The sequence below is a fragment of the Streptomyces sp. NPDC060232 genome, assembly GCF_042726555.1.
In the GTDB taxonomy this organism is placed as follows: domain Bacteria; phylum Actinomycetota; class Actinomycetes; order Streptomycetales; family Streptomycetaceae; genus Streptomyces.
The window spans coordinates 54,635-243,761 of record NZ_JBHXAG010000011.1; the positions used below are offsets into that span (position 1 = coordinate 54,635).

The 189,127-nt window shown below is 72.6% G+C and carries 166 protein-coding genes, 1 tRNA gene and 4 pseudogenes (1 of these 171 only partly in view); 74 read left to right on the forward strand and 97 right to left on the reverse strand.

Translation table 11 applies throughout. From position 1 onward, the window contains the following. Nucleotides 1-164 carry the 3' portion of an STAS domain-containing protein gene (locus tag ACFWFZ_RS17770; protein ID WP_387123298.1) on the forward strand. 211 nt of this gene lie to the left of the window's left edge, so only the last 164 of its 375 coding nucleotides appear in the window; its start codon lies off the left edge, out of view; the stop codon is at nt 162-164. A gap of 10 nt (nt 165-174) precedes the next feature. On the opposite strand, the gene ACFWFZ_RS17775 is transcribed toward ACFWFZ_RS17770, so the two are convergent. After that, entirely contained in the window at nt 175-1,128 is a 954-nt protein-coding gene (locus ACFWFZ_RS17775) for an AraC family transcriptional regulator (protein WP_387123300.1), read from the reverse strand. Nucleotides 1,129-1,238: 110 nt separating this feature from the next. Further along, nucleotides 1,239-2,459 (reverse strand): cytochrome P450, encoded by a 1,221-nt coding sequence (locus ACFWFZ_RS17780; RefSeq protein ID WP_387123302.1) that lies wholly within the window; start codon nt 2,457-2,459, stop codon nt 1,239-1,241. Nucleotides 2,460-2,678: 219 nt separating this feature from the next. Between ACFWFZ_RS17780 and ACFWFZ_RS17785 the strand changes: the two are divergent. Then, a pseudogene (locus tag ACFWFZ_RS17785) lies at nt 2,679-3,205 on the forward strand (NUDIX hydrolase family protein). Nucleotides 3,206-3,291: 86 nt separating this feature from the next. Here ACFWFZ_RS17785 and ACFWFZ_RS17790 read toward each other — a convergent pair. Then, complete coding sequence (locus tag ACFWFZ_RS17790) at nt 3,292-3,864, reverse strand: TetR/AcrR family transcriptional regulator (RefSeq protein WP_387123304.1); 573 nt, start codon at nt 3,862-3,864, stop codon at nt 3,292-3,294. A 148-nt stretch (nt 3,865-4,012) separates the two neighbouring features. Here ACFWFZ_RS17790 and ACFWFZ_RS17795 point away from each other — a divergent pair, with 148 nt between their 5' ends. Beyond that, nucleotides 4,013-4,804 carry an SDR family NAD(P)-dependent oxidoreductase gene (locus ACFWFZ_RS17795; protein WP_387123306.1) on the forward strand — a complete coding sequence of 264 codons (792 nt, stop codon included), beginning with the start codon at nt 4,013-4,015 and terminating at the stop codon, nt 4,802-4,804. Between the two features lie 343 nt (nt 4,805-5,147). On the opposite strand, the pseudogene ACFWFZ_RS17800 reads toward ACFWFZ_RS17795, so the two are convergent. The 9 genes and pseudogenes from ACFWFZ_RS17800 to ACFWFZ_RS17840 form a co-directional block, all read right to left on the reverse strand. Next, nucleotides 5,148-6,008, reverse strand: a pseudogene (locus ACFWFZ_RS17800) (alanine--tRNA ligase-related protein); the annotation flags it as partial. Nucleotides 6,009-6,269: 261 nt separating this feature from the next. After that, entirely contained in the window at nt 6,270-6,923 is a 654-nt protein-coding gene (locus ACFWFZ_RS17805) for a class I SAM-dependent methyltransferase (RefSeq protein WP_387123593.1), read from the reverse strand. Between the two features lie 205 nt (nt 6,924-7,128). Next, complete coding sequence (locus ACFWFZ_RS17810) at nt 7,129-7,530, reverse strand: cofilin family protein (RefSeq protein WP_387123308.1); 402 nt, start codon at nt 7,528-7,530, stop codon at nt 7,129-7,131. Nucleotides 7,531-7,620: 90 nt separating this feature from the next. Continuing rightward, complete coding sequence (locus ACFWFZ_RS17815) at nt 7,621-7,896, reverse strand: isoamylase early set domain-containing protein (protein ID WP_387123310.1); 276 nt, start codon at nt 7,894-7,896, stop codon at nt 7,621-7,623. A gap of 382 nt (nt 7,897-8,278) precedes the next feature. Continuing rightward, a complete protein-coding gene (locus ACFWFZ_RS17820; protein WP_387123312.1) occupies nt 8,279-8,878 on the reverse strand; it encodes an alkaline shock response membrane anchor protein AmaP in 600 nt (199 codons plus the stop codon). A gap of 52 nt (nt 8,879-8,930) precedes the next feature. Further along, nucleotides 8,931-9,557, reverse strand: coding sequence for a DUF6286 domain-containing protein (locus ACFWFZ_RS17825; RefSeq protein WP_387123314.1), 627 nt, complete (start codon nt 9,555-9,557; stop codon nt 8,931-8,933). A 52-nt stretch (nt 9,558-9,609) separates the two neighbouring features. Next, nucleotides 9,610-10,029 carry an Asp23/Gls24 family envelope stress response protein gene (locus ACFWFZ_RS17830; protein ID WP_387123316.1) on the reverse strand — a complete coding sequence of 140 codons (420 nt, stop codon included), beginning with the start codon at nt 10,027-10,029 and terminating at the stop codon, nt 9,610-9,612. Next, nucleotides 10,026-10,205: a hypothetical protein gene (locus ACFWFZ_RS17835; protein WP_387123318.1), complete on the reverse strand. Its 180-nt coding sequence runs from the start codon at nt 10,203-10,205 to the stop codon at nt 10,026-10,028. The genes ACFWFZ_RS17830 and ACFWFZ_RS17835 overlap by 4 nt, the downstream gene beginning before the upstream one ends. Nucleotides 10,206-10,310: 105 nt before the next feature. After that, on the reverse strand, nt 10,311-10,796 hold the full coding sequence (locus ACFWFZ_RS17840; protein WP_387123320.1) for an Asp23/Gls24 family envelope stress response protein: 486 nt from the start codon (nt 10,794-10,796) through the stop codon (nt 10,311-10,313). Between the two features lie 156 nt (nt 10,797-10,952). On the opposite strand from ACFWFZ_RS17840, the gene ACFWFZ_RS17845 reads away from it, so the two are divergent. The 5 genes from ACFWFZ_RS17845 to ACFWFZ_RS17865 all read left to right on the forward strand — a co-directional run bounded on the left by ACFWFZ_RS17845 (nt 10,953) and on the right by ACFWFZ_RS17865 (nt 14,894). Further along, nucleotides 10,953-11,654, forward strand: coding sequence for an RNA polymerase sigma factor (locus ACFWFZ_RS17845; RefSeq protein WP_387123322.1), 702 nt, complete (start codon nt 10,953-10,955; stop codon nt 11,652-11,654). 38 nt (nt 11,655-11,692) lie between these two features. Further along, nucleotides 11,693-12,328 carry a hypothetical protein gene (locus tag ACFWFZ_RS17850; protein ID WP_387123324.1) on the forward strand — a complete coding sequence of 212 codons (636 nt, stop codon included), beginning with the start codon at nt 11,693-11,695 and terminating at the stop codon, nt 12,326-12,328. Beyond that, nucleotides 12,325-12,729 carry a hypothetical protein gene (locus ACFWFZ_RS17855; protein WP_387123326.1) on the forward strand — a complete coding sequence of 135 codons (405 nt, stop codon included), beginning with the start codon at nt 12,325-12,327 and terminating at the stop codon, nt 12,727-12,729. Before ACFWFZ_RS17850 ends, ACFWFZ_RS17855 begins: the two co-directional genes overlap by 4 nt. 143 nt (nt 12,730-12,872) lie before the next feature. Beyond that, complete coding sequence (locus ACFWFZ_RS17860; RefSeq protein WP_387123327.1) at nt 12,873-13,793, forward strand: SDR family oxidoreductase; 921 nt, start codon at nt 12,873-12,875, stop codon at nt 13,791-13,793. Between the two features lie 144 nt (nt 13,794-13,937). Then, on the forward strand, nt 13,938-14,894 hold the full coding sequence (locus ACFWFZ_RS17865; protein WP_387123329.1) for a TIGR03557 family F420-dependent LLM class oxidoreductase: 957 nt from the start codon (nt 13,938-13,940) through the stop codon (nt 14,892-14,894). A 197-nt stretch (nt 14,895-15,091) separates the two neighbouring features. Here ACFWFZ_RS17865 and ACFWFZ_RS17870 read toward each other — a convergent pair whose 3' ends face one another. From ACFWFZ_RS17870 to ACFWFZ_RS17880, 3 genes are all read right to left on the reverse strand, one after another. After that, the gene (locus ACFWFZ_RS17870; protein ID WP_387123331.1) at nt 15,092-15,607 is read right to left on the reverse strand and encodes an SRPBCC family protein; all 516 of its coding nucleotides are present in this window, start codon (nt 15,605-15,607) and stop codon (nt 15,092-15,094) included. An 82-nt stretch (nt 15,608-15,689) separates the two neighbouring features. Then, nucleotides 15,690-16,976 (reverse strand): ClC family H(+)/Cl(-) exchange transporter, encoded by a 1,287-nt coding sequence (locus ACFWFZ_RS17875; protein WP_387123333.1) that lies wholly within the window; start codon nt 16,974-16,976, stop codon nt 15,690-15,692. A 3-nt stretch (nt 16,977-16,979) separates the two neighbouring features. Further along, entirely contained in the window at nt 16,980-17,366 is a 387-nt protein-coding gene (locus ACFWFZ_RS17880) for a hypothetical protein (RefSeq protein ID WP_387123337.1), read from the reverse strand. Nucleotides 17,367-17,608: 242 nt separating this feature from the next. On the opposite strand from ACFWFZ_RS17880, the gene ACFWFZ_RS17885 reads away from it, so the two are divergent. After that, nucleotides 17,609-19,708, forward strand: a complete 2,100-nt coding sequence (locus tag ACFWFZ_RS17885; protein ID WP_387123339.1) for an MMPL family transporter — start codon at nt 17,609-17,611, stop codon at nt 19,706-19,708. Between the two features lie 178 nt (nt 19,709-19,886). Here the strand turns inward: ACFWFZ_RS17885 and ACFWFZ_RS17890 are convergent, their stop codons facing one another. The 8 genes from ACFWFZ_RS17890 to ACFWFZ_RS17925 form a co-directional block, all read right to left on the reverse strand. Continuing rightward, nucleotides 19,887-20,708, reverse strand: a complete 822-nt coding sequence (locus ACFWFZ_RS17890; protein ID WP_387123341.1) for a DUF1295 domain-containing protein — start codon at nt 20,706-20,708, stop codon at nt 19,887-19,889. Continuing rightward, nucleotides 20,705-22,000, reverse strand: a complete 1,296-nt coding sequence (locus tag ACFWFZ_RS17895) for a class I SAM-dependent methyltransferase (protein WP_387123343.1) — start codon at nt 21,998-22,000, stop codon at nt 20,705-20,707. The genes ACFWFZ_RS17890 and ACFWFZ_RS17895 overlap by 4 nt, the downstream gene beginning before the upstream one ends. Next, entirely contained in the window at nt 21,997-22,746 is a 750-nt protein-coding gene (locus ACFWFZ_RS17900) for a DUF1365 domain-containing protein (protein WP_387123595.1), read from the reverse strand. The genes ACFWFZ_RS17895 and ACFWFZ_RS17900 overlap by 4 nt, the downstream gene beginning before the upstream one ends. Beyond that, a complete protein-coding gene (locus ACFWFZ_RS17905) occupies nt 22,740-24,005 on the reverse strand; it encodes an NAD(P)/FAD-dependent oxidoreductase (protein WP_387123345.1) in 1,266 nt (421 codons plus the stop codon). Before ACFWFZ_RS17905 ends, ACFWFZ_RS17900 begins: the two co-directional genes overlap by 7 nt. A 187-nt stretch (nt 24,006-24,192) precedes the next feature. Continuing rightward, nucleotides 24,193-24,945 (reverse strand): anti-sigma factor, encoded by a 753-nt coding sequence (locus ACFWFZ_RS17910; protein ID WP_387123347.1) that lies wholly within the window; start codon nt 24,943-24,945, stop codon nt 24,193-24,195. Continuing rightward, nucleotides 24,942-25,544 (reverse strand): ECF RNA polymerase sigma factor SigK, encoded by a 603-nt coding sequence (sigK, locus tag ACFWFZ_RS17915; RefSeq protein ID WP_387123349.1) that lies wholly within the window; start codon nt 25,542-25,544, stop codon nt 24,942-24,944. The genes ACFWFZ_RS17910 and sigK overlap by 4 nt, the downstream gene beginning before the upstream one ends. A gap of 291 nt (nt 25,545-25,835) precedes the next feature. Beyond that, nucleotides 25,836-26,294 carry a hypothetical protein gene (locus ACFWFZ_RS17920; RefSeq protein ID WP_387123350.1) on the reverse strand — a complete coding sequence of 153 codons (459 nt, stop codon included), beginning with the start codon at nt 26,292-26,294 and terminating at the stop codon, nt 25,836-25,838. Between the two features lie 265 nt (nt 26,295-26,559). Continuing rightward, nucleotides 26,560-28,524 carry a DUF6777 domain-containing protein gene (locus ACFWFZ_RS17925; RefSeq protein WP_387123352.1) on the reverse strand — a complete coding sequence of 655 codons (1,965 nt, stop codon included), beginning with the start codon at nt 28,522-28,524 and terminating at the stop codon, nt 26,560-26,562. A gap of 756 nt (nt 28,525-29,280) precedes the next feature. On the opposite strand from ACFWFZ_RS17925, the gene ACFWFZ_RS17930 reads away from it, so the two are divergent. Then, a complete protein-coding gene (locus ACFWFZ_RS17930; RefSeq protein WP_387123354.1) occupies nt 29,281-29,859 on the forward strand; it encodes a PadR family transcriptional regulator in 579 nt (192 codons plus the stop codon). An 83-nt stretch (nt 29,860-29,942) separates the two neighbouring features. Beyond that, nucleotides 29,943-31,667, forward strand: coding sequence for an acyl-CoA dehydrogenase family protein (locus ACFWFZ_RS17935; protein WP_387123356.1), 1,725 nt, complete (start codon nt 29,943-29,945; stop codon nt 31,665-31,667). A gap of 78 nt (nt 31,668-31,745) precedes the next feature. Here the strand turns inward: ACFWFZ_RS17935 and ACFWFZ_RS17940 are convergent, their stop codons facing one another. Next, nucleotides 31,746-32,978 (reverse strand): FAD-dependent oxidoreductase, encoded by a 1,233-nt coding sequence (locus ACFWFZ_RS17940; RefSeq protein ID WP_387123358.1) that lies wholly within the window; start codon nt 32,976-32,978, stop codon nt 31,746-31,748. A 293-nt stretch (nt 32,979-33,271) separates the two neighbouring features. Here ACFWFZ_RS17940 and ACFWFZ_RS17945 point away from each other — a divergent pair, with 293 nt between their 5' ends. The 3 genes from ACFWFZ_RS17945 to gap all read left to right on the forward strand — a co-directional run bounded on the left by ACFWFZ_RS17945 (nt 33,272) and on the right by gap (nt 36,221). Next, nucleotides 33,272-33,916 (forward strand): LysE family translocator, encoded by a 645-nt coding sequence (locus ACFWFZ_RS17945; RefSeq protein ID WP_387123360.1) that lies wholly within the window; start codon nt 33,272-33,274, stop codon nt 33,914-33,916. Nucleotides 33,917-34,149: 233 nt separating this feature from the next. Further along, nucleotides 34,150-35,106 (forward strand): GlxA family transcriptional regulator, encoded by a 957-nt coding sequence (locus tag ACFWFZ_RS17950; RefSeq protein ID WP_387123362.1) that lies wholly within the window; start codon nt 34,150-34,152, stop codon nt 35,104-35,106. A gap of 116 nt (nt 35,107-35,222) precedes the next feature. Beyond that, nucleotides 35,223-36,221 (forward strand): type I glyceraldehyde-3-phosphate dehydrogenase, encoded by a 999-nt coding sequence (gap, locus tag ACFWFZ_RS17955; RefSeq protein WP_387123364.1) that lies wholly within the window; start codon nt 35,223-35,225, stop codon nt 36,219-36,221. A 112-nt stretch (nt 36,222-36,333) separates the two neighbouring features. Here the strand turns inward: gap and ACFWFZ_RS17960 are convergent, their stop codons facing one another. Both ACFWFZ_RS17960 and ACFWFZ_RS17965 read right to left on the reverse strand, forming a co-directional pair. Then, nucleotides 36,334-37,866 (reverse strand): glutamate synthase subunit beta, encoded by a 1,533-nt coding sequence (locus ACFWFZ_RS17960; protein ID WP_387123366.1) that lies wholly within the window; start codon nt 37,864-37,866, stop codon nt 36,334-36,336. Between the two features lie 161 nt (nt 37,867-38,027). Beyond that, on the reverse strand, nt 38,028-39,227 hold the full coding sequence (locus ACFWFZ_RS17965) for a serine hydrolase domain-containing protein (RefSeq protein WP_387123367.1): 1,200 nt from the start codon (nt 39,225-39,227) through the stop codon (nt 38,028-38,030). A 291-nt stretch (nt 39,228-39,518) separates the two neighbouring features. Between ACFWFZ_RS17965 and ACFWFZ_RS17970 the strand changes: the two genes are divergently transcribed. Continuing rightward, complete coding sequence (locus ACFWFZ_RS17970) at nt 39,519-40,019, forward strand: hemerythrin domain-containing protein (RefSeq protein ID WP_387123597.1); 501 nt, start codon at nt 39,519-39,521, stop codon at nt 40,017-40,019. Between the two features lie 131 nt (nt 40,020-40,150). Here ACFWFZ_RS17970 and ACFWFZ_RS17975 read toward each other — a convergent pair whose 3' ends face one another. Both ACFWFZ_RS17975 and ACFWFZ_RS17980 read right to left on the reverse strand, forming a co-directional pair. Further along, the gene (locus tag ACFWFZ_RS17975) at nt 40,151-41,359 is read right to left on the reverse strand and encodes an anhydro-N-acetylmuramic acid kinase (protein WP_387123369.1); all 1,209 of its coding nucleotides are present in this window, start codon (nt 41,357-41,359) and stop codon (nt 40,151-40,153) included. Then, entirely contained in the window at nt 41,356-42,696 is a 1,341-nt protein-coding gene (locus ACFWFZ_RS17980) for an MFS transporter (RefSeq protein WP_387123371.1), read from the reverse strand. The genes ACFWFZ_RS17975 and ACFWFZ_RS17980 overlap by 4 nt, the downstream gene beginning before the upstream one ends. 312 nt (nt 42,697-43,008) lie before the next feature. On the opposite strand from ACFWFZ_RS17980, the gene ACFWFZ_RS17985 reads away from it, so the two are divergent. Then, nucleotides 43,009-43,455: a C40 family peptidase gene (locus ACFWFZ_RS17985; protein ID WP_387123599.1), complete on the forward strand. Its 447-nt coding sequence runs from the start codon at nt 43,009-43,011 to the stop codon at nt 43,453-43,455. A gap of 177 nt (nt 43,456-43,632) precedes the next feature. Here ACFWFZ_RS17985 and ACFWFZ_RS17990 read toward each other — a convergent pair whose 3' ends face one another. Further along, nucleotides 43,633-43,869 carry a hypothetical protein gene (locus ACFWFZ_RS17990; RefSeq protein ID WP_387123373.1) on the reverse strand — a complete coding sequence of 79 codons (237 nt, stop codon included), beginning with the start codon at nt 43,867-43,869 and terminating at the stop codon, nt 43,633-43,635. 203 nt (nt 43,870-44,072) lie between these two features. Between ACFWFZ_RS17990 and ACFWFZ_RS17995 the strand changes: the two genes are divergently transcribed. Together ACFWFZ_RS17995 and ACFWFZ_RS18000 are read left to right on the forward strand one after the other, a co-directional pair. Then, complete coding sequence (locus tag ACFWFZ_RS17995; protein ID WP_387123375.1) at nt 44,073-44,453, forward strand: SCO4225 family membrane protein; 381 nt, start codon at nt 44,073-44,075, stop codon at nt 44,451-44,453. Nucleotides 44,454-44,463: 10 nt separating this feature from the next. Continuing rightward, nucleotides 44,464-44,658 (forward strand): antitoxin, encoded by a 195-nt coding sequence (locus tag ACFWFZ_RS18000; RefSeq protein WP_387123377.1) that lies wholly within the window; start codon nt 44,464-44,466, stop codon nt 44,656-44,658. A 676-nt stretch (nt 44,659-45,334) separates the two neighbouring features. On the opposite strand, the gene ACFWFZ_RS18005 is transcribed toward ACFWFZ_RS18000, so the two are convergent. From ACFWFZ_RS18005 to ACFWFZ_RS18020, 4 genes are all read right to left on the reverse strand, one after another. Then, nucleotides 45,335-45,928 (reverse strand): GNAT family N-acetyltransferase, encoded by a 594-nt coding sequence (locus tag ACFWFZ_RS18005; protein ID WP_387123379.1) that lies wholly within the window; start codon nt 45,926-45,928, stop codon nt 45,335-45,337. After that, nucleotides 45,921-46,538 carry a hypothetical protein gene (locus ACFWFZ_RS18010; RefSeq protein WP_387123381.1) on the reverse strand — a complete coding sequence of 206 codons (618 nt, stop codon included), beginning with the start codon at nt 46,536-46,538 and terminating at the stop codon, nt 45,921-45,923. Before ACFWFZ_RS18010 ends, ACFWFZ_RS18005 begins: the two co-directional genes overlap by 8 nt. Next, complete coding sequence (locus ACFWFZ_RS18015) at nt 46,528-47,139, reverse strand: TetR/AcrR family transcriptional regulator (protein ID WP_387123383.1); 612 nt, start codon at nt 47,137-47,139, stop codon at nt 46,528-46,530. The genes ACFWFZ_RS18010 and ACFWFZ_RS18015 overlap by 11 nt, the downstream gene beginning before the upstream one ends. A 281-nt stretch (nt 47,140-47,420) precedes the next feature. Continuing rightward, nucleotides 47,421-48,800: an aminopeptidase P family protein gene (locus ACFWFZ_RS18020; protein ID WP_387123385.1), complete on the reverse strand. Its 1,380-nt coding sequence runs from the start codon at nt 48,798-48,800 to the stop codon at nt 47,421-47,423. Nucleotides 48,801-48,974: 174 nt separating this feature from the next. Here ACFWFZ_RS18020 and ACFWFZ_RS18025 point away from each other — a divergent pair, with 174 nt between their 5' ends. From ACFWFZ_RS18025 to ACFWFZ_RS18090, 14 genes are all read left to right on the forward strand, one after another. Further along, nucleotides 48,975-51,359, forward strand: coding sequence for a collagenase (locus ACFWFZ_RS18025; protein WP_387123601.1), 2,385 nt, complete (start codon nt 48,975-48,977; stop codon nt 51,357-51,359). A gap of 82 nt (nt 51,360-51,441) precedes the next feature. Beyond that, nucleotides 51,442-52,617, forward strand: coding sequence for an NAD(P)/FAD-dependent oxidoreductase (locus tag ACFWFZ_RS18030; protein WP_387123387.1), 1,176 nt, complete (start codon nt 51,442-51,444; stop codon nt 52,615-52,617). Further along, nucleotides 52,617-52,928 carry a (2Fe-2S)-binding protein gene (locus ACFWFZ_RS18035; RefSeq protein WP_387123389.1) on the forward strand — a complete coding sequence of 104 codons (312 nt, stop codon included), beginning with the start codon at nt 52,617-52,619 and terminating at the stop codon, nt 52,926-52,928. The genes ACFWFZ_RS18030 and ACFWFZ_RS18035 overlap by 1 nt, the downstream gene beginning before the upstream one ends. Before the next feature lie 7 nt (nt 52,929-52,935). Next, nucleotides 52,936-54,396 carry an NAD(P)/FAD-dependent oxidoreductase gene (locus ACFWFZ_RS18040; protein ID WP_387123391.1) on the forward strand — a complete coding sequence of 487 codons (1,461 nt, stop codon included), beginning with the start codon at nt 52,936-52,938 and terminating at the stop codon, nt 54,394-54,396. Nucleotides 54,397-54,470: 74 nt separating this feature from the next. Continuing rightward, on the forward strand, nt 54,471-55,385 hold the full coding sequence (locus ACFWFZ_RS18045) for a dihydrodipicolinate synthase family protein (protein ID WP_387123393.1): 915 nt from the start codon (nt 54,471-54,473) through the stop codon (nt 55,383-55,385). 20 nt (nt 55,386-55,405) lie between these two features. Then, nucleotides 55,406-56,410, forward strand: coding sequence for a proline racemase family protein (locus tag ACFWFZ_RS18050; protein WP_387123395.1), 1,005 nt, complete (start codon nt 55,406-55,408; stop codon nt 56,408-56,410). Next, nucleotides 56,407-57,426, forward strand: coding sequence for a proline racemase family protein (locus tag ACFWFZ_RS18055; protein ID WP_387123397.1), 1,020 nt, complete (start codon nt 56,407-56,409; stop codon nt 57,424-57,426). Before ACFWFZ_RS18050 ends, ACFWFZ_RS18055 begins: the two co-directional genes overlap by 4 nt. 29 nt (nt 57,427-57,455) lie before the next feature. After that, nucleotides 57,456-58,364, forward strand: coding sequence for an ornithine cyclodeaminase family protein (locus ACFWFZ_RS18060; protein WP_387123603.1), 909 nt, complete (start codon nt 57,456-57,458; stop codon nt 58,362-58,364). Nucleotides 58,365-58,442: 78 nt separating this feature from the next. Beyond that, a complete protein-coding gene (locus ACFWFZ_RS18065; RefSeq protein ID WP_387123398.1) occupies nt 58,443-59,153 on the forward strand; it encodes a GntR family transcriptional regulator in 711 nt (236 codons plus the stop codon). Between the two features lie 295 nt (nt 59,154-59,448). Next, entirely contained in the window at nt 59,449-61,191 is a 1,743-nt protein-coding gene (locus ACFWFZ_RS18070; protein ID WP_387123400.1) for an ABC transporter substrate-binding protein, read from the forward strand. 22 nt (nt 61,192-61,213) lie between these two features. After that, nucleotides 61,214-62,188, forward strand: coding sequence for an ABC transporter permease (locus tag ACFWFZ_RS18075; protein ID WP_387123402.1), 975 nt, complete (start codon nt 61,214-61,216; stop codon nt 62,186-62,188). Beyond that, entirely contained in the window at nt 62,185-63,171 is a 987-nt protein-coding gene (locus tag ACFWFZ_RS18080) for an ABC transporter permease (RefSeq protein WP_387123404.1), read from the forward strand. Before ACFWFZ_RS18075 ends, ACFWFZ_RS18080 begins: the two co-directional genes overlap by 4 nt. Continuing rightward, complete coding sequence (locus ACFWFZ_RS18085; protein ID WP_387123406.1) at nt 63,171-64,169, forward strand: ABC transporter ATP-binding protein; 999 nt, start codon at nt 63,171-63,173, stop codon at nt 64,167-64,169. The genes ACFWFZ_RS18080 and ACFWFZ_RS18085 overlap by 1 nt, the downstream gene beginning before the upstream one ends. Further along, nucleotides 64,166-65,140, forward strand: a complete 975-nt coding sequence (locus ACFWFZ_RS18090) for an ABC transporter ATP-binding protein (protein ID WP_387123408.1) — start codon at nt 64,166-64,168, stop codon at nt 65,138-65,140. Before ACFWFZ_RS18085 ends, ACFWFZ_RS18090 begins: the two co-directional genes overlap by 4 nt. A gap of 189 nt (nt 65,141-65,329) precedes the next feature. Here the strand turns inward: ACFWFZ_RS18090 and ACFWFZ_RS18095 are convergent, their stop codons facing one another. Continuing rightward, on the reverse strand, nt 65,330-67,387 hold the full coding sequence (locus ACFWFZ_RS18095) for a prolyl oligopeptidase family serine peptidase (protein ID WP_387123409.1): 2,058 nt from the start codon (nt 67,385-67,387) through the stop codon (nt 65,330-65,332). 82 nt (nt 67,388-67,469) lie between these two features. Between ACFWFZ_RS18095 and ACFWFZ_RS18100 the strand changes: the two genes are divergently transcribed. Beyond that, a complete protein-coding gene (locus ACFWFZ_RS18100; RefSeq protein ID WP_387123411.1) occupies nt 67,470-69,023 on the forward strand; it encodes an MFS transporter in 1,554 nt (517 codons plus the stop codon). 86 nt (nt 69,024-69,109) lie between these two features. Here the strand turns inward: ACFWFZ_RS18100 and ACFWFZ_RS18105 are convergent, their stop codons facing one another. Both ACFWFZ_RS18105 and ACFWFZ_RS18110 read right to left on the reverse strand, forming a co-directional pair. Then, the gene (locus tag ACFWFZ_RS18105) at nt 69,110-69,622 is read right to left on the reverse strand and encodes an FBP domain-containing protein (protein ID WP_387123413.1); all 513 of its coding nucleotides are present in this window, start codon (nt 69,620-69,622) and stop codon (nt 69,110-69,112) included. 67 nt (nt 69,623-69,689) lie between these two features. After that, nucleotides 69,690-71,111, reverse strand: coding sequence for a cytochrome P450 (locus tag ACFWFZ_RS18110; RefSeq protein WP_387123415.1), 1,422 nt, complete (start codon nt 71,109-71,111; stop codon nt 69,690-69,692). A 783-nt stretch (nt 71,112-71,894) separates the two neighbouring features. Between ACFWFZ_RS18110 and ACFWFZ_RS18115 the strand changes: the two genes are divergently transcribed. Further along, a complete protein-coding gene (locus tag ACFWFZ_RS18115; RefSeq protein ID WP_387123417.1) occupies nt 71,895-72,920 on the forward strand; it encodes an RICIN domain-containing protein in 1,026 nt (341 codons plus the stop codon). Between the two features lie 529 nt (nt 72,921-73,449). Here the strand turns inward: ACFWFZ_RS18115 and ACFWFZ_RS18120 are convergent. The 5 genes from ACFWFZ_RS18120 to ACFWFZ_RS18140 form a co-directional block, all read right to left on the reverse strand. Beyond that, a complete protein-coding gene (locus tag ACFWFZ_RS18120; RefSeq protein WP_387123419.1) occupies nt 73,450-73,965 on the reverse strand; it encodes a GNAT family N-acetyltransferase in 516 nt (171 codons plus the stop codon). A 100-nt stretch (nt 73,966-74,065) separates the two neighbouring features. After that, on the reverse strand, nt 74,066-74,935 hold the full coding sequence (locus tag ACFWFZ_RS18125; protein WP_387123421.1) for a GyrI-like domain-containing protein: 870 nt from the start codon (nt 74,933-74,935) through the stop codon (nt 74,066-74,068). A gap of 89 nt (nt 74,936-75,024) precedes the next feature. Then, nucleotides 75,025-75,186, reverse strand: a complete 162-nt coding sequence (locus ACFWFZ_RS18130; protein ID WP_387123423.1) for a hypothetical protein — start codon at nt 75,184-75,186, stop codon at nt 75,025-75,027. Nucleotides 75,187-75,413: 227 nt separating this feature from the next. Continuing rightward, nucleotides 75,414-76,943: a helix-turn-helix domain-containing protein gene (locus ACFWFZ_RS18135; RefSeq protein ID WP_387123425.1), complete on the reverse strand. Its 1,530-nt coding sequence runs from the start codon at nt 76,941-76,943 to the stop codon at nt 75,414-75,416. A 91-nt stretch (nt 76,944-77,034) separates the two neighbouring features. Then, nucleotides 77,035-77,523: a MarR family winged helix-turn-helix transcriptional regulator gene (locus tag ACFWFZ_RS18140; protein WP_387123427.1), complete on the reverse strand. Its 489-nt coding sequence runs from the start codon at nt 77,521-77,523 to the stop codon at nt 77,035-77,037. Nucleotides 77,524-77,619: 96 nt separating this feature from the next. Between ACFWFZ_RS18140 and ACFWFZ_RS18145 the strand changes: the two genes are divergently transcribed. From ACFWFZ_RS18145 to ACFWFZ_RS18165, 5 genes are all read left to right on the forward strand, one after another. Next, nucleotides 77,620-78,483, forward strand: a complete 864-nt coding sequence (locus ACFWFZ_RS18145; RefSeq protein WP_387123429.1) for a haloalkane dehalogenase — start codon at nt 77,620-77,622, stop codon at nt 78,481-78,483. A gap of 444 nt (nt 78,484-78,927) precedes the next feature. Then, nucleotides 78,928-81,645 carry an aconitate hydratase AcnA gene (acnA, locus tag ACFWFZ_RS18150; RefSeq protein ID WP_387123431.1) on the forward strand — a complete coding sequence of 906 codons (2,718 nt, stop codon included), beginning with the start codon at nt 78,928-78,930 and terminating at the stop codon, nt 81,643-81,645. Nucleotides 81,646-81,968: 323 nt separating this feature from the next. After that, a complete protein-coding gene (ngcE, locus tag ACFWFZ_RS18155) occupies nt 81,969-83,393 on the forward strand; it encodes an N-acetylglucosamine/diacetylchitobiose ABC transporter substrate-binding protein (RefSeq protein WP_387123433.1) in 1,425 nt (474 codons plus the stop codon). A gap of 42 nt (nt 83,394-83,435) precedes the next feature. Beyond that, on the forward strand, nt 83,436-84,380 hold the full coding sequence (locus tag ACFWFZ_RS18160) for a carbohydrate ABC transporter permease (protein ID WP_387123435.1): 945 nt from the start codon (nt 83,436-83,438) through the stop codon (nt 84,378-84,380). Between the two features lie 13 nt (nt 84,381-84,393). Next, the gene (locus ACFWFZ_RS18165) at nt 84,394-85,320 is read left to right on the forward strand and encodes a carbohydrate ABC transporter permease (protein WP_387123437.1); all 927 of its coding nucleotides are present in this window, start codon (nt 84,394-84,396) and stop codon (nt 85,318-85,320) included. Nucleotides 85,321-85,444: 124 nt separating this feature from the next. On the opposite strand, the gene mgtA is transcribed toward ACFWFZ_RS18165, so the two are convergent. Continuing rightward, the gene (gene mgtA / locus ACFWFZ_RS18170; RefSeq protein ID WP_387123438.1) at nt 85,445-88,165 is read right to left on the reverse strand and encodes a magnesium-translocating P-type ATPase; all 2,721 of its coding nucleotides are present in this window, start codon (nt 88,163-88,165) and stop codon (nt 85,445-85,447) included. A 586-nt stretch (nt 88,166-88,751) separates the two neighbouring features. Here mgtA and ACFWFZ_RS18175 point away from each other — a divergent pair. The 6 genes from ACFWFZ_RS18175 (at nt 88,752) to ACFWFZ_RS18200 (ending at nt 97,243) form a co-directional block, all read left to right on the forward strand. Continuing rightward, nucleotides 88,752-89,966, forward strand: a complete 1,215-nt coding sequence (locus ACFWFZ_RS18175; RefSeq protein ID WP_387123440.1) for an ROK family protein — start codon at nt 88,752-88,754, stop codon at nt 89,964-89,966. A 117-nt stretch (nt 89,967-90,083) separates the two neighbouring features. Then, nucleotides 90,084-91,196: a sugar ABC transporter substrate-binding protein gene (locus ACFWFZ_RS18180; protein WP_387123442.1), complete on the forward strand. Its 1,113-nt coding sequence runs from the start codon at nt 90,084-90,086 to the stop codon at nt 91,194-91,196. Nucleotides 91,197-91,356: 160 nt separating this feature from the next. Further along, a complete protein-coding gene (locus ACFWFZ_RS18185) occupies nt 91,357-92,145 on the forward strand; it encodes an ATP-binding cassette domain-containing protein (RefSeq protein ID WP_030036503.1) in 789 nt (262 codons plus the stop codon). Beyond that, on the forward strand, nt 92,142-93,443 hold the full coding sequence (locus ACFWFZ_RS18190) for a sugar ABC transporter permease (RefSeq protein ID WP_387123444.1): 1,302 nt from the start codon (nt 92,142-92,144) through the stop codon (nt 93,441-93,443). Before ACFWFZ_RS18185 ends, ACFWFZ_RS18190 begins: the two co-directional genes overlap by 4 nt. A 262-nt stretch (nt 93,444-93,705) precedes the next feature. Next, nucleotides 93,706-95,622: a 1-deoxy-D-xylulose-5-phosphate synthase gene (dxs, locus tag ACFWFZ_RS18195; RefSeq protein WP_387123446.1), complete on the forward strand. Its 1,917-nt coding sequence runs from the start codon at nt 93,706-93,708 to the stop codon at nt 95,620-95,622. A 121-nt stretch (nt 95,623-95,743) separates the two neighbouring features. After that, nucleotides 95,744-97,243 (forward strand): amino acid permease, encoded by a 1,500-nt coding sequence (locus ACFWFZ_RS18200; protein ID WP_387123448.1) that lies wholly within the window; start codon nt 95,744-95,746, stop codon nt 97,241-97,243. 75 nt (nt 97,244-97,318) lie between these two features. Here ACFWFZ_RS18200 and ACFWFZ_RS18205 read toward each other — a convergent pair whose 3' ends face one another. The 3 genes from ACFWFZ_RS18205 to ACFWFZ_RS18215 form a co-directional block, all read right to left on the reverse strand. Then, nucleotides 97,319-98,359, reverse strand: coding sequence for an LCP family protein (locus tag ACFWFZ_RS18205; RefSeq protein WP_387123450.1), 1,041 nt, complete (start codon nt 98,357-98,359; stop codon nt 97,319-97,321). 91 nt (nt 98,360-98,450) lie between these two features. Beyond that, complete coding sequence (locus ACFWFZ_RS18210) at nt 98,451-100,589, reverse strand: 3-hydroxyacyl-CoA dehydrogenase NAD-binding domain-containing protein (protein ID WP_387123452.1); 2,139 nt, start codon at nt 100,587-100,589, stop codon at nt 98,451-98,453. Then, nucleotides 100,586-101,812: a thiolase family protein gene (locus ACFWFZ_RS18215; RefSeq protein ID WP_387123454.1), complete on the reverse strand. Its 1,227-nt coding sequence runs from the start codon at nt 101,810-101,812 to the stop codon at nt 100,586-100,588. Before ACFWFZ_RS18215 ends, ACFWFZ_RS18210 begins: the two co-directional genes overlap by 4 nt. Nucleotides 101,813-102,152: 340 nt before the next feature. Between ACFWFZ_RS18215 and ACFWFZ_RS18220 the strand changes: the two genes are divergently transcribed. Further along, nucleotides 102,153-103,325, forward strand: coding sequence for an alpha/beta hydrolase (locus ACFWFZ_RS18220; RefSeq protein WP_387123456.1), 1,173 nt, complete (start codon nt 102,153-102,155; stop codon nt 103,323-103,325). Between the two features lie 52 nt (nt 103,326-103,377). On the opposite strand, the gene ACFWFZ_RS18225 is transcribed toward ACFWFZ_RS18220, so the two are convergent. The 3 genes from ACFWFZ_RS18225 to ACFWFZ_RS18235 form a co-directional block, all read right to left on the reverse strand. Beyond that, on the reverse strand, nt 103,378-104,661 hold the full coding sequence (locus tag ACFWFZ_RS18225; RefSeq protein ID WP_387123458.1) for an HRDC domain-containing protein: 1,284 nt from the start codon (nt 104,659-104,661) through the stop codon (nt 103,378-103,380). 124 nt (nt 104,662-104,785) lie between these two features. Beyond that, nucleotides 104,786-105,448 carry a response regulator transcription factor gene (locus ACFWFZ_RS18230; protein WP_007267191.1) on the reverse strand — a complete coding sequence of 221 codons (663 nt, stop codon included), beginning with the start codon at nt 105,446-105,448 and terminating at the stop codon, nt 104,786-104,788. A gap of 263 nt (nt 105,449-105,711) precedes the next feature. Beyond that, nucleotides 105,712-106,368 carry a DUF3000 domain-containing protein gene (locus tag ACFWFZ_RS18235; protein WP_387123460.1) on the reverse strand — a complete coding sequence of 219 codons (657 nt, stop codon included), beginning with the start codon at nt 106,366-106,368 and terminating at the stop codon, nt 105,712-105,714. A 91-nt stretch (nt 106,369-106,459) separates the two neighbouring features. Here ACFWFZ_RS18235 and hemE point away from each other — a divergent pair, with 91 nt between their 5' ends. Further along, nucleotides 106,460-107,524, forward strand: a complete 1,065-nt coding sequence (gene hemE / locus ACFWFZ_RS18240; protein WP_387123462.1) for a uroporphyrinogen decarboxylase — start codon at nt 106,460-106,462, stop codon at nt 107,522-107,524. Between the two features lie 76 nt (nt 107,525-107,600). Here hemE and ACFWFZ_RS18245 read toward each other — a convergent pair whose 3' ends face one another. The 3 genes from ACFWFZ_RS18245 to ACFWFZ_RS18255 all read right to left on the reverse strand — a co-directional run bounded on the left by ACFWFZ_RS18245 (nt 107,601) and on the right by ACFWFZ_RS18255 (nt 110,740). Continuing rightward, nucleotides 107,601-108,164 (reverse strand): dihydrofolate reductase family protein, encoded by a 564-nt coding sequence (locus tag ACFWFZ_RS18245; RefSeq protein ID WP_387123464.1) that lies wholly within the window; start codon nt 108,162-108,164, stop codon nt 107,601-107,603. Between the two features lie 78 nt (nt 108,165-108,242). Next, the gene (locus tag ACFWFZ_RS18250; protein ID WP_387123466.1) at nt 108,243-109,625 is read right to left on the reverse strand and encodes an FAD-dependent oxidoreductase; all 1,383 of its coding nucleotides are present in this window, start codon (nt 109,623-109,625) and stop codon (nt 108,243-108,245) included. A 59-nt stretch (nt 109,626-109,684) separates the two neighbouring features. Beyond that, entirely contained in the window at nt 109,685-110,740 is a 1,056-nt protein-coding gene (locus ACFWFZ_RS18255; protein WP_387123468.1) for a DUF4349 domain-containing protein, read from the reverse strand. 139 nt (nt 110,741-110,879) lie between these two features. On the opposite strand from ACFWFZ_RS18255, the gene hemG reads away from it, so the two are divergent. Both hemG and hemQ read left to right on the forward strand, forming a co-directional pair. Then, a complete protein-coding gene (gene hemG / locus ACFWFZ_RS18260; protein ID WP_387123470.1) occupies nt 110,880-112,379 on the forward strand; it encodes a protoporphyrinogen oxidase in 1,500 nt (499 codons plus the stop codon). 4 nt (nt 112,380-112,383) lie between these two features. Continuing rightward, on the forward strand, nt 112,384-113,097 hold the full coding sequence (gene hemQ / locus ACFWFZ_RS18265) for a hydrogen peroxide-dependent heme synthase (RefSeq protein ID WP_387123472.1): 714 nt from the start codon (nt 112,384-112,386) through the stop codon (nt 113,095-113,097). A 113-nt stretch (nt 113,098-113,210) separates the two neighbouring features. Here hemQ and ACFWFZ_RS18270 read toward each other — a convergent pair. The 6 genes and pseudogenes from ACFWFZ_RS18270 to ACFWFZ_RS18295 form a co-directional block, all read right to left on the reverse strand. Continuing rightward, nucleotides 113,211-114,906: pseudogene (locus ACFWFZ_RS18270) on the reverse strand (alpha/beta hydrolase). Nucleotides 114,907-115,007: 101 nt separating this feature from the next. Continuing rightward, a complete protein-coding gene (locus ACFWFZ_RS18275; protein ID WP_387123474.1) occupies nt 115,008-116,075 on the reverse strand; it encodes a TIGR04222 domain-containing membrane protein in 1,068 nt (355 codons plus the stop codon). Continuing rightward, the gene (locus ACFWFZ_RS18280; RefSeq protein WP_387123476.1) at nt 116,072-117,811 is read right to left on the reverse strand and encodes a DUF692 family multinuclear iron-containing protein; all 1,740 of its coding nucleotides are present in this window, start codon (nt 117,809-117,811) and stop codon (nt 116,072-116,074) included. The genes ACFWFZ_RS18275 and ACFWFZ_RS18280 overlap by 4 nt, the downstream gene beginning before the upstream one ends. Before the next feature lie 142 nt (nt 117,812-117,953). Then, on the reverse strand, nt 117,954-118,706 hold the full coding sequence (locus ACFWFZ_RS18285; RefSeq protein WP_387123477.1) for an aminoacyl-tRNA hydrolase: 753 nt from the start codon (nt 118,704-118,706) through the stop codon (nt 117,954-117,956). 366 nt (nt 118,707-119,072) lie between these two features. Beyond that, the gene (locus ACFWFZ_RS18290) at nt 119,073-119,942 is read right to left on the reverse strand and encodes a glycosyltransferase family 2 protein (protein ID WP_387123479.1); all 870 of its coding nucleotides are present in this window, start codon (nt 119,940-119,942) and stop codon (nt 119,073-119,075) included. 17 nt (nt 119,943-119,959) lie between these two features. Next, the gene (locus ACFWFZ_RS18295; protein WP_387123481.1) at nt 119,960-121,318 is read right to left on the reverse strand and encodes a tetratricopeptide repeat protein; all 1,359 of its coding nucleotides are present in this window, start codon (nt 121,316-121,318) and stop codon (nt 119,960-119,962) included. Between the two features lie 247 nt (nt 121,319-121,565). On the opposite strand from ACFWFZ_RS18295, the gene ACFWFZ_RS18300 reads away from it, so the two are divergent. Both ACFWFZ_RS18300 and ACFWFZ_RS18305 read left to right on the forward strand, forming a co-directional pair. Then, a complete protein-coding gene (locus ACFWFZ_RS18300) occupies nt 121,566-122,615 on the forward strand; it encodes an NAD-dependent epimerase/dehydratase family protein (protein ID WP_387123483.1) in 1,050 nt (349 codons plus the stop codon). Between the two features lie 35 nt (nt 122,616-122,650). After that, on the forward strand, nt 122,651-123,343 hold the full coding sequence (locus tag ACFWFZ_RS18305) for a transferase (RefSeq protein WP_387123485.1): 693 nt from the start codon (nt 122,651-122,653) through the stop codon (nt 123,341-123,343). A 241-nt stretch (nt 123,344-123,584) separates the two neighbouring features. Here ACFWFZ_RS18305 and ACFWFZ_RS18310 read toward each other — a convergent pair whose 3' ends face one another. The 4 genes from ACFWFZ_RS18310 to ACFWFZ_RS18325 all read right to left on the reverse strand — a co-directional run bounded on the left by ACFWFZ_RS18310 (nt 123,585) and on the right by ACFWFZ_RS18325 (nt 129,457). Next, nucleotides 123,585-124,067 carry a hypothetical protein gene (locus ACFWFZ_RS18310; protein WP_387123487.1) on the reverse strand — a complete coding sequence of 161 codons (483 nt, stop codon included), beginning with the start codon at nt 124,065-124,067 and terminating at the stop codon, nt 123,585-123,587. Between the two features lies 1 nt (nt 124,068). Continuing rightward, the gene (locus ACFWFZ_RS18315) at nt 124,069-126,135 is read right to left on the reverse strand and encodes a hypothetical protein (protein ID WP_387123489.1); all 2,067 of its coding nucleotides are present in this window, start codon (nt 126,133-126,135) and stop codon (nt 124,069-124,071) included. 128 nt (nt 126,136-126,263) lie between these two features. Beyond that, a complete protein-coding gene (locus ACFWFZ_RS18320) occupies nt 126,264-128,015 on the reverse strand; it encodes a hypothetical protein (RefSeq protein ID WP_387123491.1) in 1,752 nt (583 codons plus the stop codon). Next, nucleotides 128,015-129,457: a site-specific integrase gene (locus tag ACFWFZ_RS18325; protein ID WP_387123493.1), complete on the reverse strand. Its 1,443-nt coding sequence runs from the start codon at nt 129,455-129,457 to the stop codon at nt 128,015-128,017. Before ACFWFZ_RS18325 ends, ACFWFZ_RS18320 begins: the two co-directional genes overlap by 1 nt. Nucleotides 129,458-129,553: 96 nt before the next feature. Between ACFWFZ_RS18325 and ACFWFZ_RS18330 the strand changes: the two genes are divergently transcribed. From ACFWFZ_RS18330 to ACFWFZ_RS18340, 3 genes are read left to right on the forward strand one after another with little or no spacing between them, the layout of a single operon-like run. Beyond that, the gene (locus ACFWFZ_RS18330) at nt 129,554-130,228 is read left to right on the forward strand and encodes an AIM24 family protein (RefSeq protein ID WP_387123498.1); all 675 of its coding nucleotides are present in this window, start codon (nt 129,554-129,556) and stop codon (nt 130,226-130,228) included. After that, on the forward strand, nt 130,225-131,040 hold the full coding sequence (locus tag ACFWFZ_RS18335) for an ATP-binding cassette domain-containing protein (protein ID WP_387123605.1): 816 nt from the start codon (nt 130,225-130,227) through the stop codon (nt 131,038-131,040). Before ACFWFZ_RS18330 ends, ACFWFZ_RS18335 begins: the two co-directional genes overlap by 4 nt. Next, complete coding sequence (locus ACFWFZ_RS18340) at nt 131,037-131,687, forward strand: ABC transporter (RefSeq protein WP_387123499.1); 651 nt, start codon at nt 131,037-131,039, stop codon at nt 131,685-131,687. The genes ACFWFZ_RS18335 and ACFWFZ_RS18340 overlap by 4 nt, the downstream gene beginning before the upstream one ends. 17 nt (nt 131,688-131,704) lie before the next feature. On the opposite strand, the gene ACFWFZ_RS18345 is transcribed toward ACFWFZ_RS18340, so the two are convergent. The 3 genes from ACFWFZ_RS18345 to ACFWFZ_RS18355 all read right to left on the reverse strand — a co-directional run bounded on the left by ACFWFZ_RS18345 (nt 131,705) and on the right by ACFWFZ_RS18355 (nt 134,694). Further along, nucleotides 131,705-132,634, reverse strand: a complete 930-nt coding sequence (locus tag ACFWFZ_RS18345; protein ID WP_387123607.1) for a polysaccharide deacetylase family protein — start codon at nt 132,632-132,634, stop codon at nt 131,705-131,707. 88 nt (nt 132,635-132,722) lie between these two features. Then, a complete protein-coding gene (locus ACFWFZ_RS18350; RefSeq protein ID WP_387123501.1) occupies nt 132,723-134,084 on the reverse strand; it encodes an alkaline phosphatase PhoX in 1,362 nt (453 codons plus the stop codon). Between the two features lie 52 nt (nt 134,085-134,136). Further along, a complete protein-coding gene (locus ACFWFZ_RS18355; RefSeq protein ID WP_387123503.1) occupies nt 134,137-134,694 on the reverse strand; it encodes a hypothetical protein in 558 nt (185 codons plus the stop codon). Nucleotides 134,695-135,039: 345 nt separating this feature from the next. On the opposite strand from ACFWFZ_RS18355, the gene ACFWFZ_RS18360 reads away from it, so the two are divergent. Both ACFWFZ_RS18360 and ACFWFZ_RS18365 read left to right on the forward strand, forming a co-directional pair. After that, complete coding sequence (locus tag ACFWFZ_RS18360; protein ID WP_387123505.1) at nt 135,040-136,353, forward strand: cytochrome P450; 1,314 nt, start codon at nt 135,040-135,042, stop codon at nt 136,351-136,353. A gap of 39 nt (nt 136,354-136,392) precedes the next feature. Continuing rightward, nucleotides 136,393-137,478, forward strand: coding sequence for an amidohydrolase family protein (locus ACFWFZ_RS18365; protein ID WP_387123507.1), 1,086 nt, complete (start codon nt 136,393-136,395; stop codon nt 137,476-137,478). Between the two features lie 53 nt (nt 137,479-137,531). Here the strand turns inward: ACFWFZ_RS18365 and ACFWFZ_RS18370 are convergent, their stop codons facing one another. After that, on the reverse strand, nt 137,532-137,957 hold the full coding sequence (locus tag ACFWFZ_RS18370) for an OsmC family protein (protein ID WP_387123509.1): 426 nt from the start codon (nt 137,955-137,957) through the stop codon (nt 137,532-137,534). A 67-nt stretch (nt 137,958-138,024) separates the two neighbouring features. After that, nucleotides 138,025-139,080, reverse strand: coding sequence for a cell division protein ZapE (zapE, locus tag ACFWFZ_RS18375; protein ID WP_387123609.1), 1,056 nt, complete (start codon nt 139,078-139,080; stop codon nt 138,025-138,027). Between the two features lie 84 nt (nt 139,081-139,164). Here zapE and ACFWFZ_RS18380 point away from each other — a divergent pair, with 84 nt between their 5' ends. The 4 genes from ACFWFZ_RS18380 to msrB all read left to right on the forward strand — a co-directional run bounded on the left by ACFWFZ_RS18380 (nt 139,165) and on the right by msrB (nt 142,445). Continuing rightward, nucleotides 139,165-139,947, forward strand: coding sequence for a pyrimidine reductase family protein (locus tag ACFWFZ_RS18380; RefSeq protein ID WP_387123511.1), 783 nt, complete (start codon nt 139,165-139,167; stop codon nt 139,945-139,947). A 137-nt stretch (nt 139,948-140,084) separates the two neighbouring features. After that, complete coding sequence (locus ACFWFZ_RS18385; RefSeq protein WP_387123513.1) at nt 140,085-140,552, forward strand: indole-3-glycerol phosphate synthase; 468 nt, start codon at nt 140,085-140,087, stop codon at nt 140,550-140,552. Between the two features lie 58 nt (nt 140,553-140,610). After that, nucleotides 140,611-142,008, forward strand: coding sequence for a UDP-N-acetylmuramate--L-alanine ligase (gene murC, locus ACFWFZ_RS18390; RefSeq protein WP_387123515.1), 1,398 nt, complete (start codon nt 140,611-140,613; stop codon nt 142,006-142,008). Nucleotides 142,009-142,031: 23 nt separating this feature from the next. Next, nucleotides 142,032-142,445 (forward strand): peptide-methionine (R)-S-oxide reductase MsrB, encoded by a 414-nt coding sequence (gene msrB, locus ACFWFZ_RS18395; RefSeq protein ID WP_030847745.1) that lies wholly within the window; start codon nt 142,032-142,034, stop codon nt 142,443-142,445. A gap of 160 nt (nt 142,446-142,605) precedes the next feature. On the opposite strand, the gene ACFWFZ_RS18400 is transcribed toward msrB, so the two are convergent. Then, complete coding sequence (locus ACFWFZ_RS18400; protein ID WP_387123516.1) at nt 142,606-142,929, reverse strand: hypothetical protein; 324 nt, start codon at nt 142,927-142,929, stop codon at nt 142,606-142,608. Between the two features lie 368 nt (nt 142,930-143,297). Between ACFWFZ_RS18400 and ACFWFZ_RS18405 the strand changes: the two genes are divergently transcribed. The 4 genes from ACFWFZ_RS18405 to ACFWFZ_RS18420 are packed head-to-tail and all read left to right on the forward strand — an operon-like array spanning nt 143,298 to nt 147,061. Continuing rightward, nucleotides 143,298-145,679 carry a nitrate- and nitrite sensing domain-containing protein gene (locus ACFWFZ_RS18405; protein WP_387123518.1) on the forward strand — a complete coding sequence of 794 codons (2,382 nt, stop codon included), beginning with the start codon at nt 143,298-143,300 and terminating at the stop codon, nt 145,677-145,679. Continuing rightward, nucleotides 145,676-146,095, forward strand: coding sequence for a roadblock/LC7 domain-containing protein (locus ACFWFZ_RS18410; protein WP_030651655.1), 420 nt, complete (start codon nt 145,676-145,678; stop codon nt 146,093-146,095). Before ACFWFZ_RS18405 ends, ACFWFZ_RS18410 begins: the two co-directional genes overlap by 4 nt. Beyond that, nucleotides 146,095-146,463, forward strand: coding sequence for a DUF742 domain-containing protein (locus ACFWFZ_RS18415; protein WP_387123520.1), 369 nt, complete (start codon nt 146,095-146,097; stop codon nt 146,461-146,463). Before ACFWFZ_RS18410 ends, ACFWFZ_RS18415 begins: the two co-directional genes overlap by 1 nt. After that, nucleotides 146,450-147,061 carry an ATP/GTP-binding protein gene (locus ACFWFZ_RS18420; protein ID WP_387123522.1) on the forward strand — a complete coding sequence of 204 codons (612 nt, stop codon included), beginning with the start codon at nt 146,450-146,452 and terminating at the stop codon, nt 147,059-147,061. Before ACFWFZ_RS18415 ends, ACFWFZ_RS18420 begins: the two co-directional genes overlap by 14 nt. Here the strand turns inward: ACFWFZ_RS18420 and ACFWFZ_RS18425 are convergent. The 5 genes from ACFWFZ_RS18425 to ACFWFZ_RS18445 form a co-directional block, all read right to left on the reverse strand. After that, the gene (locus ACFWFZ_RS18425) at nt 147,051-147,965 is read right to left on the reverse strand and encodes an NAD-dependent epimerase/dehydratase family protein (RefSeq protein ID WP_387123524.1); all 915 of its coding nucleotides are present in this window, start codon (nt 147,963-147,965) and stop codon (nt 147,051-147,053) included. The two genes, ACFWFZ_RS18420 and ACFWFZ_RS18425, sit on opposite strands and share 11 nt — an antisense overlap. Next, nucleotides 147,962-149,242, reverse strand: a complete 1,281-nt coding sequence (locus tag ACFWFZ_RS18430; RefSeq protein WP_387123526.1) for a cytochrome P450 — start codon at nt 149,240-149,242, stop codon at nt 147,962-147,964. The genes ACFWFZ_RS18425 and ACFWFZ_RS18430 overlap by 4 nt, the downstream gene beginning before the upstream one ends. A 127-nt stretch (nt 149,243-149,369) precedes the next feature. Further along, nucleotides 149,370-150,851 (reverse strand): AMP-binding protein, encoded by a 1,482-nt coding sequence (locus ACFWFZ_RS18435; protein WP_387123528.1) that lies wholly within the window; start codon nt 150,849-150,851, stop codon nt 149,370-149,372. Continuing rightward, nucleotides 150,851-151,585 carry a glycosyltransferase gene (locus ACFWFZ_RS18440; RefSeq protein ID WP_387123611.1) on the reverse strand — a complete coding sequence of 245 codons (735 nt, stop codon included), beginning with the start codon at nt 151,583-151,585 and terminating at the stop codon, nt 150,851-150,853. The genes ACFWFZ_RS18435 and ACFWFZ_RS18440 overlap by 1 nt, the downstream gene beginning before the upstream one ends. Before the next feature lie 5 nt (nt 151,586-151,590). Continuing rightward, nucleotides 151,591-152,613: a 3-oxoacyl-ACP synthase III family protein gene (locus tag ACFWFZ_RS18445; RefSeq protein ID WP_387123530.1), complete on the reverse strand. Its 1,023-nt coding sequence runs from the start codon at nt 152,611-152,613 to the stop codon at nt 151,591-151,593. A gap of 340 nt (nt 152,614-152,953) precedes the next feature. On the opposite strand from ACFWFZ_RS18445, the gene ACFWFZ_RS18450 reads away from it, so the two are divergent. Then, nucleotides 152,954-155,014, forward strand: a complete 2,061-nt coding sequence (locus tag ACFWFZ_RS18450) for a phosphocholine-specific phospholipase C (RefSeq protein ID WP_387123532.1) — start codon at nt 152,954-152,956, stop codon at nt 155,012-155,014. Here ACFWFZ_RS18450 and ACFWFZ_RS18455 read toward each other — a convergent pair. Then, a complete protein-coding gene (locus tag ACFWFZ_RS18455) occupies nt 155,001-155,213 on the reverse strand; it encodes a hypothetical protein (RefSeq protein WP_387123534.1) in 213 nt (70 codons plus the stop codon). The two genes, ACFWFZ_RS18450 and ACFWFZ_RS18455, sit on opposite strands and share 14 nt — an antisense overlap. Before the next feature lie 73 nt (nt 155,214-155,286). Here ACFWFZ_RS18455 and ACFWFZ_RS18460 point away from each other — a divergent pair, with 73 nt between their 5' ends. After that, complete coding sequence (locus ACFWFZ_RS18460) at nt 155,287-156,048, forward strand: alpha/beta fold hydrolase (protein WP_387123536.1); 762 nt, start codon at nt 155,287-155,289, stop codon at nt 156,046-156,048. A gap of 49 nt (nt 156,049-156,097) precedes the next feature. Here the strand turns inward: ACFWFZ_RS18460 and ACFWFZ_RS18465 are convergent. From ACFWFZ_RS18465 to treZ, 3 genes are all read right to left on the reverse strand, one after another. Further along, nucleotides 156,098-156,170, reverse strand: a tRNA-His gene (locus ACFWFZ_RS18465). A gap of 128 nt (nt 156,171-156,298) precedes the next feature. Continuing rightward, on the reverse strand, nt 156,299-156,442 hold the full coding sequence (locus ACFWFZ_RS18470; protein WP_387123538.1) for a hypothetical protein: 144 nt from the start codon (nt 156,440-156,442) through the stop codon (nt 156,299-156,301). 495 nt (nt 156,443-156,937) lie between these two features. Next, nucleotides 156,938-158,686, reverse strand: coding sequence for a malto-oligosyltrehalose trehalohydrolase (treZ, locus tag ACFWFZ_RS18475; protein ID WP_387123540.1), 1,749 nt, complete (start codon nt 158,684-158,686; stop codon nt 156,938-156,940). 111 nt (nt 158,687-158,797) lie between these two features. On the opposite strand from treZ, the gene ACFWFZ_RS18480 reads away from it, so the two are divergent. Then, nucleotides 158,798-159,361 (forward strand): DUF1707 and FHA domain-containing protein, encoded by a 564-nt coding sequence (locus ACFWFZ_RS18480; RefSeq protein ID WP_387123542.1) that lies wholly within the window; start codon nt 158,798-158,800, stop codon nt 159,359-159,361. A 176-nt stretch (nt 159,362-159,537) separates the two neighbouring features. Here the strand turns inward: ACFWFZ_RS18480 and ACFWFZ_RS18485 are convergent, their stop codons facing one another. Both ACFWFZ_RS18485 and treY read right to left on the reverse strand, forming a co-directional pair. Continuing rightward, the gene (locus ACFWFZ_RS18485; RefSeq protein ID WP_387123544.1) at nt 159,538-160,929 is read right to left on the reverse strand and encodes a M14 family zinc carboxypeptidase; all 1,392 of its coding nucleotides are present in this window, start codon (nt 160,927-160,929) and stop codon (nt 159,538-159,540) included. Between the two features lie 236 nt (nt 160,930-161,165). Next, nucleotides 161,166-163,457, reverse strand: a complete 2,292-nt coding sequence (gene treY, locus ACFWFZ_RS18490; protein ID WP_387123546.1) for a malto-oligosyltrehalose synthase — start codon at nt 163,455-163,457, stop codon at nt 161,166-161,168. Between the two features lie 99 nt (nt 163,458-163,556). Here treY and ACFWFZ_RS18495 point away from each other — a divergent pair, with 99 nt between their 5' ends. Next, entirely contained in the window at nt 163,557-163,715 is a 159-nt protein-coding gene (locus tag ACFWFZ_RS18495) for a hypothetical protein (protein WP_387123548.1), read from the forward strand. Here ACFWFZ_RS18495 and glgX read toward each other — a convergent pair. Further along, a complete protein-coding gene (glgX, locus tag ACFWFZ_RS18500) occupies nt 163,700-165,814 on the reverse strand; it encodes a glycogen debranching protein GlgX (protein ID WP_387123613.1) in 2,115 nt (704 codons plus the stop codon). The genes ACFWFZ_RS18495 and glgX overlap by 16 nt on opposite strands. Before the next feature lie 284 nt (nt 165,815-166,098). Between glgX and ACFWFZ_RS18505 the strand changes: the two genes are divergently transcribed. Together ACFWFZ_RS18505 and ACFWFZ_RS18510 are read left to right on the forward strand one after the other, a co-directional pair. Then, nucleotides 166,099-167,376, forward strand: coding sequence for an SAV2148 family HEPN domain-containing protein (locus ACFWFZ_RS18505; protein WP_387123550.1), 1,278 nt, complete (start codon nt 166,099-166,101; stop codon nt 167,374-167,376). 100 nt (nt 167,377-167,476) lie between these two features. Beyond that, entirely contained in the window at nt 167,477-168,214 is a 738-nt protein-coding gene (locus ACFWFZ_RS18510) for a 3'-5' exonuclease (RefSeq protein WP_387123552.1), read from the forward strand. A gap of 194 nt (nt 168,215-168,408) precedes the next feature. Here the strand turns inward: ACFWFZ_RS18510 and ACFWFZ_RS18515 are convergent, their stop codons facing one another. The 5 genes from ACFWFZ_RS18515 to ACFWFZ_RS18535 all read right to left on the reverse strand — a co-directional run bounded on the left by ACFWFZ_RS18515 (nt 168,409) and on the right by ACFWFZ_RS18535 (nt 172,443). Then, nucleotides 168,409-169,194, reverse strand: coding sequence for an alpha/beta fold hydrolase (locus ACFWFZ_RS18515; RefSeq protein ID WP_387123554.1), 786 nt, complete (start codon nt 169,192-169,194; stop codon nt 168,409-168,411). Between the two features lie 29 nt (nt 169,195-169,223). After that, nucleotides 169,224-169,904, reverse strand: coding sequence for an alpha/beta fold hydrolase (locus ACFWFZ_RS18520; protein ID WP_387123556.1), 681 nt, complete (start codon nt 169,902-169,904; stop codon nt 169,224-169,226). Between the two features lie 73 nt (nt 169,905-169,977). Further along, on the reverse strand, nt 169,978-170,877 hold the full coding sequence (locus ACFWFZ_RS18525) for a phosphotransferase enzyme family protein (RefSeq protein WP_387123558.1): 900 nt from the start codon (nt 170,875-170,877) through the stop codon (nt 169,978-169,980). Nucleotides 170,878-170,893: 16 nt separating this feature from the next. Further along, nucleotides 170,894-171,820, reverse strand: a complete 927-nt coding sequence (locus ACFWFZ_RS18530; RefSeq protein ID WP_387123560.1) for an SDR family oxidoreductase — start codon at nt 171,818-171,820, stop codon at nt 170,894-170,896. Continuing rightward, the gene (locus ACFWFZ_RS18535; protein ID WP_387123562.1) at nt 171,817-172,443 is read right to left on the reverse strand and encodes a TetR/AcrR family transcriptional regulator; all 627 of its coding nucleotides are present in this window, start codon (nt 172,441-172,443) and stop codon (nt 171,817-171,819) included. The genes ACFWFZ_RS18530 and ACFWFZ_RS18535 overlap by 4 nt, the downstream gene beginning before the upstream one ends. Before the next feature lie 130 nt (nt 172,444-172,573). Between ACFWFZ_RS18535 and ACFWFZ_RS18540 the strand changes: the two genes are divergently transcribed. The 3 genes and pseudogenes from ACFWFZ_RS18540 (at nt 172,574) to ACFWFZ_RS18550 (ending at nt 176,851) form a co-directional block, all read left to right on the forward strand. After that, the gene (locus ACFWFZ_RS18540; protein ID WP_387123564.1) at nt 172,574-174,883 is read left to right on the forward strand and encodes an FUSC family protein; all 2,310 of its coding nucleotides are present in this window, start codon (nt 172,574-172,576) and stop codon (nt 174,881-174,883) included. Then, nucleotides 174,884-176,121 (forward strand): annotated as a pseudogene (gene mgt, locus ACFWFZ_RS18545) (macrolide-inactivating glycosyltransferase). Between the two features lie 181 nt (nt 176,122-176,302). Continuing rightward, nucleotides 176,303-176,851 carry a DUF1697 domain-containing protein gene (locus ACFWFZ_RS18550; protein WP_387123566.1) on the forward strand — a complete coding sequence of 183 codons (549 nt, stop codon included), beginning with the start codon at nt 176,303-176,305 and terminating at the stop codon, nt 176,849-176,851. A gap of 24 nt (nt 176,852-176,875) precedes the next feature. Here ACFWFZ_RS18550 and ACFWFZ_RS18555 read toward each other — a convergent pair whose 3' ends face one another. Next, complete coding sequence (locus tag ACFWFZ_RS18555; protein ID WP_387123568.1) at nt 176,876-177,265, reverse strand: DUF4440 domain-containing protein; 390 nt, start codon at nt 177,263-177,265, stop codon at nt 176,876-176,878. Nucleotides 177,266-177,350: 85 nt separating this feature from the next. Between ACFWFZ_RS18555 and ACFWFZ_RS18560 the strand changes: the two genes are divergently transcribed. Continuing rightward, complete coding sequence (locus ACFWFZ_RS18560; RefSeq protein WP_387123570.1) at nt 177,351-178,358, forward strand: ketopantoate reductase family protein; 1,008 nt, start codon at nt 177,351-177,353, stop codon at nt 178,356-178,358. A 12-nt stretch (nt 178,359-178,370) separates the two neighbouring features. Here the strand turns inward: ACFWFZ_RS18560 and ACFWFZ_RS18565 are convergent, their stop codons facing one another. The 12 genes from ACFWFZ_RS18565 to ACFWFZ_RS18620 all read right to left on the reverse strand — a co-directional run bounded on the left by ACFWFZ_RS18565 (nt 178,371) and on the right by ACFWFZ_RS18620 (nt 188,762). After that, nucleotides 178,371-179,126 (reverse strand): sirohydrochlorin chelatase, encoded by a 756-nt coding sequence (locus ACFWFZ_RS18565; RefSeq protein WP_387123572.1) that lies wholly within the window; start codon nt 179,124-179,126, stop codon nt 178,371-178,373. Between the two features lie 5 nt (nt 179,127-179,131). Further along, nucleotides 179,132-180,016 carry an ABC transporter permease gene (locus tag ACFWFZ_RS18570; protein WP_387123574.1) on the reverse strand — a complete coding sequence of 295 codons (885 nt, stop codon included), beginning with the start codon at nt 180,014-180,016 and terminating at the stop codon, nt 179,132-179,134. Then, entirely contained in the window at nt 180,003-180,821 is an 819-nt protein-coding gene (locus ACFWFZ_RS18575) for an ABC transporter ATP-binding protein (RefSeq protein ID WP_387123576.1), read from the reverse strand. The genes ACFWFZ_RS18570 and ACFWFZ_RS18575 overlap by 14 nt, the downstream gene beginning before the upstream one ends. A 49-nt stretch (nt 180,822-180,870) precedes the next feature. Continuing rightward, a complete protein-coding gene (locus tag ACFWFZ_RS18580; RefSeq protein WP_387123578.1) occupies nt 180,871-181,998 on the reverse strand; it encodes an aliphatic sulfonate ABC transporter substrate-binding protein in 1,128 nt (375 codons plus the stop codon). A 192-nt stretch (nt 181,999-182,190) separates the two neighbouring features. Beyond that, complete coding sequence (locus ACFWFZ_RS18585) at nt 182,191-183,540, reverse strand: sulfate adenylyltransferase subunit 1 (RefSeq protein ID WP_387123580.1); 1,350 nt, start codon at nt 183,538-183,540, stop codon at nt 182,191-182,193. A 2-nt stretch (nt 183,541-183,542) separates the two neighbouring features. After that, entirely contained in the window at nt 183,543-184,481 is a 939-nt protein-coding gene (cysD, locus tag ACFWFZ_RS18590; RefSeq protein WP_387123582.1) for a sulfate adenylyltransferase subunit CysD, read from the reverse strand. Continuing rightward, a complete protein-coding gene (gene cysC / locus ACFWFZ_RS18595) occupies nt 184,478-185,023 on the reverse strand; it encodes an adenylyl-sulfate kinase (RefSeq protein WP_387123584.1) in 546 nt (181 codons plus the stop codon). Before cysC ends, cysD begins: the two co-directional genes overlap by 4 nt. A gap of 35 nt (nt 185,024-185,058) precedes the next feature. After that, a complete protein-coding gene (locus ACFWFZ_RS18600; RefSeq protein WP_387123586.1) occupies nt 185,059-185,787 on the reverse strand; it encodes a phosphoadenylyl-sulfate reductase in 729 nt (242 codons plus the stop codon). Then, on the reverse strand, nt 185,784-185,963 hold the full coding sequence (locus ACFWFZ_RS18605; RefSeq protein WP_030027817.1) for a hypothetical protein: 180 nt from the start codon (nt 185,961-185,963) through the stop codon (nt 185,784-185,786). Before ACFWFZ_RS18605 ends, ACFWFZ_RS18600 begins: the two co-directional genes overlap by 4 nt. Next, on the reverse strand, nt 185,960-187,666 hold the full coding sequence (locus ACFWFZ_RS18610; RefSeq protein ID WP_387123588.1) for a nitrite/sulfite reductase: 1,707 nt from the start codon (nt 187,664-187,666) through the stop codon (nt 185,960-185,962). Before ACFWFZ_RS18610 ends, ACFWFZ_RS18605 begins: the two co-directional genes overlap by 4 nt. A gap of 218 nt (nt 187,667-187,884) precedes the next feature. After that, nucleotides 187,885-187,968 (reverse strand): putative leader peptide, encoded by an 84-nt coding sequence (locus ACFWFZ_RS18615; RefSeq protein WP_310942095.1) that lies wholly within the window; start codon nt 187,966-187,968, stop codon nt 187,885-187,887. A gap of 140 nt (nt 187,969-188,108) precedes the next feature. Next, entirely contained in the window at nt 188,109-188,762 is a 654-nt protein-coding gene (locus ACFWFZ_RS18620; protein ID WP_387123589.1) for a hypothetical protein, read from the reverse strand. Between the last annotated feature and the right edge of the window lie 365 nt (nt 188,763-189,127).

Here is a 189,127-nt window from a genome sequence, read left to right on the forward strand (position 1 = left end):
CCCTGCTCCACGCGCGATCCCTGTGCGAGCAGAACCGGCGGACCCTGACCCTCACCGATCCCGGCCCGCAGTTCCACCGCCTGCTGCGCATCACCGGCACCGACGCCCTGTTCGACCTCTCCCTCCCCGCAACCCCCGGCGGTTCGGCCGACGCGGCCCACTGACCATGGCCGTTCAGCCGGATCTCAGCGTGACGGAGGGCGACACGCCGTACTCCTGCCGGTAAGCGGCGGCGAAGCGGCCCTGGTGTGCGAAGCCCCATCGGCCGGCCACACCGGCGACGGTCGTGGCGCCCGCCGGGTCGGCGGACCGCAGCTCGGCATGGGCCCGGGCCAGCCTGACCGTACGGAGGTGGCCGAGGGGCGTCGTACCGGCGTGGCGGGTGAAGGCGTACTGCACCGCGCGCGGAGTGACCGGGATCGAGGCGGCGATGTCGGAGAGAGTGATGTCGCGGTGGGCGTTGGCCTCGATGAACGCGACGGCGCGGCGCAGGGTGTCGCTGTGCGCGTCGCGCGAGTCCCGCGGGGTGGCCGTGTCACCGCGGGCGGTGTTCGGCAGGGTCCCCAGGACCGTGGCTGCCAGGTGCTGGGCGGCGGTCGAGACGGCCAGCCCGTCGGGATCGGCGGACGCGGCACTGTCGTCGAGTACGTGGTCGCGGAGGTAGGCGACGGCCGCACCGAGCCGCCGGTTCTCGGCGGGGCCGACGGCCCGGGCGCCGGTGATCCGGACGTCCTTCCCACCGGGACCGGCTGCCACCCGGCCCAGCAGGTGGGGGTCGAACAGTGTGATCGTGTACCGGGCTTCGCGGACCTGCCCCGTGTACGGGCGGTCGTGCGGGGCCAGGAGGAAGGTCTCCCCGGGGCCGAAGACCTCCTCACGGCCGCCGGTGGTGTCCACGATGGTTCCGCTGTGCATCGTCACCAGGCACACCTTGCCGAGACAGCCGGCGTCGTAGCCCATCGTGTAGCCGAAGGACAGGCGGTCCACGCTCAGCCCGCCGGCCTCGGTACGGGAGATCCGCGCGCGGGTGTCCGCGGGGCGCCCGCCGATCTGCATGGGGGTGTACGCGGCGGACAGGAACGCCTCCGTGGCCTCCAGGTTCCCGCTTTCGAAGAAGAGGTTGGTCATCGGGCTCTCCCTCGCAGACGTTCGGCACGGCCTGCCGGCGGCAGGAGCCTCCAGTATGCGGTGGCCGGCGGCCGCGGCGGTGTCTCATGGATCATGCCGGGCTCGCGACCCTAGCCGCCGGGGCGGAAGGTCACCGGGAGGCTCAGGGGGCCGCGCAGGCCACCGGAGCGCCAGCGGATCTCGTCGGGCTCCACGGCGAGGGCGAGCCCGGGAAGTCGGCGCAGGGCGGTGCCGATCGCGATCTGCCCCTCCAGCCGGGCCAGCGGGGCTCCCAGGCAGTAGTGGACGCCGTGGCCGAACGCGAGGTGGGCGTTGTCCTGCCGGGTGATGTCGAGGCGGTCGGGGTCCGGGAACCGTGCCGGGTCGCGGTCGGCGATGGCCGAGGCGATCAGGACGGTCGCGCCGCGCGGGACGGTCACGCCCGCGATCTCGACGTCCTCGCGGGCGAAGCGGGCGATGCCGGGGCTCACGGGGCCGTCGTAGCGGAGGAACTCCTCGACGGCGCTTCCCAGGAGTTCGGGGTCGGAGCGCAGGAGGTCCAGCTGGCCGGGGTGGGCGAGCAGCATGGCGATGCCGCCGCTGATCAGGTTGACGGTGGTGATGTAGCCGGCGGCCAGCAGCAGGAACACCATGGCGATGAGCTCGTCCTCGCTCAGCCGCTGTTCCTCGTCCCGGGCGGTGATCAGGCCGCTGAGCAGGTCATCGCCGGGGTGGGCCCGTTTGGCCCGGATGAGGTCGGTGACGTAGGCGCGCATGTGCTGCCATGCCTCGTTCACGACGGCGGGGTCCGGCGGCTCGGCACCCCGCATGATCATGCGGTCGGTCCAGCGTTGGAACTCGTGTTGGTCGTCCACCGGCACGCCGAGCAGTTCGCCGATGACGGTGACGGGGAGCGGCAGGGCGAAGTCCGCGACGAGGTCGGCGCGGCCGGCCGGCGCGGCCGAGTCGAGCAGGCGGTCGGTGATGGCCTGGATCCGGGGCCGCATCTCCGCGACCCTGCGGGCGGTGAACGCCTTGGAGACCAGGCGGCGCAGGCGGGTGTGGTCGGGCGGGTCGCTGCGGAGCATGTTGCTCAGCATCGACTCGCGCTCGGTTTCGGGCAGCTGGGCCAGGAGCCGGCGGTCCGAGGCGTCGCGCACGTCGCTGCTGAGGCGGGGGTCGGACAGGGCCGCGAGTCCGTCCTCGTAGCGGGTGACGAGCCAGGCGTCCAGGCCGCCCGCGACGACGACGCGGCGTACGGGGCCGTCCTCGCGCAGTTTCCCGTAGAGCGGGAAGGGGTCGGCGAGGAAATCCTGGTCGGCGTAGGGAAGTAGGACCGGCCGTTCACTCATCGTGCCTCCCGGAATAGGTCACCCTCTCCATGGGAAGTGAGGATATGCGCCCGAGTCTCCATGAATGCTGCTTTTCGGTCATGGAGGACGAGCCGTCGCAACGGGATGACGGTTCGCCAACTGGGGGCGTCGGTGACAACCTGGCGGCCGCTCGATTTCCGATGGACGCACGATCTGGGCCAAGCCCACTGCGGAAAGTATGATCAAGAAATGGCTGACATGACCGAAACCACGCCAGGCTGGCTTACCAGTGACGAGCTGGACATGGCCAGGGCTCAGATGCCGATCCTGTACGTCGAGGCTGTTCCCGTGCGCGTGAACGACACCGGCGAAGTCACCAGTATCGGACTGCTCCTGCGGATCGGCGCGGAGGGAACGATCAGCCGGACGCTGGTGTCCGGCCGTGTCATGCACCACGAGCGGATCCGTGACGCGCTGCTGCGGCACCTGGAGAAGGACCTGGGTCCGGTGGCCCTGCCCCTGGTACCGGCTTCGCTCCAGCCCTTCACGGTGGCCGAGTACTTCCCCACGGCCGGCATCACCCCGTTCCACGACCCGCGGCAGCACGCGGTGTCCCTGGCCTACGTGGTGCCGGTGACGGGTGATTGCCGCCCCGGCAGGACGCCCTGGACCTGGTCTGGTTCAGCCCGCAGGAGGCGGCCTCGGCGGCCGTGCAGGGTGAGATGCCGGGCGGCCACGCGGTGCTGCTGAAGCAGGCCCTCGCGCACGTGGGACTCGCGTACTGAGCCGCGCCGCACCCTCGGCCGACGCTGTGGTCGGAAAGGTTCTCCGGGCACCGTGACCCGGTGAACCTTTCGGGCACCGCACTGGACTAGGAAGTCTGCGCCGGGGTGAAGTTCGTGAGGATCAGCAGCGTGTCGACCAGGTCTTCGGCGGGGGCTCCGGTGGCCAGGCGGCGCAGCTGCTGCCCGAACACCAGGGCCACGGCGGCACCGGCCAGGCGTTCGGGGTCCGGCACGCCCAGCTGGGTCAGGATCCGCGTGGCCAGCAGGTCGTAGGCGGCGAAGCACTCGGCCGCGGCGGCACGCAGCCGTTCGTCGCGGCCGGCCTGGACGTACAGCTCGAAGGGTGCGATGTGGCGGCTGTCGAAGGCGTTGCCGCCCGCGACCAGCGCGACCACCTCGGCCGCCCGGCCGATGTCGAAGTGCTCGTCGGAGCATTCGTCGGCGAGCGCCGTGAAGTGCCGGGTCTCCTCGGCCACGAAGTGCAGCAGGCTCTCGCGCAACAGCTCGTGCTGGGTGGCGAAGTGGTAGGTGACGGAGCCCAGGGAGACCGCTGCCTCCTTGGCGATCCGCCGGTTGGTGACGGCCGCGATGCCGTCCTGCCCGATGATCCGCAGTACGGCGTCGATGATGCTCTGGCGGGTGGCGGAAGCGGTGGGCATGTCCGCATTCTGCCCCATCGGCCGACGCGGCCGCCGCGTGGGGCCGGGGAGTTGGGGACGGGAGGGGTGTGGACAAGCAACCACGCGATCCCTACTGTTCGTTCGAACGAACAGTGGAAGAACGCCGCAACGCCGTACGGGAGTCGCCGTGGAGATGTCCGGATCGAACGTTCTGCTCACCGGGGCCACCGGAGGCATCGGCGCCGCCCTGGCCGCGCGCCTGACCGCGCAGGGGGCCCGCCTCACGGTCACCGGTCGGCAGGAGGCCGCGCTGGAAGCCGCTGCGGACGCCTGCGGGGCCCGGACCGTGCTCGCCGATCTCGCCGTCCGGTCGGATGTCGTGCGCCTCGCCGAGGCCTGCGCCGAGTCTGACGTTCTCGTCGCGAACGCCGCCCTGCCCGCCAGCGGCGACCTCCTCGACTACACCGAGGAGCAGCTCGACCGCGCCCTCGACGTCAACCTGCGGGCACCGGTCCTGCTGTCCCGGCTGCTCGCGGAACACATGGTGGCCCGCGGCCGCGGCCACATCGTGCTGGTCGGCTCCATCTCGGGCAAGGCCGCGACCAAGTCGACCTCCCTGTACAACGCGACGAAGTTCGGGCTGCGCGGTTTCGCCCTCGCCCTGCGCCAGGAGCTCAAGGGCACGGGGGTGGGGGTGTCCCTGGTCCAGCCCGGCTTCGTCCGCGACGCCGGCATGTTCGCGGCCACCGGTGCCGCCACCCCGAACGGCATCCGGACCGTCACGCCGGGGCAGGTCGCCGACGGCGTCGTACGGGCCGTCCGCCGCGACCTGTGCGAGGTCAACGTGGCACCGTTGGAGCTGAGGCTGCTCAGCGCCATAGCGGGGCAGTTCCCCGGCTTCGCGGAGCGGATCCAGGCGCGGACGGACATCGACGGCTCCGTGCGACAGATCGTCGACGCCCAGCGCGCACGCCGCTAGGGTCTGTATCGAGTCGACCCGTGGAGCAACTCGATACAGACCCTAGTGCTGTGGCCGCGTCTCCCGCACCGCGGCTCCCCTGCTCCTCCGTGCCGAGTGAACACCTGCCGAGTGACGGGCCCGGGGCCCGCCCGCAGGTCGAGCGCAGGTCCCTGCTGCGATTGGGGCCCCTCTGCCCAGGGCCCCGTACGACGTCCTGCCCGCCGCGGTGCCCGGACACGGCCCCGGCTGGTACCGGGGCGATCTGCACCTGCACAGCGTGCACTCCGACGGTCAGCGCACGGTGGAGGAGATCGTCGCGGCCGCGCGCGAGGAGGGGCTGCGCTTCATCGCCGCCTCCGACCACAACACCAGCTCGACCGGCGTGACGTGGAACGGGAACGTGCCGCACCACGACGGCCGAGCGCAGGTGGTCGCAGACCACGCGCAGGAACGTTTCGTCCAGGTGCCACAAGGGTGGTACGAGGCGGCGCCAGGGGTCGAAGGCGTCGCAATCGAAGACGGACGACTTGCCCTGGAGCAGTGAGGCCAGCCGTTCCAGACCGAGTCCGGTGTCGACGTTGCGCTGGGGCAGGGGCACGAGGGAGCCGTCGCCCAGCCGGCGGTGGCTCATCGTCACGTGGTTCCACACCTCCACCCAGCGGTCGTCACGGGTGGGTGTCGACCGGGGTGGGCCGTCGCCGCTCCACAGGAAGATCTCCGAGTCGGGGCCGCAGGGGCCGACGGGGCCGTTGGACCACCAGTTGTCTCCGGCGGTGAGTTCGACGGGGACGCCGCGGTCTTGCCACAGCCGGGGGGATGCGGTGTCCGGCCCGGTCTGGTCGTCGCCGGCGTGGACGGTGGCGTACAGCCGGCGGGGATCCACTGCGAGTCCCTCGGTGAGCAGCCCGTATCCCCAGTCGAGGCTGAGCGGTCCGTCGTAGTCGCCCAGCGACCAGGTGCCGAGCATCTCGAAGACCGTCAGGTGTGTGTCGTCGCCGACCTCGTCCAGGTCCGTGGTGCGCAGGCAGCGCTGTACGTTGACCAGTCGCCTGCCCTGTGGATGCGGGCGCCCCTCCAGGTACGGGGTCAGCGGGTGCATGCCGGAGGTGGTGAAGAGCACGGGGTCGCCGGGTGGTGGCAGGAGCGTCGAGCCGACGATGCGGCGATGTCGGCGCTCCTCGAAGTACTCGACGAACGTGTCGACCAGGCCTTCGGTGTTCATGGGGTGGCTCCTTCGCATCGCAGCGGGAAGGGCACCGGAGAACGGAACCGAGGGTCTCCGGCCGGGCGGGGTGCCACGGCATGGCCGACGGACCGTTTCCGGTCGCCGGGGAGAGGGGAAGGTCAGGCGGCGGCAACCGGCGAGCTGGTCGCTCGCGCGGTCGCGTTGGTGCTGGGGCCGTTGACGTTCATGCGGGCAACGGTAGCGGGACCGTGCCTGCCGGGCACGCGGTTTTCGCCCGCCCGGACACCGCGTAGATGATCACCTCGGTTCGTCGCCGAGCCGGTCCTGCGCCCGCATCAGGAGGTGGCCCCGGCGGAAGCGCTCCTCGGTGCCGGGCTCGCGCAGCATCCGCCCGACCTCGACGAAGCCGGCCTCGCGGGCCATCCCCGCCAGGTCGTCGATCGGCCACCGGTAGGCGGTCGTGACCTTGTGGTCGAACGCCGCCACGGGGCCGCCTTCGGCCTCGAAGAAGGCGAGCAGGAGGGGCCCGCCCGGAGCCAGCACGCGGCGGAACTCGGCCAGGTACGACGGGAGTTCCCGCGGCGGGGCGTGGATCACCGAGTACCAGGACACGATGCCGCCCAGCCGGCCGTCGGCCAGGTCGAGGGCGTCCATGGAACCGACTTCGAACCGCAGATCCGGATGGGCCTCGCGGGCGAAGTCGATCATCGCCGGTGACAGGTCGACGCCGAAGACGTCGAGCTTCAGGTCGCGCAGATGGGCCGTCACATATCCCGGACCGCACCCCAGCTCGGCCACGGGCCCGGCATCGACGGTCCGCGCGAGCTCTGCGAACGCGGCGAGGACCGAACGGTCCAGCGGAACTCCGTCGAGCCAGTCGCGGGCGAGATCCGCGTAACGGACGACGACGGAGTCGTAGGCGTCGGACGTCGCACGGAGGTACGCGGACAGCGACGCGGGGTCCGCCGCGGGAAGTCCAAGGCGTTCGGGGAGTTCGGGGAATTCGGCCACAAGGGACGATCCTAGGGCCTGGGCCCGGCATGCCCTGTCGCGCGGTGGTCTCCTGCACCGCCCAGGCCAGGTACCCCTCCGGGGTCCCGGCGGCCGGAGCCACGCCGGTCCTCCTCGGTCGGGTCGCCCCAACCCTGCGGCCGGATCAGCCGGCCAGGGCGACCAGCCTTCGGTAGGCCAGTTGGTCCGCGCGCCGGGCGGTGAGGTGGACGTGCACGTCGGCGAGGTACTCCTTCAGGGCGGAGTACCCGGCCGCGTAGGCCACCTCCTGCTCACCGGCCGCCGGCGGCATCCAGAGGATCAGCAGGAGCTCGTTGCGCCGTGTGCCCTCCGGGCTGGCGAAGGACAGCTCGTGGAGGACCAGCCGTGGCTCGTCCGAGGGCAGGCCCTGCACCAGCTCGTCGTGGGTCAGATTGGCCTCCAGCTCCGGGACCAGGACGTCCTGGGGGTCCGTGGTGCGCAGGACCACGGTGTTGATCTCCCGCAGCTCCCTCAGGTGCTGGATGGCAGCTACGCAGCCTTCCGACAGACCGATCGGGCTGCTCACTGGGTCTCACCTCGGTGCTCGTCAGTGCAGTGCAGTGCGGGGCGGGGCGGGGCGCGGCAGGGCAGGGCAGGCGGCCGGGAGCGGCTGCCGTCAGGTGTGGATGCGGCTGTTCTTGCCGTCGTGGGCGTCGGCGTGTTCGTCGTCGAACCAGTAGTCGCCGGCCGCGAGGTAGCGGAACGAGTGGGCGCTGTGGGCGGGCAGTGCGACGGTCGCGGCGCGGGTGCCGTCGCCGCGGGGCTCCAGGGGGTGGGCGGCGGGGTTCCAGTGGTTGAAGTCCCCGACGACGCTGACCGGCCCATCCGGGGTTTCCGCTGGGAGGACGAAGGTGACCTGCGTACGGCCCTTGAGCTTCTTACGTTCGAGCACTGGGACACTCCAGCCGTCGAGGAACGGGAAACCGGCCCGTGCATCCTCACGTGGGCGTGCGTGCGGCGCGGCGGCACCGGGCCGGGGTACGGGCAGAAGTCACCCGGCTGGCCGCGCCTGCCGGCGGCTGCTGATACGGGAGGACTCGGTCGAGGGCGGGCTGTGGACCACGGCGCATCGGCTCGCGAATGCGGCGCGCGACGCTCGGCCGGGAGTGCGCGGCGCGACCTGGGCGTCTAAGGCGCTCCACCGCCGCCGGGGCAGTGGCCGCGACAGTGGCGGGCCGAGCGGTCCGGGTGAGCGCCGCCCGGCACCGCCGTACGGCCGTCCGGGCCTCCGTACGCCTGCACGGTCCGCCCCACGCCCGTCCGGGCCGCCGGTCCTATTCGGCGCGGTGCGGCTTGTGCGGGGTGACCCGCATCCGCGCTTCGGCGGGCAGCCGGGTACGGCCGGTGGACCGGCGGGCGCGGGCCAGGGGGCCGTCGCACAGCGTGCGCAGGACGGGGCCGGGTTCGCTGTCCTGGGTCAGGGTCAGGTCGATTTGGGCCTTCGGACGGCGTGGCGGGCCGATCATGCGCGCCCGCGCGCCGGTGACGCCCGGTTGCCGGCCGGCATCGGCGGCCAGCGCGTCGCTGAGGGCGTGTTCGCGCAGTTCCACGCCGTCCACCGGGGGCTCCCCCAGTTCCATGTGACCGGGGTGCGTGCGGTGCAGTTGCGCCAGCAGCCACCACAGGGCGAGCAGGAACACGACGGCCAGGGCGGCGATGACGGCGGGCCACCACCAGGCCTCCTCCGTCCACCGCGTACGGTCGGCTTCCTCCAGCACCACGGCGTCGGGAGCGGTCCACGGCATGCCGTCGGGAGAGGAGAGCGACCAGCGGCGGTAGACGTCGAAGCCGCCCGCCAGCATCAGGACGCCTGAGCCGAGCATGACGATGCCCGCCAGGGCCAACAGGATCCGGTTGATCGCGGATTGCCTCATGAGATCGGTCCGTCCTGTCTCGTGTCGCGGGCGGGGTGGCGTCCGCGACGCCTCACTTGCGGCGGGAGCGGGTCCGCACGGAGAGCCCGGGCGGGTCGGCGAGGCCGAGCCGGTCGATCTGCTCCCGCAGGGTGCCCACCAGATCGGCCCGGACCTCGGCCGGGGAGCGGAAACGGACGTCGGCGCGCGCCGCGACGCGGTGGCGGCGCATGCGGACCTTCGCACCGCTGACGCCGGGGACGCGCAGGGCGGCGTCCCGTAGCAGCAGGACCGCCGCGTCGCGGTCGAGCACGGCCCGCACGCGCGCGTCGGGGGACTCCAGGGGGTACCGGTGGCGCAGTCCGGGCGTGAGCGCCAGCACGATCAGCCAGAGACCGAGCAGGGTGAGGGCGGCGGCGCCGACCTGCATCCAGACGTCGTCCAGCGGGCGCGCGGCCAGCTCGTAGGCGAGGCTCGTACGCCAGGCGGCGGCGTTGCCGCCCGCGCGGACCCTGCCGATGTCGAACAGGAGTGCTCCGGAGGCAGCTGCGACGACCAGGGCCGTCAGCGCGGCCGGGATCCGTCGTGCGGACCAGGGTCGGCGCGTCGGACCTACGCCCCGCGCGGGCGCATGGTCCTGGTCCGTGCTCACTCCGCCCTTGATTCCGGCCTTCGTTCCAGCCTTCGTTCCAGCCTTCATTCCGGCGCTCCTTCCGGCGCTCCTTCCGGGATCGGCCTCACCCCGGGTGGGCTCATTGCACGCGCCCGCCCTCCAGGCCGGCGCCACCGAAGGGAACCAGGTGCTCGATGGCCAGGGTGACCTCGGTGACCTTGATCCCGGTCAGTTGGCTCACGCGAGCGCTGACGTGCTGCTGCAGCCGACGCGAGGCGTCGGCGAGGTCGATGGGGTACGGAAGGTCCAGGGAGAGACCCAGGCGCGCCGTTCCGCCACCGACCGATACCCAGGCGCGTGGCGCGGCCAGTCGCGTGCGGGCCGGCGAGGTGTCCTCCCGTGCGGCCAGAGCCTCCCGTGCGGCGCGGACCGCGATGCGGGCCACCACCTTGTCCCGTACCACTGTGGCGCCGCGCTCGGCCGCCGGCAGTGTGGGCAGCGTCGGCGAGGCCGGACCAGCCGGCGGGCCGGGCGTGGCGGCGGCCGGTCGCGAGGTCACCGCGGTCCCCCGGAGCGCCTGAAGTCGGACGTCGCGAGGTCACCTTGGACCATGAGGCCGATCATCAGGCCCACGGCACCCAGGACGGCCACGAGCAGGAACGCCCAGAACCCTCCGAAGAATGCGGCGAAGCCGAGGGCCATGCCCGCGAGCAGGCCCACCTTTGCTGCGCTCATCTCACTCACCTGATTCCTCACGTCCACGTGTGTCGTGCGTGATACGTCGTAGGTCGTACGTCGTGACCGTTCGCAGCGCAGGCGCGGCGGGGTGGCGCGACGGGGTCACTGCACGCGGCCCTCGCCGACCTCCTCGTCCTCCTCGTCCGGCAGGTGGACGTCGTCGACGGTGATGTTCACCTCGACGACCTCAAGGCCGGTCATGCGCTCCACCGCCGTGATGACGTTGGTGCGGACGGCGCCGGCCAAGTCCACGATGGCCACGCCGTATTCGACGACCACGTCGAGGTCGATGGCGGACTGCCGTTCGCCCACCTCGACCTTCACCCCGCGGCTCACGCTGGGCCGGCCGCCCGGAACCATGTCCTTGACGGCCCCGAGCGTGCGGGCGACTCCGGCGCCGAGGCTGTGGATGCCCGGCACCTCCCGGGCGGCCATCCCCGCGATCTTCTCCACCACGCTGTCGGATATCGACGTCCGGCCTCGTGTCTCGGGCGGCTGCCCGGCGCCGCTGCGGCCCTTCAGGGTCCTGCCCGCCGAGCCCGCCTCGGGCTCGCTCCCGCCTGCGGCGGGGCTGATGGTGTCCGACATGAGGACCTCCCGAGGGTCGTACGGGTGCCGGTGTGGCGCCCTCGTCTGTTTTGACCCGCCTCGGAGGTATTCGTCACACTTGTCGCACGACCCGTTCCACCTACCCTTGAGGTGCGTACGCGACCGCGAGGACCGTCTTCGACGAAGGGGGCGGCGATGCGCAACCGGCCCGGGCCCCCAGCCCCGTACGGGGCAGAGTTCCTGCCTGCGCCGCAGCCGGCCACCGGCCCCGTCCCCAGGCGGTGCGGCCCCGGCGTCGCCCCTGGTCCCGACCCCCCTGACGGTCCCGACGGTCCCCACGACCTGAACGACCTGAACGACCTGAACGACGGCATGCTGGCCGTTCGGGCGTCCGAGGGCGACGACGACGCGTTCGCCGCCCTCGTCCGGCGGCACAGCCGTCGGCTGCTCGCCCTGGCCCAGCACCTTCTGGGCGACCGGGCGGACGCCGAGGACGCCGTGCAGGAGGCGTTCCTCAGCGCCTGGCGACGTCTGCCGGAATTCCACCACACGGCCTCCTTCGGCACCTGGATGTACCGCATCGTGACGAACCGCTGTCTGAACGTCCTGCGCCGGCATCCTCGCCCCCTGCCCCTGGACACCCTCCCCGAGCCCGCCGCCGCGGACGCCGGCAGCTCACCGCCACGGGTCTGCGAGGGGGACGCCGCGACCGCCGCCCTGAAGCGCGCCCTGCTGGAACTCGCCCCGGACCTGCGCGCGTGCTGGGTCCTGCGGGAGCTGCACGAACTGCACTACGAGGAGATCGCCCACGTCCTGGGGACCAGCGAACAGACAGTGCGCGGAAGGCTCTTCCGCGCGCGACGCGCACTGACGGAGGCGATGCGCCCATGGCGCTAGACGACCCGCACCGGTCCTCGGGCGACCGTCCCGGGCCCGTGGACCCCACGAAGGGACCGGCCCCGGCCGTCCACGAGGCCGAGCTGCAGGCCGGCGCCGAGCCCCTGCCCTGCGGGCGCCCCGTCGGCCGTGCCTGGGAGCAGGCGCGCAGGCCCGCCGGCGCCGCTGTGGACCCGCATACCAGCACGTGCACGTGGTGCCGGCAGGCTGTCGAAGGGCTGACGGCCCTGGACCGGGCCGCCCGTGCTCTGCGCACCGAGGAACCGCCCGACGGACGTACTCTCGTGCGGCGGGTCGTCGACATCGTCCGTGCCGAGACCCGACTGGGTGCCATGCTGCTGCTGGACGACCCTGACCAGGACCTGCGCATCGCCGAGAGCGCTGCGGCGAAGACTCTGCGCCGGGCCGTCGACACCGTTCCAGGGGCCCGTGCCATCAGCTGCCGCCTCATGCTCGTCCAGGGGAGCCGGGCCGTGCACACCGTCGCCCTCACCATCGCGGCCGCACTCGACCAGCCGCTGCCGGAGCGTGCGGAGGAGGTACGCCGAGCCGTCCTGCACGCGGCCCACCGCGGCTTGGGCCTGCGCGTCACCGCGGTCGACCTGACGGTCAACGCCGTGCTGGAACCTCCCCGCGCCACGGTCGGCGAGCGATCGACGGGTGGCGGACGATGACCACCGCCGTCCGCGAGGACGTCCACCGGGCAGCCGCCCGCGCGGCCCTTGAGGTCCCCGGGGTGGCGGGTTTCCAGCCCACCCTCGGTGACCTTCTCTCCCGCGTCGCCTCCCGGACGAGGCACGCGCCGGCGGGCGAGGCAGCCGCCGGGCATCCCGTAGCCGGCATCCGCTGCCGGCACACCCCGGAAGACGGCTGGCAGGTGGAAGTGCGGTGCGTCCTGCACTCCGACCGGCGCGTGGTCGACATCGCCCGAGAGGTACGCGAGCGGGTACGGGCGGCGGTGACGGCCCGTCTCGCGCAGCACGGCAACCCCGGTCCGGTCACCGTCCTGATAGCGGTCACCCGCACCGGCCCTCTGCGACGTTCCGCCGGCGGTTCGCCCCAGCCGTCCGCCTGATGTACGCCACCCGGAGTGACACGGGTGCCTTGGCGCAGGGGTGCGCCGGCCGGGAAGCCTGGGACTGTTAGAGAGGCCGTGCGGTCTGCGCGATGCCGGAGGCCGGCCCACGGGCTCTGCCCGCACGAGGAACGAGGGGCGCAATGCGCGACATGTCCACGCACGGCCGACACCGCCACCGCGACACCCCGCTGCGGGGAAGGGTCGCGGTCGTGACCGGGGCCGCACGCGGCATCGGGGCGGCACTGGCACGGAACCTGTCCGGGGCGGGGATGTCCGTGGCGCTGCTGGGCCGCGAGGAGGCGTCCCTGCGCGCGACCGCAAAGACCCTGCCGAACAGGAGTGTCTGCGTCGAGGCCGACGTCACCGACAACGCGGCGCTGCAAGCCGCCGCCCGGCACGTGGAAGAGGCGCTGGGACCGGCCAGCGTGGTCGCGGCCAATGCCGGGATCGCCGTCGGCGGGCCCTTCGACCGTACTGCGGCCGACCTGTGGCAGCGGGTCATCGACGTCAACCTCACCGGCTCCGCCAACACCGCCAGGGCCTTCCTGCCCCAGCTGACCCGCACGCGTGGCTACTTCCTCCAGGTGGCGTCCACCGCCGCGCTGGGCTCCTCCCCCATGATGAGCGCCTACTGCGCCTCCAAGGCCGGCGTAGAGTCCTTCGCCCTGGCCTTGCGCAGCGAGGTGGAGCCCGACGGTGTCGGCGTCGGCATCGCCTACGTCCACTGGACCGGCACCGACATGATCAGCGGCCTCGACGAGCTCCCCGTACTGCGGGCCCTGCGCCGCCACCAGCCCCGGTTCGCCCGCCGGGTCCGCACTCCCGAGCAGGTCGCCGACTGGCTCGCGGAGGGGATCACGCGCCGCTCCCACTCCGTCTACGCGCCGCCCTGGCTGCGCTGGTGCCAGCCACTGCGGCCGCTCTTCCCGCCGATCGTCGCCCACATCGCCCGACGCGAGCTGCGTACCGCCGCGCGCGGCGAGCTGACGGCCCACGCCACCGTCCTGGGCGCCGGAGGCCTCGCCGACTGGCGCGCCTACTGCCCGCCCGGGGACTCTTGAGCCGATGCAGGCGGGCAGGCGTACGCCCACCCGGTGGGCCTCCCCCGTGCGGCCAGGACCGGGAAGTTTGGCCGTAGGGGTTACGGGCACGCGCGAACCGACGGCCGCTGCCCGCCCCCTCTGCCACCCCTGGAGGCCCGAGCCATGACGTCCTTCGGATACTTCCTCTCCAGCGAGGAATTCACCCCTGCCCAGCTCCTGGACCAGGCCCGCAAGGCCGCCGACGCGGGCTTCACCCGCCTGGCGATCTCCGACCACTTCCACCCGTGGAACGACGCGCAGGGCAACAGCCCACTGGTCTGGTCGATGATCGGTGCCCTGTCGCAGACCGTGGACCTGCCCGTGACCACCCTGGTCACCTGCCCCACCATGCGCCTGCACCCGGCGGTGACCGCCCAGGCGGCCGCCACCTCCAGCCGGCTGCTGGACGGCAGGTTCGCTCTGGGTGTGGGAACCGGCGAAGCGCTGAACGAGCACATCCTCGGGGACCGGTGGCCCTCGTTCGACGAGCGCGCCGACATGCTGGAGGAAGCGGTCGAAGTGATGCGCGCCCTCTTCACCGGCCGCCAGGTCAGCCACCGCGGCACGCACTACACGGTGGACAACGCCCGCCTCTACACCGCGCCGCACGGGCGGCTGCCGGTACACGTCTCCGGCTTCGGGCCGAAGGCGGCGGAGCTCGCCGGCCGTATCGGCGACGGCTTCGTCACCATGGGCCCCGACGAGGAGGCCATCGGCCGGTTCCGGGACGCGGGCGGCGGCGGGAAGCCGGTGATCGGCGGCCTGAAGGTGTGCTGGGGCGAGGACCGGGACAAGGCGGTCGACACCGCGCACCGGCTGTGGCCCAACGAGCACCTCCCCGGCGAACTGGCCCAGCTCCTCCCCACCCCCGCCCACTTCGAGCAGGCGAGCCGGCTCGTCACCCGTGAGGAGGTGTCCGCCGCCGTGCCCTGTGGCGACGACGTCGAGGAGCACCTGGAAGCCGTCCGCGGCTACGTCGACGCGGGCTTCGACGAGGTGTACGTCGGGCAGATCGGACCGGAACAGGATGCCTTCTTCGCCGCCGCCCGCGACAAACTCCTGCCCGCCCTCGGCAGCTAGGGTCTGTATCGAGTTGCCCCGTGGAGCAAGGAGCGGCGTTCGGTGCGTGCCCTCGGCGTGCCGGCCGGGAGCGCTCGTACTGGAGGTCGCGGCAAGGCGGAGGGCTGCGGCTCGTACGGGACGTACGGGCGTGGTCCGACAACGCGGCGAGGCGCCGCGCCGGGCGCCATCACCCGGTGACCTGCGCGGCCACGCCACTAGACGGTGCCGGGGTCGGCCTCCAGCTCCGACTTCAGTTTGCGCAGGGTCGCCCGGATGTTCTTCCGCTGGAACTCGGCGAAGGTGTGGCCCCTCGTCGCGATCCTGTCGAACAGGTTGGCCACCGGGTCGGGCCAGCCGCGCCGGTCGTCGGTCCATGTCTCCGTCACCTCGGTGCCCCCGGGCACGGCGGCGAAACGGTACTCCCAGGTGGCGATCGGGCCGCGCAGCCACGGGCGGCGCAGGCCTATGGCGTGGACCCTGAACCGGAAGACCTCGTCCGGGTCGGCGGCCGTCACCGTGCAGCGGGTCGTCCAGCGGAACGGGCCGCGCTTGTTGTGGCCGTCGAAGACCATCCCGACGCGCGTGGCGGTGCCGGGGCCCTCGGCGGGGGTCGCGCCGAGGTTCTCCGGGCTCCAACGGCCCATGAGGGCCGGGTCGGAGACGTGCCGGTAGACCGTCGACGGGTCCGCCTCGACGATGACGGAGTCGCGGACGCTGAACGTACGGGGCATGTGGCTCCCTCCTCGGGGCACGACGGTAGCGGTCGCCGTCCCGCCCGGAAGCGGCGCCCCCGCCGCGCCTCCCCGGCCCCGGTCAGGTCCGTTCCAGCATGCGGCGCCGCAGGGTGTCGTAGACGGGTTCGCTCCCCAGTCGGTCCGCGGTCACGGCTGCGGCGAAGCAGGCGGCCAGCAAGGGCAGCAGGAGCTCGCCGGCGCCCGTCATCTCGGTCACCAGGACGATGCCGGTGAGCGGTGCCCGCACCACGCCGGTGAACACGGCGGCCATCCCCACCACTGCGAACGCGGCCGGACCCGCCGCGCCGGGCGGGAGCAGGGGGGAGACAAGGGCATGGGTGAGGGTCCCCCACAGGGCGCCGAGGGCCAGCAGCGGGGCGAACAGCCCACCGGGAGTGGCGGCCGCGTAGCTGAGCGGGCCGGCCACGAACCGTACGGCGAGGCAGAGCGTCAGCGCCGCCGCCGTCAGGCCTCCGCCCGCCAGCAGGCGCTCGCTCAGCTGGTCGCCGCCGCCCGTGAGGAGCGGATCGAAGGCCATCAGCGCGCCGACCAGGGCTCCGATGACGGCCGCCCGGGTCACGAGCGGCACCCGGGGCAGCCGGTCGCACACCTCCAGCGTCCCCACGACCAGCGTGCTGTACGCGGCGCCCAGCGCTCCGGCGGTCACCCCGCACAGCAGGAAGACCGGCAGCATCCACAGCGGCGGGGCGGTGACGGCCGCCGCGGGAAGGACGAGCCCGTCTCCCACGATGGGCTGGGAGGCGGCGACGGCCGTGAGGGTGCCGACGAGGGTCAGCAGCACCAGGCGGGGCCGCACCGTGCCGGTGACCTCCTCGCATACGAACACCAGCCCGCCCAGCGGGGCGGTGAACGCCACCGCCAGGCCGGCCCCGCCGAGCGCGGTGTGCAGCATGCGGGCGTCCTCGGCGTCCAGCCGTCCGCGCCGGCCCGCGCCGGAGCCGATCGCGGCGCCCATGTGGACGATGGGGCCCTCCCTGCCCAGGACCAGGCCCGAGCCGATCGCGAGGAGTCCGCCCACGAACTTCACCGGCAGCAGCAGGGCCGAACCGGCCTCTGACTCCTGCCGCCACACCGCTTCCACGTGCTGGATCCCGCTGCCCGCGGCGTGCGGGACCCGCCGGGCGATCGCACAGGCCGCCGCCGCGCCCGCCGCGGTGAGGACGACGGGAATCAGGCGGCCCGCCCATCCCAGTCCGGCGGTGGCGTCCAGCAGCGCCGCGCGCAGCAGGTCGGCGTGCTCCAGGCACCAGCGGAAGCCGCCGCCGACCAGCCCGACCACACAGCCCGCGAGCGCCGCGACCACGAAGGCGCGGCCGCCGCCTCTCCCCCGGCCTCCGACCGTCATGGGCTAGTGCCGGGGCAGGTGGGTCTTGGCGCCCGGCTCCTCCTTGAGCGCGGCGACTCCCGCGGTGAGGTCGCCGGCGAGCTGTTCGCAGTCGCGCCGGGTGGAGTCGAGGGGGCTGTCCGACACCACGGTCCTGCGGGCGTCTCCCCGCACCTTGGCGAACGGCGCCTCCTCCCCGCCTGCCGCCTCCCCGCCTGCCGCCTCCCGCTCCGGCCGGGCGCCCGCGAAGCTGCCGCGGCTCCTGCGCCCGAGCAGCAGGGTGTCGGCCCGGCCGAGGGCGGCGTCGACGGCGGCGCCCGTCTCCTCGTCGAAGCAGGGCAAGTGCCCCTGGTCGGGTGCCTCGACGACATCGTCGAGCGAGAGGAACAGCCGCGCTTCGATCTTCCTCATGGCGGTCTCCGGGAGCTGGTGGTCGGTCCGTCCGCGTACGGGCCCATCCAAGGGCACGCGGTGGCCGGTACCCGGGGCATTCACCCGCACGGCGGCTGCGTCGCCCCCGGCGCCGTCTCGGCACCGTGTTCGCAGAAGGTGCAACCCGATCGGGTGCTTCCCCGGAAGGGGAGATGAGGCACCGTCATTGCCATGGACGGTCTTCATCGGCCGAAGCACCTGTCAAGACCCGAGGACTCGCATTGAGAAACGCACCCCGCTGGGCACGCTGGATCGTTCCGCTCGCCCTGCTGCTCGTATGGCTCGGCATCGGCGGGACGCTCGGACCGTACGCGGGAAAGCTGGGCGAGGTCGCGACGAACGACCAGGCGGCGTTCCTGCCGCGCAGCGCCGAGTCGACGAAGGTCATTGAAGCCCGCAAGGCGTTCGAGGGGGCTCAGTCCGTCCCGGCGATCGTGGTGTGGACTGCGGACGGTGCCAGGGTGACGGCCGCGCAGCAGGAGGCCGCGGCCCGGGCCGTCGCAGGCCTCGCCGGCCGGCCCGGGATCACCGGTCCGCCCTCGCCGGCGGTCGTCTCCGCCGACGGGCTGGCCGTCCAGGCGGTCGTCCCGCTCGCACCCGACCTGGGCGAGGAACTTCCGGCCGTCCTGGACGAGGTGCGGCAGGCGGCGCAGCGGGTGCCGGGCACCTCGGTGGGGATCGCCGGCCCGGCGGCCACCCAGGCGGACCTGTCGGACGCGTTCGCGGGGATCGACGGGCTGCTGGTGGGCGTGGCCCTCGGAGCGGTGCTGTTGATCCTGCTGCTGGTCTACCGCAGCGTGCTGCTGCCGCTGGTGATCATCATCAGTGCGGTGTTCGCCCTGGGCCTGGCCTGCGCGGTGGTGTACGCGCTGGCCGACCGGGGCCTCGTCCGCGTGGACGGCCAGGTCCAGGGGATCCTGTCGATCCTCGTGATCGGTGCCTCGACCGACTACGCCCTGCTCGTCGCGGCGCGCTTCCGCGAGGAGCTCGCCGCACGGGGCGACCGGGCGGACGCGGCGCTGGCCGCCGTGCGCCGGTCGGCGGGTGCGGTCACCGCCAGCGCGGCGACCGTGGCGCTGGGGCTGCTGGCCCTGCTGGCGAGCGACCTGACGAACAACCGGGCTCTCGGGCCGGTCGGTGCGATCGGGATCGTGTGCGCGGTGCTGAGCTCGCTGACCTTCCTGCCGGCGGTTCTGTTCCTGCTGGGCCGCACCGCGTACTGGCCCGCCGTGCCCGGGCCGGCCGACGCCGCGGGCGAGGGGCACGGCGTGTGGCGCCGTATCGCCGCGCTGATCGACCGGTCGCCGCGGCGCGTGTGGGTGTCCACCTCCGTGCTGCTCGTGGTGCTGGCGGGTTTCTCCCCCGCGCTGTCGTCCAAGGGTGTGCCGCTGGACGAGATCTTCGTCAACGACGCTCCTTCGGTCGGCGCCCAGCAGACCCTCGCCCGGCACTTCCCCGGCGGCTCGGGCAATCCTGCCGTCGTCATCGCCAACGCCGACCGGACCGCCCAGGTACGGGCGGCCGCCGAGGGCACGGACGGTGTGGCCGCGGTCGTACCCGTCACCGCCGGCGGCGGCCCGCCGGGCGGCCCGGGCGCTCCGCTCGTGGTGGACGGCCGGGTGCGGTTGGACGCCACGCTGGAGGCGGCTGCCGACAGCGACGCCGCGAAGCGGACGGTCGAGCGGCTGCGCGAGCGGGTGCACGCGGTGCCGGGGGCCGACGCGCTCGTCGGGGGTTACACGGCCCAGCAGTTCGACACCCAGCAGACCTCGGCACGCGATCGCACCGTGATCGTCCCGATCGTTCTCGGCATCATCCTGCTGATCCTGATCGCGCTCCTGCGGTCGGTGCTCGTGCCCGTCCTGCTGGTGGCGACGGTCGCGTTGAACTTCCTCGCGACGCTCGGCGTGTCCGCGCTCGTCTTCGGGAACCTGCTGGGCTTCAGCGGCACGGATGCCTCCGTGCCGCTCTACGGATTCGTGTTCCTGGTCGCCCTCGGCGTCGACTACAACATCTTCCTGATGTCCCGGGTGCGTGAGGAGACCGTCCGATCGGGCACCCGCGAGGGTGTGTTGCGGGGGCTCGTCACCACGGGCGGGGTCATCACCTCCGCGGGCGTCGTCCTCGCCGCGACCTTCGCCGCCCTGATGGTGATCCCGCTGGCCTTCCTCGTCCAGATCGCCTTCATCGTCGCGTTCGGCGTCCTCCTGGACACCCTCGTCGTCCGTTCCCTGCTGGTACCGGCCCTCATCGTCGACATCGGCCCGCGCGCCTGGTGGCCCAGCGCGCTGTCCCGACCGGGCGGGGATCCGGTCCGGTGATCATCGGGCCGGCCGGGCCTTCGCGGGGCGTCCGCCCGGCCGCCGTACAGCAGGACCGCGGCGTCCGCCCGCCGCGACAGCCGGTGGCCGCCAGGCGGGGATCAGGGCCGGCCCGGACCCCTCGCGGGCCGGCTCCCCGCCGCGTTCGCCGGTGGGCTCAGGTGCCGGGTTCACCGGCTCACCTGTTGCGCTCCGGGTCGTCGCGGCGGGGCGGCAGAGGCAGGAACCCGCTCGTGCGGGCGGCGTACTCGGCGTAGCCGGGGCGGTCCGCCATGTGCTTCTCCAGCAGGCGTTTGCCGCTGCCGGCGGTCAGCAGCGCCGTCATGACGACCGGGGAGACCAGGCTCAGCAACGCCGACGGCAGGCTGGTGCAGGCCAGCAGGTACAGGCCCCACCAGACGAGGCTGTCGCCGAAGTAGTTGGGATGGCGGGTCCAGGCCCACAGGCCGCGGTCCATGATGCGGCCCCGGTTGGCCGGGTCCTCCTTGAACCGGGCCAGCTGGTGGTCGCCCACGGCCTCGAAGCCGAGTCCCGCGGCCCACACGGCCAGCCCGAGCACTCCGAGGACTCCCACGGGGGCGGCCGCGTACGAGGCGGCCTGGACGGGCAGGGAGATCAGCCAGACCAGCGCGGCCTGGAGGAGGTAGACGGTGCGCAGGGCATACCAGGTCCGGTTTCCCCGTGCCTTGTCGAGCAGTGCGGTGTAGCGCGGGTCCTCCCCGTGGCCGCGGGAGCGCCATGCGAGGTGCGCGGACAGTCTCAGCCCCCACACGACGGTCGCGGCGGCGACCAGCAGCCGTCTCTCGGGGTCTCCGTGTCCGGCGGACAGCAGGTAGGTGGCGACGGCCACGCCGCTGAAGGCGATGCCCCAGGCGATGTCGACGACGCGGTGCAGGCGAAGGCGTGTGCCGACGGCGAACGCGGCGAGCAGTACGGCCGTCGCGACGGCCGCGCCGACCGCGAGGCCGGTGCCGAGGGCGCCCCAGGCGGTGCCGTTCACGACCGCGCCGCCGTCTGGGGCTTCTCGGCGAGGACGATCTGGCGGACGTCCAGGTAGCGGGAGCGGAATCCGGCTTCCGAGTAGGCGAGGTAGAACTCCCACAGCCGCTGGAAGACGGTGTCGAAACCGAGGTCGGTGACGGTCTGTCGGCTCTCGGTGAACCGTTCCCGCCACAGGCGCAGGGTCTGCGCGTAGTGCTCGGCGAATCCCTCGTCGGACAGGGTGCGGAGGCCGGCCGCCGCGGCGTGGTCGGTGATGGCGCGGCGGGAGGGGATCACGCCGCCGGGGAAGACGTACTTGCTGATCCAGGTGTGGGTGGCGGCGGTGTTGCGCATCTGCCGGTGTCCCATGGTGATCGTCTGGAGGGCGGCGCGGCCTCCGGGGCGGAGCGCGCCGCGCAGGGCGGCGAAGTAGGAGGGCCAGTACTCGGCGCCGACGGCCTCGATCATCTCGACGCTGACGACGGCGTCGTAGCGGCCTTCGGCGTCCCGGTAGTCGCGCAGCTGGACGTCGACGCGGTCGGTGAGCCCGGCGGCGTGGATCCGGGCGCGGGCGAGTTCGGCCTGTTCGGTGGAGAGGGTGAGGGTGGTGACGCGTGCGCCGCGGGCGGCGGCACGCAGCGCGAGCTCTCCCCAACCGGTCCCGATCTCCAGCAGGTCGGTGCCGTCCCTGACGTGTGCGAGGTCCAGGAGGCGGTCGATCTTGCGGTGTTGGGCGGCGGGGAGGTCCTCGGGCCGGGCGGGGAAGGCGGTGAAGAGGGCGGAGGAATAGGTGAGGGTCGGATCGAGGAAGGACGCGAACAGGTCGTTGGACAGGTCGTAGTGGCGGTGGATGTTCTCGCGCGCGCCACTGCGGGTGTTGCGGTCGCGGCGGGGGCGGGCCGACACCCACAGCGGACGCAGTCCCCGCAGCGGGGCCGGGACGAGGTCGTCGACGTGTCTGGCGAGGACGGTCAGCAGGCCGGTCAGGTCGTCGCTGTCCCACTCGCCGGCCATGTAGGACTCACCGAAGCCGATCAGGCCGTCGCGTCCGATGCGCAGGAAGAAGGCGTCCGGGTCGTGGATGGTGATGCCGGGGCGGCGGGTGGCGGCGGGACCGCGGGTGGGTCCGCCGTTGACGTCCAGAGGGAGCCTGCTCAGGGCCCGGCCCACCAGGTGTGCGGCAACGGCGGCCCGAGCGGGCGGCAGCCTGGCCACGTCCGGCCGGCGTGCGGCGGGTGCCTGCCGGGGTATCGCGGCGGTGCGGTCGGACGTCCGGGGCTGGTGGTCGGGCGTGGCGGCCGGGCGGGTCACGGGACCATTCCCTTCTGCGGGGTGTGCCGGGGGCGGGGCTGTACGGGCAGGCCGCGCAGGAGCAGGCGGATGCCGTGGAGGTGGATCCCCGCCCAGACGGCGGCGGTCGACCAGGGCCGGCGGGCGGCGGCCCGCAGGAGGGCGCGGGCCGTGGCGGGGCGGGCGCGTCCTCGCACGGTGGCGGTGAACGGCCGGCCGGCCTCGGTGTCGAGGTGCACGGTCAGGTGGAGGCGTTCCTCGGGGAGCGGCAGGCGCATCCGGTAGTGGCCCTCGACCGGGAAGAAAGGGGAGACATAGAACCGCTTCTCCGCCCTCGCCCGGCCGCCGGCGTCGGGGTGCAGCAGGTAACAGTGCCGCTGCCCGTACGTGTTGTGGACCTCCGCGACGACGCACACCAGGGCCCCGGAGGCGTCGTGGCACCAGTAGACGCTGAGCGGGTTGAAGACGAAGCCGAGGACGCGGGCGTGAGCAAGCATCATCACGCGCCCGCCCGCGATGTCGATGTCGCGGGAAGCGAGGAACTCCTCCAGACCGGCGCGGATCGTGGGCGCCCGGCCGGCGAAGTGGTCACGCGGGTCGAACCGGGCGAGCGGGCGCAGCGGGCGGGGCAGGGCCGGCAGCCGGTCGAGGTCCACGCACCACAGGTAGGTGCGGTGCCGGACGTCGTGACGCAGGGGGGCGGTACGGGTGTGGACGACCAGGCACTCGTACAGCGCGGCGGCGGGCGCCGCTTCCCCGGTCACCAGCGCACCCCCAGGGCGCGGGCGGCTGCCACGCCGGAGCGGCAGCCGTCCTCGTGGAAGCCCCAGCCGTGCCACGCTCCTGCGTACGCGGTCACGCCGGTGTTCAGGCGCGGCAGTTCCTTCTGCGCGGCGACCGCGGCGGGCGTGTAGACGGGATGTTCGTAGAGCATGCGGCGCACCACCCGGCCGGGGTCGATGCGGTCGTCGGCGCCGAGGGTCACCACGTAGTCGGCGCCGTCGGGCAGGTTCTGCAGGCGCCTCATGTCGTAGCTGAGGCGGACGGCTTCGGCGGAGGGGTCGCAGGCCGGCAGGTGGTAGTTCCAGCAGGCCCGGGCGCGGGGTGAGCGGGGCAGGAGGCTCGTGTCGGTGTGCAGGACCGTGGGGTTGGGCGCGTACGTGAAGGCGCCCAGGAGCCGGCGTTCGTCCGGGGTCGGGTCGGCGAGCAGGCGGAGGGCCTGGTCGGGATGGGTGGCGATCACGACGGCGTCGTAGCCGTCGGTGGCGCCGTTCTCGGTGGATATCCAGGCGCCGGAGCCACGGGCGGCCCGGTGGACGGCTTGCACGGGACTGGAGGTACGGACGCGGTGCACGCTCTTGGCCACGGCCTCGACGTAGGCGGCGGACCCGCCGGTGACGGTCCTCCACTGCGGGGAGCCCGTGACCGACAGGAGGCCGTGGTGCTGGAGGAAGGCGAAGAGGTGGGCGGCCGGGTAGGACAGCGCGGTGCGTGCGGGGCACGACCACACCGCGGAGACCAGCGGAAGGGCGAAATGGCTGACGAAGTACGGGGAGAAGCGGCCTACGCGGAGGAAGTCGCCCAGGGTGACGTGGTGGGAGGGCGGGTCGGCGAGCAGCAGGCGGGCCTTGCGGTGGAAGACGGGCACCTGAGCCAGCAGGCGCAGGTAGCGGCCGCGCAGCGCCGCCCGGCCGGTGAGCAGGCCGGCCGGGCCGCGGGCGCCCGCGTACTCCAGGCCGCAGCCGTCGCACCGCACCGACATGCTCATCTCGGCGTCCTGGGTGGTGATCCCCAGCTCGCGGAAGAGCCGTATCAGGGTCGGATAGGTGCGCTCGTTGTGCACGATGAAGCCCGAGTCCACACCCATGGGCCGCCCGTCGGGGCCGGGGAGCTCATGGGTGTGGGCGTGGCCGCCGAGGCGGCCGTCGGCCTCGTAGAGGGTGACCTCGTACGAGCGCGCCAGGACGTGGGCGGCCGTCAGGCCCGCGACCCCGGCGCCGATCACCGCTGCTTTCCGGTGTTCCACCTCAGCACTCCCGCCACTCAACGCGCCGCGGGGTGCGGTCGCTCACCCGTACTTCGCAGCGGAGGGGCGGGGGGATTGGTGGAGATCGCTGGGGCGGATCGGCCGGGTACGCGCCGGGGCGGGGACGGGGCGTCGTCAGGGGTGGGGTGAGGCGATCGTCAGGCAGGTCATCAGGTGGGCAGGGTCCTCAGGTGGGCAGGGTCATCAGGAGCAGGGGGGCGGAGGTGGGGCGGCGGGAACCTCCGGCCGGTTCGACGGTGAGTCCGAGGGCGCCGGCGTCGGCGGTGTCCCCGTCGACGAGGACCGTGCCGTCCTGGCGGATGAACCCGGCCGGGCGCATGGTGCCGTCGTGGTCGAGCCAGAGCTGGTAGGTCGTGCCGGGGGCGGGCGCGGGCAGTCCGGCAGCGGTGAAGACGGCCCTGTTCTGCCGCTGGGAGGCGACGACGGTGGTGGCCGCTCCGTTGCTGGCCCGGCCGTGGACCGTACGGGCGTCGGGCGCGGCCAGGACGGTGCTGACCTCGTCGAGACGCTGCTCGGCCTGGGTGGCCCGCTGCCGGTACTGCTCGCTCCGCTGGTTCTGCCAGGCGGCCAGGCCGGCGAACGACGCAGCCGCGACCACGCTGGCGGCCAGCGCGAGGGGGACGGCGCGGCGCCGCAGCAGGCTGCCGATCGTCGCGGTCGGCGCGGTGTCGGGGACGCGCGGGGGCAGTTGGCGTACGCCGTCGACGGCGGCCATGACGTGGTACTTCATCGCGGTCGGCGGATACTCCGCGGCGGCGTCCGCCAGGCGCGCGGCGGTGGCCTCGAACTCGGCCACCTCCTCGCGGCACGCCTGGCAGGGCGGCAGGTGGTCGGTGAACGCCTTCCGCTCGGCGGGGTCGAGGGCGTTGAGGGCGTAGGCGGCGGCGAGGGTGTGGATGTCGGTGTGGTGTTGCTTCATGTGGTCACCCCCATGCAGTCGCGGAGCCGGATCAGCCCGTCGCGCATGCGTGTCTTGATGGTCGGCAGCGGCGTGCGAAGGGCTTCGGCGACCTCACGGTAGGTCAGGCCACGGTAGTAGGCCAGGGTCACGGCCTGGCGCTGGAGTTCGGTCAGGCCGCGCATGCAGCGGCGTACCTGCTCGCTCTCCAGGCGGGTCTCGACCTGCTCGGAGACCTCGTCGAACGCCGTCTGGTGCTCGCGCGCCGCCTGGGCCTGTTCCCGGTCGGCGGACGCCTGGGCGGAGCGGACCCGGTCCACGGCCCGCCGGTGGGCGATGGTCGCCGCCCACGCGCTGACGCTGCCGTGATCGGGCCGGTAGCGGGCGGCCTGCCGCCACAGGTCGATCATGACTTCCTGTGCCACCTCCTCCGACTGGGCCCGGTCGCGTACGACTCTGACCACGATCCCGAAGACCATGGGCGCGAGCGCGTCGTAGAGGGTGGAGAAGGCGTGCTTGTCCCCGTGCGCGACCTCGTCCATGACCTCGCAGAGGTCGCTGCGTCCGGCGTGACTCGCACGGCCGGTGCGGCCTGGACCGAACGGGAGTGACTGGTTCACGGGGCGGGCTCCGGCTGCGGCGACAAGGCGAAGGGGCAGCCGGTGCAGGCCTGCCGGGGGCGGGGTGTCCGTCGCATGGTGGTCCTTGTCCTTGTCCTGGTACGTGGAGCCTGGCCGTGAGGGGTGTCAGAGGGTTCTTCGTAGCGCAAGTGCGGGCGGATGGCCGGACTTTTGACAAACGGAGCAGATGGGCGTGCCGGCAGAGCCTCTGGGTAAGGGGGATCGCGCCGGGTGGATCGGCGGGGGGTCCGGGACCCTGGCTCCGGAACCCCCGCCGGGCCCGGGGCGGCGCTACCACTTGTCGTGGCAGTTCCAGTGCCCGGGCACCCAATGGCTCACCGAGTGGCCGGGCACCCAGTGCTGCTTCCAGTAGCCCTTGCTCCACCAGCCGTCGTGCCACTTGCCGTGGTGGTCCCGGTAGTCGGGGTGCCAACTGCCGGGGTGCCACGTGGCTTTCCAGTGGCCCTTGACCCACTTGCCGGTGACCCAGTGGCCCTTGACCCAGCTGCACCGATCGTGGTGGTCACGGCGGTCGTGGCGGTTGTCCCGGTTGTCCCGGTTGCGGTCACGGTCGTGATCACGGTCGCTGGTGCTGGTGCTGGTGCCGGCGAGCATCGAGTTCGCCGTCGCCGGCGCCGCCGCCGGGGCGGCGCTCGCCGTACTGGACAGACCCAGCAGCGAGCCGCCTGCCAGCAGCCCGGCGGATGCGACTGCGACGACGCCGCGCTTGATGTGCATCGAAGCGGTCATCGGGCTCACCTCCTCCCTTTCGTCCATCAGGTTCATCAGGTTCATCAAGCATTCGGCTTTGTCTGCTCCTTCACCGTCTGGAGCGTCACCACAGATTCGCGACGAACGGAGTGAAGGATTGCCAAGAGTTTCAAACCGCCACATCTCTCCCTTCGGAGTGCGTGCTGTGAACCCTGTCGACGCTGCCCGGACCGTGTTGCGCTCGCCGCCGGGTTCAGGACCCGGTCCAGGAATGACGGCGGCCTCGGCTGCGGCATCCAGGGGGCTACCTGAGCAGCGGCTCCTCCTCCCGGCTCCTCGAACCGTCGGATCGGCCCGACTGCCCGTGCGTGCCGCCCTCGACAGGGCCGTCCTGGACCCGGTCATTCCCGGGCGCAGAGCCATCCCGTCCAGGTTCACGGCCCTGGTCCCAGCCGCCGGTTCCCTTGCCGGGCGCCTTGCCCGTACCCTCGCCTGCGCCCTGGGCGGGACCGCTGCCGGGCTCCTTGCCCGAGCCGCCACCGGACTCCTGACCGGGGGCTCTGCCCGTACCCTGGCCGGGCGCCTTGCCGGTCTCCTGGCCGGGCGCCTTGCCCGAGTCCTGGCCGGTTGCGTTGCCCGGCTCCTTGCCCGACCCGTTGCCCGGTTCCTTGCCCGAGCCCTTGCCGGGCGCGCCTCCGGGCTCCTGCGGCACCGTCCCGGGTGCCTGGCCCGACCCTTGGCCGCCGGAGCCCGGCTCCTGCCGTCCCGGAGTCTTCTCAGAGGTCTTGCCCTGGCCCGTGCCCGATCCCTGACCCGGCACCCGACCGTTGCCCTTGCCGGACTCCTGACCTGGCGCCTTGCCCGGACCCTTGTCCGGCGCCCCACCAGGTGCCTGGTCCGACCCGTGGCCGGTGCCCGGCTCATGGCCCGGTGCCTTGCCCGGGCCCGTTCCTGACTCCTGTCCAGGCCCCTTGCCGTTCGCGGGATCGCTGCCAGGCTTCTCACCCTGGTCCGTGTGCGGCTCGTCCGCCGACTCCTTCGCGGCCGTCTCGTCCGGCGCCCTGCCAGGGTCATTCCCCCGGCCCGTCCCCGTCCCTGACTCCCGCCCCGGCGCCTTCCCCGGCGGCTCCGCAGGCTCCTTGCCCGACGCTCCGCCGGATTCCTTGCCCTGGCCGGTGCCCGGCGCCTTCGCCGGAGCCTCGTCCGGCACCTTCCCGGGGTCCTGGCCATGGTCCGGGCGCCGTTCGTGCGGAGCGTTGTCCGGCGCCTTGCCAGGCCGCTTCGGGGCGTCCTTCTGCGGCGTCTTCTCCTTGTCCCCGTGACGGTCCCCGCCGGACTCCGGCGCCGGGTCGGGGTTTCGGCCAGGCGCGACTCCCGGGGCCGGGTCGGGGGCCCCCTCCGGGGTCGTCGCCGGCTTCGCCGGCTGCGTGTCAGCGCCCCCAGGACTCGTCCGGACCGATCCCTGGTGGGCCGGGGGCAGGGCCGGGTACGGCGAGCCGGCGGGCTGGCTCGGCGGCGGCTCGACCTCGCGGTCGGGCCGACCCCGTACGGCGCCGCTCGGGCGCTCGTACCAGGTCTTGCGGTCCGGGTCGAAGACCGTGACGGCCTTCACCGGCTTCGCGGCGGGCCTGACCGCCACCAGCTCGGCGGACCGGAACGAGGACCACTCCGTACCGCTGATCCTGGCCTTGCCCTGGACCGCGACCGGCGGCGTCAGAGGGTTGCCACAGGCACACCGGACTCGCGGGACGCCCTGGCCGTCGACCAGTACCGAGGTACCGGCCTGGAGGATCGCCTGATAGCCCGTGGGTGCGTTGTTCTTGTACCCGTGGTTGGTCACCCGGGTGTCCCAGCCCAGCCGGACCGGCGTGAGCGATCGCAGATAGGTGGGGATCCCGGCCTGCCGGACGCCCAGCGTGGCGGCGAAGGCCCCCTTCTTGTCCGCGTGCTCCGTGAGGAACGTGATCTGCTTCTCCACGTCACAGCTCGCGATGTTGCGGGTGCCCCCGTACAGGCCCGGGTGTCCGCCGTCGACTTCGAGGGTGCGCGCGCCGCTCGCAGCGCCCTGTACCGTCCCGGCTGTCCCGGCCGTCCCGGGCGCGGCAGCGGCCCGCTCCGGCGCCACGGCCGTGGACGGGGTGAACGGATCGGGCCCGGCAGCCGCGGCGGCCTCCAGGAAGACCTCGCCGCCGGCCGCGCTGTTGCCGCCGAACACGGCGAAGCTGACGACCGCCGCCGAGACCACGACGACTGCCGTGCTCGCACTCACCAGGGTCCTGCGCGACCGCCGGCGACGCTTCGGCAGCCCTTCCCCGTCATCGCCGGCGGGGGACGCGGGAGGCCCCGTCGGGTGGGACGGAGGCGGCGGAGGAGGCGGCACCGGCGGCGGAGCCTCAGGTGGGGGCGCGGGCTGCGGCTGCGCACCCCGGCCCGACAGCGGGCCGGGCGGGGGGCCCGTGGGGTGCTCGGACGAAGAGGGCATGGGACTCACGACACTCGCCCCCTGACACAGGGCACCGGGACAACGATGGTGACTCGCATGCTCGCTCCTTCTGGCCGTCAACGCCTCCACATCCCGGAGGGGGAATCTCGAAACCGGTGCCGCGAAGCAGAAGTCGGCGAAAGGACGACCCCGGGCGGGGCCGTCTGATCACCTGCGGCATCGATGGGGCCACGTACTGGGTGTGAGCCCGTCTCTCGAGTAAGCCCCCCGCCCCTGTGCCGCGTCATGTCGCGACCTTTCGGGACTTGACAGAACCAGCTGGGACCCCTGACGCGTGGAGCGGATGGAGCAGGGCCGGTCGTACGTCCACGCGCGGTGAACGCGGCGACGCAGGGGATCACCACCGGGTCCTTCGGGTCGCCACGATCCACCTGCCGCGCCGGGTCCCGGCCGTGATCCACGGCTCCTGGATCCCCGACACCGCCGCCTGATCCCGGACCCGGCCGGGCCACCGGGTGAGCCGCGTCTCACCTGTGCGCCGCCGCTTGTCCATGCAACGAGTTGCATAGCAGGATCAGCGGCATGGCGCTCGAACACGCGATCCTCGTCTCCCTGCTGGAGAAGCCGGGCTCCGGCTATGAGCTGGCCCGCCGGTTCGACCGGTCGATCGGCTACTTCTGGACCGCCACGCACCAGCAGATCTACCGCGTGCTCAAGCGCATGGAGAGCGACGGGCTGCTCGCCGTCCGTACGATTGCGCAGCAGGGCCGGCCGGACAAGAAGGAGTATTCGGCCGCTGGTCCCGGCCGGGTCGCGCTCGCGCAGTGGCTGCACGAGCCGATCGAGCCGGAGAGCCTGCGGCACGACCTCGCCGTGAAGATCCGCGGGGCGGCCTTCGACGACCCAGCGTCCCTGATCCGCGAGGTGGAGCGGCACCAGCAGGCCCACCGGGACCGGCTCACGCGCTATCTCGCCGGGGAACTGCGTGACTTCACCGGGCCCGACGCCCCGGCACCGCTCGACGCCGGCCAGGAACTCCAGCACGTCGTGCTGCGCGGGGGGATCGCGCAGGAGCGGATGACGATCGCCTGGCTCGACGACGTCCTGGCCACCCTCCGCCGGCTCGGCCGGAGCGCGCCGCCCGCGCCGCCGACCTCGTAGCCCGCGAGCACCCTCGTCTCCTGCCCTCTCCCTCCGCGCATCCGCGCTAACCCCGACTCCGACCCCTCGGAAGGTGATCCGCCATGTCCGACCCTCTGCTGTTCCACCCGCACACCTACGACCCGGCGCACTTCGACCCGGAGACCCGCAGGCTGCTGCGCGCGACCGTCGACTGGTTCGAGGCCCGCGGCAAGCGGCGGATCATCGAGGACTACCGCACCCGTGCCTGGCTGGCCGACTTCCTCGCCTTCTCCGCCAAGGAAGGGCTCTTCGCGACGTTCCTGACCCCGGCGGCCGCCGCCGGAGAGGGCGAGCCGGACAAGCGCTGGGACACCGCGCGGATCGCCGCCCTCAACGAGATCTTCGGCTTCTACGGTCTCGACTACTGGTACGCCTGGCAGGTCACCGTCCTCGGCCTCGGCCCGGTCTGGCAGAGCGACAACGCCGCCGCCCGCGAGCGCGCCGCGCAACTGCTGTCGGAGGGCGAGGTGTTCGCCTTCGGCCTGTCCGAGAAGTCCCACGGCGCCGACATCTACTCCACCGACATGCTGCTGGAGCCGGACGGCGACGGCGGCTTCCGCGCCAGCGGATCCAAGTACTACATCGGCAACGGCAACGCTGCCGGGCTCGTCTCCGTCTTCGGCCGCCGCACCGACATCGAAGGCCCGGACGGCTATGTCTTCTTCGCCGCCGACAGCCGCCACCCGGCGTACCGGCTCGTGAAGAACGTCGTCGACTCCTCCAAGTACGTCAGCGAGTTCCGCCTGGAGGACTACCCGGTGGCCGCCGAGGACGTCCTGCACACCGGGCGCGCCGCCTTCGACGCCGCGCTGAACACCGTCAACGTCGGCAAGTTCAACCTCTGCACCGCCTCGATCGGCATCTGCGAGCACGCGATGTACGAGGCCGTCACGCACGCGCACAACCGGATCCTCTACGGCCGGCCCGTCACCGCCTTCCCGCACGTGCGCCGCGAGCTGGCCGACGCCTACGTCCGCCTCGTCGGGATGAAGCTGTTCAGCGACCGCGCCGTCGACTACTTCCGCTCCGCCGGACCCGACGACCGCCGTTACCTTCTCTTCAACCCGATGACCAAGATGAAGGTCACGACGGAGGGCGAGAAGGTCATCGACCTGATGTGGGACGTGATCGCCGCCAAGGGTTTCGAGAAGGACAACTACTTCGCCCAGGCGGCCGTCGAGATCCGCGGACTGCCGAAGCTGGAGGGCACGGTCCACGTCAACCTCGCGCTGATCCTCAAGTTCATGCGCAACCACCTGCTGGACCCGGCCGAGTACGCGCCCGTGCCGACGCGCCTCGACGCGGCCGACGACGACTTCCTGTTCCGGCAAGGACCGGCCCGTGGGCTGGGCTCCGTACGCTTCCACGACTGGCGACCGGCCTACGACGCCTACGCCGCCGTGCCGAACGTCGCGCGCTTGCGCGAACAGGCCGACGCCCTCGCCGAGTTCGCGGCGACCATCGCGCCCGACGAGGCGCAGGGACGCGACCTCGACTTCCTCCTCTCCGTGGGGCAGCTGTTCGCCCTGGTCGTCCACGGACAGCTGATCCTGGAGCAGGCCCGCCTGACGGACCTGGACGAGTCCGTGCTGGACGAGCTGTTCTCGGTGCTCGTGCGCGACTTCTCCCAGCACGCCGTGGAGCTGCACGGCAAGGACTCCAGCACGCCGGAGCAGCAGGCCTGGGCGCTGGCCGCCGTCCGCCGCCCGGTCATCGACGAGGCCCGCTCGGCTCGCGTCTGGTCCCGCGTCGAGGCCCTGTCCGGCTCCTACGAGATGGCGCAGTAGGAGCGCCGTCCCTTCGGCGGCCCCCACGGCACCGTCGTGGCGACCGCCGAAGGGGTCCGTCGCAAGCGCGCCCGTCGGTCAGCGCAGGGATTCGGCCGGCGGGCGCTCGCGGAGGGCTCCGTAGGCGATGAAGTACGCCGGGATGCGGTTCAACCAGGCCGATGCGGTGACGAGTTCCGTCACCCGCTTGGCGCGCCGGGGGTCGCCGAACGCGGTGCGGCCCTGGAGGATGGGTTCGAGGACCTGGGTGTGGGCCAGGCGTTGGAGCCGCTGCGTCGCCACGGTGGTGGGCCAGCGGCGGAGCTGGACGCGGCGCACGTCGTTCAGGCCCACCCTGCCCTCGCGCAGCGGACGCACGAGGTGGCGGGCCGCGGCGACCGCGTCCTGCACGGCGAGGTTGATGCCGATGCCGCCCACCGGTGACATCGCGTGGGCGGCGTCGCCGATGCACAGCAGCCCCGGGCGGTGCCAGCGGCGCAGGCGGTCCAGTCGTACGTCGAGCAGTTTCACCTCGTCCCAGGAGGTGACGGCGTGGCTCCGGTCGGCCAGCCAGGGGGCGGCCTCCGCGAAGCGGGCCATGAACCGCTCCAGGCCCTCGGCGCGGCGCTCGGCGTCGGTCCCCTTCGGGATGAGCGCGGCGCACTGCCAGTAGTCGCCGCGGTCGATGAGCGCAGTGAAGAACCGGTCGCCCAGGCCGCCCACGAGCCCGCCTGGGTCGCCCTCGCGCCGGGGCAGGCGGAACCACCAGGCGTCCATGGGGCACGGGAAGTGCTCCAGGCCGAGTTCGGGCAGGGTCCTGGCCAGTGAGCCGCGGCCGTCGCAGGCCACGGTCAGGGTGGCCCTGAGTTCGCCGGTGGCGCCGTCCGCGGTGCGGTAGCGCACGCCGTTGACGCGTCCGCCCTCGATGAGGAAACCGGTCGCCTCGGTGTCCATGCGCAGGTGGAAGGAGGGTTCCCGGGCCGCCTCGTCGGCGAGGAGGTCGAGGAGGTCCCACTGGGGCACCATCGCGATGTAGTTGTACTTCCCGGGCAGGGCCCCGATGTCGCCGACGGTGACCAGGCAACGGTCCGGTCCGATGGGCAGCTGAACCGTGGTGACGCGGCGCTGCGGCAGCCGGGCGAAGCGTTCGGCCAGGCCGATGTCGTCGAGCAGCGACAGGGTGGTGGGGTGCACGGTGTCGCCGCGGAAGTCGCGCAGGAAGTCACCGTGTCTCTCCAGCACCGTCACCTCCACACCGGCGCGGGCCAGCAGCAGCGCGAGCACCATTCCGGCCGGGCCGCCCCCCACCACGCAGCAGGTCGTTCGCTCCACGGCAACCACTCCCTTCGCGGAGATCGGGCGATCCCCACGGCACGTATACCGCACCGCGGGCGGCGGCCCCGGCGGAACACTCGCCGGTTGCGCGCAGGCCCTGTCCAGGCCGATCAGGCGGAGATCGCCGACGGGAGCGACGGGAGCGAGGGGTGCACGCAGACACCGAACGGCGGGGCCGTATCCTGAGGGAGACGATGCGGGCACTGCCGATGCGTCGCAGCCGCCCGCCGCAGCCGGGCGCCGCCACACTCCGGGTACCAGGTACCCGGCAGATGATCGGGAGTTGACGGGTGATCAGTCTGGCCGCAGTGGGGGCAGTAGCCCTGGTCGAACTGGGCATGGCCCTGACTCCGGGGCCGAACATGATCCACCTCGCCTCTCGCGCGATCACCCAAGGCCGCAGGGCGGGCCTGGTCAGCCTGAGCGGGACCGCTGTGGGATTCCTGTGCTATCTGCTGGCCGCGGCCGCAGGCCTGTCCGCGCTGTTCGCCGCCGTGCCGCTGGCGTTCACGGTGGTCAAGCTCGCTGGGGCCGCCTACCTGGCTTACCTGGCCTGGGGGATGCTCAAGCCCGGTGGCCGCTCGCCCTTCGCTCCGGCCCAGGACCTGCCTCCGGTCTCTGACGCCCGCCTGTTCTCGATGGGGCTGCTGACCAACCTGCTCAACCCCAAGATCGCTCTCTTGTACGCCGCTCTGCTGCCCCAGTTCATGGATCCACAGGCGGGCCCGGGCTGGGCGCAACTGCTCCAGCTCGGTGGTGTGCAGATCATCGTGGGTATCTCCGTGAACGCTCTGATCATGCTGGGCGCAGCACGGGTGTCGGGCTTCCTGGCCGCCCGGCCCCGCGTGATGACCGCTCAGCGGTTCGCGTCAGGCGGCCTGCTCGGCGTCTTCGCGCTGCGCACCGCACTGTCCCGTACCCCTGTCTCGGCCTGAGCCCTGCCCGCACGCCTGTGACACCGGCCTGATCGCCCGCTCGACGGTGCTGCGCTTCTTGGAGCGGTCCTCATCGAAGCCTGGTGGCCGTCCACCACGTGTGCCGTTCACTCGGATCACCCCGCCCCCTGCCCGCAGGAACGACTCGGGCACGCAGTGGTCACACGACCGGCCGGACAGGCTGGCGCCGTGACCCGGTGAACCTTTCCGGCCACAGCACTAGGCTCGACCCCGTGCCAGCCTCCCGTCTCCACCGCGTCGCCGTCCTCGTCCTCGAAGGCGCGAAGCCGCTCGATGTGGGCATCCCCGCGCAGGTCTTCACGACCCGCGCGAGCATGCCGTACGAGGTGCGGGTGTGCGGCGCGGCCCCTGGGCTCGTGGCCGGCGGCGACGGGCTCTCGTACCACGTGACGCACGGGCTGGACGCCCTCGCGTGGGCCGACATCGTCTTCGTCCCCGGTTACCGCTTCCCGGACCGCGAGGACCCGCCGCGGCCCGTCATCGACGCGCTGATCGCGGCCCACGAGCGGGGTGCGCGGCTCGCCGCCATCTCGACGGGCGCATTCGCGCTCGCCGCGACGGGCCTGCTCGACGGGAAGCGCGCGACGACGCACTGGCACTACGCGCGGGCCCTCACCGCCAAGCACCCGCTCGTCCGGGTCGACGAGAACGTCCTGTTCGTCGACGAGGGCAGCGTCCTCACCTCGGCGGGCGCCGCGTCCGGCATCGACCTGTGCCTGCACATCCTGCGCGGCGACCTCGGCGTGGCAGCGTCGAACCACGCGGCGCGGCGCCTGGTCGCCGCCCCCTACCGCAGCGGCGGCCAGGCGCAGTACGTGCCGCGCAGCGTGCCGGAGCCGCTCGGCGAGCGGTTCGCCGCCACGCGCGAGTGGGCGCTGCGCCGGCTCGGCGAGCCCCTCACCCTGGAGTCCCTGGCCCGGCACGCCGGGGTGTCGCCCCGTACGTTCTCGCGGCGGTTCGTGGAGGACACCGGGTACACGCCGATGCAGTGGGTCATGCGGGCCCGCATCGACGTGGCCCGTGAGCTGCTCGAACGCTCGCAGCGCGGTGTCGAGCAGATCGCCGCCGACGTCGGCCTCGGCACCGGCGCGAACCTGCGGCTGCACTTCCAGCGGATCCTGGGGACCAGCCCGACCGAGTACCGGCGCACCTTCACCAAGGGCGAGTAGGTCCGTGAGGATCCCGCCACCGCTCCTGGCGAGATCCTTTTGAACAGTGGCGATCACGCCGCTGTCGCGGGCGGGCAAGGGGCGCGAACCTGATGTCGAACGAAAGGGACTCGCTCATGACTCGCATCGCCATCAACGGATTCGGCCGCATCGGACGCAACGTGCTGCGCGCGCTGCTCGAGCGCGAAAGCGACCTCGAGGTCGTCGCCGTCAACGACCTCACGGAGCCGAAGGCCCTCGCGCGGCTCCTCGCGTACGACAGCACCTCCGGCCGGCTCGGCCGCCCGGTGACCGTCGACGGGAACACCCTGGTCGTCGACGGCCGCCGCATCACGGTGCTGGCCGAGCGGGAGCCGGAGCAGCTGCCGTGGGCCGACCTCGGCGTCGACATCGTGCTGGAGGCCACCGGCCGCTTCACCTCGGCTGACGCCGCCCGCGCCCACCTCAAGGCGGGGGCGAAGAAGGTACTGGTCAGTGCGCCCTCGGACGGCGCCGACGTCACGCTGGCGTACGGCGTCAACACCGACGCCTACGACCCGGCCGTGCACACCATCGTCTCGAACGCGTCGTGCACGACGAACGCGCTCGCCCCGCTGGCCGCGGTCCTCGACGAGCTCGCGGGCATCGAGCACGGCTTCATGACGACGGTGCACGCCTACACGCAGGAGCAGAACCTGCAGGACGGCCCGCACCGCGACCCGCGCCGCGCCCGCGCCGCCGGCGTCAACATCGTGCCGACCTCCACGGGCGCCGCGAAGGCGATCGGCCTGGTGCTGCCGCAGCTCGACGGCAAGCTGCAGGGCGACTCGATCCGCGTGCCGGTCCCGGTGGGTTCCATCGTGGAGCTCAACACGACCGTCGCCCGCGAGGTGACGCGCGAGGAGATCCTGGAGGCGTACCGCGCCGCCGCCCAGGGACCGCTGGCCGGTGTGCTGGAGTACTCGGACGACCCGCTGGTGTCGTCCGACATCACCGGCAACCCCGCCTCGTCGATCTTCGACTCGGAGCTCACCCGCGTCGACGGCCGCCACGTCAAGGTCGTCGCCTGGTACGACAACGAGTGGGGCTTCTCGAACCGCGTGATCGACACCCTCACGCTCCTGGCCGCGGGCTGAGCAGCCGCCCCGCCGTCAGTGACCCGCGCTCCGGCCGGCCCCCTCGGGCCGGCCGGAGCGTGCCGTTCTCAGCGCCCTTCTCAGACCTTCTCAGTGCCGTTCTCAGACGTTCTCAGAAGTCCCCGTAGCGCATGCGGCCGAGCGCCGACATCGGCAGGTCGTGCGCGGCGACCGGGGCCGGCAGGCATGTCGAGCCGGTGAGGTAGCGGTCCACGGCGGCTGCCGCCGCCCGGCCCTCGGCGATGGCCCACACCACGAGCGACTGCCCGCGCCCCGCGTCACCCGCCACGAACACCCCCGGCGCCCGGCCGCCGCGCGCCGCGAAGCCGGCGTCCCGCGCGAAGTTGCCGCGTTCGTCCAGCTCCAGGCCCAGCTGCTCGCGCAGGCCGCCCGCCCGCTCGGGGCCGGAGAAGCCGAGTGCCAGCAGTACCAGCCCGGCCGGCAGGACCCGCTCGGTACCCGCCAGCGGGCTGCGGCCCACCGGCTCGACGGCGGTCAGGTGGAGCGCCCGTACCCGGCCCGAGGCATCCCCCTCGAAGCGCAGGGTGGCGCAGGCGAACAGCCGGGGGTCGCGGCCCTCGCGCCCGCGGGCCTCGGCGTGGGCGTGGGAGATCCGGTACGTCCTGGGGTACACCGGCCAGGGCTCGTCGCCGGTGCGGCCGGGGCCGGGCTCCGGGTTGATGTCGAGCTGGACCACGGACATCGCGCCCTGCCGCAGGGCCGTTCCCATGCAGTCGGATCCGGTGTCGCCGCCTCCGACGATGACCACGTGCCTACCCTCGGCGGTGACGGGCGAGTCGACCCGGTCACCCTCCTGTACCCGGTTCGCGCAGGTCAGGTAGTCCATGGCCTGGTGGATGCCGTGCAGCTCGCGGCCGGGGACGGGTAGTTCCCTGCGCTCGCCGGCTCCGATCGCGACGACGACGGCGTCACACCGGCCGCGCAGCTCGGCGGCATCGGCGTCGACACGGGCGCCCCCTTCGGCCGCGGCTCCGACGTCGTGGCCGGTGATGAACACGGTGCCCTCGGCGCGCATCTGCTCGATCCGGCGGTCCAGCTGCGCCTTCTCCATCTTGAACTCGGGGATGCCGTAGCGCAGCAGGCCGCCGATCCGGTCGGCCCGCTCGTGGACCGTGACCGCGTGGCCGGCCCGGGTCAACTGCTGCGCGGCGGCCAGTCCGGCCGGACCGGAGCCTATGACGGCCACGGTCTTGGCGCTGTGCCGCTCGGGCGGCCTCGGCACCATGTAGCCGCGCCGCAGTCCCTCGTCCGCGATCGTCTGCTCGATGTTCTTGATGGTCACGGGGTCCGCGTTGATCGTGAGGACGCAGGCGTCCTCACAGGGGGCCGGGCAGAGCCGTCCGGTGACCTCCGGGAAGTTGTTGGTCGCGTGCAGCCGCTCGTACGCCGCGCGCCAGTCGCCGTGGGCGGCGTAGGCGTTCCACTCGGGTATGAGGTTCCCGAGGGGGCAGCCGGTGTGGCAGAACGGGATTCCGCAGTCCATGCAGCGGTCGGCCTGCCTGGAGACGAGCGGGAGCAGGGCCTGGCCCGCGTAGACCTCGTGCCAGTCGCCGAGCCGTTCCTCGACGGGACGGGCCGGGACGGGCTCGCGGGGGATCCTGAGGAAGCCGAACGGATCGGTCACTCGCCGCCTCCCTGGATCGTTCGCGGCGGGGTGTACGGGTGCGCGCACCGCGGTTCCGGCGCACGCTTTCAGTGGCGGTCCGACCAGGTTACGCCGCCTCCGTGGCGGGCGCCCAGGGCCGCTCGGCCGCGCGCGCCCGGGGGCTCAACGGTTCGGGGCGGTCACCCGCGCAGCAGGGCGCAGACGAAGTCCTCCTGGACGTTCCGGACCCGCGCGAGCAGCTCGGGGTTGCCGGTCAGGGACGTCTGGGTGGTGATCGTGAAGGTCAGCGAGCGGCTGCCGTCCGCCGTGGCCGCGGCGAGCTGTGTGTAGCCGGGCGTGTTGCCGGTGTGGCCGTACACCGTTCCGCAGCGGGTGGTGTAGCGGTAGAGGGCCAGGCCCGCCTCGGTCCGGCCGGGTCCGGGGGGCTGGGAGAGCGCGCCGGGGATGAACCTGAACTGCTGGCGGCGGGTGCGGTCCGAGATGAGGGCGCCGCCCGCGTAGCCCCGGATGAAGGCGGTCAGGTCCTCCGGGGTCGAGACGATGCCCCCTGCCGCCCAGGCTCCGGAGGCGCTCACGGCCTCGCTGACGTCGACGGGCCCTTCCTGCGGGTCGATCTGGTAGCCGTGGAGGAAGGGCTCGGGCAGCCCGTAGCCCTGGGGCAGCGTGGTGGCGGTCAGGCCCAGCGGCCGGTACACGAGCTCGCGCAGCAGCGTCTCGTACCGGCGTCCGGTGGCGGCCTCGGCCATCAGGGCGACGGCGATGTTGTCGGAGTTGGAGTAGTGGTAGCGGCTGCCCGGCCGGAATTGGAGGTCCTCGCCGGCGACGAACTCCAGCAGGCGCCGGGAGTCGAAGTGGTGGCGGGGGTCCGCGGAGACGATGTCGAGGAACTCCTGGGAGGCCGAGTAGTCGGGCAGTCCGCTGGTGTGGTTGAGGAGTTGCCGCAGCGTCACCTCGTGCCACGCGACGGGCTGATCGGGCAGGACCTCGCCGATGGTGGCGTCCAGCCGCAGCCGGCCGCGGTCGACGAGGCTCAGGGCCACCGCTCCGCTGAAGGCCTTCGCGACGCTGGCGATGCGCATGTGGTCGGTCGCGCTCGGCGGCCTGCCGCTCTCCAGGTCGGCCACGCCCGCGCGGTAGACCTTCGTACGGTCGCCGTCGCGCAGGACGGCGATGACCCCGGGGGGCCCGTCGGGCCGGTCCACGAGTTCGCGGAGCTCCTGGCGGAGGTCCGCCGCGGTGGGCGACGGCGGGTTGCGGTCCGCCACGGCCTGCGCGGGCGGCACGCAGACGCCGAGCAGGGCGCCCCACACGGCGGTGGCGGCGGCCAGGCGCAGGGACGGACGGATCCGGCGGGCGCGGCCGTACGGGCGTGGGGACACGGCGGAACCTCCAGGGGAGACACGGAGCGCGGTGGCCCACGATGGCACCGGCCGCGTCGATGCCGGCGCAGACACGGCCGCACGGGGGCGGCCGTGGCCCGTCCGGCCCAGACGGGTACCGGGTCGCGGTCCGCGCCGGCCGTGCCCGCCGGCCCAGCTGCTCGGCCGCATGGTGTCCCGCGAAGCGCGAGGTGCTCCGCCGCAGATCGCGGGCTACGGTCGGGAGGTTTGCGGTCGCGGCGAGCGAGCAAGCGCGAGGTGACCGGAACACCGATCGAGGAGGCGTGTGGAATGGCGGACCAGGGCAAGGGCCAGGACGTGGTCGCGGTGATCCTCAAGGACCACCGCACGATGGAGGAGCTCTTCCGCCGGATGCGGAGCATCGAGGCCGACCGCGCAGCGGCCCGGGACGAGTTCTCGGCACTGCTCATCGCGCACGGCGAGGCCGAGGAGGCCAAGGTCTACGGCGCTTTCAAGCGTTTCCGGGGCGTCGACGACGACGAGGTGGAGCACGGCGAGGAGGAGCACGCCGAGGGGAACGAGGCGCTGCTGAAGCTTCTGGAAGTGGAGGACGTCGGCTCCGAGGAGTGGGACGAACGCCTGGAGGACCTGGTCAAGGCGGTCTCCCACCACCTGGACGAGGAGGAGCGGACCATCCTCAACGGCGCCCGGGAGAACGTCCCCGACGAACGCAGGGCCGAGCTGGGTGCCGCGTTCCTGGAGGAGCGGGAAAGGCAGCTCGCGTCGGACTGCGGCAGCATCGAGAACGTCCGCAAGATCGTGGGTAGGTGACGGGCCCCGGCGGGTACGTTGAGGCGACCCGTCTGACAGCTCTGCGGCAGGCCGGCGAAGCAGCTCGCCGGCCTGCACGACACGGCTAGGGTCTGTATCGAGTTGCCCTGCGGGGCAACTCGATACAGACCCTAGTGCCGCGCGCATACCCGCAGGTCAACGCCGTCCGCTCGCACGGACAGGGAGTTCGGGGCGAGCGGCGCAGGCGCGGGCAGTCGGAGCGGGCCGCTGCCCGGGGTGATCGACCCCAGCACGCGGGGGCCGGCGGCCCCGGTGCAGCCGGGCGTGTTGCCCGGGAGGCCGTGCACGGTGAGGTAGCCGAGTACGGCGAACGCGTACGCCTCCTTCGCCGCGGCGGGCAGGCCGAGTTCCTCCGAGGCGCGCAACCGCGTACCGGCCAGTTCGGCGCGGAGCATCGCCGTCAGCGTCGGGTTGCGCACCCCGCCTCCCGAGGCGAACACCTCGGTGGCTCCCAGGGGCCGGAGCGCGTCGGCGACGGTCCGGGCCGTGAGGCGGGTGAGCGTGGCGACGACGTCCTGCGGCGGCAACTGCCCGAACTCCCCCAGGTAGGGACGGAGATACCCCTGGTGGAAGAGTTCCTTGCCCGTCGTCCGCGGCGCGGGCAGCCGGTAGTACGGCTCGGTGAGCAGCCGTTGCAGCAGGCCTTCGTGGACGCGTCCGGAGGCGGCGAGCGCGCCGTCCTCGTCGTACGCCAGCCGCCCGCCGCTCAGTTCGCGTACTGCGGCGTCGATCAGGGCGTTGCCCGGGCCGGTGTCGAAGGCCACGGGGTCGGCGTGGCGGGGGACGACGGTGACGTTGGCGATCCCCCCGATGTTCAGGGCGGCCGGCACTCCGGGACGGCCGCGCAGCAGCATCAGGTCGATCAGGCTGACCAGCGGTGCGCCCTGCCCGCCGGCCGCGATGTCGCGCGTCCGGAAGCCGGAGACGACCGGGCGGCCGGTGGCCTCGGCGATCCACGCCGGTTCGCCGAGCTGGAGGGTGCCGTGGACCTGTCCGTCCGCGGCCCAGTGATACACGGTCTGCCCGTGTGAGGCGATCAACTCCGCACTCCCCCGGCACAGTTCCAGGTCGGCGCGGACGGCCAGCCGCCCGAAGGACTGCCCGATGCGGGTGTCGAGACGGCATACGTCGGCGAGGGTGGTGGGGGCGGGGGGCAGGGCCCGCGCGAGCTCGCTTCGCAGGTCGGCCGGGTACGGTTCGCTGACCATGCCGAGCGGGGTGAGGTGCAGCGCGCCGTCCTCCGGCCGGTGGGCGAGGTCGCAGGCGGCGGCGTCCACGGCGTCGTAGGAGGTCCCGGACATCAGGCCGATCACCCTCATCGCAGCGGCTTGCGGTGGTCGTCGCCGCGCAGCGTCAGCAGCGCCGCGGCGCTGACGGCGCAGGCGCCGGCGGCGTAGTGGGCGGGGATGGCGGTGTCTGCGGTCCTGGCGGTGAGCGCGGTGATGACGAGCCCCGCGCAGCCGGAGAACACGGCGTTGGCGAGGGCGTAGGAGAGTCCGAGCCCGGTGCAGCGCACGCGTCTGGGGAACATCTCGGCCAGCATGGCCGGTCCCGGTCCGGCGAGCAGGCCGACCAGCGCGCCGGCCGTGAGCACGGCCGCGGCCCGGGTCTGCGGGGATGACCCGGGTGACTGGAGCAAGTGCAGCAGGGGGTGGGCGAGTACGGCGATCCCGAGCGCACCGCCGAGCATGACGGGGCGCCGCCCGACGCGGTCGCTGAGCAGTCCGGCGGGCAGGATCGACGCGGCGAAGCCGAGGTTGACGAGGGTGGTGGCCAGCAGGGCGTCCCGGAACGACGCGCCGAGAGCGGACTGGAGATGGGACGGCAGCACGACGAGGAAGGTGTAGCCGGCCGCCGACCAACCGAGGATCCGTCCGATGCCGAGTACGACGGCACGGGCCTGCTCCGCCAGGGCACTTGTGCCGGTCGGCCCGGTCGCGTCTGTTGCGTCCGCCGCGCCGGGCTGCGGCGCGCCGGGGGGCGCGTCCGGGATCTCCTCCAGTGCCGTGCGCAGCCACAGCGCGACCGTGCCCAGCGGCAGGGCCAGCAGGAACGGGATCCGCCACCCCCACGCGTACAGCGCCTCGGCCGGCAGGGCCGTGGCCAGGGCCGCGGCCGTACCGGCGCCGGCCAGCAGGCCGAGGGCGACGGTGAGGGACTGCCACGCGCCGTACAGGCCGCGTCGGCCGGGCGGCGCGTGCTCCACCATCAGGGACACCGCGCCTCCGAACTCGCCTCCGGCGGACAGCCCTTGGAGCACGCGCAGGAACGTGAGCAGCCAGGGGGCGACGGCTCCGATGTCGGCGCGCGTGGGGAGGAGCCCGATCAGGGTGGTGGCGAGCGTCATGAGGCCGACGACGAGCACGAGGGTGGGGCGGCGGCCGAAACGGTCACCGATGCGCCCGAACAACAGGGCGCCGACGGGCCGGAAGAAGAAGGCGAGGGCGAACGAGGCGTACGTGGCGACCAGCGCTTCGGCGCCGCCGCCGGGGGCCCCCGCGTGCGGGGTGAAGAAGTTGGCCGCGATGACGGTGGCGAAGCAGCCGTAGACGCCGAACTCGTACCACTCGACGAGGTTGCCCGCCGAACCGGCGAGCAGGGCCCGGCGGGCCGCGGCGTGGGGCGGCGGCGCAGGGAGCAGTTCGGTCGGGCTCACCCGTGCTGCGTGCCCGCTCGGAGGCGGGCCGATGCCTGCCGGCGTCCCGATTCAGCACATCGGCGGCGGGGCGATGGTCGCCTGTTCGTATCATCTCGATTCGAACGCAAATGCGGGACAAATCACATCGTGTCCGATGCGGCCTCGGCAGGACGTGCGGGAAAACTGGTCCGCCGTCAGAGCCAAGACGACTGCCACCGAGAACAGGACCAGGCCACTGATCTGAATTGTCGCCTGCCAACCGATTGCGGAGGTGTCACGATGTCCTGCTCCAGGACCGACTTCCGAAAGGCCCTCAAGGGCACTTCTCCGATGTGCTGTTGCCTCAGAGCACGTGCCGTCTTCTTCATACTGCTCCTCGCGGCCGGCGCCCTGACCGGCCACACGGACCCGGCCCACGCAGCGCCGTCCTACGGCGCGAGAGCCGTCAAGGTGGCCGCCTCCAAACAGGGCTCGCCGTACGCCTACGGCGCCACCGGCCCCAGACGCTTCGACTGCTCGGGCCTGACCCTGTACGCCTTCAAGAAGGCCGGCAAACGCCTCCCGCGCACGGCCGACCAGCAGTACGAGCACACCCGCCACATCCCCAAGGCCGATCGCACGGCCGGTGACCTGGTCTTCTTCCCCCGAGGGGCGACCATGACACACGTCGGCATCTACGCCGGCAACAACAGGATCTGGCACGCTCCCCGTCCCGGCACGACCGTGCGTCTGGAACGGATTTGGAGCGAAGCGGTCCGATACGGACGCGCCACCTGAGCCGTCCCCTGCTCCCCCACCCGTTCGCAGCGCGTTCGCGCTCACCGCCTGGCCGGCAGTGACCGGCGCACGCGCGTGTACGTCGATCGACCCCTGGTCACCGATCCTCTTCTCGGTGGTGCGCGTGACCTGGAAGCGGGCGACGGCACGGGGCAGCCGCCCGGCACGGCGGTAGGACTAGTGCAGCCGCCAGGTGAGTTTTCCGCCGCCGACCCAGCGGACCACGTCCGGATCGTCGAGGTCGTGGATGGTGATCCCCGCGTCCGCGGCAGCCAGGATCACATCGGTCATGGATGTCGCCATGCGGGCCACCTCCCCGTCGATCTCGACGATCCGGAAGGGCGGGTCGCCGGGCTGGACCCCCAGGACGGTGACCCGCGCCGAGGACATGTACGGGCTCATGCTCTCTGTCATGCGGAGATCGTTCCATGCCGACCGCCGTGTCCCGCCCATTGGCAGCGCGTCGGCCGCCCGCAATGACACCCCGCGGCCGCTCCCGGTGGCACTGAGTTACCGTGCTGAGTACGCGTACTCTGACGCGCCCGGCGGCCCGGCCCCATCATGGTGATCATCAAGGCCCTGCGGCCGCGTCCCACCCGGGCAACACGAGGAGTTCCATGCGTTCTGGACCGGTGCGCACCTTCGCCGTCCTCACCTTCGGCAACTGGCTGTCGGGGGCGTACCTCGGCTTGGCCGCGTTCCTGCTGCTGACAGGCGCCGGCGACGGCGGCGACCAGACGACCGGGATATTCGCCCTGATGCTGGCCGTCCCCACCGGGGCCCTCCTGCTCTCGGTGGTCAACTCGATGGGGTCCTGGGCGCAGACCGACGCCACCATCTGGTGCATCCTGGCGTGCTCGTACCTCTTCCAGGCTTTCCTGCTCGGCCTGGTCGCCCGCGCGTCCCGCCGGCGGCGGGACGTATCCGGCGAGGTCAGAGCCTCGCAGATGCGGCCTGGTCGATCATCGGCAACCCTTGCCGTGGGGGACGAACCCTAAGGAGGCCGTCATGTCGATGATGGACAAGCTCAAGCAGATGCTGCGGGGTCACGAGAGCCAGGCCGACCAGGGAATCGACAAGGCCGGTGACTACGTCGACGGCAAGACGCGGGCCAGGTACAGCAGTCAGGTCGACACCGCGCAGGACAAGCTCAAGGAGCAGTTGCGCCGCGACCAGGGGAACCCGCCCCCGCCCCAGCGCTGACCCCGCCCTGAGCTCTGCCTGGGCCGTACGGTTCGGCTGCGGCGCGGGTGGGTGGCTGCTGGGGCTGCGCCCCGGGCTGTGCGGTTCGGCTGCCGTCGGTGTTTCGGCTGCGGGCCGGTGGCTGCTGGGGCTCTGCCCCAGGCCCCGCGCCTCAATCGCCGGCGGGGCTGGGTGGTGTGGGGTGGTGCCCCGCCGGAGTGTCTCCTCGGCTCGCGCGGTGCTGCATGTCGCGGTGGTGCCCGGTGGTGCGCGCTCGTCCTGCGGGGACACTCCGCCGTGTCCCCACCCCACGGCAGGCTCCGACCGTGCCCCGCAGACGCCGAAAGCCGACCACGTCTTCCGGACTCCGCCCCGTCGCGGTGGAGCGGGGACGGGCAGGGGTGTCCCCGCAGGACGAGCGCGCAACCACCGAGCACAACCGAGAAGGCTAGTCACGCGCGAGCCGAGGAGACACCCCTGCCCGGCGCCGCGACCGGCCCGCACCACTCCAGCCCCGCCGGCGTTTGAGGCGCGGGGCCTGGGGCAGAGCCCCAGCAGCCACCCCGCCCGGCAGGGCGAAGACCCGGGCCCGGGACGCGACCCGGACTGCCACCCGCCGCGGGAGCGGAAGGGCGGAGCCCCAGCACCACCCCGCCCGGCAGGGCGAAGATCCGGGCCCGGGGCGTGCTCCGGACTGCTACCCGCCGCGGGAGCGGAAGGGCGCCATCGCGGTGATCGTCAGCGGGCCCAGCCGGGTTTCGCACAGGGTGGCGAAGCCGAAGTGGTGGTACAGGGGGACGTTCGACGGGTCCGCCGTGGTCAGGTAGGGGGCGGGTGAGGTCGCCAGGACGTGGTCCAGCAGGGCGCGGCCCGCTCCGCGGCCCGTGAGGGCCGGGCGTACCCCGATGAACTCCAGGGTCCAGGCCCCCGGCGGCGCGCCGCCCTCGGTGGCGCCCAGGTAGCGCAGCGTCCGCCCGAGGGCACGCGGCCCGGAGTGCCGCAGCGTACGGGCCGCCCAGAGCGCGCGGGCCCCGGCGGACGGCGTCGCGCCCGGCGGGGTGAGGACGGCCGCCGCGAGGAGCCGGCCGTCCGGCCCGACGAGGGCGGTCCGCCGGGCACCGGCGAGGCGGGCGTGGGTGCGCAGGGTGTTGCGGAACCAGTGGGTGCGGGCGGAGGCCGAGTCGCCGCAGATCCAGGAGACGGCGGGCTCCCGGGCGAACGCGGAGGCCAGCAGGTCGGCGCAGGCGACCGGATCGGGGTCGGTGTCGATCCGCCAGGGAGCCTCAGGCATCGCGCGTCTCCTCCAGCGGGGCTTCCGGTACGAGGTGGCAGACGAGCAGCTTGAGGAAGAACAGTGGTGCGAACCAGGCGAGAGCCATCGGCACCGGCAGCCAGAACAGGTTGACCAGGACGGCCGCCATCAGCACGGCCATCGCCACCGGGCGCCGCAACTGGACCGGTGCGCATTCCACGGCCACCGCCCCGCCGAGGAGCAGTGCGGCGTTGGCCAGGGTCCAGTCGAGGTCGCCGGAGAGGACGAACAGTCCCATCGCGGCGAGGTGGACCAGGTGCGCGGAGACGAACAGCAGCCGTGCGCGCCGGGCCGTGGGGTCGGCCCGGTGGTACCAGCGCTTGGCGGCGTTGGTGGCGTTGGTCAGCACCCCGCCGATCAGGTCGAGTCCGGCCAGGGCCACCACGACGAGTTGGGCGGTGGACCAGTCGCGGGCCGCCCCCGAGTTCCACACCCCGGCGGCCAGCAGCGCCGCGCAGCCGAGGAGGCCGATGGTTTCCACCACGGTCTCGGAACGGGACTTGCCCGGGCCCATGAACCGTTCCAGCCGGCCGGCGAGGCCGGGTGGGGTGGCCGGTATGTCCCAGGAGATTCGCAGGTCAGTGCGCATCGTTCGGCTCCTGTCCGGTCGTCGCCGCGCCCCACAGGCCGCGCAGCAGGGTCCACAGCTGTCCGGACGGATCGCCCGTCTCGGGGGCGGTCGTCATGCGGGCCAGGGCCCACGCGTCGGCGGCGCGGATGACCGCCGCGGTCGCCGCGGCCATCAGTGCGGGGTCCACGTCGTCACGGATCAGCCCGATCCGGCGGCCGTCGCAGACCAGGGCGCCGAACCAGTCGAGCCACGGGCCGCCGGCGGTGCGGCCGATGGCGGCGTCGGCGAGGGCCAGGTCCTCGGGGTGGTCGCCCAGGTGGGCGGCGAGGGCGGTGGAGCCGGCGGCGAACCGGGCGCCGAAGTCGTCCTCGTCGCGGGCCGGCTCCCAGGGCCCGAGGGCGTCGAGCAGCCGGTCGAGGACCCCGTCGAGGACGGCGGTGAGCAGGTCCTCCCGGCCGTCGAAGTAGTGGTAGGCGGCGGTCTTGGAGACCCCTGCCGCTTCGATGATCTTGTTGTAGGAGGCGCTCTCGGCGCCGTGTTCGGCGAAGTGTCGGCGCGCGACCCCCAGGATGTGCTCCCGGCGTTCGGCGGGCAGGCGGTCGAAACGGGGAAGAGGCATGAACCGATCTTACGCACCAGTGGGGTGTACCGCCAGTACACCCCGCTGGTTCCATCAGGTGGGGCGGTACAGGTGCGCAGGTGCGGGGCGCCGCCGAAGGACCGCTGGAGGGGGTCGTAGCGAGATCGCCGGCCGCCTCGGCAAGGTCACCACCGTCGAGCCCCACGCCGCCCGCCGGCGGGCGGGGCGAGGCGGTCCGGCGGGCGACCGAGGACACGTACCGCCACCACCCGCCCGTGGGTGTTCCGCGACCGCCGCCGGGCTGGCGGGCGGCCGCCGGTCTACGCCCGGCCGCCCTCCAGGAGGACACCCATCCACTCCTCGATGCCGGCGACCGTGCGCGGCAGGGCGCCCGACATCAGGCGGGCGCCGTTCGCCGTGATCACCAGGTCGTCCTCGATGCGGACGCCGATGCCCCGCAGCTCGGCCGGGAGGGTCTCGTCGTCGGGCTGGAGGTACAGGCCCGGCTCCACCGTGAGGACCTGGCCCTCTTCCAGGACCCCGTCCAGGTAGGTTTCCGCCCGCGCCTTCGCGCAGTCGTGCACGTCGAGCCCCAGCATGTGCCCGCTGCTGCACAGCGTGTACCGCCGGTGCAGGTCGCCCTCCGCGTCCTTCAGGACGCCCCAGTCGGCCAGACCCTCCGCGATCACCCGCATCCCGGCCCGGTGGAAGTCCCCGAAGCTCGCCCCCGGCCGCAGTGCCGCGATGCCCGCCTCCTGCGCGGCGAGGACCAGCTCGTAGACCTGCCGCTGGACGGGTGAGAAGCGGCCCGACAGCGGGAGGGTGCGGGTGATGTCAGCGGTGTAGAGGGTGTCCGTCTCCACGCCCGCGTCCAGCAGGAGCAGCTCCTGTCCGTTCAGCCGGCCGTCGTTTCGGATCCAGTGCAGGGTGCACGCGTGGGCGCCCGACGCGGCGATCGTCTCGTAGCCGGTGCCGTTGCCCTCGACCCGGGCGCGCAGGCCGAAGACCCCCTCGATCCAGCGCTCCCCGCGCGGGTGGGCCAGCGCGCGCGGCAGGGCCCGTACGACGTCCTCGAAGCCCGCCGTCGTGTGGTCGACGGCCAGTTGGAGCTGCTCCACCTCCCAGGCGTCCTTCACCAGGCGCAACTCCGACAGCGCGGCGGCGAGTTCCGCGTCGGAGCTCGCGTGGCGGCCCTCCGGCGCGCCGAGGGTGTCCAGGTGCGCGCAGCGGATGCCGGTGAGGCGCTCCGCCTCCGCCAGGTCCGGGCGGCGGCCCACCCAGAACTCCCCGTACCGGCGGTCCCGGTAGAACTCCCCGTCCCCGTCCGCCCGCGGCGAGCGGGGTCGCAGGTGGAGCACCGCCTCGTGCGCGTGCGGGCCCGACGGCTCCATGACCAGGACGTGGCCCGCCTGGTCCTCGCCGGTGAGGCCGGTCAGCCAGGCGTAGGCGCTGTGGGGGCGGAACCGGTGGTCGCAGTCGTTGGAGCGGACCTTCAGCTCGCCGGCCGGGACGATCAGCCGCTCGCCCGGGAAGCGGGCCGAGAGGCGCGCCCGGCGGGCGGGGGTGACGTCGTACGCCGGGACCCGGGCGGAGGCGGGGAGCGGGGAGGCGGCCCAGCCATCCGCCATGAACCGTGACAATTCCGGTGACACCGGACGGTCGTGACTGCCCGTGTTGAGGCGGGCGGGGGAGTCGGTCACGGGGGCTCCTTCACGAAAGACGCGAACTGGGGGGCGCACAGGTCTTGTCAGTGCAATTTCACATTACTATGTTACAGCTCACACCGTGGCACGTTAATCCCCGTCAAACGCCGCGTGACGCAGGGCAGTTCACGCACCACCCCCCACCTGACCCCCTCCGAACAGGAGTTCTCGGTGCTCAAGCACAAAGCTGTGCGCTCTTCCCTCCTCGCCTCCGCCGTAGCCGTGACGCTGGTCGCCACCGCGGGACAGGGCGCCACGCAGGCCGCCGAGTCCGCGGCCCCGGCCGCTTTCGCCGGCGCCCAGGCCGCCGCGCCCGCCACCGCGGCCCACGGCCCCACGGGCAACCCGTTCGACGAGGTCGACCGTTTCGCCGAGGCGAAGGACAACGCCCCCGCCCCCGCCCCGGCCCCGGGCGGGCTGGACATCTCCGGCCAGGTCCCCGGCGCCGCCCCGGCCGCCGAGCCCGTCCAGGACCTGGAGAAGCGGGGTACGGGCGCCAGGTCGGCCCCCACCGCGAAGAGCGTCGCCGCGGGCGTCCCCTGCACCCTCGACGGGATCACCAACCTCACGCCCGAGCAGTTCGCCGACTTCCTCGCCGACCAGGCCGTCCTGGCCGACGGCTGTCTGCGCGGCCTCATCTGGACCTGGGACGCCCGCCTGGCCCCGGTGATGTCGGACGCGCACGTCCAGGCCGTCTCGCGCCGGATATCCGCCCTGGCCGCGGCCCACGACGGCCGCAACTCCTCGCACCTGGAGGAGATGTTCACGTACCTGCACGCCGTCGCCTACCACGACTTCTCGCGCGACGAGATCGACGTCACCGACGCCCCGACCACCGCCGCGATACGCAAGGCCATCGACGACTACGGCAACGCCGCCCGGACCTTCGACGTCACCCCCACCAACGCCCGCACCCTGCGCGAGGCCCTCTATTCCGCCGGCCCCGGCCTGCGCCAGCACCAGCTCGGCCTGGTGAAGAAGGTCCTGGCCACCATGGACCCGGCCCACCCGGCCACCCACCTCGACCCCGGCTGGGCCGGCGCCGTGCTCGCCGCGCTCTCCACCAACTACCTCGGCGTCTACCCGGGCAACCAGGACACCGCCTTCCACGCCGCCGTGGCCGCCGACCCCGCCTACCGCGCCGCCTTCAAGGCCTTCGCCGGCTACACGCACCTCAAGGACACGGGCAACGCCTGGGTGGTGCGCGACACGCTCAGCGAGTACGCCCGCTTCGGCCAGGTCGACGGCCTGCGCGACCAGGTCGTCGCCGACCTCGGCGCGATGCTCGGGCCTGTGAAGGCCGGCTTCGGCGACGGCAGCGAGCCGTGGGCCAAGGTCGTCTCCTGGCTCAACTTCTACGAGGCGTGCGAGCCGTACGCGGTGTGCAAGGAGGACATCGAGAAGCGGCTCTTCCCCTACACCTACACCTACGACAACGGCGCCATCAAGGTCCGCACCGCCCTGGACCGGGCCACCGTCGACCAGCTCTACTACGCCAGCAAGCAGGTCAAGGCGCAGTACCACCGCGTCCTCGGCACCGACCAGCCCCTCGCGGGCGACCCCAACGACACGCTGAACATCGTGCTCTACGCCTCCCGCGCCGACTACGTCAACTACCACCCGATCCTGACCGGCTACGACACCAACAACGGCGGCATCTACATCGAGAACGGCGCCACCTTCTACACCTACCAGCGCCGCGTCCCGCAGGACTCCTCCCTCACCCTTGAGGAGCTCTTCCGCCACGAGTACACCCACTACCTCAACGGCCGCTTCGCCGTCCCCGGCTTCTTCGGCCAGGGCCCCTGGTACGAGGGCGACCGCACGACCGCGATGGACGAGGGCACGGCCGAGTTCTTCGACGGCGCCACCCGCGACGACGGCATAGCGGTCCGCAAGTCCCTCGTGAAGAGCATCATCAGCGACACGGCCGGCGGCGGCCCGCGCATGACCGTCGAGCAGCTGCTGAACGCCACCTACGACGGCGACGGCTTCCGCTTCTACAGCTACGCCGGCACCTTCTTCGAGTTCCTGTGGACCGAGAAGCCCTCGCTGCTGCGCGAGATGTACACGCACCTGCGGGCCGACGACGTGGCGGCCTACGACGCCTGGCGCCACCGGATGGGAGCGGACACCTACCTCCAGCGCGACTACGACCGCTTCCTGGACGCGCAGATCGCCAAGGTCGACCAGCTCTTCGTGCCGAACACCACCTTCACCCCCAACGAGCAGCTGCGTGACTCGGCGCTCGCCTCCGTGAAGTCGGCCTTCGCCACGGCCACCTACAACACCCCGGACTGCGTGGAGAACGGCGACCCCGGCAAGCGCCGCTTCACCTGCACGGGCCGCATCACCGCGAACCTGAAGAACTGGCGCAGCGACGACCAGAACTTCAAGGACATGTCGGAGACGGTCGACTACTTCATCCTCGACCGGGCGGGCGCCGCCTCCAACAACCTCGCCGACATGAACTGCTCCTTCGGCACGCCGGAGATCTGGAGCAACAAGGTCGCCGCGACCTCGGCTTACAGCTGCGAGGGACCGCTGCGCAGCTGACGGGCTCCGGACCGGCCCCGCGCCCTTCGGAGGGCGCGGGGCCGGTCTGGGCAGGCACTAAAGAATGTGACATATTACTGCCGTGCTCAAGAGACACTCCCTGGACGCCGTGATCATCGGCGCCGGCGTCGTCGGAGCGGCCTGCGCCTACTACGCGGCCCGCGCCGGACTCTCCGTGGCCGTGGTCGACCGCGGCCCCGTCGCGGGCGGCACCACCGGCGCCGGCGAAGGCAATCTGCTCGTCTCCGACAAGGAGGCGGGCCCGGAGCTCGACCTCGCCCTGCTGTCCACCCGGCTGTGGGCCGAACTCGCCGCCGTCCTCCCCCGGGAGATCGAGTACGAGCCCAAGGGCGGGCTCGTCGTCGCCCCGGACGAGGCCACCGTGAAGGCCCTGCGGAGCTTCGCCCAAGGGCAGCGAGCGGCCGGCGTCGACGCGGTCGAGGTCCCGGCGCACGCCCTGCACGACCTGGAGCCGCACCTGGCCCCGGGCCTCGCGGGAGGCTTCCACTACCCGCAGGACGCGCAGGTCCAGCCGGCGCAGGCGGCTGCCCGGCTGCTGGCCGCGTCCGGCGCCGAGGTCCACCTGGGGGAGGAGGTGACCGAGGTGCTGCTGGACCGGGGCGCCGTACGAGGAGTCCGCACCCCGCGCCGCGAACTCCTGGCCCCGGCCGTCGTGAACGCGGCCGGCACCTGGGGCGGGCACGTCGCCCGGCTGGCCGGGACCTTCCTGCCCGTGCTCCCGCGCCGGGGCTTCGTCCTGGTGACCGAGCCGCTGCCGCGGGTGGTCCGACACAAGGTCTACGCCGCCGACTACATCGCGGACGTCGCCAGCGGCTCCGCCGCCCTGCAGTCCTCGGCCGTGGTCGAGGGGACCCCTGCCGGACCGGTCCTCATCGGCGCCACCCGCGAACGGGTCGGCTTCGACCGGAGCCTGTCGACGGAGGCCCTGCGCCGGCTGGCCTCCCAGGCGGGGGCCCTCTTCCCCGTACTGGCCGGCGTACGGGCCCTGCGCACCTACCACGGCTTCCGCCCCTACCTGCCCGACCACCTCCCCGCGATCGGCCCGGACCCCCGGCGCCCCGGGCTGCACCACGCCTGCGGCCACGAGGGCGCGGGCATCGGCCTCGCCCCCGCCACGGGCCTGCTGATCGCCGCCTGCCTGGCGGGGGCCGAACCCCCACTCCCGGTCCACCCCTTCCGCCCGGACCGCTTCGGCAGCGGCCCGGCCCCCGCCGACACCCCCGAGGAGCACCACTGATGCGCAGCCCCCGCTCGCTGGTCGGCGGCAGCCCGGCGGCCGCGTACGAGATCACCTTCGACGGCCGCGGACTGCCCGCGCAGGAGGGCCAGAGCATCGCCGCCGTGCTGTGGGGCGCCGGGATCCCGGCCTGGCGGACGACGCGCGAGGGCGGCGCCCCGCGCGGCGCGTTCTGCGGGATCGGCAGCTGCTACGACTGCCTCGTCACCGTCAACGGCTCGCCGAACCAGCGGGCCTGCCTGGTCCCCGCCCGCCCGGGGGACGCCGTCACCACCCAGGAGGGAACCGGCCGTGCCGCCCTCACCGTCTGACCCTGCCGTGCCGTCTGCGGACCCGGTGGACCTGGCCGTCGTCGGGGCCGGGCCGGCCGGTTTGGCCGCGGCCGTCACCGCCGCCGGGCTGGGGCTCCGGGTCGCCCTCCTCGACGCGGGCGACCGCCCCGGCGGGCAGTTCTACCGCCACCCCGCCCCGGGCCTGGGCGCGGCCCGCCCCGAGGCCCTGCACCACGGCTGGGCCGAGTTCGCGACCCGCGAAGCCGCCCTGCGCGCACACGAGTCGGCCGGCCGGATCACCTACCTCCCGTCGCACCAGGTGTGGACGGTCGTCCCGGGCGACGCGCCCCGCGCGGGCGAAGGACACGCCGCGCCCGCCACGCAGTGGACCCTGCACGCCGTCGCCGGCCACGCCCCCGCCGAGCGGGCCGCCGCCGTCACCGCGCGCGCCGTGCTCATCGCCACCGGCGCCTACGAGCGCCAGCTGCCCTTCCCCGGATGGACCCTGCCCGCAGTGGTCGGGGCCGGCGGCGCGCAGGCCATGCTCAAGGGCGGACTGGTCCTGCCCGGCCGGCGCGTGGTGGTCGCCGGGAGCGGTCCGCTGCTGCTCGCGGTGGCCGGTTCCCTCGCCGCCGCCGGAGCCACCGTCCCCGCCGTGGTGGAGGCCGCCGCCTACACCGCGTACGCCGGCCGGCTGCCGGCCCTGCTGCGCAACCCCGGCAAACTCGTCGAGGCCGCCGGCTACGGCGGGGCGCTGGCCCGGCACCACGTCCGGCTGCTCACCCGGCACGCCGTCACCGAGGCCCACGGCACGGACCGCGTCGAGGCCGTCACCGTGGCCCGGCTCGACCGCGACTGGCGACCGCTGCCCGGCACCGCCCGCCGGATCCCCTGCGACGCGCTCGCCGTCGGCCACGGGCTCGTGCCCCAGCTCGAACTCGCCACCGGACTCGGCTGCGCCACCCGGCCCGGCTCCGACGGCACCGTCGCCCTGGAGGTGGACGCCCTGCAGCGCACCTCCGTCCCCGGCGTCTGGTCCGCGGGGGAGACCGGCGGCATCGGCGGCGCCCAACTGGCCCTGACGGAGGGCGAACTGGCGGCGCATTCCGTCGCGGACGCGCTGCACCCCGGGAAGGCCGCCCCGCGGGGCGGCCGCGTCGCACGGCTCGCCCGCCGCCGCGCCCGCCTGCGCGCCTTCGCCGACGCGATGGCCGCCGCCCACCGGCCCGGCGACGGCTGGACGGGCTGGCTCCGGGACGACGCCGTCGTCTGCCGCTGCGAGGAGGTCCCGGCCGGCCGGATCCGCGAGGCGGCGGGGGACCTCGGGGCGCGGGACGCCCGTACGGTCAAGCTCCTCACCCGGGCCGGCATGGGCTGGTGCCAGGGCCGGATGTGCGCACCGGCCGTCGCCGCCCTCACCGGGCAGGAGCCCGCGGCGGACCGGCGGCCCTTCTCCTGCCCGGTACCGCTGAGCCACCTCGCCGAACTTCCCGCCACCGACCGCTGATCCGGAGGGTGCGGCCCTTGTGGCCGCACCGCACCCACTAGTAAAATGTCACACACCACACTAGGGAGCCTCTCATGACCCACGCGCACACCCCCGCGCCCCGCACCCGTCCCTGGCACGGAATCATGGTCGCCACCGCGCTCCCCCTGCGCGAGGATCTCACCGTCGACCACGACGCCTACGCCGAGCACGTGGCCTGGCTCATCGCCAACGGCTGCGACGGCGTGGTCCCCAACGGCTCCCTCGGGGAGTACCAGACCCTCACCGACGAGGAGCGGGCCCGTGTCGTCCGTACCGCCGTCGAGGCCGCCGGCGACGGCGCCCGCGTCATGCCCGGCGTCGCCGCCTACGGCAGCGCCGAAGCCCGCCGCTGGGCCGACCAGGCCGCCGAGGCCGGCGCCGGCTCCGTACTCCTGCTGCCGCCCAACGCCTTCCGCGCGGACGAGGAGACCGTACGGGCCCACTACGCCGAGGTGGCCCGCGCCGGCCTGCCCGTCGTCGCGTACAACAACCCCATCGACACCAAGGTGGACCTGGTCCCGTCCCTGCTCGCCCGGCTGCACGCCGACGGATCCATCGTCGCCGTGAAGGAGTTCAGCGGGGACGTGCGCCGCGCCTACGAGATCGCCGAGCTCGCCCCGGGCCTCGACCTGCTCATCGGCGCTGACGACGTCCTCCTCGAACTCGCCCTCGCGGGCGCCGTCGGCTGGATCGCCGGCTACCCCAACGCCCTGCCGCGCTCCTGCGCCACCCTCTACCGGGCCGCCGTCGCCGGGGACCTCGACACCGCCCTGCCGCTCTACAAGTCCCTGCACTCCCTGCTGCGCTGGGACTCCAAGACCGAGTTCGTCCAGGCCATCAAGCTCTCCATGGACCTGGCGGGCCGCCCCGGCGGCGCCACCCGCCCGCCGCGCTTCCCGCTGACCGGCGAGACCGAGGCCGCCGTCCGCGCCGCCACCGAGAAGGCCCTGGCCGAGGGCCTCAACTAACCAGCTGGAGGGGACGCCTGATGCGCACGCGCCACGTCTACCACGCGGTGGACTCGCACACCGAGGGCATGCCGACCCGGGTCGTCACCGGGGGAGTCGGGGTGATTCCCGGCGCCACCATGGCCGAGAAGCGGCTCCACTTCATCGAGCACATGGACCACGTACGGACCCTGCTCATGTACGAGCCGCGCGGGCACTCCGCGATGAGCGGCGCCATCCTGCAGCCCCCGACCCGCCCGGACGCCGACTACGGCGTGCTCTACATCGAGGTGTCGGGCCTGCTGCCCATGTGCGGGCACGGCACCATCGGGGTGGCCACCGTCCTGGTCGAGACCGGCATGGTGCCCGTCGTGGAGCCGGTCACCACCGTCCGGCTCGACACCCCGGCCGGGCTGGTGAGCGTCGACGTGCGGGTGGAGGACGGGGCGGCCACCGCCGTCACCCTCACCAACGTCCCCTCCTTCAGCGTCGGCCTCGACCTCAAGGCCGACGTACCCGGCCACGGCACGGTCACCTACGACCTCGCCTACGGCGGCAACTTCTACGCCTTCGTCGAACTCGACGCCCTCGGCCTGCCCTTCGACCGTGCCCGCCGGGACGACCTGCTCGCCGCCGGGCTCGCGGTGATGGACGCGATCAACGCCGGACCGGACCGTCCCGTCCACCCCGAGAACCCCTCCATCGCCGGGGTCAAGCACGTCTACCTCGCCGCGCCCGGATCCGACGCCCGCCGCTCCCGGCACGCCATGGCCATCCACCCCGGCTGGTTCGACCGGTCGCCCTGCGGTACGGGCACCAGTGCGCGGATGGCCCAGCTGCACGCCCGCGGCCTCCTCGGACTCGGCGCCGACTTCGTCAACGAGTCCTTCATCGGCACCGAGTTCACCGGCCGGCTGGTCGCGCGGACCACCGTCGGCGGGCTGCCCGCCGTGGTCCCCACCGTCACCGGGCGGGCCTGGATCACCGGCACCGCCCAGTACTTCCTCGACCCGTCCGACCCCTTCCCCGGAGGCTTCCTCCTGTGACGACCGTCCGAACGGTGGACTACCACACCGCCGGCGAGCCCTTCAGGATCGTCGACACCGCCGGCGAGGGCATGCCGCCCGTGCCCGGGGACACCGTCGCCGAGCGCTGTGCCACCGCCATCGGCCCGGGCGGATCGGGGACCGCGCCGCGCCGGGGCGTGCTGGACGACGTACGGCGGCTGCTCGTGCAGGAGCCGCGCGGACACGCCGGGATGTACGGCGGCTTCGTGGTCCCGGCCGACGACGACGGGGCCCACTTCGGCGTGCTGTTCTGGCACAAGGACGGCTACTCCACGGCCTGCGGCCACGGCACCATGGCCCTCGGGGTCTGGGCCGTGGACAGCGGCCGGGTCGCCGCCCCGGACGACGGGGACGTCCCGGTGCGGATCGACGTACCGTCGGGGCGGGTCACCGCCACCGTCCACCGCGGCGGCGGCCGCACCACGGGGGTCACCTTCCGCAACGTGCCGGCCCGGGTGGCCGCCCGCAAGGTCCCCGTCGCCACCTCGCTCGGGCTGGCCGAGGCGGACATCGCGCACGCCGGCGCCTGCTACGCCTCCGTCCGCGCACGCGACCTCGGCCTGGAGGTCTCGCGCGCGGCGCTGCCCGCGCTGGTGCGCGCCGGGCAGGAGATCCGGGCCGCCCTCGCCACCCATCCCGCCACCTGGCACCCCGACGGTCCGCTCCTGTCCGGGGTCTACGGGGTGATCCTCCACGAGGAACTGCCCGACACCCCGTTCGGACCGCACCAGCGCAACGTCACCGTCTTCGCCGACGGTCAGGTCGACCGCTCTCCCTGCGGCTCCGGCACCTCGACGCGGCTCGCGCTGCTCGCCGAGGACGGCCGGCTCGGCCCGGGTGAGGACCTGCTGAACGAGTCGGTCACCGGCACCGTCTTCACCGGCCGGATGCTGGACGGCGGGGTCACCGAGGTCACCGGCACCGCCTACCGCACCGGCGAGCACGCCTTCGCCGTGGACCCGTACGACGCCCTCGGCACCGGGTTCCTGCTGTGACGGCGGCACCCCGGCTCTGCGCCGAGGCCATGGCCGCCCTGCTCGGTCCGGCCGAGGCCGCCGACGCCCTGGCCGCCGCCCTGCGCGGCGGCCTCGACCCGGAGGACTGCCCCCCGCGCTCCGCGGTCGCCGTGCCCGGCGGCGGCGAACTGCTGCTGATGCCGGCCGCGTCGGGCGCGTACGCCGGGGTGAAGATCGCCGGAGTCGCGCCCGGGAACCCGGCCCGCGGTCTGCCGCGCATCACCGGCTCCTACCTCCTGCTGGACGGGCCCACCCTGCGCCCGCTGGCCCGGATGGACGGCGCGGCCCTGACGGCCCTGCGCACACCGGCGGTCTCCGCCCTCGCGCTGCGCCACCTGGCGCCGGCCGGGCGGCCGCTGCGGCTGGTGCTCTTCGGCTCCGGACCGCAGGCGTACGGGCACCTGGAAGCGGTACTGGCGGAGCGGGAGTTGGCCGAAGTCGTGGTGGTCGCCCGCAACCGGGAGGGAGCCGAACGCCTCGCCGCCCACGCCCGCACCTTGGGACCGCCGGCCGCCCGGTCCGGCACCCCGCACGACGTGGCCGACGCCGATCTGGTCGTCTGCTGCACCACGGCCCGCGAACCGCTCTTCGACGGACGGCTGGTGCGGCCCGGCGCGGTGGTCGTGGCCGTCGGATCGCACGAGCCGACCGCCCGGGAGACCGACACCGCCCTCGTGCGACGCGCGGCGGTGTACGTGGAATCGCGGGCGGCGGCCCTGCGGGAGGCCGGTGACCTGCTCGTCCCGGAGGCGGAGGGGGCCATCGGGCCGGGCCACATCACGGGCACGCTCGCGGACCTGGTGGCCGGGCGGCTGCCGACGGGCGGCGAGCGGGGTTGTCCACAGCTCTTCAAGAGTGTGGGCATGGCCTGGGAGGATCTTGCCGTGGCAGTCGCGCTGTACGAGGCCGACCGCTGAGGTGTGAGCGGCGCAACGTGACATTGTACGCTGTTGCTCTGCTCGTCGGCAGGTGAAAAGGGTCTCGGAGGAAACGCAATGGGTGACCTGAAGCAGCACAGTCTCATCAAGGCCCAGGAACGACTCCGCGACCAGGTCGGACACGCCCTCCGAGCCGCCCTGATAGCGGGTGAGCTGCGCCCCGGCAGCGTCTACTCCGCCCCCGGCCTCGCCGCCGAACTCGGCGTGTCCGCCACCCCGGTGCGCGAGGCCATGCTCGACCTGGCCCGGGAGGGCCTGGTCGAGCCGGTCCGCAACAAGGGCTTCCGTATCACCGAGGTCAGCGAACGCGACCTCGACCAGTACACCGAGCTGCGCACCATGATCGAGGTGCCGACCATCGGCCGGATCACGAAGACCGCCACGGCCGAGCAGCTGGAGGAACTGCGCCCCGTCGCGGAGGAGATCGTCACCAGCGCCCGTGAGCACAACCTCATCGGCTACCTGGAGGCCGACCGCCGCTTCCACCTCACGCTGCTGGGCCTCTCGGGCAACGAACGGCTCGTCGAGACGGTCGGCGACCTCCGCAAGCGGTCCCGCCTGTACGGCCTGACCGGCCTGGACGAGGCGGGCAAACTGGTCTCCTCCGCCGAGGAGCACCTGGAGCTGCTGGACCTGATGATCAGCGGCGACGCGAAGGCGGCGGAGGCCTGCATGCAGCGCCACCTCGGCCACGTGCGCTCCCTCTGGGCCCAGGGCCGCGACGAACCGGTGGGCCGCACCCCGGGCGGGCTGGGCGCCGTCCGCTAGGCACTTCTGCCCCGCGTGCGCGGGCGGGTGCCCGGAGTCGGAACCCGGCCGCGCCCGCCGGCGCCCCCCCGCACGGGCAGGGCCACCGGCGAGGGGTGTCGCGGCGGGGCGGGCCGGGGTCAGAGGCCTGGGGCGGAGCCCTGTCCGGCCCCGAACCCCCGCCAGGGTCAGGGGATTTGGACACGGCTGGGTAACGGCGGCTCCGACCCCTTGTCAGTGCAATTTCACATTACTATGTTACCGGTCACATCGCAGAGCTGTAGATCCGCAGAGCGCGCCCCTCCCTGGAGTGACCATGACCAAGCGCACCCAACTCGCCCTCGCCACCGCCCTGGTGGCCGCACTCGCACTCGGCGCCTCGGGCTGCTCCGGCACCGGGAAGGGCTCCACCGGCGCCGGAGCCGCGAACCCGGCCGCCGCCAACGACGGCAAGATCCTCGGCGGCACCCCGGTCAAGGGCGGCACCCTCACCGTCCTGTCCAACCAGGACTTCGCGCACCTCGACCCCGCCCGCAACTGGGTCATGCCGACGATGGACTTCGGCACCCGCCTGCTCTACCGCACGCTCGTGACCTTCAAGGCCGAGCCCGGCAAGGCCGGCAGCGAACTGGTCCCCGACCTCGCCACCGACCTCGGCACCCCCTCCAACGGCGGACGCACCTGGACCTTCACCCTCAAGGAGGGCGTGAAGTACGAGGACGGCACCCCGGTCAGGGCCCAGGACATCAAGTACAACGTCGAGCGGTCCTTCGCCCCCGACCTCACCGGCGGCCCTGACTACGCCGCCCAGTACCTGGCCGGTACCGAGGGCTACAAGGGCCCCCTCCAGGGGCAGCACCTGGACTCCGTGAAGACCCCGGACGACCGCACGATCGTCTTCGAACTGGAGCGCCCCGTCGCCGAGTTCTCCGCCACCGCCACCCTGCCGACCTTCGCCCCGGTGCCCCAGTCCCAGGAGAAGGGCACCCAGTACGACGCCCGCCCGTTCTCCTCCGGCCCGTACAAGATCGAGTCGTACGACCGCGACAAGAAGCTGGTCCTCGTCCGCAACGAGCACTGGGACCCGGCCACCGACACCGTCCGCAAGGCCTACCCCGACAAGTTCGTGGTCGTCATGGGCCTCAAGGGCGGCCAGATCGACGACCGGATCATCGCCGGCGAGGGCGCCGACGCCTCCACCGTGCAGTACGCCGACATGCGCCCCGAGAGCGCCCCCAAGGTGCTGCCCAAGCCCGAGGTCAGGGCCCGGCTGCTCGCCGAGTCCCAGGGCTGCACCGAGATGCTCCACCTGAACAACTCGCGCGCCCCCTTCAACGACCCCAAGGTCCGCGAGGCCATGCAGTACGCCGTCGACAAGGAGGCCGTCGTCACCGCCGGCGGCGGACCCGCCCTCAACGAGATCGCCACCGCCTACCTGCCCCCGGCCCTCGCCGGCGGCAAGCAGGCCGACACCCTGAAGATCCCCCCGGCCGGCGACCCGGCCAAGGCCAAGGAACTCCTCAAGGCCGCCGGCAAGGAGACCCTGAAGGTCTCCCTCGCCGTCTCCACCGGCGACAAGGCCAAGGCCGAGGCCATCCAGCAGGGCCTGTCCCGCGCGGGCGTCGAGGTCGTCATCGACACCGTCGACCCCGGCGCCTACTACGACGTGATCGGCGACCTGTCCACCACCCCCGACATGACCCTCAGCGGCTGGTGCCCCGACTACCCCTCCGGCTCCACCTGGATCCCCTTCGTCTTCGACGGACGGACCATCAAGGACAAGGGCAACCAGGGCAACTACAGCCAGTTCCGCGACGAGGAGGTCATGAAGCGGATCGACGAGATCAACGCCATGGCCGACGCCAAGCAGGCCAACCAGGCCTGGATCGACCTCGACGCGACCCTGATGGCCAAGTCCCCGAACGTCCCGATCCTGCTGGAGCGCAAGCCGCTCCTGGTCGGCACGAACATCGCGGGCGCGTTCGGCCACCCCGTGTGGACCGGCACCATCGACTACGCGACGGTCGGCCTCAAGGACCCCTCCAAGAGCCAGGGCTGAGGCCAGGAAGGCCCCGCCAGACATGACCGCCACCACACCCACCACACCCATCCCACCCACCGCACCCCCGGCGGGCGGCCCGGCCCGGGAGGTCCCCCCGGGCAGCAGCCCCTGGCAGCTCGCCCGGCGGGAACTGCGCCGCCGCCCCGCCGTCCGCGTCAGCATCGGCATCGTCCTGCTCTTCGTCCTGATGGCCGTCACCGCGCCCTGGCTGGGCGCGCTCGGCGGCTGGTCCCCGCACGAGTTCGACAAGAGCGCCGTCGACCCCTACCTCGGAGGCCAGCCGATCGGCGCCCTCGGCGGGATCAGCCCCGAGCACTGGCTCGGCGTGGAACCCGTCACCGGCCGCGACCTGTTCGCCCGCGTCGTCCACGGCGCGCAGGTCTCCCTCCTGATCGCCTTCGCGGCCACCGCCATCGTGGTCGTCGCGGGCACGGCCGCCGGGATCGCCGCCGGCTACTTCGGTGGCCGCACCGACACGGTCCTGTCCCGGCTCATGGACCTGACCATGTCCTTCCCCTCCCTCATCTTCATGATCGCGATGCTGTCCGTGGCCAAGGACGTCAACCGGCTCGTCCTGATGACCGTCGTCATCGGGGTCTTCGGCTGGCCCGGCATCGCCCGCGTCGTCCGCGGCCAGACCCTCTCCCTCAAACACCGCGAGTACGTCGACGCCGCCCGCGTGGGCGGCGCCGGCCCCTGGCGGATCCTGACCCGCGAGATCCTGCCGGGCGTGGCCGGTCCGGTCATCGCCTACACCACCTTGCTCATCCCCGGAATGATCAGCACCGAGGCCGCCCTCAGCTACCTCGGCGTCGGAGTCCGCCCGCCCACCCCGTCCTGGGGCCAGATGATCGCCGAGTCCGTCGCCTACTACGAGACCGACCCCATGTACTTCGTCATCCCCAGCGTCTTCCTCTTCCTCGCCGTGCTCGCCTTCACCCTGCTCGGCGACGCCCTGCGCGACATCCTCGACCCGAGGGGCGGCCGTAGTTGATCGTCTACCTCGCCCGCCGGCTGCTCGCCCTCGCCGGAGTGCTCCTCGCCATCGCGGCCGTCACCTTCCTCATCTTCTACGTCCTGCCCGCCGACCCGGCCGCGGCCGCCTGCGGCAAGACCTGCAGCGCCGAACGGCTGGCCGACGTACGCGTGCACCTGGGCCTCGACCAGCCCCTGTGGAGGCAGTTCGCCGACTTCCTGACCGGCATCTTCACCGGCCGCACCCTCGGCGCCGGCCAGTACGCCGTCACCTGCGACTTCCCCTGCCTGGGCTACTCCTACGAGAGCTCCCTGCCCGTGTGGGACCTGCTCATGGACCGGCTCCCGGTCTCCGCATCCCTCGCCCTCGGCGCCGCCGTGCTGTGGCTGATCCTCGGCCTCGGCGCCGGCGTCACCGCCGCCCTGCGCAAGGACACCGCCACCGACAAGGCCCTGATGGTCGGCGCCGTCGCCGCCGCCTCCCTGCCCGTCTACTTCACCTCGGTGATGCTCATCTACGGGGTCATCCGCATCGCCGGACTGCTGCCGTACCCCACCTACCAGCCCTTCACCGACAACCCGCTCGGCTGGGCCTCGAACCTGCTCCTGCCCTGGACCGCGCTCGCGCTGCTCTACGCCGCCATGTACGCGCGCCAGAGCCGCGGCTCGATGATCGAGGCGATGGCCGAGCCCTACATCCGCACCGCCCGCGCCAAGGGCATGCCCGAGCGGACCGTCGTCGTCAAACACGGCCTGCGCTCCGGGATGACGCCGATCCTGACCATCTTCGGCATCGACCTCGGCGGGCTGCTCGCCGGCGCCGTCATCACCGAGTCCATCTTCGGACTCCCCGGCATCGGACGGCTGTTCTACGGCGCCCTGGTCAACTCCGACCAGCCCGTGGTCCTCGGCGTCACCCTCCTCGCGGCCTTCTTCATCGTCGTCGCCAACCTCGTCGTCGACCTCCTGTACGCCGTCATCGACCCGAGAGTGAGGTACTGATGGCCGCTCCGCTCCTCGAAGTACGCGACCTGCGCGTCACCTTCACCACCCCTCGCGGGACCGTCCGGGCCGTCGACTCCGTCGGCTTCACCGTCGAGGCCGGACGCACCCTCGGCATCGTCGGCGAATCCGGCTCCGGCAAGTCCGTCACCTCGCTCGCCGTCATGGGCCTGCACCGCGGCGCGGTCGAGGTCGGTGGCACCGTCGCGCTCGCCGGCCGGGAGCTGACCGGCCTGACCGAGCGCGAGCTGGGGAAGGTCCGCGGCCGCCGGATGGCCATGATCTTCCAGGACCCCCTCTCCAGCCTGCACCCCTACTACACCGTCGGCGAGCAGATCGCCGAACACTTCAGGGTCCACTTCAGGGCCGGGCGGGCCGCCGCGCGCAGACGCGCCGTCGACATGCTCGGCGAGGTCGGCATCCCCGAGCCGGCCCGTCGGGCGGGGGAGTACCCGCACCAGTTCTCCGGCGGCATGCGCCAGCGCGCGATGATCGCCATGGCCCTGGCATGCGAACCCGACCTGCTGATCGCCGACGAGCCGACCACCGCCCTCGACGTCACCGTGCAGGCGCAGATCCTGGAACTCATCGCAAAACTCCAGCAGGACCGCGGACTCGGCGTCGTGATGATCACCCACGACCTGGGCGTCGTCGCCCGGGTCGCCCACGAGGTGCTGGTCATGTACGGCGGCCGCGCCGCCGAACAAGCCCCCGTCGACGCGCTGTTCGCCGACCCCGCCCACCCCTACACCCGCGGGCTGCTCGACTCGCTGCCCCGCCTCGACACCGCCGACGACGAACCGCTCCCCTTCATCCCCGGCTCCCCGCCGTCCCTGCTCGTACCGGCCCCCGGCTGCGCCTTCGCACCGCGCTGCCCCCGGGCCGCCGACCGCTGCACCGGCGAACGGCCGGAGCCGGCCGCGTACGGGGACGCAGCCGGGCGGACCGTGGCCTGCCACTTCGCCGGGGTCCGCACCGTCGAGGAGGCGGCCCGATGACCGACACCGCACTGCTGTCCGTACGGGACCTCACCATGACCTTCCCCGGCAGGCGATCCGCGACCGGGCGCCGGGGGGCGCCCGTGCGCGCCGTCGACGGGGTCTCCTTCGACCTGGCGGCCGGGCAGACCCTCGGCCTGGTCGGCGAGTCGGGCTGCGGGAAGTCCACCACCGGCCGGATGCTCGTACGGCTGCTGGAGCCCACCTCGGGCCGGGTCGCCTTCGAGGGCAAGGACATCAGCCGGCTCTCCCAGGGCGCCCTGCGCCCGCTGCGCAAGAGCATCCAGATGGTCTTCCAGGACCCGCACTCCTCGCTCAACCCCCGCCAGACCGTGGCCCGGATCATCTGCGAACCGCTGCTGGTGCAGGGCTGGAGCGCGGGGGACGCCCGGCGTCGCGCCGCGGAGCTGATGGAACTCGTCGGACTGATCCCCGAGCACATCGACCGCTACCCGCACGAGTTCTCCGGCGGCCAGGCCCAGCGCATCGGCATCGCCCGCTCGCTGGCCACCAGCCCCCGGCTGATCGTCGCCGACGAACCGGTCTCCGCGCTCGACGTCTCCGTCCAGGCGCAGATCGTCAACCTGATGGAGCGGCTGCGGGCGGAACTGGGCCTCGCCTACGTGTTCATCGCGCACGACCTGTCGGTCGTCAAGCGGGTCAGCGACCGGGTCGCCGTCATGTACCTCGGCCGGATCGTCGAGATCGGGGACAAGGCGTCCCTCTACGAGAACCCCCAGCACCCTTACACCCGGGCGCTGTTGTCCGCCGTACCGCTGCCCGACCCGGCGGCGGAACGGCGGCGGGAGCGGATCGTGCTGCTCGGCGACCCGCCGAGCCCGGCCGCCCCACCTCCGGGCTGCACCTTCCACCCGCGTTGCCCCAAGGCCCAGGAGATCTGCCGCACGGAACGCCCCCTGCTGCGGCTTGCCGCCTCACGAGAGGTGGCGTGTCACTTCCCGGGTGACTGACGGGGATCACGGGAAGAAGGGAGGGCCCGAGGGCGGCACAACCGCCCCCGGGCCCTCCCGCCGTGTCCGCGCATTCGACCGCGTCTGCGGCCACCACGTCCGAGCACCCGCCGGCACCAGGCCGACGGGGCGCGGCCGCAGCACTAGGGTCTGTATCGAGTTGCCCCGCAGGGCAACTCGATACAGACCCTAGGCCAGTTCGCGGTGGAAGAAGTCCAGTTCCAGCGCCGTGATCTTCTCGCGGGTGCCGCCCGGGGTCATGTGGGTGACGCCCGGGAGGGCCAGTAGTTGGTGGGGGCGGCCCGCGTCCGTCAGGGCCTGGGACAGGCGCAGCGTGTGTGAGGGGTGGACGTTGTCGTCGGCCAGGCCGGTGACCAGGAGCAGCGGGCGGGACAGCTTCGGGGCGTCGGGCAGGAGCGAGTCCCGCTCGTAGACGTCCGGGTGTTCCTGCGGCAGGCCCAGGTACCGCTCGGTGTACGCGGTGTCGTAGTGCCGGAAGTCGGTCGGCGCGGCCCCGGCGGCCGCCGCGTGGAAGACGTCGGGGCGGCGCAGTACGGCCATGGCCGACAGGTAGCCGCCGTACGACCAGCCGCGGATGCCGACCCGGCCGAGGTCGAGGTCGCCGTGGCGCGCGGCCAGTGCGTGCAGCGCCGCGACCTGGTCGTCCAGGGTGACCTGGGAGAAGCCGCGGTACATGGCCCCGGTGTGGGCGGGGGAGACGTACGCGGTGCCGCGGTTGTCGACGGTCACGACCGCGAAGCCCTGGTCGGCCCACCACTGGCGGTGCTGCCAGCGGCGCGGGTCGGCGGTGATGTCCTGGGCGCCGGGGCCGCCGTAGCTGTCCATCAGGACGGGCAGCTTGCGGCCGGCGACGTGCCCGCGGGGCAGTACGAGCGCGGTGGGGACCGCGTGCTCGGTGACCCGTTCCAGGACCGGGGCGACCCGGTACGGCAGCGGCTGCGACAGGTCCGAGGGCGTCAACTCCCTCCCGTCGGGGGTGCGTACGACGCGGCGCACGCCGTCGGTGTCGGCGGAGGTCAGCAGCAGGTACCCGGCCGAGGCGGTCGCGCTGTGGACGCCGGGGCCGTCCGCGAGGGGGGTCGCCCGACCGGTGGCGGTGTCGAGCAGCAGCACCTGCTGCTCGGCGGGGTCGCGCAGGGCCGCCTCGATCAGCAGCCGCCCGTCGTGGACCCCGGCCACGCGGCGGACCTGGACGTCGTCCCCGGTGAGCGGTACCCCGTCCACGGCGAGGCCGCGCACGGCGCCGCCCGGGGTGTCGGTGACGGTCAGCATCCGCCCGTCGGGGAGGCGGCAGGGGGTCCCGCCGACGTCGGGGTCCACCCACAGGGGGTGCGTGGTGCGGGACAGTTCCCGGGTGCGCCCGGTGGCCGGATCGGCGGAAAACAGGACGACGGTGCGCTGGAGCCGGTCCTGGACGGTGAGGAGGATCTCCTCGGCCGACTCCCAGCCCGCGTCGGAGACGTAGGGGTAGGTCTCGGCGTCCCAGTCGATCCGTGTCCGGGTCCCGTCCGGGCCGAGCACCCACAGCTGGACGTCGGCGTTGGGCCCGCCCGCCTCCGGGTAGGCGAAGTCCTCGGCCGGCAGCTCGGGGTGGGCCGGGTCGGCGAACCACCGGCGCTGGAGGGCGGATTCGTCGACGCGGGCGGCGAGCAGCGTGCTCCCGTCGGGGGACCACCAGTGGCCGCGGGAGCGTCCCAGTTCCTCGGCGGCGGCGAACTCGGCCAGGCCCCAGCGGGCTCCGTCTTCGGGGCTGACCCGGCCGCCCGGGGCGACGTACAGGGCGTCGTCGGCGACGTAGGCGGTGCGCGAGCCGTCGGCGTTGGGCCGCGGGTCCAGCGCGGGTCCGGCGGCGGGGATCTCCCTGGGGGTCCTGGAGCCGTCGGCGGTGACCTCGTAGAGCCGTCCGTACAGGGCGAAGGCGGCGCGGCGCCCATCGCCGGAGAGGGCGTAGGAGCCGATCCCGGCGGCGACGAGCCGGGTGCGTTCACGCAGCCGGCGCTCGGCGGTGGGGAGCGGGCCGGGCTCGGGGCACAGCTCGCGGGGATCGGCAAGCCGGATCTCCTCGCCGGTGGCGGTGTCGAGCACCCAGAGGCTGTCGAAGGCGTCGCTCGCCCCGGTCGAGCGGAGGAACCAGAGCAGCCTGCCGTCGTCCCCGAAGGACAGTGCCCGCGGGGCGCCGTAGGTGAATCGGGCCGTGCTCGCGGAGAGTCTGAGGAAGTCATCCATAGCCGCAGTGTGACATGTGAAATGTCACCTACACTAGGCCGTTCGAGTGGTGACCCCCGAGGGGCGGGCTTAGCGTCGGAGGGTGGACCCGAACGCAACGCCGAGCAGCCAACGGACCGACGGCACGGTCCGAGGAAGCGGCAACGGACTCGCCCTGGTGGTCATCGCGTCCTGCCAACTCATGGTGGTTCTCGACATCACGATCGTGAACATCGCGCTGCCGAACATCCAGAGCGCCCTGGACTTCTCGACCGAGAGCCTCTCCTGGGTCGTCAACGCCTACACCCTCGCCTTCGGCGGCCTGCTGCTCCTCGGTGGCCGCACCGGCGACATCCTCGGCCGCAAACGCGTCTTCATCTTCGGTGTCCTGCTCTTCGGACTGGCCTCGCTCCTCGGCGGACTCTCCCAGAACGAGGGCCAGCTGATGGCCGCACGGGCTCTCCAGGGCGTCGGCGGCGCCATCGCCTCGCCGACCTCCCTCGCCCTGATCACCACCACCTTCCGTGAAGGCCCGGCCCGCAACCGGGCGTTCGGCGTGTTCGCCGGAGTCTCCGCGGCCGGCGGTGCGATCGGCCTCCTCGCGGGCGGCATCCTCGTCGAGTGGCTCGACTGGCGCTGGGTCCTCTTCGTCAACGTCCCCATCGCGCTCGTCATCGCCGTGCTGGCGGCGAAGGTCCTGCGCGAGTCCGAACGCCACCCCGGGCACTTCGACCTCGCCGGCGCACTGCTGTCCACCCTGGGCATGGTCGCGCTCGTCTACGGCTTCATCCGGGCCTCCCAGGAGGGCTGGCGCGACCCGGTGACGCTCGGCTCCTTCGGCGCGGCCGTGGTCCTGCTGACCCTGTTCATCCTCAACGAGCGGCGGTCGCCGCAGCCCATCACCCCGCTGCACATGTTCGCCGACCGCAACCGCGCCGGCACCTACGGGATCATGCTCATGCTCGCCTGCGCGATCTTCGGCATGTTCTTCTTCCTCACCCTCTTCGTGCAGAACGTGCTCGGCTTCAGCCCGATCCAGGCCGGCCTCGCCTTCCTGCCGGTGAGCGCCGTAATCGCGGTGGGCGCGGGCCTCACCGCGAAGCTGCTGCCGAAGTTCGGACCCAAGCCGTTCATGGTCTGCGGCGCACTGTCCTCGGCGGTCGGACTGGCCTGGCTGACCCGGATCGACGTCCATTCCACGTACCTCGGCAGCATCCTGGGGCCGATGCTGTTCTTCGCCCTCGGCATGGGCCTGCAGTTCGTGTCGCTGACGCTGATGGCGCTGTCCAACGTCTCCGACCGGGAGTCGGGAGCGGCATCCGGACTGCTGAACACGATGCAGCAGGTGGGCGGCTCGCTCGGCCTGTCGATCCTGGTGACCGTCTTCGGCACCGCCAGCCGCAACGAGGCCAAGGAGCAGGTCCCGGACTTCCTCGCCACGGCCGGCCCGGTGCAGAGGGCCTTCTTCGAACGCACCGGCCAGCTCCCGAAGCCCTGGGGCGACCTGGTGCTGACCTCGGGCATCAGCACGGCCTTCGTCGTCGCCGCCCTCTTCACCCTGGTCGGGGCGGTGATCGCGCTGTTCGTCATCCAGGTCCGCCCCTCCGACCTCGAACGCCTCCAGGGCAACCACAAACCGGCGGCCGACCGCATCTGAGGCGCGGACCGGCGGCCGTACGGCCCCCGCCGCGCGGGCCTCCGGTACGTCGTGCGGGGGCACGCCATGCCGCCGGTACGTCAGGCTCAGGCCACGGTGACCCCGGTGACACGGGCCGCGAAGCCGTTCAGGTTGCCCTCCATGCGCGCGAGACGCTCGTCGAGGGTCAGCGACTCCTCCTGCCGGCCGGCGCGCAGCTTCGGCTGCCGCTTGCCGCGTACGTACAGGGGGCAGGCCAGGTCCGCGCAGATGTACGTGCCGACCGTGTTGCCCTCGCGGCCGCGGGCGCCCGCCAGCGGCGCGGCCAGCAGCGTGACCCCGGAGGAGGCGTGGCCCGTCAGGCAGATCTGGCACAGGCTGGACTTCACCGCGCTGGTGCGGCCCACGGAGGGCACGCGCAGGGAGATCCCCAACGGGCCCTCGTCCCGCGGCAGCACGAGATGGGCCCGCAGCGGCGCGCCCGGATCCACCCATCCCAGGAAGTCCAGGTCCTCCCAGGGCAGTTCGGCGAAGTCGAGCGGCAGCCGCATGCGCGCTGCCTCGCCCTTGGTGCAGTTCACGAAGGATGCGCGGATCTGTTTCTCGGTGAGTGGTTCCACGGGCATCGACCCTACGGCGTACCCCGGCCGGCCCGCACCCCGATATCCGGGGGCGGCACCTGCGGCACTAGCCGTCCAGGCGGCGGACCCGGCAGCGTGCCGGGCCCGCCGTCCGCAGGGTGATCCCGGCGCTGACCGGGATCTCGGCGTCCACCGCCTCGAACGAGTACGCCCGCAGGATCATCGCCAGCGCGACCACCGACTCCAGCATCGAGAAGTGCTGCCCGATGCAGGCCCGCGGGCCGCCGCCGAAGGGGAACCACGCGTACCGCGGCCGCCCCGCCTCCGCCTCCGGGGTGAAGCGGTCAGGGTCGAAGCGGTCCGGGTCCGGCCAGTGTTCCGGGCGGCGGTGCGTCACCCAGGGAGCGAGGATCACGTCCGCGCCCGCGGGGATGGCGTGCCCACCGATCCGGGTGGCGGCGACTGACTTGCGGCCGATGACCGGCGCGGCCGGGTACAGCCGCATGGCCTCCTTGACCACCTGCGAGAGGTACGGGAGCCGCTCCAGGTCGGAGGCCTCCGGCTGACGGCCGCCCAGGACGCGGGTGATCTCCTCGCGGGCCCGGTCCTGCTGCTCGGGGTGGCGGGCCAGCAGGTGCAGCGCGAAGCAGAGGGAGGTGGCGGTCGTCTCGTGCCCGGCGAGCAGGAAGATCAGCACCTGGTCGCGGAGCTCGGCGGCGTCGAACTCCCCGTCGTCCGAGCTCCGGGCGGCGGCCAGCAGTGTCAGCAGGTCCTCGCCGGAGGCGCCGCCAGAGGAGGCGTCCGGCCCGGACGCGTCCGCACCTGCCCGCCGCCGCTGTCCGATGATCCGGTCGCAGACCCCGTACAGCTCGTCCATCGCGGCGGCCGCCCGCCTGTTGCCCGGGGTGGGCCAGTTGCGCGGGATGTTGGCGGGGGAGTACCCGCGGCGCAGCACGTAGTCCGTGATGACCGGGAAACAGCGGGCCACGACATCGGCCGTGGCTTCCACGTCGGTGCCGAAGAGGATCCGGGTGACTGCCCGCAGGGCGAGGTGCGTCATTTCGTCGGAGACGTCGACGACGCCGTCCAGGGCCTCCTCCCAGGCGGTGACCACCGACGCGGTCTCGGCGGCGACGGCCCCGGCGTACCCGTCCACCCGGCGCCGCGTGAACAGCGGCTGCACGAGCCGGCGCTGGCGCAGGTAGTCCTCGTCCTGACTGGTCAGCAGACCGTTGCCGAAGGACTCCCGGACCTCCTGGTAGAAGGCGTTGTCCTTGCGGAAGTTGGCCGCCTGGGAGGCGAGCACCTGCTGGACCCCCTCGGGGGAGAAGACGCAGTACAGGTCGGCCCGCATCCCGGGCGGCCCGGCCGAGACCCGCACGATGTCACCGTGCCGATGCTGTGCCCGCAGGTAGGTGCCGAGGGAGTCCGACTTCAGGTCGTGGAGCGATCCGAGCAGCGGCGCCCCGGGGAGCACGGGAACCTCCGTACCCGCGCCGGTACCGCCCGTGTTGGTGTCCAGTGCCATCCGGATGTCCGTCCCCTCGTCGCCACGCCCCTGCAGGAGCCCGATTCTGCCGCCCGCGCCCGCCCCTGGCGAGAGCGCGTGCCCCGTCGGGGCGGATCGGGCCGGGGTCGGGCCGGACGGGGCGGCGTTGGGCTCGCAGTCGATCACCTGGTTCCGGACGGACGGACGGACGGACGTGACGGACGTGACGGGCGTGGCCCCCGTCGAGACCCGGGTGGAGTTCGCCGGCGAGCTTGACAGCCGGCTCCGGTTCAGGGCGCTTGGTGGCGCGGGTGGAGATCTTCTCGGAGAAGACCCGGGTCACCCCGGCCTTGGCCAGGCAGCCGAGTGGGGAGTCCAGGGACTGGCGGGGTGTGGACGCGCGGCAGTCGGGGCGGACGTGCCCAACTGGCCCGGCGTCCGGTGTTCACCGGGCGGGGCAGTTAGGTCCAGACCCAGCCGGGCTTGCGCACGGCGGGGGTCGGCACGTTCAGCGCCTCGGCGAACTGGAGAACGAGGCGGAAGCGGGCGGTGTGGTAACGGATGGCCACCCCATCGCACGAAGCGACACCATCGCTCTGGGTGATGGCCGGACAGCTGACAGTGGTCGACTGTAGCGTGTCATTGCTGGCGTGACTGTCCATCAGATCGGTCTGGAGCAGTCGCGTTGGGCGTCGCAGACGCAGTCTGCGACTACTCGGTTGCCCGCAGTCAGCCCGTGTGGGCCAACAGGAGGAGAACGTCGTGGCGTTTACGCCGGGTAGGACGTATCGGATCCGCAACAAGGCGAGCGACGGTCTGGTCGTGACCCCCAAGGGTTGGAGTTCGGGTGAGACCCAGCTTCAGATCTACACGCTGACGGGCGTGGGCGATGGAAACCGCGCCAAGCAGGTCTGGCACGTCATGCCACTGGACAACGACGACGTGATGCTCGTCAGCAAGCGGACCGGCCTGTGCATCAACGTCCACCAGAACAGCACGGCTCCGTCCATGGGAGTACAGCAGTACGACATCCAGTCCCCCGAGGTCGCCTCCTCCCAGACGTGGATGCTCAGGCCCGCGACAAGCGGTTACCACACCGTCGTCAACAAGAAGAGCGGCCTGGAACTGACCCCCCAGAGCTGGGGCATCTCGCCGTCGACCAACCTCCAGCAATACACTCCCGGCGGGCCGGATACGCGGGAACGGCAGTACTGGGCGTTGGAGGTGGAAGACGAGTATCCGCAGATCACTGGCCTCAGGCCGATTGACAGGGACCCCAACGACATCGGTGACGTCATCCGGCTCACGGGCTTCACGGAGCCCCCGCGGGACACCACACCGGATGTGCTGATCGGCCAGCTGGCCGTGCCCTTCTTCACGATCGGGGACTCCTCGCCCCAGTGGCAGGTCGTCAACAGCCCGTACTACATCGTCAAGCGGTACGGCTACTGGGAGAAGACGTACTTCTACGATCACGCCGGCACCAGCGAGGTCACGAAGACCAAGGAGGTTACGGTCGGCCTCACCACGAGCACCGCCAAAACGGTGGAGGAGACGACCAGTATCTCGGTGTCGGCTGAGGCGTCGTTCGCCTACAAGGGCTTCGCTGCTTCCCTGAGCACGACCTACAGCCGCGAGCTGAAGGTCACCACCTACACCGGCGAGGTGCACGAGCACAGCAAGACGGAGAAGGTCGAAAGGAAATACCAGGCCGACGGCATCAGGGTCGCCGAGTGTCTCTGGTTCCGGGGCGACCGCTACACCGTGGAACGAATGGACGGCACCAAGATCTTGGAATGGAACACACTCAACCCGGCTGTCAGTGTCTTGGACGGCTACGGGCGCTGACGTCAGGTCGGATGCATTCGCAGTGACCGCTGCCCGTCCGACGAGGACAGCGGTCCGGAGCCGAACATCGCCGTCATCGGCCGCTGGTGACGATGGTCGACCATCCTCGCGGACGTACCACTGCGCGGTCCAAGCGAGCACGTGGTAGGGGATGCCGCAGGACGCGGCCATCCGACCAGGCGGCAGAACTCGACGCGGGGCTCGTCCCCTTGGGCGGGCTTGAACAGGTAGGCGGCCGGGTTGTCGTAGCCGCGCGAGCCCGGCACACACACGTCTCCCGAGCGCAGGCCGTCGCGCAGCGGCGAGGAGGTGCACGACGGGGTCCAGGACGTCGACCGCGGACTGTGCCGGCAGCGTGAGCAGGATCGGGTGGCGCCGGTTCTTGCTCGCGTAATGCCGATCCCCCCGATCCGGGCGGTGGCGGCCCCGGCGATCCGTGGGAGGACGGCGTTCCCGTGGGGGCCCGTCGCCGTCGTCGGCGCCGGCGCCCTCCTGGACGTTGACCCAGCCGTGGTACTCGAACACGCCGTCACAGCTCCCGCCGGTAGCGGAGTTCCGCGAGGGTGACGCCGTCGTAGACGTCCTCCTGCGTCGCGCCGTCGGCCGCGTAGCCGGCCCGTGCGTAGAAGCGCCGGGCCCGCCGGTTGTCCTGGAGGACCCACAAGGCCGATGCCGCGCAGCCCTGGTCCCTCATCGCGGCGTGCGCCTCGGCGAGGAGTCCGCGGCCGATGCCCGTGCCGATGAGGTCCGGCGCCACGTACAGGGCGTGGACCTCACCCACCCGCCCCGCGCCCGAGATATCACCGCGGGACGGTCCGAAGCAGACCCAGCCCACCGGGCCGCGGTCGCCGACCGCCACGAGGTCCCTGGACTCGCGCCCGGGCCGGGAGAACCACTGCCGCCGCCGGCCGGCGTCGTCCTCGACCGTCATCGCGTCCAGGTGGGACGGGGGAACGATGCCGGCGTACGCCGCCTGCCACCCCCGGACCCGGATCGTCGAAACGGCCTCGATGTCGGCCTCGCCCATCTCACGCACGCGCACCATCGCGCCACGGTAGGCCACGCCCTTCGCGCCGAACCACCGAATACCGCCCGGTGCCTGCCCACGGCTCGGGACACGGGTCAGGCGTCGCGCGGGCCACGGGTCATGCGGGCTCGACGGGCAGCCACAGCTCGCAGGTCGCGGCGCTGAAGTCGGCCGCCCGGTCGAGGGTGGCCACGATCGAGGGGCCCGGGCGCAGGCGCCACGGGTTGGAAGGGAACCAGTCGGTCGCGGTCGCCGCCCAGGCCGTCTGCAGGGCCTGCGGATGCGGTCCGCTGGTACGGAAGACCGCCCACATCCCCTCCGGCACCTCGATGGCGTCGAGGCCGTCCGGGGCCGGCGTGCCCCGGTCGAGGGCGACCCCGTGCAGGTAGGTCAGTTCGCTGCCTTCCGTGCTGTCGGGATCGAGGTCGTCGGAGACCTGCAGCAGGCCCCGCGGTTCGGTGTCGCCGAGTGCCTTCAGCCGCAGGTGTTCCTCCGGCGGCAGTGCGGCGATGTGCTTCTGGATGTGCGGGTTGACGCCCTGGTGGATGAGCGGGACCCGGGTGGCGTGTCCGACCAGTCGGAACGCGGGTCGGTTGACGAGGCGGGTGTCCATGGGGACGCTCCCTTCGACGGTCAGGCGGAACCTGAGCTGCGGTTGTGTGCGCAAGGGGCCTCCATCGCGGCGCACGTCACCGGGCCCGGCGCCGTGCACCGCCCGGAACGCTCGCCCGAACGCTTCGCCCGACCCGTATCCGTGCCGGACCGCGATGCTCAGCAGGTCCGCCTCGCCGCGGACGACGTCGGCGGCGGCGACGGTCATACGCCGCCTCCGCACGTACTCCGACAGCGGCATGCCGGCCAGCGAAGAGAACATCCGGCGCAGGTGGTACTCGGTCGTGCCGAGCGCCCCCGCCAGCCCGCGGACATCGGGATCCTCCGCGAGGTGCTCCTCGACGAGGTCGACGAGCTGGTTGAGTGCCGAGATCACGAGGCCTCCTTCCGACTCCGATCCTGGCAGCGGACCCCCCGCCCGCACCCGACCGCTGCGAACCGATCCGATCAGGGGCCGGACACCCCCTATGCGCTGTCGAGAATGCTGCCGACCGTTTCCGTGATGCGGTGCTTCCACTTGTGCCGGCGGTTGCAGTACTGGCGCGGGAACCAGCGCCGGTCCTGCGGTATCTGCCGGTTGCACCACTTGCACAGCACCGTGCGGCCCCTGGTCGTGAAATCCCCCATGCCACGACCCTAGTCGCAGTGACCTGTGCCTTCCGCTGTGAGGGGGAACGTTTCAGTGGCCCCAGCGCTGGCCGACGCTGCTGTCCTGACGGCAGTGGGCTTGCACGGCGTGATGCGGAAATTCGAGACGGCGTGCGAGAGGGTGTGCGACGACGGACCACGGAGGTCCCGCCGCCCTCCTCGGGAAGCGGCGGGACCTCGGGTGTGCGCCGGGGGACGGGCGTTCGTCAAATGTCCCGGAAGATCTCGATCTGGGCGCCCACCGAGTTGAGGCGCTCGGCCAGTTCCTCGTAGCCGCGGTTGATCACGTAGACGTTGCGCAGCACCGACGTGCCCTCGGCCGCCATCATCGCGAGGAGGACGACCACCGCCGGGCGGAGGGCCGGCGGGCACATCATCTCCGCGGCGCGCCAGCGGGTGGGGCCCTCGACCAGGACGCGGTGGGGGTCCAGCAGCTGGAGGCGGCCGCCCAGGCGGTTCAGGTCCGTGAGGTAGATGGCGCGGTTGTCGTACACCCAGTCGTGGATGAGGGTCTGGCCCTGGGCGACGGCCGCGATGGCCGCGAAGAAGGGGACGTTGTCGATGTTCAGCCCGGGGAAGGGCATCGGGTGGATCTTGTCGATCGGCGCCTCCAGCTTCGAGGGGCGGACCGTGAGGTCGACCAGGCGGGTGCGGCCGTTGTCCGCCGTGTACTCCGCCGAGCGGTCGTGGTCGAGGCCCATCTCCTCCAGCACCGCGAGCTCGATCTCCATGAACTCGATCGGTACCCGGCGGATCGTCAGCTCCGACTCCGTGACGACCGCGGCGGCCAGCAGGCTCATCGCCTCGACCGGGTCCTCGGAGGGGGAGTAGTCCACGTCCACGTCGATGTTCGGGACGCCGTGGACGGTGAGCGTGGTGGTGCCGACGCCCTCGACCTTGACGCCCAGGGCCTCCAGGAAGAAGCACAGGTCCTGGACCATGTAGTTGGAGGAGGCGTTGCGGATGACGGTGACGCCGTCGTGCCGGGCGGCCGCCAGCAGCGCGTTCTCGGTGACCGTGTCCCCGCGCTCGGTCAGGACGATCGGGCGGTCGGGGGAGACCCCGGCCGCGACCTTCGCGTGGTAGATGCCCTCGGTCGCGGTGATGTCCAGGCCGAAGCGGCGCAGGGCGATCATGTGCGGCTCGATGGTGCGGGTGCCGAGGTCGCAGCCGCCCGCGTACGGCAGGCGGAAGGTCTCCATCCGGTGCAGCAGCGGGCCCAGGAACATGATGATGCTCCGGGTCCGGCGGGCCGCGTCCGCGTCCATGGCCTCCATGTCGAGGCGGGCCGGCGGTACCAGCTCCAGGTCCACGCCGTCGTTGATCCAGCGGCTGCGGACGCCGATGGAGTTCAGGACCTCCAGGAGGCGGTAGACCTCCTCGATGCGGGCCACCCGCCGGAATACCGTACGGCCCTTGTTGAGCAGCGAGGCGCAGAGCAGCGCGACGCACGCGTTCTTGCTCGTCTTGACGTCGATGGCGCCGGACAGCCGACGGCCGCCCACTACACGCAGGTGCATCGGGCCGGCGTAACCCAGGGAGACGATCTCGCTGTCGAGAGCTTCACCGATTCGGGCGATCATCTCAAGGCTGATGTTCTGGTTGCCGCGCTCGATCCGGTTCACTGCGCTCTGGCTGGTGCCGAGGGCGTCGGCGAGCTGACTCTGTGTCCAGCCCCGGTGCTGCCGGGCGTCACGGATGAGCTTGCCGATGCGTACGAGGTAGTCGTCTGCCATGGGGGCACCGTATCTCAGATATGAGATGACTCCTGCGTCGGGTGTGGCAGATGGGTGTGCCGGGCGGCGTGTCGCCGCGCCCTCCCGCGTGTTACTGACCGTCAGATCCCATGGCGGGCCCGCCGTACGTGTGGTGCTCGACGACCCGGCCCAGCAGGCGGGTGAGCTGCTCGCGCTCCGCCGCGGAGAGCGGGGCCAGGAGCTCGTCCTGGGCCGCGTCGAGGATCTGCTCCAGTCTGCGCAGCCGCCGCCGGCCGAGCGGGGTGAGGGTGATGACGTTGCGCCTGCGGTCCTCGGGGTCGGGGGTCCGCTCCACCAGTTCGCGCTCGGCGAGTTCGTTGATGACGGCGACCAGGTCGCTGCGGTGGATGCCGGTGCGGTCGCTCAGCGCGGCCTGGCTCGCCGGCCCCGACTCCTCCAGGGCGACCATGGCCGCATAGTGCCACGTGCGGGCATCTGCCCGGCTGAGGGCATCGGCCACCAGCTGCTGTGCGTGGGTGGAGGCCTGTCCCAGTAGCCGGCTGGGCAGTTCGCGCAGTCGCGCGGGGACGGCCGCGCCCCCGTTCTCTCCCGTGGTCATGGGGTGATGCTACCGCTTGCGTTAGTGCCACCAACGATATAACTTCGTTTGTGCCGCAAACGTTAGTTGCGCAAACGATTACGGAAGGGGTCTTCCATGGCCACGATCGGCGTACTCGACTCGACGATGTACTACGAGGACCGCGGCGAGGGTGTGCCCTTCGTCTTCCTGCACGGCAACCCCACCTCCTCCCACCTCTGGCGCGGCGTGCTGCCCCGGCTCAAGGGCCCGGTCCGCGCCTTGGCCCCCGACCTCATCGGCATGGGGCGCTCCGGCAAACCGGGCGGGGAGTACCGCTTCGCGGACCAAGCCCGCTACCTGGACGCATGGTTCGACGCTCTCGGGCTGGACGAGGTGGTGCTGGTCGGTCAGGACTGGGGCGGCGCGCTCGCCTTCGACTGGGCCACCCGCCACCCCGGGCGGGTCCGCGGGATCGCCTTCATGGAGACGATCGTGCGACCGATGGGGTGGGACGAGTACCCGCCCGCAGCGCGCGTCCGGTTCGAGGCGATACGCACCCCGGGGGTAGGGGAGGAGATGGTCCTCGACCGGAACGTCTTCATCGGGGACAGCATCCTGCGGACCGTGCTCCGCCCGATGGCCGAAGCGGACCGCGCCGTCTACGGCGCCCCCTACCCGACCCGCGAGAGCCGGCTGCCCATGCTGCAGTGGGCCCGCTCGCTGCCGATCGGCGGAGAGCCCGCCGACGTCGTCGCCGTCGTCGAGCGGTACGGCGCCTGGCTGGCCGACAGCCCGGAGGTGCCCAAGCTCCTGCTCACCTTCGACGGCTCGCCCGCCCTGATGGTCGGCGCCGAGACGGCCGCCTGGTGCGAGCGCAACATCTCGGCGCTGGAGAGCGAGTACTGCGGGACCGCGGCCCACCTCTGCCCGGAGGACCGGCCCGAGGAGATCGCCGCGGCCGTCAACGCCTGGGCCGCCCGCCATGCCCTCGTCGCGTGAACGAGGCCGACGCCCCCGGCGCCCGAGGGTCGGTTCCGCCACCAGCCCGGCCCGGCCGCACAGGGTCTGGCCGTTCCGCGCGAAGGGCTCGTCGCGCGAGTCGCAGTGGCCGAGGCCGGCCAGGACGTACGCCGGCAGGCCGCGCCCCGCACCCGCACCGGGACCCCGCTCGCGCCCTGCCGCGCCGCCCGCTCCGGAGGCGCCGTCAGGGCATGCCGAAGTGCCCTCCCGGCCGCTCGCCCCTCCGGGAGTGGGTGCGTGCCTCGTCGCCGCACCCGGACATGTACTAGAGTTATCTCGACATCGAGATATCTGCCGAAGGCGTACCGCAGCCGCCCCCGCTGGTAAGGGCTACCTAACTTAGCCTTACCTTAGCGGATTGGCCAAGGGGCGTGGCGGCAGGATGCGGTAATACGCGCGAATTCATGCATGAAGGAGACTGTCGTGTCGGCGAACAGCTTCGACGCCCGCAGCACGCTGCAGGTGGGCGACGAGTCGTACGAGATCTTCCGGCTGGACAAGGTCGAGGGCTCCGCCCGCCTGCCCTACAGCCTGAAGGTGCTGCTGGAGAACCTGCTCCGCACCGAGGACGGCGCGAACATCACCGCCGACCACATCCGGGCGCTCGGCGGCTGGGACTCCCAGGCCCAGCCCAGCCAGGAGATCCAGTTCACTCCGGCCCGCGTGATCATGCAGGACTTCACCGGCGTCCCCTGCGTCGTGGACCTCGCCACGATGCGCGAGGCCGTGAAGGCCCTCGGCGGCGACCCGGCGAAGATCAACCCGCTCTCGCCCGCCGAGATGGTCATCGACCACTCGGTCATCGCCGACAAGTTCGGCACGAAGGACGCCTTCGCGCAGAACGTCGAGCTGGAGTACGGCCGCAACAAGGAGCGCTACCAGTTCCTGCGCTGGGGCCAGACCGCCTTCGACGACTTCAAGGTCGTCCCGCCGGGCACCGGCATCGTCCACCAGGTCAACATCGAGCACCTGGCCCGCACCGTCATGGTCCGGGGCGGCCAGGCGTACCCCGACACCCTCGTCGGCACCGACTCGCACACCACCATGGTCAACGGCCTGGGCGTGCTGGGCTGGGGCGTCGGCGGCATCGAGGCCGAGGCCGCGATGCTCGGCCAGCCGGTCTCCATGCTGATCCCGCGCGTCGTGGGCTTCAAGCTGACCGGCGAGCTGCCGACCGGCACCACCGCCACCGACCTGGTGCTGACCATCACCGAGATGCTGCGGGGGCACGGTGTCGTCGGCAAGTTCGTCGAGTTCTACGGTGAGGGCGTCGCCGCCACCTCCCTCGCGAACCGCGCCACCATCGGCAACATGTCGCCGGAGTTCGGCTCGACCGCCGCCATCTTCCCGATCGACGACGAGACGCTGAAGTACCTGCGTCTGACCGGCCGCGACGCCCAGCAGGTCGCGCTCGTCGAGGCGTACGCCAAGGAGCAGGGCCTGTGGCTGGACCCGGCCGCCGAGCCGGACTTCTCCGAGAAGCTGGAGCTCGACCTCTCCACGGTCGTCCCCTCCATCGCCGGCCCGAAGCGCCCGCAGGACCGCATCGTCCTCGCGAACGCCGCCCAGCAGTTCGCCCAGGACGTGCGCAACTACGTCGACGACGTGGACGAGGCGGGCAAGGAGTCCTTCCCGGCCTCCGACGCCCCGGCGAACCACCCGAACGGCAGCCCCTCGAAGCCCACCCTGGTCACCCTGGCCGACGGCTCCTCCTTCGAGATCGACCACGGCGCCGTCACCGTCGCCGCGATCACCTCCTGCACCAACACCTCGAACCCGTACGTCATGGTGGCCGCGGCCCTCGTGGCGAAGAAGGCGGTCGAGAAGGGCCTGACCCGCAAGCCGTGGGTCAAGACCACCCTGGCCCCGGGCTCGAAGGTCGTCACCGACTACTTCGACAAGGCCGGCCTGACCCCGTACCTCGACAAGATGGGCTTCAACCTCGTCGGGTACGGCTGCACCACCTGCATCGGCAACTCCGGTCCGCTGGACGAGGAGATCTCGAAGGCGATCAACGAGCACGACCTCGCGGTCACCTCGGTGCTCTCCGGCAACCGCAACTTCGAGGGCCGCATCAACCCCGACGTCAAGATGAACTACCTGGCCTCCCCGCCGCTGGTCGTCGCGTACGCCATCGCGGGCTCCATGAAGGTGGACATCACCACCGAGGCCATCGGCACCGACACCGAGGGCAAGCCGGTCTTCCTCAAGGACATCTGGCCCTCCGAGGCCGAGGTCAACGACGTCGTGGCGAACGCCATCGGCGAGGACATGTTCAGCAAGTCCTACAGCGACGTCTTCGCGGGCGACGCCCAGTGGCAGGCGCTGTCGATCCCGACCGGCAACACCTTCGAGTGGGACCCGCAGTCCACCTACGTCCGTAAGCCCCCCTACTTCGAGGGCATGACGATGGAGACCACCCCGGTCTCCGACATCGCCGGCGCCCGCGTGCTGGCGAAGCTGGGCGACTCGGTCACCACCGACCACATCTCCCCGGCCGGTGCGATCAAGGCCGACACCCCGGCCGGCAAGTACCTCACCGAGCACGGCGTCGAGCGCCGCGACTTCAACTCGTACGGTTCCCGCCGCGGCAACCACGAGGTCATGATCCGCGGTACCTTCGCCAACATCCGCCTGCGCAACCAGATCGCGCCGGGCACCGAGGGCGGCTTCACCCGCGACTTCACCGTCGAGGGCGGCCCGGTCTCCTTCATCTACGACGCCTCGCAGAACTACCAGGCCGCCGGCATCCCGCTGGTCATCCTGGCCGGCAAGGAGTACGGCTCCGGCTCGTCCCGCGACTGGGCCGCCAAGGGCACCGCGCTGCTCGGCGTCAAGGCCGTCATCGCCGAGTCCTACGAGCGCATCCACCGCTCCAACCTGATCGGCATGGGCGTCCTGCCCCTGCAGTTCCCCGAGGGTGCCACCGCGGCCTCCCTGGGCCTCACCGGCGAGGAGACCTTCTCCTTCACCGGTGTGGAGGAGCTGAACAACGGCACCACCCCGCGCACCGTCAAGGTCGCCACCGACACCGGTGTGGAGTTCGACGCGGTCGTCCGCATCGACACGCCGGGTGAGGCCGACTACTACCGCAACGGCGGCATCATGCAGTACGTCCTGCGGAACCTCATCCGCGGCTAAGGGCGCGCCAGGCGGAGCGATCCGCCGTCTGTCGGCACCATAGGGCCGTACCCCCGTCAAGGGGGTGCGGCCCTTCCGCTTTTTCGCGGCGGCGGTCTCAGGTGACGGACAGGTCTCAACTCGGAAAAGCCGGGGACGATCCTTGTGCACGATCTTGCTCAGCCGAGCGGAAGTGGACTATACCTGTGCCCGTCCGGGCCACCGCGTGACGAGCGGCCCCGGGCCGGGGGATGCCGGGGGGACCTGCGGTGATGCCCGCATGCACGGCAACTGCCGCGATTTCCGGCCTCCTTCACACTCCTGACGAAGGCGAGGACATGAGCATGGGATCCACTGGTGAGGGCTTCGGCCGCCGTGATCTGATCAAGCGTTCCGCAGCGCTCGGACTGATCAGCGTGCCGACGATGAGCTTCCTGTCCGCCTGCGCCTCCGGCGGGGAGGACACCACGAAGGGCCCCGACAAGGGGGTCGTGTCCAAGGAGAACCCCTTCGGTGTCGCCAAGGGCGGCACGATGGACGTCGTCGTCTTCAAGGGCGGCTTCGGCGACGACTACGCCAAGGCCTGGGAGGCCGCCTTCGACAAGAAGTGGGGCACCACCAGCTCCCACCTCGGCACCCAGGAGATCACCGGCAAGCTCCAGACCCGCTTCAACGGCGGCAACCCCCCGGATGTCGTCGACAACTCCGGCGCCCAGAGGATCAAGCTGGACGTGCTCTTCAAGAGCAACCAGCTCGCCGACCTCACCCCGGTGCTCGACGCGCCCTCGCTCGACGACCCCGGCAAGACGGTCCGCGACACGCTCATCGCGGGCACCGTGGAACAGGGCACGCAGGGCGGCAAGTTCGTCTCCCTGAACTACGTCTACACCGTCTACGGCTTCTGGTACTCCGGGAAGCTCTTCAAGGAGAAGGGCTGGACGCCGCCCAAGACCTGGGACGAGTTCCTCGCGGTCTGCGCGAAGGCCAAGGAGGCCGGCCTCGGCGGCCTCGCCCACCAGGGCAAGTACCCGTACTACATCAACGTCGTCATCATGGACCTGATCGCCAAGAAGGGCGGTCTGGAGGCCATGAAGGCCATCGACAACCTGGAGCCGAACGCCTTCGAGGGCAACGCGGCCGCCCTCGCCGCCGTCGAGGCGGTCTACGAGGTGGTCGAGAAGGACCTGCTCCTGCCGGGCACGAACGGCCTGACCCACACCGAGTCCCAGACCGCCTGGAACCAGTACAAGGCCGCCTTCATCCCCTCCGGCTCCTGGCTGGAGAACGAGCAGCTCAAGCAGACGCCCGACGACTTCGACATGCAGTTCCTGCCGGTCCCGCTGCTCGCCGACAGCAAACTGCCCTTCGAGGCCATCCGGGCCGGCGCCGGCGAGCCCTTCATCGTCCCGGAGAAGGCCGCCAACAAGGCCGGCGGCCTGGAGTTCATCCGTTCGATGCTGTCGCGCGAATGGTCGACCATCTTCGCCCAGCAGGCCAACTCGCTCACCGTGGTCAAGGACGGCGTGGACCCGGGAGTGAAGCTGCGGCCCGGCACCCAGTCGGCGGTCACCGCCCTCAAGGCGGCGGGAACGAACACCTTCAACTACCTTTATCCCGACTGGTACAGCGAGATGGACACGGCGATCCAGGACGCGTCCAACGAGCTGATGGCCAGGCGGATTGCGCCGAAGGAGTGGATCAAGCGGGCCCAGGCGGCGGTCAACAAGGCGGCACAGGATCCCAACGCCAAGAACAACCGTCGCAGCTGACAGCACGCCCCACCGGTCACCGGCACACCAGGGACGGACACCATGAGCCAAGTAGTCCAGGGCAGGGGACGGGCCGGCTTCATCACCGGCTTCCTCCTCGCACCCCTCGCGCTGTATCTGACCTTCGTCATCTGGCCGTACGTACAGACGTTCGGTTACTCCTTCACCAACTGGACGGGCCAGTCGCCGACCTTCGACTTCGTCGGCGTCGACAACTACTCCGCCCTGATGAAGGACGAGGTCTTCCGCGGAGCCCTCTGGAACAACCTTCTGCTCCTGGTGTTCGTCCCCGTGGTCACCATCCTGCTCGCCCTCTTCTTCGCCTTCATGGTGAACGCGGGCGGGCGGGGCGGGGCCGGCGGTGTGCAGGGCGTGGCCGGCTCACGCCTCTACAAGGTCGTCTACTTCTTCCCGCAGGTCCTCTCCCTCGCCATCCTCGCGGTGCTGTTCGGCGCCGTGTACCGCACCGACGAGGGTGGCCTGCTCAACGGCGTCCTCATCCGGCTCGGCATCGTCGACCGGCTGCACCCCATCGAATGGCTGAACGAGCCGAACCTCGTCCTGTGGTGCCTGCTCCTCGTGGTGGTCTGGCACGGCGTGGGCTTCTACCTCGTCCTCTTCTCCGCTGCCATGCAGTCCATCCCCAAGGACATCTACGAGGCGGCCCTCCTCGACGGGGCGGGCCGCGCCCAGACCTTCTTCAAGGTCACCCTGCCCCTGCTCTGGGACTCCGTGCAGACCTCCGCGGTCTACCTGGGCATCGCCGCGATGGACATGTTCGTCCTGGTGTCGACCATGACCTCGGGCCAGTTCGGCGGCGGCCCCGACCACCACAGCGAGGTCATGGCCACGGTCCTGATGCGGAACTTCCTCTACTTCGGCAAGAGCGGGTACGCCTGCGCCATGGGCGTGGTCATGCTCGTCCTCACCATGATCCTTTCCGTCATCACGCTGCGCGCCACCCGCCGCGAGCGCATCGAGTTCTGAGCGGGAGACCGTCATGACCACAGTGATCAAGGCTCCGGGCGAATCCGCGGCGGAGCGTTCCGGGGGAGCCGGCCCCGGCGGGGAGCGGGGCGGCGGACGTTCCGAGGGCGTGGTCCTCAACGTCTTCTCCCACGGCTTCCTCGTCGTCTGGGCCGTGCTGATCGTGCTGCCGCTGATCTGGCTCGCGCTCGGCTCCTTCAAGACCGACGCGCAGATCGGCGGCTCGGCCCTCAGCTGGCCGGCCAACTGGAACTTCGACGCGTTCGGCAGGGCCTGGGACAAGGGCATCGGCGACTACTTCGCCAACACCCTCATCGTGATGGTCTTCTCCGTGCCGCTGACGATGCTCCTCGGCTCGATGGCGGCGTACGTCCTGGCCCGCTACCCCTTCCCGGGCAACCGGTTCATCTACTACTTCTTCGTCAGCGGGGCGATGTTCCCCGTCTTCCTCGCGCTCGTGCCGCTGTTCTTCATGGTCAAGCGGTTCGACATGCTGAACACCTACCAGGGCCTGATCCTCGTGTACGTGGCGTACTCGATGCCGTTCACCGTCTTCTTCATGCACTCGTTCTTCCGCACGCTGCCGACGGCGGTGCACGAGGCGGCGGTGATCGACGGCGCCTCCGACACCCGGATCTTCTTCCAGGTGATGGTCCCCATGGCCAAGCCCGGCCTGATCAGCGTCGGGATCTTCAACGTCCTGGGCCAGTGGAACCAGTACATCCTGCCCTCGGTGCTGATGCAGCCCCAGACCGGATCGGACCCCGAGCGCTACCTGCTCACCCAGGGCCTGATCCAGCTCCAGCAGCAGCAGGGCTACGAGACCGACCTGCCCGTGCTCTTCGCCGGCGTGACCATCGCGATGATCCCGATGCTGGTGGTCTACCTCTCCTTCCAGCGGCAGATCCAGGCGGGGCTCACCTCGGCGACGCTGAAGTAGCCGGCGGAGCCGCCCCGGCCGCAAGACGGCGGCCGGGGCGGGAGACCCGGTGCCATCAGCGCAGCCCGGACGGCGGTCGCGTCGTATCCGACGTCCGGCGGTGTTCGCGCAGGGCCCTGAGCCCCTACAGCCAGGTGCCGAAGCGGCGGATGTACCAGGTCTTCACGAGCTGGGTGAGCGTGCAGTACGCGAGCAGCACGCCGATCAGCCACGGGAAGTAGCTCGCCGGCAGGGCGACGAAGCCCAGCGAGGGGGCCAGCGGCGAGAAGGGCAGCCAGAGCCCGGTCAGCACCGCGAGGACGGTCGTCACCATCACCGGCCAGGAGGCGCGGGACTGGATGAAGGGGATCTTCCGGGTGCGGATCATGTGGACGACCAGGGTCTGCGAGAGCAAACCCTCGACGAACCAGCCCGACTGGAACAGGGACTGGCTCGCGACGCTGTCGGCCGCGAAGACGTGCCACATGATCAGGAACATCGCGATGTCGAAGATCGAGCTGATCGGGCCGATGGTGACCATGAAGCGGCCGATGCCCTTGGCGTCCCAGTTGCGGGGCCTGCGCAGGTACTCCTCGTCCATCCGGTCCCACGGGGTGGCCAGCTGGGCGATGTCGTAGACCAGGTTCTGGACCAGCAGCATGATCGCGAGCATCGGCTGGAAGGGGATGAAGGCGCTCGCGACCAGCACCGAGAAGACGTTGCCGAAGTTCGACGACGCCGTCATCTTGATGTACTTGATCGTGTTGCCGAAGGTGGTGCGGCCCTGGAGGACGCCCTGCTCCAGGACGGTGAGGTCCTTCTCCAGCAGGATGATGTCCGCGGACTCCCTGGCGATGTCGACGGCGGTGTCCACGGAGATGCCGACGTCGGCGTCGCGCAGCGCGGCCGCGTCGTTGATGCCGTCGCCGAGGAAGCCGACGGTGTGCCCGTCGGCCTGGAGGGCGCGGACGATCCGGGCCTTCTGGACCGGGTTTGCCTTGGCGAAGACTGTCGTACGGGCGGCCAGCGCGCGCAGTTCGGTGTCGTCGAGGGCGTCGGTCTCGGGGCCGAGGACCACGGTGCCCACGTCGAGGCCGACGTCCGCGCAGACCCGGGCGGCGACGAGGCCGTTGTCGCCGGTGACGACCTTCACCGCGATGCCCTTGTCGGCGAGGCCCTCCAGGGCCCGGGCGGCGTCGGCCTTCGGCGGGTCGAGGAAGGCGAGGAAGCCGACCAGGGTCAGCCCGTCCTCGTCGGCGACGGAGTAGGTGTCGCGCGGGGTGGCGACCGTGCGGGTGGCGACGGCGAGGACCCGCAGGCCCCGCCGGTTGTTGTCCTCGGCGATCCGGGTGACGTGCCACCGCAGCTGCTCGGTCAGCTCAACGGTTTCGCCGCGGTCGGTCATGTGCGTGCAGAGGTCCAGGACCTCTTCGACCGCACCCTTGGTGATCATGACGTGTTCGCCGGGTCCGGAGCCGCCCAGGAGCGGGTTGCGGGCCAGGACCACGGACATGCGGCGCCGGGCGAAGTCGAAGGGGATCTCGTCGACCATCGAGAACCGTGTGTCGACGACAACCTCCTCGGCCTCGCCCACGCGGTCGATGACCGCCTGGTCCATCAGGTTGCGCAGGCCGGTCTGGAAGTGCGCGTTGAGGTAGCCGTACTCCAGGACCTCGCCGTCCTCGTCGCCGTGCACGTCCAGGTAGCGGTCCAAGGCGATCCGGTCCTCGGTGAGGGTGCCGGTCTTGTCGGTGCAGAGCACGTCCATCGCGCCCAGGTTCTGGATCGCGTCCAGCCGCTTGACGACCACCTTGCGCCGGGACATGGCGACCGCGCCGCGCGCGAGGTTGGCGGAGACCACCATCGGGAGCATCTCGGGGGTCAGTCCGACGGCGACGGCGACGCCGAAGAGGAGGGCCTCGTCCCAGTCGCCCTTGGTCAGGCCGTTGATCACGAAGACGACCGGGACCATGACCAGCATGAAGCGGATCAGCAGGAAGCTGACCTTGCGCACGCCGGCGTCGAAGTTGGTCTGCGGCCGCTCGCCGACCAGGGAGCCGGCCATCGAGCCGAAGTAGCTGTCGGAGCCGGTGGCGACGACGACTCCGGTGGCGGTGCCGGAGGTGACCGAGGTCCCCATCAGGGCCAGGTTGTCGGCCTCGACCGGGTCGGTGGTGGCCTGCTGGCCCAGGTCCCGCGCCCGGGTGTCGGCCTTGGCGACCGGCAGGGACTCGCCGGAGAGCGCGGCCTGGCTGATCATCAGGTCCTTGGCGGAGAGGATCCGCAGGTCGGCCGGGATCAGGTCGCCGGCGGCCAGCTTGACCACGTCGCCCGGGACCACCTGGTCCATGGGCACCTCGACGGTGGTGGGGACGGAGCCGCTGCCGGCCCGGCGCCGCACCGCGCAGGTGGTGGTGACGAGCCGCTTGAGCGCGTCGGCGGCGCGGCCCGAGCGGTACTCCTGCCAGAAGCGCAGCAGGCCGCTGATCCCCACCATCACGGACAGGATGACCACGCCCGGGTCGGCGGGGTCCTGCCCGTACATGACGGCGGCCAGGAGGACCAGGACGGCGATGAAGGGGTTGCAGAAGGCCTTCGCCAGCTGGACGTACCAGCGCGGCGCGCGCTCCTGGGCGACGACGTTGGCGCCGTGGCGCTCCAGGCGCAGCGCGGCCTCGGCACGGGTGAGGCCGCCCAGGGACGCGTCCACGCACTGCAGGGCCCGTATGCCGGGGGCGGCGCTGATGCCTGCGAGGCGCTCGCCGACGAGCCGGGTACGGGTCTCCAGCTCGGCGGCCTTGCGCTCGCGGCGGGACCGGCCCGGCGGCGCGAGCTTGGCCGGGGTGCGAGGGGTGAGCATGGTCATGGCAACTACCTCCCTCCACGGTTCCGGGCAGCACGGAGCCGGACGGTCACGTGGAGTGATCAGGGGTCGGCGTGCGGCGGCCGCGCGGGCCGTCGCCCGCGCCGACGGACATGGGTGACGCACGCCGGACGGAGCCGTCCGGTCATGCGGAAGGGGAGGAACGCGTGAGGAACGCAGCGGCGCACGGGAACAGCGGCACACCGCTGCCGTGCGCACTCACGAAAAAGGTCGGCCGATCAGCCGCTCGGCGGGTCAGCCGGCGAGAGCGCTGCGAGGACTTCGATCGGGACTCATCCCGAACACCTCCTCGCGTCGCGCTGTCATGACAGGCGCCCGGTCCGGCCGGAAAGGCCGCAGAGGACCGGCGCCTCAGCGACCGTAACACGATCCGGTGGGCCATTCCCTCACCCTTTCGGCCGGTAGGCCCGATTCGTGTCGTGTCAGCCTCTTGACGTGCGGATGCGCAAAGGCTCGACTTAAGGTTCACAAGTTGGAGAGACGCCGGGGTCTCGGAGCGCGAAGACGCGACGTGTCCCGGCCGGGGGGCGACGGCTGGCCGTCGCTAATGGGCAGGAGTGGATGAGTCGTGCAGACTCCCGGATCGCAGTCGTCGCTGCACCGCGCGAATCTCGAACGGGTCGTACGGGCGGTGCGGCTCGCGGGGTCGCTGACCCAGGCGGAGATCGCCCGTACCACCGGACTGTCGGCGGCCACGGTCTCCAACATCGTCCGGGAGCTGAAGGACGGCGGGACCGTCGAGGTCACCGACACCTCGGCCGGCGGCCGACGGGCGCGGAGCGTGTCGCTGAGCGGTGACGCGGGCATCGTGATCGGCGTCGACTTCGGCCACACCCACCTGCGGGTGGCCGTCGGCAACCTCGCCCACCAGGTGCTGGCCGAGGAGTCCGAGCCGCTGGACGTCGACGCCTCCTGGGCGGACGGCTTCGACCGGGCGGAAGCCCTGGTCGGGCGGCTGATCGACGGCATAGGGGTCGGGCTGGACAAGGTCATCGGCGTCGGTCTCGGTGTCCCCGGCCCGATCGACGTGGAGTCCGGCACCCTGGGCTCGACGGCGATCCTGCCGGGCTGGGCGGGGATCAACCCGCGCCAGGAGCTCTCGCAGCGCCTCGGCGTGCCCGTGTACGTGGACAACGACGCGAACCTCGGCGCCCTCGGTGAACTCGTTTGGGGGAGCGGGCGGGGAGTGAAGGACCTGGCCTACATCAAGGTGGCCAGCGGCGTCGGCGCCGGCCTGGTCATCAACGGCCAGATCTACCGCGGACCCGGCGGCACGGCGGGCGAGATCGGGCACATCACGCTGGACGAATCGGGCCCGGTCTGCCGCTGCGGCAACCGCGGCTGCCTGGAGACCTTCGCCGCGGCGCGGTACGTCCTGCCGCTGCTCCAGGGCACGCACGGACCGGAGTTGACGATGGAGCGGGTGGTCGAACTGGCCCGCGGCGGGGACCCCGGCTGCCGCCGGGTGATCACGGACGTCGGACGCCACATCGGCAGCGGAGTGGCCAGCCTGTGCAACCTCCTGAACCCCAGCCGGGTCGTGCTGGGCGGCTCGCTGGCGGAGGCCGGTGAACTGGTCCTCTCCCCCATCCGTGAATCAGTGGGGAGGTACGCGATTCCCAGTGCGGCGCGGCAGTTGTCGGTGCTCACGGGGTCCCTGGGCGGGCGCGCCGAGGTGCTGGGCGCACTGGCCCTCGTGCTGAGCGAGATGGGCGATTCGACGCTTTTGTCAGATCATGGAAGTGGAGTGCGAGCTCCAGCCGTCTTGCCTTCAGGTAGATAACGAATGGCACCGTTGTCATCTCGTTAAGAATTCACTCCTTGACGGCAAAACGCGGCCGGGGTTGACTCACATCCACCTCGGCCGCGGCGTAGCGGCCTCGTCAGGGAGGTTCAAGTAATGAACACGCGTATGCGCAGAGCCGCCGTAGCCGTTGCCGCCGGCGCCATGGCCGTTTCCCTCGCCGCCTGTGGCAGTGCCAAGGAGGCCGGCGACAAGACGAACGAGTCCTCCGGCGCTGCCAAGGGCGACGCGATCAAGGTCGGTCTGCTCCTGCCGGAGAACCAGACCGCGCGTTACGAGAAGTTCGACAAGCCGCTCATCGAGAAGAAGGTCGCCGAGCTCACCGGCGGCAAGGGCGAGGTCGTCTACGCCAACGCCAAGCAGGACGCGACCACGCAGAACTCCCAGGTCGACACGATGATCACCAACAAGGTGGACGTCCTGATCATCGACGCGGTGGACTCCAAGGCCATCGCCGGCTCGGTCAAGAAGGCCAAGGACGCCGGCATCCCGGTCGTCTCCTACGACCGCCTGGCCGAGGGCCCGATCGACGCCTACACCTCCTTCGACAACGAAGAGGTCGGCAAGGTCCAGGGCAAGGCGCTGCTGGAAGCGCTGGGCGACAAGGCCAAGGACGGCCAGATCGTCATGATGAACGGTTCGGTCACCGACCCGAACGCCAAGCTCTTCAAGTCCGGCGCGCACTCCGAGCTCGACGGCAAGGTGAACATCGGCAAGGAGTACGACACCGTCGAGTGGAAGCCGGAGAACGCCAACACCAACATGGCGGCCGCGCTCTCCGCGCTCGGCAAGGACAAGATCGTCGGCGTCTACTCCGCCAACGACGGCATGGCGGGCGGCATCATCACCGCCCTCAAGGCCGCCGGCGTCAACCCCCTGCCGCCGGTCACCGGCCAGGACGCCGAACTCGCCGGCGTGCAGCGCATCGTCGCGGGCGAGCAGTTCATGAGCGTCTACAAGCCGTACGCCCCCGAGGCCGAGGCCGCCGCGAAGATGGCCGTCGCCCTCGCCAAGGGCGGCAAGCCCGAAGGCACCACGTCCACGGTCGACAGCCCCACCACCAAGGGCGTCCCCTCCGTGCTGATCCCGGTCATCTCGCTGACCAAGGGCAACATCAAGGACACCGTCGTCAAGGACGGCGTCTACACGGTCGACGAGATCTGCACCGACAAGTACGCGGCCGCCTGCGCCGCAATCGGCCTGAAGTAGCGGCCCCCGCCGCCTCCCCACGAGGCGGCCCCACGTACCTGACCGGCGCCCCGCCCCTCATTACCCCGCCACCCGGCGGGGCGCCGGGCAGAAACGTTCCCCCATTCGCCCCGCTCCTGCTCTTCTGCACGACATCCCCGCCGGTCAGGCGGCGAAGGAGATGGTTCATGTGTCCGCTGCGCCCGTGCTGGCGTTGCGAGGGGTCTCGAAGCGGTTCGGCGCCGTTCAGGCCCTGACCGACGTAGAACTCGAGATCCACTCCGGTGAAGTGGTCGCCCTCGTCGGCGACAACGGAGCCGGCAAGTCCACGCTGGTCAAGACGATCGCCGGCGTGCACCCCATCGATGACGGCGTCATCGAGTGGGAAGGGCGTCCGGTCTCCATCGGCAAGCCCCACGACGCCCAGAACCTGGGCATCGCGACGGTCTACCAGGACCTGGCGCTGTGCGACAACATCGATGTCGTCGGCAACCTGTTCCTCGGCCGAGAGCTCAAGAAGTTCGGCGTCCTCGACGAGGTGGAGATGGAGCGCCGCGCCCGCGAGCTCCTGACCACGCTGTCCATCCGGATCCCCAGTGTCCGGATCCCCATCGCCTCGCTGTCGGGCGGTCAGCGCCAGACCGTGGCGATCGCCCGCTCCATGCTGGGCGAGCCCCAGCTCGTCATCCTCGACGAGCCCACCGCCGCCCTCGGCGTCGAGCAGACCGCTCAGGTGCTCGACCTGGTGGAGCGGCTGCGCGAGCGGGGCCACGCCGTCATCCTCATCAGCCACAACATGGCCGATGTGAAGGCCGTCGCCGACAAGGTGGCGGTCCTGCGGCTGGGCCGCAACAACGGTGTCTTCAACGTCGCCGACACCTCGCAGGAAGAGATCATCTCCGCCATCACCGGTGCCACGGACAACGCCGTGACCCGCCGGGCGGCCCGCACCTCGGAGGCCGGCAAGTGAGCACCCAGAACCCTGCCACCGACCCACTGGACAAGGGCCACATCGACCCGGTCAACCCCGCGGCCGCGCACGACGCGATCCCGGCCGTGGACCCCCGCCTGCTCGTCAGGGAAGAAGGCCTCGCCGGCTACTGGGGCGAGTTCAAACACAAGATGAAGGCGGGCGACCTGGGTTCCCTCCCGGTCGTCATCGGCCTGATCGTCATCTGGTCCATCTTCCAGGGGCTGAACTCGAACTTCCTCTCCCCTGAGAACCTCAGCAACATCGCGATCACGATGACCGGCACGGGCATGATCGCCATCGGCATCATCTTCGTGCTGCTGCTCGGCGAGATCGACCTCTCGGTCGGCTCGGTCAGCGGTGTCTCGGGCGCCATCGTCGCCGTCCTCGCCGTCAGCCACGGCGTGAACGAATGGCTCGCGATCCTGGCCGCGATCGTCGGAGGCGCCCTGATCGGCTCCATCCACGGCTTCTTCTTCGCCAAGCTCGGCGCCCCGGCCTTCGCCGTCACCCTGTCGGGCCTGCTCTTCTGGCTCGGTGCGATGCTGCAGATCCTCGGCAGCAACGGCACGATCAACATCGACTCCGACGGCGTGGTCGGCCAGCTGACCACGTACTTCTTCTCGGACGTCGCCGTCGCCTACGGGCTGGCCGCGCTCGCGGTGGCGGGCTACTTCGTCGCCGCCTTCCTCGACGCGAGGCGCCGCGAGGCGGCCGGGATGCCGTCCCGGCCGCTCACCGAGATCCTGCTGCGCACCGGCCTGCTCGCGGTGTTCGCCTTCGGCCCCGCCGTGGTGTTCAACCAGTACAAGGGCCTGCCGCTCGCGGTGGTGCTCTTCCTGCTGGCCCTGGTCGTCACGGACTTCCTGCTGCGCCGCACGACCTTCGGGCGAAACGTTTTCGCACTGGGTGGCAGCGTCGAGGCCTCCCGCCGCGCGGGCATCAACGTCACCCGGATCCGGATCACGGTCTTCGCGATCTCCAGCACCTTCGCCGCCATCGGCGGCCTGTTCTGGGCCTCCAAGATCGCGGCGGCCAATCAGAGCGCCGGTGCCGGCGACCTGCTGATGAACGTGATCGCGGCGGCCGTCATCGGCGGCACCAGCCTCTTCGGCGGCCGCGGCCGGACCTGGAACGCCCTCCTCGGTGTCATGGTCATCGTCTCGATCCAGTACGGCCTGGCCCTGGAAGGCATCGCGACACCGATCCAGTACATGATCACCGGTGCGGTCCTGCTGGCCACCGTGGTGATCGACTCGGTCACCCGCAAGACCCAGAAGACGGCCGGACGCGCCTGACCGCGCGCCCGACCGGCCGCCGGAGCCGGCTCCGGCGGTAAGAACGGTCACAGTGCCCGGCGCCACCTCACGTGGCGCCGGGCATCCGTGCGTGCGAGCGCTGGTACTCCTGTGCGGGTATACGCCCGTATGCGATGTGTGGCCGCGGGCTGGCGCGTACATGTATGACAAAGGTGTGACCCCCCAGGGACGGCCCGATGACCGCGCCCGCGAACGGAACATTAGACTCGTCAGACCAGCAAGCAACTGCAAGGAGGCACGGGTGCTGCTGACCCGCATCAAGGGACCGCGCGATCTGGACCGGCTCAGCCAGGAGGAGCTGACCCAGCTCGCGGCCGAGATCAGGTCCTTCCTCGTCGACGCCGTCTCCAAGACCGGCGGGCACCTCGGCCCCAACCTCGGCGTGGTCGAACTGACGATCGCCCTGCACCGGGTCTTCGAATCGCCCAAGGACAAGGTCCTCTTCGACACCGGCCACCAGGCCTACGTCCACAAGCTGCTCACGGGCCGCCAGGACTTCGCCGGCCTGCGCACCAAGAACGGCCTGTCCGGCTACCCTTCGCGCGCCGAGTCCGACCACGACGTGATCGAGAACTCGCACGCCTCCACCGTCCTCGGCTGGGCCGACGGCCTCGCCAAGGCCAACGAGGTACTGGGCCGCGAGGACCACCACGTCGCCGCGGTCATCGGCGACGGAGCCCTGACCGGCGGCATGGCCTGGGAGGCGCTGAACAACATCGCCGCCGCCAAGGACCGCCCGCTCGTCATCGTCGTCAACGACAACGAGCGCTCCTACGGCCCCACCATCGGCGGCCTCGCCAACCACCTGGCCACCCTGCGCACCACCGACGGCTACGAGCGCTTCCTCGCCCGCGGCAAGGAGCTCCTGGAGCGCACCCCGGTCGTCGGCAAGCCGCTCTTCGAGACCCTGCACGGCGCCAAGAAGGGCCTCAAGGACTTCATCGCCCCGCAGGGCATGTTCGAGGACCTGGGCCTGAAGTACATCGGCCCCATCGACGGCCACGACATCGAGGCCCTGGAGTCCGCCCTGCAGCGCGCCAAGCGCTTCAGCGGCCCGGTCATCGTGCACTGCCTCACCCAGAAGGGCCGCGGCTACACCCCGGCCCTGGAGCACGAGGCGGACCGCTTCCACGCCGTCGGTGTGATCCACCCCGACACCGGCCTGCCGGTCAAGACCGCCGCCGCCAGCTGGACCTCCGTCTTCGCCGACGAGATGGTCAAGATCGGCCACGACCGCCCGGACGTCGTCGGCATCACCGCGGCCATGCTCCACCCGGTCGGCCTCAACAAGTTCGCCGAGGCCTTCCCCGACCGCATCTACGACGTCGGCATCGCCGAGCAGCACGGCGCGACCTCCGCGGCCGGCCTCGCCACCGGTGGCGTCCACCCCGTCTTCGCGGTGTACGCGACCTTCCTCAACCGCGCCTTCGACCAGGTCCTGATGGACGTCGCCCTGCACAAGTGCGGGGTCACCTTCGTCCTGGACCGCGCCGGTGTCACCGGCGACGACGGCGCTTCCCACAACGGCATGTGGGACATGTCCATCCTCCAGGTCGTCCCCGGCCTGCGCCTCGCCGCACCGCGCGACGCCGAGCAGTTGCGCGCCCAGCTCCGCGAGGCGGTCGAGGTCAAGGACGCCCCGACCGTGGTCCGCTTCTCCAAGGGCGTCGTCGGCCCCGCCGTCCCGGCCGTCGGCCGGATCGGCGGCATGGACGTGCTGCGCACCCCGAGCGCCGAGGTCACCCGGCCGGACGTACTGCTCGTCTCGGTCGGCGCACTCGCCCCGATGTGCCTGGAGATCGCCGACCTCCTCGACAAGCAGGGCATCTCCACGACCGTAGTCGACCCTCGCTGGGTCAAGCCCGTGGACGAGGCCATGGCCCCGCTCGCGGACCGGCACCGCGTGGTCGTCACCGTCGAGGACAACGGCCGCGCCGGCGGTGTGGGCTCCGCCGTCTCGCAGGCCCTGCGGGACGCGGGTGTCGACGTACCCCTGCGCGACTTCGGGATCCCGCAGCGCTTCCTGGACCACGCCCTCCGCAAGGAGATCCTGGCGGAGATCGGCCTGACCGCACCGGACATCGCCCGGCAGGTCACCGGCCTCGTCGCCAAGCTGGACGGCCGCTACGACAGCGAGGCCGCCGCCACCGTCGACTGAGGCGGGTACCAGCCGCCTAGATCGCCGCGCGGTTGCACGTCACGGGCCGGGAGATCACTCTTGAGAGGAGTGGGCCTCCCGGCCCGTTCGCGTGCGTCGACACCTGTTCGGAGGTGCGTCGGTGAGTAGGGATCTGAACAGCCCCTTCCGCACCAAGACGGTGGAGCAGTCCATCCGTGACACGGAGGAGCCGGAACACGCGCTCCGCAAGTCGCTCTCCGCCTGGGACCTGACGGTGTTCGGTGTGGGTGTCATCATCGGCACCGGCATCTTCGTCCTCACGGGCATCGCGGCCCGGAACAACGCCGGACCCGCCACCGCCCTCGCCTTCGTGGCAGCGGGCATCGTCTGCGCCCTCGCGGCGCTCTGCTACGCCGAGTTCGCGTCCACCGTCCCGGTGGCCGGATCGGCGTACACCTTCAGCTACGCCTCCATCGGCGAGCTGCCCGCCTGGATCATCGGCTGGGACCTGGTGCTGGAGTTCGCGCTCGGCACCGCGGTGGTCGCGGTCGGCTGGTCCGGCTACGTACGCCACCTCATGGACACCAACCTCGGCTGGACCCTGCCGACCTCCCTGTCCGGCCCGGACTCCGGCGGCCACTTCGACCTGCTGGCCTTCCTGCTGGTCCTGGCGCTGACGTGGATCCTGGTCGTCGGGACGAAGCTCTCGGCCCGCATCACCGCCGTCGTCGTCGCCATCAAGGTGACCGTCGTGATGCTGGTCATCATCGCGGGCCTGTTCTTCATCAAGGCCGACAACTACTCGCCGTTCGTCCCGCCGGCCCAGCCACAGGCCGAGGGCGTCAGCGGCTGGCACTCGCCGCTGGTCCAGCTGCTCTTCGGCTACGAGCCCACCAACTTCGGTGTCATGGGCATCTTCACGGCGGCCTCGCTCATCTTCTTCGCCTTCATCGGCTTCGACGTGGTGGCGACGGCGGCGGAGGAGACCAGGAACCCCCAACGGGACATGCCGCGCGGCATCCTCGGCTCGCTGCTGATCTGCACGGTCCTCTACGTGGCCGTGACGCTGGTCGTGACGGGCATGCAGAAGTACTCGGAGATGTCGCCGACCGCGCCACTGGCCGAGGCCTTCAAATCGGTGAACCAACCCTTCTTCTCGGGTGCCATCAGCCTCGGCGCGTCCGTCGGTCTGATCACCGTGTGCATGATCCTGCTGCTCGGCCAGACCCGCGTGTTCTTCGCGATGAGCCGTGACGGGCTGCTGCCGCGCGTCTTCTCCGTCACCCACCCGACGTACCGCACCCCTTACCGGGCGACCATCCTGCTCGGTGTGGTCATCGCCGTCGTCGCGGGCTTCACCAGCCTGGAGAAGCTGGCCGAACTGGTCAACATCGGCACCCTGTTCGCCTTCGTGGTCGTCGCCCTCGGCGTGATCGTCCTGCGCAGGACCCGCCCCGACCTGCACCGGGCCTTCCGCACCCCCTGGGTGCCCTTGGTGCCGATCGTGTCGATCCTCGCCTCGCTCTGGCTGATGCTCAACCTGCCGGCCGAGACCTGGCTGCGCTTCGGCATCTGGATGGCCGTCGGCGTCATCGTCTACTTCGCCTACGGACGGCAGCACAGCCGCCTCGGCCGGACGGGCGCGGACGCCAAGTACTGACAAGCCCCCGCGCGCGAACGACGGAGCCGGCCGTACGGGGTCACCCGTACGGCCGGCTCCGTGTGCGCGGCCCCGTCAGCCCTTGGCGGGGGAGACCTTCGCGGAGGCGGGGACCTTCTCGTCCTTGCGCAGGGCGTCCCACAGCTGGGTGGCCTGCGGCTCGGCCGCGACCACGCGGTTGGGGTCCACCTTGTCGTAGGCGACCGGCAGCATGATGGTCTCCATCGTCTCCGGGTTCACGCCCTTCATGCTCTGCGCGAAGTCGGACAGCGCGGTGAGCGAGGCCAGATCGGAGTCCGTGGTCAGCGACTTGGTGCCGGCGTCCGCGAGCTTGTAGAGCCGCGCCGGGTTGCCCAGGGCGTCCTGCTTCTTGATCTCCGACAGCATGGCCAGCATGAACTGCTGCTGCAGGCCTATGCGTCCGAGGTCGCTGCCGTCGCCGTAGCCGTACCGGGTACGGACGAACTTGAGCGAGTCGGTGCCGTTCAGCCGGTGCGTGCCCGCGTCGAGCTGCAGACCGCCCTTGGCGCCGCTCATCGGCTTGTCCAGGGTCACGGTGACCCCGCCCAGCGCGTCCACCAGGCCCTTGAACCCGGCGAAGTCCACCTCGACGAAGTGGTCCACGCGCACACCGGACATCTGCTCGACGGTGTTGACCACGCAGGCCGGGCCGGCCAGCGAGTAGACGGAGTTGAACATGACCCGCTTCGCGGACGGAACGGACTTGCCGTCCCGGCCCTTGCACTCGGGCCGGGTGATCAGGGTGTCGCGGGGGATGCTCACCGCGGTGGCCTTCGCCCGGCCCTCGGGTATGTGCACCAGCATCGCGGTGTCCGAGCGGGCACCGCTGACGGCGCCGTGGTCGAGGTCCGCGTTGGCCCCGTCCCGCGAGTCGGAGCCGAGCACCAGGATGTTCTGCGCGTTCGCGGCCACCTTGGCGGGCCGGTTGTCCCCGATCGCCTGGTCCAGGTCGACGCTGTCGATGTTGTTGTTGAGGTGGCTGTACGTCCACCAACCCGCCCCGGCCGCGCCGAGGATCAGCACGGCGACCAGCAGCAGGGTGATCCGCAGAATGCGGCGTCGGCGGCGCCTGGGCCGCGCGTGCGTTTCCGTCATGGGGGTGAATCTTAGACAGGTATTCGAACGGCCGGAGCCCGCCCCCCGCAGGAGACGGGCCCGGCCGTCGAACAGCCGCCCACGACCCGGACTACGCCGGGACGCTCGCGATGCCGGGGGCGAGGAACTTCTTGCCGTTCACGCGCTCCGAGACGCCCTCACGGTCCAGGTACGGCGTGATGCCGCCCAGGTGGAAGGGCCAGCCGGCACCGGTGATGAGGCAGAGGTCGATGTCCTGGGCCTCGGCCACGACACCCTCCTCCAGCATCAGACCGATCTCCTGCGCCACCGCGTCCAGGACGCGCGTGCGGACCTGCTCCTCCGTCAGGACGGAGTCGCCCTGCACCAGGAGCGCGGCGACCTCGGGGTCCAGCTCCGGCTTGAAGCCGTTCTCCGCGGAGTAGACGTAGAAGCCCCGCTTGCCGGCCTCGACGACCCGCTTGAGGTTCGGGGAGACGGTGAAGCGCTCCGGGAAGGACCGGTTCAGGGTCTCGGAGACGTGCAGACCGATCGCCGGGCCGACGAGCTCCAGCAGCACCAGCGGGGACATCGGCAGGCCGAGCGGCTCGATGGCCTTCTCCGCCGTGACGACCGGGGTGCCCTCGTCGATGACGTTCTGGATCTCGCCCATGAAGCGGGTCAGGATGCGGTTCACGACGAACGCCGGGGCGTCCTTGGTGAGGACCGCGGTCTTCTTCAGCTTCTTGGCGACACCGAAGGCCGTGGCCAGCGAGGCGTCGTCGGTCTGCTCACCGCGGACGATCTCCAGCAGCGGGAGGATCGCGACGGGGTTGAAGAAGTGGAAGCCGACCACGCGCTCCGGGTGCTGGAGCTTGGAGGCCATCTCCGACACCGACAGCGAGGAGGTGTTGGTGGCGAGGATCGCGTGCGCCGGGGCGACCGCCTCGACCTCCGCGAACACCTTCTGCTTGACGGACATCTCCTCGAACACGGCCTCGATGATGAAGTCCGCGTCCGCGAAGCCCTCGGCCTTGTCCAGGACACCGCTCACCAGTGCGGTCAGGCGGTTGGCCTTGTCCTGGTTGATGCGGCCCTTGCCGAGCAGCTTCTGGATCTCGGCGTGGACGTAGCCCACGCCCTTGTCCACGCGCTCCTGGTCGATGTCGGTGAGGACCACCGGCACCTCCAGGCGGCGCAGGAACAGCAGCGCCAGCTGCGAGGCCATCAGGCCCGCGCCGACGACGCCGACCTTGGTGACCGGACGGGCCAGGGACTTGTCCGGGGCACCGGCCGGGCGCTTGGCGCGCTTCTGGACCAGGTTGAAGGCGTAGATGCCCGAGCGCAGCTCGCCGCCCATGATGAGGTCGGCCAGGGCCGTGTCCTCGGCGTCGAAGCCGGCCTGGAGGTCGCCGTCCTTGGCCGCGGCGATGATGTCCAGCGCGCGGTAGGCGGCCGGAGCGGCGCCGTGCACCTTGGAGTCCGCGATGGCGCGGCCCTTGGCGACGGCCGCGTCCCAGGCCTCGCCGCGGTCGATCTCCGCACGGACGACCTCGGTGGTGCCGTTCAGGACGTTCGCGGTCCACAGGAGCGACTGCTCCAGGAAGTCGGCGCCCTCGAAGATCGCGTCGGCGATGCCGAGCTCGAAGACCTGCTTGCCCCCCAGCTGGCGGTTCTGGTTGAGCGAGTTCTCGATGATGACCGAGACCGCGCGCTCCGCGCCGATCAGGTTCGGGAGGATGGCGCAGCCGCCCCAGCCCGGAACCAGGCCGAGGAAGACCTCGGGCAGCGAGAAGGCCGGGATGGCCTTCGAGACGGTGCGGTAGCTGCAGTGCAGACCGACCTCGACGCCGCCGCCCATCGCCGCGCCGTTGTAGTACGCGAAGGTCGGGACGGCCAGCGCCGACAGGCGCTTGAAGACGTCGTGGCCGCCCTTGCCGATGGCGAGCGCCTCGTCGTGCTTCTTCAGCAGCTCGACACCCTTGAGGTCGGCGCCGACCGCGAAGATGAACGGCTTGCCGGTCAGCCCTGCGCCGACGATGGTGCCGGCCGTGGCCTCCTGCTCGACCTGGTCGATCGCCGCGTTCAGGTTGGCGAGGGACTGCGGGCCGAAGGTGGTCGGCTTGGTGTGGTCGAAGCCGTTGTCCAGCGTGATGAGCGCGAAGCGCCCGGCGCCGAACGGCAGGTCCAGGTGGCGGACGTGCGCGGACGTGACGACCTCGTCCGGGAACAGCTCGGCCGCACCCTTCAGGAGCTCAGCGGTGGTGCTCACTTGGCGTCTCCCTCGGAGGTGAAGTGCGGGTTCTCCCAGATGACCGTGGCGCCCATGCCGAAGCCGACGCACATCGTGGTCAGGCCGTAGCGGACGTGCGGCTGCTCCTCGAACTGGCGGGCCAGCTGCGTCATCAGACGCACGCCGGAGGAGGCCAGCGGGTGCCCGAAGGCGATGGCGCCGCCGTACTGGTTCACGCGGGCGTCGTCGTCGGCGATGCCGTAGTGCTCCAGGAACGCGAGGACCTGGACCGCGAAGGCCTCGTTGATCTCGAAGAGGCCGATGTCGTCGATCGTCAGGCCGGCCTGGGCCAGGGCCTTCTCGGTGGCCGGGATCGGGCCGTAGCCCATGACCTCCGGCTCGACACCCGCGAAGGAGTACGAGACGAGGCGCATCTTGACCGGGAGGTTGTTCTCGCGGGCGAAGTCCTCGGACGCGATGATCGCGGCGGTGGCACCGTCGTTGAGACCGGCGGCGTTGCCCGCGGTGACCCGGCCGTGCGTACGGAACGGGGTCTTCAGGCCGGCCAGGTTCTCCAGCGTGGTGCCCGGGCGCATCGGCTCGTCGGTGGTGACCAGGCCCCAGCCCGTCACACCGACCTCCGCGTTGGTGTTGCGCACCGAGATCGGGACCAGGTCCTGCTGGATCTTGCCGTCGGCGTACGCCTTGGCGGCCTTCTCCTGCGAGCGCACGGCGTACTCGTCGGCGCGGAGCTTGGTGATCGTCGGGTACCGGTCGTGCAGGTTCTCGGCGGTCATGCCCATGAACAGGGCGGACTCGTCGACCAGCTTCTCGGAGACGAAGCGCGGGTTCGGGTCGACGCCCTCGCCCATGGGGTGGCGGCCCATGTGCTCGACACCGCCGGCGAGGGCGACGTCGTAGGCACCGAAGGCCACACCGCCCGCGACGGCGGTCACCGCGGTCAGCGCGCCGGCGCACATGCGGTCGATGGAGTAGCCCGGGACGGACTGCGGGAGGCCCGCGAGGATTCCGGCCGTGCGGCCCAGCGTCAGGCCCTGGTCGCCGATCTGCGTGGTCGCGGCGATGGCGACCTCGTCGATCTTCTTGGGGTCCAGGTCCGGGTTGCGGCGCAGCAGCTCCCGGATCGCCTTCACGACGAGGTCGTCGGCGCGGGTCTCGTGGTAGATGCCCTTGGGGCCCGCCTTGCCGAACGGGGTGCGGACGCCGTCGACGAAGACGACGTCCCTGACGGTACGAGGCACGTTGGCTCTCCTCCAGGTGCGGGATGGCACTGCTGCGCGGGGGCGCACTCGGCATCTGTTGCTGAGCGCCCGCTCACCCCATCATGCTACTTGCGGGTAACCAATGTGCACACCCCCTCCCCGAGGAGCGGCGAAGGTCACACTCGCACCCCGCACCAGGGCCCGCGCGCGCCCCCTCCTCGCGCCCGTCCGATCGGAGCGCGCGCGGTGACCCGATCGGGTCGGCCGCCGGGTCGTCACGGTCACGTCAATGGCATCAAGCGCACTCGCTTGCGGATTCTGGCCCCGTCCCCGGCGCCGCGCCCCGGACCCCGACCGACCCGAACTGGAGACCCCGGCCATGCAGATCAAGACGATCGACCACGAGGTCAAGCACGCCTCCACACTCCCCGTCAACGAGGGCGAGGTGGTCAAACTGTTCGTCCGGGAGCGTGACGGGACGAAGAATCCCACCCAGCGCAGGGCCGTCCTGATGCTGCACGGCCGCAGTGTCCCCGTACTGCCCGGCGCGGACCTGGGCACCGGCGAGTACAACTGGATGCTGTTCCTCGCCAAGGCGGGCTTCGACGTCTTCGCCATGGACCTCCAGGGCCACGGCCGTTCGCCGCGCCCGTCGGTCATGAACGAGCCGTGCAACACCAATGCCGCCCAGCAGGCGAAGCTCCTGCTCGACGGTCACCCGCTGGCGGCCCCCTGCACCCCCTCCTACGCCAAGCACCTCGGCGACTCCGCAAGCGACTGGGCCGAGGTCCACAGCGTCGTGGAGTACATCAAGGCCGAGCGGGGTGTGGAGAAGGTCGCCCTCTTCGGCTGGTCCGCCGCCGCGGTGGCACTGGGCCCCTACGCCATCCAGTACCCGGAGAACGTCTCCAGCTTGTTCCTGCTCGCCCCCGTCTTCCGGCCGGACGGACCCGGGAGCAAGCCCGGCACCAAGTGGGAGCGGCCGGACGCGCTGCCCCCTCCGCCCTCCCTGTGGACCTTCCCGATGAACATCGCCGGCCGGGAGGGCTTCGAAGACGCCTGGGACAAGGAGCTCGGCTGCGGCGACGAGCAGCGTGAGGAGGGCATGGTCGACACCGTGTGGGCGGCGATCATGGAGAACGACGTGGTGGGCCGCAACTGGGGGCCGCCGGTGTCCGGCGTGCCCTCGGGCGTGCTGCGCTTCCGCAACGCCTTCTGGTGGGGCTGGAACAAGGACGGCGCCAAGGTGGACAACGTCCTCGGCCACAAGGTGCCGGTGCTCATCGTCGTCGGCGAGCACGACAAGACGGTGAACAGCGCTCCGGGCACCGTTCCCTTCCTCTCGGTCACCGAGCTCTACAAGGCCATCCCCGGCCCGAAGAAGATGCACTTCAAGGTTGCCTGCGCGGGCCATCAGATCCCCTGGGAGCGGGTGGTCAAGCACGTCCACCACCTGTCGCGGAAGTGGCTCAAGCACACCGAGATCGACGGCCACACCAAGGGCACCTTCGCCATGGACACGGACGGTGACTACACCGAGCAACCGCTGTGATCCGGCCGTGCCCCGGTCCGCGCGTCGCGGACCGGGGCACGGCGGCGACCTGCTACGCCGTGGCCGACAGCGCCGTGACCAGGGCCGGGGTCACCTGTTCGATCTGCCACGGGCGGGCGCCGTGGAGCGCCAGGGACTGGGACACCGCGTCCGCGTCCAGCCGCTGGGGCGGCTCCCAGCACAGGCGGCGGACCGTGTCCGGGGTGATCAGGTTCTCCTGGGGCAGGTTCAGCTCCTCCGCCAGTGCAGAGACGGCCGTGCGGGCGGCGGCCAGCCGGGCCGCGGCGGCCGGGTCCTTGTCGGCCCAGGAACGCGGCGGGGGCGGGCCCGCCGGGGTCGCACCCGGCTGCGGCAGCTCGCTCTCGGGCAGCGCCTTCGCCCGGTCCACGGCGGCCATCCACTGGTCGAGCTGGCGGCGGCCCATCCGCTGCCCGTAGCCGGGCAGGGCCGAAAGGGTGTGCACGTTCGCGGGCAGGGCCAGCGCGGCCTCGACGATCGCGGCGTCGCCCAGCACCTTCCCCGGGGACACGTCACGCCGCTGCGCGATCCGGTCCCGGGACTCCCACAGCTCCCGTACGACCGCCATCTGCCGGCGGCGGCGCACCTTGTGCATGCCGGACGTGCGGCGCCACGGGTCCTTGCGCGGCGGGGCCGGCGGCGCGGAGGCGATGGCCTCGAACTCCTGCCGGGCCCACTCCAGCTTGCCCTGGCGGTCCAGCTCCTCCTCCAGCGCGTCCCGCAGGTCCACCAGCAGCTCCACGTCCAGAGCGGCGTAGCGCAGCCACGGCTCGGGCAGCGGGCGGGTGGACCAGTCGACGGCGGAGTGGCCCTTCTCCAGGGCGTAGCCGAGAACGCTCTCGACCATCGCGCCGAGTCCCACCCGCGGGAAGCCGGCGAGCCGGCCCGCCAGCTCGGTGTCGAACAGCGAGGTGGGAACCATGCCTATTTCGCGCAGGCAGGGCAGGTCCTGGGTGGCGGCGTGCAGGATCCACTCGGTGCCGGAGAGCGCCTCGCCCAGGCAGGACAGGTCGGGGCAGCCCACCGGGTCGATCAGCGCGGACCCGGCACCCTCGCGGCGCAGCTGCACCAGGTAGGCGCGCTGGCCGTAGCGGTATCCGGAGGCGCGCTCGGCGTCCACGGCCACAGGGCCGGTACCCGCGGCGAAGGCCGCGACCACTTCGGCGAGGGCGTCCGCGTCGGCGACCACCGGGGGGATCCCCTCGCGGGGCTCCAGCAATGGGATCGGCACCCCACCGGGCGGAACAACGACGTCGTCCGGGGGGCCGCCCCCGGTGGTGGTGCGCAGGTCTGCTGCGGTCTCTTGGGCGTCGGTCACCGGTCAAGGGTATCGGTGTATACGACGCGCCCGTCGCCGGAACGTTCCGTCGACGGGCGCGATCAGTAGGCGGGGTGTTTTCCGGGGGTCTCCCGGAGGTCTATCCGGGGGTCGCGGCCGGCGTTCAGTGGATGATCCCGGTGCGCAGGGCCACGGCGACCATTCCCGCGCGGTCACCGGTGCCCAGCTTGCGGGCGATACGGGCGAGGTGGGACTTGACGGTCAGGGCGGACAGGCCCATCGAGACGCCGATGGCCTTGTTGGACTGGCCCTCCGCGACGAGGCGCAGGACCTCTACCTCGCGGCCGGAGAGCTCCCGGTAGCCGCCCGGGTGGCTCGGGGCACCCGGGGGGCGGCGGTGCATACGGGCGGCGGCTGCGCCGATGGGGGCGGCGCCGGGCCGGGTGGGGAGCCCGATGTTGGTCCGCGTACCGGTGACGACGTAGCCCTTCACGCCGCCCGCGAGGGCGTTGCGCACGGCGCCGATGTCGTCGGCGGCGGACAGGGCCAGGCCGTTGGGCCAGCCTGCGGCACGGGTCTCGGAGAGCAGGGTGAGACCGGAACCGTCGGGCAGGTGCACGTCGGCCACGCAGATGTCGCGCGGGCTGCCGACGCGGGGGCGGGCCTCCGCGATGGACGACGCCTCGATGACGTCACGCACGCCGAGGGCCCACAGATGGCGGGTCACGGTGGAGCGGACGCGCGGGTCGGCCACGACGACCATGGCCGTCGGCTTGTTCGGGCGGTAGGCGACCAGGCTTGCGGGCTGCTCGAGAAGAACGGACACCTAGGCCTCCTGGGGGAGTGGCGGGACGGCCGGCTCGGGGAAGGAAGCCGGTGCGAACCGTGCGGATGGTCACTGACTCCTTCGGCACGTCACCCGCCCGGCTTTAGGGAATGATCACGATTTGGTGAGTAACAATTCGGGCAATTCGGACGCACGATCGATCATCGGGTGATCAGAAGCCCACAACGGAGGCCGCGATGCGACACTCGCTTGCGGGCGTCGACCGGTCGTTCCCTCTGGGAGGCGGCCGTACGGCCCTGCGCCTACGGGTGGTGCGGACCGCGGCGCTGTGGCAGGCAGACCACGCCCGTCACCGTGTCCGTCGGACCCACCGGCGGCAGCCCGGCGATCTGGCAGATCAGCTCGCACCAGGCCGACAGGTGCGCCGGGGTGTCCGGGACCCCGCCCGCACCCTCGCGCGGCGTCCACGAGGCCCTGATCTCGATCTGCGTCGCCGGCCGCCGCTCCGCGAGCCCGCCGAAGTAGTGCGAGCCCGCCATGGTCACCGTCCCGCTGGCCTCGCCGTAGGCCAGCCCGCGTGCTTCCAGGGCCCCCGTCAGCCAGGACCAGCACACCTCCGGCAGCAGCGGGTCGGCGGCCATCTCGGGCTCCAGCTCCGCCCGTACGAGCGTCACCAGCCGGAAGGTCCCGTGCCAGGCGTCGTGCCCGGCCGGGTCGTGGAGCAGGATGAGCCGGCCGTCGGCCAGATCGTCCTCCCCGTCCACCACCGCGGCCTCCAGCGCGTAGGCGTACGGCGCCAGCCGCTGGGGCGGCTTCGTAGGGTCGATCTCGACCCCCGGACGCAGCCGGGCCTTCTTCAAACCCTCGACCGCCCGGCGGAACGGGAGTGGGACGGAGCTCTCCTTCGCACTGTCCGTACCGTCGGCGCCATCTGAAAATCGTCCCTGAGCCGCAGCCATGCGGGGAAGACTAGGCGGTATGTGAGCCCGTACGGCGCAGGGACACCCGTGCCGGGCCGGGCACTTCTTCATACGTGCGAAGATTTGGGTCGTGAGCGCCAACGACAGCCCCAAGGGCCAGCCGAGCCAGACGTACGATTCCGCCTTCCTGAAGGCGTGCCGGCGGGAGCCGGTGCCGCACACGCCGGTGTGGTTCATGCGGCAGGCCGGGCGCTCCCTCCCCGAGTACCGCAAGGTCCGCGAGGGCACCGCGATGCTTGAGTCCTGCATGCGGCCCGACCTGGTCACCGAGATCACCCTGCAGCCGGTGCGGCGCCACAACGTCGACGCGGCGATCTTCTTCTCCGACATCGTGGTCCCGCTCAAGGCCATCGGCGTCGACCTGGACATCAAGCCGGGCGTCGGCCCCGTCGTCGCCCAGCCGATCCGCCGCCGCGAGGACCTCGCACAGCTGCGCGACCTCACCCCTGAGGACGTCGCGTACGTCACCGAGGCGATCGGCATGCTCACGGGTGAACTGGGCTCCACGCCGTTGATCGGTTTCGCGGGCGCGCCTTTCACCCTCGCGAGCTACCTGGTCGAGGGCGGCCCCTCGAAGAACCACGAGCACACCAAGGCCCTCATGTACGGGGACCCGCAGCTCTGGGCCGACCTGCTGGACCGCCTCGCGGAGATCACCTCCGCCTTCCTGAAGGTGCAGATCGAGGCCGGCGCCTCCGCGGTCCAGCTCTTCGACTCCTGGGTCGGCGCGCTCGCCCCGGCGGACTACCGCCGCTCCGTCATGCCCGCCTCGGCGAAGGTCCTGCAGTCCGTCGCCTCCTACGGGGTCCCCCGGATCCACTTCGGCGTGGGCACGGGCGAGCTCCTCGGCCTGATGGGCGAGGCCGGCGCGGACGTCGTGGGCGTCGACTACCGCGTCGCGCTCGACGAGGCGGCCCGCCGGGTCGGCCCGGGCAAGGCCCTCCAGGGCAACCTGGACCCGGCCGTGCTCTTCTCCACCACGGAGGCGGTCGAGGCCAAGACGGACGAGGTCCTCGCGGCGGCCGCCGGCCTGGAGGGCCACGTCTTCAACCTCGGCCACGGCGTCCTCCCGACGACCGACCCCGAGGCGCTGACCCGCCTGGTGGACTACGTCCACACCAAGACGGCTCGCTGAGAGACCTGCGGTAGTTCAGGGGGCTGCACTCGTTCGGGTGGCTCGGGCGGTAGTCCGGGGCACCCGGGACGGGCGCTCAGCGCCTCGTCTCGTACCTGGTCAGGATCACCCCGCAGGGAAGCGTCCGCGTCTGCACCAGGTTGAGGTTCACCCAGTTGTCCAGCGCGGTGAAGAACGGCGTGCCGCCGCCCACCAGGACCGGCGCGGTGGCCAGCACGTACTCGTCGACCAGCCCGGCCCGCACGGCCGCCCCGGCGAGCGTCGCGCCGCCGATGTCCATCGGGCCGCCGTCCTCGGCCTTGAGCCGGGTGATCTCGGCGACCGCGTCGCCGGTGACCAGGCGGGTGTTCCAGTCGACCTCGTCGATCGTCGAGGAGAACACCACCTTCGACATGTCCCGCCAACGGCGCGCGAACTCGATCTCCGCCGGGGTGGCGCCGGGCTGCTGGTCGCCGGTCGGCCAGTAGGAGCTCATCGTCTGCCACAGCTTGCGCCCGTACAGCGTCAGGTCGGTCGCCTGCAACTGGTCGGACCAGAACTGGAACAGCTCGTCGCTCGGCACGCTCCAGCCGATGTCGTCGCCGGGCGCGGCGATGTAGCCGTCCAGGGTCAGGTTCATGCCGTAGATGAGTTTCCGCATGGCGCCAGCCTTCCGTGAGTCGGTCCCACGCGTACAGACCGGCGCGCCGCGGGAAACTCGTCGGCGCGCGACACGCGGTCAGACACCCGCCGCGCGGACGGCGGAGACCGCTTTGCGGGCCGCCACCAGGACCGGGTCCCAGACCGGGGAGAACGGCGGGGCGTAGCCGAGGTCGAGCGAGACCACCTGCTCCACCGTCATGCCCGCCGTGAGGGCCACCGCCGCGACGTCCACCCGCTTCGCGGCGCCGGCGCCGCCGACGATCTGTACGCCGAGGAGTCGGCCCGTACGGCGCTCCGCCAGCATCTTCACCGTCATCTCCGCCGCGCCCGGGTAGTAGCCCGCCGTGTTGGTGGAGGTGATGGTGGCCGTCACGAAGCGCAGGCCCGCCTCCAGCGCGTCCCGCTCGCGCAGCCCCGTACGGGCGATCTCCAGGTCGCAGACCTTGCTGACCGCCGTGCCGACCACCCCCGGGAAGGTCGCGTAGCCGCCGCCCACGCCCGAGCCGATGATCTGGCCGTGCTTGTTGGCGTGGGTGCCCAGCGGGATGTGCCGGGTGCGGCCCGCGACCAGGTCGAGGACCTCCACGCAGTCGCCGCCCGCCCAGGCGTCCTCGTGGCCGCGCACGCGCATCGACAGGTCCGTGAGGATCCCGCCCGAGGGGCCGAGCGGTAGGCCGGCGGCGCGGGCCAGCGCCGTCCGCGGTTCCACGCCGATGCCGAGCACCACCACGTCCGCCGGGTACTCCTCACCGGCGGACGTCGCCACCGCGCGGGCCCGGCCCTCCTCGTCGGTGAGGATCCTGGTGACCTCGGCGCGCGAAACCGTGACGATACCCATGCGGTTCATCGCGGTGTGCACCAGGCCGCCCATGTCGGGGTCCAGCCCGGCCATCGGCTGCTCGCCCCGGTGCAGGACGGTCACCTCGTAGCCCCGCAGCACCAGGGCCTCGGCCATCTCCACACCGATGTAACCGGCGCCGACCACGACCGCCCGCCGGCCCCGCGTGCGCTCCAGCGAGTCCATGAGGCGCTGGCCGTCGTCCAGGGTCTGGATGCCGTGCACCCCGTGCGCCCCGATGCCGGGCAGGCGCGGGCGGACGGGCCGGGCACCCGTGGCCAGGACGAGCTTGTCGTAGTGCGTCCAGGATTCGGCTCCGCCGTCCAGATCGCGGGCGCGGACCCGGGACCCGGGCAGATCGAGCTCCACCACCTCGGTGCGGGTGCGCAGGTCGATGTCCCGGGCGCGGTGCTCCTCGGGGGTGCGGGCGATCAGGTCGTCGCGCTCGGCGACCAGGCCGCCGACCCAGTACGGGATGCCGCACGCCGAGTACGAGGTGAAGCGGCCGCGCTCGAAGGCGACGATCTCCAGCTCCTGCGGCCCCTTCAGCCTGCGGGCCTGCGACGCGGCGGACATCCCCGCCGCGTCGCCCCCGACCACCACCAGTCGTTGCGTCGCCATCGCCCGTACCGCCCCTTCACCACCGTCGACTGGTGAACACGCTACGGGCGAACGCGCGTTCAGTCCTGCACGTCGGCCTCGGTGTCCGGAGCCGGAGCCGTGGCCGGAGCGGGAGGCGCAGCCGGGGCCTCGGCCGCAGGCGCCTGCCGGGCCGCCGGCACCGGCACCCGCTTCGGGGTCAGGCCCGTCTTCGGACGCGCCGGACGCCACCGCCGGTACGCCCGGACCAGCGCCGCCACCACCGCGGCCGTCAGCAGGAACGGCAGGAGCGCCCCCAGCGCCACCATCAGGTAGCGCAGGATCCTCGTGAAGATCTCCCAGCCGCCGCTCAGCGCACCGAGGAAGGTGGGCTCCTCCTCCTTCTTCTTCTCCTCCACCACCGTGGCGGGCGCCGGCTCCGAGACCTCCAGCGTGATCGTGCCCATCGAGGTCTGGTCCTTCAGCGCCGTCTGCTGCGCCAGCAGCGACTCCAGGTCCGACTGACGCCGACTCAGCTCGCTCTCCAACATCACCACCTCGCTCAGCGCCGAGGCCTTGCCCATCATCTCCCGCACCCGCGCCACGCTCGCCTGCTGCGAGGAGACGCGGCTGCCGATGTCTGCCACCTTCTCGGTGACGTCCAGCGCTTCGACCTTGCGGTGCAGCAGCTTTCCGCTGCCCTCCATGGCGCCGAGCACGGCGTCGTAGCGCTCGCCGGGCACCCGCAGGGTCAATGTCGAGGTCATCCGGCCGTTCTCGGCGCGCTTGGTCGACTCGTTGCCGACGTACCCGCCCGCGCCGTCGGCCGCGGTACGGGCCGCGGCGAGCGTCTTCTGGACGTCCGTCGTCTCGATCCCGAGCGTCGCCGTACGGATGACGTTCGGGCGGACCGCGACCGGCGCCCCGTCGGTCTTGCCGGCCGAGTCAGCCGAGCCCGTCGAGCCCGCCGATCCCGCCGATCCCGCCGGGGCCGCCGCGGCGCCCTCCGCCCCCTCCCGGGCCTTCCCGTCCGCCGCGGGCGGCCGGGCCGCCGCCTTGTCGCTCGCGGAGCCCTGGTCGCTCGCACCGCAGCCGGTGAGCGTGAGAGCCCCGGCCAGGGAGAGGGCCGCCAGGGCCGCCGCCGCATGAGCACGCATCTTGTTAAACCCCCGATGATCGGCTGCTGTTGCCGTTTCGACGTACAGGGTCCCCTCGCGGGTTTCGTACGCGCGGTTCCGGGCCGGTCCCGATGCGGTCACGGTCCGGCCTCGGGGATGGGTCTGAGACGATGTGTCCATGCACGAAGCGGACATGCGTACGGATCAGCCGGTGAGCCCCACCCGGTCCAGCGGCTCCACCGGCCACGTCGTCGTCATCGGCGGCGGCATCGCGGGCCTCGCGGCGGCCCACCGGCTGCTCGCCGAAGGGGCCCGCGTCACGCTGCTGGAGGCCGGGCCGAGGCTCGGCGGCAAGCTGTACTCCGGCGAGCTCGCCGGGGCCCGAGTCGACCTCGGCGCCGAGTCCGTGCTCGCCCGCCGCCCCGAGGCCGTGGCCCTCGCCGAGGCCGTCGGACTGGCCGACGCCGTGCAGCCGCCCGCCACCGCCACCGCCCACCTGTGGACCCGCGGCGCGCTGCGGCCGATGCCGCGCGGCCATGTCATGGGCGTCCCCGGCGACCTCGGACCGCTCGCCGCCTCCGGGGTCCTCTCGGCAGAGGGCCTGGCCCGCATCGAGGCCGAGCGGACGCTGCCGCCCACCGAGATCGGCGAGGACGTCGCCGTCGGCGTGTACGTGGCCGCCCGTCTCGGCCGCGAGGTCGTCGACCGGCTCGTGGAACCGCTGCTCGGCGGGGTGTACGCGGGCGACGCCTACCGCATCTCCATGCGGGCCGCCGTACCCCAGCTCTTCGAAGCCGCCCGCACCCACGCCCTGCTGGGCGACGGCGTACGGGACATCCAGCGCAGGGCGCAGACCCAGCCCCAGCAGGCCGGCCCCGTCTTCGCCGGCATCGACGGAGGCATCGGGCGCCTCCCGCTCGCCGTGGCCGACGCCTGCCGCGCGGCCGGAGCGCGCATCGTCACCGGCGCCCCCGTCCGCGAGGTCCTTCGTACGGCTGAAGGCTGGCGCGTCGTGGCCGCCGAGGAGACCGTCGACGCCGACGGCGTCGTCCTGGCCGTCCCGGCCGGGCCCGCCGCCCGGCTGCTGGACACCCTCGCACCGGCCGCCGCCGCCGAACTGCACCAGGTCGAATACGCCTCGATGGCGCTGATCACCATGGCCTTCCGGCGCAGCGACCTGCCCGAGGCCGTCTCCGGCGGCGGCGCGAGCGGCTTCCTCGTACCGCCCGTCGACGGCAGGACCATCAAGGCGTCCACCTTCTCCAGCAACAAGTGGGCCTGGGCCGGCGCCGACCCCGACCTCTTCCTGCTGCGCACCTCCGTCGGCCGGTACGCCGACGAGCGCGACCTGGAGCGCGAGGACGGCGAACTCGTCGACGTGTCCCTCGCCGACCTCGGCGAGGCGGTGGGTCTGACGGCCCGGCCGGTCGCCTCCACCGTCACCCGCTGGGACGGCGGGCTGCCCCAGTACCCGGTCGGCCACCTCGGCCGGGTCGCCCGGATCCGCGGCGCCGTCGAGGCCCTGCCCGGCCTCGCGGTGTGCGGCGCGCTCTACGACGGCGTGGGCATTCCCGCCTGCATCGCGAGCGCCGGCCGGGCCGCGGACGCGGTCATCGCCGCGCTCGCTGCGCGTACGGCACCCCTGGCGCCGACCACTGATCAGCGCACGGGACAATAGGCACATGACTGCACCAGAGAAGATTCCCAACGCGGGGAAGAAGGCGAAGGACCTCAACGAGGTCATCCGCTACACCCTGTGGTCCGTCTTCAAGCTGAAGGACGTCCTGCCGGAGGACCGCGCCGGTTTCGCCGACGAGGTCCAGGAGCTGTTCGACCAGCTGGCCGCCAAGGACATCACCGTCCGCGGCACCTATGACGTCTCCGGCCTGCGCGCCGACGCCGACATCATGATCTGGTGGCACGCGGAGACCGCGGACGAGCTGCAGACCGCGTACAACCTGTTCCGCCGTACCAAGCTGGGCCGCGCGATGGAGCCGGTGTGGTCGAACATGGCCCTGCACCGCCCGGCCGAGTTCAACAAGTCGCACATTCCGGCCTTCCTGGCCGACGAGGTCGCCCGCGACTACGTCAGCGTCTACCCCTTCGTCCGCAGCTACGACTGGTACCTGCTGCCCGACGAGGACCGCCGCCGCATGCTCGCCGACCACGGCAAGATGGCCCGCGGCTACCCTGACGTACGCGCCAACACCGTCGCCTCCTTCTCGCTGGGCGACTACGAGTGGATGCTGGCCTTCGAGGCGGACGAGCTGTACCGCATCGTCGACCTCATGCGTCACCTGCGTGCCTCCGAGGCCCGTATGCACGTCCGTGAAGAGGTGCCCTTCTACACCGGGCGCCGCAAGTCCGTCGCCGACCTGGTGGCCGGGCTCGCCTGATACCTCCCCTGGGGGGAAGGACCGGAGGACGACCACACCGTCAGGTGAGTGCCTCCGGTGGATCGGGAGGCACAGCCCCCGAAACGACGCAGCCGGAGATCCCGCCCGGAAGTTCAGACGACCGGCGGCAGCAGTGCCCTGCGGGCGCTCGCTGCCCGGTCGTCCAGCGACACCGGTGCGGGCTCCGGATGCGGCGCGCAACGGACGCGCCACCCCGGGGTGGCGCCCGTCAGCAGATACCGCTCCACGTGCCGGTCCACGCACCCGTTGCGTCCGCCGGCCACACCGTGGGAGCCGGCCCCCGCCTCCGTCACCAGTGAGGCCTGCGCACCGAGCCGCCGCTGGAGTTCCAGCGCACCCGGGTACGGGGTCGCGCCGTCGCGTTCCGCCGCGACCACGAGGGTGCGCGGCAGCCGCTCGGGCTGGGAACCAACCGCCACCGGCGAGCGCCGTCCGCGCACCGGCCAGGAGGCGCACGGCAGGTTGAGGAAGGCGTTCGCCCAGGTCTCGAAGGGCGCCGTACGGGCCAGCTCGGTGTGGTCGCGGTCCCAGGTCCCCCAGTCCGCGGGCCAGGAGGCGTCGTTGCACAGCACCGCCGTGTAGACGGCCGTCGCGTTCTCGGCCTCGGCCGCCGCCGCCGGGTCGGGGGCGGCCTGGGCGGCCAGCACCGAGGGATCGCCGCGCAGGAACGCGGCCAGGGCCGCCGCCCGGTCCGGCCAGACGTCGTCGTAGTACGCGGCCTGGAGGAAGGCGGCCCGCAGTTCGCCCGTCCCGACGGTCCCGCCGGCGGGGGTGCCGGCCACCGCGTCGCGGACCCGCTCGTAGCCCTCCTGCACCGCCGCGGGGGTGGCGCCGAGCCCGTACGTCGCGTGGTGGCGGGCGACCCAGGCGCGGAAGTCGTGCCAGCGGCCCTCGAACCCGCGCGACTGGTCGAGGTTGTTGCGGTACCAGACGCGGCGCGGATCGGGATCGACCGCCGAGTCGAGGACCATCCGGCGGACGTGGCCCGGGTACAGGGTGGCGTAGACGGCGCCGAGGTAGGTGCCGTACGCCCATGAAGGTCAGCTTCTCCTCGCCGAGCGCGGCGCGCAGCACGTGCAGGTCACGGGCATTGTCCACGGTGGTGTAGTGCCGCAGGGCCGCTCCGGTCCGGCGGGCACAGCCGCGGGCGTACTCCCGGGCCTGCGCGAGGCGTTGCCTCTTGTACGCGGGGGAGGGGCGGACCGGCTCCTGGGTGGGGCCCTGCGCGCGGGCCGCAGGGTCCCGGCAGGACAGCGGGGCCGAGCGTCCGACACCGCGCGGGGCGTAGCCCACGAGGTCGTAGGCGGCGGCGAGCCGCTCCCAGCCGGGGAGGCCGGCGACGAGCGGGAAGTACATCCCGGAGGCACCGGGGCCGCCCGGGTTCTGCACGAGCGCGCCCTGGCGGGCGGCGCCGCGGGCCCCGGTGGCGGAGGCCCGGCTGACGGTGAGGGAGATCTGCGGGCCGTCGGGACGGGCGTAGTCGAGCGGGACGCGCAGCGTGGCGCACCGGACGGTCGACGGCAGTGCCTCGGCGGCGGGGCAGGTACGGAAGTCCAGACCGGCGGCGCCGCCGCCCCGGGAGGCGGCGGCGAGGGCCGCGCGGCGGGCGACGAGCGCGGCGCCGGCGCTCGCGGCGTCGGTGTTCTGCGCGGCGGTGTTCTGCGTGTCGGCGCTCCGCGCGTCGACGACCGGGGCCCGCGGGACGGGTGCGGCTGCGGCGGTGGGCGTGCCCAGGGTGAGGAGGAGGACGGCCGCGACGGCTTCGTGGCGTGCGGTTCTCGTGCGCATGACGGCCCTGCCTCTCATCGGATGAACCGATGAGAGGCAGGCGATGCCACCCTTGTAAAGGATCACCGGCCGGTGTCGGCTGCCGTGACCCGGACGCCGTATCAGGAACTGCTGGAACAGCTGGAACTGCTCGAACTCGAACAGCTGGAGCCGGAGGAGGAAGAGCTGCTGCAGCTGGAGCCGGAGGAGGAGCTGCCGCAGCCCGAACCGCCGCCGCCCGAGCAGCTGGAGCCGCTGCCTGCGCAGCCACCGCCGGAGGCCCCGCAGCCCGAGCCGGAGGACCCGCAGCCCGAACCACCGCTCCCGCCACCCCCGTCGCTCATGGCGCACCACAGCACCGGCAGCAGCTCCGGCGAGGAGCCGGACGACGAGGTGTGCGGGTGGTGGTGGGGGCGCGCCCCCGACTGGGCCGCCGCCAGCCGGGTGCTGCGCGCGGCGGGCACCAGTTGCTGGCGCAGGAACGGGTCCCGCAGGCCGCGCAGGCCGAAGAGCGCGGTCTGCACGTGGGGGGTGCGGTCGTGCACGTACGCGGAACGCAGGGCGAGCAGCGCCCGCAGCCCGGCCGGGGTGACCCGGTTGCGGGCCCGGGCCATGCAGAGCAGGCCCACGACGACGCCCCCGAACAGTCCGGGCGCCACCACCACGATGAACGGCACGCCAGGACCGGAGTCGAGGGCGAAGCCCACGACGGTCAGCGGGATCGACGCCACCAGCCAGACCGCGCACACGACGGCCTGGATCAGGCCCCAGCGGCGCCAGGTCCGGCCGCTGCCGGGCGGGGCGATCAGCCCGCGGGCGGCCAGCGCGTCCCCGACCTCCTGGACGGCCGGATCGCACATGGCGGCGTAGCGCACCTGGTAGAGCCACCCCGAGGGGGCTCCGGCGTGGGCCTGGAGCACGGCGCGTTCGGCGGGGTCGGCTGCCCGCGCCCCGGGGCGTACCTGGACGATGCCGGGACCGCCGACGACCAGCCGGCCGTCCCCGAGCATCGAGACGAGCGCGCTGTCCACGACGGTCCCGGGGCCGCCCACCACGAACGCGGCCTCGGACAGGTCGTGGAGGCCGGCCGACGGGCCCGTCGGCGTGGGCCGGGCCCGGCGCAGCCCGCGCACGAGCAGGACGGAGGAGACGATGACGGCGATCCAGATCGCGAGGGCGAGGATGTTCACGCTGCCCTCCCCGCGAGCGCCCGGGCCCAGCGCACGATGCGGCGCGGCGGCCTGGCCCCCGCCCGTTCCCGCCACCAGGCGGTGAGCCGGCGCCGCGCGGCCGGGTCGGCCGGCAGGTCCTGGATCAGCAGGTGCTCGGCGAAGTCCAGCGCGTCCCGGCGGTATCCGGCGGTCATGGGCCGGCGCTTGGCGTACGCCAGGAAGGCCTCGCGGTACGGGCCGCGGCCGCCGAGGATCCCGGGCAGCTCCGGGGCCACCTTGGCGACCACGTCGGCCCGCTTGGCCGCCAGCGCCCGCACCTGCACGCGGACGCGCGCGCGGTCGAAGCCCTCGGGCACGGGGGTGCCGGCCACGAGAGCGGAGAGCAGGGCGGCCTGCCCGAGCGCCACCCGGGTCCGAGCGGCCTCCCCGGCGTCCCCCGACTCCCCGCCCGCCCCGGCTACGGGCTGCGCCCCGGCTACGGGTTGCGCTCCGGGCACGGGCTTCGGTCTGGCTACGGGCTGCGCCCCGGGCACGGGCCTCGGTCCGGCCGCGGGTTGCGCCCCGGCCTCGGGCTCCGGCCCGGCCCCGGGCTCCGGCCCGGCCTCAGGCTCCGGCCCGGCCCCGGGCTGCGTTCCGGCCTCCGGTTCCGCCCCGGGCACGGGTTCCGCCCCGGGCACGGGTTCCGCCCCGGCCGCGGGCTGCGCCGCGGCTACGGGCTGCGCCGCGGCTACGGGCTGCGCCGCGGCTACGGGCTGCGCCGCGGCTACGGGCTGCGCCCTGGCTACGGGCTGCGCCCCGGCCATGGGCTCCTGCCCGGATCCCGGCTCCTGCCCGGTCAGCGGCCCGGTCGCTGCTGCGCGTGCGCGGAACGGTGCAGGGCCGCGTACGGTGTCCGGCGTGCCCGCCCCCGGCAGGGCCGGTGCTGCCGCGCCCGTGCGGCCGGCCGTCACCACCGCGCGGATCGCCGCCAGTTCGCCCGCCAGCTCCGCCTCGGGCGGGAAGTCGTCGTCGCGCTCCAGCAGGACACCCGCCGGCTCCACCCGGGAGCGCAGCTCGGCCAGCAGGTCGAGGACCACCGGCGGTACGGGGTGCGCGTGGGTGTCGTGCCAGACACCGCCCCGCTCGACGCCGCCCGCCACGTGCACGTACGCCAGCGCCTCCAGCGGGATCGCGTCCAGGACTGCGGCCGGGTCCTCGCCCCGGTTCACCCGGTTGGTGTGCAGGTTGGCCACGTCGATGAGCAGCCGGACCCCGGTCCGCTCGACCAGCTCCGTCAGGAACTGCCCCTCCGTCATCTCCTCGCCCGGCCACGAGAACAGCGCGGCGATGTTCTCCAGCGCCAGCGGCACCGGCAGCGCCTCCTGGGCGATCGTCACGTTCTCGCACAGCACGTCCAACGCGTCGCGGGTGCGCGGCACCGGCAGCAGGTGCCCGGCCTCCAGCAGCGGCGAGGAGGTCCGTACGAAGGCGATGTGCTCGGTGACGAGCGGCGCCCCCAGCGCCACCGCCCGCTCGCCGAGCGCCGCCAGCTTCTCCGGGTCCGGGCGGTCGGCGCCGCCGAGGCCGAGCGAGACCCCGTGCGGCACGATCCGCGTGCCGCGCTCGCGCAGCCGCCGGAGGGCCTCGGGCAGGTGGCCCGGACAGATGTTCTCGGCCACCACCTCGACCCAGTCCAGGCCGTCCAGCCGCTCGACGGCGTCCGCGATCTCCGGCCGCCAGCCGATGCCCACCCCCAGGTGTGCCATGGGCTTCATGTCCCCTTGCCCCCTCTCTTCGTACCGTGTGCGGATGTCATGGCCCCGACGCAGTCGCGCCAACCCGCACGAGGGGACGTTCAGAGCAACATTTGAGGTTCCCGGCGGCCCGCCCAGGCCGCCGGGAAAGCCGTCAGAGGCGTCAGAGGCGGGCCCGCAGCGCCGGATGGTCGGCCACGACCGTTGCGCTGCCCGGGGCGATCTCGGTGAACCCGGCATCGCGGACCACCGGCAGCCCGCTCCCGCTCAGCTCCGCCCACCGCCCGCGCGCGGCGGTCCGTACGGCCAGCCGGAAGCCCGACTCCTGCCAGGCGGCCCGCTCCGCACCCGTCAGCTCCCACCACGCCAGCTGCGCCGCGTGCCCGGCCTGGGCCATCGCCTTGCCGGCCGACATGTCGAGGTCCGGGTTGAGCCACAGCACCGGCAGACCGGAGCCCTCGGCCGAGGGGACCGGTCCCGGGTCGTCGAGGTCGGTGCCCGACACCTGTAGCTTGGCCAGCTCCTTGGGCCAGCCGTCGAGGGGCACCGGCGGGAAGACCCGGACCTGTGCGGCGTCGCCGTGGACCGTGACGCCCGGCAGGGTCTCCGCCTTGCGCCACTCCGCCCCGCGCGCCCGCCGCACCACCTTGCGGATCCGCGCGTCCTGCCAGTCGCGGACCGCCTGCGCCCACTCGCCTTCGCCCTGCGCCCGCTCGTCGGTGAGCAGCACCAGCACCGCCCGGGCGGCGGTCTCCAGGGCGTCGGTCCGGGCGGGCGGCTCCGCCTTCTCGATGCGCACCACCAGCGGCAGGACGAACTGCGGGGCCTCGTCGCGTAGTACGTGCTCCCGCCGGAAGGCGCTGTCGGCCCCGACCGCCGGTACGGCCGAGGTGTCGTTCGTGTGCTGGCTGCTCATCCCGCCAAGGATGCCAGGCTCCGACCTGAGGAGGATGTCCCGGGTGGCGGGCCCGGGTGAGGATCGAGGCCATGAAGAGTGACCTTATCGACGCACTCGCCGTGTCCCCCGCAGGTCGCGTCTCATAGCTAACCCACCGCCAGCCCACCCGTGTCTCGTACCGGGTAGGGTCCGGTGTCGCATTCCAGAGCGCGCAGACCCTCACGCAATGGCCAGCATCACATCAATACGGGTGAACGCCGCAGTGGTCTGGGCCCGCGTGCCGGACGCTCATGCCTGCCCCGGGCCTTGGAGTCCGTTCCGGCGCGGATGTGACCCGAGGGCGTGTGCTCCGCCCTCGGCGGGGCGCCCCGGCGCTAGGGTCCGTCAGATCACCGGCGGGCGGCCCAGCCGGGCCATCCGCCACACCGTCCGCCACCGCATGGGCCGCCGGGGCGGGCACGGCACCCGTACCCCCTCGAAGAAGCCGGCCCACCAGGCTGCCAGGCCGGAAAGCGGGGGCCGCTGCGCGAGCGTGTACGCGGCCCAGGTGGCAAGGTAGACCGGGACCAGGACGGCGGGCAGGTGCCGTTTGGCCAGCCAGACCCGGTTCCGGCCGGTGTTGCGGTAGTAGACCGCGTGCCGGGACGCCTCGGTGCGGGGGTGTTGCAGCACCATGTCCGCCCGGTAGTCGATCTCCCAGTCGGCGTCCAGCGCCCGCCAGGCGAAGTCCGTTTCCTCGTGGGCGTAGAAGAACTGGGTGGGGAACTCGCCTACCTGGTCGATGACGCTCATGCGGATGGCGTGGCCGCCGCCGAGGAACGTCGTCACCGGGCCGGACACCAGTGGGTTCTTGCCGCCCAGACGGGGGACGTGCCTGCGCTGACTCGCCCCGGTCTCGTCCGCGATGCGGAACCCGGCGATACCCAGGCGCGGGTTGTCGGCGAACGCCTCCCGGACCAGTTGGAAGGTGTTGGTCCGGGGCAACAGGCCGTCGTCGTCCAAGACCACTACGACGTCCACGCCGCCCCGTTCGCGCAGCCACTGCACGCCGGCGTTCCGGCCGCCGGGGATGCCCAGGTTCTCCGGCAGCTCGACACCGTCCACGCCGTCCGGGAGGGGTGGGAGTTTCACTCCCTGGGTGAGGACCACGACGGCTGCCGGATCGCCTTCCTGAGCGGCCACCGAGGCCAGCAGCGCCCCCAGTTCTGCGGGCCGGTCACCCATGGTCAGGACCACAACCCCGATCTTCGGCATTTCGCTGTCCGTTCCTTTCACGCCTGGTTCTTGAGTAGTTCGGTGGCGCGCTGGTTCAGGCTCGCCGCACCGGCCACACCGCGCTTGCGGTACCGGGACGCCGCCGCTTGGATCTCCCTGACAGCCTGCCTGTTGCGGTCGGAGACCACGCCACCCATGAAATCCAGGGACCGGGCCCACAAGCCCACGGCTTCCTCGTGGCGGTGCTGCCCGGCCACCGACCGCCCCAAGTTGGCCATGGTCAGCCCGTGCTTGAGCTGGTACGTGCCCGGTGTGCGGCCCGCCAGGGCCCGCCGGTAGTGCCGTTCGGCTGCCGTGTGGTCCTTCATCGCGGTCAGGGTCTTGCCCATGTGCGAGGCGACCGTGGCCGCCACCGGCCCCGAGGCGGCGGCGTAGTCCGGGACGGCCTCCCGCGTGTCCATCACGGCGTCCTCGGCTGCCAGCAGCGCACGCGCCGCCTTCGCGCCCTGGCCGCCGGCCCCGTACGCTCTGGCGCACGTCACCAACAGCAGGGCCTCGGTCTGCCGGTCGACCTTCCCCGCCGCCCGGTGCAGCGCCGCTTCGGCAAGCTCAGGGCACGATCCGGGGTGGCCCAGGTCAAGGGCCTGGTGGGTGAGGGCCCGCATCATCCACGCGGCGTGGCCGTTCGGGTCGGCCTCGCAGGCGAGCTGGTAGCCCAGCAGGTAGTACCTCTGGGCGGCGCCCTCCCGGCCGAGGTCGTGGTGTTTCCAGCCGGCCAGGCAGGCCAGCTGGGCCGCCGCCCCGAACGCCTCGGAGCGGACCGTGGCGGAGGGGAACCGGGCGGTCAGCATCGGTGCGACGGTGTCGGTCAGGTAGGCGGTGACGGTGGTCAGGCCGTGGCCGCCGCCCATGCGTTCGTCCACGCTGCGGAAGGTCTCGGTGAGCTGGCGGACCGTGGTCACCTCGGCGGGGCCGATGTTGCCGCCGGTCTCGGCCCCTTTGAGCGTCGCGGCGACCGCTTCGTGGTCGTAGGCCAAGGGCAGGCCGACGGCGGCGGCGGTGAACGCAGCGCCGAGGAAGTCGCGGCGACGTTGCATGACGGATCTCCCGAGATCGGCGATGACGGCCAGTGGATCGGCTTCCATGACCCCGCCGGCTTCGCAGCCTAGACCGATCTCGGCGACCGTCACCCGCCGCTTCGTCCGTCTCGTGAGGGCCTCGGCGATGTAGAACGGCGTCTGGCCGGAAGGTGTACCGCCGGCGACCCAGTAGGCGACGGCCGACGGCCCGGTACTCAACCGCTGGCCGGCCTCGGCTGACACAGAGCGGATTTCCCTGGCCAGCGCGTAGTACGTGGCCCCGGACTCGGCGATCACGTCCGCTAACGCGCTGTTCGGTGTCCGGTCCCCTGCCAACGTCGGCCCCCTCGGAAGCGATCTTGAACGGGTTGAACGGGTTGCCTCTTCGCCCACGGTACTCACTTTCCGTGCCGGGGAGTTCACTGTTCATCACGCCGCCCGGGGCTGCACCACCGCTCCTTCCGATGGAGCCCACCCCTGCCCCGGGCGGTGCCTGCCGGGTGGTGGGGAGGCGGTCCCAAGCTGGCCCGGTCGCAACCTCCCCGCCACCCTCCCCCTTCCCGCCAAGTCCGAGGAGACCACCGTGCCGCTGACCGACGCCGACCTGTCCGCCGCCCTCGCCGGCTCCACCGTTGTGGTCACCGGGGGCGGGGGCCTGGTCGGCTCCCGCATCACCGCCCGCCTTCGCGCGGCCGGGGCCCGCGTGATCGCCGTGGGCAAGCTCGACGCCTACCCTGCCACGGTCTACGCCGACCTGTTCGGCGTGCACCCCACCGACCGCGACACCATCGTGGGCGACATCGCCGACGCGACCCTGATGGACCACGTCGTCCGGGAAGCCGACTACGTGGTGCACGCCGCCGTCGCCGACGTGGCCGCCTGCACCCGCAACCCAATGGCTGCGATCCAGACCAACGTCACCGGCACCCAGGTCCTCCTGGACGCGGTCCGCCGATGCAACGCCCGCGTACGCCGGTTCGTGTTCGTTTCCTCGGCGGCCGTCTACGGCAACGGCGACCCCAAGCGACACGACGTGCAGAGGTGGAACGAAGACCAGCCCCTCGCCCCCCTGTCGGTGTACGCGAACACGAAGGCGTGGGGTGAGGCACAGACCGCGCTCGTGCTGGGCAAAGCCAACGTCTCCCACACCTCGGTCCGATACTTCTCCGTCTACGGCGAACCGCAGACCGTGAAGGAGGGCTCGCACTCCTGGGTGGTCGCCTGGATGGCGATGCGCGCGAAGCTCGGCCTGCCCCTGCACCTGAACGGCGGCGGCCGCCAGGTCCGCGACTTCGTCCACGTCGAAGACATCGCCGAGGCCACCGTCCGAGCGATGCTCGCCCCCGGCGCCGACCGGCAGACCCTCAACATCGGCACAGGCCAAGCCACGGCCATCGCCGACGTGGCCCAGCTCATCCGCAACCACTACCCCGACGCCGAGTTCCAGGACCGGCCGCTGCCCGAGGGTGACCCGCTCGGCGGGACGGCCGGCACGGCCCGCATGACCGCCGCCCTGGAGTGGGAGCCCCGGATCACGGTGGCCGAGGGCGTGGCCCGCTACGTGGCCTGGCTCGACAACACCCCCGCCGCCCTGCCCGACTTCCTGCGCCGTGAGGCCGCCGAAGCCGCCTGAACCGCCCGCCCCGACGACGACCAGGAGCAAGCCAGGTGCCCGAGTCCATCCGTATCGGTGACTACGTCCGCCCCCCGGCCGCGTCCGGCCTGGACGCCACCGGATACGCCAAGATCGGCGAGTTCGAGCTGTCCGCCTTCCTCACCCGCTGGGACGCCCTCCACGACGACGCCCTACAGGTTGTGCCCGAGCGGATCCACCCCACCGCGCAGATCCACCCCACTGCGATCATCGGCGAAGACGTCATCATCGGGCCGGGGGTCCGCGTTCACGAGTTCTCGACCGTCCGCAAGCGGTCCGTCCTCGCCGCCGGCGTGTCCGTGGGCTTCGGGTGCGAAGTGACCCACTCCTTCGTGGGGGAGAACACTGTTCTCGGCCACCAGGTCGGCGTCGGGCATTCCATCATCGGGACCGACGCCCACCTGTCCGCGAACCTCGTGATCGCGGCGATCAGCTTGTGGAACTACGACATGCGCGTACCCATCAAGGAAATCGCTCTGCACGGCCCCGGCGACGAACCGCCCTACCGGTGCACCACGTCCCAGTTCGGCGGCCTGATCGGCGACCACGTCCAGACTGGCAGCATGATCACCCTCGGCCCCGGCATTGCCGTGGGCCGGCACTCGACCATCGCCGCGAGCGTCTGCATGGGCAGCACCGTCGTTCCCCCGGCCAGCGTCGTACGGTCGTCTTCACCCGAGGTGATCATCGAGCCCCGCCGGATCTGACCGCCGTCCCCGCCGACTCCCGCCCCGGCGGCGGGCTCGCCTGTGGGCCTCGGTCCAGCGGGGCCGTGCCCACTCTGTCCGCACCGCGGCGAAGTACCCCGAGGCCGGCGCCCGGGCCCGGGAGATCCTCGCGCAGCGGCCCGGCGCGGCCTGACCGCCCGAGTACGCGAATGGGCCCCACCAGAACCAAAGATCTGGTGGGGCCCCTTGCTGACCTGGGAGGGTCGTTGTGCCCTCCCGGCTACGCGGGACCGATACGGCCGCCCCGCGGCAACGTGCGGACGTTCCCGGCGCCGTCCAGGGCGTTACGGAGCCGCTTGATTTCCTCGTACTGCGCGGCCAGCTGCGACACAGCCACCGTGCGGAACACCGTCAGTTGCGCGATGGTGTCCCGGTTGGCCGCCAGCCGCTCCCGCAGACCGGCATTTTCGGCCTTCAGACGCTCTATCTGGGCGTCCCGGGGGTCGATGATCTCCCCGGCCTCCTGCGCGGCCCTCACGCGCCGCTCGAACTCCTCCGCCAGGTGCTGGTACGGGCCGGGCCGCTCGTTCCCGGCCCGGTCCTTCTTCGGGTAGAAGCCGGTGCGGGTCACGCCGGCCTCGGCGGCCAGGGTCTTCAAGTCGCACCGGCCGCCGCGCGGGAGTTCACCCCGGAGTAGCCGGTCCATCGCAGCCCGGATCGCTCCCTCGTTGTGCTGCTTCGTCTGCTCGGAGATCCGGGCCACGTCAGGCTCCTTCCTGGGCCGGGCCGGTCCTGGCGGCGTCGATTTCGTCCAGTACCCGGAGCGACCTGTCCAGGTCGGCCCGGACACGGTCCCGTTCGGCCTTGTGGCCCCGGGGGATGGAGCCGAGGAACACGCGCGTCCTCTCGGCGTTGTCGGCCCACACCTTCCGGTGGACCGGGTGGTGGGTGGCCTGCGGGCACCGTGCGGAGTCGCACATCCCCGCCATGGGCTTGGAGTCCGTGGTGACCGGAGCCCCGGCGATCTTCAAGCACAGGGCCTTATGGGGGTCCTTGAACCAGCAATAGTTCGCAGCGCCGGCGTGGAGGAACTGGGACTGGCTTCGCAGGAGGTTGACCAGCTGCCGGTCCGACCCCATCACCTTGGGTTCCCCGGCCTGGTGATCGGCCAGGGCGGCGTCCACCCTCGTGAACGCGGCGATCACGTCCCGGGCTCCGGGGCCGGACGGCATGATGCCGGCCTGGAACTCCCGGAATGCGGTGGCGGTCAGCTCCAGGTGGTGCTTCGCCTCCTCCTCCCCGACCTCGGCCAGGAAGATGCCTTGTGCGCCACCGGGACGGTGCGCGTAGCCCTCGGTGGTGGCCACGTGCACATGCTTAAGGTGGATTTTCGCGGCGATCAGGCCGCCGGGCCGGTTGGCCAGTGCCATGGCCAGCGTGCGGCGGAGGTTCCGTGCGTTCACGGGGCCGTCCGGGATCGGTGCCAGTCCGAGGCGGCCGCCTTCGGGGCCGTTGACCCAGGTCCGGAACTGAATGTAGATGTCGGCCGAGGCTGGCCTCTTCCTGCCGAACAGGGCCCCGTTCAAGGATCCGTCCCGTTGCGCGATCCGTGCGGCCAGGCCGACGGCCCGCCAGGCTTCTTCGATCACCACCCACTCCTCCGGGACGCCGCCGAACTCCTGACCCTTGATCAGTCGGGACGCCAGCCGGTAGCGCATGGCGCCGCTGTACGCGGGGGTGGGCGGGAGACATGAGTCCGTGGACAGCTCTGCCAGCTCACTGGCCCGCATCCCGCTAAGGGCCGCAGCGACGACCAGACAGTCCCCCTGTACGAGACTGCCGAGGGTTCGAGGTTGCCGGTAGTCGAGTGGCAGCGTCCACGGCGCCGTGCCGTTCCCGTCCGCCCGCTGGACCAGGGCGGCACCGCGACCGTGGACGGCCGCCGCGCCTACCTTCGCCGCGGCCTCTTCGATCAGCGGGCGGAGCACCTCCAAGGGCCCGATCTGGATCTCTTTGCTGACCCCGGCATCCCTCCCCAGCTGGTCCAGGTTCACTTCCAGAAGCGGGTCCGAGAGCGACCAGACGCCACTCCGGACCCGCTGAGTGATCGACCCCCTGTCCAGCTGGGGAAGCGGCACACCATCACGCACGCACGCATTCAGGTGCTCCGCGAACCTGTCCCTGTCCCGTTTCGAGAGCGAGTATCGAATGCCGATGGTGGGGCGGGACTCCTTTCGGGCCTGCGCGCGCTCGATCTCCTCCGCGACGTAGGGGCCGAGAGTTTCGACCACCCACAGGGCGGCCGCCATCATCGGCTGGAAGACGTGGTCTGGGACCGGCCCGGAGAGGTTCCCAACCTGCTTCTTGGCGCCAGCCACTTCGAATACGGACCTGCCCGCCCAGGGGGTGAATCCGGGGGCGTAGGCGTCGTGGGTGAACAGACCGCTGTAGAAGGCCAGGTACTGCACAGGCAGGAGGAGGTTCAAGAGCGTGGAGGGCTGGATGGTCCTGCCGTGCCTGGTGCTGCGGGAGGCGAAGGCCATGTAACGGTCGCAGTGGTTTTGGTCGACGTCAGCCAGGGTACGGACGCCTTCCGTATGAAGCCAGTTCAGCCAGAGGGCCAGACTGCTGATCTGCCCGTACACCGCGCTGACCGCTTTGGGCTTGCGGAACGCGTGCGGAAGCACGGCCACGTGCTCATCCTGCGGTGCCAGGAGGGCCAGGATCATCTCCTTTGCTACGGTCCTCCACGCCGGGTTCACGATCCGGCGGAAATCCCAGCGCAGGGCGGTGGCGGTGAGTGACTTCGGGGCCCGGGCCAGTCCCGTCATATCCCATAGGTCGTCATCGAACAGGGGGCCGCGATTCCCGGGTGGCATCTCCAGCTGGGCAACGGTGCAGACGTCCAGCCCTGAGAACGGGGACCGGCGGCTGGCGGTCGTAAGAACGCTGGGCGTCGTCATACGGTCATCTCCTCGGGGCGGACGGGAATCTGGTCGTCGGTGTCGGCCACGGCGGCCGCCGCGGCCTCCAGCACGGCGGGCGGAAACCCGGGCAGGACCTCCCGGTCCAGGTGGTCCGCGTACGGGCCGAACACTGCGACGAATTCGGCGGTGGTCATCTGCCTGGACTGCCGTGCGAAGTACGCGCGGAGCCTCAGCAGGTTCGCCGCGTGGCGAGGCATGAACACGGCGAGAGGGCACAGCAGGCACACCCACGGCCGGGCCGGACAAGGCTTTCCTGCGAGCCCGTGAAGGCCCGACAGGGGGTCTTTACAGGACGCGGTGAACACGTCACGTTCCCCGGCCAGGAGTTCGGACAGGGCACCGTCAGAGAGGCCGAGGCGGGCCGCCTCCGCCGGGAGGCCGGCGGCCGCACGGGCGGCCGCTTCCTGGGTCAGAACGGTCGGAGGGAGGGCCCGCCCGAGGATGTCCGCCTGGCTCTCCTCGATGATCGTTTCTACCGCGTCCATCTGCGCCGGGGTTTGCGCGGTCAGGTACCGGTCCCCTTCCACGGCGGCGGAGTGGTTGGGGTCGATAGCCGTATTCCCCGTCCAGCCCTTGCGGCTGAGGGTGTTCAAGTAGGTAGTCCGGATGCGTGACGGGTGGAGCTGCAACGGCTTTCCGGTGTCGTCCAGCAGACCCATGCGGGCGGTCAGCCCGGTGTCCTTGGCCCGCAGGTTGGTCCCGTCCGGGTCGGGGCCGCTGACTACGTAGCCGAGGCCGCCCGATTCGGCCGTGAACCGGTTCGCGCGGAGCCGGAGCCATAGTTCGTCGCGGACTTCGGGACGGGCCTGCTGGCGCAGGAGGGCCGAGTGTTCTAGCCATCGTTCGATCAGGCGGACCGCGCGGCCGGTGAGCTTGACCGACTCCGGACCGCGCCGGCCCTTCACGTAGTCCAGGAGAATGGAGGAGTCTCCGGCCCACGTCACGTCACCGATTCCAAGGCCGGACAGGCCGTCTGGCACCACACCGCTGTAGACGCCGAGGAGAAGGCGGTACGCGGCGGCGGTGGCGGCCGCCGGATACAGGGCCTCCCGTACGGGGGCCAGCATCTTGGCCGCATCAACCCGGTGCCGGTGCCATCCGATGTGCGCGGCGAACGCCTTGCTGGACATGGGCCCGTGCTGGAGGAGTTCCCGGGCGATGTTGGGCGGGGTGAGGCCGGCCACTCGCGGATCCTCCCCTCCGGCGGCCTCGGCCAGAGCCCGGCGGTGGTCGGCCCAGCTCTCTTCGACCACTTGCTGCAGGGCTTCGGTGATGCGCTGCCACTCTCCCTCCGTGTACGGGGGGAGAGGATCCGGCCGACGGCGCGCCTTGATCAGCTTCCCGTCCAGGTACGGGACGACATCCGGAGGCAGGGCGCCGCTGACCTCGTGGGCGGCGCGGAGCAGGGAGCGGGAGAGATCTGCGTGTTGGACGGTGACAGCCATCCAGAACCGGAACAGAAGGGGACGGGTCAGCTGGGACAGGCCGCCCGTGAACCCTTCCGCCGCCAGCCAACGGACCATGCCCCGGAGGTAGGAGGCGTAGTGCAGTGCCGTCTTCCGGGCGCAGATCCTTCCGTGGGGGTGCACCAGGGCGGGGAAGGCGGCGGCCAGCTCGGCAGCCAGCTGGTCGTTCGCGGTCCCGTCGAAGCGGGCCGTGTACCGGGTGCCGTCGGGGAAGACGAATTCGACCCGCACGGGGTCATGGTGCAGGTACGCGGGCATCAGGCCTCTTCTCCGAACTCCGCGGCGGCCTCGGCCTCGGCGTCGTCATCGGTGCGGCCGGCTGCGGTGTAGGCGTCTCGGTAGATCCGCTGGACATCCAGGCGCCGGAGGTAGATCTCCGTGGTGGTGACGGAGGAGTGGCCGAGGAGATCCCGAAGGATCATCAGCGGGTCCGTCTTCGTGAGGTAGAGGGCCAGGCCGCCGTCCCCGCCGGTGTCGGTGATCAGCGCGGCGGCCCGCTGGTAGTAGCCCTGGACTAGGGCCTCCAGGGTCTCCATCGCGAAGGTGTGCCGGAGCGTGTGGGCGTGGACCGGGGGGAATCGCGGTTCGTAGCGTTCCCGGATGCGCCGGGAGGTGCGCCGGAAGACGGTGTCCCAGTCCACGAAGGGCTGGCCAGTGGACTGCACGGCGACCATCGGTGACGTGCCGTCGGGATTGACCAGGCGGAGGCGTTCGGCCGGTGAGAGGTGCCGCCACGGGGCGCGATGGCCGTTGATCCGGGCGCCTTCGTGGTCGGGTGCTTCGATGATCAGCGGCTCCCCGAGGCGCGCCGGAGGTCGGTAGCGGCCGCGGGTCACGGCGGCGTCCCGGTCCAGCTCGACGTACTGGTGGACATCGGCCAGGGCCCGGTGGCTGGTCCAGGTGGCGCGTGCCTTCTGCCCCTTCGTAGTCGACTCGGGCAAGGGGAACCAGACCGGGACAGCGGTCCGCCGTGCGGGCAGCGTAGGGAGTTCGTACGTCAGGAGGTAGGTGAACTCCTGGGCGCGTAGGCCGGTGGCGGTGACCAGGCCGCCCATGGCGCTGTTGCGGGCCAGTTCCCGGCCGCGGAAGGTGTCGTCCGGGGCGCCGTCGGGGTCCAGCCCGGCCAGAGCCCGGAGGAAGGTGTCCCGGAACCCGGGCTCCAGGTACTTGATCGTCACGTGGGGCTTGGCACGGCGGACGGTGGCGGTGTTGCGGCGGACCTCCATCGCGCCGGCCTCCCTGCTGTAGCGGGTGCCCATGGCGTACGTGAACGGGACCTTCGCGCAGTGGTCGTTGTCGACGGCCCAGGAGTAGAAGCGGGACATCACGTTGACGCGGTGGTTCCAGGTGGCGCCGTCCCATCTGGCTTCGACTGGTCCGGCCAGCCGGTACTCCGCGAAGGCGCCCAGTGCGGCCCGCAGGTCTTCGCGCTCCGCGAAGGGATGCACGGAGCGGGAGGCCAGGAACTCCAGCCAGGACCGCATGGCCTGCGCGTACGAGCGCCAGGACTTCGCGGCCGGCACCCCGCTGATGGGGAGTTCACGGAGCCAGGCGTTTACTGCGACGGTGGGGCGGGGGCCGTGTTCATCCTCGAACCGGAGGTCGTCATCAATCAGGACCGGCATGTCCTGGCGGATGAGGGGCTCCCGGTCAAGGTCCCAGGACTCCCAGCCGTCCCGGGTGAAGTAGGTCAGCAGCATGTCCACACCATAGACATTGAGACCCGCTCAAGTAGCGTGAATAGAAAGATAGTTGCACTCCAGCCCTACCCTCTAAAGAGACAAGGCTAAAGCGCAGTGATAAGTGACCTTTTCGCGTCCGAGAACCTGGCCCAGGCCGCTGTCACCCCCGGCATGAGCCTGCAGAACGCCAAGTCCGTGAAGTACAACGTCAACGGGGAGATGCTGGCCCGTCAGGGATCGATGGTCGCCTTCCGCGGCAATCTGCAGTTCGAGCGCAAGGGGCAGGGCATAGGCGGCATGCTCAAGCGCGCCGTCACGGGCGAGGGCCTGGCGCTCATGTCCGTACGCGGCCAGGGCGAGGCCTGGTTCGCCCACCAGGCAGGCAACTGCTTCATCATCGACATCGAGCACGGTGACGCCCTCACCGTCAACGGTCGCAACGTGCTGTGCTTCGACCCGACGCTGTCCTACGAGATCAAGATGGTCAAGGGCGCCGGCATGACCGGCGGTGGCCTCTTCAACAGCGTATTCACCGGCACCGGCAAGCTCGCCGTCGTCTGCGACGGACACCCGATCATCATCCCGGTCACCCCGCAGGCCCCCGTCCACGTCGACACGGACGCGGTCGTCGGCTGGAGCGCCCAGCTGGAGACCGGCCTGCACCGCTCCCAGTCGGTCGGCTCGATGATCCGCGGCGGCTCGGGCGAGGCGGTCCAGCTGAAGCTGAGCGGCGAGGGCTTCGTCATCGTCCGCCCGAGCGAGCTCACCGAGACGTCGGCCGCGCACTGAACCTCACCGGTGTGGGCCGCCGCTACGGACGCCGTCGGCCCTGGGTGCTGCGGGGGGTCTCGCTGGAGGTTCCGCCCGGCGCCCTCGTACGGGTCGAAGGCGGCAACGGCGGCGGGAAGTCCACCCTCCTGCGGATCGTCGCCGGAATCGACGCGCCGACCGAGGGTCGCGTCGGGGGACGGCCGCGGCGCACCGCCTACGTACCCGAGCGCTTCCCGGTGGCGCTGCCGCTGACGGCCCTGTCCTACCTGACGCACCTGGGACGGGTGCACGGGCTCGGGCGGGCCGAGGCGGTCCGCCGGGCGGCGCACTGGCTGGAGCGCTTCGGGGCCGCCGGGCACGCCCGCACCCCCATGGCCGAACTCTCCAAGGGCACGAGCCAGAAGGTGGCCGTGGCCCAGGCCCTGCTCGCGGGTCCCGAGCTGCTCGTCCTCGACGAGGCCTGGACCGGGCTGGATGCCACGGTTCGCCGCGAGCTGGACCTCGCCGTGGCCGAACGTACCGCCGCCGGGGCCTCCGTGGTGTTCGTGGACCACGACCCGGCGCGGCTCGCGGGCGTGCCCGACGCGCACCACCGGCTCGAAGGAACGTCACTGGTGCCGGTGGCGCCCCGGGGCGCGGCGGGACCCCGGGTACGGATCCGGGCCGCCGCGGCGCCCGGTGGCGTCCTACCGCCCGGCCTGCCCGGCCGGCCGGGCCCCGACGGCGTCGTGGTGCTGACCGTGGACGCCGCCCGCTCCGACGAGGTGCTGCGGATCCTCCTCGGCGCCCGCCCGCCCTGGCACGTGCGCACCGTGGAGGAACTGCCGTGACCGCCCTCCTCCGTTACCAGGCCGCGCTCCTGCTGCGCTCCCAGCGGTGGCTCGCCCCCTGCGTCGCGTACGCAGCGTTCGTGGCCGTCGGGATCCGGCCGGGCGACCCGGTGCTGGACTCCCTCGGCTACGCGGCTGCCGGCCTGGTCCCGTTCGCCGCCTGGCTGGTCCGGATCTGCGCCGGCAACGAGCCCGGGGCCGCCCGCGACTGCGCGGCCGCGGCGGCCGGTCCGGTAAGGGTCCACGCGGCGGCCCTGCTCACCGGCCTTGTCGGGGCGCTGAGCGCGGGCGCCCTGGCAGCCGGCGCGGCGTTCCTGGTCTGCGACCGGGGAGGAGCCGCCCCCGCCGCGGCCGCTGTCGCGGGTGGCCTGGTGACGGCGGTGTGTGCCCTGACCGGCGCGGCGGTCGGCGCGCTGTCCGCCAGGCCGCTGCTGCGCCGCCGCGGCCACGGCGTGCTGTCGGCGGCCCTGGGTTCCCTGCTGGCCTTGGTCCTTGCGCCCTCCCCGGCCCACGGCGCGGTGTCCGCCCTGGCCATGGCGGCGCGCTCGGGCAGCACGCCGCTGCCGCTCACGGCCCTCGCGGTCGCGCTCGCCCTGGCCGCCGCCGCGGGCGCCGCGGCCTGCCTGGCCGCCACCCGGCGGGGGTGAGGGGGCACGGACGGCCGCTAAGTGCCGATCAGTTCGGACACCTTCACGAAGCGGTAGCCGCGCTTGCGCAGTTCCGGGACGATCTTCCGGACGGCCTCCTCGGTGACCGGGGCGGCGCTGCGGGTGCAGTGCATCACCACCACCGAGCCGGGCTTCACGCCGGCGAGGACCTGTTCCGCCACCGCCTCCGGGTCCGTCGCGAAGGCGTCCCCGCTGACCACGTCCCACTGGACCGCCGTGACCCCTGCCGTGGACAGGGCCCGCAGCGCCGGGTCGTCGTAGCAGCCGCCGGGGAAGCGGAAGTACGGGACGGTGTTGACGGCGCCGGCCTGCCGGAAGGCGGCGAAGGCCCGGTCCACGTCGGCCCGGGCGGCCGCGCCGTCGAGGGCGGGCAGCCCGTAGCACGGGGACGTGAAGGCGTGGTGGCTGTAGGAGTGGTTGGCGATCTCGAAGTTCGGGTCGGTCCCGATGGACTTGGCCTGGTCCGGGTACTCCTCGGCCCAGCGGCCCGTCATGAAGATCGTCGAGGGCACCTTGAGGGTGCGCAGCGTCGAGATCAGCCCGGGGTTGTCGAAGCGCTCCCCGCCCGCGGCGCGCGGCCCCTGGTCGGAGGTCATGTCGGCGTCGAAGGTCAGCGCCACGGTCTTGTCCGCGTGCTGCTTCGCCCGCTCGAAGACGGGGGTCAGGCCGTTCGGGCCGGGGGCCAGGGTCGGGGCCCTGCCGGGGGCGCCGGCGGGCGGGGCGCCCGGCAGGGGGCTCTGGGAGGCGGCCGCGGCGCCGGGCGCGGAGGCCGCCGGGGACGCGGGGGCGGACGGCGGGGGCGTGCCCATACGGGCTTCGCGGCCGGCCCCGGTGGAGCCGGAGCCGGAGCCGGAGCCGCCCCCGCAGCCCGCGAGGGAAGCGGTGAGGGCGGCACTGAGTGCGGCCGCGGCCGCCACCTTGCGCATGCGCACAGAAATGGTCACGCACGCAAAATATATGACTATGTGACAAGTGGGTGTCAGCGGCACTCCCGTCGTGCCGCGGGACCCCCGGTCAGCGCCGCCAGGGACCCGTCACGGCGAAGGTGGTGCCCGGGGCGTAGGCGTTGACGTACATGGTCCGCCCGTCGGGGGAGAAGGCGACCCCGGCGAACTCCCCCCACTCCGGGGCTCCCGGACGGCCGATGTCCTCGGCGTTGCGGGCCACCGGATAGACCTCGCCGGCCGCCGTCACCCCGAACACGTACTGCGCGCCGCCGCCGTCCTCGCACACCATCAGCCCGCCGTCCGGGGCCAGGCAGATGTTGTCGGGGGAGTCCCCGGGCAGCGTCACGTCGGCGGCCGGCCCGAAGAGCACGTCGAGCCGCAGCCGGGCCCGGCGCGGATCGTAGAACCACACCTGTCCGTGGTGGTCGGCGGGCGCGCCCTCGCCCCGGCGGGCGTAGCTGGACACGAAGTGCACGCCGTGGCCTCCCCAGTAGCAGCCCTCCAGCTTCTGCGCGTGGGTGACGCCGCCGGGGCCGAAGTCCTGGTGCCGGATCGGGGTGCCGGCGGCCGAGGGGTGCGGTACGGGCACCCACTCCACCGGGAACTCCGCGCCGGGCTCGTCCACCGCCGCCAGGTCCGCCAGCCCCGGAACCCGCAGGGCCTCCAGGGCGCCGCCCGCCCGCAGCGAACCGGCGCCGCCGAGCGGCCGCTCCGGCAGGAACCGGTAGAACAGCCCGAAGGGCTGGACGAAGGCGTCCTCCGTCTCGTAGACCACCCCGCGGTACGGGTCCACGGCGACGGCCTCGTGCGCGAAGCGGCCCATCGCGGTGAGCGGGACGGCGCCCGTGCGCTGCGGGCGGGCCGGGTCCACCTCGAAGACGTAGCCGTGGTCGCGGTCGTAGCCGGAGGTGCCGGCCCGGTCCTCGGTCTCCTCGCAGCTCAGCCAGGTGTTCCAGGGGGTGCGGCCGCCCGCGCAGTTGACGGCGGTGCCGGCGAGGGCGACCCGCTCGCCGGTGACCCGCCCGTCCGCGGCGAGGTCCAGGGCCGTGCACCCGCCGAGCGCCCCGGGGTCGTACGTCAGCCCCGGTACGGCGGGGACCCGCAGGGCGGCGGTGGCGCGGTTCTCGTGGTTGCGCACCAGCCGCACCCGGCCGGCCCCGGCGTCGAAGGCTGCCATGCCGTCGCAGTGGCCGGGGACGGCGCCCTCCCCGGAGCGCAGTGGGTCGCCCGCGCGCGAGAGCACCCGGTAGGTGAACCCGGCGGGCAGGTCGAGGAGCCCGCGCGGGTCGGGCAGCAGCGGCCCGTAACCGCCGCCGGCCCGGGCGGCGGCCCGGGCCGAGGCGGGGGAGCCGCCGGCGAACAGCGCGCCCAGCGCCCCGCTGAAGGCGATGGCGCCGGCGGTGAGCAGGCTGCGTCGGGAGACGGACATCGGCGGCTCCGTGAGGAAGGGCGGCTGGGGGTGTCCTGCCGATCGGGCCGGATCAGGGCCGGGTGGTGCCGGGCAGGCAGGCCACCGCCGGGTTGAAGGTCTCGTGCAGGCCGCGGGGGTTCTTCTTCCACAGCCACAGGTGCAGGGCGTAGTGGACCGGCTGCCCGGGGAAGTTGCCGGCCTTGGGGCCCTTGAACGCGGTGCCGAGCATGGTCGGGCGGTCGTCGTCCGTGGTCAGCTTCTGGTCGCGGTCGTAGACCAGCCACTGGACCCCGACGAGGCGCTTGCCGCCGCGCCCGTCGTCCTCGTAGTACAGCGCGGCGGGCTTCGCCGGGTCGACGGAGTTGTCGTACCTGTGGTTGAAGTGCGGGTAGCCGAGCGCGCCGGTCCGCCCCACCCTGTCGAAGACGCAGTACTTGTCGGGGACGTAGCCGGCCGCCACCGCGTTGGCGTGCACCTGGTACTTGGCGGTCGCGCTGTACACGGCCGCCCGGTCGGCCAGGGCCCGGCCGGCGTCCGGGCCGTGGCCGGCGGCGGCCGGCGGCGCGGCGACGGCCGCCAGGGCGAGCGAGGCGGCTGCGGTGAGGGCGGGGGCGATACGTCGGGCCATGCGCGGGCTCCTCGGGACGGACTGGCTGATGGCACAGCAGCCCTTCCCGCCGCCCGCCGCGCCCGCCCCGCGCCCGCCCCGTACACGGCACGGACGGGCGACCGCCGATCGGCCGACGGCCCACCCGCCGCCGCCCGGCCGACCGGTGGCCGGACATCCGCGGGCCGACGGCCCCGCCCCCCGGAGCTGGCGGCTCACCCGAACGGGAGCCGGGCCGTTTCGCGGCGCACGGCCGCGGGGAACCGGTGAGTCCGCAGACGGCCGTTGCGGCGGCCACGGCCACGGCCACAGCCACAGCGGCCACGGCCACAGCCACGGAGGCGAGTGCGACGAAGGGTTGGGAACATGGCGCAGCGGGACGCGGCACCGATCGGCGACGGAGAACTGCGGGACACCGTGTCCGCCGTCTCCAGGGGCGCACCGGAGTACCGGCAGTGCCCCCACCCCGTGTACGCGGCCCTGCGCGAGCAGGACCCGGTGTGCCGGCTGACCCCTCCCCACGGGATCGACACCTATCTGATCACCCGTTACGGCGACGCCCGCGACGCCCTGTCGGACCCCCGGTTCAGCAAGGACATGCACGGCGCCATCGACACCTACCACGCGGTGTACGGCAGCTTCTTCGACGCGCTCGACGACAACGTGCTCTTCTCGGACCCGCCGCGGCACACGCGGCTGCGCCGCATCCTGCGGAGCGCCTTCACCCCCCGGCGGGTGGAGCAGATGCGTCCGCGGGTCACCCGGATCGCGGAGACGATCCTCGGCGAGTGCCGCAGGGCGGGCACGGTCGATCTGATGGCCTCGTTCGCCTTCCCGCTGCCCGTCGCGGTCCTGTGCGAACTGATGGGCATCCCGCAGGAGGACCGCCCGGAGATCCTGGAGCAGTTCGCGGTGGTCACCCGCTCGCGGTTCGACCCCAGCCGCAGGGCGGAGCTGAAGGCGGCCGAGGAGCGGCTCCAGCACCGGCTCGAACGCCTCATCTCCGACACCCGCGACCACCCGTCGGACACCTTCCTCAGCGACCTCCTCCAGGCGGAGGAACGCCTGGACGACCCCGAACTGGTCGCGTCGCTGTGGGTGCTGTTCTTCGCCGGCCACAAGACCACCGCCTACCAGATCGGGAACTCCGTCCTCAACCTGCTGCTCCACCCCGACCAGGCGGCCAGGCTCCGCGAGGACCCGCGGCTCATCCCGGGCGCGGTCGAGGAGATGCTGCGCTTCGAGGGGTCGGTGGAGACCTCCACCTTCCGGTACGCCGCCCAGGAGGCCCGGATCCGGGACACGGTGATCCCCAAGGGCTCCCTGGTGCAGATCGCGATCTCCTCGGCGAACCGGGACCCGGAGCGGTTCGACGCGCCCGACGAGCTGGACGTGACGCGCGAGGGGCTGCAGGGCACGCACCTGGGCTTCGGCCACGGCACCCACTACTGCCTGGGGGCGCCGCTGGCGCGGCTCGAACTCGAGATCGCGCTGGCCTGCCTGCTGCGGGAGTTCCCCGGCATGCGGCCGGTGGACCTGGAGGAGACCCGGGGCGCGTGGCTCAAGGGCCCGGTCCCGGCCTTCCGGGGGCTGGAGCACCTGCGGGTGGTCCTGGAACCCCCGCGCCCGGACGGGGACCCCGGCGAGCCGACCCTGGCCTCCGTGGCCTCCGGAAAGTAACCCAGACCCGATGGGCGGTGGATTGGCATGACGGATTCCGTGAGTACCCCCGTGCGGCTCCTGGGAAGACCGGCGGACGAACTGCGCATCGCGGCGGTGGGCACCAGCGAGGTCATCCGGATCGCCCGGGGCCCCTCCGCGCCCGCCCCGGACGCGGACACCGCGGGCACGGTCCATTCGAAGATCGACATTCACCACCACTACTGCGCGCCGGAGTGGCGCGAGTGGGCGGTGCACCACGGGCTGGTCACGCCGGAACAGCTGCCCCCGTGGGCCCGGATCGACACCGAGGCGTCGATCCGGTTCATGGACGACGCGGGGATCACCACCGCCGTCCTCAAGCCGATGCTGCCGGCGCGCTACCGGTCGTCGGCGCAGCTGCGCGAGGCGATCAGCATCACGCTGCGGTCGATGATCGAGGTGGCGACCTCGCATCCGGGACGGTTCTCGTACTACGTGCCGCTCTTCCTGGACGACCAGGAGGCGTCGTCCTGGGCCGTGCGCCGGGGCCTCGGGCAGCTCGGCGCCGCCGGCGTCAACGTGACCGCCAACTACGGGGGCGTCTACCTCGGGGACCCTTCCTACGACCGGCTCTTCCACGAGCTGAACGACTACTCGGCCGTGGTGGACACCCACCCGCACAACCTCCCGGGCGGCCGGCCCGGCGCGCCGACGGTTCCGGGCATCCCGAACTTCATGTGCGACTTCCTGCTCGACACCACCCGGGCGGCCGTGAACATGATCAGCAGGAGGACGCTGGACCGGTTCCCGGACCTGTCCGTGGTCCTGCCGCACGCCGGGGGCTTCCTGCCGTACATCGCCACGCGCCTGCAGGCGCTGGGCCGGTTCTGCGAACCGAGCGTGGAGCCTGCAGCCGTCCGCGACCACCTGAGCCGCTTCTACTACGACACCGCGGGACCCATGGCGCCCGCGGCGACCCTGCTGGAGCATGTGCCCGCCGACCACGTCCTCTTCGGCACGGACTGGCCCGCCGCCCCCGCCGACACCGTCATGGACCTGGCGCTGCCCGCCCTGGAAGCGGACCCGGCCTTCACGCCGGAGCAGCTGCGGGGGATCTACCACGGCAACGCGATGCGCCTGATCCCGCAGCTGGCGACGGCCTGAGGGACACTCCGGGGGTACGGGCCGCGCCGTGCGGCCGTACCCCCGGCCCGTGATCAGGCGAGCTTGGCGCTCAGGGTGATCGTGGTGCCGGTCAGGGCCTGGCTCACCGGGCAGTTCTTCTTGGCGTCCTCGGCGGCGGCGACGAAGGCGTCGTTGTCCATGCCCGGGACCTCGCCCTCCACGCTGAGGTGGATGCCGGTGATGCCCTCACCGGGCTGGAAGGTGACGTCGGCCTTCGTCTCCAGCCGGGTGGGCGGGGTGCCCGCGCCCGCGAGGCCGTGGGACAGCGCCATCGAGAAGCAGCTGGAGTGGGCGGCGGCGATCAGCTCTTCCGGGCTGGTCTTGCCGTTCGCGGCCTCGGTGCGGGCGGGCCAGGAGACGTCGTACGAACCGATGCCCGAGGAGTCGAGGCTGACGACGCCCTTGCCCTTGAGCAGGTCGCCTTCCCAGACGGTGTGCGCGTGACGCGTGGTGGCCATGGTGATCCCTTCGCAGGTGGTGGAAAACGGCCGGCCTCCCGAAAGGGGCGGACCGGCCGTCCCAAACCTACTGGGACACCAGGGGTTTCGCGTCGCGCGCCAGCGCGGTGAGCCGGGATATGGCGCGGAAGTACTTCTTCCGATAGCCGCCGTTCAGCATCTCCTCACTGAACAGCCTGTCGAACGGGACGCCGGACGCCAGCACCGGGATCTCGCGGTCGTACAGCCGGTCGGCCAGGACCACCAGCCGCAGCGCCGTCGACTGGTCCGGCACCGGGCCGACGTCGGTCAGGCAGACGGCCGTGATCCCGTCCGTCAGCGCGCCGTAGCGGCTCGGGTGCACCCGGGCCAGGTGTTCCAGCAGGCCGGGGAAGTCGTCCAGGCTCGCGCCCTCGGTCGCGTACGCGGCCTTGGCGACCTGCTCGTCGGAGAACGGCGCCGGGGCCTGCGGCAGGCCGCGGTGGCGGTAGTCCTGGCCGTCGATCCGCAGCGGCCGGAAGTGCGCCGACAGCCCCTGGATCTCCCGCAGGAAGTCCGCGGCGGCGAAGCGGCCCTCGCCGAGCTTGCCGGGCAGCGTGTTGGAGGTGGCGGCCAGCGCCACGCCCTGCTCGACCAGGCGGCTGAGCAGCGAGGACACCAGCACGGTGTCGCCCGGGTCGTCCAGCTCGAACTCGTCGATGCACAGCAGCCTGTGCCCGCCCAGGGTCTGCACGGTCTGCTGGAAGCCGAGCGCGCCCACCAGGTTCGTGAGCTCCACGAAGGTGCCGAAGGCCTTGAGTGCGGGCTCGGCCGGGGTCGCGTGCCACAGGGAGGCGAGCAGGTGGGTCTTGCCGACGCCGTAGCCGCCGTCGAGGTAGACCCCGCGCGGCCCGGCGGGGGCGGCCGGCTTCTTGGAGAACCAGCGCTTCCGGCCGGCGCCGCTCGCGTGCGCCCCGCCCAGACCGGCGGCGAAGCCGCTCAGCACGGTGACGGCCTCGGCCTGGCTCGGCTGGGCCGGGTCGGGGTTGTACGTGCCGAAGCGGACGGAGTCGAACCGCGGCGGCGGCACCATCTCGGCCACCAGCCGTTCGGCGGGCACCCGCGGCTCGCGCGCGCACAGGGCCTGCGGGCCGGCGTCGGCTATCGGGGGCCGGCCCGGGGTGTGACCGGAGGTGGAGAGTGATGTCGACACAGCCCTTAACTCTACGGGGCGTGGCACACTGCACCGATGCGACGCCTGTTCCCTGTGACCGATCAGACACCAGCCCAGAGGCGGGACGCGGCAGACCGGGAGTGGTCGCTCGACGAACTCGCGGACGCCTACGCGTACCCCGAGCTGGCGGCGGACGGCCACTGGCTCCGGGCCAACATGGTCTCCACCCTGGACGGCGCCGCCCAGCACGACGGCCGCTCACAGCCCATCTCCGGCGAGACCGACATGCGGATCTTCGGCACCCTGCGGGCGCTGGCCGACGTGGTGGTCGTCGGCGCGGAAACGGTTCGCCAGGAGGGCTACCGCCCGGCCCGCGCCCGGGAGGCCTTCGCGGCCCGCCGCGAGGCCGCCGGGCAGGGCCCCGCCCCCGCCATCGCGGTGATCACCGCCAGTCTCGACCTGGACTTCTCGCTGCCGCTGTTCACCTCCCCGCTCGTGCCGACCCTGGTGGTCACCGGCGCCGCCGCGCCCTCCGACCGGGTGGCCGAGGCGGTGCGCGCCGGGGCCGAGGTCGTGGTGGCCGGCGAGGGCGCCGCCGTGGACGCGGCCCGGGCCGTACGGGAACTAGCCGACCGGGGGCTGCGCCGCCAGCTCACCGAGGGCGGGCCCCGGCTGCTGGGCCAGTTCGTGGCCGCCGACGTGCTGGACGAGCTGTGCCTGACGATCTCCCCGACCCTCACGGCGGGCGGTGCCCAGCGCATCGCGGGAGGGCCTTCCGTCACGGTTCCCCACCGGCTCGCGCCCGCCTGCGTACTGGAAGAGGCCGGGTTCTTGTTCACGAGTTACCGTCGGATCTGACAAGGAGCGGAATTTCCCGTTCCGCTTTGCTTCCGCTGGGCACATATACCTGCGCAGGCCCCGTGCGACAGCGGGGCAGGATGGTTTCCGCAGGGGCCGGCCGGCGCCGGCCTCGGCCCATGAAGGAGAGGGCGTCCGTGTTCACGAGCGTATTGATGATCGAGCAGCCGCTGACCACGGTGGACGTGGACTTCGTCACCAGCCTCCACGGAGACGACCCGGTCTCCTTCGTCGTCCTCATGCAACCCCGGGGCGACCAGGACCGACTGCTGCGCGCCATCGACGACGTGGCGCTCGGTGAACTCCCCGAAGCCATCCGTGAGGGTGACGAACCGGAGGGCGAGGACGCGCTCGGCCCCGCCGCGCACGCCCTCGCGCATTCCCTGAACGCCCTGTGCCAGAAGGGCGCCAAGGCCGTCGGGCAGATTGTCGAGAAGCACCCGCTCGACAAACTGCAGTCCGTCGTGGACGAGACCGGTGCCGACGAGGTGATCGTCCTGACCTCGCCGCACTTCGTGGAGGAGTTCTTCCACCGGGACTGGGCCTCCCGGGCACGCCACAAGGTCGGCGTTCCCGTGCTCAAGCTCTTCGCCCACAACGAATAGGCTTGGGCCCCAGAGCCCGACGCACACAAGCACCGCACTCGATCCTGGAGCGACCTGAATGAAGCCCGGCCTGCCGACCGCCATGGAACGGCCCCACTTCATCGGCATCGGCGGCGCCGGCATGTCCGGCATCGCGAAGATCCTGGCCCAGCGCGGCGGCACGGTCGCCGGCAGCGACGCCCGCGGCGACTCCGAGACCGCCGACGCGCTGCGCGCCCACGGCGTCACGGTCCACGGCGGGCACGCCGCGCAGAACCTCGCCGACGACTCCACCTGCGTGGTCGTCTCCAGCGCCATCCGCGCCGACAACCCCGAGCTGGCCCGGGCCGCCGAGCTCGGCATCCCCGTCGTGCACCGCTCCGACGCCCTCGCCGCCCTGATGGACGGCCTGCGCCCGATCGCCGTCGCCGGCACCCACGGCAAGACCACCACCACCTCGATGCTGGCGGTCTCCCTCTCGGCCCTGGGCCTGGACCCCTCCTACGCCATCGGCGGCGACCTGGACGCCCCGGGCTCCAACGCCCACCACGGCGAGGGCGACATCTTCGTGGCCGAGGCCGACGAGAGCGACCGTTCCTTCCACAAGTACTCCCCGCAGGTCGCGATCATCCTCAACGCGGAGCTCGACCACCACGCGAACTACGCGTCGATCGACGAGATCCACGAGTCCTTCGAGACCTTCGTCGGGAAGATCGTGCCCGGCGGCACCCTGGTCGTCGCCCACGGCCAGGAGGGCGCCGCCGAGATCGCCCGCCGCGTCGCGGGCCGCGAGGGCCTCACCGTCGTCACGTACGGCGAGGAGGAGGACGCCGACATCCGCATCACCAAGATCACCCCGCGCGGCCTGACCAGCGAGGTCACCGTGGTCCTGGACGGCCGGATGCTCACCTTCACCGTCTCCGTCCCCGGCCGCCACTACGCCCACAACGCCGTCGCCGCGCTCGCCGCGGGCGTCGCCCTCGGCATCCCGGCCCACAACCTGGCCTCCGCCCTCGGCAAGTACACCGGCGTCAAGCGCCGCCTCCAGCTCAAGGGCGAGGCGGCCGGCGTCCAGGTCATCGACTCCTACGCGCACCACCCCACCGAGATGACCGCCGACCTGGAGGCCATCCGCGGGGCCGCCGGGGACTCCCGGATCCTGGTCGTCTTCCAGCCGCACCTCTTCTCCCGCACCCAGGAGCTCGGCAAGGAGATGGGCCAGGCCCTGGCCCTCGCCGACGCCTCCGTGGTCCTGGACATCTACCCCGCCCGCGAGGACCCGGTCCCCGGCGTCACCAGCGAGATCATCATCGCCGCGGCCCGGGCCGCGGGCGCCGACGTCACCGCCGAGCACGACAAGACGGCCGTCGCCGACGTCATCGCGGGAATGGCCAAGCCCGGTGATCTCGTTCTCACCATGGGCGCGGGCGACGTCACGGACCTCGGTCCGGCCATCCTCGCGCGCCTGTCGAGCTGACGGAACGAGGGAGCGGGAGAGTCATGTCGTACGAGGTCGAGAAGACGGACGAGCAGTGGCAGGCGGAGCTGACCCCGTCCGAGTACCAGGTGCTGCGCCTCGCCGGCACCGAGCCGGCCTTCCGCGGTGAGTACACCGACACCAAGACGGAGGGCGTCTACTCCTGTCGCGGCTGCGGCGCCGAACTGTTCCGCTCCTCGGAGAAGTTCGACTCGCACTGCGGCTGGCCGTCCTTCTTCGACCCGAAGGACACCGACGCGGTCGAACTGCTCGCCGACACCTCGCACGGCATGGTCCGCACCGAGGTCCGCTGCGCGAAGTGCGGCTCCCACCTGGGACACGTCTTCGAGGGCGAGGGCTACCCGACGCCCACCGACCAGCGGTACTGCATCAACAGCATCTCGCTGCGCCTGACCCCGGCCCCCGACGCGGGCTGACCCGCAGGACGCCTCAGCAGGCCCCGGGCTTTCCGGGGACGACCGGGCCTTCCCGGCCCCGCACGGGGGCCGGGAAGGCCCGCCTCGTGTCCGCGAGCGGACGCGGCGCGGGCTCAGGCCCGGACGGGGCGCGGGCTCAGGCCCGGACGCCCGGGCGGGTTCAGCCGCTGCACTGGGTCAGTTCGCCGCCCTGGCGGACGCTGTACTGCCCGGGCGGCACGTTCATGACCTGGAAGCCGCCGTTCTCGGCGATCTCGACCGTGCCGCCGAAGCCGGCCGACCCGTACACGTAGGCCGGGCCAGGGGTGAAGCCGCCGCCGGACAGGTGCACCTTCCCGTTCTCCAGGACCCCGGAGGTCGAACACGTCGCGGCCGGGACCGCGGCCGGCGGGGTGTGCGGGACCGCCGCGAGGGCGCTGGGGGCGGCGACGAACGAGGCGGCCACGAGGGGACCGAGGACGAGGAGCCGTGTGCGCCGGTTCATGAGTTTTCCTTACCGGGAGGAATCGGGAGGCCGCGCGCCGCGCGCCGCGGGCGGGGCCGCCTTTCCATCGTCACCCCGCCCCCTGACCGGTGCGACCGGAGGGGCGGCTGGCCGGAACCGGACGCGGATGGTGTCGAGGACATCGCGGTTCGGTTCCGATCCGGTCTCTGGCCTGGGGTGATCCACCGGCGATAGCACGTACGACCTTCGAAGACACCTCTCCGTTTCTTCCGTCTGTCTGGTTATGATCGCCCCCTCACATCCCGTCACGACCACACCGGTTGTGTCCGTCCCCTCAGCAGTGCCCTGCCCGGTCAGGCTGTTCGGCCACCCCTGACGTCCCCAGTCGCCCCCGCTCCCGAGGACCGATGTCTCCCATAGAACCCGAAGGCGTACGAGGGCAGTCGACGACGCGTCGGTGGCGCACCGTACGCCTGCGCACCCTCCTCATCTGGCTGGCAGTGGTCCCCACCGTGGCGATGGGCACCCAAGTCACGGTGACCGCCGACCGGTTGCTGGAGCAGTCCGCGCAGCTGCGCGCCGACGTCGAGGCCGCCGAGCGGGTCGGCGCACCCCTCTACACGCTCATGGTCGACATGCAGGCCGAGCGGACGGCGACCGCGGCCCAGTGGGCGGGCACCGAAGGGGCCGAGGGCGAACTGCGCGTACGGCGCGCCGCCACGGACTCGGCCGCGGCCGAGTTCGGCCGGCTCGCCGACGACCCGTCGAGGTCCTTCGTCGAAGTGACCCGGCAGCTCGGGAAACTGGCCGCCTACCGCCAGCGCGCGGACACCCGCAGCGGCGCCGCCGACAGCACCCTCGCCTACTACTCCGAGGTCATCGGCAAGGTCATCCAGGTCTACCAGCAGGAGTTCAGCCACGCCGAGGACGCCGAACTCGCCCAGGCGAGCCGCCCCGTGGTCTCGATGCTCCAGGCCACCGAGATGGTGGCGCGCGAGGACACCGTACTGGCCCTCGCCGGGCCGTCCGGGGAACTGAGCTTCGTCGGCTACGACCAGTTCGTCAGCTCCCTGGGAGCCCAGCGCTACCTGCACGAAGCGTTGATCGTGCCGCACCTGACGGCGCGGGACGAGCGGTTCTACGAGCGGGTCGTCGGATCCGAGGACTGGCAGGCGAAGACACGCATCGAGAACGCGGTCCTCTCCGGGCACAAGGACACCGACACGGGCATCAGGGTGCCCGCCGAGGTCCGCGGCTGGAAGTCCGCCCACGCCAACTTCTCCGTCCAGATGACCACCCTCAACATCGACCTGGCGCGCTCGGTGCTCGCCCGCGGCGAGGCCAAGGCCGCGGAGCTGCAGACCGAGGTCGCCTGGCTGATCGCCGGCAGCGGCGGCGGACTGCTGGCCGTCGTCGTCGTGGTCGTCTTCACCACCCGGTCGGTCCTGCGCCGCCTGCGCGAACTGCACGAGCGCACGGTGACCGTGGCCGAGGAGACCCTCCCCGACGTCGTCGCCAGGCTCCAGCGCGGACAGACCGTGGACCCCGAGGCCCTGCCGGCCGTGAGCGGGGACCGCGACGAGGTCGGGCGCATCAGCGACGCCTTCGCCCGCGCCGTCGCCGTATCGGTCGACGGACACCGCCGGCTCGCCGCCGAGCGCCACGGGTTCGGACTGTTCGCCTCGGGTATCGCCTCGCGCACCGGGAACCTCGTCAGCCGCCAGCTGAGCCTGACCGAGGACATCCAGGACACCTTCGGCCACGACGAGGCACTGCTGGTCCAGCTGATGCGGTCCGACCAGCTGACGGTCGGCATGCGGCGGCAGATCGAGAACCTCCTCATCCTGGCGGGCGGCGAGGTCCCCGACCCGCACACCGAGCCCATGCGCGTCGCCGACCTGCTGCGCGAAGCCGCCGCGGAGGTCGAGGACTTCCGGCGCATCGAGCGTCAGGCCCTCGACGAGACCAGTGTGGAACCGGGCGCCATCAGCCAGATCAGCCACCTGCTGGCCGAACTGCTGGACAACGCCACCCGGTTCTCCCCGCCCAAGTCCAAGGTGGTCATCCGCGCCGAACTCGTCGCGGACGGGCTGACGGTCGAGATCGAGGACCGCGGGCCGCGCGTGAGCCCCGAGCGGTACGAGGAGATGAACGGGCGCCTGCACCAGGCACCGCCGTACTCCGTCCTCGCGCAGAACGCGCACCGGCTCGGCCTCTTCGTCGTGGGCCACCTCGCCGACCAGCTCGGCGCCACGGTCACCCTGCGCCGCTCGGTGTACGGCGGGACCTGCGCGGTGGTGGTCCTCCCCGCCGAACTGCTGCTGCCGACCGAGGGGGAGACCCCGCGCGAGCCCGCCCGCCGCGAACCCGCGGCCCCGGCCGTGGAAACGGCTGTGGAACCGACTGTGGCCCCGGCGGCGGAGCCCGAGTCCGCTTCGGCCGAGTCCGCTACGGACGCACCCGCTGCGCCGGGCCCCGCCGCGGACCGCGAGCGCGAGCCGGTGGCGCACACGAGCGCCGGACTGCCCAGCCGCCGTACGAAGACGCCCCGGCCCACGCCTGCCGCCGTACCCGCGGCCCGCTCGGCCGCGGCGGCCGCCCCCGCGCGGCCGGCCCTCCCCGAGCGCGTCCCGCAGACCCACCTCGCCGACCAACTGCGCGCGCCCCACGCGCCGGAAACACAGGTTCCCCAGGACACCGCGACACCCGAAGAGGTCGCCGACGCCTGGGCGGACTACGAACAGGGGACCCAGACAGTGGAAGAAGAGCTCCGACGGGATCAGCCATGACCACCTCATCGAACACCGCGGCATCCAACGACGCGATCTACAGCGTCCTCGACAACAACCTGAGCAGAATCGCCGGCATCCAGGGAGCCGTGCTCCTGTCCAACGACGGCATCCGGCTCAGCGCCTACCTGCTGGACCAGCCCCAGGCCGAGCGCATGGCGGCCGCCGCCTCCGGCATCGCCTCCACGATGAAGGCGATATCCCGGGAGATCGACGGCGGCCGCGTCATCCGCCAGCTCGTCGAGATGGACGACAGGTACCTCTGCATCGTCGGGTGCGGGGAGGGCAGCACGCTCATCGTGGTGACCTCCCGCAAGGCCCGCCTCGGCGAACTGGGCGGCGAGGCCGTACGCACCGCGCAGGCGCTCGGCGAATGGCTGGGTACCCCCGAGCGCGGCCAGGTGCCGAACCCGTAATGCCGCAGGACGAGCCGCAGCCCGCAAGCCGCCGCCGTACGCGGCTGTACGCCCTCACCGACGGCCGTACGGCCGCTGCGCACACCGTCCTGACCATGGACACCACCATCACGGCGGCGGCCGCCGACGACGCGCACGGGGCACTCCCCACCGAGTGGCAGGAGATCCTCGACCTGTGCGCGCCGCCGGGCGGGCGCGCGGTCGCGGAGATAGCGGCGCGGATGCACATCCGCCTCACCCCGATGACGCTGCTCCTCGGCGAACTCGCCGACCGCGGGCTGATCACCCACCGGCCGCCCCTGGCGGCCTCCGACACCACCGACGTCAACCTGCTCATGAGAATCAGGGACAGCCTTGCCCGGATATGACACGCCCGCCACACCCGCCCCGGGGGAACCGGCCCCGGTCAAGATCCTCATCGCCGGCGGATTCGGGGTCGGCAAGACCACCCTGGTGGAGACGATCTCCGAGATCGAGCCGCTGCGTACGGAGGAGCGGCTGACGGCCGCGGGCGTCGGCGTCGACGACCTCGACGGCATCGAGTCCAAGAACCTCACCACCGTGGCGATGGACTTCGGCCGGATCACGCTCACCGACGCGGGCATCGTCCTCTACCTGTTCGGCACACCGGGCCAGGAACGCTTCTGGTTCATGTGGGACGACCTCCTCGGCGGCGCCCTCGGGGCGATCGTGCTGGTCGACACGCGGCGCCTCGACCGCAGCTTCCCGGCCGTCGACTTCTTCGAGAGCCGCGGCCTGCCCTTCGTGGTCGGCGCGAACTGCTTCCACGGCGAACAGCCCTACACCGCCGAGGAGATCGGGGCGGCCCTGCACCTGCGGGATCCGAACACGCCCGTCCTCATGCTCGACGCCCGCTCGCGCACGGACGTCCGCGCGTCCCTGCTCGCGCTGCTCGACCTCCTCATCGACCAGGCCCGGCAGACCCCGGCCCCCGTCACCGGCTGACCATCCCGGCCCCGGCCGCCACGACGTCTCCCAGGTGGTCCGCCAGGGTGCGGCGCGGGAGCCAGCCCTGGGCGCGGGCCCGGGTCAGGTCCAGGACCACCGGGTGGGCCAGCTGGTCCACCGCGTAGCGGCTCAGGGCCGGCTCGGCGGTGGGCAGCGCCTCCGCGACCCGGGCCGCCGTACGGGCCACCCGCAGCGGCAGGTGCCGGATGCGGGCGCGGACGCCGTGCGCGTCCAGCACCGCGCGGACCGCGGCGTCCCGCCCGTACGCCTGCCCGTCGGCGATGTTGTACGCCCCCGGCGGCCAGGCCGCGGCCGCGAGGCAGGCATCCGCCAGGTTCTCCACCGCCGTCAGGCTCAGCCGCACGTCCGGGCCCGGCAGCAGCAGGGTGCCCGCCCGGACCCGGGACAGCAGCCGCGGCAGCAGCGTGGTGTCGCCCGGCCCGTACACGGCCCGCGGGCGCAGCACCACCGCCCCGGCGGCCAGCGCCAGGGCCTCGCCGGCGGCCTTCGTACGGCCGTAGGCGTTCAACTGGCCGGCGCGCGGATGGTCCTCGCCGACCAGGGAGCGGTCCGGCCGCGGATCGTAGACGCTGGCACTGCTCACCCACACCACCGGCCGGCCCGCCGCGGCCCGCAGCAGCCGCTCGGTGCCGGCGACGTTGACCTCGCGCATCAGCGCCTCCGCCGCGGAGCCGGGGGAGGGGTCGCCGACCGCCGCCGCGCAGTGCACCACCACGCTGACCCCGGTGAGGTCCGGGTCGCCCGCGGCCGCGTCCCAGAACCGGTGCTCGCCCACCGGCCCCGGCCTGCGCCCCAGACCCACCACCCGCGCGCCGGCCGCCGCCGCGGCGCGCGCCACGTGCCCTCCGCAGAAGCCGCTCGCGCCCGTGACCGCGATCACGATGCCGCCCGTACGCACAGCGTCCGCCAGCCCGGCAGCGCCGCACCCCGGTCCACCCGGGCCCGCGTCACCACCGGCCGGTACGGGGCCAGCGCCGCCAGTACGTCGGCCAGCTGGACGGCCGCCAGCCGGGCTCCGGGGCACGCGTGCGCCCCGGCCCCGAACACCAGCCGGGACAGGGCCGGTCCCGCCGGATCGTGGGCGTCCGGGTCGCGCCGGTGCGCCTCGGCGGCATGCCGGGCGACCAGCAGCAGCCGGTCGCCGGCCCGCACCGGGCAGCCGCCGACCGTGCCGTCCGCGGCGGCCACCCGCGGCAGCAGCGGCGAGGCCGCGGTGACCCGCAGCAGCTCGGCCGCCAGGGCCGGGCGCAGCGTCTCGTCGCCGGCCCGGTCCCACAGTCCGGCGTCGGCGCACCAGGCCACGGCCCGCGGCAGCGCCGCGACCGTGGTGTTCACGGCGGCCACCGCCACCATCGCGGCCAGTGCGCCGTCGGCGTGGCCCGGAGCGTGCGCGGGCAGTTCCGCCGGCTCGGCGGGGTCCCGCTCGGCGGGGTCCGGAACGCATCCGTGCCGTGCCGTCGACCGTCGATGCTCCCCACGCGCCTCTTCCGCCGCCTCGCCGGCCCACGCACCGGACTCCGCCGAGCCCGCCCTCCGGGCTGCGGGCACCACATCGCGGACACTCCCCAGCAGGCCGCCCAGCCGTCCGGCGGCCCGGGCCGCGGCGGCCTCCGCGCGCGGGCGGCGCGGCCCCGGCAGGTGGCTGCGTACGGACGCGGCCGCGGCCTCGGCGGCGGCCCGCGCGACCTCGCACGGGTCGGCGCCGGAGCCCAGCAGCGCGCACACCACCGTCCCGGACAGTTCGCGGGCCAGCTCGACGAGGTCCACCTCCCCGCCCCCGGAGAGCGGCGCGAGATGCCGTGCGAGCAGGGGCTGCCACCGCACCCGCAGGTCCTCCACGCCGGACGCGCCGAGGCGGCCGGCCAGCTCCCGCCGGTCCGACCGGTGCTCCGTGCCCTCCTGGTCGAAGAGCACACCCCCGTCTCCCGCCAGCGCGGAACGCGCGGCGGCACCCGTGGTGCCCTCGGCGGTCCGGTCGAGCGGCAGCCTGGTCAGGGCCTGCCGGTAGGCGTCCGTGCCGTGCACCAGCAGGGTGCCGCCGATCCGGCGGACGGGCCGTCCGCGCGTCGCGGCGAGCAGTCCGAAGAGCACGGGGTGGCCGCCCAGGTAGACCCGGCGGTCGCGGCGACGCGCCCGGGCGTGGGACGTGGGGCTCATCAGGGCCATCAGGGCGTTGCCTCCGTGGATCGGCCGGCCGGGAAGGCCGGGGAGAGGGCTCCGGGTGCGGCAGCGGCCACCCACCCGGTCCCGGTCCGGCGGCGGGGCCCCGGACCGGCGGCGCGGGTCATCGCGCCGGGCTCAGGCGTCGCGCCGCCAGGGCGGCCGTCGCCGCCCGGTCCGGCTTGCGCGAGCGCCCCGACAGCGGGATCCGGGCGAGGAGCACCTCGTCGGGCCGGGCCGTGCCCATCCGGGCGACCGGCTCCGACAGGGCCGCGCGCAGGGCCGGTTCGTCCGCGCCGCGCTGCGGCTGTACGACGGCGACGAGGCGTTCGTCGCCGTCGCCCGCCGGGATCCCGACGAGCACCGCCAGCTCCACCCCCGGCACGTGCAGGGCGGGCTCGTACAGGCCCGGGTAGATGTTCTCGGCCCGGCGCAGCACCATGTCCTTGCACCGGCCCTCCAGGACGATCCGGCCCGCGGCGTCCAGCCGCGCCCGGTCACCCGTACGCACCCACGGATCGGGTTCCTCGCCGAGGTAGCGGTGGCGGGCCGCCGGCCCGGCCAGCAGCAGCTGGCCCTCGTCGTCCCGGTCGGCCCGTACGCCGGGCAGCGGAGCCCCGACCAGGTCCCCGGCCCCCTCGAAAGCGGACTTCTCCCGGGACTCCACCGCGGCGGCGGGGAACAGCTCGGTGAGCGCGTACACGCCCCAGGCCTCGGCCGCGCCCGCGTCCCGTACGCGTTCCAGCAGCCCGGCGCCGGCCGGGGCGGAGCCCGTCCACACCCGGCCGTGGAAGCGGGCGCCCGCGCCCAGCGCGTCCCGCAGCCGGGGCGGGGTCAGATAGCTGTCTGCGGGCCGCAGCCGGTGCAACTGCCGGGCCAGCAGCCGGGCGTTGCCGGCCGGCAGGGCCACGGCGGCACCCCGGGTCAGGGAGGGGACGAGGACGAAGAAGGTACCGCCGAGCACCGGCTCGTCCCCGCGGGCGTCGAAGAGGGACGAGACCGTGGCCATGCCGGCCGACAGGCTCGCCCGGGTGTGCACCACGGCCCGCGGCCTGGAGGTGGTCCCGGAGGTGAACACGATCACCGCGTCGGCGTCGCCGTCCACGGCGGCGTGCGCCGGCACCCCGAGCCGGGGCGCCCCCAGGTCCAGCGAGGGCGCGCCCCCCGGCAGCCGGGGCCCGACCGTGGCCACCGGCCCCAGGCCCGCCAGGTCGGGCAGGGCGAGTCCGGCCCGGCGGGCCAGCGGCCGGGCCCAGCCCGCCACCGCCTGCGCGGCCGCGTCGGCCAGTACCAGCGCGGGCTTGGCCAGCGCGAGGCGGGCCCGCAGTACGTCGGGTCCGGCGCCGGGGTCCAGTACGGCCCCGCGCAGTCCGAGCCGCCACAGCGCGAGCAGGACGGCGAGGGCCCGCGGCCCGGGGCGCACGGCGACCCCGACGGTGTCCCCGGCGCGCAGCCCGCGCGCGTGCAGGGCCGCGGCGAACGCGTCCGCCAGCTCGGCGAGTTCGCCGCGGGTGGCCCGCACCCTGGGCGCGCCGGTACGGGTCGCGGTGAGCACGGCGGGCCGCTCGGGGCGGCTGCGCAGCGCGTGGTCGAGTCGGTCCAACATCAGCGGGGGTCGTCCGTTCCGTGCGGTCCGCTGCCCTGGTCCAGGTACCAGCGGGCGGTGCCGGCGATCCCGTAGGCCCGCAGGCGCCGCGTCGAGTTCTCCACGACCATCTCCCGGCAGTGGAATATCCGGTCGGTGTGGCGGCGTACGGCGTTGAGGAACAGCCGGTCGGTCGGCGAGGGGCGCCGCGGCATGCCGCCGACGGCCAGGTACAGCTCGGCGGTGATCGCCATGTTGTTCCCGGCGTGCATGCGGTACGGGGCCCGGTAGCCGTGGCGGCGGGCGTGCCGCGGCCGCAGCCGCCCGAAGAGCGCGGCGAGCGCCACCAGCATCCCGAAACCGGCCCGGCCCACCGGGCCGTGCTCGTCGCGCCGGGCCGTGATCCGCCCGCACACCAGCCCGGGGCGGCGGGTGAGCGCGCTCCGCGCGGCCGCCGTCCAGCCGGGCCGGGGCAGGCAGTCGGCGTCGGTGCGGGCGAGGAGCGCCGCGCCCCGGCCGATCGCGTACCGGAAACCGGTGTCCACGGCGGAGCCGACACCCTTCTCGGGCTCCTCGATCACCTCCACCGGGAAGGGCGCGGTGGCCGCGAACCGGCGGGCGACGGCGCCCGTGCCGTCCGCCGACGCGTTGTCGACGACGAGCAGGGTGAAGTCCCGGTCCCGCTGCGCGGCGAGCGCCCGCAGGGTGTCCGCGAGCCGGGCCTCCTCCTCGTGCGCGGGCACCACGACCCACATGCGGTTCACGACTTCTCCCAGACCATCGTCATGATGCTGATGCCGCCGCCCAGGCCGACGAACAGCACCCGCTCGCCCGGCGCCAGCTGCGGGAACACGCGGTCCAGCTGCACCCCGATGCTCGCGCTGGCCACGTTGCCGAGCTCCGGCACGGTCACCACCAGCTTGTCGGCGGGCACCCCGGTCAGTTCGGCGAACCGCTCCAGGTAGGGGACCGTCACCTGGTGCACGAGCACCTTCGCGAAGCCGTCCCACGACATCCCCGTACGGTGCAGTGTCCGGTCGATGACGGCTGTGCCCACCTTCTCGAAGACGCCGCGCAGTTCGTGCCCGTCGCCGCGGAAGTAGGTGTACGCGTCCCCGCGCGGGTGCCGCGAACCGCCGCCGGGTATGCCCCCGACCTCCCAGTGCTCCGAGTGGGTCTCGGTGTCCACGTCGAGGATGCCGCCGCGCTCCACCGCCTCGACCACGACGGCCGCGCCGGCGTCGCCGAAGGTGTAGCCGGCGAACCCGTCGCGCAGCTCCGCCGGTCCGGACGGGTCCTTGCGCACCGCCCGGCTGGGGGTCTCGCCGGTGACTACCAGGGCCCGCCGGGCCCGCCCGGCGAGGATCATCGAACGGGCGAGGTCGATGCCGTTCACGAAGCTGTTGCAGGCGTTGGTGACGTCCAGCGCGTGGGCCCGCGAGCCCAGCTCCGCCTGCACGATGTGCGCGGTCGCCGGCTCGACCATGTCCCGGGAGGCGGAGGCGAAGAGCAGCAGGTCGATGTCGAGGGGGGAGAGCGAGGCGGAGTCCAGCGCCCGGCGTGCGGCGCCCACGGCGAGCGTGGAGGCGTACACGCCCTCGCCCGCGACCCGGCGGGAGACGATCCCGGTGGCCTGCGTCAGCAGCCTCGGCGGCAGTGCCAGGCCACTGCGGCGCGCCACCTCCCCCTGAAGGGCCTCGGAGGAGACCACCTCGTCGGGCAGGAAGCTGCCGACGGCGGTCGGCCCGGCGCTGCGGGGCGGGTCACACGGCTCGATGAACATGTCCACACGATGGCAAGGGCGGGTGTGCCGGGGCCTGAGTACGGATGCTCAGGTAGCGGAGGTCCGGTGCGTGGTCCGGATGAGTAGGAACGCGTCGTTCCGGCCAAGTGGCCTGTTCGCGCCGTCTGTTGTGTGCGGGTGGTTCGCCGTACCCTCCCAGCGGCGCGGCAGCGGGCAGGCGGGACGTCGCGGACACGACCTCAGGGCCGTACCGCAGTGCCGTCCGTTCTCCAGGTGTACGGCGCGGTGTCACGCAGGCATCTCCGTCCGGTACCCCGGGACCGCTGTCCTTGGGGCGCCCCTCGACTCCCCCTCCCTCACCCCCCAGAGGTCGTCACCCATGGCAGAACTCGACCGTCGCAGGTTCCTGCAGATAGCCGGCGGTACGGCCGCCATCGCGATGCTGAACGACAGCGTCGCGCGGGCCGCCGCCATCCCGGCGCAGGGCACCACCGGAACCATTCAGGACATCGAGCACATCGTCGTCCTGATGCAGGAGAACCGGTCCTTCGACCACTACTTCGGCGCGATGAAGGGCGTCCGGGGCTTCGGCGACCCGCGGCCGGTGCTCCAGGACAACGGCAAGACGATCTTCCACCAGTCGAACGGCACCAAGGACATCCTGCCCTTCCACCCGCAGGTGGAAGACCTCGGCATGCAGTTCCTGACCGGCCTGGACCACGACTGGGCCGGCGGCCACCGGGCCTACAACAACGGCAAGTACAACAAATGGGTCCCGGCGAAGACCGCCACGACCATGTCGTACATGACGCGGAACGACATCCCGTTCCACTACGCCCTCGCCGACGCCTTCACGGTGTGCGACGCCTACCACTGCTCCTTCATCGGCGCCACGGACCCCAACCGCTACTACATGTGGACCGGCCACACCGGCAACGACGGCACGGGCGGCGGCCCGGTCCTCGGCAACCAGGAAGCCGGCTACGGCTGGAAGACCTACCCCGAGCGCCTGGAGTCCGCGGGGATCTCCTGGAAGGTCTACCAGGACATCGGCGACGGCCTGAACGCCGCCGGCTCCTGGGGCTGGATCAACGACGCCTTCCGCGGCAACTACGGCGACAACTCGCTGCTGTACTTCAACGCCTACCGCAACGCCCAGCCGGGCAGCCCCCTGTACGAGAAGGCCCGCACGGGCACCAACGCCAAGGCGGGCGAGGGCTACTTCGACCGGCTGCGCGCCGACGTGCTGGGCGGCACCCTGCCCCAGGTCTCCTGGATCGCCGCCCCCGAGGCGTTCAGCGAGCACTCCAACTGGCCGACGAACTTCGGCGCCTGGTACATCTCGCAGGTCCTGGACGCGCTGACGGCGAACCCGGCGGTGTGGGCGAAGACCGCCCTGTTCGTCACCTACGACGAGAACGACGGCTTCTTCGACCACGTGGTCCCGCCGTACCCGCCGGCCTCCTCCGCCTGGGGCCTGTCCACGGCCGACGTGTCGAGGGACCTCTACGCGGGCGGCGGCGGATACGCGGCCGGACCGTACGGGCTGGGCCCGCGCGTCCCGATGATCGTGGTCTCCCCGTGGAGCAAGGGCGGCTACGTCTGCTCCGAAACCTTCGACCACACCTCGGTGATCCGCTTCATGGAAAAGCGCTTCGGGGTGCACGAGCCGAACATCTCCCCGTGGCGCCGTGCCGTCTGCGGCGACCTGACCTCGGCCTTCGACTTCACCCGGGCCGACGCCGCACCCGCAGCGCTGCCGTCCACGGCCGCCTACGTCCCGCCGGACAAGGACCGCCACCCCTCCTACCACCCGACGCCGCCGACGACGGGCGCCCTGCCCCCGCAGGAGGCCGGGCCCAAGCCGACCCGCCCGCTCGGCTACGTCCCGTACGTGGACGGCGCCCGCACCGTCTCCACCGGCAAGTTCACCCTCACCTTCGCCTCCGGCCCGACCCTGGGCGCCCACTTCCACAGCACCTCGGGCAACCGCACGGACGGCCCCTGGCCCTACACCGTCGAGGCGGGCAAGACCCTGGTCGACACCTGGTCCACCAGCAGCTCCACCGGCCATCAGATCAACCTGACGGTGTGGGGCCCCAACGGCTTCCTGCGCACCTGGAAGGGCCCGGCGAAGAAGGCCGGCCCGGAGGTCACGGCCCGCCACGTGAGCGCCACCGGCGACCTGGCCCTGACGATGACCAACTCCGGCACGGCCGCGGTCAACCTCACCGTGACCAACTCCTACGGCGGCGCGGCCCAGACCTTCCGGGTCGGGGCCGGCGGCACGGTCACCCACACCGTGACCCTCGCCTCCACGGGCCGCTGGTACGACGTCAGGGTCGTCTCCGACCTCGACACCACCTTCCTGCGGCGCTTCGCCGGGCACGTGGAGACCGGCGCCCCGGGCGTCTCGGACCCGGCGATCAGGACCGCCTGATCCGGTCCTCCGGTGCGCGCAGCAGCCGCCGTTCCAGGACCGCCGGGTCCGCGGGGCGGTGGCTGCGGGCGTCCCGGACCTCGGCGGCCTCCTCGGGATCGGCGATCTCGTAGCCGCGCGGGTGACGGGGGTGCCGGGCCCCGTCGGGCCGGGAGAAGTCCCCCATGACCAGCCGGTCCGTGCGCGGTGTCGGGCTCACGGTGTGATGGGAGGCGCGATGGGCATGACGTACGGCGTCGGTTGTCACCACCTCCGTCACCGAGGGAGAACGCATGGCCATCGCCCACCGCCGGATCGGCACCGGACCCGTCCGCGTCATCGTGCTGCACGACTGGTTCGGTACGTCCGCCAACTGGGGCTCCGTGCTGGACCACCTCGACCCCGAGGAGTTCTCGTACGCCTTCCTCGACTACCGGGGCTACGGCGAACGCAGGGACGTCACCGGCCGCCACACCCTGCCCGAGATCGCCGACGACGTCCTCGCACTCGCCGACCAGCTCGGCTGGGACACCTTCTCCCTGCTCGGCCACTCCATGGGCGGCAAGGCCGCCCAGCAGGTCCTCGTCCGCGCGCCGCAGCGGATCGAGAAGCTCGTCGGGATCAACCCGGTCCCGGCCGCGCCGTACGCGATGGACGACGCCACCCACGCGCTCTTCTTCGGCGCCGCCGAGAACCCCGAGAACCGGCGCGCCATCCTCGACCGCGTCACCGGCAACCGGGCGAGCCGCCGCTGGATCGACGCGATGGTCGCCCACTCCCTGGAGGTCTCCCGGCCGGAGGCCTTCGCCGGCTACCTCGCGAGCTGGCAGTCCCTGGACCTGTCCGCCGCCGTCAAGGGCAACACGGTCCCGGTGCTCGTCCTGGTGGGGGAGTACGACCTCGCGCTCACCGCCGACGTGATGCGCGCCACCTGGCAGGTCTGGTACCCGAACTGCCGGATCCAGACGATCTCCGGCGCCGGGCACTACCCGCCGCACGAGACCCCCGTGGCCTTCGTCACCGAGGTGGAGGCCTTCCTCCGCGCCTGGCGGTGAACGAAAAAACCCCTGGGGCACGAGGAGACCTCGTGCCCCAGGGGAACAGGGTGAGTGACGGGACTTGAACCCGCGGCCACCTGGACCACAACCAGGTGCTCTACCAACTGAGCTACACCCACCACGAAGGGCAGCGGACCGCCCGTTCGATGTGCATGCACAGCATAGCCGATCTGCGGGGTGGTCCTGCGACCCCTTAGCCGGCCGACCGGCTCGCGGCCAGGGTGGCGGCGAGCCTGGCGCTACCCCCTCAGGACCGTCCGGCGGCGTGCGCGACGGCCGCGACGGCGAGGGCCGTGGTGATCGTGTGGGGCCTGGTCCCGTCCCCCCGGAGCTCCGGCTGGAAGAGCGCGGCCAGGAAGAACGCGTGCCCGGGCGGCTCCGCGACGCGCATCCGGCCGTCCTCGTCGTGCCCCGACAGGCGCAGCCCGTGCGCGATGAGGGCCGACAGGTGCCGCGGGGCGGGCCTCGTGGCGTCCGGGGCGCCCCGTCGTCGCAGGGGTGGCGCTCCGTGGACCGCTCAGCTCCGCTCCGCGCCGAGCGCGGCCTCGGCGGGCGAGCCGGGCTCCGCCCGTACGACCCCCTCGTGGCCGCCGGGCGAGCACGCGAGCGGGGTGATCGGCAGGACCGCCGCCCCGGGGTCGCTCTCGGCGTGCGTGACGCCGGCCGGGGTCTCCCGGCGGCCTCGGCCGCGGCGTCTTCGGAGCCGCCCGCGAGCTGGGCTCCACGCAGTCCGCCGTCTCCCCGCACATTGCCGCGCCGGAAGGGGACCTGCGGGCGGAGCCCCTCACCCGGCGGCCTGTCGCACCGACCCCGGCCGGGGTCGGCTCCTGGAGCACGCCGGACCGCTGCTGCCGCGGCCTCGCCGCCGTCGAGCGGGCCGGCGCGCTCAGGGGCCGAGGACCACCGCCGACTCGCCCGGCAGGTGGATCCGCCCGTCCGGGCCGGGGTGCGGGAGCGGCTCCCAGGACGCCAGCACCCGTACCCCGTTGCGGCCCAGGGCGATCGTCACCGGCTCGGCCGAGAGGTTCACGGCCACCCGTACGTCGCCCCGCCGGAAGGTGAGCCAGCGGCGCTCCTCGTCGTGGGCCACCCGGACCGCCGCCAGGTCCGGGTCGCGCAGGTCGGGGTGGGTGCGGCGGAGCGCGACCAGGGTGCGGTACCAGTCCAGCAGGCGGGCGTGGAGAGGCTGTTCGGGCTCCGACCAGTCCAGGCGGGAACGGTCGCGGGTGGCCGGGTCCTGCGGGTCGGGGATCTCCCCGGCCTTCCAGCCGTGCGCCGCGAACTCCCGGCGCCGGCCGGACCGCACCGCCTCCGCGAGCTCCGGATCGGGGTGGTCGGTGAAGTACTGCCACGGAGTGCGCGCGCCCCACTCCTCGCCCATGAACAGCATCGGTACGAAGGGCCCGGTCAGCGCAACCGTAGCCGCGCAGGCCAGGAGTCCGGGGGAGAGGGAGGCCGAGAGACGGTCGCCGAGCGCCCGGTTGCCGATCTGGTCGTGGGTCTGGGTGTAGCCGACGAACCGGTGGGCGGGGGTGCGGTGGTGGTCCACCGGCCGGCCGTGCGTGCGGCCCCGGAAGGACGACCAGGTCCCGTCGTGGAAGAAGACCCGGGTCAGGGTCTTGGCCAGGGCGCCCAGCGGGGCCTCGGCGAAGTCGGCGTAGTACGCCTGGGACTCGCCGGTCAGCGCGCAGTGCAGGGCGTGGTGGAAGTCGTCGTTCCACTGGGCCTGCAGACCCAGGCCCCCGGCGGAGCGCGGCGTGGTGGTGCGCGGGTCGCACCGGTCGGACTCGGCGATCAGGAACAGCGGCCGGCCGCTCTGCGCGGCGAGCCCGTCGACGGCCGCGGACAGCTCCTCCAGGAAGGTCAGCGCCCGCCCGTCCGCCAGCGCGTGCACGGCGTCGAGGCGCAGTCCGTCGATCCCGTAGTCGCGCAGCCAGGCCAGGGCGCTGCCGACGAGGTAGGCGCGCACCTCGTCGGAGCCGGGCGCGTCCAGGTTGACCGCCGAGCCCCACGGGGTGTGGTGGGTGTCGGTGAAGTACGGGCCGAAGGCCGGGAGGTGGTTGCCGGAGGGGCCGAGGTGGTTGTGCACCACGTCGAGGACCACCCCCAGCCCGGCCGCGTGCGCGGCGGCCGTGAACCGGGCCAGGCCGACCGGGCCGCCGTACGGCTCGTGCACCGCCCAGGGCGCGACCCCGTCGTAGCCCCAGCCGTGCCGGCCGGCGAAGGAGCACACCGGCATCAGTTCCACGTGCGTGACGCCGAGGGCGGTGAGGTGGCCGAGCCGGTCCGCGGCCGCGTCGAAGGTGCCCTCGGGGGTGAAGGTGCCGACGTGGAGCTCGTACAGGACCGCGTCCTGGAGCGGGACGCCCGGCGACGGGACGCGCTGCGGGGCGAGGGCCTCGAAGTCGACGACGGCCGACAGTCCGTCGGGTCCGTCCGGCAGCCGCCGGCCGCGCGGGTCGGGCAGCGGGCCGGTCTCCCCGTCCAGGAGGAAGCCGTAGCGGCTGCCGTCGCCTGCGGGGGCCTGCGCGGTCCACCAGCCGTCCCGGTCCGCATCGCGCGCCATGTCGTACGTCGCGTCGTCGAGCCGCAGCGCGACCCGTCCCGTCAGCGGTGCCCACACCTCGAACTGCACGGGCGGTCCCCTCGTCTGTCGGCGGTGTCCAGCAGGCTTATCGTGCCCATCATTCCGGGCGTGGCGGGGGAGTTCTGGACACTCCGCCCCCGACGGGCCGACAATCACCCTGTGACGTCGAGTTTCGAACTTCCTGCCTTCCCCGCGCCGCGGCTGTCGGACGCCGAGCGAGACCGTGCGCTGGGCCAGCTCAGGGAGGGCGCGGCCCTCGGCAAGCTGTCCCACGACACCTTCCTGCGCCGCATGGAACTCGCCCTGGTGGCACGCCGTTCCGAGGACCTCGCGGTCCTGACCGCCGACCTCCAGACCAGGGAGGCCGCCGAAAGCCCGTGGACCCGTCGGCTGTTCGGCTGGGTCGGCCGGGTCTCGGCGGTGTCCGCCGGTGTCCGGCGCGCCTGGACGGCCGAGCGGCTGCCCAAGCTGCTGCTGCCGCACCCGAGCGCGGCGGCCCTGCGGATCGGCCGCGACCCCGGCAACGGGCTGCGGCTCAGCCACGAGACCGTCTCCCGGATGCACGCGGAACTGAGCCTGCGCGACGGGGTGTGGGTGCTCAAGGACCTCGGCTCCACCAACGGGACCGCCGTCAACGGACGCCGGGTGACGGGCTCCGCGGTCGTCCGCGACGGCGACCAGGTCAGCTTCGGGAACATGAGCTTCCGGCTTTCGGCGGGCTGAGCCCGGGCCACGCGCGCACGGCCGGGACCTCCGCCGGCGTCGACGCCGGATACGCGGCCTGCTCGGCCGAGTTCGCCTTGGCGGGACGCGCGGGACCAACTGCAGGGGGACTGCCTCCACCCGGCCGCGGCGGCCCGCGGCCAGGGTCTCGGCGCCGACGCGCGCCCCGGGTCGCACTACGTCCCGCCCGCGGCGCGGCCGGCCGCCACGAGCTTGTCGTAGGCGGCCAGGACGGCACGGGACTGGTGTTCCACCTGGGTGGCCACCGGGATCCAGCGGGCCCCGAACCGCGCCGCGAACTCCTCGCACCACCCGGTGACCAGCCGGTCCAACCCGGGCGCCGCGGGATGCCCCTCGGCGCGCAGGACCCGCAGCAGCATCGCCGCCGCGCGCAGCGACAGCCGCCGCCCGAAGGCGTCGATGCTCGCGATGTACGCCGCCGTGGCCTCCGCGGGGGCGCCGGGACCGGTCCACTCGGCGGTGATCCGCGGGATCAGCGCGAGCGTCCAGTCCACCGCGCGCAGCAGCGGGGCCGGGGCCGGGTCCTCGTACCCGCCCGGGGGTGGCCGGTCCGGGCCCCGGTCCCGGGCGGGGTTCGCGTCCAGGTCCCGGCTCCGGGCCTGCTCCCGGGCCGCTCCGACGAGCGCGGAGTCCGCCGTGAGCCGCCCCGCCAGCATCCGCAAAGCGCCGCGCGGGTCGGGGTGCGGGGCCGGATCGTCCACCAGGTCGGAGGCCCACATGGGGACTTCGACGATCGCGGTGGTGCCGCCGTAGCGGTGGGCGTGGTACCAGGTGCTCAGCCGGGTGTCCTCCGGGTGGAACGCCCCGGCGGCCGCGCTCCCCGGCTCAGGGATCACGAAGATCCCGGGCCCCGGCGAGGGCCAGCCGGCGGCGTCCGAGGCCCCGTTCTCCACCGGGATGCGCAGATCGGCGGCCGATTTGGCGAACGGCTCGGCGAGGCCGGGTATGTCCCGGGTGAGCTGCACCCAGGTGCCGCCGAGATCGGTGGCGTGCAGGGAGACCTGGAGCACGGGCCGCAGCTCGTCGATGAGCGCGGTCAGCGCCAGCGTCTCCGGCGGCAGCCGGTCCGCGGGCAGTAAAGACGGCGCCCACTCGGGCTGTTCGGGCCCGGGCGGCCGGAAGAAGTACCGGTGGTAGTCCAGCAGCGAGTACGGGCGGGGGGTGCGGTGCAGATCCGCACCGTCCGGGTCGGCGCAGAGCAGGAAGTGCCAGGCGCAGCCGGCCCGGGGCGCAGGGTCGCGCAGCAGCCGGCGGGCGAGCGAGAGCGCCGTGGCGCCGCCGACGGGCTCGTTGGCGTGAGCCCCGGCGACGACCAGGACACTGTGGGCGTCCCCGCCGGCCGTGCCCGCCGTGCAGGCCATGCCCGCCGTGCCCGCCGTGCCGATCGCGTCGACCGGGCCGGCTGTCGCCGTCGCGGCGACCGACAGCACCCAGATCGGCTGCCCGGCCCGCGAGGTGCCGGCCTGGCGGAGCCGGACCTCGCCGGGGTGTTCGTCCGCGAGCGCACGGGCGGCCAGCCCGAGTTCCTGCGGTGTGGGGTAGCACATGTCACGGAGGAGAGTCACAAGGGATGCCATGCCCGCCGGGCCCGCCGCCTACTGCTGTACGGGCCCCGCAGTTCCCCGGAGCTGCGGGGAAACCCCTGGCCAAGGCTGCGCCGGCGCCTCCCCGGCCCGCTGGGCTACTGCTGGTGCAGGCCCCGGCCCGCCAGGCTCAGGAAGGCCGCGGCCTTCGCGGAACCCTCGGGGACCCGACCAGCACGGGGCCGGCCGCCTGCGGGCCCTCAGCGGCGGAGCCAGACGCCCACCGGGCTGCCGTCCAGCAGGGCTGTCACCTCGGCTGAACCGCTGAGCGCGGTACGCGGGCCCGGGTCGGCGGACGGGGGCAGGACCGGGGTCCACGTGCCGGGTGGCAGGTCCAGCCGGGTGTCGCGCCAGCCGCCCGCCGCCGCCAGCCGGTGGGACAGCCGGGTGGCCGCCACCAGCAGGCCCGGGGCCCGGGTGAAGGCCACCAGGTGATCCGCGGCCGGACCCCGGGCCGCGACGGGGGCGTAGCCCCGGAACAGTTCCGGCCGGTCCCGGCGCAGCCGCAGCAGCACCGCCGTGAGGGCCAGCTTCTCCTCGGCCGGGCCCTGCGGGGCGGCCCCCGCGTCCAGCCGCGCCAGCACCTCGCGCGGAAAGTGCGCCGGGCGCCGGTTGTCCGGGTCGACCAGCGCCCGGTACTCGGTCTCCGCGCCCTGGTAGACCTCCGGGACGCCCGGCATCGCCAGGTGCAGCAGCGCCATGCCGAGCAGATTGGCGCGGGCCGCCTCCGCGAGGTCCGCCGGGAGGTCGAGCGGGGCCGGGGCGTAGCCGGGGACGCCGGCCTCGTACTCCTCGTCCGGGTCGGTCCAGCGGGTGTGCAGGGCGGCTTCGCGAGCCCCCTTGAGCAGGGCGTCGGCCAGGCGCGGCACCGCCTCGGGGGCCGGGCCGAGCCCGAGCGCGGTCTGCCGGGCCACCCAGGCCAGGTGGGGGTCGCGGGCGGTCTTCTCGCCGGCCGGGGCGTCGGGGGAGGCCATCAGCTCCGGCGCCTGGGACAGCGCCGAGATCCGGGCCCTGACGTCAGCGCTGCGCTTGGTGTCGTGCGTGGACAGCACCGTGCCGCTCCAGGGCCAGTCCCGCGCCAGCGCGGCGCAGTACGCGTGGAACTCCTCGGGCGACACCGCCGGACGCCCGGGCTCCCCGCCCACCTCGGTGGCCGACAGCAGCGGCGTGTACCGGTAGAAGGCCCGGTCCTCAAGGGACTTGGCACGCAGGGCCGCCGAGGTCTGGGCGAAGCGCGCGGCGAAGGCCGGGTCCCGCAGCAGCAGCTCCCGTACGCCGGCCACCGCGGCCGGACCGGCCAGCTCGGACGCCCGCTCCAGCGCCTGCGGCGGCAGCTCCGGCTCGCCCGGATAGGGCCGGTAGACGGGAAACGCGATCAGCAACTCGCGCACAGCACACGCAAGTTCCGCGCCGGCCCGGCGCTCCAGCGCCCCCAGTTCGGCGGCCAGGTCGCCGGTCAGCACCTCCCGCGCGCAGGCCCGGGCCGTCTCCGGCCACTGCGGCAGGCCGGTGGACTCCGCGTACCGGGCAGCCAGTTCGGCGGCGCCCGCCGGATCGGTGAACACTCCGTCGACCCGGTGCAGGGCGTCGTACCCGGTGGTCCCCGCCACCGGCCATCCGGCCGGCAGCCGCTCGTGGCGGGCCAGGATCTTCTCGACCACCACCCAGCAGCCGTCGCCCGCCGCGGCCCGCAGCCGGCCCAGGTACTCCTCCGGGTCGGCGAGGCCGTCCACGTGGTCGATCCGCAGGCCCTGTGCGACACCGTCGCGGACCAGCTCCAGCACCTTCGCGTGGGTGGCCGTGAACACCTCGGGGTCCTCCACCCGGACCCCGATCAGTTCCGAAATGGTGAAGAAACGACGGTAGTTGAGCGCGGCCGGGGTCTCCCGCCACCACACGGGCCGGTACCACTGCGCGGCGAGCAGCTCCGGCAGCGGCAGGCCCGCGGTGCCCTCCCGCAGCGGGAACTCCTGCTCCCCGTGCCGCAGCACTCCGCCGTCGACCCGCAGGTCGCAGGAGTCCACGGGGCCGGGGAGCAGCGGGAGCGCGACCCGCCCGCCGCCCGCCTCCCAGTCGATGTCGAACCAGCGCGCGTACGGCGAGCCGGGCCCGTCCCGCAGAACCTCCCACAGCGGCCGGTTCAGCCGCAGCGGCGCCGGTACCGCCATGTGGTTGGGCACGATGTCGAGGACCAGGCCGAGACCGTGGGCGCGGGCCGCCCCGGCCAGGGCCCGCAGGCCGGCCTCGCCGCCCAGCTCGGCCCGTACGCGGGAGTGGTCGGTGACGTCGTACCCGTGGGTCGATCCGGGCGCCGCCTCCAGGACGGGGGAGAGGTGCAGGTGCGACACGCCGAGCGAGGCGAGGTACGGCACGGCCGCCTCGGCCGCCGCGAAGGGGAATTCCGGGCGCAGTTGGAGACGGTAGGTCGACGCCGGAGTGACAGGACTCGGAACATCAGATTCCGATGCGGGGGTCGGGCGCGGCTGGCTCATGAGAACGTACGTACCCAACCTGCCGGATTCCGTGCCATGACCCCATGCATCCGAGTGACTGCGCCCGGTTAGTGTCGATCAAGTGGTTGAACCGTCGCCGTGGGGGCGGCCGCGCTCTGCCTGGCCCTGGCCTTCGTCACCCGCGTGCCCGCCGCCCGTACGCCCGCGGAGCCGGACCGGGCCGCGGGGCCGGACCTGGCCGCCGAGCCGGAGCCGGGCCGACGGCCGGCCCAGGGCCCCGCCTACGCCGGCCGCTGAAGCACCACCAGGCACCGCCCCGTCAGCGCCACCCGGTCGCCGGCCGCGTACTGCGGCCCGGTGCCGGGCGGCAGGACGTCCGCCCGGGAGGTGTCCACCACCAGCCGCCACTGTGCGCCGTGCCCTGGCGGAACGGTGAAGTCCTGCGGCTCCGCCCCCGCGTTGAACATCAGCAGGAACGAATCGTCGGTGATCCGCTCCCCGCGGCTGCCCGGCTCGGAGATCGCCTCCCCGTTGAGGAACACCGTCAGCGCCCGCGCGTGCTGCGCCTGCCAGTCCCGCGCCCGCATCTCCTCGCCGTGCGGGGTGAACCAGGCGATGTCGGAGAGCTCGTCGTGCGTCCCCTCCACCGGCCGTCCGTGGAAGAAGCGGCGCCGCCGGAACACCGGGTGGTCGCGCCGCAGCCACACCATCCGCCGCGTGAACTCCAGCAGCGACGGCGCCGGCTTGCCGGGCTCCGGCCAGGCGACCCACGACAGTTCGTTGTCCTGGCAGTAGGCGTTGTTGTTGCCGCCCTGCGTGCGGCCGAACTCGTCGCCGTGGCTGAGCATCGGCACGCCCTGGGACAGCAGGAGCGTGGCCGTGAAGTTGCGCATCTGCCGCTCGCGCAGCGCAAGGATCTCCGGATCCTCCGTCGGGCCCTCCACCCCGCAGTTCCAGGACCGGTTGTGGCTCTCGCCGTCCCGGTTGCCCTCCCGGTTGGCCTCGTTGTGCTTCTCGTTGTACGAGACGAGGTCGTTCAGGGTGAACCCGTCGTGGCAGGTGGTGAAGTTGATGGACGCCAGCGGGCGCCGCCCGTCGTCCTGGTAGAGGTCCGAGGAGCCGGTCAGCCGCCCCGCGAACTCCGCGAGCGTCCGCGGCTGCCCGCGCCACAAGTCCCGTACGGTGTCACGGTACTTGCCGTTCCACTCCGTCCACAGCGGCGGGAAGTTGCCCACCTGGTAGCCGCCCTCGCCCAGGTCCCACGGCTCCGCGATCAGCTTCACCTGGCTGACCACCGGGTCCTGCTGCACCAGGTCGAAGAACGACGACAGCCGGTCCACCTCGTGGAACTGCCGGGCCAGCGTCGCCGCGAGATCGAAGCGGAAGCCGTCCACGTGCATCTCGGTGACCCAGTAGCGCAGCGAGTCCATGATCAGCTGGAGCACGTGCGGGGAGCGCATCAGGAGGGAGTTCCCGGTGCCCGTGGTGTCCATGTAGTGCCGCGGATCGTCCGACAGCCGGTAGTACGAGGCGTTGTCCAGCCCCCGGAAGGACAGCGTCGGCCCGAGGTGGTTGCCTTCGGCGGTGTGGTTGTAGACGACGTCGAGGATCACCTCGATCCCCGCCTCGTGCAGGGCCCGCACGGCCGACTTGAACTCCAGCACCTGCTGGCCGCGGTCCCCCGAGGCGTAGCCGTTGTGCGGGGCGAAGAAGCCGATCGTGTTGTAGCCCCAGTAGTTGCTCAGCCCGTCGTTGACCAGCCGGTGGTCGTTGACGAACTGGTGCACCGGCATCAGCTCCAGCGCCGTGACCCCGAGCTTGGCGAGGTGGCCGATGACCGCCGGGTGCGCGAGCGCCCCGTACGTACCGCGCAGCTCCTCGGGCAGCTCCGGATGGCGCATGGTCAGGCCCTTGACGTGCGCCTCGTACAGCACGGTGTGGTGGTACTCGTGGCGCGGCGGCCGGTCGTTGGCCCAGTCGAAGTACGGGTTCACCACCACCGAGCTCATGGTGTGCGGGGCGGAGTCCAGGTCGTTGCGGGAGTCGGGGCGGCCGAAGTGGTAGCCGTACACCGCCTCGTTCCAGTTCACACTGCCGCTGATGGCCCGTGCGTACGGGTCCAGCAGGAGCTTCGCCGCGTTGCAGCGGCGGCCGCGCTCCGGTTCGTAGGGGCCGTGCACGCGGAAGCCGTAGCGCTGACCCGGCATGATGCCGGGCAGGTACGCGTGGCGGACGAAGGCGTCCGTCTCCCGCAGCTCGACGGCGGTCTCGGACCCGTCGTCGTGGAGGAGGCACAGCTCGATGCGCCGGGCGGCCTCGGAGTAGACGGCGAAATTGGTGCCGGCACCGTCGTAGGTGGCGCCGAGGGGATACGCCTGTCCTGGCCAGACCTGCATAGACAACGACTCTTCCCTGGTGTCGAAGACGTCCCGGATGATCCGGCTTGGACCGCGTCACTGCCAGATCTTCCCCGAAAGAGGGGCCGCAAGCGCGGACTTGGGAGTGCTCCTACCGGGTGACCCGCGGACCCGACAGTCAGGTCAGCGGACTGTCCGCGCATCGGATAATGGGTCAATGGACGGTCCGTGTGCGGGCCATCGGGCTGCACCGGGCCGCGCGCGCGGGATACCCTTCCGTGATCACTGGAGACGGGCGTCCAGACGCAGAAGGCGGTGCACGGGTGAGCTCGGGAGGTCTGGAGCTGCCCCCTGGTGACAGCAGTCACGAGGGTGGCCCGGCGGACGCCCCAGGTGGTGTCCCCGGCGGGGCGCCGACGGGGATCCCGGCAGGGGCGGTCTCCCTGGCGGGCGGGCCGGCGGAGGCCGGGAGCGCCCGGGCCGGCGCCGAACTGGACTGGGGCGCGGACGCCTGGAGCGAGGTCCGTACACGGGCGCAGCGGGCGGGCCGGGCGTACATCTGGCTCAACCTGATCGAACAGCGGCTGCGGTCGGTGGTCGGCGCGGTGCTGCGGCCGATCTACGAGCCGGTGCACGGCGGGGACGACTGGGTCGTCGCGGCCGCCGGTCCCGCCGGGCAGGAGTGGGTGCAGCGGGCCGTCGCCGTGCGCGAGGTCAGCCGGCGCAAGGGCTACCTCCTCGACTCCGCCGACGACAACGTGCTCAGCTTCCTGACCCTGCCGCAGCTGCGGGAACTGATGGTCCAGCACTGGCCCTGCTTCGAGCCGTACTTCGACGACCGCCGCGAGATCGAGGTGGCCCTGGACGAGCTGGAGGTCACCCGCAACGTCGTCTCCCGCAACCGGGCCCTGTCGCGGCCCGTGCTGGAGCAGGCGGAGCGGGCCTCGGCGCGGCTGCTGGAGGTACTGGGCGGGGGCTCGGGCAGCCCGGCCGCGGACCGGCTGCCGATCGACGCCGTCGAGGACCTGGTGGGCGACCGGTACGCGGACGTCGTCTCCGTCCACCCGGACCGGGTGCGGCTCCAGCGCAACCTGCCGGCGGAGGACCTCTTCGGGGGTGCGCGACGGCTCGACGCCATCGGGATAGGCCTCAACCTGCTGGTGCAGAACTTCTCGGGGCGAAGACTCGTCCGGCTGACGGAGGCGGGCTGCCGGGTGCGGCTGCTGTTCCTGAACCCGGCGAGCAGCGCGGTCAAACGGCGCGAGCGGGAGCTGGGGCTGCGCAAGGGGGAGCTGAGCCGCTCGGTGGAGATGAACATCCTGCACGTGCGGCGGGTCCGGGCGGGGCTGCGGGACCCCTCGCGCTTCGAGATCCACGTCTTCGACGAGACGCCGCGCTTCACCGCCTATCTGGTCGAGGGGCAGTCGTCGGGCATAGCGGTGGTCCAGTCGTACCTGCGGCGGGCGCGGGGCATGGAATCGCCGGTGCTGGTGCTGCGGGGCGGCGGCCGGGGGGTGCCCAAGGACGCGGACCACGGGCTGTTCGCGACGTACCAGGAGGAGTTCGAGTCGATGTGGGAGGACTCCCGCCCGGTGTCGTGAGCGCCGTGACCGCTGCCGCAGGGGCCCGTCGTCGGGCTTGTCAGTGGCCCGTGGCAGGCTGAAACCCGTTGACCGAAGGTGTACGGGGGAGGGACACGGGGTGGAGGACCAGCGCGGTACGGGGGGCTGGCACGGCCGGGTGCTGATCGGGTTCGACCTGGAGACGACCGGCACGGAGCCGGGCGAGTCGAGGATCGTGACGGCGGCGGTGGTCGAGGTGCGCGGCGGTGCGGTGCACGAGCGGCGCGGCTGGCTCGCGGATCCGGGGATACCGATCCCGGAGGGCGCCTCGGCCATCCACGGGATCAGCACCGAGCGGGCGGTCGCGGAGGGCCGCCCGGTGCGGGAGGTCGCCGACGAGGTCGCGGAGGCGCTGGTCGCGCACTGGCGTACGGGAGCGGTGGTCGTCGCGTACAACGCGGCCTTCGACCTCACCCTGCTGAGCGCCGAACTGGCCCGGCACGGGCTGCCTTCGCTGGCCGACCGGCTGGGCGGCGAGGAGACCGGTCCGGTGGTGGACCCGCTGACCATCGACCGGGCCGTGGACCGCTTCCGACGCGGCAAGCGGACCCTGGAGGCGGTGTGCGGGGTGTACGGGGTCACGCTGGAGGAGGCGCACGACGCCGGCGCGGACGCGCTGGCCGCGGTCCATGTGGCCCGCGCGATAGCCGAACGGCATCCGCAGGTGGCCGAGCTGACCCCGGCCGACCTGCACGCCCGCCAGGGCAGCTGGCACGCCCGCTGGGCCCGGGACTTCCAGTCCTACCTCCGCCGCCAGGGCACTCCGGACGCGGTGATCGACACGGCCTGGCCCCTGCGCACCCTGATCCCGGCCTGAGGGCGGCCCGCCCGAAGGGCCGGGCGTCCCTCCGAAGGCGCGGCAGCGGCGGTAGTGCTGTGACCGCCGAGGTTCACCGGGTCGCGGCGCCCGGCACGGCGCCTCGCCGCGTTGTCGGACCACGCATGTACGGCCGGTACGAGCCGTGGCCCTCCGCCTTGCGAGGCGCCGCACCGTGCACCGCGACCAGTCTTCTAGCGGGCGAGGAACGGAGTGAGTGCCGCTGTGAGTTCGGTGGGGGCGTCCAGTGCGATGAGGTGGGCGGCCGTCGGGAACTCGACCAGGGCGGCGCCCGGGATCTCGGCGGCGTAGCGCCTGGCGATGTCCTGGAAGTCGGCGACGTCGAGCGTGCCGATCCCGACCAGGGTGGGGGCCGAGATGCCGGACAGGTCGCCCCGCGCGACACCCTGCGAGTGCTCGCCGACGACGTCCTGGTTCACCAGCGACGTGCGGATCGGGTCACGGAGCCGGTCGGCCAGTCCGGTGGCGACGTCGTCCCACGTACGGGCCGGCCCGCGCACCCACATGTCGAGGTTCGTGGCGACGGCGGCGTCCAGGTCGCCCGCGGCCAGGGCCGCGGTCTCCGCCTCGTCGTACGCGATCATCTCGGCGCCCCAGCCGTACCCCGGCCACGGCGCGGCCAGCAGCGCGAGGGAGTGCACCCGGTCCGGATGGGTGAGGGTGAAGTCCACGGCCACGCGGCCACCCCAGGACGCACCGACGAGCCGGACGCGCTCGTGGCCGAGGTGGTCCAGGAGCCGGCGCAGATCGCCGGCCTCGGTGAAGGGACCGCTCGGCGGAGCGGACTGTCCGAAGCCGCGCAGGTCGTAGCGGATGACGGTGTACCGCTCCGCGAGGGCGGGCACGACCGCGTCCCACATGCGGTGGTCGGCGATGCCGGCGTGCACGAGCACGACGGGCGGCCCGTCGCCGGTGACGACGTAGGAAAGGTGCCCGTGGTCGTCGGGGAGTGTGATCATCCGGAAATGTTCGCAGGTCGCCCCCCTGCTCACCACCCCCAGGGGCCGGGGGTGCGGGCAGTGGGCAGCTCCTGCAGGAGTGCCGCGATGAGGCCGGGCCGGCCCACGAACGGGGAGTGCCCCGTCTGCCACTCGCGAACGTCGGGGCAGCGTGAGGCCATCCTGCGTTGGAGGACCGGGTCGATGGCCCGGTCCTGCGCACAGATGACGTAGGTGGAGGGAACGTGCTTCCAGCTCTGGCGCTCGGGGACCCCTCGTCCGCAGCCGGGGGCTTGCGCACGCAGGAGGCCGACCGCACGGGCGGCGAGGGGTTCGGGGCAGTCACCGTAGAGGACGTCGACGGCGCGGCCGGGGTGCATGCGGGTCGAGCCGTCGGGCTCGGACTCGATGGCGTTCCGGAGCTGCCGGGACGCACCGCCCAGGCCGGCCGCGCTTTCGCCCGCGTCCGGCACGAAGGCCGCCAGATAGACCAGGTGCCCCGCTCCACGCACGCCTGTGATCACCGATCCGCCGTAGGAGTGGCCGAGCACGAGCGGGGGCTCCGCCAGCGCATCCACGGCGGCCTGGACGGCAGCCGTGTCCGCGGACAGTGAGCCCCGGTGGAGCTCGGGAACGACAACCTCGGTTCCCGCTGTCCGTAGCAGTTCCGCCAGCCCGTCGAAGTGCTCGGGACGGTGATACAGACCATGGACGAGCACCACAGCGGCCAACTCGCCCGCCTCCTCGGATCGACAACAGGCCGGTGGGCCGCTCCTTCTCCCGCGCTGGAACTCCAGACAGTACCTAGAACGAATGCCACCGCGTGTGCGGGTCGCCGCTTCGGAGGGAGGCTACGCGGCGGTGGAACTCGGTGCGTGCCGAGGGGTTGGCGGGTGCGTGTTGGGCCACCCAGGCACAGCTGGCCGTTTCGCGGGCGCCGCGCAGGACCGCGCAGCCCTCCCAGTCGCGGACGTCCCAGCCGTACGCCGCCGTGAACGCCTCGTACTCCCCGGCGGGCATGCCGTACCGGTCGCGGGACAGGGCCATCACCACCAGGTCGTGCTCGCGCAGGTCGGCCGATACGGTCTCCAGGTCGACCAGGACCGGGCCGTCCGGGCCCACGTGGACGTTGCGGGGCAGGGCGTCGCCGTGGACCGGGCCCGGCGGCAGGTGCGGGGTCAGGGCCGCGACCTCGTCCGCGAAGGCGTCCCGGCGGGAGCGCAGGTACGCCGCGTCGGCCGGGTCCACGGAGTCCCCCGCCAGCCGCAGCCAGCGCTCGACCCCGCCCAGCAGATCCCGCGGCGGCAGGGCGAACGGCGGTTCGGGCAGGGCGTGGACGGCCCGCAGCAGCACCGCCAGGTCCTCGGGCCCGGCGGGCCGCACCGCCTCCGGGAGCCGGTGCCACAGGGTCAGCGGATGCCCGCCTACCAGCCGCGCCTTCGGCTCGGCCGCGCGGACGGCGGGGACGCCGGACGCGGCGAACCAGTCGGCCACCGCCAGTTCGCGTTCGGCCCGCTCCAGCAGTGCGGCCTCCCGGCCCACCTTGACCACGAGGCCGCCGACGGCGAACACGGCGTTCTCGCCGAGCGCGAGCAGCGCGGGCTCCGTGTCCCCGGCCCCCACCCCCGACCCGGCCGCCACCCCGGCCCCCGCCCCGGTGAGGCCCGCCGCCCTCAGTACGTCCCTCGCCCGCGCTTCGTCCATGCCGCTGTTCTACCAGTCAGAGGGGGTCGCCGAGCGGGCCGTACCGCGCCTGAAGGTTCTTCGCCCAGTGGGCGGCGAAGTCGGGCCGGGTGCCGTCGGCGTCGGTGAACCCGTACTCCTGGTAGAGACCCCAAGTGGCCACGGCCCGGCCGGTCTTGAACATGATCTGCGGGTCGGCGGCCAGCGCCGCGACCGCCCGGCCCAGGTACGCGGGGGATTCGGAGTGGGCGAAGTCCGGGTCCTGCGCCACGCCGTCGCGCCAGTCGGCCTCGGTGACGCCGAAGTGGTCGAGCACGGCCTCCGAGCGCAGGAACCCGGGCGTGATCGCCACGGCGGCGACACCGTGCGGCCTGAGCTCGGCGGACTGCGCGAAGGCGAGGCGGATCACCGCCGACTTCGCCAGGTCGTAGAAGAACGAGCCGCGGTAGCGGGCGGTGTTGCCGTCGGTGACCTCGACCACCAGGCCGCTTCCGCGGGCGACCATGAGCGGCAGTGCGAACCGGCTCGTGGTCACGTGGGTCTCCACGGCCTGCCGCAGCAGCCGCAGACCGGTCTCCAAGTCCTGCTCCCACAAAGGGTGTTCCCAGTCGGTCAGCGGATCCCCGCCCCACACCGAGTTGACCAGGACGTCGAGCCGCCCGTCCTGTTCGGCGGCGATCCGCTCGACGAGTGCCCGGACCTCCTCGGGGCGCCTGTGGTCGGTGCGGACGGGGACACCCACCCCGCCCGCGGCCGTGACCCGCTCCGCCGTGTCCTCGATCGTCTCCGGGCGGTCCATGTCCGAGCGGTCGGCGCCGCTGCTGCGCCCGGTCACGTACACCGTCGCGCCGGCGGAGCCGAGCTCGACGGCGATGCCCCGTCCGCCGCCGCGCGTGCCGCCGGCGACCAGGGCCACCTTTCCGGCCAGGGGCCTGCCGGCCGGCGGGCGCGTGTCGGTCGTCATCGTTCCTCCGGTGCGTGGTGGCGCCGTGGCGGGTTCCGCGGCGGAAGATGGGGGAGCAGTACGGCGTCGAGCTCCTGCCGCAGCCGCTGCGCGAGGGTGCCTCGGCGATCGACGGCCCAGGTCAGGCCCGCACCGGCGGTGACCGCCTGCACGGTGCCGGCCAGCGCCGCGACATCGGCCCCGGCGCGGAGCTCGCCCGCGTCGACGGCCTCCGCCAGCAGTGCCTCGATCGCCCGTCGCTGGGCCCGGTGCACCGCCAGGGCGCGCTCGTACAGTTGCGGATCGGTGAGGTCCGTGCACAGGAAGGCCAGGTGGTGGGCGAAGCTCTCCGGCGTGTCCATCCCGGCCAGGTTCTGTGCGGTCAGCGCCGCCAGCGCTTCGAGCGCGGACGTCCCCGCGTCCCGTACGCGCCCGGCCGCCTCGTCCGCGTCCCTCGCGGACCGGTCGGCCAGCGCCAGGAGCAGACCGCGTTTGGAGCCGAAGCGCTGCACCAGCGTGCCGGGCACCAGGCCCACCTCCCGCGCCACGGCGGCCAGGGTGAGCCCCGTGGGTCCCACCCGGCCCATGACCTGCGCGGTCGCGCGCAGGATCACCTCGTCCTCGATCCCCCGGGGGCGTCCCACCGCCGCCCACCTCCCCCAGTTAATGAATGCCTGTTCATTTATTGATACGCCGAACCTCTCCCCGAGGCAAGGCCCGTCGCCTGAGATCCGGCGGGTGGTGGCTTCCCACCGGCGGCCCGATGCTGGAGGAGTGGGCGCCGAACGCGACGGACGCTGGGGCCGTGGCCCGGGGACGGTGGCGCGGCGCGCGATCCGCACCACCCTCGCCGCATGCGGCAGCTTCTACCTGTTCCTCTACGGGCTGGACCAGCCCGTGGCGGCCACCTACGCCCTCTTCGGCGTCGTGTCGATGGCCGCGCTCTCCCACATCCCCGGGACCGGCCGCCAGCGGGCGGCGGTCATGGCCAGGACCACGCCCGCGGGCTGGCTGCTGGTGACCGCCGGCACCTTCCTCGCGGTACGGACCTGGAGCGCCGTGGCGGGCATGCTGCTGATCGGCTTCGTGCTCGCCTTCGTGGCGGCGGCCGGCCCCCGCGCGGCAGGCGCGACCCCCGGGCTGCAACTGCTGTACATCCTGCCCAGCTTCCCGCCCTACGCCCCGGACACCCTCGGCCAGCGGCTCATCGGGCTCACCTTCGGACTCGTCCTGCTGGTCCTCGCCGAGCTCTACGTACTGCCCGAACCGCGCGGCCCCACCTACCGGCAACTGGCCGCCGACGCCGCGGTGGTCGCCGCGCGCTGCGCGGACGAGCTGGGCCGGGCGCCGTACACGCTGTCCCCCGGGACCGTGGCGGACGTCCGCGCGGCCGGCGAGTCACTGCGCCCCCTGCGGGTCGACGAGGCCGACCGCCCGGCGGGGCCGGGTCTGCGCGACCGGGCCCTGGCCCACGCGGGCCTGTCCGTCCGTACGCTCCTCGGCCGTATGCAGCACCTGCCGCCCCCGCCGCCGGGCAAGGTCCCGCTCAGGCCCGGGGCGGATCTGCTGGCCGCGGTCGGGCGGGCCGCCACCGAGACGGCCGCGCTCCTGTCCGGCACCGGCCGCGCGAACGACGAGGCGCTGACGCTGCGGAGGCTGCGCGACGAGGCCGCCGACCGCGCCGAGCACGAGGAGCAGGGCCTGACCGCCGCCCGCGGCCGGCGCCGGGCCGCGCTGCTGGAGGCCGCGGACGCCGGGGTGGCCTTCACCGTGGCATCGGACCTGGCGGTACACGGCCGACACGCTCGTATACCCGGCTCCGGCTCGGGCTCCGGCCCCGTCGCAGCCGTGGACGCCGTCCGCTTCTGGTACGCGGGCCGCGGCGCCCCCTTGTTGTGGTGGCACCGGCTGGAGGCCCATGCCGGGCCCCGGTCAGTGTACTTCCAGAACGCCGTCCGGATCGCCCTCGCACTCGGCGCCGCACGGACCGTCGCGGGCGTGGAGTCGCTCCCGCACGGCTTCTGGGCGATGCTGGCCGTCCTCAGCCTGACCCGTACCACGGCCGCCCAGACCAAGGCGACGGTACGCCTGGCGCTCGCGGGCACGCTGCTCGGGGCGCTCCTGGCCGCGGGCGTCCTGGCCCTGGTGGGCGGGCGGACCGCCGTCTACGCCGTCGTCCTGCCGTTCGTCATGCTCGTCGCCTTCCGTGTCGGGCCGGTCCGGGGCGTGGGCTGGGCGCAGGGGATGTTCACCCTCGTCGTGTCCTTCGTCTTCGCGCAACTGGCGCCCGTGACCTGGCGGCTGGCCGAGGTCAGGTTGGTGGACGTGATCGTCGGCAGCATGATCGGCGTCGTCTTCGGGCTGCTCGCGTGGCCCCGGGGGGCCCAGGCCGAACTGCACCGGGCCGTCGCCGAGCTCCTGGAGCGGGAGGCCGAGACGGTCGAGCGCACCACGGCCGCCGTGGCGGCGGGTGTTCCGGGGACCGTTCCCGACGACCGGGCGCTCCAGCGCGCGCTGGCCCTGGCGGAGAGCGCGTACGCACAGCGCCAGAGCGAGCCGCGGGCGCCCGCGCAGGGTGCTCCGGACTGGCAGGCCGCCATGATGACGGGCCATCACGTGCTGTGGGGCTCGCGGCGGCTGCTGGCCCGTTCCGGACCCGTACTCGACCCCGCGCACCGAGACCGCCTGGGCGGCCGCACGGTCGAACTCGTCGCGGCGATGTGCGGGGCGGCGCGCCGAGCGGAAGCGGAACCGGCCACGGGCGCGCCGGGATCCCCCGCGCCCGGTGCAGGCCGACCGGCAGGGCCACCGCCGACGGCGGCGGCGGATGCCCGCGAGCAGGAGACCTCCGGGCCGGGCGCGGACGTGTGGGCCGACCGGGGCGTCGGCGGAGCGGCCCCCGCCGAGACCCCGCCCGGGCCCGGCACGGCCGTCGCGGCCGACGGCGAAGGGGGCGGGGCGTATCCCGATACACCCGAGAGCGTGGCCCCGTCGCGGTACTTCGGCGCGCTCGCCTGGCTCGAATCGCTCACCGTCGACGTCGACCGCGTGCTGGCTCCGCGGCGCGAGCAGCCGCGAAACTAGTTGCACGAGACGTATCGTCTCGCTATGGTCGGATCATGACCTCAGCCAAGCCCGCCCACATCGCCATGTTCTCCATCGCCGCCCACGGCCACGTGAACCCGAGCATCGAGGTGATCCGTGAGCTCGTGGCCCGCGGCCACCGCGTCAGCTACGCCATCCCCGCCTCCTTCGCCGAGAAGGTCGCGGAGACCGGCGCCACCCCCGTCGTCTACGCCTCCACCCTCCCCACCGACGACGAGCCGGAGGCCTGGGGCACCGAACTCATCGACAACCTGGAGCCCTTCCTGGACGACGCCGTCCAGGCCCTCCCGCAGCTCGCCGCTGCCTTCGAAGGCGACGAACCGGACCTCGTCCTCCACGACATCGCCTCCTACCCGGCGCCCGTCCTCGCCCACCGCTGGGGCGTCCCCGCCGTCTCCCTCTCCCCGAACCTCGTCGCCTGGGAGGGGTACGAACAGGAGGTGGCCGAGCCGATGTTCGCCGAACTGAAGGCCTCCGAGCGCGGGCAGGCGTACTACGCGAAGTTCGCCGCCTGGCTCACCGAGAACGGCCTCGGCGACCAGGTCGACCGCTTCCAGAGCCGCCCGCGCCGCAGCCTCGTCCTGATCCCCAGGGTCCTCCAGCCCCACGCCGACCGCGTCGACGAGACCGTGTACACCTTCGTCGGCGCCTGCCAGGGCGACCGCAGCGCCACCCAGGGCACCTGGAGCCGGCCCCCGGCCGCCGAGGGCAAGAAGGTCGTGCTCGTCTCGCTCGGCTCGGCCTTCACCAAGCAGCCCGCCTTCTACCGCGCCTGCATGGACGCCTTCGCCGACCTGCCGGACTGGTACGTCGTCCTGCAGATCGGCAAGTTCACCGACGAGGCGGACCTCGGCGAGGTCCCCGCCAACGCCGAGGTCCACCGCTGGGTTCCCCAGCTGGACATCCTGCGCCAGGCCGACGTCTTCATCACCCACGCCGGTGCCGGCGGCAGCCAGGAAGGGCTCGCCACCGCCACGCCTATGGTCGCCGTCCCCCAGGCCGTCGACCAGTTCGGCAACGCCGACATGCTGGCCTCCCTCGGCGTGGCCCGGCACGTCCCGATGGCCGACGCCGACGCCGCCACCCTGCGCGAGGCGGTCCTCTCCCTCACCGCCGACCCCGCCGTCGCCGTCCGAGCCGAGGAGATCCGGACCCGGATGGCCGCCGAGGGCGGCACCCGCCAGGCCGCCGACCTCATCGAGGCCGAACTGTCCTAGACATGGCCAGGCCGTGTCTTTCGGATCAGGCCGGATCAGCCCGCGGGGTCCGGCGCCGTGGATCGCAAGGCCGAGGAGGGAGTCGACGCGGAGCGTCGGCGACTGAGGAGAACGCGGCGAGGCGGGGTGCCGGACCCCGCGGGCCCGGCCCGATCCGAGAGACACGGCCTAAGGTGCCCCCATGACGAGGAAGTACGCGGCGCTGCTGCGCGGGATCAATGTCGGCGGCAGCAAGAAGGTCCCGATGGCGGAGCTCCGCTCCCTGCTGGAAGGGCTCGGGCACGGCGACGTGCGGACGTACCTGCAGAGCGGCAACGCCGTCTTCAGCAGCGCGAAGACCGACCCGGCGGCGCTCGCCCGGGAGTTGGAGGCCGCCATCGAGGCCCACTTCGGCTTCCGGGTCGCGTGCCTGGTGGTGGACGGTACGTACCTGCGCGCCGTCGCGGAGGCGTGCCCCTTCCCGGCCGCCGAGCTGGAGGGCAGGCAGCTCCACGCCACCTTCTTCTCCGAGCAGCCCGGCGTGGAGCGCTTCGCCGCGCTCGACGGGGACGCGTTCCTCCCCGAGGAGTACCGGCTCGGCGACCGCGTCGTCTACCTCTACACCCCCGACGGCCTGGGCCGCTCCAAACTGGCCGAGGCCCTCGCCAGACCCGCCGTCGTCAAGGGCATCGACGTCACCACCCGCAACTGGAACACCGTCGCCAAGCTCGTGGAACTGACCGCCCCCTGACCGCCCCGATCCTCTTCTGACCGCCTATTCCGGCACCGGCGTGGCCTGGTGGTAGTACATCCGCCATCCGGACCCGTCGTCCGCCTTCCGCCAGATCGAACTCCGGCGCGCCCGCCGCCCGTCGATCACCGTCTCGTACGTGAGGTGCACGACCCCCGGGGCCAGTTCGACGCCGGTCAGGCCGGCCGGCTCGTACCGCGGACCGTCCTCGGCGCCGCCCTCCAGCTCCGGCAGCGCCGCGAGCATCGCCCGCCGGTCCCACCTGCGGCCCGAGGCGCCCACCTCGACGAACTCCGGATCGAGGAGCCCGTCCGTCAAGGCCCTCGACGTCCGCACGGCCGGGCTCATCAACCGCAACTCGCGCGTCACCGCCTCGGCCACGCCCTCTCCGCTCCCGGAGCTGTCCACACCCATGTGATCATCCTGGCCCAGGGGCGCACGGCACCGGCGACCGGCCCCGGGGGCGACGGGACCGGCGGGGTGTGCCAGGCTCATCGGCATGCGGTACATCATCATCGGCGCGGGCGCCGTGGGCGCCACCATCGGCGGACGGCTCGCGGAGGCGGGCAGCGAGGTCGTCCTCGCCGCGCGCGGCGCGCACGCGGAGGCCCTGCGGGCCGAGGGGCTGCGGCTCACCACGGCGGACGGCCCCCGCGTACACCGGCTCAGCGTGGTCACCGGACCGGACGAGATGGGTGAACTGCGCCCGGACGATGTGCTGTTGCTGACCGTGAAGACCCAGGACGCCATCGCGGCGCTCGACGCGTGGGGCGACGCGGAGGTCGCGGGCGGCGGCACGGCCGCACAGCGGCTCCCGGTGCTCTGCGCGCAGAACGGCGTGGAGAGCGAGCGACTGGCGCTACGGCGCTTCGCGCGCGTGTACGGGGTGTGCGTCTGGCTGCCCGCCACCTTCCTGGAGCCGGGCGTCGTCTCCGCGCTGTGTGCCCCGCTGACCGGCATCCTGCACCTGGGTCGGGCCGCGGGCGGTACGGACGGGCTCGCCCGGAGCGTCTCGGCGGACCTCGCCAAGGCCGGCTTCGAGGCCCCGGTGGTCGAGGACGTCATGCGGTGGAAGTACGCGAAGCTCCTGGGGAACCTCGGCAACGCGATCCAGGCGACGACCGGCCCGGAGCCCGACCCGGCGAAGGCGGCGCTGCTGGCGCGGGCCGCCCGCGAGGCGAAGGCCGCCTTCGGGGCGGCCGGCATCGCCTACGCCTCGGACGCCGAGCAGGCGCAGGCCCGCGACGGAAAGGTCGACCAGCCGCCGGGCGTACGGGGCGGCTCCTCCTGGCAGAGCCTGGCGCGCGGGACGGGCTCGGTGGAGGCCGACTACCTCAACGGGGAGATCTCGCTGCTGGGCCGGCTGCACGGGGTGCCCACCCCGGTCAACGACGTCCTGCGGCACGCGGTGAACATCTTCGCGCGGGAGGGCCTGCCCCCGGGCGCGATGTCCATCGCGGACCTGACCGCCCTGGCCGACGAGGCCGCGGCCCGCGCCGGCGCGTAGCGGGCACGGGCTTCAGGCCGTCAGGGCCGGGAGGCGGGCGGGCGCCGCGGCGGCCGCGTCGTAGCGGCGCAGCAGCAGGAGGGCCAGTTCCGGGGCGGCGCCCAGGACGTCGGCCACCACGTCGGCGCCCGCGGCCACGCCACCGGCCGCGATGCGGTCCGGGAGCCGGCCGGGGGCGATGACGTACGGGGCCACCGCCACCCGGGCGAAGCCCTCGGCCCGCAGGGCCCGTACGGCGTCCTCCGTACGGGGGAGAGCAGCGGAGGCGAACGCAGGCCGCACGGCGCACCAACCGGTGTGCCGCCACTCCCGCGCGATTTCAGCGATCACTGCGATCGCCTCCGGGTCCGTGGAACCGGCGGACGCGAGCACCACCGCGGTGGTGGCGCGGTCCGCCGGGGTGAGGCCGGCTTCGGACAGCCGGCGTTCGAGCGCGTCGACGAGCAGCGGCGACGGGCCGAGGACGTCCGCCACCGAGACCGAGAGGCCCGGCAGCCGGGTCAGCGCCTGCGACAGCGCCGCCGGGATGTCGGCCTTCGCGTGGAAGGCCCGCGTCAGCAGCAGCGGCAGGGCCACCACGTCGCGGACGCCGTCGGCGTGCAGCGCCGACAGCACCTGCTCGACCCGGGGGGCGTTGAAGTCCAGGAAGGCCGTCTCCACCCGCAGTCCGGGCCGCAGCGCCCGCACCCGCCGGGTGAGGGCGTGCACGGTCGCGGCGTGCCGCGGATCGCGGCTGCCGTGGGCGATGACCAGCAGTACGGGCGACATGCGGATCAGCTCTTCACCAGCAGGCCGCGGCTGCGCAGTACGTAGCGTTCGAGGGGGCTGAAGATCAGGAGGTCGATGGCGATGCCGACGACGAGGATCAGGAGGATGGCGAGGAAGACGCCCGGCAGGTCGATGTTGTTGCGGCCGTTCTCCAGGAGTTGGCCGAGGCCCAGGCCGAGGTCGGGGGAGGAGGCGATGATCTCGGCGGCCATGAGGGAGCGCCAGGAGAAGGCCCAGCCCTGCTTGAGGCCGGCGACGTAGCCGGGCAGCGCGGCCGGCATGACCACGTGCCAGGCGCCGCGCAGGCCCGTGGCGCCGAGGGTGCGGCCGGCCCGCAGGAACAGCGGGGGGACCTGGTCGATGCCGGAGACGAGGCCGTTGGCGATGGAGGGGACGGCGCCGAGCAGGATGACCGTGAACATCATGGCGTCGTTGAGGCCGAACCAGAGGACGGCCGGGGGCACCCAGGCGACCGAGGGCAGGGACTGCAGGCCCTGGAGGATCGGGCCGATCGCGGCGCGGACGAACTTCACCCGGGCGACGAGCAGGCCGAGCGGGGTGCCGATGGCCAGGGCCAGCAGGAAGCCGAGCAGGCCACGGGAGACGGAGGTCCAGATGACCTCCAGCAGCGTCCCCTTCAGCCACATGTCGGACAGGCTGTCCCACACCGCGGAAAGAGCCGGGAGCTTGGTCTCGTCGGTGACCTCCAGGGACACGAGGACCTGCCAGAGGGCCAGGACCAGGCCGACCGCCAGGAGGGGCGGCAGGACCTTCTTGACGAGGACCTCACGGACCGGCGTGCGGTGCGTCTGCACCGCGTCCAGGGCGTCGAGCCCGGCCTCCAGTCCCGCGAGGTCGTCCGTCGTCGCCTTCGTTTCAGTGCTGGCCATGGCGGCGGATCTCCCCACGCAGGTGTTCAGTGATCTCTAGGGACAGCTCGGCGACGTCCGCGTCCTCGATGCGGCGCGGCTGGGCGATGTCCACGGTCCATTGCCTGGCGACCCGTCCGGGGCGGGAGGAGAGCAGGACGACGCGCTGGGCGAGGCGGACGGCTTCGCGCACGTTGTGGGTGACGAAGAGGACGGAGAGGCCCCCCGCGGCGGAGCCGCTCGTGTTCGCGGCCTCCCAGATGCGGGTGAGTTCGCCGTGCAGGACGTCGCGGGTGATGGCGTCGAGGGCCGCGAACGGCTCGTCCATCAGCAGTAGCCGGCTGTCCTGGGCGAGGGCCCGGGCCAGGGCTACGCGCTGGCGCATGCCTCCCGACAGTTCGTGGACGCGCTTGCCGTAGGCGCCGCCGAGGCGGACCAGTTCCAGGAGGCGTTCGGCCTCGGGCTTGCGGTCGGTTTTGGCGACTCCGCGCAGGCGCAGGGCGAGTTCGATGTTCTTGCCGGCGGTCAGCCAGGGGAAGAGGGCGTGTTCCTGGAACATCAGGGCCGGGCGGCCGCCGGGGGTGTCGATGGATCCGGCGGTCGGCTTGTCGAGGCCGGCGACCAGGTTGAGCAGGGTGGACTTTCCGCAGCCGGAGGCCCCCAGGAGGGTGACGAACTCTCCGGGAGCGACATCGAGGCTGATGTCGTCCAGGACGAGCTGTGAGCCGGCCGGGCCGGAGAAGGACTTCGAGACGTGCTCGATGCGGGCGGCGTGCGTGTGCTCCGCCACCGTGCCTTCGGCAGCCTTGGCAAGCGTCGTGGCCATGGTCGTCACCTCCTGGGATTGCTGGACTGCTGCATTGCGGGACTGTGCGTCACTCGGCGCCGAGGCCGGCGTCGGAGACCTCGGGCTTGCCCGCGGCCCTCAGGACCTTGTTCAGAAGCGTCAGGTCGTAGATGCCGGCCAGGTCGTGCTGCTCGATGAGGTCGGCCTTGACCGCCCACTCCGACTGGGTCTTCAGCGTCGAGGCCAGCGGATCGTCGGTGATCCGGATGCCCGGCCACGCCGGATCGATGACCTTCGCTTCGAGCGGCTTGCCGCTGTCCGCCGCCAGCTTGGCGTTGGCGGAGGCCTTCGCCTCCTCCGGGTTGGCGTTGATCCAGTCGTTCGTCTTCACCGTGCCGCGCAGCACGGCCTCGACGACGTCCGGGTGGGCCTTCAGGAACTTCTGCGACACGATGACGTTCGTGATCACGAACTTCTTCTCGGGCCACAGGTCGGCCTCGTCGAGGAGGACGGCCCCGCCGTCGGTGACGAGCTTGGAGGCCGTGGGCTCCGGCACCCAGGCGCCGTCGATGGAGCCCTGCCTGAAGGCGTCCGGGGTGACCTTGGTGTCCGTGCGGACGACGGAGACGTCACCCTTGCCGGACTCCGGGTCGACCGTCCAGCCCTTCTCCGAGATCCAGTTGAGGAACGCGACGTCCTGCGTGTTCCCCTTCTGCGGGGTGGCGATCTTCTTGCCCTTGAGGTCGTCCAGGGTCTTGATCCTGTCCGGGTCCACGACCAGCTTCACACCGCCCGACGCGGAGCCGGAGACGATCCGCAGGCTGGAGCCCTTGGACTTCACATAGGCGTTGACCGACGGCGAGGGGCCGATGAAACCGATGTCGAGGGAGCCGCCGTTGAGGGCTTCGATCTCGGACGGACCGGCGTTGAAGGTCTGCGGCTTGATCCTCGTGCCGCCCAGCTCCTTCGCGATCAGGCCCTCCTGGAGGCCGACGAGCGCGGTGGCGTGCGTCAGGTTCGGGAAGTACCCGATACGCACCTCGGAGGCCGACAGCTTCTCGCCGTGCGCGGCAGCGGCGTCCGCCGTGCCGTCGCCCTTGTCCTCGGCCTGGGAGCCGTAGCCGCAGGAGGCCAGCGCACCGATCAGCAGCGGCAGGGCAGCGGCGGCGGCGAGGCCGCGGCGCAGGGTCTTACGGGTGGAACCGGTGGCAGGCACGGGGAGGGCTTCCTCTCGCCGCGCCGTCGTTCTACGGCGCGGATTCTCTTCTGTGGAGCGGGGGCGGGTACGGCTCGTGGAGGGCGGTCATCGCGCACATCGCGCCACGCCTCCCTGGCCGCTGCCGAGGGCGCCGCTGCCCACGCGGCCGCCCTCCTTCGCGAAGGTCGAGTAGAGATCGGCGAACATGGTCTAGAAGTCCCACCCGTCCTCGTCCTGCTGTACCGCGTCCTCGGCGGGCTCGGCCTGGGAGGCGAAGGACTCGCCCGCCATGCCCGCCGCCAGGGTGGTCCCGTCCGCCGGGTCGATCAGCAGGAAGGATCCGGTGCGGCGGGAGTCGGCGTACGCGTCGAGCGCGAGGGGCTCGGCGGTCCGGACGACCACGAGGCCGATGTCGTTCGCCACCAGCTGCCCGGGCTCCGGGTGCTGGGACAGGTCGTCCAGGGTCAGCCGCGAGGGGATCTCCTTGACGATCGCCTTGACCGTGCGGGTCGTGTGCTTGATCAGCACCCGGGCGCCCACGGCGAGGGGCTGGTCCGCCACGTGGCACACCGTCGCGACGACGTCCTGCGTGGTCGCGGGGGCCGTCGCGGACGGCGCGATCAGGTCGCCGCGCGAGATGTCGATGTCGTCCTTCAGCCGCACCGTCACCGACTGCGGAGCCCAGGCGATGTCCACCGGCTCGCCCAGCGCGTCGATGCCCTCGATGACCGAGGTACGGCCCGACGGCAGGACCGTGACGGCCTCGCCGACGCGCAGCACGCCGGAGGCGATCTGGCCCGCGTAGCCGCGGTAGTCGGGGTGCTCCGCGGACTGCGGGCGGATCACGTACTGCACCGGGAAACGCGCCGGGCAGGCGGTGAGGTCGTGGCTGACCGGGACCGTCTCCAGGTGCTCCAGCACCGTCGGACCGCCGTACCAGTCCATGTTCGCGGACGGCTCCACCACGTTGTCACCGGCCAGGGCCGAGATCGGGATGGCGGTGATCTCCGGGACGCCCAGGTCCGAGGCGTAGGCGGTGAACTCCTCGGCGATCGCCGCGAAGACCGACTCCTGGTAGCCGACGAGGTCCATCTTGTTCACGGCGAGGACCACGTGCGGGACGCGCAGCAGGGCCGCGACGGCCGCGTGCCGGCGGGTCTGCTCGATCACGCCGTTGCGGGCGTCGACCAGGACCACCGCCAGGTCGGCGGTGGAGGCGCCGGTCACCATGTTCCGGGTGTACTGCACGTGCCCGGGCGTGTCGGCGAGGATGAACCGGCGGCGCGCGGTGGCGAAGTAGCGGTACGCGACGTCGATGGTGATGCCCTGCTCCCGCTCGGCCCGCAGGCCGTCGGTGAGCAGCGCGAGGTCGGGGGCCTCCTGGCCGCGCTGGGCGGAGACGGCCTCGACGGCCTCCATCTGGTCGGTCAGGACCGACTTGGAGTCGTGCAGCAGCCGGCCCACCAGGGTGGACTTGCCGTCGTCGACGGAACCGGCGGTCGCGAAGCGCAGCAGGGTGGTCGCCGACAGATCGGCGAACTGCTCGGTGGTGCTGGTCATGTCTAGAAGTACCCTTCGCGCTTGCGGTCTTCCATCGCGGCCTCGGACATCTTGTCGTCGGCGCGGGTCGCGCCCCGCTCGGTGAGGCGGGAGACGGCGATCTCGGCGATCACGGCGTCGAGCGTGGTGGCGTCGGAGTCGACGGCGCCGGTGCAGGACATGTCGCCGACGGTGCGGTAGCGGATGAGCCGCGTCTCGGGCGTCTCGCCCTCCTTGGGGCCGCCCCACTCGCCGGCCGTCAGCCACATGCCGCCCCGCTTGAAGACCTCGCGCTCGTGGGCGAAGTAGATCTCCGGCAGCTCGATGCCCTCACGGGCGATGTACTGCCACACGTCCAGCTCGGTCCAGTTGGAGAGCGGGAAGACCCGCACGTGCTCGCCCGGCGCGTGGCGGCCGTTGTAGAGCTGCCACAGCTCGGGCCGCTGGCGGCGCGGGTCCCACTGGGAGAACTCGTCGCGCAGGGAGAACACCCGCTCCTTGGCGCGGGCCTTCTCCTCGTCGCGGCGCCCTCCGCCGAAGACGGCGTCGAACTTGCGGTTCTGGATCGCCTCCGTCAGCGGGACGGTCTGCAGCGGGTTGCGGGTGCCGTCCGGGCGCTCGCGCAGCTTGCCCGCGTCGATGTAGTCCTGGACGGACGCCACGTGCAGGCGCAGTCCGTGCTTGGTGACGGTGCGGTCGCGGTATTCCAGCACCTCGGGGAAGTTGTGGCCCGTGTCGACGTGCAGCAGCGCGAACGGCACCGGCGCCGGCGCGAACGCCTTCAGCGCCAGGTGCAGCATGACGATGGAGTCCTTGCCGCCGGAGAAGAGGATCACCGGCTTCTCGAACTCGCCCGCCACCTCACGGAAGATGTGCACGGCCTCGGACTCAAGGGCGTCCAGGTGCGACAGCGCGTAGGGCGCGTCCGTCTCCTCGTGGACGTGTGCGACGGTCGTCGTCATGCCAGACCCCTCTCGGTGAGCAGCGCGTGCAGGGCCGAGGCCGACTCCTGCACGGTCTGCGTGTGCGACTCGATACGGAGGTCCGGGGACTCCGGCGCCTCGTACGGGTCGTCGACCCCGGTCAGACCGGAGATCTCGCCCGCGGCCTGCTTGGCGTACAGGCCCTTCACGTCACGCTCGGAGCACACCTCGACCGGGGTGGCCACGTGCACTTCGAGGTACTGCGTCGCGGCGGCGGCGTGCCGCTTGCGGACGGCCTCGCGACTGTCCGAGAACGGCGCGATCACCGGCACCAGCGCCTTGACGCCGTTGCTCGCGAGGAGTTCGGCGACGAAGCCGATCCGCTGCACGTTGGTGTGCCGGTCCTCGCGGGTGAAGCCGAGTCCGGCCGAGAGGAACTCGCGGATCTCGTCCCCGTCGAGCACCTCCACGCGGTGGCCCTCGGCGCGCAGCCGCTCGGCCAGCGCGTAGGCGATGGTGGTCTTGCCCGCGCTCGGCAGCCCGGTCAGCCACACGGTGGCGCCCTGGTCGCTCACGCTCATCTGCTGTGTCTCCGTAAGTTCTTCGCTGGTCGTCATCAGCCGTGCAGTCCGCACTCGGTCTTGCCCCGCCCGGCCCAGCGGCCGGACCGCGCGTCCTCGCCCTCCGCCACGCGGCGGGTGCAGGGGGCGCAGCCGACGGAGGCGTAGCCGTCCATCAGCAGCGGGTTGGTGAGTACACCGTGCTCGGCGACGTACGCGTCCACGTCGTCCTGGGTCCAGCGGGCGATCGGCGAGACCTTGACCTTCCGCCGCTTCTCGTCCCAGCCGACCACCGGGGTGTTCGCCCGGGTCGGGGACTCGTCGCGGCGCAGTCCCGTCGCCCACGCGTCGTACGCGGTCAGGCCCTCTTCCAGCGGCTTGACCTTGCGCAGCGCGCAGCACAGGTCGGGGTCCCGGTCGTGCAGCTTCGGCCCGTACTCGGCGTCCTGCTCGGCCACGCTCTGCCGCGGGGTCAGCGTGATGACGTTGACGTCCATCACCGCGTCGACCGCGTCCCGGGTGCCGATGGTCTCCTCGAAGTGGTAGCCCGTGTCGAGGAAGACCACGTCCACACCGGGGAGGACCCGCGAGGCCAGGTGGGCGACGACCGCGTCCTCCATGGAGGAGGTCACGGCGAACTTCCCGCCGAACGTGTCGGCCGCCCAGCGCAGGATGTCGAGCGCGGAGGCGTCCTCCAGGTCGCGGCCGGCCTGCTCGGCCAGCTCCTTGAGGGTGGCGGCCTTCAGGTCGGCGTTCTTGAGACTGGCGTCTTGCGTGGTGGTCATATCTCGTCCCCTCCCGCTGAGTTCGTCCCGACGCCCCGGGACAGCAGCCCGAGGTACTTCAGCTGGAAGGCCCGGTTGCAGGCCCTGCATTCCCACGCGCCGTGGCCCGTCTCGTGGGGGAACAGGTCCTCGTCGCCGCAGTACGGGCAGTAGAACGGTGCGGCTCGCTCGCTCACGAGAGGCTCTTCTCGTCCGCGCGGGCGACCCAGGCGGCGAAGCGCTCGCCGTCCTCGCGCTGCTCCTCGTAGCTCTTGACGACCCGCTCGACGTAGTCGGGCAGACCGGCCGAGGTGACCTTGAGGCCGCGGACCTTGCGGCCGAAGCCGGCCTCCAGGCCGAGGGCGCCGCCCAGGTGGACCTGGTAGCCCTCCACCTGGTTGCCGTCGTCGTCCAGGACCAGCTGTCCCTTGAGACCGATGTCCGCCACCTGGATACGGGCGCAGGCGTTCGGGCAGCCGTTGATGTTGATGGTGATCGGCTCGGCGAAGTCCGGCAGGCGGCGCTCCAGCTCGTCGATGAGCGAGGCGCCGCGCGCCTTGGTCTCGACGATGGCCAGCTTGCAGAACTCGATGCCGGTGCAGGCCATCGTGCCGCGGCGGAACGGGGACGGCTTGACCCGCAGGTCCAGGGCCTCCAGCGCCTCGACGACCGAGTCGACCCGGTCGGCCTCGATGTCGAGCACGATCATCTTCTGCTCGGCGGTGGTGCGCAGGCGGCCGGAGCCGTGCTGCTCGGCAATGTCCGCGATCTTGGTCAGGGTGGCGCCGTCCACGCGGCCCACGCGGGGCGCGAAGCCGACGTAGAACCTGCCGTCCTGCTGCTGGTGGACGCCGACGTGGTCGCGCCACTGGCCGGAGGGCTGCTCGGGCGCGGGGCCGTCGGTCAGCTTCCGCTTCAGGTACTCGTCCTCCAGGACCTGGCGGAACTTGGCCGGGCCCCAGTCGGCGACGAGGAACTTCAGGCGGGCGCGGGTGCGCAGCCGGCGGTAGCCGTAGTCGCGGAAGATCGAGATGACGCCCTCGTAGACGTCCGGGACCTCGTCGAGCGAGACCCAGGTGCCCAGGCGCACACCGAGCTTGGGGTTGGTGGACAGGCCGCCGCCGACCCAGACGTCGAAGCCGGGACCGTGCTCGGGGTGGTTCACCCCGACGAACGCGATGTCGTTGATCTCGTGCGCCACGTCGAGGAGCGGCGAGCCGGAGATCGCGGACTTGAACTTGCGGGGCAGGTTGGAGAAGTCCTTGTTGCCCACGATGCGGCGGTAGATCTCGTCGATGGCGGGGGTGCCGTCGATGATCTCGTCCTGTGCGATGCCGGCGACGGGCGAGCCGAGGATGACCCGGGGCGTGTCACCGCAGGCCTCGGTGGTGGACAGGCCGACGGCCTCCAGACGGCGCCAGATCTCCGGGACGTCCTCGATCCGGATCCAGTGGTACTGCACGTTCTGGCGGTCGGTGAGATCGGCGGTGCCGCGGGCGAACTCCTCGGAGATCTCGCCGATGACGCGCAGCTGCTCGGTGGTCAGCCGGCCGCCGTCGATGCGCACGCGCAGCATGAAGTACTTGTCGTCCAGCTCCTCCGGCTCCAGGATCGCGGTCTTGCCGCCGTCGATCCCGGGCTTGCGCTGGGTGTAGAGGCCCCACCAGCGCATGCGGCCGCGCAGGTCGTTGGGGTCGATGGAGTCGAAGCCCCGGTGGGCGTAGATCGTCTCAATGCGTGTCCGCACATTGAGACCGTCGTCGTCCTTCTTGAACTGCTCGTTGCCGTTGAGGGGCGTGTGGTGTCCGACGGCCCACTGGCCCTCGCCGCGGTGACGGCCGGTCTTGCGGCGCGCGGCGGCTGCGGGTGCTGCTGCGGGCGTTTCGGGGGTGGCGGCCATGGCGGTACGTCCTTCTTGGGCGGCTCAGGGCAGGGGCGGGTGAAGCGGGTGGGGTTGGCGTGACCCCTGGACGCTGAGCGGGTGCGGCTGACTGCCCGCGCCTTGGCCGGGGTGACCGGCGGACAGGGCGGTGTTCGGCCTTCAGGGGACTGCGATGATCGACACTTCCACGGCGGCGATGCCGGGATTGCGGCGATGTGCGGCGGTTGCTGGTTCCGTCAGCACGCCGGACAGATGGCGCTGGACATGCGGCCGAGGTCGACGTGCCGCCGACTCACCAAGGCAATTCCAGCTCCATTCATGGCGGAAGCGTGTCATGGGCCGATTGGAGGAGTCCACTACTGTCCACGATTCGGACCAACTAGTCCCACATTCCGAGACGACGTGACGGGGGTCACGTATGCAAGCGCCGGGTGGGGCGGCTGGGTCGAGACCGGGCGCCCTACGGCGTCGCCGTGGGTACGGGGCGGAAGGGCGTCAGAATCTCCACCCCGTGAGCCTCCGGGCCGTCCCGCCGGATCTCCTCCAGCAGACCCTGCAGCGTCGCCGGGTCCGTCGGATGAGGCGATGCCGAGGGGGTCGCGCCCTCCGGAGTCGCTTGGACGCGATCGCCAGGGTACGGGGCCACCCCGGCCGCCATCTCCAGAGGGAGGCGCGGCCGGGGCACCTGGACGGTCGCCTTCCAGGTGCCGCGGTGGCGGTCGACCTCGGCGAAGGCGACGGGCCAGCCGGAGCGCTCGTTGGCCCGGCGGACGAAGGCGACGACGGTCCAGCGGGGGTCCAGCCCGCTCACCGTCCCCTCGAAGTAGACCGCGACCCCTGCCGGGGTCGCGGAGGGATCCGCGTACTGCCGGGCAATCAGGGTGGTGACGCGGGTCCCGGCGGTGGCGTCGGCGACCGTGGGCGGGGCCGTCGGCGTAGGCGGCGTAGGAGCTGGTGGCCTGGAGATGATCGCCACGACGACCGCAGCCCCCGCAGCCACGAGGGCCGCGATCAGGCTTTGCCAGCGGTGTGATCCGGCCAGCCAGTGGACCGGGCGTCCGGTGTGCGGGATGCCGGGCTCGTCGGCCGGATCCGGGGGGCCTTCGGCGCTCATCGTCCTCGCCTGGGTTCGACGTACCTCCAGAATGCGCGGGCGGCCCCCTGCCGTCCCGTTGCCACGCCGATCCAGCCCGTGTTCCGCGCCGGTGGCCGCGCCTCAAGCGCCGGCGGGGCTGGGTTCGGTGTCCCTGGCCGGGGGCGTGACCCGTCGGGCTGGACGGTGGCTTCGGGTGGGGTGGTGCCCTTGTTCCCCGGGTGCGGGCCGGTGGCCGCGCCTCAAGCGCCGGCGGGGCTGGGGTGGTGTCCCCTGGCGGGGGCGTGACCCGTCGGGCTGGACGGTGGCTTCGGGTGGGGTGGTGCCCCTCCGGGGGCTCTCCTCGGCTCGGCGCGTGCGGGCACGTCTCGGTCGTACCCGGTGGT

Coding starts and splice junctions, on each gene's coding strand:
- ACFWFZ_RS18095 (WP_387123409.1), bottom strand. CDS start 67,387: ATGGATGACTTCCTCAGACTCTCCGCGAGCACGGCCCGATTCACCTAC.
- gap (WP_387123364.1), top strand. CDS start 35,223: ATGACTCGCATCGCCATCAACGGATTCGGCCGCATCGGACGCAACGTG.
- ACFWFZ_RS18325 (WP_387123493.1), bottom strand. CDS start 129,457: ATGCTGCTGACCTACTTCACCCGGGACGGCTGGGAGTCCTGGGACCTT.
- ACFWFZ_RS18140 (WP_387123427.1), bottom strand. CDS start 77,523: ATGACCACGGGAGAGAACGGGGGCGCGGCCGTCCCCGCGCGACTGCGC.
- murC (WP_387123515.1), top strand. CDS start 140,611: ATGAAGCCCGGCCTGCCGACCGCCATGGAACGGCCCCACTTCATCGGC.
- ACFWFZ_RS18000 (WP_387123377.1), top strand. CDS start 44,464: ATGTCGATGATGGACAAGCTCAAGCAGATGCTGCGGGGTCACGAGAGC.
- ACFWFZ_RS18250 (WP_387123466.1), bottom strand. CDS start 109,625: ATGGCGACGCAACGACTGGTGGTGGTCGGGGGCGACGCGGCGGGGATG.
- ACFWFZ_RS17985 (WP_387123599.1), top strand. CDS start 43,009: ATGTGCTGTTGCCTCAGAGCACGTGCCGTCTTCTTCATACTGCTCCTC.
- ACFWFZ_RS17825 (WP_387123314.1), bottom strand. CDS start 9,557: ATGAAGGCTGGAACGAAGGCTGGAACGAAGGCCGGAATCAAGGGCGGA.
- ACFWFZ_RS18560 (WP_387123570.1), top strand. CDS start 177,351: ATGCGGTACATCATCATCGGCGCGGGCGCCGTGGGCGCCACCATCGGC.
- ngcE (WP_387123433.1), top strand. CDS start 81,969: ATGGGATCCACTGGTGAGGGCTTCGGCCGCCGTGATCTGATCAAGCGT.
- ACFWFZ_RS17935 (WP_387123356.1), top strand. CDS start 29,943: ATGTCCGACCCTCTGCTGTTCCACCCGCACACCTACGACCCGGCGCAC.
- ACFWFZ_RS17995 (WP_387123375.1), top strand. CDS start 44,073: ATGCGTTCTGGACCGGTGCGCACCTTCGCCGTCCTCACCTTCGGCAAC.
- ACFWFZ_RS18015 (WP_387123383.1), bottom strand. CDS start 47,139: ATGCCTCTTCCCCGTTTCGACCGCCTGCCCGCCGAACGCCGGGAGCAC.
- ACFWFZ_RS17840 (WP_387123320.1), bottom strand. CDS start 10,796: ATGTCGGACACCATCAGCCCCGCCGCAGGCGGGAGCGAGCCCGAGGCG.
- ACFWFZ_RS18370 (WP_387123509.1), bottom strand. CDS start 137,957: ATGGCCACCACGCGTCACGCGCACACCGTCTGGGAAGGCGACCTGCTC.
- ACFWFZ_RS18600 (WP_387123586.1), bottom strand. CDS start 185,787: ATGACCACCACGCAAGACGCCAGTCTCAAGAACGCCGACCTGAAGGCC.
- ACFWFZ_RS18060 (WP_387123603.1), top strand. CDS start 57,456: ATGGCCGCCCTGCTCGGTCCGGCCGAGGCCGCCGACGCCCTGGCCGCC.
- ACFWFZ_RS18165 (WP_387123437.1), top strand. CDS start 84,394: ATGACCACAGTGATCAAGGCTCCGGGCGAATCCGCGGCGGAGCGTTCC.
- ACFWFZ_RS18555 (WP_387123568.1), bottom strand. CDS start 177,265: ATGGGTGTGGACAGCTCCGGGAGCGGAGAGGGCGTGGCCGAGGCGGTG.
- ACFWFZ_RS17930 (WP_387123354.1), top strand. CDS start 29,281: ATGGCGCTCGAACACGCGATCCTCGTCTCCCTGCTGGAGAAGCCGGGC.
- ACFWFZ_RS18220 (WP_387123456.1), top strand. CDS start 102,153: ATGCAGATCAAGACGATCGACCACGAGGTCAAGCACGCCTCCACACTC.
- ACFWFZ_RS18285 (WP_387123477.1), bottom strand. CDS start 118,706: ATGAGCAGCCAGCACACGAACGACACCTCGGCCGTACCGGCGGTCGGG.
- ACFWFZ_RS18485 (WP_387123544.1), bottom strand. CDS start 160,929: ATGTGCTACCCCACACCGCAGGAACTCGGGCTGGCCGCCCGTGCGCTC.
- cysD (WP_387123582.1), bottom strand. CDS start 184,481: ATGACGACGACCGTCGCACACGTCCACGAGGAGACGGACGCGCCCTAC.
- ACFWFZ_RS18615 (WP_310942095.1), bottom strand. CDS start 187,968: ATGAATGGAGCTGGAATTGCCTTGGTGAGTCGGCGGCACGTCGACCTC.
- ACFWFZ_RS18035 (WP_387123389.1), top strand. CDS start 52,617: ATGCGCAGCCCCCGCTCGCTGGTCGGCGGCAGCCCGGCGGCCGCGTAC.
- ACFWFZ_RS17880 (WP_387123337.1), bottom strand. CDS start 17,366: ATGAGGAAGATCGAAGCGCGGCTGTTCCTCTCGCTCGACGATGTCGTC.
- ACFWFZ_RS18005 (WP_387123379.1), bottom strand. CDS start 45,928: ATGCCTGAGGCTCCCTGGCGGATCGACACCGACCCCGATCCGGTCGCC.
- ACFWFZ_RS18130 (WP_387123423.1), bottom strand. CDS start 75,186: ATGGGGGATTTCACGACCAGGGGCCGCACGGTGCTGTGCAAGTGGTGC.
- ACFWFZ_RS18440 (WP_387123611.1), bottom strand. CDS start 151,585: ATGTGGGTCGTGGTGCCCGCGCACGAGGAGGAGGCCCGGCTCGCGGAC.
- ACFWFZ_RS18515 (WP_387123554.1), bottom strand. CDS start 169,194: ATGATCACACTCCCCGACGACCACGGGCACCTTTCCTACGTCGTCACC.
- ACFWFZ_RS18550 (WP_387123566.1), top strand. CDS start 176,303: ATGACGAGGAAGTACGCGGCGCTGCTGCGCGGGATCAATGTCGGCGGC.
- ACFWFZ_RS18180 (WP_387123442.1), top strand. CDS start 90,084: ATGAACACGCGTATGCGCAGAGCCGCCGTAGCCGTTGCCGCCGGCGCC.
- ACFWFZ_RS18075 (WP_387123402.1), top strand. CDS start 61,214: ATGACCGCCACCACACCCACCACACCCATCCCACCCACCGCACCCCCG.
- ACFWFZ_RS18400 (WP_387123516.1), bottom strand. CDS start 142,929: ATGAACCGGCGCACACGGCTCCTCGTCCTCGGTCCCCTCGTGGCCGCC.
- ACFWFZ_RS18610 (WP_387123588.1), bottom strand. CDS start 187,666: ATGGCCGCCACCCCCGAAACGCCCGCAGCAGCACCCGCAGCCGCCGCG.
- ACFWFZ_RS17820 (WP_387123312.1), bottom strand. CDS start 8,878: ATGAGGCAATCCGCGATCAACCGGATCCTGTTGGCCCTGGCGGGCATC.
- ACFWFZ_RS17845 (WP_387123322.1), top strand. CDS start 10,953: ATGCGCAACCGGCCCGGGCCCCCAGCCCCGTACGGGGCAGAGTTCCTG.
- ACFWFZ_RS18360 (WP_387123505.1), top strand. CDS start 135,040: ATGGCGCAGCGGGACGCGGCACCGATCGGCGACGGAGAACTGCGGGAC.
- ACFWFZ_RS18090 (WP_387123408.1), top strand. CDS start 64,166: ATGACCGACACCGCACTGCTGTCCGTACGGGACCTCACCATGACCTTC.
- ACFWFZ_RS17975 (WP_387123369.1), bottom strand. CDS start 41,359: ATGAGGGTGATCGGCCTGATGTCCGGGACCTCCTACGACGCCGTGGAC.
- ACFWFZ_RS18355 (WP_387123503.1), bottom strand. CDS start 134,694: ATGGCCCGACGTATCGCCCCCGCCCTCACCGCAGCCGCCTCGCTCGCC.
- ACFWFZ_RS18380 (WP_387123511.1), top strand. CDS start 139,165: ATGCGACGCCTGTTCCCTGTGACCGATCAGACACCAGCCCAGAGGCGG.
- ACFWFZ_RS18205 (WP_387123450.1), bottom strand. CDS start 98,359: ATGACGGAAACGCACGCGCGGCCCAGGCGCCGCCGACGCCGCATTCTG.
- ACFWFZ_RS18185 (WP_030036503.1), top strand. CDS start 91,357: ATGGTTCATGTGTCCGCTGCGCCCGTGCTGGCGTTGCGAGGGGTCTCG.
- treY (WP_387123546.1), bottom strand. CDS start 163,457: ATGAGCCAGCCGCGCCCGACCCCCGCATCGGAATCTGATGTTCCGAGT.
- ACFWFZ_RS17990 (WP_387123373.1), bottom strand. CDS start 43,869: ATGACAGAGAGCATGAGCCCGTACATGTCCTCGGCGCGGGTCACCGTC.
- ACFWFZ_RS18445 (WP_387123530.1), bottom strand. CDS start 152,613: ATGTTCATCGAGCCGTGTGACCCGCCCCGCAGCGCCGGGCCGACCGCC.
- hemQ (WP_387123472.1), top strand. CDS start 112,384: ATGACTGCACCAGAGAAGATTCCCAACGCGGGGAAGAAGGCGAAGGAC.
- ACFWFZ_RS18110 (WP_387123415.1), bottom strand. CDS start 71,111: ATGGCACTGGACACCAACACGGGCGGTACCGGCGCGGGTACGGAGGTT.
- msrB (WP_030847745.1), top strand. CDS start 142,032: ATGTCGTACGAGGTCGAGAAGACGGACGAGCAGTGGCAGGCGGAGCTG.
- ACFWFZ_RS17790 (WP_387123304.1), bottom strand. CDS start 3,864: ATGCCCACCGCTTCCGCCACCCGCCAGAGCATCATCGACGCCGTACTG.
- hemG (WP_387123470.1), top strand. CDS start 110,880: ATGCACGAAGCGGACATGCGTACGGATCAGCCGGTGAGCCCCACCCGG.
- ACFWFZ_RS17775 (WP_387123300.1), bottom strand. CDS start 1,128: ATGACCAACCTCTTCTTCGAAAGCGGGAACCTGGAGGCCACGGAGGCG.
- ACFWFZ_RS17855 (WP_387123326.1), top strand. CDS start 12,325: ATGACCACCGCCGTCCGCGAGGACGTCCACCGGGCAGCCGCCCGCGCG.
- ACFWFZ_RS18415 (WP_387123520.1), top strand. CDS start 146,095: ATGCCGCAGGACGAGCCGCAGCCCGCAAGCCGCCGCCGTACGCGGCTG.
- glgX (WP_387123613.1), bottom strand. CDS start 165,814: ATGCAGGTCTGGCCAGGACAGGCGTATCCCCTCGGCGCCACCTACGAC.
- ACFWFZ_RS18585 (WP_387123580.1), bottom strand. CDS start 183,540: ATGACCAGCACCACCGAGCAGTTCGCCGATCTGTCGGCGACCACCCTG.
- ACFWFZ_RS18120 (WP_387123419.1), bottom strand. CDS start 73,965: ATGGTGCGCGTGCGTGAGATGGGCGAGGCCGACATCGAGGCCGTTTCG.
- ACFWFZ_RS18290 (WP_387123479.1), bottom strand. CDS start 119,942: ATGCCGAAGATCGGGGTTGTGGTCCTGACCATGGGTGACCGGCCCGCA.
- ACFWFZ_RS18010 (WP_387123381.1), bottom strand. CDS start 46,538: ATGCGCACTGACCTGCGAATCTCCTGGGACATACCGGCCACCCCACCC.
- ACFWFZ_RS17780 (WP_387123302.1), bottom strand. CDS start 2,459: ATGAGTGAACGGCCGGTCCTACTTCCCTACGCCGACCAGGATTTCCTC.
- ACFWFZ_RS18045 (WP_387123393.1), top strand. CDS start 54,471: ATGACCCACGCGCACACCCCCGCGCCCCGCACCCGTCCCTGGCACGGA.
- ACFWFZ_RS17875 (WP_387123333.1), bottom strand. CDS start 16,976: ATGACGGTCGGAGGCCGGGGGAGAGGCGGCGGCCGCGCCTTCGTGGTC.
- ACFWFZ_RS17870 (WP_387123331.1), bottom strand. CDS start 15,607: ATGCCCCGTACGTTCAGCGTCCGCGACTCCGTCATCGTCGAGGCGGAC.
- ACFWFZ_RS18345 (WP_387123607.1), bottom strand. CDS start 132,634: ATGCGCAAGGTGGCGGCCGCGGCCGCACTCAGTGCCGCCCTCACCGCT.
- ACFWFZ_RS17865 (WP_387123329.1), top strand. CDS start 13,938: ATGACGTCCTTCGGATACTTCCTCTCCAGCGAGGAATTCACCCCTGCC.
- ACFWFZ_RS18065 (WP_387123398.1), top strand. CDS start 58,443: ATGGGTGACCTGAAGCAGCACAGTCTCATCAAGGCCCAGGAACGACTC.
- ACFWFZ_RS18160 (WP_387123435.1), top strand. CDS start 83,436: ATGAGCCAAGTAGTCCAGGGCAGGGGACGGGCCGGCTTCATCACCGGC.
- ACFWFZ_RS18450 (WP_387123532.1), top strand. CDS start 152,954: ATGGCAGAACTCGACCGTCGCAGGTTCCTGCAGATAGCCGGCGGTACG.
- ACFWFZ_RS18435 (WP_387123528.1), bottom strand. CDS start 150,851: ATGTTGGACCGACTCGACCACGCGCTGCGCAGCCGCCCCGAGCGGCCC.
- ACFWFZ_RS18050 (WP_387123395.1), top strand. CDS start 55,406: ATGCGCACGCGCCACGTCTACCACGCGGTGGACTCGCACACCGAGGGC.
- ACFWFZ_RS18245 (WP_387123464.1), bottom strand. CDS start 108,164: ATGCGGAAACTCATCTACGGCATGAACCTGACCCTGGACGGCTACATC.
- ACFWFZ_RS18620 (WP_387123589.1), bottom strand. CDS start 188,762: ATGAGCGCCGAAGGCCCCCCGGATCCGGCCGACGAGCCCGGCATCCCG.
- mgtA (WP_387123438.1), bottom strand. CDS start 88,165: ATGACCATGCTCACCCCTCGCACCCCGGCCAAGCTCGCGCCGCCGGGC.
- ACFWFZ_RS18315 (WP_387123489.1), bottom strand. CDS start 126,135: ATGACGGGACTGGCCCGGGCCCCGAAGTCACTCACCGCCACCGCCCTG.
- ACFWFZ_RS18070 (WP_387123400.1), top strand. CDS start 59,449: ATGACCAAGCGCACCCAACTCGCCCTCGCCACCGCCCTGGTGGCCGCA.
- ACFWFZ_RS17970 (WP_387123597.1), top strand. CDS start 39,519: ATGGCGGACCAGGGCAAGGGCCAGGACGTGGTCGCGGTGATCCTCAAG.
- ACFWFZ_RS18470 (WP_387123538.1), bottom strand. CDS start 156,442: ATGCGCGTCGCGGAGCCGCCCGGGCACGCGTTCTTCCTGGCCGCGCTC.
- ACFWFZ_RS17920 (WP_387123350.1), bottom strand. CDS start 26,294: ATGACCGCTTCGATGCACATCAAGCGCGGCGTCGTCGCAGTCGCATCC.
- ACFWFZ_RS18235 (WP_387123460.1), bottom strand. CDS start 106,368: ATGGCTGCGGCTCAGGGACGATTTTCAGATGGCGCCGACGGTACGGAC.
- ACFWFZ_RS17860 (WP_387123327.1), top strand. CDS start 12,873: ATGCGCGACATGTCCACGCACGGCCGACACCGCCACCGCGACACCCCG.
- ACFWFZ_RS18410 (WP_030651655.1), top strand. CDS start 145,676: ATGACCACCTCATCGAACACCGCGGCATCCAACGACGCGATCTACAGC.
- ACFWFZ_RS18145 (WP_387123429.1), top strand. CDS start 77,620: ATGGCCACGATCGGCGTACTCGACTCGACGATGTACTACGAGGACCGC.
- ACFWFZ_RS18575 (WP_387123576.1), bottom strand. CDS start 180,821: ATGGCCACGACGCTTGCCAAGGCTGCCGAAGGCACGGTGGCGGAGCAC.
- ACFWFZ_RS18280 (WP_387123476.1), bottom strand. CDS start 117,811: ATGAAGCCCATGGCACACCTGGGGGTGGGCATCGGCTGGCGGCCGGAG.
- ACFWFZ_RS18570 (WP_387123574.1), bottom strand. CDS start 180,016: ATGGCCAGCACTGAAACGAAGGCGACGACGGACGACCTCGCGGGACTG.
- ACFWFZ_RS18320 (WP_387123491.1), bottom strand. CDS start 128,015: ATGCCCGCGTACCTGCACCATGACCCCGTGCGGGTCGAATTCGTCTTC.
- ACFWFZ_RS17835 (WP_387123318.1), bottom strand. CDS start 10,205: ATGAGCGCAGCAAAGGTGGGCCTGCTCGCGGGCATGGCCCTCGGCTTC.
- ACFWFZ_RS17910 (WP_387123347.1), bottom strand. CDS start 24,945: ATGAAGCAACACCACACCGACATCCACACCCTCGCCGCCGCCTACGCC.
- ACFWFZ_RS18565 (WP_387123572.1), bottom strand. CDS start 179,126: ATGTCGCCCGTACTGCTGGTCATCGCCCACGGCAGCCGCGATCCGCGG.
- ACFWFZ_RS18405 (WP_387123518.1), top strand. CDS start 143,298: ATGTCTCCCATAGAACCCGAAGGCGTACGAGGGCAGTCGACGACGCGT.
- cysC (WP_387123584.1), bottom strand. CDS start 185,023: ATGAGCGTGAGCGACCAGGGCGCCACCGTGTGGCTGACCGGGCTGCCG.
- ACFWFZ_RS18255 (WP_387123468.1), bottom strand. CDS start 110,740: ATGCGTGCTCATGCGGCGGCGGCCCTGGCGGCCCTCTCCCTGGCCGGG.
- ACFWFZ_RS18460 (WP_387123536.1), top strand. CDS start 155,287: ATGGCCATCGCCCACCGCCGGATCGGCACCGGACCCGTCCGCGTCATC.
- ACFWFZ_RS18085 (WP_387123406.1), top strand. CDS start 63,171: ATGGCCGCTCCGCTCCTCGAAGTACGCGACCTGCGCGTCACCTTCACC.
- ACFWFZ_RS18135 (WP_387123425.1), bottom strand. CDS start 76,943: ATGGCAGACGACTACCTCGTACGCATCGGCAAGCTCATCCGTGACGCC.
- ACFWFZ_RS18530 (WP_387123560.1), bottom strand. CDS start 171,820: ATGACGACCGACACGCGCCCGCCGGCCGGCAGGCCCCTGGCCGGAAAG.
- ACFWFZ_RS18350 (WP_387123501.1), bottom strand. CDS start 134,084: ATGTCCGTCTCCCGACGCAGCCTGCTCACCGCCGGCGCCATCGCCTTC.
- ACFWFZ_RS18430 (WP_387123526.1), bottom strand. CDS start 149,242: ATGAGCCCCACGTCCCACGCCCGGGCGCGTCGCCGCGACCGCCGGGTC.
- ACFWFZ_RS18525 (WP_387123558.1), bottom strand. CDS start 170,877: ATGGACGAAGCGCGGGCGAGGGACGTACTGAGGGCGGCGGGCCTCACC.